A 228,614-nucleotide genomic window follows, 5' to 3' on the forward strand; every position below is an offset into this window, starting at 1 on the left:
GCCGACGATGTTCTTGCCGATGTCGTGGACGTCGCCCTTCACCGTGGCCATCAGAATCTTGCCGTTGTTCTCGGTGCCGGTCTTCTCGGCCTCGATGTACGGGATCAGGTGGGCCACGGCCTTCTTCATCACGCGCGCGGACTTGACCACCTGCGGCAGGAACATCTTGCCCTCGCCAAACAGGTCGCCGACCACGTTCATGCCGTCCATCAGCGGGCCCTCGATCACCTGGATCGGGCGGTCGTACTGCTGACGCGCCTCTTCGGTATCCTCGACCACGTAGGTGTCGATGCCCTTGACCAGCGAGTGCTCGAGGCGCTTGGTGACTTCCCATTCGCGCCACTCGAGGTTCTCTTCCTTCTTGCCGCCGCCCTGGCCCTTGTACTCCTCGGACAGGTCAAGCAGTCGCTCGGTCGCGTCATCGCGACGGTTCAGGACCACGTCCTCGACCGCTTCCTTCAGCTTCTCGTCGATGTCGTCATAGACCGCCAGCTGGCCGGCGTTGACGATCCCCATGTCCATGCCCGCCTTGATGGCGTGGTACAGGAACACCGCGTGGATCGCCTCGCGCACCGGCTCGTTACCGCGGAAGGAGAACGACACGTTGGACACGCCGCCGGAGACCAGCGCGTGCGGCAGGTCCTGCTTGATGCGACGGGTGGCCTCGATGAAGTCCACGCCGTAGTTGTTGTGCTCCTCGATACCGGTCGCGACCGCGAAGATGTTCGGGTCGAAGATGATGTCCTCGGCCGGGAAGCCGACCTTCTCGGTCAGCAGCCTGTAGGCACGGGTGCAGATCTCGACGCGGCGGTCTTCGTTATCGGCCTGGCCGTCCTCGTCGAAGGCCATGACCACGATCGCGGCGCCGTAGCGACGGCACAGCTGGGCCTGCTTGATGAAGTTCTCCTCGCCCTCCTTCATGGAGATCGAGTTGACCACCGCCTTGCCCTGCACACACTTCAGGCCGGCCTCGATGATCTCGAACTTGGAGGAGTCGATCATCACCGGCACGCGGGCGATGTCCGGCTCACCAGCCAAGAGATTCAGGAAGCGGACCATCGCGTCCTGCGACTCCAGCATCCCCTCGTCCATGTTGATGTCGATGATCTGGGCGCCGCCCTCGACCTGGTTCAGCGCGACTTCCAGCGCGACGTCGTATTCCTCGTTCTGGATCAGGCGCAGGAACTTGCGCGAGCCGGTCACGTTGGTGCGCTCGCCGACGTTCACGAACAGCGAGTCGTCGGTGATGTTGCACGGCTCGAGGCCGGACAGACGGCAGGCCGGGGCGATCTCCGGCACCTTGCGCGGCGGGAACTTCTCCACCGCCTCGCGCATCGCGCGGATGTGCTCCGGCAGCGTGCCGCAGCAGCCGCCGATGATGTTCAGCAGGCCCTGCTCGGCCCAGGGGCCGACGTCCGCAGCCATCTGCTCCGGGGATTCGTCGTAGTCACCGAACTCGTTCGGCAGACCGGCGTTGGGGTGCGCGGAGACGTGGGTGTCGGCAATGCGCGACAGCTCTTCCACGTACTGGCGCATTTCCTTCGCGCCCAGCGCGCAGTTCAGGCCGATGGAGACCGGGTTCGCGTGACGCACCGAGTTCCAGAAGGCCTCGGTGGTCTGACCGGACAGGGTACGGCCGGAGGCGTCGGTGATGGTGCCGGAGATCATGATCGGAAGTTCCTTCCCGAGCTCGTCTTCCAGCGTCTTCACCGCGAAGATCGCGGCCTTGGCGTTCAGGGTGTCGAAGACCGTCTCGATCAGCAGGATATCCACCCCGCCCTCGACCAGGGCCTCGGCGGCCTCCTTGTAGGACTCGACCAGGGTGTCGAAATCGACGTTGCGCGCGCCCGGGTCGTTCACGTCCGGGGAGATCGACGCGGTACGGTTGGTCGGGCCGAGGATGCCAGCCACGTAACGCGGCTTGTCCGGGGTCTTCTCGGTCCAGGCATCGGCGGCCTTGCGCGCGAGCTTCGCGGATTCGCGGTTCAGCTCGGGGACCAGGTCCTCCATGTGGTAGTCCGCCATCGCGATGCGGGTACCGTTGAAGGTGTTGGCCTCGATGATGTCGGCGCCGGCCTCGAGATAGTCGTTGTGGATCTGCTCGATGATGTCCGGACGGGTCAGCGACAGCAGGTCGTTGTTGCCCTTCAGGTCGGATTCCCAGTCCTTGAAGCGCTCGCCGCGATAGTCGGCCTCCTCCAGCTTGTACAGCTGGATGGTCGTGCCCATCCCGCCGTCCAGAATCAGGATGCGCTCTTTCAGCGCTTTCTCGATGTCGTTTCGCGTTGCCGTCATGTGCGGTACACCATTGTGTTGAATGGATTCATTGTCGTGGCCGGGCAGCGCGGTGCAGCCCGGCGGGAACCCGCCTTGCGGGGCGGTGTTCCGGATATTGATGTACGGGCCCGGCATCCTCTTTTGCGCCCGTCGCGAGTCGTGTCACGATAGCCACATGCAGGAGCACCCGATCCGTTGGTTTGTTACGGCCCCGCAGGCCTGTCCCTATCTGGACGACCGCGAGATGCAGAGCCTGCTGGTCGACCCCGCGGTCAGCCTGGGCGGGGCGCGCTATGGGCAACTGCTTGCCGAGGGCTTTCGCCGCAGTGGCCAGTTCGTCTATCGCCACCACTGCCCGACGTGCTCGGCCTGCGTCCCGGTGCGCATCCCGGTTACGGACTTCGCACCCAGCCGCAGCCAGCGCCGCTGCCTGAAACGCAATCATGATCTCGCGGTCACGATTACGCGCCCCCCGGACCAGCCCGGGCATACGCCCTGCGCGGACCTGGACGAACACATGCCGCTGTTCTCGCGCTATCTCGCCCATCGCCATACCGGCGGCGGCATGGAACGCATGGGGCGCGACGATTACGCGGGCATGCTCAGCCACCGCAACGGTCCGGTGGATATCCTCGAATTCCGCCGGGACCACACCCTGGTGGCCGTTGCGCTCACCGACCGCACCCCTCAGGGGCTGTCAGCCATGTACAGTTTTTTCGATCCGGAGACCCCGGATCGCGGCCTGGGGACCCTCGCCGTGCTTACGCAGATCGCGCATGCCCGGCGGCTGCGCCTGCCGCATGTCTACCTCGGATACTGGATCGACCAGGCCCCGAAGATGGCCTACAAGACCCGCTTCCGGCCCATCGAGGGCCGGGTGAGCGGGGTCTGGAAGCGACTGACGAGCCGCCCATAACGGCCGGCCCGTAGCGGCCGCCAGCACTCCCCGGCCGACTTACTCGGCCGGCTTGCGGAAGCGGAAGATGCCCCAGGTCAGATAACCCGACTGGCCGCCGTCCACCCAGTGCTGCAGACCCTGCTTCATGCGGTCGATGTAGTCCTGGGAGATATAGCCACGCAGTTCCTCTTCACGCGACTCCAGTTCCTGCTTCACACGACCATAATGCGTCGCGATCTGGCTGGAGTGTTCCTCGAACCCGACCTCGTAGAGCCCCGCTTCCTTGGCCGCCTCGCGATAGAGCGAGGGGCTGGCCAGCGAGTCGAGGTGGATGCGGGCCAGGATCGGATCGAGCACGCCATCCGGGCAGTTGTCGGTCTGCATCGGATCAGTGAAGATCAGCCAGCCACCCGGCTTCAGCACGCGCGCGGCCTCCTTGATCACGTCCTTTTTCTTGTCGTTCTGGCTGTGCAGGAACGAGTCCTCGGACCAGACGACATCGTAGGAGGCATCCGGCTCGTCGACTTTCTCGAAGGAGCCGTCGACCACGGTGATTTTGTGGTCGAGATGACGCGCCTTGTTGATCTCGCGATCACGCTCGTTCTCCTTCTCGGAGAGATTGAGCGCGGTCACGTCACAGCCGTAGTTCTCGACCAGGTAGCGGGCCACGCCACCATACCCGGCGCCCATGTCGAGCACGCGCCATTCCGGCTGCGGCTCGCCGAGCAGGTCGGACATGTGCGCGACGGTGCGCCGGCTGGCGTCACCGATCGGCTCGCCCTGGTACTCGTACATGCCGATGTGGAGGTCTTCGCCACCCCACACCAGCTTGTAGAAGGTATCGGCGTCTTCGCTGTTGTAGTAGTCGCGCGCCGTCTCGACGACGTCGGAATACTGGTTGCTCATCGGTTCTCGTCCTCGATGTAACGCTTGTCGGCGACGTGAATGAAGAAGTCCGGATCCGTCTCGCGGTAGGTCTCCTGGAAATCGCCGTAGGTCTCGATCTGCTGGAAGCCGACCTCGCGCATCAGGCGACGCACATAGGCCTTGCGCAGCGGGAACATGTTCAGGAAGTACTCGGAGCCATCCGGGAAGCGGTACTGGAAGCGGGCCAGACCCTCATCCACATGCGCCGGCTGCACCTGGACGTCGTCGCCGCAGTAGTAGTACGTGTGCTTGGACGAGTAGCCGTGATCCATGATGGTGTCGTAGTTGCGCTGATCGAGGATCAGCACGCCATCGTGGTTCAGGGCGGAGTAGAACTCGGCCAGGGCCTTGCGGCGGTCGTGTTCGTTGAACAGGTGGGTAAAGGAGTTACCCAGGCAGACCACCGCGTCGTAGCGGCCGTAGATGTCGCGGTTCAGCATGCGCCAGTCGGCCTGCACGGTGCGCAGGATGTGACCCCGCTTGCGACCGTTCTCGAACGCCTTGGCCAGCATCTCCGGGCTGCCGTCGGCCGTGACCACGTCGAAGCCCGCCTCGCGCAGCTGCACGGAATGGAAGCCGGTACCGGCCGCCACATCCAGCACGCGCTTGGCACCACGCTTCTTCAGCTCCTCGATAAAGAAGGTGCCTTCGCTCTTGGCGCGGTTGTCCCAATCGATCAGGTCATCCCACTTGTCGACGAAACCGGTGGTGTACTCGTTGCGATAGTTCTCGGTATCGCGACGCTCGGTCGGCTTCTCGCCGAAATCCTGATCGTTCTTGATGTTCGCGGACATGCTGATTCCTCTTGGCTTTTTGCTGCTGTCGTAAGCGTGAACGGACGGCCCGGGGCCGATCCGTCGGCACAACACCGCGCAAACGCAGAGAACCGCGACCCCCGCATATCCCGGCGGTCTCGCCATTCGCCCGATCCGCCCAGGCCAGGCCTGGTGTTCGGGAAGCAATGCAACGGGCGCGTTGTAATAGCGCCCGGCACCGGCATGGCCGGTTCATCCTGTACATCCGGAGGGTCATTCGTTACCCGGATGCCGAGCCGTGGTCTGGCGGGCCCATCCCGCCTGGCTCGGGGATCGTTTACGGCGCCGCGCGCTGCGTCTGAACGCGGGCGTTGTGTCCGAAATCGTTTTTATACCCTGAAGGTTTTGCGCAAAAATTACAAGCTGAGGCCGGGCGCGCCGCCCCGGGCCCGGGCCGGGCCACCGGCCCCGAACGTTCGATATAATGATCGTTTTGACGCGATTTCGAGGCCCCGCATGACCCCCAGCCGACCCCTTCAGCGCGCCCTTTTGTCGGTCTCCGAGAAGACCGGTGTCGTGGAGCTTGCCCGCGCCCTGCACGAACACGGCGTGGAACTCCTGTCTACCGGCGGGACCGCCCGCCTGCTGGCCGAAAACAACCTCCCGGTTATCGAGGTTTCCGCGCACACGGGCTTCCCCGAGATCATGGATGGACGGGTCAAGACCCTGCATCCGCGCATCCACGGAGGGCTCCTGGGGCGGCGCGACATCGACGCCGACGTGATGGCCGAGCAGGACATCCCGCCGATCGACCTGCTGGTGGTGAACCTCTACCCGTTCGAGGCCACGGTCGCGCGCCCGGGCTGCAGCCTGGAGGAGGCCATCGAGAACATCGACATCGGCGGACCGGCCATGCTGCGCGCCGCGGCCAAGAACTACCGGGACGTGGCCGTGGCCACCAGCCCGGACCAGTACAGCGAGCTGCTGGCCGCGATCGGCGAGGCCGGCGAGGTGCCGCAGTCCCTGCGCTTTCGCCTGGCGGTCGCGGCGTTCGACCACGTCGCGCGCTACGACGCCGCCATCAGCAATTACCTGTCGGCGCTCACCGAGGATGGCGAGGCCGAGCCGTTCCCCGGCCAGCTGAACGCGACCTTCCAGCGTGTCGAGTCCCTGCGCTACGGCGAGAACCCGCACCAGCGCGCGGCGTTCTATCGCGACCCGCAACCGGCACCGGGGAGTCTGGCCAGCTATCGCCAGCACCAGGGCAAGGCCCTGTCCTACAACAACCTGGCGGATGCCGACGCCGCCTGGGAATGCGTGCGCCAGTTCGAGCAGAACGCCTGCGTGATCGTGAAACACGCCAATCCCTGTGGCGTGGCCGCGGCCCCGACCCAGCTGATGGCCTACGAACGCGCCTTCCAGACCGACCCCACCTCGGCCTTCGGCGGCATCATCGCCTTCAACCGGCCGCTGGACGGCGACACCGCGCACGCGATCGTCAGCCGCCAGTTCGTGGAGGTCGTGATCGCCCCGGAGATCACCCCGGGCGCGCTGCGTGCCCTGGCCGCCAAGAAGAACGTGCGCGTACTGGAGATCCCGCCCGCGGGAAGCGCGCCGGGCCTCGACTACAAGCGCATCGGCGGGGGCCTGCTGGTGCAGGATGCCGACCGCGGCTCGCTGGCCGATGTCGAGCTGAAGACGGTCACCGCACGCGCGCCTTCGGAACAGGAACTCAAGGACCTGCGCTTTGCCTGGCAGGTGGCGAAGTACGTGAAATCAAACGCGATCGTCTATGCGCGTGACGAACAGACCATCGGGGTGGGTGCGGGCCAGATGAGCCGCGTGTACTCCGCGCGCATCGCCGGCATCAAGGCGGCCGACGAGGGCCTGCAGGTGGCCGGCTCGGTCATGGCCTCGGATGCCTTCTTCCCGTTCCGGGACGGCATCGATGCGGCCGCCGAGGCCGGCATCACCGCCGTGATCCAGCCCGGCGGCTCGATGCGCGACGACGAGGTGATCACCGCCGCCGACGAACACGGAATCGCCATGCTGTTCACCGGCATGCGCCACTTCCGCCATTGATCCGGGACCCATCATGAACGTACTCGTTATCGGCAACGGCGGACGCGAACACGCCCTGGCCTGGAAGCTCGCCCAGTCCCCGCGTGTCCAGCGCGTGCTGGTCGCCCCCGGCAATGCCGGCACCGCGCGTACCGCGAAGTGCGAAAACGTCGAGATCGGCGTCACCGACATCGACGGCCTGCTGGCCCTGGCCGAGCGCGAGGACATTGCATTCACGGTAGTCGGCCCGGAGGCGCCGCTGGTTGCCGGCGTGGTGGATGCCTTCCGCGCCGCCGGGCGGCGCTGCTTCGGTCCCTCGGCAAAGGCCGCGCAGCTCGAGGGCTCCAAGAGCTTCGCCAAGGACTTCATGCAGCGCCACGGCATCCCCACCGCCGCCTACGGCAGCTTCGAGGATGAATCCGCCGCGCTGGACTTCATCCGTGCCCACGGGGCCCCGATCGTGGTCAAGGCCGACGGCCTGGCCGCCGGCAAGGGCGTAATCCTGGCTCAGACCGAAGACGAAGCCTGCGCCGCGGTGCGCGACATGCTGGCCGGCAATGCCTTTGGCGAGGCCGGGCATCGCGTGGTGATCGAGGAGTTCCTGCGTGGCGAGGAGGCGAGCTTCATCTGCATGGTGGACGGCGAGCATGTGCTGCCGCTGGCCTCTTCGCAGGACCACAAGGCACGCGACGACGGCGACCAGGGCCCGAACACCGGCGGCATGGGTGCCTATTCGCCGGCCCCGGTGGTCACCGACGCGCTGCACGCGCGCATCCTGCGCGAGGTCATCGAACCAACCGTGCGCGGCATGGCCGCCGACGGCGAACGCTATACCGGTTTCCTCTATGCCGGCGTGATGATCGACGCCGAGGGCAACCCGAAGGTGCTGGAATTCAACTGCCGCTTCGGTGACCCGGAGACCCAGCCGATCCTAAGCCGCCTGGAATCGGACCTGGCCGACCTGGTCGAGGCCGCGCTGGACGAACGACTGGACCAGATCGAGGCCCGCTGGGATGCCCGCGTCGCCCTCGGCGTGGTGCTGGCCGCCGGAGGCTACCCGGGCGCCTACCGCAAAGGCGATGTGATCACCGGACTCGAGTCGGTGGAGAACAACCCCGAGGCTTACGTATTTCATGCCGGGACCGCAACGCGCGAAGACGGCGCAGTCGTGACCGCCGGGGGCCGCGTGCTCTGCGTCGTGGGCCTTGGAAGGGACGTGAAATCCGCCCAGAAAAAGGCCTACGAGGCCGTGCACCGGATCCACTTCGAGGATATATACTGCCGGACAGATATTGGCTATCGCGCCGTCGCTCGCGAGGGATGATCCCGGGCGGCGGTCCACACCCCAGGGAAACACTGATTAATGTACACGCTCGCGTTGGTACCCCAGGTTTTCCGAGGCCAGGCGCGTCGTGCAGCGGGTAGTGGTTCTACCCGCAAGCGGCGCAACGCAGGATCGGGGAACCCGGGGTGCCAACCCCGAAGGGGCTCGGCCGCCCGTTGTAATCAAAAACTGGCGCGCGCACGGCGTTGCGGCTCCCTTGTGCAGAATGACTGCACGGCGGTCACCGCGCCTTGTTCGCGCGCAAAAGCGACTCGAGCGCGAGCGTGTACATGGATCAGTGTTTCCCTAGTTCTGGAGACCGCCGAATGGCCGCCCCCGAAGTGACACACCTGCCCCACCTCCCCAACGACGTGGAGGGCCTGCGGCAATCGATTCGCGATGCCGTCGTCCGCGTGGTGGGCGAAGACCCGCGCAAAGCCACCCACCGCGACTGGCTGGAGGCCCTGGCCTTCGCCATCCGCGAGCGCATGGTCGAGCGCCGCCTGCTGACCCGCCGCCAGTTCGCCGAAGAGGACGTCAAGCGCGTCTACTACCTGTCGATGGAGTACCTGATCGGGCGCATGCTCGAGGCGAATCTGCGCAATATGGGCATCCTCGACGAGGCGCGCCAGGCGATGAGCGATCTCGGCGTGGATCTCGACCAGATCGTGGATCTCGAAGACGACGCGGCCCTGGGCAACGGCGGCCTCGGGCGACTCGCGGCCTGCATCCTGGAGTCACTGGCCACCCAGGGCTATCCCGGCTATGGCTATGGCATCCGCTACGAATACGGCATGTTCCGCCAGGAGTTCGAACCCTACCGCCAGGTGGAGCACCCGGACAACTGGCTGCGTTACGGCAACCCCTGGGAGTTCCCGCGTTCGGATCGCAAGTATTCGATCCACTTCTACGGCTACGTGGTCGAGCACCATCATCCAAACGGCGAGACCCGTTATACCTGGGAAGACGGCGAGGAAGTCCTGGCCATGGCCTACGACTATCCGACCGCGGGCTACGGACGGCGCAACGTAAACAACTTGCGCCTGTGGGCCGCCAAGGCAACCCGCGACTTCGACCTGCGCTACTTCAATGAAGGGGATTACATCCGGGCGGTCGCGGACAAGAACGAGTCCGAGACCATCTCCATGGTGCTGTACCCGAACGACGCTACCGCGATCGGCAAGGAACTGCGCCTGAAGCAGGAATACTTCTTTGTTTCTGCCTCGCTACAGGACGCCCTCGAACGCCACCTGGGGCTGGGCTACCCGCTGGATGCCCTTCCGGACAAGGCCGCGATCCAGCTGAACGACACCCACCCCGCGATCGCCGTGGCCGAACTGATGCGGCTGCTGGTCGACCACCACGAAGTGCCCTGGGATCGCGCCTGGGATCTGACCCGGCGGACCTTCGCCTACACCAACCACACCCTGATGCCCGAGGCGCTGGAGACCTGGTCGGTCCCGCTGATGCAGCACGTGCTGCCGCGCCACATGGGCATCATCTACCAGATCAACCACGAGTTCCTGGAGGAGGTGCGGCACCGCTACCCGGGGGACAATGACCGCCTGGCGCGCCTGTCGATCATCGACGAAGAAGGCGAGCGCCGGGTCCGCATGGCGCACCTGGCGGTGGTCGGCTCGCACCACATCAATGGCGTCGCCGCACTGCATACGCGCCTGCTGCAGGAGACCCTGTTCGAGGAGTTCTTTGAGCTCTGGCCGGAACGCTTCGTCAACGTGACCAACGGCGTGACGCCACGACTGTGGATGATCCAGTCCAACCCGGCCCTGACCGAACTCCTGGGCCGGCGTATCGGCAACGACTGGCAATACGACCTGGAGCGCCTGCGCGCACTGGAACCCTACGCCACCGATCCGGAATTGCAGCGTGAATTCATGGCGGTGAAGCGTGCCAACAAGGCCCGGCTCGCGGACCTGGTGCGCGAACGCACCGGCGTGGAGCTGAATCCGGACGTGCTTTTTGACGTTCAGGTGAAGCGCATCCACGAGTACAAGCGCCAGCTGCTGAAGCTCCTGCACGTGGTGGACCTGTACCGCCGCATCCGCGCCGGCGAGGACATCCCGCCGCGCGTGGTGCTGTTCGGCGGCAAGGCCGCACCGGGCTACGCCCGCGCCAAGGCGATCATCCAGGTGATCAACGAGGTAGCCGACATCGTGAACCACGACCCGGCCGTTGGCGATCGCCTGAAGTGTGTGTTCTTCCCGAACTACGAAGTCAGCTCCGCCAGCATCATCATCCCGGCCGCTGACATCTCCGAGCAGATCTCCACCGCCGGCTTCGAGGCCTCCGGCACCGGCAACATGAAACTGGCCCTGAACGGGGCCCTGACCATCGGCACGCTGGATGGCGCCAACATCGAGATCCGCGATGCGGTTGGCGACGAGAACGTCTTCATCTTCGGGATGACCGCCGAGGAAGTGGTCGAGCACCGCGCCCGTGGCGAACGGCCATCCGCCATCCTGGAGCGCACACCCGACCTGGCAGCCGCGGTGGACATGATCGAATCGGGGTTCTTTACCTGCAACGACCCGGATACCCACCGCGAACTGGGGCGTTACCTGCGCGAGGACGATCCGTTCTTCGTGCTGGCCGACTATTCGGCCTACGCGGAGGCTTGTGAACGGGCGGATGCCCTGTACGCGGACCCGTCCGCCTGGGCCGAGGCGGCGATCCACAATGTCGCCCGCATGGGCTTTTTCTCCATCGACCGCACGGTGCGCGACTACGCCAGCCAGATCTGGGACGTCACCCCGGAACCGGTTGCCCCTTCCAAGACCAACGGGGCCGCTTGACCGTTCAGTGTGCCGACGGTTCGGGAGCGATTGCGCTGTAGATCGCGGAGTAGTCGGCGTCCGCCAGCCCGCGATCCTGGGCCTGCTCCAGTAGCTGCGCCAGCAGCGGGAGCCACGGGCCGATCAGTTGCGCGTCCTCGGCAGCGCGCTCGGCGAGGCGCACGTCCTTCAGCAGGTGCTTGACCGGGAAGTTCGCCGTCCCGAAGTCACCGGAGAGCATTTTGTCCAGCTTCTTGTCGAAAGTCGGCGCATACAGCGCCGACTCGCGCAGGATCTCCATGAAGGTATCGACCTCCGCCCCCTCGCGGCGGACCAGCCCCAGGCTCAAGGAGAAGGCGGCGGTCAGACTGGCGATCAGCTGGTTGAACGCGAGCTTCAGGGCCGCACCCTGCCCCACCGGACCGACATGCCGCGGGTTCTCGCCCAGCGCCGCGAGGACCGGACTCGCACGCTCGAAATCCGCCTCCGTATCAGCGCCGGCCATGACCAGCAACCGCCCCTCACGCGCTTCCGGAATCGACCCCAGCACTGGCGCCTCGACATAACAGGCCCCGGAGCGGCGCAGGTGCTCGGCCAGCTGGCGGCTCTCGGCCGGCAGGATCGTCGCCATCTGGATCACACAGCGCCCGCTCAACGCGCCTTCCGGCAACGTCCTCAGCACTGCCTGGATTGCGGCGGCATCGGAGAGCATCAGCACCAGGGTATCGGCCCCGGCGACGGCCGCCGCCGGCACGGTGTGTACCGTTACCCCCTCGCTGGCCAGGTCGCTGGCCCGCTCCTGGGTGCGGTTGTAGGCCTCGACGGAAAAACCGGCGCGCAAAAGACGCAGGCCCATGGGTTGCCCCATGAGCCCGCAGCCCAGCAGCGCCACGCGGGACGCAGCCATAGTGACCTCCTACTTGATCTTGTCGTCCAGATCCTCCGTATACCCCAGCAGGGTATGCGGCGGTGGCGCCTCTTTCTGATATTTGGTCGGCGTCACGGCCTCGGTGGAATGCAGACTCTTCCACAACCCGAACACCATCACGAGCATCACCACCGAGAACGGCAGGCCGACGCTGATCGCCGCCGCCTGCAGGGCGGCAAGACCGCCCGCCAGCAGCAGGATCGACGCCACAATCCCCTCGAGGATTGCCCAGTAGACTCGCTGGGTCACGGTCGGGTTGCGCACATCACCCGAGGCCAGGGTATCAATCACCAGCGATCCGGAGTCCGAGGAGGTGACAAAGAAGGTCACGATGAGCACCGTGGCCGCGGCCATGGCCAGCACCGCCAGCCAGTCCCACAGCGGCATCGCCTCGATGGTCGCGAACAACGCGGTGGACACGCTCTCTTCGACCGCGCCGGAGATATTGGCCACGCCACCCAGCTCGTAGCCCATCGCGGTACCGCCGAACACGGCCAGCCAGACAAAGGCAGCAGCGGTCGGGGCCAGCAGCACGCCGGCCACGAATTCCCGGATCGTGCGCCCGCGCGAGACGCGGGCGATGAACATGCCGACATACGGCGCCCAGGAGATCCACCAGCCCCAGTAGAAGATGGTCCAGACGGTGGCCCAGCCGGTCTCGTCGATGGTATCGGCCCACAGGCTCATCTCGGGCAAGTGCTGCACGTAGACGCCGGTCGACTCCACCAGCACGCGCAGGATGAACAGTGTCGGCCCCATGATCAGCAACAGGGCGAGCAGGATCACCGCCAGCCCGATGTTGAAGTTCGACAGCCGCTTGATGCCCTTGTCGATCCCCAGTGCCACCGAGCCCACCGCGATCAGGGTGATGATCGCGACCAGGATGATCTGCATGGCCGTGGATTCCTCGATCCCGAACACGTAGTTCAGGCCCGAGTTGATCTGCATGACCCCGAGACCCAGCGAGGTGGCCACCCCGAACATGGTCCCGAACAGGGCCAGGATGTCGATCAGGTGCCCCCAGGGGCCATAGATGCGGTCACCGATGAACGGATACAGCGAGGAACGGATCAGCAGCGGCAGGTTGTGCCGGTAGGCATAGTAGGCCAGCGACAGGCCAACGACGATGTAGATCGCCCAGGCATGCAGCCCCCAGTGGAAGAAGGTGTAGCGCATCGCCTCGGTCGCGGCCTCGCTGGTCTCGCCATCGGCATGCGGCGGATCCAGGTAGTGGTACATCGGCTCGGCAATGCTCCAGAACAGCAGTCCGATCCCCATGCCTGCGGAGAAGAGCATCGCGAACCACGCGGCATAGCTGAAACGCGGCGCCTCGAACTGGTCTCCGAGCCGTATGCCCCCGTAGCGCGAAAACATCAGGTACAGAGAGAAGATCAGGAAGACCGTCACCACCAGCATGTAGTACCAGCCGAGGTATTCGGAGATGCCGGTCTGCAGCTTCTCGAAGATCTCCTCCGCCGTGTCCGGGAAAACCGCCCCGAACAGAACGAATGCGGCGATCACGGCACTGGAAATCCAGAACACCGGGCTGCAGATGATGCCGAAGCCGGCGATCCGGGTCTGGTTCAGCCCCGGGCTTGAAGACGGTTCTTCCATGCTTGGCTCCCCTATTCTTGTGTTGCGCTTGAACGCCGCACCGGCGTATTCGGCACACCTCGGGACATTGCATCCCGAGCCTTCCCGTGCGCCTGACGGTCGGGGACGCGCTCAGTCGACAAAACGGTGCCGACGGACGACGCTCCTACCGTAGCCAATGACCTGGCAAACTGCAAAACGCTTCACGAGTCGTCCTCGGCGGGACTGCGCGCAAGCAGTAGACCCCGCGCCTGCCCGCACACGCGTTCGCGCTCGATCGCCCAGCCGTCCTCCTGCACAAAACTCGGATCGGCCTCCGACTCCAGCTCCGCGTAGACGCGTGCGCCGGGGCTCAGCCAGCCCTGGACGGCCAGTGCGGCGAGCGCCGGGGCGACCCGGCCCTGACCAAAGGGAGGGTCGAGAAACACGACATCGAAGGGGTCGCCCTCCGGAAGCTGGCCCAGCAAACGGGCCACATCGTCACGCCGGATGTGCACCTGGGTGGCCCCCAGGCGTTCACGGTTGGCCTCGAGCTGGGCCGCCGCCCGTGCGTCGCGCTCGACCAGCCAGACCTCGCGCGCACCCCGCGAGGCGGCCTCGAAGCCCAGGGCGCCGGTGCCGGCGTACAGGTCCAGTACTCGCGCACCCGGCAGCTGCGGCTGCAGCCAGTTGAACAGGGTCTCGCGCTGGGCATCCGCAGTCGGGCGCAGCCCCCCGACGGACGGCACCGGCAGCCACTGGCGGCGCCAGGCCCCGCCAATGATGCGGATACGCGCGCTGCGCCCTGGCGGACCGCGCCTAGTCTTCCTGGCCACCGACAATGACCGTGACCAGGGCCTCGGGGTTGAGACGGTCGGCCAGTTGGGTGTTCATGGTCTCCAGCTCCACCGCCTGCATGCGCTCGACATAGCGCTCCAGATAGTCATCGGAGAGTCCGTAGAAACCGATCATGCCAAGCAGGCTGACGATGTCGCTGTTGGAAGCGAGCGACAAGGGGAACGAGTTGATCACGTTCTCGCGCGAGGCCTCCATCTCTTCAGGATCCACACCCTCGGCGTGCCAGCGCAGGACCTGCTCGCGCAGGACCGCGACCGCATCGTCCGTCTGGTCCACCCCCGTCTGCATATTGATCACAAACGGGCCTTCGACCGCCATCGGCTGGAAGCGGCTGTGCACGGAATAGGCAAGCCCGCGGGCGCTGCGCACCTCCTGGAACAGGCGCGAGGTAAAGCCACCCCCGCCCAGGGCATGATTGGCCAGCGTCAGAGCGAAGTGCGCCTCGTCGCCCCGGCGCAGGGCCGGAGCCCCCATGAAGATGTGCGCCTGCTCCGACGGGAACGCAATGCGCTCCTCCACCGGCTCCTCGCGCATCGGCACTGGCGGCAACGGGTCAACCGCATCGCCACGGGGCAGCGCCGCCGAAATCCGGGCGGCCAGTTCCTCGGCTTGCTCACGGCTTACCCCGCCGGTGATCGCCAGCGCGCCGTTCCCCGCCGCGTAGTGGCGTTCAAAGAAGTCCCGGGCGTCATCGCGCGTCATCGCCTCCAGCGTATCGACCTCGCCGCCCGGCCAGCTGCCATACGGGTGGTCTTCGTACATCAGCTCGTAGAAGCGACGGGTCCCCACCGAAGAAGGCTCCTGGCGCTCGCGTTGCAGGGACTGCAGGGCCTGGCGGCGGCTACGCTCGAAATCGCCCTCGGGAAAGGCGGGCGCAGACAGCACGTCGGTGAGGGTGCCGACCGCCGTCTCCATCCAGTCCGGTTCGGTCAGGGTGCGCAGGCTGACGATCGCCATGTCGCGCAGGGAGCTGGTGCCGAATCGGGCGCCGACCGACTCGAAGCGCTCGGCGAGCTCGGAGGCATCCATCTCCTCGGTGCCATGACGCAGGCTGCGGGAGGTCATCATCGCCAGCCCGGGCAGGTCGCCGTCGCGCGCCGCCCCGCCATCGAAGGTCAGGCGCAGGTCCACCATCGGCAGGTCCGGCGCCTCGACATACAGGACGCGCAGCCCCTCGTCGGTCTCCCAGCGTTCGATCTCCACCGCCTGCACCGGGATCGCCAGCAGGGCCAGGACCAGTCCCGCGAACAGGGAATGGCGCGAGAGCTTCTTGATTGCGTGCAGCATTAGTGACCCTCCTCCGGATAGCCACCATCGAGATCCGGGGCACCGTACGGCCCGGGCGCCGGGGCCTCCTCGTCATCCACCGGCTGCGGGTCGAGAACCCCGACCGTGCGACGTTCGGGCACCAGGTACTCGCGTACCACGCGCTGGACGTCCTCGGCGGTCACCTCACGCACCCGCTCCAGGAAACGATCATTTTCCCGCCAGCCGACTCCAACGGTTTCGAGCATGCCCAACTGGAAGGCCTGGGCACGCACGGAATCGCGTTCAAAGACCTCCGAGGCGATTACCCGCGCCTGCACACGTTCCAGTTCGCGGCCATCCACGGGTTCCTCGGCCAGGCGATCGATCTCGTCCAGAAGCGCCTGCTCCAGGGACTCGATATCCGTGTCCAAGGTCGGCACGGCGGCGACCATGAACAGATCGTCCAGCCGAGCGAACGGGCTGTAGCGCGCCGAGGTGGCGCTCGCCAGTTCCTGCCCCCGGACCAGCTCGCGCGCGAAGCGCGAGGCCTCGCCCGAGTCCAGGATCCCGGCGGCCACCAGCAGGGCGTAGGCGTCCTCGTGCGAGTCCAGCGTGTTCAGCACCGGGGTCTTCCAGCCCATCATCAGAAACGGGACCTGGGCCGGGGCCTGCACCGTAATCCGGCGCTCCCCGGCCTGCGGGGTCTCCCGACGCGGCTTGGCCTCCGGCACGTTGCCGCTGGGGATGGCACCGAAGTGCTTCTCGGCGGCCGCGATCACCTCGTCGGCATCGACATCGCCGACGACCACGACCACCGCGTTGCTGGGGTGGTAGTAGCGGTCGTACCAGTCCTGGAGGTCCTCCAGGGTGTAGGACTCGATATCGGTCATCCAGCCGATCACGGGCTGGCCGTACGGGTGGTTGAAAAAAGCCGTCGCCATCAGTTGCTCGCGCAGCAGGGAGTTGGGCTGATCCTCCACACGCAGGCGCCGCTCCTCCTGCACCACCCGCAGCTCCGGACGGAACTCGTCCTCCTGCAGCTTCAGGTGTTGCATGCGCTCGGCCTCCATGGCCATCACGGTCTCCCAGTGGTCGGAGCCGATCACCTGGTGATAGCCGGTATAGTCGCGACCGGTAAAGGCGTTCTCGCGCCCGCCCATGCGCGCGACGATCCGCGAGAACTCGCCCGGCTCGTATTTCTCCGAGCCGCGGAACATCATGTGTTCCAGCATGTGCGATATACCGGTGATGCCGCTGTGTTCATCGGCCGAGCCGACGCGATACCAGACCATGTTGGCCACCACCGGTGCGCGCCTGTCCTCCAGGACCAGCACGGTCAGACCGTTGTCGAGCGTGGCTTCCACCACATCCGATTCGATCTCCAGTTCACCGGCCACGACACTGGCACTGATCAGCCAGACGGCCATCCATCCAACGAGACTTCCGAGCACTGCTCTACGCATTGCAATACGATCCCCGTGCTAGCATGAACACTTTCTACTGGACCACCTGAAACATGTTCGGTTTCCGCAAGAAGAAATCCGAAGACTCCGCCACGCCCAGCCCGGAAACCACGCCGGAGGCCCCGCCGGAAACCGCGGCGGCGCCCGAGCCGGAACCCGACGCGCAACCGGCCCGTGGCGGCTGGTTCCAGCGCCTGCGCCAGGGCCTGGCCAAGACCGGCCAGGCCCTCGGCGGCGACCTCAAGAGCCTGTTCCGGCGCAAGATCGACGACGAGCTGTTCGAGGAACTGGAAGAGCGCCTGCTCCTGGCCGATGTCGGCCTGGATGCGACCCAGCGGATCATGGATCGTATCACCCGCGAGGTAAAACGGCGCGAGCTGGACAACGCCGACGCGCTGATGGACGCGCTCGAGACCGCAATGGTGGAGATCCTGGAACCGGTCTCTCGCCCCCTGGATATCCCGCAGGCCGAGCGGCCGTTTTCAATCCTGGTGGTCGGCATCAACGGTGCTGGCAAGACCACCACGATCGGCAAACTGGCGCATCGCTTCAAGGACGAGGGCCGCTCGGTGCTGCTGGCCGCAGGCGACACCTTCCGCGCGGCCGCGGTGGAACAGCTGCAGACGTGGGGGGAACGCAATGGCGTCCCGGTGATCGCCCAGGGGACCGGGGCCGACTCGGCCTCCGTGGTCTACGACGGCCTCCAGGCCGCTCAGGCGCGCAAGACCGATATCCTGATCGCCGATACCGCCGGACGCCTGCACACCCAGACCAACCTGATGGACGAAGTTCGCAAGGTGAAACGCGTGATGGGCCGGCTGGACGAACACGCGCCGGACGAAGTACTGCTGGTGGTCGACGGCGGCACCGGCCAGAACGCGCTAAGCCAGGCACGGCAGTTCCACGAGGCCCTGGGGCTGACCGGGATCGTGGTCACCAAGCTGGACGGGACCGCCAAGGGCGGCGTCCTGTTCGCGCTGGCCGAGCAACTGGGGGTACCCGTGCGCTTTATCGGCGTGGGCGAGAAGGCCGAAGACCTGCAGCGTTTTGATGCCCGCGCGTTCGTACGCGCGTTGCTGGGCCGCGAGGAAAACTAGCCGGCATGATTCAGTTGCAGCGCGTAACCAAGCGCTTTGGCAGCGCGGCCGATGCGCTGTCCAATGTCAGCCTGAGGGTGGATGCGGGCGCCATGGCCTTCGTCACCGGCCCGTCCGGTGCCGGCAAGAGTACGCTGCTGCGTCTGATCGCCGGTCTGGAACGCCCGACCCGCGGCCGTATCCGCGTGAATGGACACGAACTGGACCGACTGTCGGCGCGGGCCATCCCGCGCTTTCGCCGCAGCATCGGCCTGGTCTTTCAGGATCACCGCCTGCTGTTCGACCGCCCCGTGTTCGACAACGTCGCCCTGCCCCTGGAGATCCTCGCCTACCGCCGCCCGGAGATGCGCAAGCGCGTGCGCGCGGCGCTGGACAAGGTCGGCCTGCTGCACAAGGAGACGGTCAACCCGCGCACCCTGTCCGCCGGGGAGCAGCAGCGCGTCGGCATCGCCCGCGCCATCGTGCATCGCCCTGTGCTGCTGCTCGCGGACGAACCAACCGGCAACCTGGACCCGGCCCTGTCGGAGGAGATCCTCGCGCTGTTCGACGACTTCAACCGCGTCGGCATGACCGCCCTGATCGCCAGTCATGACCAGGAGCTGATCGGCCGCATGGGCAAACCGGTGCTGCACCTGGAAGACGGCCGCATCGAGGCCCGCGGCGGGGCGCGCGCATGAGACCCGGGCGCCGCCTGCTCGATGCCCTGCCCGCCTGGCTGGACAGCCACCGCGATGCCGCCCGGCGCAGCCTTGGCCGGCGACTGCAGGCCCCGATACTGAGCCTGATTACCATCGCGGTACTGGGCTTCATCCTCGCGCTCCCCGCCTACCTCTGGGTACTGCTCGACAACGCGCGCGCCCTGTCGGCACACGTCGACCACGATCCGCGTATCGCACTCTATCTCGACCAGGTCGACGAGGAGACCGCCGACCGGCTGCAGGATGCGCTGGATGACGACGAGCGCGTTGCACGCTGGGAGCGCATCGACGCCGACACCGCACTGAGCGCCTACCGCGACAGCCTGCCGGACCCGGAGCTGCTGGACTGGCTGGAGGACAACCCGCTGCCGGACGTAATCGATGTCGTTCCCGCCAGCACTCAGCCGGCTACGGTGGCGGCGTTGCGTGACGACCTGCGAGCGCTGGCGCCCGAGGCCGGGGTGGTCGCCGACGACGAGTGGGTGCGCCAGCTCAACAGCCTGCACGAGCTGGGCCTGCGCATCCTGTCCGTGGTTGCCGCGCTGCTGGGCCTCGGCGCCGTGCTGATCCTGGCGCTCGCCACCGCCTCGGAACTGCGCGAGCGGCAGGAAGAGATCGCGATCTCGCGCATCAGTGGCGCCACCCACCGCTTTCTGCGCCGCCCGTCGCTGTACGGGGGTGTGCTGACCGGGTTCGGTGGGGGTATTTTCAGCGTTATCCTGCTGCTGGTGGGGGTTGCGTTGAGCCGCGAACCGCTGACCGAGGCGGCCGCCGCGTTTGATCTGGAGTTCACCCTGCGCCTGCCGCATGCCGGGGATCTGCTGGGCCTGATACTGGTGGGCCTGATACTGGGCTGGCTGGGCGCGCGCCTGGGCAGCGGCCACGCCCTGCGCGATGCGCCCTGAGCCCGCGCGGAGCCACAAAAACTCCCGGAACTTTCAGCGGGTTTAGCACTCTACGTACACGAGTGCTAATCTCTGACTTTATTATCAGGAGGCATCCATCACGATGAGCAGCAAGGCCCTGGCAACCGTGCATGCAGACCTGCCCGTTCCCGTCGGGAACCTGGACCATTACATGCAGGCGGTTAGCCGGATCGAGGTACTGGATCCGGAGCACGAGCGCGAACTCGCCCGGTCGCTGCACGAACGCAACGACCTGGACGCGGCGCGCCAACTGATCCTGCACAACCTGCGCTTCGTCGTGCATGTGGCCCGCGGCTACCAGGGCTACGGCCTGCCCCTGGGCGACCTGATCCAGGAGGGCAATGTGGGCCTGATGAAGGCCGTGCGGCGCTTCGACCCGAACCAGGGGGTGCGCCTGGTCTCGTTCGCGGTGCACTGGATCCGCGCCGAGATCCACGAGTTCATCCTGCGCAACTGGCGCATCGTGAAGGTGGCAACGACCAAGGCGCAGCGCAAGCTGTTCTTCAACCTGCGCAGCGCCAAGCAGCGTCTGGGCTGGATGTCGAACGACGAGGTCTCCGCCGTCGCCAGGGACCTCGGGGTCTCCGAGAATGACGTCTGGGAGATGGAGCGGCGACTGTCCAGTCAGGATGCGAGCTTTGACCCCGCGCCCGACAGCGACGACGAGCACACCTACCTGGCCCCGGCCCAGCGCCTGAGCATCGAGGACATGAGCGACGACCCGGCGCAGGTGGCCGAGGACGAGGACTGGGATCGCCATTATCAGGAGCGGCTGGCCAGCACCCTGGGCGAGCTGGACGAACGCTCCCGCGACATCCTGGCGCGGCGCTACATGAGCGAGCCCAAGGCCACGCTGCACGAACTGGCGGCGGAATACGGCGTCTCCGCCGAGCGCATCCGGCAGATCGAGAACAACGCGATCAAGCGCATCCGCACCGCCTTCGCCGACTGACGCGACACCCCGGCTGCACCCAACGAAAAGGCCCCGACCGCTTGCGCGATCGGGGCCTTTTTCATGGTTTCCGACGCCGCTCAGGCGGCGCGCGGGAATCCCCGGCTCAGCCGCCGAACAGGATCACCGAGAAGAAGCTGATCCAGGACCAGATGATCAGGGCGGCGGTGAACGTCAACGGGAAGTTCGCAAAGGTAAACCACTCACGCATAGCCAAAGCCCTCAACACACATCGATTTAAGAATGGGTAAAGGGTAAGCGGGAGGAGGTCCCGGCGCAAGTTTCCGGATCAGCGCGGTCGGTCTTCCGGTCTCTGCGTCTCCCCGGAAGTCTGGTCCTTCTCGTCGTCTTCGGTAGTCGGGATCCGCGGGTCATCGTCATCCATCAGGATACGGTGCGCCGGACCCTCGAGGTCATCGTACTGCCCCGACCGTATCGCCCACAGCAGGACCATCCCCACGACCAGGGCAAACAGCATCGCCAGCGGAATCAGCAGGTACAGAATCGACATGGCGCCCAGTCTACTCGTCCTGCGTCGGGCCTCAACCCGGGGGCGAGACGGACGCCTCGGCAGGCGCACGGCTGGCGTGCTCGCGCGGGGCAGCCACGCGGTCGCGCCCCGGACGCAAACGCAGGGCATTCCCCACCACCAGCAGCGAACTCATCGACATCCCCAACGCTGCCAGCCAGGGCGTAAGCAGACCGGCAGCAGCGATCGGCAGGGCCACCACGTTGTAGCCGATGGCCCAGGCGATGTTCTGGCGCACGATCCGCGTCGTGCGCCGCGCCTGATCCAGCGCCTCCGGCAACCGATCCAGGCGGTCGGAAGTCAGCACCAGATCGGCCTGGGTCTGCGCCAGACGGGTGCCGCCACCCATGGCCAGGGAGACGTCGGCCCCGGCGAGCACAGGCGCGTCGTTGATGCCTTCCCCGGCCATCAGCACCGTACGGCCCGCGGCCTGCAGGTCGCGTACATGGCGCAGCTTGTCCTCCGGCGTCAGGCCGCCATGGAACCGGTCGATGCCCAGGTGTTCGGCAAAGCGCTGTCCCGCCTCCGGACGGTCGCCGGTCAGGAGGATCACCTCGAGCCCGCGCGCACGCAGCGTCGCGACCGTCTCGGCCGCCTCGGGCCGTGGTGTGTCGGCGAGCCAGAAGGTCGCAACCGGCTGGCCATCCACCACCAGCCAGACCGGCGATGCAAGCGGGCTGTCCGCCGGGACCTCGACGGCCGGGGGTTCCGTTTGCGACAACATTGCGCGCCCCCCAATCGCCACCTCGCGCCCGTCAATCTGGCCGACCAGGCCACTGCCCGGCTCGTTATGGACGGCCTGGGCGGCCACGCCGGGGGCGGGCACGGCCGCACGGAAGGCCCGCGATAGAGGGTGTTCCGAATGGGCCTCCAGCGCCGCGGCCCACGTGCGCCAGTCCTGCCCTGGTGGCGGCGCCACATGATCCTGCTGTGCCACGAGGCGCGGGCGGCCCTCGGTCAGGGTGCCCGTCTTGTCCAGGCAGACGGTATCGACACGCGCCAGGGCCTCCAGGGTACGGCCGCGCGTTACCAGGAGCCCCAGGCGTGACAGCGTGCCCGTCGTCGCGGTGAGCGCGACGGGTGTTGCCAGCGCCAATGCGCAGGGACAGGTGGCGACCAGCATCGCCACCATCACCCACAGCGCCCGACTGGGGTCGATCCAGGCATACCAGACAAGGCCTGCGAGGGCGGTCAGGAGCAGGACCGCCCCGACAAACCAGCCAGTCCCGGTTTCGGCGATACGGGCGATCCGGGGTTTCTCACTCTGCGCACGATCGAGCAGGCGCTGGATCGCGGCCAGCGTGGTCTCGGCGCCAACGTGGCGCACCTCGACAATCAGCGGCCCATCGACATTGATGGTGCCGCCCACGACCTCGTCGCCAGCGGCAACCGGCGCGGGGTCCGGTTCGCCGGTCAGCAGGGCACGGTTAATCGTGGAGCGTCCCTGGACGACGAAGCCATCGGCCGGGACGGATTCCCCAGGCCGGACGCGCACACGGTCGCCGGGGCTCAGGTCACCAAGAGCCACGGGCTCTTCCTGCCCACCGGCATCCAGACGATGGGCCAGCGCCGGCACCAGTCGATCCAGGCGATCGATGGCCTGGCTCGCATGCTGTCGCGCGATCAACTCGAGGTAGCGACTGGTCAGCAGGAAGAACACAAACATGACCACCGACTCGAAGTAGACATGCTCGCCGGTCCCGAGCAGGACCGCGTACAGGCTGGCCACATAGGTGACGATGATGGCCAGGCTGACCGGGACGTCCATGCCGAGCCGGCGCTGGCGCAAGTCACGCCAGGCGCTCTGGTAGAACGGGATAGCCGAGTAGAACACCACGGGGGTGGTCAGGGCCGCTGCCACCCAGCGCATGAACTGCATCAGGTCGGCGTGCTGGGCATCGTCTTCGCCCAGCCAGATGGCCAGCGCCAGCATCATCACCTGCATCATACCGAGCGCGGCCACCCCGATTCGGCGCAGGGCTAGACCGCGTTCGCGGGCAATCGCCTTTTCGCGGGTGCCCGGGTCGTAGGGGTGGGCGTGGTAACCGATATCGCGGATCGCCTTGAGGATTGCGGACAGGGCGATGCGCTCCGGGTCCCAGACCAGTCGCGCGCGGTGGGTCGAATAGTTGATGCTGAAGGCGATCACGCCCGGCAGTGACTGCACATGGCGCTCGTTCAGCCAGACGCAGGCGGCACAGGTGATCCCCTCGAGGATCAGTGCCGCCTCGAGCCGGGACCCGCCGGTGGTGGCGGCGTCTGACGCCGGGGTCACGAACGAGCGCTGGACGGCCTCGGTATCGAAGAGTTCGAGCTCCCGCAGTTCGTCGGGGACCAGGGGCTCGCCGGCCTGCCCGGGCGGCGCCGGGCGGTGGTGATAGTAGGCGCCCAGGCCGCGCTCGATGATGGCCCCGGCGACAGCCTGGCAGCCGGGGCAGCAGGTGGGCCGCTCGCGTCCCTCGAACTGGACCGGGTAGTTCGCGCCACCCGGAATCGGCAGGCCACAATGAAAACAGCCACCGTCCGCGTCAGCGGGCGTGCCCGTGGACTCCACCTGGGGACGAGATCCGCTCACCGGCGGTCGGCGAGACTAGCTGGACTGGCCGCGAACGCGGGTACGCGCCTGCTGTTCGACCAGCTGGCCGTCATGCTCGACATGGAAGCGCAGGTCCCAGCGCCCCGGTGACGGCAGCGTCAGCTCGACCTGATAGAGCCCTTCACCGATCGGCTGCATATCGAAGGCCTGGTCGCGGCGCTCGTCGGCGACCCACATGAAGGTGCCGCGAATGTCGGCGTCAGAGATCGGCCGTCCTTCGGCATCGAGGACCTCCACCTGGAACGTGGCGGTTTCCCCTTCGACCGGGGTTTCCACCCAGCCCTGGCGCACCTGCCAGCCGAGTTCGCGCTGCTCCTGGAGCCGCGTCATGCGGTGCACCGCGAGGGCCTCGTCGCGCTCCTGGATGCCGCCCACCGTCCCGGGGAAGGCTGACGTCACGCGTTCGGCAGGATTTTCCGGTTCGGGCAGCAGGGTGCCGATAAACCGTTCGGGCATGCCGTTGTGGGCGAGCGTGATCAGCACCGCCTGGACGGAGGCGATGATCGTGAAGAATCCGACAATCACCAGCGGCGCCCAGTGCAGGCTGAACGAGCCCTTTTGCCCATCCTCGGCTTCGGCCTCCTTCTGCGTAAGGATGATTCCCAGCCCGTAGGGCACGATGATGTACAGCGCGAGATGGATCGCGAATACATCCGCGCCCTGCCAGGTGAGGATGGAGGTCGGGATGAACACGAACAGCATGATCGCCACCACTACGGCCGCCGTGTTGTAGGCGCGCAGACGGGTGAACTTGTAGATCAGCGCGAACAGCAACGCGAGCGCGGCGCTGCCCAGTCCAAGTGAGATGACGAGATTGCTCATGATGTCTTCATCGTGTCGTTCCGGCGCAGCAGGGTATCACTCGGATGGCGGCGCGCCAGTTTCGCCAGCCGGATTGTCGTAACTTACAAAAGCGCCAAATAAAGCCTTCCTGGCTTTCAGAGCCGCACGCGGCGCTTCACCGTCTTGATGCCTTTGCACGAGCAAAGGGGTTTGCAGCTTGCTTCGGAATCAACCACCTGCGGTGGTCGATCTCCGGCGGCACGTCCATGTGCCGCGGGGACACACCGATAATGCAGCGTCTCCCGCGCGATTAGCGGTGGCTGAAGCGGGCATCGGCCTCGACCGGGTCGATCCGCCCTTCGCGATCGCTGATCACGAAATAGAAGCGAATCGGCGAATCCGCTCCGGCCTCCACGTCGTGGCGCACGCGGGCTAGCACAGTCAGCCGCTGGCCGGGTTCAAGCCGGATCTGCTCGACCTGGCCCAGGTCGAGCGTCGCACCCTCGAGTCCGTCGATATCGAGCGTAAAATCGAGCTCCTGGTCGGAGACGTTGTTCAGGCGCAGTTCGTAGCTGTTCTGCACTCGACCGTCGGACATCTGCACGAATAGCGGCTGGCGCACCTGGTTGACGTTCACATCGACCGGCGGGCGTTCGAGAATGCTGAACACCAGCGCGCCGATGACCACCAGCACCGCCGCGCCATACCCGAGCGTCTTGCCCTTCAGCCAGCGGGTCTTGCCGCCTTCGAGCTCGCGTTCGGACGAATAGGCGATCAAGCCGCGGGGCCACCCCTGCTTGTCCATGATGGTGTCGCAGGCATCGATGCACAGCGCACAGTGGATGCACGAGACCTGCAGCCCATCCCGGATATCGATCCCTGTCGGGCATACCTGGACGCAGTACCCGCAATCGATGCAGTCACCGACCCCGGCGGCCTGACGCTCCTCGCGGGTCTTCAGACCCGCTTTCACCTTCGCGCGACCGGCCGTTCCCTCGCCGCGGTTCTGGTCGTACGAAACGATCAGGGTATCGCGATCGAACATCACACTCTGGAATCGGGCGTACGGACAGATAAAGGTACAGACCTGCTCGCGCGCCAGCCCGGCAAAGGTATAGGTGGTGGCGGTCAGAAGTCCCGCAGTCACATAGGAGGCAAACCGGGCATCACCGGTAAAGAAGTCACGCACCAGGGTCGGGGCATCGGCCCAGTACAGGACGAAACCGAGGCCCGTGGCGAATGCGACCAGGAGCCAGGACAGGTGGGTGGCCCCCAGCTTCCAGACCTTCTCGAAGTTCCACGGCTGCTTGGACAACCGGATACGGGCCGGCCGCTCGCCCTGGATCTTGCGCTCCAGGTACATGAACACATCGGTCCACAGTGTCTGGAAGCAGAAATACCCACAGAAAACCCGGCCCAGCACGCCGGTGACGAAGAACAGCAGCAATGCCGCGAGGACCAGAAAGCCCGCCAGCCAGAAGATGTCCTGGGCGTAGACGACCAGATCAAACAGGAAAAACTGCCGGTTGGGGATGTCGAACAGAACCGCCTGGCTGGGACCGTAGTCACGGTCCCAGCGCAGCCAGGGGAGGCCAAAGAATACCCCGTAGGCCAGGAGAAGGATCCCGGTCTTGAGATTTCGGAAACGGCCCTTGACCGATCGCGGGTGGATCGGAATCCGAGCCTCGTAGATTGGCTGGCCTTGCGCCATGAATCCTCCCGGGCATGAACCCGGCGTACGCACACCACCATGTGCGAGGGAGTGTCTCCCCAACGGAAGCAGGGGCCCGTACGGCCGTCAAGAAACCCGTGCGGAACCCCTGTAGTGCGAACCGGGGCTCACCCGCAGGTGAACCCCGGGAGTAATGGCTTTACTGACCGCCACCCAGCGAGTGGACGTACGCCGTCAGCATCTTGATTTCGTCGTCCGACAGGCGGTCGGCAAACGCCGGCATCTCGCGCTGGATACCATCGCGGACGAAGTTGGCCACCAGGCGCAGGCGCTCGGAGTCACTGTCCGCACCCTGCACGTCGATCAGACCCCAGATGTTGTTGGTCAGATTCGGCGCGCCCTGCGAGGCCAGGCCCTGGCCATCTTCGCCGTGGCACTGGAAGCAGCCGCCCTCCATGCCGGTGAAGATCCGTTCGCCGGCATCCGCCAGGTCGGAGTCAACATCGTAATCGTTCAGCGACAGGACATAGGCCGCCACTTCGTTCATCTGATCGCCGGTCAGCGTGTCGCGATAGCCCGGCATGTAGCCCAGACGACCTTCGCGGATGGTGTGCTCGATCTGCTCGACCGTGCCGCCCCACTTCCAGTGGTCGTTACGCAGGTTCGGATACTGCCCGATCACACCCGCGCCGCCGACCTGGTGGCAGGCCGCGCACCAGGTCCCGAAGGAGCCCTGGGCGTAGGCGTTGACGAAGCTCATGGAGTCGGCGTCGGCCAGGATCGTCTCGTAGTCCTGGCTGGCGACCTGCTCCAGCATCTCGCGCTGGCGCACCGCGTACTCGCCGGTCTGCATGTCGCGGGCCAGCAGGGCACGGGTATTCCAGTGCGTGGTGCGCTCTTCGCCGTTCACCTCGTAGGTGATGGTGGCAAAGCCTTTGGTGAAGCTGTCGCCGATGGGCCAGGCCGGATAGATCAGCCAGTAGACCAGCGCAAACACGACCGTGGCGTAGAAGCCCCACAGCCACCAGCGCGGGAGCGGGTTGTTGTATTCCTGAAGGTCCCCGTCCCAGACGTGCCCGGTGGTCTCGACCTGGTTCTTATCGCGGTTGTCCTGTGTGCTCATTGCTTTTCGCTCTCGGTTTTGTCGCGCCGGGCCGTGGGCTCCAGGTGCGAATCATCTTCTTCCAGAGGAATGTAGCGATACGTCTCGAACTTCCTGGCCCGGCTCGGCTTGGCGAACAGGTAAATCACGATCCCGATGAACGTGCTCATGAACAGCACCAGCGCAAACATCTTGCTGTTGCCGAGATCCGTGATCCATTCCCAGGCTGCTGCCATTTCTCCCAACCTTGGCCGGGCCGAATTCCCTAACGGAATTCGGCGAAGTGGCCGTCGTCGTATTCGCTGAAGTCCACCATGGTGCCGAGCACCTGCAGGTAGGCCACCATGGCATCCATCTCGGAGATGAACGAGGAGTCGCCGTCAAAGTTCTCGGCCTGCGCCTGCTCGATCAGCATCTCTTCGGCGTTGTTGATGTCGAACATCCGGGCGTGTTGTTCGCCGAACTTCTCGACATTGGCCTCGTACTCTTCCTCGGTGATCGAGTACGGCACGCCGACTCGCTTCAGGGCACGCATACGCGCCGCGATATCGGAGTAGTCCAGCGGCGTGGTCGCCAGCCACGGATAACCGGGCATGATCGACTCGGGCACCAGCGACTGCGGGTCAATCAGATGCTGGACCTGCCATTCATTGGAGTACTTGCCACCAACGCGCGCCAGGTCAGGCCCGGTACGCTTGGAGCCCCACTGGAACGGATGGTCGTACTTGGACTCCGCTGCCAGCGAGTAGTGGCCGTAACGCAGCATCTCGTCACGGAACGGGCGCACCATCTGCGAATGGCAGGTGTAGCAGCCCTCGCGGACAAAGATGTCCCGCCCGCGCTGCTCCAGCGGGGTGTACGGGCGCACGCCGTCTACTTCTTCGATCGTGTCGTCGATGTAGAACAGCGGGACGATCTCGACCAGGCCGCCCACACTGATCACCGCGAGCGTCAGGATGATCAGCAGGCCGGCATTGGTTTCAACGCTTTCGTGCTTCATGGATCTAGTCTCTCCCTATCAGGCCGTGCGGGCTTCGGCCGCGCGGGCTTCTTCACGCTCGCGAGCTTCGGACTTGATGCCCATGCGGACGGTCATGGCGATGTTCCAGGCCATGATCAGCATGCCGGCGAGGAAGAACCCGCCACCAATGGCACGCACCACATACGGACGATGCAGGAACACCACCGACTCGGTGAAGGTGTAGGCGAGGTTCCCGTACTGGTCGAAGGCACGCAGCATCAGGCCCTGACCGATACCGGCCACCCACATCGCGGTGATGTACAGCACGATCCCGATGGTCGCCAGGAAGAAGTGCACGTATACGAGCTTGAGGCTGTACAGGTTGACGCCCCACAGACGCGGGATCAGGTGGTACAGCGAACCGAAGGTGATCATCGCCACCCAGCCCAGCGCACCGGAGTGCACGTGGCCGACGGTCCAGTCGGTGTAGTGCGACAGCGCGTTCACGCTCTTCAGCGACATCATCGGACCTTCGAAGGTCGACATGCCGTAGAACGACAGCGCCGTGATCAGGAACAGCATGATCGGGTCGGTGCGCAGCTTATCCCAGGCCCCCGACAGGGTCATGATGCCGTTGATCATGCCACCCCAGGAGGGCAGCAGCAGCAGGATGGAGAAGGTCGCCGCCAGGGTGGAGACCCAGTCCGGCAGGGCGGTCCAGTGCAGGTGGTGCGCCCCCACCCACATGTACAGGAACACCAGCGCCCAGAAGTGGATGATCGACAGCTTGTACGAGTAGATCGGTCGACCGGCCTGCTTGGGCACAAAGTAGTACATCATCCCGAGGAAGGCCGCGGTCAGGAAGAAGCCCACCGCGTTATGGCCGTACCACCACTGACGCATCGCGTCCTGCACGCCGGAGAACAGCGGGTAGGAATCGGTGTGGAAGATGCCGACCGGCACCTCGAGGTTGTTGAAGATGTGCAGCAAGGCTGTCGCCAGAATGAACGACATGAAGAACCAGTTCGCCACATAGATATGCGGCTGGTTCCGACGCAGCAGGGTCTGCAGGTAGATCCAGAAGTAGGCCACCCACACGACCAGGATGATGATGTCGATCTGCCAGTTGAACTCGGCGTATTCGCGACCCTGGGTGATCCCCATGGTGTAGGTGATCACGCCGAGGATCAGCGCCAGGTTCCACCCGTAGAAGGTGAAGCTCGCCAGCGAATCACCATACAGCCGTGTCTGACAGGTGCGCTGGACGACATAGTAGGACGTCGCAAACAGGGCGTTACCACCGAAACCAAAGATGACCGCCGTGGTATGTACCGGACGGAATCGGCCAAAGGTGATCTGGGCGATATCGAAGTTCAGGAACGGAAATGCGAGCTGCGAGGCAATCCAGACCCCGGCCGCCATGCCAAACACGCCCCAGAGGACGGCGGCAATCGCGAAACGCTTGACGATCGCGTAGTTGTACTGCTCGGTTGAAGCGACTGACGTTGCGGGTACGGAACCCGCCGTAGTGGCTGCTTGCGACATGACTTTTTCCACCTTGCTGCGGGGAACACGGATGTCCCGATGGTTTCGGGGGGCGTGAACTTTACCCCATTCCAGACGCACAAAAAACCAAGACCGCCTGTAACACTCGGAAATAGCCCCAAGTCAGGCGGAACTTTCAGCGCCAGAGAGAATACATCTTTATGGCCTTGCTCTGCGAGGGGCCAATCGCGCCGGATTGATCTGGATCAAGAGACCGGCCGAACCGGGATCACCCGGCCTTGCGGCTTCGAGGGCGGCGGGGCCTCCGGCACCCAGGCATGGCCATACACAATCTCCCAAGTCGCCGGCAGTCGATCCTCGACCGCAAACGCCCGCGCATAGGCCTCGGCCACGGCCTGCAACCGGCGCGGGCCCAGCAGTCCGCGCCCACGCCCGGCCAGCGCATTGCGCACCCCCACCCCGCGCAGATCCCGCAGCAGGGTCTGGAAATCGCCGTAGGTGAGCGTCAGGGTCTCCTGATCCATCACCGGATCGGCGAACCCCGCGCGCACCAGGGCATCACCGATGTCATGCATATCGACAAAGGCATTCACGTGTTGCGCGCCCCCGCCGTCGACCTCGGCAAAGGCCGCGCGCAGCTCACGCAGGGTATCCGGGCCGAAGGTGGAAAAGGTCCACAGCGCCCCCGGGGCCAGCACACGCCGCACCTCGGCAAAGGTCTGATCGAGGCTGGCACACCACTGCAACGCCGCACTGGAGATCGCCAGATCGTAGTGCGCCTCCGGCAGGGGCAGTGCCTCGATGTCCGCACACACGGCCAGCGGCCGTCGCCACCAGCGGCCGCGGCGCTGCACCGCCGCGACCATCCCCGGGGCAAAGTCGACACCGGTCAGTTCGGCCTTGCGGTAGCGCCGCGCCAGGAGATCCAGCGCCTCCCCGGTGCCGCAGCCCAGATCCAGCACGCGGACCGGTTGGAGCTTGACCAGATCGAGTCGCTCGAGCAGCCGCCCCTGGACCTCGCGCTGCAGCACCGCATGGGCCTCGTAGCCCGCGGCCGCCCGCCCGAAGGCCTCGCGTACGCGCGCCTTGTCGAGTGCGTATTCATCTGCCTCCGTCATGGATCGCCGATCACTCCAGTGCCGCTACAAACTCGTTTATGAAGGCCGCCACGGGCGCCGGGTCCTGCCACCACTGCGCATGCCCCCCGGGCCGCACGGCCAGTCGGGCGTCCGGGCGCAGGCCGCGCAGGCCGTCCGCCACGGTGGACGGCACCAGCGCGTCCCCCTCGGCGAGGCAGGCCGCGACCGGCACCGGACTGGATTGCCAGCAGGCGCGCTGGTCACGGCCCATCAGGCAGGCCAGCCCGGCCGCAAGGCCCTGATCGGTCGCCGGGGTACCCTCCAGCTCGCTCGTCAGGTCGGCGGCCAGCGAGGCCGCTTCCGGCGAGCCCCTGGCGCAGAGCATGGCCAGTCGCCGGTGCAGTCGCCGCCGGGGCCCCTCGAGGGCCAACTGAAAGTCCGCAAGCTCCGCGGCCGGCAGCGCATGGCCCCAGTCCGGGGCCGCTGCAAAACGCGGCGTAGAGTTGAGCAGGATCAGCCCCCGGGTATCCGGCATCTGGCGCGCCAGCTCCAGCGCAACCAGCCCGCCGAGCGACCAGCCCAGCCAGATGGGGCGCGACAGCGGGCGCGGCAGCTGAGCCCGGATGGCCTCGCAGGTAGCCACAGGATCGCCCAGGGCCTCTCCACCAGCGAGTTCCCCGTGCCCCGGCAGGGCCGGCGCGTGGATCTCGAACCCGGGCAGCGCGGCACGCAAAGGCGCCCAGACTGCCGGGGAGAACCCCCAGCCGTGCAGCAGCACAAGGGTCGGGCGCGTCATCGCGGGCCAACCCGCCGCCACCCTGAACTCAGCGCCCCGGCTTGCGTATCATGGGCGCCGGTTCGCGCCGAACCCCACCCAACCGAATCTTCAGGTCGAGTTTGCATGGACATCGTACTGGGCATTGTCATCGCGTATCTGCTGGGATCGCTTTCCACGGCCATCGTCGTGAGCAAATTGCTGCGGCTACCGGACCCGCGTCACACGGGCTCGGGCAACCCCGGTGCGACCAACGTACTGCGCTACGGCGGCAAGAAGGCGGCCATCATCACGTTGATCGGGGATGTCGGCAAGGGCTGGCTGCCGGTGTTCGTCGCCGCCCAGCTCGGCATCTTCCCGACCTGGGCGCTTGGCCTGATCGGCCTGGCCGCCTTCCTCGGACACGTGTTTCCCGTGTACTACCGCTTTGGTGGGGGCAAGGGCGTGGCCACGGCCCTGGGCGTGCTACTGGCGCTCAACCCGCTGGTCGGCGGGCTCACGCTGCTGACCTGGCTCGTGGTCGCCGCGATCTGGCGCTACTCCTCCCTGTCGGCCCTGGTCGCGGCGACCCTGGCACCCGTCTATTTCGTGTTCCTGGAGCCGGACTTCTGGGTCGCGCTGATCGTGGCGGGCATGGCCGTGGTGCTGTTCATCCGCCACGACACCAACATCCGCCGCCTGATGCGCGGCGAGGAAGGCAAGATCGGCTACAAGAAGGACGAAGCCGAAGCGGAAGAGCCGCCCCGAGACTAGCGGTCTGCCTCAGGCGGAGAGCTCCGCCAACGGCCAGCGGGCACGCGCCGTGATCGCCGGGGCCTGGTCGTCGGGGGTCCAGCCCGCCTGCAGGCGGCGCAGCCCGGCGAGCGCGATCATCGCCCCGTTGTCCGTACAGAACTCGATCCGCGGAAAATACACCGGCACCCCCTGCTGCGCGGCCATCGCCTGCAGTCCCGCGCGCAGCCGGGTATTCGCGGCCACCCCACCGGCGACCACCAGCGCCGGGGCCTGACTCTGCTCCAGCGCCCTCCGGGTCTTCTCCACCAGGGTCTCGCTGACCGCCTCCTCGAACGCGCGCGCGACATCCTGCGGGCGGTATTCCTGCTTGTTCAGGGCAGTCAGCACGGCCGTCTTCAGGCCGGAAAAGCTCATGTCCAGCCCCGGCCGGTCGAGCATCGGGCGCGGCAGGCGCAGGGCATCGCTCGCCCCCTGCTCGGCCAGGCGCGACAGGGCGGGACCTCCGGGATAGCCCAGCCCCAGCAGCTTGGCGGTCTTGTCGAAGGCCTCGCCAGCGGCGTCGTCGATGCTCTCGCCCAGCAGTTCGTAGTCGCCCAGAGATCGGGCGTGGATCAGCTGCGTGTGCCCGCCCGAGACCAGCAGCACCAGGAACGGGAAATCGAGCCCGGCGTCTTCCAGGAACGGGGCCAGCAGATGGCCTTCGAGGTGATGTACCGGCATCGCCGGCACGCCCCAGCCCCAGGCGAGCGAACGCGCGACCGAGGCCCCCGTCAGTAGGGCCCCAAGCAGGCCCGGCCCGCCGGTATAGGCGATCGCATCCAGCTCGGGGCCCTTCACGCCCGCCTCGTCCAGCACCGCCCGCAGCAGCGGCAGCAGGCGCCGGATGTGATCGCGCGAAGCGAGCTCCGGTACCACGCCGCCGTAGACCGCGTGCAGGTCAGTCTGGCTGTACAGCCGGTGCGCGAGCAGGCCGCGCTGATCATCGATCAGCGCCACGCCCGTCTCGTCGCAGGAGGTCTCGATACCCAGGACTTTCATAAGAGCAGCATGCCTCGGGGCACGGGTGCGGGGAAGGATTCCGGGCGAACCGGACGGGATTGCGAGTCCCTCACAGGCGGCCGCGCCGATCGGGGATCGCGGTGAAATCGAGCGCGGTACAGGCGCGACCCAGGGTCATCACCTGAAAACGCTCGCCCATCTCTCCGGGCAGGGTCAGCATGCGCACGGCCTGGGCGGCCTGCATGGTCTTGCGGGCATCCTCGCCACTGCCGACGCGCGCCTCGAAGCGCTGCGCCAGGCCCGCACCCAGCAGGAACTCGCCCTGCGCGGCATAACCGAGCACATCGAGCCCCGCCGCATCCGCGGCCTCGGCCACCGCAGTGAAATCGACGCTGGCCGTCAGGTCCATCAGCCCGGGCTGCGCCAGGGGGTCCAGCATCATCTGCTGACGGTAATAGCCAACCAGCGTGCCCTGGTGGCGCTCCGCGGCGTAATACGCGGCCCGCGGAAACCCGTAGTCGACCAGCAACGCTACACCCTGCTCCAGACAAGCGGCCACGCTCGCAACCCAGGCCGCCTGAGCCGGACGCCACTCGGAGGTGTATCCGTCGGGCCAGGGGCCATGCACCGCCTGCAGCTCGCGCACGACGTCCGCCAGTGGCTCGGGGGCCGACTGCTCCGCCAGCACCAGCCTGCCGTCGCCATCCACTGTGACACCCATCTGCCAGGGCTGGCCCTCGCGCCAGCGAAAGAGCTCCACCGGCAGTGCGTCGAGCACCTCGTTCGCCAGTACCACACCCCGGATCGGCTCCTCGGGCAGGGCATCGAGCCATTCCACCCGGGCGTACTCCTCCGGCTCCAGGCGTTCCGCCAGGTGCTCCTGCTGCACGGCCCGCAGGTCCGGGCTGACCTCGATGATCTTGTAGCACTGCCAGCCCACGCCCAGCTCGCGCAGCGTCACAAGCACATCGCCGGCCAGCCGGCCGCTGCCCGCGCCAAACTCCAGCAACTGCCCGCCGCCCGCCAGTTCGTCGCGCAGCAGCGGGGCCAGCCAGCTGGCCAGGGTCTCGCCGAAGAGCGAGGACAGCTCCGGCGCGGTCACGAAATCACCGCCCGCGCCCAACTTGCGCGCCCCGTTCACGTAATAGCCGAGCCCCGGCGCATACAGCGCCTGGTGCATGTAATCGACAAACGGGAGGAACCCGCCGTGCGCGGCGATACTCTGTTGCAGGGAGTCGTGCATCTGCCGCGCGATGGCGGCAGCCGGGTCGTCCGGCGTGGGTGTGCTAGGTTTCGGCGGCAGCATGGCGACAAATGGTACCAAGGCGAGGCATGACGTGACGGAACACACACAGGGAGAGCGATCGGAAACCGGCGTGGTGCTGGTCACTGGATCCGCGCGCCGGGTCGGCGCGACCATCGTGCGCTGGCTGCACGGCGAGGGCCTGCGCGTGCTCATTCACTATCGAGGGTCGCGCGACGACGCTGCCGCCCTGGCCGACTCGCTGAATGCCCGGCGCGAGGACAGCGCGCGCATCCTGCAAGCCGACCTGCTGAACCTGAACGACATCCAGCGCCTGGCACGCGAGGCGGAAGAGGCCTGGGGGCGGCTGGATTACCTGGTCAACAATGCCTCGACCTTCTACGCGACCCCGGTCGGCGCGATCGATACGCAGGCATGGGATGACCTGGTCGGGTCCAACCTGAAGGCCCCCACATTTCTGACCCAGGCCTGTGCGCCGGCGCTCGCGCGCACCCGGGGCGCAGTGGTCAACATCGTGGACATTCATGCCCTGCGCCCGCTGAAGGGTTACCCCGTGTATTCCGCGGCGAAGGCGGGACTCTGGGCCCTGACCCAGGCCTATGCCCGCGAACTGGGCCCGGACGTGCGTGTTAACGGCGTCGCACCCGGCGCAATCCTCTCGCCCGAGGATCCGAACAATGCCGGGACGCACGAAGCGATGGTCGAGCGCACCGCCCTCAAACGCGAGGGCCACCCCGACGACATCGCCCGTACGGTACGCTTTCTGCTGCTGGATGCGCCCTACATCACCGGACAGGTGATCCCGGTGGATGGCGGGCGCTCCGCCTCGCAGTAACGATCCGCGCGACGCGCTACACTGAATACATCCTCGAATCAAAAGAAGAGAACGGCCCATGATCGACCCCAAACGCTTTGACGATCTCGCGCGCCGGATCACCGAGAGCCTGCCAGAGTCGGTGCGCCATATGCAGGAGGATGTCCAGCGTCAGGTCCGCTCGTCGCTGCAGCACGGCTTCGAGCGCATGGACCTGGTCACCCGCGAGGACTTCGACGTCCAGGTTGCGCTGCTGGAACGCACCCGCGAACGCCTGGCCGAGTTGGAAGCCCGCGTGGAGGCCCTCGAGGCCGAACGCAAGACCGCGGAGTAACACACTCCCCATAGAACCACCGGGCACGGAGGCCCGGACCCGCAACAGGGAGGGCAAGGATGCCCATTGCCATCAGCCATGCCCGTGCGGTCGCCGGGATCCAGGCACCGCTGGTCACCATCGAGACTCACCTGGCCAACGGCCTGCCGTCATTCCAGATTGTCGGCCTGCCGGAGGCGGCCGTGCGCGAGAGCCGCGACCGCGTCCGCGCGGCCATCCAGACCAGCGGCTTCGACTTTCCCCGCCGCCGCATCACCGTCAACCTGGCCCCGGCCGACCTGCCGAAGGATGGCGGGCGTTTCGACCTCGGCATCGCATTGGGCATCCTCGCCGCCAGCCAGCAGATCCCGGGCAGCGCCCTCGAAGGGCGCGAGTTTCTGGGCGAACTGGGACTGGACGGGACCCTGCGACCGGTCGGCGGGACGCTGGCCGCCGCACTGGCAGCCGCTAATGAGGCGCGCGAGCTGATCGTGAACCCCGAGGACGGGGCCGAGGCGGCACTGGCCAGCGCCGCGCGGGTGCGCACCGCCGACCACCTGATCGCGGTCTGCGCCGGGCTGCAGGGTCAAGGGGAGCTGGACGAGGGCCGACCCGTCGAAGCGGAACCGGATCGCTACCCCGACCTGGCCGATGTGCGCGGTCAGCACCAGGCACGTCGCGCACTGGAGATCGCGGCCGCGGGTGGCCACCACCTGTTAATGGTCGGCCCGCCCGGCAGCGGCAAGTCCATGCTGGCCGCACGCATACCGGGCATCCTGCCACCGATGTCCGAGGCGGAAGCACTGGAGACCGCCGCGATCCACAGTCTGCGCGACACCGGCCACCTGCAGCGCGACTGGCGCGCCCGACCGTTCCGCTCGCCCCACCACACGGCCTCGGGGGTCGCACTGGTCGGTGGTGGCTCCACACCACGCCCGGGCGAGATCTCGCTGGCGCATCACGGCGTGCTGTTTCTGGACGAGCTGACCGAATTCCAGCGCAGTGTGCTCGATGTCCTGCGCGAGCCGCTTGAGACCGGGACGATTCATATCGCCCGAGCCGCCCGGCAGGCCGAGTTTCCCGCCCGGTTCCAGCTGGTAGCGGCGATGAACCCCTGTCCACAGGGCTTCGACTGCGACCTCGGGGCGCGCTGCCAGTGCTCCCCGGAACAGATGGCGCGCCACCGGCGACGCCTGTCCGCGCCGCTACTGGACCGCATCGACCTGGCGATCGAGGTCCCGCGCATCCCGCCGCCCGAACTGGCCTCGCATGGCGAACCCGGCGAAGACTCCAGGACCGTCGCGCAACGCGTCGCCCTGGCGCAGGAACGCCAACGGCAACGCCAGGGCTCCCTCAATCGCGAACTGGCGGGCCAGATGCTGGACCAGCACGCCACCCTGGAGGCAGGCGATCGCGCCCTGCTGGACCGCGCTGCGGAGCGCTTTCGCCTGTCGGCACGCGCCTACCACCGCATCCTGCGCCTCGCGCGGACGATCGCCGACCTCGAACCCAGCGACCCGATCACGACCGGTCACCTGACCGAGGCGCTCAGCTATCGCGCGCTGGATCACTGGCGCACCCAGTAACCAGGCAAAGAAAAGGCCCGCACGGCAGCTGCCGACGCGGGCCTTGAGATCGGATCGAAACCGATCAGTCTTCGAAGGTCGCGACGTACACCGCCAGGTCGGCAATGTCCTGGTCCGACAGGCGGGCCGCATTCGGCGCCATCAGGGCCGTGCGGTCACCCACGGTCTCGCCGGCACGGTAGCGCACGAGCTTGTCGGCGGTGTACTCGGCGGTCTGGCCGGCAATCTTCGGGAACGCGGGGGAACCCTGACCCTGGGCACCATGGCAAGCGATGCAGGTGCTGTACAGGGACTCGCCACGACTCACGTCACCGGTATCCAGGGCAATCCCTTCCAGTGCTTCGTCGTCCTCGACAGCGGCATCGTCATCTTCGGTCACGGCCTCGCCGTTACCGTTTTCGTCACCATTGCCGTTCTCATCGCCGTTGGCGTCTTCGGGCTCCCAGCCGTGATCAATACCGGCTTCGTCCAGCATGTAGACCACCACCAGCTTCACTTCCTCGTCACTCAGGCTGGAATCACCGCCGCGAGCCGGCATCGCACCTATGCCGTTGATGGAGTTGTCGAACACCTCGTCCAGGCTGCGCTCGTCGAGGCGGGCGGCCCAGGCGTCGGAGTCGCCCTTGATCGGGGCATCGGAGGCCCCGGTGTCGTGACAGGCCGCACAGACATTGCTGTAGATGTCACCCGGACTCAGGTCGGCGGTCTCTTCCTCCATATCGACCGGACCGGAGGCCACGCGACCGATCGGCTGGATGCGTTCGACGATCCGATCGCGCTCGGCCTCACTGGGCTCGCCTAGCTGGAGCCCTCCCATGAAGTTCGCCAACTGGATCAACAGGTAGATCACAGTGGCGAGCAGCGCCACGGATGCGATGAACATCAACACCTTGTTACCGGTGTCCATCTTGATCGGTTGATTCGCCACTTGCTCTCCCTCCGAAAGGTGCGGGCCGCGCGCGGCCGTAATGGTTCCTAGCCCAAGTATTCCCACGCGCCAGGCGCGCAAATCGGGCGCCGAGTATAGGGCATCGTCCCTCTCGAGACCACAAACCCAGTAGGGCAGTCAAAAATGCGCTGGACGGACCCGCTCAGCGCCCCGTATCATTACTCGTCTTGCGCCCGTAGCTCAGCTGGATAGAGCGCTGCCCTCCGGAGGCAGAGGTCAGAGGTTCGAATCCTCTCGGGCGCGCCATCATAAAGAAGAAGGGCCCCTAGCGGGCCCTTCTTCTTTATGGGGGTGTGCCCCGAGGGCCCGATGAGAACCTCCGTTCGAGCCGAGGCCCGCGCAGCGGGCCGACGCGCGGTACCGCCGCAGGCGGTGCCGGCCCGAAGGGCCAAGCGACCGCAGGTCGCGCAGCCATCCTCTCGGGCGCGACGTTTAAACGCCCTCGGAGCCAACCCCGCGAACCTCCGTTCGAATCGAGGCCCGCATCGCGGGCCGACATCGCGGCACCGCCAACCGGCGGTGCCGGTCCGAAGGACCGAGCCGCCAAAGGCGGCGAAGCCATCCTCTCGGGCGCGAAGCACGAACACCCAGGAAGCCAGCCCCATGCCTCCGTTCGAGCCGAGGCCCGCGCAGCGGGCCGACGCGCGGTACCGCCGCAGGCGGTGCCAGCCCGAAGGGCCAAGCGACCGCAGGTCGCGCAGCCATCCTCTCGGGCGCGCCGCCCGAACACCCCCGAGCCCAACGCCGCGCCCCCGTCGAATCAAGGCCTGCGCAGCGGCACGGCATCGCAAGTCACCCCCTCGGCGACAGCCTCGGGGCGTTCGCCGGCGCGAAGCCGTGCTTCGCGAAACCCCGGCTCACCCTCTCGGGCGCAACATCAGTTCCGCTTCCAACATGTCCTGGCCCGACCAGCGCGGCGATCCGGCATCCTGACCGGCAAATGCCGCCACTCCCTTGATCCAGATCAAATCGAAGCCCCGGCAGCAGCGCTAGCTTGAAGGTGACCACTGCAACCGGGAGTGCGTGATGTTGACTGAAATCATGTTTCAATCGCCCATCGGGATCCTGACGATCCTGACCCTGGTGGGCATCGTGGCGTTCTTCGTGTATGTCGGCTACTTCATCCTTCATGGCATGCACGAGGACGACAAGGCGAAATAACCCGCCTTGGGGAAACCAGGCACCATAAAAAAACGGGCCAGCATGCTGGCCCGTTTTAGTTGGGTATTCCCTGACGAGACCCTCGGTGGTCACCCGGCAACTGCGCCCGGCAACCGCCGAAGGCCGGCCGACATCAGGAGCCGGAGCCCCCGGGGGTATCCCCCAGCTCCCAGCGGCGCGCGTCAGTCGGGTCCGTGACCGGCGCGACCGAGGTACGGCCGCGAGCGGGCTCGGCCAGGGAGTTGGTGCAGGTCTGGGCACCGTGGTACAGGCGCACGACGTGCTTGGCCTCGGCGAAGAACAGCCACCGCTCCATGCCGATACCGATCAGGCTCGAGACAGCGGCCAGCCAGGCGATGCCGGCCGGGGCGCCCGACAGGATCGACGCGAACACCAGGACCGGGGCCACAAAGCCGAGCAGGAAGACGCCCATCTTCACGTTGTCGATGGTGTCCTTGCGCGGGTCGTAGCCGAACTCGTCGGTCAGGAAGGTGCCGGCGGTGTGGCCGGTATCCAGCAGGCGCACGGTCGCACGGTTGAAGGTGGTGGCGGTATTGATCGTCGGGCCATTCACGCGCGAGATCCAGAAGTAGTAGATCGCCTTCAGCACGGCGGCAGCAACCAGCGCGACCATCGCGACACCCGCATGCATCGCCGTGGCATTGCCGAACACGGTGGCAATGGCGGCAAACAGCGTGGTGCCGGTCGCGATGCCCAGCATGATGTAGTTGGCCGGGGTCAGCGCGGTGTTCCACTGGCGGATGGTCTTCAGACAACCGTAGATCATCCCCGTGGAGAACAGGGTGATCACGGCCAGCACGGCGGCGATCACGCCGGCCAGCGCCGGCAACGGCCCGATGGCCGCGCCCTGCAGCAGGACGCCCAGGCCATAGATCCCGGCGAAGGGATAGAACAGCACCGCGAACACGGCCTCGCGCGACAGCCAGGAGGTCTTGAAGCGCATGAACGAGCGCCAGGCGTTCTTCTTGTTCGCCAGGTGGCCGGTGGAGAGCATCAGCCCCAGGGTGATCATCCCCAGCGAGACCGCGCCGTGTGCCAGCAGCTCGCCGTGGCTCATGGCCGGACCGATGCCCGCGAGGTGGAAGGCCGCCAGCAGGATGAACAGGCCGTAGCCCGCACCGGAGATGACGGTAAACAGGATGACGGAAAATGCCGGATGCATATGAATTCTCCCGATCGGGCCGCGCCTAGCGCGCGACCATCTTGTTGACCCAGTCCTTCACCGAGCTGACCAGACGGTTGGCCCGCACGTCGTCGATGGGGATGGGACGGGTGATACGCGGGGGCAGATAGGTGTTGACTGGCTTGTAGCCCAGCTCCGGCATCTGCTTCACGCCGCCACGCTCGCGCACCAGGCGGCTGACCTCGGAGTTGTCGTCGTCGAAGTCACCGAAGAACCGGGCATGGGCCGGGCAGGTGATCACGCAGGCCGGCTGGCGTTCTTCCGGCGGCAGGGCCTCGTCGTAGATGCGGTCCACGCACAGCGTGCACTTCTTCATCACGCCGTCTTCGCGGTCCAGCTCGCGCGCACCGTAGGGGCAGGCCCAGGCACAGTAGTTACAGCCCATGCACTTGTCCTGGTCGACCAGCACGATGCCGTCTTCCGGACGCTTGTAGGAAGCGCCGGTCGGGCAGACATTCACGCAGTCGGCATACTGGCAGTGCATGCAGGACATCGGGATGTTGACGGTCTTGTTGTTGGGGTAGTCCCCGACCTCGTAGTGGCGCACGCGGTTGAACCAGACGCCGCTCGGGTCCTCGCCGTACGGGCGATAGTCGGTCAGCGCACCGGTGGTGCCGCTGGTGTTCCACTGCTTGCAGGCCACCGCACAGGCGTGACAGCCCACGCAGGTGTCCATGTCGATTACGAGTCCAAGTCGCATACAACTACTCCTCAAATTTCCTCGGGCCGCCGGCCGGGGCCGGCGGCATGGCCCGGATCCGTGATGCCTAGCGGTCTTCGTCCAGCGAGCCGCGGGTCAGCACGTCACGGATGGAACGATTCAGGTGCACCGGCTTGTGCGCGGCGTAGCGCAGCTGATCCGGGGCCTCGGACATGCCGGGGGCCGGCTTGACCGTGTCGAAGTCGGGCCAGGTGCTGGCCTCTTCCGGATCGGCCGGAGTGATCTTGACCTTCAGGTCGTACCACGCGGCCTGGCCGGTTACTGGGTCGGAGTTGGTGATGTTGTCCACCGGATCGCCCTTCTTCGGCAGCAGCTCGCTGATCAGGTGGTTCATCAGGAAGCCCTTGTTGGACTCGTTCGCGTCCGGCTTCAGGCCCCAGGCGCCCTTCTGCTTGCCGATCGCGTTCCAGGTCCAGACGGTGCTCGGCTCGCAGCCCTCGATCAGCTTGACCTGCACACGGACCTTGCCGTTGTGCGATTCCATCCACACCCAGGACAGGTCCTCGATGCCCATGGACTCGGCCTTGCCGCGGTTCATGTACAGGTAGTTCTGGGCGCAGATCTGACGCAGCCAGGCGTTCTGAGAGTCCCAGGAGTGGTACATGAACATCGGGCGCTGGTTGACCGCGTAGAACGGGTACTCGTCCTCGTCGATACGGGTCTGCTCCAGCGGCTTGTGCCAGATCGGCAGCGGATCGAAGAACTGGGTCAGGCGATCCTTGTGCTCCTGCTTGGTCGGCTGCGGACCGTCATACAGGCCCTGGCCGGCCAGCTTGAAGCGCTGCTGGGTCTCGGAATAGAGCTCGATCGTGATCGGATCGGTCTTGCCCACCCAGCCGGCGTGCTTGGCCAGCTCCAGGTACTCCTTGTTCGCGTAGCGGTAGAACTGCTGGTTCGGCGCCAGGTGATGCACGAAGAACCCCTGGTTCTCGATGTACGCCTCCCACTGCTTCGGGTTCGGCTCGCCACGCAGATGGCTCTTGCCGTCCTTGCCGCGGTAGCCGGACAAAAAGCCGATCCCCGGCTCCTTCTCGAAGTTGACGATGAAGTCCTTGTAATCGTCGAACTTGCGGCTGCCGTCGTCGTTGGTGAACGCCGGGAACTTCAGACGACCGGCCAGCTCGACCATGACCTCCTGCCAGGGACGCACGTCGCGGTCGACCTCGAGGATCGGGTGGCGGATGGAGTCCGCCGCCGCGGCCGGCTCGGAGATCGGGCGGTCCAGCATGGAGATCGTGTCGTAACGCTCCAGATAAGTCGTGTCCGGGAGCACCAGATCGGCAAAGTTGACCGTCTCCGAGTGGAACGCGTCCGCGACCACCAGGAACGGGATCTTGTACTCGCCGCTGTCGTCCTTCGCCCGCAGCATGTCCATCACCTCGGCGGTATTCATCGAGGAGTTCCAGGACATGTTCGCCATGAAGAAGATCAGCGTGTCGATCGGGTAGGGATCGCCGTTGACCGCGTTGGTCACCACCATGTGCATCAGGCCATGGTTGGAGATCGGAGCATCCCAAGAGAAGGCCTTGTCGATGCGCAGCGGGTTGCCGTCGTCATCGATGACCAGGTCCTCCGGCGCGGTCGGGAAACCGAGCGGCGGGCTCTTCAGCGGGGTGTTCGGCGCGCATTCCTTGGCCGGCTTGATGCCCGGCGGGACGTGCTTGGGGTACGGCGGCTTGGCCAGGTGACCACCAGGGCAGTCCACCGAGCCCAGCATGATCTGCAGCAGATGGATCGCGCGGCAGGTCTGGAAGCCGTTGGAGTGCGCGGAGATGCCGCGCATCGCGTGCATGGAGACCGGACGGCCGAACACCTTGTCGTGCTTGCGGCCCCAGGAGTCGGTCCACTCGATGTCGAGCTCGATCGTCTCCTTGAACGCGACGTGCGCCATCTCCAGCGCCAGACGCTCGGTCTGGTCGGCCGGCACGCCAGTGATCTTGGCGGTATTTTCCGGGGAATACTCCTCCGACAGATAGCGCTCGGCCAGCAGCGTCATCACGGTCTTGACCGGGCGGCCATCGGGCGCGGTGTACTCGCCGAACAGCGCCGGCTTGATATCGACCTGGGTGCCGTCGACGAACGCTTCCTGCTCCAGTTCCCAGACCAGCGGGTTGCCGGCCTCGTCACGCAGGATCAGGCCATCGCCCTTCTGCCCCGGGGTCTGCACGACCAGCTGGGTGGCGTTGGTGTAGCGCACCAGGAAATCCCAGTCGAACTGATCGTTCTTCAGCAGCACGTGCAGCATCGACAGCGCGAACAGGCCGTCGGTACCGGGCTTGATGCCCACCCACTCGTCGGCGATCGCCTGGTAGCCGGTGCGCACCGGGTTGATGGCGACAAACTTGCCGCCGCGGCGCTTGAGCTTCTCCAGCCCGATCTTGATCGGGTTGGAGGCATGGTCTTCCGCCACGCCCCAGAGCATGTGGTACTTGGTGCGGTCCCAGTCGGGATCGCCGAACTCCCAGAAGGCGAAACCGGTGGTGTACAGGCCGCCGGTGGCCATGTTGACCGAGCAGAAGCCACCGTGGGCCGCCCAGTTATAGGTGCCGAACTGGGTCGCCCACAGGCCGGTCAGGGCCTGCATCTGGTCACGGCCGGTAAAGAACGCCAGCTTGCGCGGGTCGGTCTCGCGGATCTTCTGCAGACGCGTGGACAGCATGTCCAGGGCCTCGTCCCAGGAGATCGGCTCGAACTCGCCGGCGCCGCGCTCGGTACCCGGCTTGCGGCGCATCGGCTGGTGCAGGCGCGCCGGGGACTGTTGCTTCATGATGCCGGCGTTGCCCTTGGCACACAGCACACCCTTGTTGATCGGGTGGTGCCGGTTGCCCTGGATATAACGGACCTTGTTGTTCTGGACCGTAACCTTGATGCCGCAGCGGCAGGCACACATGTAGCAGGTGGTGTACTTGATCTCCTGCTCGCTGTGGTTCTCGAACTCGGGTAAGGCACTCATTCAGGCGACCCCATAGATTATGGTTTGCTTATTCACGCTGGGCATATTGGCCATAAAGAAGCCTTTTGGCTAACGAAAAGTTCTTATCTAGGAATAAGCAGAAATAATCTACGAGAGAATTTATTTATTGCCGCATCGAATCTGGGGCCTTGTTGTGGCAATCACGGAAAAGTGGTCTACGATGTGTACCATGAAACATATCGCCCCCAGCGGCAGGACGGGACACCGTATGCAACACGCCCTCAAGGACGAGAACGCCCTGGTCGACGCCTTCGGCCGCCGCATCGAATATGTCCGTCTCTCAGTTACCGACCGCTGCGATCTGCGCTGCTTCTACTGCATGCCCAAGGGCTTTCGTGACTTCGAGGAGCCGGAGCACTGGCTGAGCTTCGAGGAGATCGAGCGCGTGATGGGGGCCTTCGGGCGACTCGGCACCCGCCGCGTGCGCCTGACCGGCGGCGAGCCGCTGGTGCGCAAGAACCTCCCGGATCTGGCCGCGCGCCTGAACGCCCTGCCCGGCATCGACGACATCTCGCTGTCCACGAATGCCACGCGCATGGCGCGCCATGCCCAGGAGCTGAAGGACGCCGGCGTGGCCCGCATCAACGTCAGCCTCGACTCGCTCAAACCCGAGGTCTTCAAGGAGATCACCGGCGGCAAGCTGGAGAAGGTGCTGGACGGCCTGATGGCCTCCAAGGCCGCCGGGCTCGACCCAATCAAGATCAACATGGTGGTGATGGGCGGGATCAACGAGCCGGAGGTCGAGGACATGGTCGACTTCTGCATCGAACACGGCTTCACTCTGCGCTTCATCGAGACCATGCCGATGGGCGACACTGGCCGCGAGGCAAAAGAGGGTCACTACGTGAACCTGCAGGACGTGCGCGCCCGTCTGGAGCAGCGCTACAACCTCGTCCCCGGCGTGATGCCCGGCGGCGGCCCGGCGCGCTACATGCAGATCCCGGATACCGACGTGCGCATCGGCTTCATCACCCCGATCTCGCAGCACTTCTGCGACACCTGCAATCGCGTGCGCCTGTCGGTGGACGGCACTATCTACACCTGCCTGGGCAACGAACACAGCCTGAACCTGCGCCCCTACCTGCGCGAAGGCTGCAGCGACTCGGAGCTGGAAGACCTGGTAATCCAGGCGATCAACCTGAAACCCGAGCGTCACGAGTTCTCGGAACGCCCGGAGAAGGTCATGCGCTTCATGTCCATGACCGGCGGATGACACCACCGCAAGGCTTGCTAACAAGAAAGGCCCGTCCAGCGAGACGGGCCTTTCTTGTTAGGGGGGCCGCTTTATTAGGGCCAGGGCTTGCCGCCTCTGCAGCTAACCGAGCAACCCGCGCAGAATGAAGAAGAACACGATGGCCAGGATCGCCCCGGCCGGCAGGGTCACGATCCAGGACATGAAGATCATGCGCACCAGGCGCAGGTCGATCGCGGCGATCCCGCGCGCCATGCCGACACCCAGGATCGCCCCCACCAGCGTATGGGTGGTGGAGATTGGCAGCCCGGTACCGGAGGCCAGTACGACGGTCGCAGCCGCCGCCGCGGTGGCCGCGTAACCGCGGCTGGGCGTCAGCTGGGTGATGCCGGTGCCGACCGTGGCGATCACCTTGTGGCCATAGGTAAACAGCCCGAACACGATCCCGAAGCCGCCCAGCAGCAGGACCCACATCGGCACCACGGTCTCCGGGTCCACCTCGCCAGTCTGGATCACGTCCACCACCGCGGCCAGCGGCCCGACCGCGTTCGCGACATCGTTGGAGCCCAGCGCGAAGGCCATCGCACAACCGGTGACGACCATCATCACGCCGAAGACCTTCTCGACATCGCTGAAGTGCGAGCCGTGGGCTTGCAAGGAGGCCTCCTCGAAACGCAGGCGCCGGATCGCGAAGAGTCCGACCACCACCACCGCCACGCTGATCAGTACGGCGAAGCTGTAGGCCTGGGCGGTAGTGAGGTCCAGCCCGACGTGCGTCAGCCCCTTGAACATCGTGACCAGCGCGGTCACGAAGGCCGTCAGAAAGATATACAGCGGCGCCCAGCGCTTGGCGTTCTTCAGCGGGTCGACGGTGTCGAGGATCAGCAACTGGATGCTGCGGAACAGCGCGAAGGCGATCATCCCGCCGATCATCGGGGACAGCACCCAGGAGATCGCGATGGTCCCGACGCGCTCCCAGCGCACCACTTCAAATCCGAGGCCCACCACCGCAAAGCCGATGATCGCGCCGATGATGGAGTGCGTGGTGGAGACCGGCCAGCCGAAATAGGAAGCGGTCAATAGCCAGGTGCCCGCCGCCGCCAGCGCCGCGAGCATGCCGTAGACCAGCAGCGAAGGACTGTCCGCGAGCAGTGCCGAGTCCACCATCCCGCTGCGGATGGTCTGCGTCACCTCGCCGCCCGCCAGCCACGCCCCGGCAAACACGAACACCGCGGCCACAAAGACCGCCTGGCGAATGTTGAGGGCCCGCGAGCCGACCGAGGTACCCATTGCGTTGGCGACATCGTTGGCGCCAATACCCCAGGCCATGAAGAGCCCGAAGATGACTGCAAGGCCGAGCAACAGGGTGCCGTATTCCATGCGGTCCTCGGTACGTGGTGCGAGTGGTTACTTGGCCAGCATCAGCTGCAGGCGGCTGCCCACGCGCTGGGCCAGATCGGCCAGCTCGCCTATGGAATCAATCACGCGATACATGAAGATCACGTTCACCGGGGGCAGCTCCGCCTCCTGGGCAAACAGGATCTCGCGTACCTCGCGCTGGGCCTCGTCGGATTCGTGCTCGATCTGGTCCAGCTCGGTCAGGATGTCGTTGACCACCTCGACCTCGTGTCCGCGAAAGCCCGCCTCGACCAGCTCGTCCAGCTCGTTGACCGCGCGCCCGGCCTGATTGACCGCATCCACACTGCGATCCAGAAAGCGCTGCAATGGACCCTGCATATTGGCCGGGAACTGCATCTGGCGGCCCAGCATCAGCCCCGCGATGTCCTTGGCCATGTTTGCGATGCGGTCCTGGATCAGCAGGGTGTCGAGCACGTCGCGGCGCGACATCGCCAGCATCATGCCCTTGGGCAGGTGCAGCCGCAGGTCCTTCTTCAGGCGGTCGGCTTCGTGCTCGAGCTTGACGATCTTCTTCTGCTGAACGCGCGCGGTGTCCCAGTCGTCCCGGGCCATGGCCTCGATGAACGGCGGGAGCTCGGCGATGCAGGCGCGCACCTTCTCCATGTGCGCCTGCAGGGGGCGCACCGGCGAACGGCCAAACAGTTCGAAGACGAAGTTCTTGGGGCTCATGGCGGCGCGAAGAATGTCACAAAGGCGCAATGTACCGCAAAACAACCCTCGATACCCTGTCGCCTGCAGGCGAATGTGTGCCGCGTGCGCTACAATCGTGGCCCAGAGCTGGGGGTGCCCGTACCACATGTCGGGCTGAGAGAGTCCCCTTGAACCTGAACCGGTTAACACCGGCGGAGGGAAGCTCGGTCAACGGTCTGCTGTACCTGGGGTTCCTGCCCCCGCGATCGCCCTGCCCGCGCTCCCTTCGCCCCACGCGTCAGCAGAGGTCCGATCATGAGCGCCATCCCCGAGTCGTTTGCCCGCAAGACCGCCGAGGTCTCCGCGGAGGTCACCCGCCCGTTCCCGAACTCCGAGAAGCGTTACGTCGAGGGTTCGCGCGCGGACATCCGCGTGCCGTATCGCGAGGTCGCGCAGACGCCGACGATGACCTCCGGCACCCCCGAAGAGAACCCGCCGATCCCGGTCTACGACACCTCCGGCCCCTACACCGACCCCGACGCAAGCATCGACCTGCACCGGGGGCTGGCGGACCTGCGCGGCCCCTGGATCGACGAACGCGCGGACACCGAGTGGCTGGACGGCCCGAGCTCCGAGTACGGCCGCGCCCGCGCCGCCGATCCGGAACTGGCCAGCCTGCGCTTCGGGCACATCCGCCCGCCGCGCCGCGCGCAGGCCGGCGCGAACGTCTCGCAGATGCACTACGCCCGGAAGGGCATCATCACCCCGGAGATGGAGTACGTCGCGATCCGCGAGAACAACCGCCTGCAGGAGCTGCGCGCCGACCCGCGCTACCAGAAGCTGCTGCGCCAGCACGCCGGCGAGTCGTTCGGCGCCTCCATCCCGGATGAAATCACCCCCGAGTTCGTGCGTGACGAGATTGCCCGCGGTCGCGCGATCATCCCCGCCAACATCAACCACCCCGAGCTCGAGCCGATGATCATCGGCCGCAACTTCCGGGTGAAGGTGAACACCAACATCGGCAACTCCGCGGTCACCTCCTCGATCGAGGAGGAGGTAGAAAAGCTTGTCTGGTCCGCGCGCTGGGGCGGCGACACCCTGATGGACCTGTCCACCGGCAAGAACATCCACGAGACCCGCGAGTGGATCCTGCGCAACTCGCCGGTACCGATCGGCACCGTGCCGATCTACCAGGCGCTGGAGAAGGTCGACGGCAAGCCCGAGGACCTGACCTGGGAGCTGTTCCGCGACACCCTGATCGAGCAGGCCGAGCAGGGCGTGGATTACTTCACCATCCACGCCGGCGTGCGGTTGCAGTACGTGCCGCTGACTGCTGACCGCGTGACCGGCATCGTCTCCCGCGGCGGTTCGATCATGGCCAAGTGGTGCCTGGCGCATCACCAGGAGAACTTCCTCTACACCCACTTTGACGAGATCTGCGAGATCATGAAGGCCTTCGACGTCTCGTTCTCGCTGGGGGACGGCCTGCGCCCCGGCTGCCTGGCCGATGCCAACGACGCCGCCCAGTTCGGCGAGCTGGAGACCCTGGGCGAGCTGACGCAGAAGGCCTGGGCGCACGACGTGCAGGTGATGATCGAGGGCCCCGGCCACGTCCCGCTGCAGAAGGTGAAGGAGAACGTCGACAAGGAGCTGGAGGACTGCTTCGAGGCGCCGTTCTACACCCTTGGCCCGCTGGTGACCGACATCGCCCCGGCCTACGACCACATCACCTCCGGTATCGGCGCGGCCAACATCGGCTGGTACGGCACCGCGATGCTCTGCTACGTGACGCCGAAAGAACATCTGGGCCTGCCCAACAAGCAGGACGTGCGCGACGGCATCATCACCTACAAGATCGCCGCCCACGCCGCCGACCTGGCCAAGGGCTTCCCCGGCGCGCAGCTGCAGGACAACGCCCTGTCCAAGGCACGCTTCGAGTTCCGCTGGGAGGACCAGTTCAACCTGGCACTGGACCCGGAGCGCGCGCGCGAATTCCACGACGAGACCCTGCCGAAGGAGGCGCACAAGGTCGCCCACTTCTGCTCCATGTGCGGCCCGAACTTCTGCTCCATGAAGATCACCCAGGACGTGCGCGACTATGCCGCGGCCCAGGGCATCAGCGCTGACGAGGCCCTGCAGAAGGGCATGCAGGAGAAGGCGGTGGAATTCGTCGAGAAGGGCGCGGAGATCTACCGCAAGACCTGAGGCCCCAACAACGAAACCCGGGTGGCAGCCCGGGACACGCTGATTCAATCGCAATAGGCGATCATGGCGGCGTTATCGGCTGACGGGGAGGCGGGTTCTGTGACGAGCCACTAACCGATCGCTCGCCCCGCGCAGAATGGACGTCTACGCTTGTTGTACTGCGCCCGGCACAAGTACCGCCAGGAGGACCACGGCATCGCGACCGCCAGCCGCTATCGCAGCGCCAGCGCCCTCGCCGCGTTGCTGGCCGCCTGTCAGATTGGGGCGGCCACAGCCCGAGACGACGGAGCGGCCGTACAGCAGCGGCCAGACATCTCGGTCTTCGCCTATGGCGCTCGCTGGACCGACACCCGCTTCGTCGAGATCCTCCAGTTCCAGACCGCGATGCAGGACTCGCACCTGGCGGCCGCGGGCATCTCTCGCCGCCTCCACCGCTTCAGTGACCATCTGCATCTCGAAGGCGAGATCAGTGTCGCCCGGCACTGGGGTCAGCAGGATCACTTCGAACTAAACGCGGCCGCCAACCTGCGCTGGACCCGCTTCCCCTGGGACCAACTGGTGGACACCTCGGCCGCTTGGGGCATCGGCCCCTCGCGTGCCTTCGGCGATCCGGTCATCGAGGATCGCCGCCCCAGCCGCACCCAGGCGTTCATGATGGCCGAAGTCACCTTCGCGCCGTCCGCGTCACGAGACAGTTCATGGGAGGCCTTCCTCCGTATCCATCACCGCTCCGGCGTCTTTGGTGTGGTCAGCGATGCCAGCGGTTCCAATTTCATCGGCACCGGTGTCCGCTTTCACTTCGGCCCTCGATAACACGCTAACCGGCCACACCAGCGGCCGTCGGAAAACCACTACTGTGCCCTTGTCCGGGCTCAACGCACCTCGATGCGGTTGCGGCCGTTCTTCTTGGCCGCGTACAGGGCCTGGTCGGCCCGGTCGAAGGTATCGACCCGGCGCTCGCCCGGGCGGTATTCGGTCACACCGAAGCTCGCGGTGCGCCGCCCGACGGCGTCAAAGTCAAAGGCGTTGATCCGGGCCTGCAGGTCGCGGGCCGCCGCCTGCGCCTGCTCGGCGTCGGTCTGTGGCAGCAGCACGAAGAATTCCTCGCCGCCAATACGCCCAATGGCATCCACCTTGCGCAGGTTCTGGCGCAGAAGCTCGGCGAACTGTTTGAGGACCGTGTCACCGGTCCTGTGGCCCCAGGTATCGTTCACGGCCTTGAAGTAGTCGATGTCGATCAGGATCACAGAAAATGGCTGGCCATAGCGCTCGGTGCGCGCACACTCCTCCTCGAACAACTGCTCGATATGCGCACGATTCGACAATGAGGTCAGCTCGTCGACCTGCGCCGAATGCGCCAGCTCCCGTTGCTGCAGGAAGGTAAGTTTCAGGGCCCGTTCCAGCACGAAGGCACTCAGGCAACCAAACGAAAACGCCGCCAGCACCCACAGCAGGTGCAGCTGTAGCAAGCCGGTCTCCAGGGTCTGGAGGAGACTGGCCGCCACGACCAGCACCACGATCCCGGTAGCGGCCAGTGCGGCCTGACGCAGGGCCAGGCCCGAGATCGCAAAGGTCCACATGATGCTCAGATAGATCTCGGGGGCGAACACCAGAAACTGTGGCGAACCGGCATTCAGGTAGAGGTTGGCGGCATTCGCGACCACTGGCGCGATAATCAGCAAGGCCCACATCGGACGCTGGAGCGACGCGCGGAAAGTCATCGCCGCCACGGCCAGCAACATGCCGGGCACCAGCAAGCCATGGGCCAGCAGCCGCTGGCCCGACGCATCGACGGCTACCGTCTGCTCGATGGCGGCATACAACAGATATAGCGCAGCGGTCAGAAACGCGATGTAGCGCACCTGCGGAATGCGCGTGGCACGCAGCCAGGCCGCAAACCCTCGCCGTGTGTCCTCGCCCTCCGCGTATAGCGGATCCATCCGTCCCCGCAGTCGCCTTGCTATATCCAAGATCCTGTTCCTTGCTTGCCAGGGTCGGCCGTTATGACCCCGGCTTGCGGAAGCCGTTCCGGGCGGGAGATGGCCCTGCGGTTACTGCATGTGTTCGCCCATGGCGCCGAGGCCCATCATGCCAGCGCCAATGCCGAACAGCATGCCGACGATCATCAGGGCCAGGTAGATCAGCAGCAGCACGCCGAAGATGGTGAAGTAGATGCGCAGTCGGCTCAGCGCGTACTTGATCTCCAGCGGGTCGGCGCTGTCGAAGGCGCGCTGCGAGGCGCCCGCCGCCTGCATCAGCACCACCCCGGCCCAGATCGGGATCCAGGCAATCAGGATGCCGACAATGGACAGGGCAGTGAGCACGCCCGAGATGACCAGCATGATACCGATCAGCTGCATCCAGAACTTGCCGCGCACCAGTGGTTCGATCAGTTCGCGAAGCTGCGGGTTGCCTGTCGATTCTGCTTCCATGCGAATACTCCTGTCCGTTGGGTTGGGAACGGTTCCGAGCATAGCAGCCTGACCGGGGCACCGTGCATTGTTCGCCATTGGGGCGAAAGGCATACTCGGGCGGTACACCGCAGCTGCGCAATGGAGGCCGCATGAGCGATCAGGGACGAGACAGTGAACGCGAGCGTAGTGGGCCGCAAGGGACCATGCTGTTCCAGGGCGCGACTTTGCCCGAGACGGAAGCCACCGCAGAGCAGTCGCGAACGCCCCCCGGTGGACACCCCGTCCTGGTGGGCGTCGCCGAACCCTTCCGCCAGCAACGCCTGACCCTCAAACCCGGCAAGCAGTCCGTCGGCCGACAGGGCGACAATGACATCGTGCTGCAGGAAGGCAGTGTCTCGTCGCAACACGCCTGGCTGGTCAACGACGGCGGGGCCTGCCGCGTGGTCAACCTTCTCTCGACGAACGGCACCTGGGTGAACGAGCGCAAGGTGCACGAGGCCACGCTGAATGACGGCGACCATGTCCGTTTCGGGCGCGCGGAGTTCATCTTCCGGCGCCGGGATGACGGCTCCGAGGCCGTGCCCGTCGGTGGCGTCCGGCGGTCCTCCTGGCGCTGGATCGGCGTGGCAGTGGCGATTCTGGTGCTCGCCGCGGTCGCGCGCATCCTGCTCGAAAACACCTGAACGAGCCGTCCGGCGTGCAGCGCATCGGTCGCTATGGCGTAGGCGAGGAGATCGGTCGCGGGGCGATGGCCGTAATCTATCGCGGCTTCGACCCGGAGATTCGCCGCGAACTTGCGATCAAGTGCCTGCAGGATGACTACGCACGCCGGCCCGAGTATCGCCGCCGGTTTCTGGTGGAGGCGCGCGCAGCCGGCACACTGACCCACCCGGGGATCGTGACGATCTTCGACGTCGGCGAATCCGGGGACCGCCCGTTTATCGCGATGGAACTGCTGGACGGGATTACGCTCGCCGCCTTCGCCGAGCAGTTCCGCCCGCTGCTATTGCGCAACGTACTCAAGATCGCGATCCAGCTGACCGAGGCGCTCGATTACGCCCACCGCAATGGTGTGGTGCATCGCGATATCAAGCCGGAGAACATCATCGTCACCAGCGCCACGGTGAACATCAAGGTGATGGACTTCGGCATCGCCCAGACCCTGAATGATCCTGCCTGGCGGGCCGATTCGGATGGCTACGTCGCCGGCTCGCCCCACTACATGGCTCCGGAACAGATTCGTGGCCTGTCCACCGACGCCCGCGCGGACCTCTACTCGGTGGGGGTCGTCCTGTATGAACTGCTCACCGGCTCGACACCCTTTCGCGGACACGAGGTCGAAGGGCTGCTGACCCGAGTGGTGCGCGACCCGCCACCGCCCTTGCGCCCGATCGTCCGGGATTGCCCCCCGGAGCTGATCGAGCTGGTCGAACGGCTGCTGGAGAAACAACCGGACCAGCGCTACCAGTCAGCCGGAGAGCTGCTAGTAGAGCTGCAACGGATCGACGAAGAGCGCATGGAACGCGAACGCGCCGGCGCCGGACGGCGGATCATCCCGCTGCGGTGGCGCTGGCCGGCAATCCTCGGAGCGACCGTGGCCATCACGCTGGCAGCCGCCGGCGCCCTGGTGCAGAAAAAACAGAACGAGGTGATCACGGACCTGGCCTTCGACTACGGGTCCACGCTGGCGCAGATCATCTCGGTGGAGAGCGCGGAGGACCTGCTGCTGGAGGACACCATCGCCGTACAGGGGCGGCTGCAGGACATGCAGGACAATCGCGAGATCGCGCTATTGAGCGTGGCGGACCACCAGGGGCGCGTGGTGGCGAGCAGCGATCGCGCATCGCTTGGCAGCCCATTTGAATCGCCCCCGGAGGAGCACCTGCTGACCCGTCGCGGGGGCCAGGCGATCTGGTCTCTGGAGGACCCGGACGGGCGCGAGATGTTCCTGTTCGAGGCACCCGTGCGCTTTCAGGAGATCGAGATCGGGCGGCTGCAGGTGGGCCTCTCGACCCGCTCGCTGCGTGCCGCCAATCAGACCACACTGCTGGCCCTGACGCTGCTCGCGTTGGTGACGTTGCTCGCCGTTTCGCTGGGTGCTTACGTACTCGCACGACGGCTGCAGGCGCCACTGGACACTCTGCGCGGGGCCCTCGATCAGATCGGACAAGGCCGGCTGGACACGCGCATCCGCGCCCGGCGACGCGATGATTTTGAACGGGTATATGCCGCCTACAACGCGATGGCGGACTCGCTGGAGGCGCGCATGAAGCAGCGCCCGGCACCCCAACAGCAAGCCCCGCAAGCGGAATCCGACAGCGAGCGGACGCTGATACTGGAGGAGGATACGGAGGCGGACCGCCCGGAACGGACGCCCCCCGCCTGAGCAAGCCGAGCCCCGGCTACAAGAGCTCGGTGTCGCCGTGCGAATAGGGTGGCGCGCAACTACACAGGATATGCAGCGGCTCGGTCCCGGTATTGCGGATGTTATGCGGGGTGCCGGGGTGGATGCAGACGGTATCCCCGACCGTCACCTCGAAGGTCTCCTCCCCGAGCCGCATCTCTCCGCGTCCGCGGGTGATGTGGTAGAGCTCCTCGGTCTGCGCATGGCGATGCAGGTGCGTGGTCGCACCCGGGGCGACCACTGCCTCGGCGAGGCTCTGGGCCGCATTGCCATGGGAATCCGGGTGCATCAGCTCGCGGATTTCGGAGCCGTCCTTGGTGTCATAGGCCGGGATGTCGTCGTAGCGCGTATACATGATCGGCCTCATGCCGGCTCGGGGACTTCCTCGAGCAACAGGCTGCAGCCACCCATTGCGGCGGGCTTGGGTACCCCCATCAATTCCAGCACCGTCGGGGCCACATCGGCCAGACCGCCGCCGGTACGCAGACGCCAGCGCTGCGAGTCGGTAATCATGCACATCACCGGGTAGATCGTGTGCTGGGTGTGCGGGTCGCCGGTCACCGGGTCGATGTACTCGTCGCAGTTGCCGTGGTCAGCGGTCACGATCACGGAATAACCCGCATCCTTCGCGGCATCCAGCACGCGTCCGACCTCGCGATCCAGCACCTCGACCGCCTGGAGCAGGGCCTCGCGCTTGGCCGTGTGGCCCACCATGTCGCCATTGGCAAAGTTCACCAGGATGAACCCGTAGCGCCCGCCTTCCATGGCTTTGATGGTCTCGTCGGCCACCTCAACCGCGCTCATCTCCGGCTGTTCGTCGTAGGTATCCACTGGCGGCGAGGGCACCATCACGCGCTGTTCTCCGGCGTAGGGCTCTTCCTTCCCGCCATTGAAGAAAAAGGTGACGTGGGCGTACTTCTCGGTCTCCGCGCAGTGGAACTGCGGGATACCGGCAGAGGCGATCGTGCTCCCCAGGGTGGTCGAGGGGCGCTCGGGCGGGAAGGCGATCGGCGACAGGAAGCGCGGGTCGTACTCGGTCAGACAGGTCTCGGCCACCGGGCGGAATTCACCACGGTCAAAGCCGTCGAAGTCGTCCAGACCCAGCGCGGCCGTCAGTTGACGCGGCCGGTCGTTGCGGAAGTTGAACAGCACGCAGACCGCGTCCTGCCCGAGCGGGGCACCGCCGTTGATGATGCGGGGATTGATGAACTCGTCGTCCTCGCCGGCGGCGTAGGCGGCCTCGATGGCCTCGCGCGCCGACCGTGCGGGCTCGCCCTCGGCGTAGGCAATCGCGCGGAAGGCCTTTTCGGTGCGGCTCCAGCGCTTGTCGCGATCCATGGCGTAATAACGACCGCATACCGTGGCAATGGCGCCGCCGGCGCTGGCCAGCTCCTCTTCCAGCGGGTCGAGGTAGTTGAGCGCGGAACGCGGGGCCGTGTCGCGACCGTCGGTGATCATGTGCACCATCGGCCGGGCGCCTTCGCGCTGGCAGATCTCGACCAGCGCGCGCAGGTGGCGGATATGCGAATGAACGCCACCATCGGACACCAGGCCAATCAGGTGCAGCGGCAGGTCATTATTCGCGGCCGCGCGGGCGGCACTGACCAGGGCGTCGTTCTCGTAAAAACTGCCATCGGCGATGGAGTCGTCGATGCGCACCAGATCCTGGTTGATCACGGTCCCCGCACCCAGGGTCAAATGGCCCACCTCGGAGTTGCCCATCTGGCCATCCGGCAGGCCAACGGCGCGGCCACAGGCATCCAGCGTGGTATGCGCATGGGTAGACAGGTACTCGTCAAGGCGCGGCGTGTTGGCCTCGGCGTAGGCGTTGTTCACCTTGGAGGGGTTTACTCCGACCCCGTCCATAACGATCAGCAGGACGGGGCGGCGGGGGGTCGGACGCGGGTCGGCCATCGCGGGTTCATTACCTGGGTCAATGGGTTATCCGGGCATTTTAGCAAGTTCCAATGCGCAGATGGACACCGCGGGGATCCAGTAGACGCTGGCGTGTGAAACAGTCAGCGTCTACCGGGAAACACCGATCAATGTTTCCTAGCGAAAACGCCCCTCGTCATAGTCTTCCTGCGAGGGCCCCTCGTCGGCCCGGGCATCGTCACGGGCAGGTTCCTGAGGCGTGTCATCTTGCGACAGATCGGTGCCTGGAGTTTCGTCCGTCTGCGATTCCGAGGACTTGCGCGCCTCTTTCTGGCGCTGGAGCTCGGCCTGTTCCGCCTCGATGCGGTCGAGTTCGGCATCCATCTCCTCGTCGGTCATCGGGGTGTAGCCCGCGCGCGCGGAGGCCGGGGTCTCCCGAGCCCCGGCGCTGGAGCTGGAGCTGGCCGCTCCAGCCGTGGCCGTGGCGGCTGCGGCCTTGCGGCTAGAGGTGCCAGACGCACCCTTGCCGCCACCACCAGGCCCACCGTCCGGGTCGTCGGGCCCATCGCCGGAGTCATCGCTCAGGTCATCGGGCTCATCGCCCCCTTGCGCGCGACGCTTCTCGGCCTTCTTGCGCTCCATGATGCGCGAGAGGATCAGGCCAATCTCGAACAGCAGCCACATCGGCAAGGCCAGCAGCGTCTGCGAGATGATATCCGGCGGCGTGAGCACCATGCCGATCAGGAACACCCCCACGATCACGTAGGGGCGCTTCTTGGCCAGCTTGTCGGGTGTGGTCGCCCCCAGCGAGACCAGAAGAATCGTCGCCACCGGCACCTCGAATGCGATGCCGAACGCGATGAACAGCATGATCACGAACGAGAGATAGCGCGAGATGTCGGTCATCACCGAGACCCCCTCGGGGGCGGTCGCGGTGAAGAAGGCGAAGATCAGCGGAAAAACCACGAAATACGCGAAGGCCATCCCGAGGTAGAACAGGATGGTGGACGAGGCCACCAGCGGAAGGGCCATGTTCTTTTCGTGGCTGTACAGCCCCGGCGCAACAAACGACCAGACCTGATAGAGCAGGTACGGGATGCTGATCACCACCGCCAACAGCAGGACCAGCTTGAACGGGATCAGGAACGGCGCGGCGACGTCGATCGCGATCATGCTGGTGCCTTCCGGCAGGTGCTGCATCAGCGGATCCGCCAGCCACGTGTATATCGGGTTGGCGAACGGGAACAGCACCAGGAACACCACCAGAATGGCGATGAACATCCTGAGGACACGATCACGCAGCTCGATCAGGTGCGTGAGCAGGGTTTCGGTGGCCTCCGGACTCGGTTCGACCTCCGGCTTGGTCTTGCTCATGAGTGCTTGTCGGGGGCCTGGTCGTCGTGAGTGGAGTCGCTTGACTGGTCCGGGGCGGCATCCTGGCGGTCCACGGACTCGGGGGTATCCGACTTCGCGGTGCGACGCGGGCGCACAGCCGGCTTCTTGCGCTTGGGTCGATCCGCCTCTCCAGCGCGTGCCTTGCGTTCGGCTTCCAGCGCCGGGTCGTCGGTCATCAGGTTGCCGTCTATACCCGAGCGGGTCGGCACCCGACGCACTTCAGCCTGCTCGGGATCGGCCTCGTCCTGGGCGTCGTCCGCATCCGCCGGGCGGCGCTCACGCACGGCCGGCTTCTTCGTCTGTTTATCCGTTGCAGCGCGCTTGTCGTCCAGGGCCTTCAGGTGGTCCTGCGTCAGGCCCTTGCGGGCGGCGGGCTTCCCCTCGATGTCCTCGCGCAGATCCTTTTCGGTTTCCTCGATGTCCTCGCGGAGATCCTTCTCGGTCTCCTCCATGGTGCCCTTGAGCTGACGGATCTCGCGCTCCTGGCTCTGGAGCATCTTGCGCAGCTCGTCGGTCTGTAGTTCCTGCTCGAAATCCGAACGCACGCTGTGCACGAAACGCCGGGTCTTGCCCACCCAGCGGCCGATCTCGCGCGCAAGGCCGGGCAGCCGCTCCGGTCCGACGACCAGGAGCGCGACCAGCACGATGATGATGATCTCCCAGAAACCGATGTCGAACATGCGCTAGCGCCGCCCGAGTCCGGCCGTTCCGCGCGGGGCGCGGATCAGGATTTCTTGTCCGACTGCGAGGTCTCGGTTTCCTGCTCCGAGCTGTTCTTCACCTCGCCGTCGACCACACGCCCCTTGTCGCCGGTCTGGTCCTCGACCTCAGGGGTCTCGCCATCCTGGCCTTCCGCGTTGTCATCCTGCTTGTTCTGGCCGTCCGGGTCCTTGACCGCCTGACGGAAGTTCTTCAGCGCGGAGCCGACGTCACCGCCCATGTTGCGCAGTTTCTTCGTGCCGAACAGCAGCACGACGATGAGCAGGATAATAAGAAGTTGCCAGATGCTGATGCCACCAATACCCATGGACTCTCTCCAAGATCATTCAACTTTGGGATAAGCCTGAACGGCGCCAGGCCCATAATCAATACGCAGCGTTTTATTTATCGTTTTTATCAGAGCGCTGCCCACTGGCCCGGCGCGCGGCCTTTTCCGCGATACCGGACAACCCGAAGCGCCGAGCCAGCTCGTCGAGGACGTCGTCGGGGTGGCGGCCCCGGGCCGCGAGCACAATCAGGCTATGAAACCACAGGTCCGCCATCTCCGACACCAGCGCGTCGCTGTCGTCGTTCTTGCCGGCGATAATGGTCTCCGCCGACTCCTCGCCGAGCTTCTTCAGCATTTCGTCGAGCCCCCGGGCGTGCAGCTTCGCCACGTAGGACTGCTCCGGGTCGGCCTGGCGCCGCTGTTCGATCACCTCGGCCAGCGCGCTCAGGAGTTCGGCACCCGCCCGGGCATCTGACGCACGCCCGGCCATCAGGCGGCCACCCCAGCGTCGTTCGGCCGTACGGGCACACCTGCCGCGGCCATCGCGTCCTTGGCCTCGCCCACCGTGTGCTGACCGAAATGGAAGATGCTGGCCGCCAGCACTGCGTCGGCATGGCCTTCGGTCACGCCCTCGACCAGGTGCTGCAACTCGCCCACGCCGCCGGAGGCAATGACCGGGATACCCACCGCATCGCTGACCGCCCGGGTCAGTTCCAGATCGAACCCGATCCGGGTGCCATCACGATCCATGCTGGTCAGCAGGATCTCGCCGGCCCCGAGGGACTCCATCCGCTGCGCCCACTCGACGACTTCCAGATCGGTCTCGCGGCGCCCACCGTGGGTGAACACCTCCCAGCGAGGGGACTCGCCTTCCGCGCTGACGCGCTTGGCGTCGATCGCCACCACGATGCACTGGCTGCCGACCCAGTCGGCCGCCTCGCGCACCAGCTCCGGGCGGTGCACGGCGGCGGTATTGATCGAGACCTTGTCGGCCCCGGCATTCAGCAGGCGGCGGATATCCTCCACCGCCCGCACGCCGCCACCCACGGTCAGCGGGATAAAGACCTCGCGCGCGACCTCCTCGACCACATGCAGGATGGTGTCGCGATCATCACTGGAGGCCGTGATATCGAGAAAGGTGATCTCGTCCGCGCCCTGCGCGTTGTAGCGCCGCGCGATCTCCACCGGGTCGCCGGCATCGCGGATGCCGACAAAGTTCACGCCCTTGACGACGCGGCCGGCATCGACATCCAGGCAGGGGATGATGCGCTTGGCCAGCATCTCAGCCCCCGGACGCCGCCTTGCGCGCCTCTTCGAGCGTGAACGCGCCCTCGTACAGCGCGCGTCCGACGATGGCCCCCGTGATGCCCTCTTCCTCGTTCTCGGCGAGCTGGCGCAGGTCATCCAGCGAGCTGATCCCGCCAGAGGCGATCACCGGCACGCGCACGTTGCTGGCCAGGCGGGCGGTGGCCTCGACATTGGGGCCCTTCATCATCCCGTCGCGGGCGATATCGGTATAGACGAAGGCCACCACACCATCGGCCTCGAAATGCTGGGCCAGATCAATCACATCGTGGTGCGACAGCTTCGACCAGCCATCCACCGCCAGCTTGCCGTCCTTCGCGTCCAGCCCGACGATGATGCGCCCGGGAAACTCCAGGCACAGGTCATTGACGAAGTGCGGCGCGCTCACCGCGCGGGTGCCAATGATCACGAACTCCACCCCGGCATCCAGATAGGCCTGCACGGTGTCCTCGTCGCGAATCCCGCCGCCGATCTGGATCGGCAGGTCGGGGAAGGCCTCGGCGATCGCATGCACGGCCTCGGCATTACGCGGATGGCCCGCGAAGGCGCCATCCAGGTCGACGATGTGCAGGCGCTCCGCCCCGGCATCCACCCAGCGCTTCGCCATCTCCACCGGGTCTTCGCCGAACACGGTGGAATCCTCCATCTTGCCCTGGCGCAGGCGCACGCATTTGCCTTCCTTCAGATCAATTGCAGGAATGACCAGCATCTTGGACTCCTCACGCAGCCCCGGGACCCTCACCGTCCCAGCGCAGAAAGTTATGCAACAGGCGCAGCCCGCAGGCGGCGCTCTTCTCCGGGTGGCACTGCATGGTGAACAGCGAGCCGCGCGCCAGTGCCGAGGCAAAGGTCTCGCCATAATCGGTGCGCCCGGCGATATCCGTCTCATTCTCCGGCAACACGCGATAGCTGTGTACAAAATAGAACCACGGCGTCTCGGGCAGGCCGTGCCACAGGGGGTGCTCGCCCGTCGGCAGGACCCGGTTCCACCCCATGTGCGGGATCTTCAGGCGCCGGCCGTCCGGGCCATCGCATTCCGGGAAACGTGCGACCCGCCCCGGCAGTATGCCCAGAAGATCGACCCCGCCGCTCTCTTCGCTGTGCTGCATCAGGATCTGCTGCCCCAGGCACAGGCCAAGGAAGGGCCGATCCGCAGTCAGCTCGGGCAACAGGCGATCGAGCCCCCGCGAGGCCAGCGCGCGCATCGCATCACCGGCCGCCCCCTGCCCCGGAAAGACCAGGCGATCGGCCTCACGCAGGGTGTCGGGATCGTCCGTCAGCAGGATGCGCTGATCGGCACCGGACTCGTGTTCGAGCGCGCGAACCACCGAGTGCAGGTTACCCATGCCGTAGTCAATGACGGCAACTGTTTCCATGGCCGGGAAATCCCTTGCGTTCTTCCTTAAAGGCTGCCCTTGGTCGACGGGGTAATCCCCTCCGCGCGCGGGTCGGCCTCGGCCGCCATGCGCAGCGCGCGTCCAAAGGCCTTGAAGATGGTCTCGGCCACGTGGTGCGCGTTGTCTCCGCGAAGGCTGTCGATGTGCAGGGTCATCCAGGCATGGTTGACCAGCCCCTGGAAGAACTCGTGAAAGAGATCCACATCGAACTCGCCGATGTGCGAACGCCGAAAGTCCGCGTGCATCTCCAGCCCCGGGCGCCCTGAAAAATCGATCACTACCCGCGCCAGGGCCTCGTCCAGCGGGACGTAGGCATGGCCGTAGCGGCGGATGCCCTTCTTGTCCCCCAAGGCCTTGGCCAGCGCCTGCCCGAGCGTGATGCCGACATCCTCGACCGTGTGATGCGCGTCGATATGCAGGTCGCCCTGCGCACGCACCGAGAGATCGACCATGCCGTGGCGGGCCACCTGGTCGAGCATGTGATCGAGGAACGGGACACCGGTCTCCAGCTGGCTTGTGCCCTTGCCATCAAGGTTGAGCTCGACGGTGATCTGGGTCTCGAGGGTGTCGCGGCGGATGCTAGCAGTACGTTCAGTCATGATTCCGATTCAAGACGACAAAGGCTCAGTGTAGCAAGGCTGGCCACGGCCCGGTACGCACACCGGATCGGGGCACTCGCCTGCCATGCAATTGGCAAAAAAAAGCCGGGACCCGAGGGCCCCGGCTGGACGTCAGGAAGCGAGGCTTCCTTAGCCGACTTCGACTTCGGTCGAATCGGATTCGCCCTTGTTGTCCGTCCAGGAGACGGACACGGTGTCGCCGGCGGAACCGTCGAACTCGACCTGCAGGAACGGGTTACGAGAGACAGTGAAGTTCCAGTAGGCGGTAATGGCGTCTTCGCCGTTACGCTTGATTTCCACGGTTTCGATGAAGTGCGGACCACCATCATCATCCGGGACCAGCATGTCGTGGCTCATCAGAGCGCGGACGTTAACAACGCCGTTGCTTTCTTGGGCGCGAACTCGAATAGACATATCTTATTCCTCCAATAGGGTTCGATCAGCGATTGGGGCGCGCGGCTTAACCGCCGCAGCCACCGACCGTGACCTTCACTTCGCGGACCGTCTTGTACCAGCTGTCGCCAGACTTCACGGCGGCCACGACGTTCGAGGACTCACCCAGACGGATGCGGCTGGACACTTTCGGCTTGGTGCCGGAGGCCAGGATGTAGTGGGCGGTCGCGGCGAAGTCGTTTTCCTCGGCGAACAGGGCGATCTCGGTGACGTCGTCCAGGCTGGTTTCGATCGAAACCGGGACCACGGCGCCGTTCTCGGCGATTTCCGGGGCGCTCAGATCGATGTCGTCGCTATCCGGGATGTCGGTGGAGCCGAGCGCAGCTTCCATCGCGGCGTCCAGGCCCTCGGCCTCGAACGTGGAGGACGGCCAGGCGGCCAGCAGCTTGCTCGGAGCCAGCAGGCCAGCCCCAACGGCCACGCCGACGGTGCCGGCGGCGAGAGTGCCTTTCAGGAAGACACGACGCTTGGTGCTAATCATGGAGATCTCCTCTCATCTTTTTGGGTCAGTTCCGGGTTATCCGGCGGCGTTTTAGCGGTTGCCCGCGTTTACGCCTGTTGCTTTGGACGGCGACCCCCGGGGATCTATTCCTTGGGGTCGGGCTCCATCGCTGACCAGCTTCAGTGGTCTTCTGCTGGTCTGGCAGGTTCATCCTCCCAAAGTTCGCTGAATCGATGATGAACAGATCACCAAGGGTTCAAAATCGGGTGAATGACAACGGATGGACCTGAAGCCAGCGCCGTATCAATGGCACACTATTGCCCTTCATTGCAACGACACCCCGGAACGAACATGCGTTCATGCAAGGCCCAGTGGCTCCTGATTGCGGTCGTGGTCGTGCTCGGCACGATGCAGATGCTCGCCTCCTGCGGACAGAAGGGTGATCTCTACCTGCCCGATGACGACGAAACCGAGGAGCGCCGCTGAATGGACTACTTCGACTACCACGGCAACACGCTGCATGCCGAAGGCGTGGCGCTGGACCACCTCGCCCAGCTGGTGGGTACGCCCGCCTACGTGTATTCGCGCGCCACCCTTGAGCGCCACTACCGCGCGTTCAGCGAGGCCCTGATCGGCACGCCGCACCAGGTCTGCTTCGCGGTGAAGGCGAACTCCGCGCTGGGGGTGCTGAACGTGCTCGCGCGCCTGGGCGCCGGCTTCGACATCGTCTCCGGCGGCGAACTGGAACGTGTACTGCGCGCCGGCGGCGACCCGGCGAAGGTCGTGTTCTCGGGCGTCGGCAAGACCGCGGCCGAGATGCGCCGGGCACTGAAGGTCGGCATCCATTGCTTCAACGTCGAATCCGCCCCGGAGCTGGAGCGGCTGGAGTCCATTGCGGCCGAGATGGGCGTGACCGCGCCGGTCTCGATCCGCGTGAACCCGGACGTCGACGCCGAGACCCATCCCTATATCGCCACCGGCCTGCGTGAGAACAAGTTCGGCGTTGCCATCGAGGAGGCGCCGGCGCTGTATGCCCGGGTACGCGACAGCCAGCACCTGGAGGCCACCGGCGTCGATTTCCACATCGGCTCGCAGCTGACCCGGATCGACCCGTTCACCGATGCCCTGAAACGCGTGCTGACGCTGGTCGACCAGCTGGCCGCAGACGGCATCGAACTCGAACACATCGATGTCGGCGGCGGACTGGGCGTGCGCTACCGCGACGAGACGCCGCCGGAGCCGGACGCCTGGGCCAGCGCCCTGCGCGAGGTAATGGGCGAGCGCCCGCTGAAGGTTCTGCTCGAACCGGGGCGCGCGATCGCGGCCAACGCCGGCGTGTTCCTGACCCGGGTGGAGTACCTCAAGCACACCGAGGCCCACGACTTCGCGATCGTCGACGGGGCGATGAACGACCTGCTACGCCCGGCCCTGTACGGCGCCTGGCAGGAGATCATCCCGGTCGTGCAGCGCAAGGACTCCGAGCCCCGCACCTACGACATCGTCGGCCCGGTCTGCGAGACCGGCGACTTCCTCGGCCGCGAGCGCGAACTGACGCTGGCCGCAGGCGACGTGCTCGCCGTGCGCTCGGCCGGGGCCTACGGCTATGTGATGGCGGGCAACTACAACTCGCGCCCGCGCCCTCCGGAAATCATGGTCGACGGCGACCATTTCCAGATCATCAACCGACGCGAGCAGGTCGATCACCTGATGATGCGCGAGAGCATGCTGCCCCAAGACCCAGAAGACACGGACCCGGACGATGACGATCCGCCCGGAAGCGTGGACCCATGATCCCGCGCCGCCCCGAACCGGAGCTTATGCTGGAGCCTGCGCAGGCCCGCGCCTATGCCGAGGCCGACTTCGCCGCGCCGCACGAGGGCTTCGTGGACGCCTTCGCCGAGGCCTTCCCCGGCCCGGTCAGCGGACCCGTGCTCGACCTCGGCTGCGGGCCGGGCGATGTCTCGCTGCGCTTCGCCGCACGCTATCCGGCCTGCGAGGTCGACGGGCTCGACGGCGCGCCCGCGATGCTGGCCGCCGGTGACGCGCTGATGGCCGGCCACCCGGCCGCGCCGCGCGTGCATCTGACCGAGGGCTGCCTGCCCGAAGCGCGCGGCCCGCGCGCCCCGTACGCCGCGATCATCAGCAATTCCCTGCTGCATCACCTGCATGAGCCCGCGGTGCTTTGGCAGGCCATCGTGCGCGATGGCGCGCCCGGCGCGGCCGTGTTCGTGATGGACCTGCGGCGCCCGGACTCGGAGCAAACGCTCAAGGCCCTGGTCGCGCAGTACGCGGCCAACGACCCGGACGTGCTGCGCCGCGACTTCGAACACTCCCTGCATGCCGCCTTCACACCCGACGAGGTGCGCGCGCAGCTGGCCGATGCCGGACTCGACGGCTTCACCGTCCGCGCCACCTCGGACCGGCACATGGTCATCTTCGGGCAGCTGCCGGAGGCCACCTGATGCGCCTGGAATTCACCAAGATGCACGGGCTGGGCAACGACTTCGTGGTCATCGACGGCACGCGCCAGACCGTCCGGCTCGACGAGGCGACGCTGCGCCATCTGGCGGATCGCCACTTCGGCATCGGCTGCGACCAGATCCTGCTGGTGGAGCCCCCGGGCGACCCGACGCAGGCCCTGTTCCGCTACCGCATCTTCAACGCCGATGGCTCCGAGGTGGAGCAGTGCGGCAACGGTGCGCGCTGCTTCGCCCGCTTCGTGCGGGAGCAGGGCCTGACCGAGGCCCGCGAGATCCCGGTCGAGACCCTGGGCGGACGCATCGTGCTGCATGTCGAGGACGACGAGCGCGTGCGGGTCAACATGGGGCGGCCGGTGTTCACGCCCGAACAGATCCCGCTGGTCGCCGAACACGAGGCCGACGCCTACACCCTGGACGTGCAGGGCCATGCGCTCACGCTGGGCGCGGTGTCCATGGGCAACCCGCATGCCGTGCTGCTGGTCGACGACGTCGCGAGCGCACCCGTGGCCGAGGTCGGGCCACTGATCGAGCGGCACGAGTGCTTCCCGCGTCGCGTGAATGTCGGCTTTGCCGCGCTGCGCGACCGCGGCCATGTGAACCTGCGGGTCTTCGAGCGCGGGGTCGGCGAGACGCTGGCCTGTGGCAGCGGCGCGGCCGCCGCGATGGCCATTCTGCGCCGCCGCAACCTGGTCGACGACGAGGTTGAAGTCTCGCTGCCGGGCGGTACCCTTGTGCTAAGCTGGAACGCACAGGCCGAGGCCCCGGTTTGGCTAACCGGACCGGCCACCACGGTTTTCAACGGCTGGATCGATCTATGACTGGGCAATCCTCCAACGCCTCTGCTGCAAACACCCCCAAGCCGCAGGCGACGGACGACAAGAACAACAAAACGCTTACTGCGGCCGACGTCGAGGCCTATCTGCGCGATCACCCGGATTTCTTCCAGGACCACCTGCCGCTGCTGGACATCCTGCGCCTGCCACACCCGGCCGGCGGGGCGGTGTCGCTGCTGGAGCGCCAGGTCGCCCTGCTGCGCGAGAAACACCGCGCGATGGAGCAGCACATGGGCGAGCTGGTCGAACGCGCCCGCGACAACGAGCGCATGGGCCAGCACCTGCACGAACTGGCCAAAACCCTGATGCGCGCCGAAAACCTGGATGCCGTACTGGCGCTGACCCAGGACGCCCTGCGCAACGAGCTGGGTGCCGAGCGCGTCAGCATCCGCCTGGCCGACCGCGAGGTGGACGACCTGCACGCCCTGGAGTCCGGCGAGCTGAGCACGTTCGATCCGCTGTTCGCGCGCGGCAAGGCCCAGTGCGGCCGTGTGCCGGGCGAGATGCTGGACGTACTGTTCGATTCGGCCGACGACATCGGTTCCGCGATCCTGATGCCACTGGGTGACGAGTCCGACCGCATCGGGGTGCTGGGCCTGGCCAGCGACTCTCCGGACCGTTTCCAGCCCGACATGGGCATCTATTTCGTCACCCATATCGGCGACCTGCTGGCCGAATCGATCCGCTGCCATGTCGAGCGGACCCACGCCGCCGCCTGAGGCGGCGACTGATTCCAGCCCGCCGCAGGATGCGGATATCGCGGCCTTTCTCGGGCATTTAAGCGATGTTCGCGGCCATTCACCGCATACCGTCAACGCCTACCGGCGCGACCTGAACCGCCTGCGCGGCCTGCACACGGGCCCGTGGGCCGATCTCCGGGCCGCGGACATGCGCCGCATCGCCGGGCAGCTCGCCCGCCAGGGCCGCCACCCGCGCTCCATCCAGCGCTTTCTGTCCGCCGCGCGCGGCTTCTTCGCCTTTCAGGTCGAACACCGCCGCATGCCAGCCAACCCTGCCGCCGGCCTGCGCGGACCGCGCGCGGGGCGCGCCCTGCCACGCAATCTCGACGTCGACCAGACCCAGCAGGCCCTGACCCCGGCCGAGGACCTCGATCCGACCCTGGCCGCCCGCGACCAGGCCATGCTGGAGCTGCTGTACTCCTCCGGGCTGCGCCTGTCCGAGCTGACCGGGCTGGACCTGACGGATCTCGACCTCGATACCGGGCTGGTGCGGGTACTCGGCAAGGGCCGGCGCGAGCGCAGCGTCCCGGTGGGGCGGGTCGCGCGTGATGCGATCCGCAGCTGGCTTGAGCGCCGTGGGGACTGGGCCGCGCCCGGCGAACGTGCCCTGTTCGTGACCCGCCGCGGCGCCCGCATCGGCAACCGCGCAGTCCAGCGCCGCGTGGCCGAGGCCGGCCGGCGCGCCGGGCTGGACGTGCGCCTGCATCCGCACCGGCTGCGCCATGCCTTCGCCAGTCACCTGCTGGAATCGAGTGGCGATTTGCGAGCCATTCAGGAACTTCTTGGTCACGCCAACCTTGAAACCACCCAGATCTATACCCATCTCGACTATCAGCACCTGGCACAGGTGTATGATGCCGCCCACCCGCGTGCCCGGAGAGACCGTTCGCCAGGCAAACGCTGAATCCAGCTTTCTCCGGGCGGGGAACCAACAGCAACGACCGGGACCCAACCGCTTCCGGACCGCAAAAACCTCGGACGTCGGCACAACCTGACCCCCTCGTGCCTGCGAGCAGCCCCTGGCGGTCTCGCAATGCAGCAAGGCGGGCGGCCGGCCCCGACCGCAGCACAAAGGAGAGCGCCCGTGGAACAGTTTCGCGGCACCACCATCGTCTGCGTCCGCAAGGACGGCGCCGTCACCCTCGGAGGCGACGGCCAGGTATCGCTTGGCAACACCGTGATGAAGGGCAACGCGCGCAAGGTGCGCCGCGTCTACCACGACCGCATCCTGGCCGGCTTTGCCGGCGGGACGGCCGATGCCTTCACCCTGTTCGAGCGCTTCGAGGGCATGCTGGAGAAACACTCCGGCAACCTCACCCGCTCCGCGGTCGAGCTGGCCAAGGACTGGCGAACCGACCGCGCCCTGCGCCGGCTGGAGGCCCTGCTGGCCGTGTCCGACCGCGAGAACTCCTTCGTGATCTCCGGCAACGGCGACGTAATCGAACCGGAAAACGCGCTGATCGCGATCGGCTCCGGCGGCCCCTATGCCCAGGCCTCCGCCCAGGCCCTGCTGCAGAACACCGACCTGTCGGCCCGCGACATCGTGGAGAAGTCGCTGAACATCGCCGCCGACATCTGCGTGTACACCAATCACAACCTCACGCTGGAGAGCCTGGACGCGGAATAACGCGCCCGGCCCCGCACGAACGATTCGACCAAGGCCCCTTTTGCCATGACCGACATGACCCCCCGCGAGATCGTCCAGGAACTGGACCGTTACATCATCGGCCAGGACGAGGCCAAGCGCTCCGTCGCCATTGCCCTGCGCAACCGCTGGCGCCGCCGCCAGCTCCCCCCGGAGCTGCAGCCGGAGGTCACCCCCAAGAACATCCTGATGATCGGCCCGACCGGCGTCGGCAAGACCGAGATCGCCCGACGCCTGGCCAAGCTCGCCCGCGCGCCGTTCATCAAGATCGAGGCGACCAAGTTCACCGAGGTCGGTTATGTCGGCCGCGATGTCGAATCGATCATCCGTGACCTCGCCGAGGCCGCGGTCAAGCAGCTGCGCGACGAGGCCATCAAGGAAAACCGCGTCAAGGCCGAAGACGCGGCGGAGGAGCGCATCCTCGATGCCCTGCTACCGCGCCCGCGCAACGCCGGCTTCACCGAATCCGCGCAAGACGACTCCAACAGCGACACCCGCCAGAAACTGCGCAAGCGCCTGCGCGAGGGCGGCCTGGACGAGCGCGAGATCGACATCGAGGTGCAGCAGAACCCGCACGGCGTAGAGATCATGACCCCGCCGGGCATGGAGGAGATGGCCAGCCAGCTGCAGTCGATGTTCCAGAACATTGGCGGCCAGAAGACCCGATCGCGCCGGCTGCAGATCGCCGAGGCACGCAAGCTGCTGATCGAAGAAGAGGCCGCGCGCCTGATCAACGAAGAAGAGCTGAAGCTGCAGGCGATCGACCGCGTCGAACAAAGCGGCATCGTCTTTCTCGACGAGATCGACAAGGTCGCCAAGGGCAGCGACAAGGGCAGCAGCGGCGAGGTCTCGCGCGAGGGCGTGCAGCGCGACCTGCTGCCGCTGATCGAGGGCACCACCGTCTCCACCAAGCTGGGCATGGTACGCACCGACCACATCCTGTTCATCGCCTCCGGCGCCTTCCACCTGTCCAAGCCGTCCGACCTCGTGCCGGAGCTGCAGGGCCGACTCCCGATCCGCGTCGAACTGGGCCCGCTGTCGGTGGACGCCTTCGTGCGCATCCTGACCGAACCCACCGCCTCGCTGACCGAGCAGTACACCGAGTTGATGAAGACCGAAGGCGTGGAATTGCGCTTCGAGGAAGACGGCGTGCGCCGCCTCGCCGAGATCGCCCATGACGTGAACGCGCGCACCGAGAACATCGGCGCCCGCCGCCTGCACACCGTGCTGGAACGCCTGCTGCAGGACGTCGCCTACCGCGCCCCGGACGTCGACGGCGCCGTCGTAGTCGACCGCAGCTTCGTCGACGAACGCCTCGGCGACCTGGTCGAAAACGAAGACCTCTCCCGCTACATCCTCTGAAGCCCGGCCCTGCCACGCGCGACTCCGCCCCCCCCGCCCTCGACCGAGGTCGCGACGCGGAGTAACCCGGCTTCAATCCGCGCCAGGGCCTCGAGCTGAGGCCCTCACACACGGACCAGCTGCATGAGTGACTCGAAACGGTAGACGGCCGAACGCCGGCCGGCAGCCTCACGTACCGGTTGCAGAAGGCCTTCTTCAAGTAGCACGCGGGTGAACCGAGCCGCCGTTTGCCGGGGAATCCCGGCGCTTCGCGTGAAGTGACTGTTGCGAAAGACCGGCCAGGTGAACAGATAGTCCAGGGCGAGGACGGAATACCGCGAGCCGAGCACCTCGGCAAAACGCACCTTCATCGCCTCGTAGTGATCACGGATGGAACGGGCCACGTCCGTGTTGCTTCGGGCCTGTGCGCGCACGGCGTCCAAGAAGAAACAGCACCAGCCCTCCCAGTTGCCATTGGCCGAAATCTCCCTCAGCCGGGCCACGTACTCATCCTTGTGCTCTTCGAAATAACGACTGACATAGAAATGTGGTGCGGATATGGCGCCCCCGTGCCACAGCATTAGTGGGATCAGCATCCGCCCTACTCGGCCGTTCCCATCCTTGAACGGATGGAGGGCTTCGAACTCCGCATGCGCCACAGCGGTACGAAGCAACAAGGGCACGTCTTCGGAGGCCATGAACTCGAACAGTGCCTGGATGCCATCGAGGAGCTGTTCCGGCGTAGCGGGGACAAAGCTTGCTTCCCGGCTGCCGCGTTCGCCGACATAATTCTGCTCCGTCTTGTATTCACCGGGCGATTTGTCAGCCCCCCGCCCAAATGAGAGCAGTTGCTGGTGAATGCTCCGGAGCAGACCTTCAGAGAGAGGATATCCCTCTTCGAGCTGCGCCTGTGCCACGTTGAGGGCTCGTCGATAGAGAGCGGTTTCCACGACGTCCGAGCGGTACAGAGCGGTAGCGCCGGTGTCGTCCTCGCCCTGCTGTGCTTCCAGCTCCAGGATCTCGTCCAACGTGCTGATGGTTCCTTCCATTCGCGAGGAAATCACCGCCTCCTGACTACGCAACGGGGTCAGGAAAATTTCGCTGTTGTGGATGTTCTGCAGGGTCTGGTCGTAGCGCGCCAGCGCATCGGTTGCAGCCAGCAACGGCGACATGAGCCGGCTGAAGTCGACGTTATGTGGCGGGAACCCGCCCGTGTGGTATCGCACGGCGCGAGTGCAGTCGATATTCATCCTGCAAGCCTAATTTGTAGTTAATGTTTAAAGAATTGTTATCACCAAAGGCCCTTGGCGTCAACGAATTGGCCCAAAAAGCACTTGTATCCAAGAAACCCCCTTCAGATTGACAGCAAGGGAGTTTGCAAACGTTCCGTTAACATCAACCCAGGTTGTTTCCCATTCGCCCGGAACTACGGGTAACAAGCAGCGCTGGCCTCAGCGCTCGCTCAGGCTTTCGCGTGCAGCGCGCAGCAGCGGCGCCAGGAAATACTCGATGATCCGGCGGTAGCCGGTCTTGATCTCGACGGTGGCCATCATCCCCGGGGCGATGCGGACATCCTCGCCATGAACGTCCACGGTGTCCTTTTCCAGACGCACACGCACCACGAACACGAGGCCCTGGTGTTCATCCTGTACCGCGTCCTGCGATACGTCCGTGACCACGCCATCGATCGTGCCGTAGCGGGTGTAGGGGAAGGTCTGCAGTTTCACCTCGGCCTCCTGGCCGGCCCGCACGAACCCGATGTCCTTGTTGGGCAGGGTAGCCTCGACTTCCACCGCGCCATCCTCGGGGACCACAACCATGAGCGGACTGGCGGGCTCCACGACACCACCCACCGTATGCACGGCCAGTTGTTCCACGGTTCCATCCACGGGGGCGCGCAAGCGCGTCAGGTCATCCAGACGCCGGGCCTTGATCAGTTCCTGGCGCAGGGATTCGGCATCCGATCGTGCCCGGTGCAGGGTGTCCAGCGCCTCGCGACGACTCTCCGCCTGCAAGGCCGTTCGCTGCTTCCGAACCTCATGCAGTGCCGCTTCGGCTTCGGCAAGACGGGCCCGCTGGGCGGCTAGCTGGTGCGTCGTCTCAATGTAGTTCTGTTCCAGCTCCAGTTGCTCGTGCGCGGCGGCCATGCCCTGGTCCGACAACTGCCGCAGATCCTCGCTGCGGCGCCGGATAATCGGGATGGTGGTTTCCAGGCTGATCACCATCGCGCGCGTGGCTTCCATCTCCTGTTCGCGGCGTGCGGTTTCCGCATTGAGTTGCTGGATGCGCGCCCGGTAGTGATGGACATGCCCGACCAGCACGCGCTCCTCAATCTGCCGGGCGTCTTCCGGGACGGGGTAGTTGGTGTTCAGGAGCGGGATGCCCGCGTCGGTCTCGAGGGCCTCCAGAAAGGCTTCCGACCGGGCGGCCGCCAGACGCGCGGACCGATATTCCACACCCAGGCGTTCCAGATCGGCGCCGGGCAGGGTCGGGTCCAATTCGACAAGAATTTCTCCCGCCTGCACGCGCTGCCCGTCACGAACGTGGATGGCATGCACGCTGGCGGTTTCGGTCGCCTGAATGGTCTGGGTGCGGCCATCAGGCACCACGCGGCCCTCCGCGACCGCAACGATGTCCATCTGCCCGAGCGTGGCCCAGATCACCGTGAGTACGGCCAGCAGCACGATTACACCCATGATCACCCGCGGTAGCGGGTGGATCGGCGTTTCCTGCAGCGACATCGCCGCGGGCAGGAACTCCTGCTCGTAGGGCTGTCGCCGGGGCGGATCCATTTCCCGGCGACGGGCCCACGCACGCGCGAACACCCGCCGGTAGCGGCCGCCAATGTCACCCCAGGCCTGACGCAGCATACCCATGGGTCACCTCACTCGCGCTGCAGACGCAGCAGGCCGGCATAGATCCCGCCCGGCCGCTGGGCCAGTTCGTCGTGCGAGCCCGATTCGACAATCTGCCCATGATCCATCGCGATGATGCGGTCGGCCCTGCGGACGGCGCTCAGGCGGTGGGCAATGATGATGACCGTCCGCCCGCGGGCGATCCGCTCCATGTTCTGCTGGATGACCCGTTCCGATTCGTAGTCCAGTGCGCTGGTGGCCTCGTCGAAGATCAAAATGCGCGGGTCATTCATCAGCGCACGGGCTATCGCGATACGCTGGCGCTGCCCGCCGGAGAGGCTCGAGCCGTGCTCGCCAACCGTTGTGTCGTATCCCTCGGGTGTTTCCAGAATGAAGTCATGTGCGCCTGCCAGCCGGGCGGCGGTCATCACCTGCTCCAGCGGGGCGCCGGGGCTGGCCAGGGCGATGTTCTCGCGAATACTGCGATTGAACAGCATGTTCTCCTGTTGCACGACCCCGATCTGCCGGCGTAGCGAACTGATCTCGGCGACCGCGAGATCGGTGCCATCGACCAGAACACGCCCGCGCTCCGGGACATACATGCGGGCAATCAGCTTCGCCAGCGTGCTCTTGCCGGAACCCGAGCGGCCGACCACTCCAATCACCTGGCCAGGGGGAATCTCCAGACTCACACCACGCAGGACCTCGGGCCCGTCGGGGCGATAGCGGAAATGCACCTGGTCGAACTCGATCCTTCCCTCCAGCCGCGGCAGGCTGCTGCGGTTGGCAAAGGAGGACTCCGTGGGCGCATTGAGGATGTCGCCCAGACGCTGCATGGAAATCCCGACCTGCTGGAAGTCCGTCCACATATTGGCCAGGCGCATGATCGGCTGGGCGACCCGAGCGGCCAGCATGTTGAAGGCAATGAGCTGACCAACGGTCAGATCCCCCTCGATCACCAGACGCGCACCCAGCCACAGCGTGCCCACGGTCACCAGTTTGCCCACCAGCGAGATCAGCTCGCGCGCGATGGTCGACAGACGGGTGGTGCGAAGCCCGGCGGATACATAGCCGGAAAGCTGTTCATCCCACTTCTTGGTGGTCTGCGGCTCCACCGCCATCGACTTGAGCGTGTCGATGCCGTTGATGCTCTCGACCAGAAAGGCCTGGTTCTCCGCCCCGCGGTTGAACTTCTCGTGCAGGCGCGCCCGCAGCGGCGGCGTGATCAGCACGGAGATCAGCACGTACAGCGGCAACGAGGCGAGGACGATCAGTGTCAGCCAGCCGCTGTAAAACAGCATGACCGCGATGAAGACCACGGAGAAGAAGAGATCGAGCAATAACGTGAGCGCGTTGCCCGTCAGGAATTCGCGGATGTTCTCCAGCTCCCGCACGCGCGCCACCGAATCGCCCACACGCCGCGATTCGAAATACCCCATGGGGAGGTTGATCAGGTGCCGGAACAGACTGGCCCCGAGCTCGACGTCGATGCGGCTGGCCGTGTGCGCCAGCACATAGCTACGCAGGCCGGACAGCACCACTTCGAACACCATGACCGCCAGCAACCCGATGGCCAAGACGTCCAGCGTGGTCAGGCTGCGGTGCACCAGCACCTTGTCCATCACCACCTGGAAGAACAGGGGTGTGACCAGCGCGAAGATCTGCAGGAAGAACGAGGCCAGCAGCACCTCGCCCAGCAGCTTTCGGTGCTTGACCAGCGCGGGCACAAACCAGGTGAAGTCGAACTTGCCAAGCTCGGCCGTCAGCGAGGCCCGCGAGGTGAACAGGATCAGATCCCCCGTCCACAGTTCTTCCAGCGCCTCGCGCGTGATGCGTTCGGCGCGCCCACGACCGGGGTGCTGGACCAGAACGTCCTGTTCCCCGGCGCGCGCCAGCACAAAGAAGCGCCCGTCCACGGCCTGCGCGATCGCGGGCAGCGGCGTACGATCGAGGCGCGAAAGCGTGGTCCGCACCCGCTTGGCCTTCAGGCCCAGGTGCCGGGCACCGCGCAGGATGTGGTCGCCATCGAACGGCTGCCCATCCGGCGCGAACTCGTGGCGCAGCTGTGCCGGGTTGGCGGCCACGCCATGATACTGCGCCAGCATCGCGAGCGCGGTCAGTCCCGTGTCGATGGCCCCGTTCTCGCTGTGCGAGTCCGGGGCCGCCTTCCCTGGCGAATCCATGCTGCCTCACTGTTATGCCAACGGCATCCTGCCGCTGGCATGCAAAAAGCGGCGGCCCCGTGTCGCGGGCCGCCGGATGTCCTGTGTAGAAAGTGGGGCCGGCGCGTAAGCGCCACCCCCCCACGAAGGGCTACTCGATCACTGCCATGCGGATGCGACGACAGGCTGTAGCTGCTCCCGGTACGCCTCGGGGATACGGCTCTCGTCGGCCCCCGGCGGATCGAATGCCGCCATGGCCTGCACCAGGTTGTTCACCTCTGATGCCGTCAGGACCTCGCCACTCGAAAGCTCGACCTGATCCAGGGTCTCGCCCTGCGGCCCGAACCAGGAGTCGACCGTGATGCGATCCTCCGTGCCGATCACCTCCACGGACAGGTCGCGCCCATCCTGTCGGAACCAGAGTTGGTCCGTCGCGATATCCTCGCCCAGGAGCAGCGTGTCCTCGCCCGGGTCGCGGGCGCGCTCCACGATGCGGTCGTGGCCATCGCCGCGTTCGAAGAAGTAGGTATCGCTGCCGGCGCCCCCGTACAGGACATTGTTGCCGCGACCGCCGTGGATGAAGTTGTCGCCGCCTTCACCGCGCAGCACGTTATCGCCGTCATTGCCGATCAGGACGTTGTCGAGCTCGTTGCCCCAACCGCGATAATCGCCATCCCCGGTCAGCGTGAGATTCTCGACATGATCGGGCAGGCGGAAGTTGGTCTCCGCCTTTACGGTATCGGTGCCTCCATTCTCCTGGGCGATCACCTTGGTGCCCGGATTGCTCACCACATAGGTGTTGTCTCCGTCACCGCCATACAGGAAGTTGGCGGAGCGCCCGCCCCCGATCAGCACGTTGTTGCCGCTCACGCCATAGAGGTGACTGGGGCGCTCGGTTCCGATGATGATGTTGTCCTCGTCATTACCACGCCCCACCCGGGCGTCTCCGACCAGCGTCAGGTTCTCCACGTTGTCCGGCAGGGTGTAGTCGAACGGGCTGATCACCGTGTCGGTGCCCTGGTTCGGCTTCTCGATGACCACGTCCTCCTCGCTGTTGAGGATGTAGGTATTGTCACCGCGGCCGCCGGCCATCACGTTCGCGCCGGCCACACCGTTGAGCACGTTGTCGCCATTGTTGCCCTGGATGTAGTTGTCCAGCTCATTGCCGCTGCCGTCGATGTCGGCCGAACCGGTGAGGATCAGGTCCTCGACGTTGTCGGGCAGGGCATAGGTGACCGAGGAGCGGATGGTATCGTGGCCCTCGCCGGGCTGCTCGATCACCACGTCGTCCTCGCTGTTGACCACGTAGATGTCGTCGCCCGCGCCCCCGATCATGATGTTGGCACCGGCGCGGCCATCGATGTAGTTGTCGCCCTCCACGCCGTTCAGCACGTTGTCGCCGGTGTTGCCGATGATCACGTTGTCGAGTTCGTTGCCCGTACCATCGAGATCCTCGCCGCCCATCAGCGTCAGGTTGTCCACGTTCTCTGGCAGGGCATAGTCGATGTAGGAGTGGACGGTGTCGTTCCCCTCGCCGTGCTTTTCGATCACCACATCCTCATCGCTGCGTACCACGTAGGTATCGTCGCCCGCGCCACCGATCATGATGTTGGCGCCGCCACGACCGTCGATGTAGTTGTTGCCCTCGACCCCGTTCAGGACGTTGTCGCCGGTGTTGCCGATGAGTTCGTTGTTCAGCTCGTTGCCGGTCCCGTGAAGATCCTCGCTGCCCTGCAGGTGCAGGTTCTCCACGTTATCCGGCAGGACGTAGTCGATATGCGACTCGACCGTGTCGTTGCCTTCGCCGGGCTCTTCGATCACCACGTCATCGGCGCTGTGCACCACGTAGGTGTTGTTGCCGCGGCCCCCGATCATGGTGTTGGCCCCCGCCACCCCGTCGAGCCGGTTGTTGCCGGAGTTGCCGATCAGAACGTTATCCAGCTCGTTGCCGGTGGCACTGATCCCGCTGCGGCCCAACAGCGTCAGGTTGTGCAGGTTGTCGGACAGGGTGAACGACGCATGCGACTGCACCGTGTTGGTCCCATCGCCCGATTCCGCGATCACCTGATCATCCCGGTGCCGCACCACGAACAGGTTGTCGCCCTCGCCACCCACCAGGACGTCGGCATCCCGGCCGCCGTGCAGCCAGTTGTCGCCGGTCCCGCCGGTCAGGATGTTCTCGCCCTCGTTGCCGACCAGGATGGCGTTCTCCTCCCCGCCGGTCAGCTCGTCACCCTCGGTCGAGCCGAGCTGCAACGCGGACAGATCGAAGCTATGACCATCGGCGAAACGAAGGGTGTTGATCCGGTGGCGCTCGGAATCGGCGCTACCAAACCAGTTTTCGATGGTGACACTGTCGCGGCCGTTGCTGTGCGCCAGCACCAGCGAACTGCCCTCCGCACGGATGTCCAGATCGCCGGCGCGGATCTCCGGGCCGAACTCCAGCACGCTATGACCCTCGGCGCCATGCATTTCGATGATGGTGTTATGACCCTGGCCCACATCGAAGCGGTAGGTGTTGTTACCAGAGCCGCCGTAGAGGATGTCGTCGCCCGAGCCCGCCTGCAGCACGTCGTCGCCATCACCGCCCAGCACCCAGTCGCCACCGGAGCCGGCGGTAAGCTCCGCCCCGTCGTTGCTCGCGAACACAATTTCGGACGCGGCCGTGCCTTCGCCGTCGGTGCGCACCCCGTCCCAGCCGAAGTCGGCCAGGGCCTCCAGCACGGCCGGGTCATCACCGGCCTGTGCGAGCCAGTCGCGCAGCAGGCCATGGCTGTCGAAGCCCATGGGTGAGAGCTGTTCGCCGGTGGCACGCTGCAGTTCCAGAAGATCCGCCACGCCACGGGCCGGGTCGGCATCGAACTGCTGGTTCAGGGCCTCCGTGGTGCCCGCGAAGTCGATACGGATGCCGTCTTCATCGAAGACCAGGTCCATCCCTTCCAGATAGGGCGCCAGGTGGGTCTGGCGCATCATCTGTGCATACATGGTGGTCTGCAGGATGTCGAAGGCCGCACGCAGCTCCCCCGAGGCCATGACCCTCGGGTTTGGACTCCCGTGCTGACGGAACTCCCGCCCCAGGAAGGCCTCCAGTGTGGCGACCTTGCGCCCGTCGATATGGGATCCCCGGCCCTCCGGGTCCACGTCACTGACGCCCGCCCACTCGTACAGCAGGCTCTCCATGCGGGCTTCGCGCGCCTTCACGTCGGTTTCGGCCATAAAGGCCTCAACCTCCCCGCGCAACTGTCCGCTCTCGTCCCGCACCAGCGCCTGATGCAGGTCATGCACCTCGCCATAGCCCATCAGGTCGGGCAGGATGGCGATGGCCTCCGGAATGTCCAGGCGCTCGCGCGCCTCGGTGATGGCCGTATCCTGGATGAACCACACGTCCGTCGCCTCGCCTTCGCGGCCGTCGGCCCACTCGAACCGCCCGATCTGACGGTGCTCGTTGCCGTGCTCGTCCACGTAGGTGGAGTTGGTGTAACCGAGGTCGATGGAGCCGATGCCGACTTCGTCGAGGGTCAGCAGCTCGCCCTCGTCGACCACACCGTTACCGTTCGCGTCCTGCCACAGGCGCAGGTCACCCCAGGCCTCGTCGCCCGGGTCGATGCGGCCGTTGCCATTGGTGTCGTGGATCGCCAGCGCCTCGAAGCCATTCATGGCCGTCACGCCTTCCTCAATCTCGCTGGCGTTACCGAACAGCTCGCTGCCGGTCTCGATCTCCTCGTTCCCGGTCAGGTCCATCGCTAGCAGCGCATCCTCCGGCCCCACCCAGCCGGTCGCCTGCGCAAATCCGTCCCCGTTATGGTCGAACTGCACCCCGGCATCCAGACCCACCGTAGAGATGCCGTTGCCATCTAGATCCAGGATGATGGGGGAGGCGTGGGACTCTCCGCGGTTGAATTTATCGATGATCTCTTCGATTGTTCCGTCGTCAAATCCGTCCCTCCAACCTTTCTCCCATATGCCGATCAACCCACCCTCTTCCCCAAGACGCCGGGAAAATTCGCCCTTCTCGTCACCCCCGATATGCTTCTTAAGGTTTTCCTTTGCCCAGTCATACAATTTAGCGTCCCCGGCGATCTGGTTATACAAAATCCCCGTTAGAGAGGCCGCCCCAGCCCCAACCACTGAATACTTACTTAGCGCTCCGAACGCCAACCCAGACGCGCCCGTAACGGCGATACCAGCGGAACTATTAGCGACCCTATTCATGTCACCATCCCGAGCCGCCACGAAAAACTCTAGGACAAGCAATGGATACGTTCTAACCAAGCCGTGGAGTCGATCAAAAACCCTTAGCTGGCCAGACCTTTGATTATCATTTTCAACATTAAGATTATTGTCCGACCAATGAATCAGATCTCGTATCCCGGACATCCAAGTATCAATCGCCCCCCGGACAATCGAAATCGCCTGCTCGGGCGAGCCAACACCATCCGAACCACCATCTTCCGTGTCGTCAGGTGTAGCGGTAATTGGGTCTAGGACGAGCACCTCTTCCGCATTCTCGCCATCCCGAAGGATAATCGGATCATCCGATGAACCGATTACCCCTTCGGCTTCCGGATCCGACGGGTCAAGCAGACGCAGCTGATGTTCCGATTCTGGCTGATGATTCAGATCGCTTTCCATGTCACTCATCACAACCTCCTTGTATTAGTGAATATGCGGAATCAAGGGGCTCGGGCAGCCCTTAAGAGCCTGGGGATCTCCGGAATCAGGGCAAGGTGAACCCCAATGAAAGAACCACAAAACAATGCCAATGGAACCCACGCGGCCAAAATTCCCAAACGAGCCTCAAAAAAAACACCATAATGCCTGTACGACCTGTCATTAGGACCCATAACTGGATCTGGGTCAGAAGAAAAAACAACGAAATAGACCGCGTAGTAGACAATTGGAAGCGCGAAGAGGATAACCCCCTGCCTAAAGGCCCCCTCTTGGAGAAAATTTACCGCCATCCCCAGAATCGATCCACGGCGATTACAGCAAGCCACCAGCGCAGCAGTTGCGACCACCAAAAAGAAAAACACCACGAATACGTACGGCATCTGTTCGCGAAGCCCGTAGGAGCTGGTGGTAAAACCACGCGCAGCGGGAACATGCTCCCATAGCCAACCCGCTGGAGTGGCCAGCCAGAATGGAGGCGCTGCCGGGTCCATGTGATAAAGGATGTAGACGAGGATCCCTTCCGCTAGCAACGCGAGCGAAGCCATAGCGATCAGGGCGTTTCGCCAGCGTCGGGCCTCAGCCTCAGTTGGTCCCGGATATTTTGACAGGGCGTCGATAAGGGATTGTCGAATACTCATGTGCGAACCCCGACGGGAAGAAGGATCAGCCACACCATGGCAACGCCTCGTGGAAACCTCATTGGGAGAGTTCGCCTAGCCGACGGAGGCCAACCCAGCCACGGCTCGAGCCATGTGGAAAGGCAACGCCCCGGCCATGTCGGCGGGCGCTTCGGCATAAACCAAGCACTGCGGGTAGGACGCTGATCCGCTGCGAGGTCATGCCTAGTCCCTGGCCATGAGTAAGATTTTTACGTGCTCCGCCCCTCAGACAGCCCGTTAAGGTTGCCGGCAGATGCCAGCGGAAGATCCTAGTGGCCCTTGTGGTTCTGATGCGCACAGGATAGGCCACCGCCTTTTCGCAAAATTGGCTCATTGGGGAAGCTCCAAGGCTTGACCGTCGGCAAGACGCACGGCGTGCAGGCTGTGGCGCTTGGGGTGGATGGAGCCAAACCAGTTCTGGATGCGGATGCTGTCCTCGCCGTTGCGGTGGGCGAGGACCAGTTCGTGGCCTTCCACCTGGATATCGAGGTCTTCGGCGCGGATGCCCGGAGCCACTTCGATGACGCTACGGCCGCGGTCTCCGTACATCTCGATCAGGGTGTTGTGGCCGCTGCCGACGCCGAACCGGTAGGTATTGTTGCCGGCTCCGCCGTACAGGAGGTCATCACCGGGACCGGGGTGCAGGGTGTCGTCGCCATACCCGCCGAGCAGCCAGTCCCCACCGGGTCCGGCCTTCAGCGTTGCGCCACCCTCATGCGCCACCACAATCTCGCGCGCCGCCGTGCCCTGCCCGTCGATGCGCACCGCGTCCCAGCCCAGCGCCATTAACGCGCTCTGTAGAGTTGGGTCGCTCCCCGCCTCGAGCAGCCAGTCGCGCATCAGGCGGTAGGGGTCGAAGCCCATCGCCCGCAGGCGCTCGCCGCCAGCCCGTTCAAACTCGAACAGGTCGGTCAGCCCCCGGGCCAAGTCGCGCTCGAAGGTTTCCTGCAAGTTGCTTGTTGTGTCCGAGAAGTCGAAACCGAGACCGGATGCGTTCACGCGAAAGGCGATCGCATCGAAATAGGGTGCCAGGTGCGTCTGCCGCATGAGCTGGCTGTACATCTCGGTTTTCAGGATGTCGAAGGCCTTGTGCAGCTCAGCCGCACCGCCGGGACGCGGATTCGGGCTGCCCTGCTGGCGGAAATCCCGCTCCAGAAAGGCCTCCAGAGTGGCCAGCTTGCGGCCATCGATGTTGGGCCCGCGGCCTTCCGGGTCGACGTCGGCGGCGCCGGCCCACTCGAACAGCAAGCCCTTCATGCGTGCACGACGAGCCTGCACGTCGAGCTCGTCTCGAAAGGCGTCGAGGTGTTCGCGCAAACGCCCGTTCTCGTCATGCTCCAGGGCTTTGCGAAGATCCGGCACGCGACCATAGCCCCGGAGATCCGGCTCGGCTCCGGCGGACTCCAGAAGGTCCCGACCAGAATGATCGCTAAAGGACGACGAATCCAGCTGCCGTTGAGAATCCCCGGATGCAGGATCCGGCGAGCCGTCACTCGAGGACCGCCCCATCGAGAATGAGCGGCCCGTGGCTGCGGAGTATCCTCGCTCAAACCCGTCGGCAAACTCGACCGCAAACTGGTTCATGCCGTTGCGAACATCGGGCATGTACGCGTACCCGGCACCCAGTCCGGCCAGTACCAGCAATACGGTAACCAGGGCCGGCTTCATGCGATCGCCTTCCGGGTGACCCGGGCAGTAGCAGCCCAGTTCACGTGCGCAGGGGTCGATTGCGAGGGGCACCGGCCGAAGCTGCAGGACCAAGAAGCTTCAGGTCGGTCGGATATGAAACACCCGAATACAACACGAGGGCCTGCCCATGGAATGCTGGCGAGGCCTCCGTAGCCGGACTCTTGTCGAAGTGTGGACGCGCCAATCCGTGGCGAAGTCATGGATATTCCCTTTCCATGAATATGGTTGCGGAGCCTGAAGAGATGCCGGCCGGGTGTCAAGGCAGCCGCGCGTAACCCGCCGTTCCGTCAGGCCTGCGGTGCGCGGGGAGATGCCACGCTGGCCGGCAGGGCTGGTATCCTCGCAGTCCTTTGACGATGGCCGCCTTGGGCGGTTGCGCAAGATCTTTCCGGGCTCGCCCCGACCGAGGATTCTGGAGGCCGCATGAGCAGTAAGCACCGACCCACCGATATCCAGTTGCATCAGAAGTCGCGCATCCTGGAGCTGACCTACTCCGATGGCTCGCATTTCGAGCTGCCCTGCGAGTTTCTGCGCGTGTACTCGCCCTCCGCCGAGGTGCGCGGGCACGGGCCGGGCCAGGAGGTGCTGCAGGTGGACAAGGAGGATGTGAACATCACCGGCATCGAGCCGGTCGGTAACTATGCAGTGAAGCTGGAGTTCTCCGACGGCCACGACACCGGCATCTACGACTGGGATTACCTGCACAAGCTCGGCACGGAGCAGGAAAGTCTGTGGCAGGATTACCTGGATCGGCTGAAAGAGGCCGGCCACGAGCGCAAGACGCACTGACAATGAAAGAAGAACCCGGCAAGACCCACTTCGGCTACCAGAGCGTCCCCGAGTCCGAAAAGGCCTCACGGGTCGGCGAGGTCTTCCACTCGGTCGCCTCGCGCTACGACGTGATGAACGACCTGATGTCGATGGGCGTCCATCGCATCTGGAAGCGCTACACGCTGGAGCGCACCGGCGTGCGCCCGGGCATGAAGATCCTGGACCTGGCCGGGGGTACCGGGGACCTGGCCGGGGCCTTTGCCCCACGCGTCGGGCCGAAGGGGCAGATCGTGGTCTGCGACATCAACGCCTCGATGCTGGAGGCCGGGCGCGACCGCATGCTGGACGAGGGCCACGTGGGCAACCTCGACTTCGTGCAGGCGGACGCGGAACAGCTCCCCTATCCGGATGACTACTTCGACCGCGTGACCATCGCCTTCGGCCTGCGCAACGTGACCCGCAAGGAACGCGCGCTGGCCGAGATGCGCCGGGTGATCAAGCCCGGCGGGCGCGTGCTGGTGCTGGAGTTCTCGCAGCCGATGGCACCGCTGCGCCCGATCTACGATATCTATTCGTTCAAGATGCTGCCGCTGATGGGCAAGCTGGTCGCCAACGATGCCGACAGCTACCGCTACCTGGCGGAGTCCATCCGCATGCACCCGGATCAGGAGACCCTGGCCGGCATGATGCGCGACGCCGGTCTGGAGCGCGTCGAGTACGACAACCTGACCGGCGGAATCGTCGCCCTGCATCGCGGCACAAAACTCCAGTAGCCCATGGCCGAACCCTTCGCCCTGCCCAGTCCATTCACGGCCCTGATCGAGGCTGCGCTGAACGAGCACCTGGCGAGCGCGCCGGAGAAGGAGCGCGCCCGCCTGGCCGGGCGCGCAATCGCCATCGTGATCGAGCCTCCGGGGCTGGCCTTTTCACTGGTCGGGGCCGCAGATCGCCTGCAGGTCATCGGCGGTGTCGAGGGACCGGTGGATGTTCAACTGGCAGGCTCGCCGCTGTCGCTGGCCGGGGCGCTGGGGCGCGACGACCGCTCCGGGCTGACCATCACCGGTGAGGCCACCGTGCTCTCCGATCTGCAGCATGCGCTGCGCGACTCCGGGGTCGACTGGGAGGGGCTGTTCGAGCGCTTTGCCGGCGTCGGGGCCGCTGGGCCGCTGCGCCACCTGCTCGATCAGGCTCGTGGCAGTCTGCGTCACCTCGGCCGCCGCTCCGCCGAGGACACGGCCGACTATCTGCGTGACGAGCTCGAGTGGCTGCCAGCAGGCGGGGCCTTCGAGGCCTTTGCCGAGGACGTCTCCGACCTGCGCGACGGCGTCGCGCGACTGGATGCACGCCTGCACCGGCTGGAGGCCGGGGCCGCCTCCGATACCGACAACCGGCAGGCCTGATGCGCCGCGCGCTGTACCGGGGGCTGCGGCTGTGGACCATCGCGCGGGTCCTGGTGCGCTATCGCCTCGATGTCATCCTGTTTACGCTGAAGCCGCTGCGCCCGCTTAGCTTCCTGCTCTATCTCGCACCCTGGAATTGGTTTCGCCGCACCGAAGGCACACGCGGCGAGCGCATCCGCCGCGCGCTGGAAGACCTGGGGCCGATCTTCATCAAATTCGGGCAGATGCTCTCCACCCGGCGCGACCTGCTGCCGGACGACATCGCCATCGAACTGTCACGGCTGCAGGACCGGGTCCCGCCGTTCCCGAGCGACCAGGCGCGCGCACTGATCGAGTCCGAACTTGAGCGTCCGATCGAGATTGCCTTTGCCACGTTCGAGGACACCCCGATCGCCTCGGCCTCCATCGCCCAGGTGCACGCAGCCACGCTCCAGGACGGGCGCGAGGTGGTGGTCAAGGTCGTGCGCCCCGGCATCTTCAAGACCATCCGCGCGGATCTCGAGGTGATGCACCTTATCGCGGACCTGGCCGATCGCTACTGGTCCGAGGCCAAGCGCCTGCGCCCGCGCGAGGTGGTGGACGAATACGAAAAGACCGTCACCGACGAATTGGACCTGATCCGCGAGGGCGCCAACGCCGCCGCGATCCACCGCAACTTTGAGGACAGCCACCTGCTGTACATCCCGGAGATCATCTGGGACTACACGCGCCGCAGCGTGCTGGTGATGGAGCGCATCGGCGGCATCCCGGTGGCGGATATCGCGGCACTGCGTGAACGCAACGTGGACCTGAGGCTGCTGGCCGAACGCGGAGTGGAGATCTTCTTCACGCAAGTGTTCCAGCACAACTTCTTCCACGCCGACATGCACCCGGGCAACATCTTTGTGGACGCCACCCACCCGGACAACCCGACTTATCTGGCGGTGGACTTCGGCATCGTCGGCTCGCTGCTCGACTCCGACCAGCGCTACCTGGCAGAGAATTTCCACGCCTTCTTCAACCGCGACTACCGCCGCGTGGCCGAGTTGCACGTGGAATCCGGCTGGGTGCCGAAGGACACCCGCGTGGACGAGTTCGAGGCGGCGATCCGCACCGTCTGCGAGCCGATCTTCCAGCGCCCGCTGGAGGAGATCTCCTTCGGTCAGGTCCTCCTGCGCCTGTTCCAGACGGCCCGGCGCTTCAACATGGAGGTCCAGCCGCAGCTGGTGCTGCTGCAGAAGACCCTGCTGAACATCGAGGGTCTGGGCCGCCAGCTCTATCCGCAGCTGGACCTGTGGACAACCGCCAAGCCGTTCATCGAGGACTGGATGCACGAGCGCATGGGCGTGCGCGCATTCATCCGCAATGCACAGCAGCACCTGCCGCGCCTGCTCGCCCAGCTGCCCGAAATGCCCATGCACCTGGAAAAGGCCCTCACGGTGGAGGAACAGCGCGCCGAGCGCGACGCCGCCCTGCGCCAGCAGATCCGCGATCTTGAAGAGGGGCTGCGCCGCCAGAACCGCAGGCGGCACGAGGCCTGGGGAGGCGCGGGTCTGCTCGCCCTGGCGGGGCTGGCCACCCAGCTCGACGTGTCCACCTGGCTCGGACTGGCCTGGCCGTCCTGGCCGCTCGGCCTGGTCGGCGCCGCCATGCTGCTATTCGGGCTGCGCCCGGGCCCGTACCGCCGCCCCGTCGATCGCACCTGAACACCACAGGCAGCGTCGCCCGTTCATTCATGGGCCGTGTCGCTGCAGACAGCAGGAGGCGGGGTTCGGGGCCGACGCGGGGTCAGACGTCGAGGAGCAGGCGTGCCGGGTCCTCGATTGCGTCCTTGATCGCGACGAGGAAGCGTACGGCGTCGGCGCCGTCGACCAGGCGGTGGTCGTAGGAGAGGGCGATATACATCATCGGCCGGACCACCACCTCGCCGCCCACCGCAACGGGGCGCTCCTTGATCGCGTGCATGCCGAGGATGGCGCTTTGTGGCGGGTTCACGATCGGGGTGGAGAACAGCGAGCCGAATACACCGCCGTTGGTGATCGTGAAGGTGCCGCCGCGCAGCTCGTCGATGTCCAGCTTGCCGTCGCTGGCGCGCTCCGCGAAGTCGCGGATGCGTCGCTCGATGTCGGCGACGCTGGCGTGGCCGGTATCACGCAGCACCGGCACCACCAGCCCGCGCGGCGAGGACACGGCGATGCCGATGTCGCTGAAATGGTGATAGACGATCTCCTCGCCATCCAGCGCGGCATTGATGATCGGGAAGCGCTCCAGCGCACGACTGGCAGCGGCCACGAACAGGCCCATGAAGCCCAGCTTGATCGAGTGGCGCTTCTCGAAGGTCTCCTTGTAGCGCGCGCGCAGGTCCATCGCCGCGGACATGTCGATCTCGTTGAAGGTCGTCAGCATCGCGGTGGACTGCTTGGCCTCCAGCAGCCGCTCGGCGATGCGCGCACGCAGGCGCGTCATCGGGACGCGTTCGATACTGCCGGCGGACGGCGCCCGCTCGCGCTCCGGGGCACGCCCCTGAGGCGACGCCGAAGAAGGCGCCTCGCTGCGGCGCGATCGGTCCGTCTGCACTCGCTCAACGTCCTCGCGCAGGATACGGCCGTCCTCGCCCGTGCCCTCGACCTCCTCGGCCTTGAGCCCGGCCTCCTGCAACAAGCGCCGCACGGACGGGCTGGGGGGCGGGGCGGCGCCACCGGAGCCGCCTTCGGGCACAACGTTCGCGGTGTCCCGGGCCTTGCCCCTGTCCTCGGCACGGGGTGACGAGGTCTTGTCATCGGACGATTCCCGAGCAGCCGGCTGTGAAGGTATCGAGGCCTCCTCCCCTTCCGACTCGGAGTCTTCCTCGGCCGCTTCATCGGCCGCGCCCAGGTAGGCGATCACCGCGTCGGTCTTCACGGTATCGCCCTCGCTGACCTCCAGCGCTGTCAGGGCCCCCGCAGACGGGGCGGAGACCTCGAGCACGACCTTGTCGGTCTCGAGCTCGGCGATCAGTTCATCGCGCTTGACCGTGTCGCCTGCCTTTTTGTGCAGGGCGACCACGGTCGCATCGGCAACGGACTCCGGGAGTTCGGGGACCTTGATCGGGGTGGGGTCGGGTGCCATCTCGCTTCCTTGTGCTGTGCGTCAGTGTTCAGGGCGTGGGGTGCGGGGTGTCGCGCGAGCTGATCGGGCCGAATGCCCGCTCGAGCAGATCCTTCAACTGCGCCTTGTGGACCTCCGGGTAGCCGACCGCCGGCGCGGCGGCCGGGGGTCGTGCGACCGCGTGCAGCGTCTGACCACGCACCGTCAGCAGTGGATTGATGCGCGGCGCCAGGAATCCCAGATAGCCCTGATTCTCCGGCTCGTCCTGCACCCAGACGAACTCCTCCGCGTGTGGGTAGCGCCCCAGCAGTTCGGTCAGGCGCTCCTCGGGGAACGGGTAGCTCTGCTCCAGGCGCAGGATTGCGACATCCCAGTGCTGGCCCTCGGACTGGCTTGTAGCCAGGTCATAGTAGATGCGGCCACTGGTCAGCAGCACCCGCTTGACGGCCTTGGGGTCCTCAATGCGCGCATCGTCGATCACCGTCTGGTACTGCCCGTGCGCCAGCGCCTCGAGATCGGAGACCGCATCCTGGTGCCGCAGCAGGCTCTTCGGCGTCATCACGATGAGCGGCTTGCGATAGGGGCGCACCATCTGCCGACGCAGCAGATGGAAGATCTGCGCGGGCGTGGTCGGCACACAGACCTGCATGTTCTCCTGAGCCGCCAGTTGCAGGAAGCGCTCGGGCCGGGCCGAGGAGTGCTCCGGGCCCTGCCCCTCGTAACCATGCGGCAATAGCAGCGTCAGCCCGCACAAACGGCCCCATTTCTGTTCGCCGGAGGAGATGAACTGGTCGATCACCACCTGCGCGCCGTTCACGAAGTCACCGAACTGCGCCTCCCAGACCACCAGGGCCTCCGGCGCGGCCGTTGCATAGCCGTACTCGAATGCGAGCACGCCTTCCTCGGACAGCAGCGAATCGATGACCAGGAAGCGCGGATGATCCGGGTCCAGCCGACGCAGCGGCACCAGCGCCTTCCCTGTCTCCTGGTCGTGCAACACCGCGTGGCGGTGGAAGAATGTGCCGCGCCCGGAGTCCTGGCCGGACAGGCGAATACGGTAGCCATCCTGGATCAGCGTGCCGTAGGCCAGCGTCTCGGCCGCGCCCCAGTCCAGCAGCTGATCGCCCGCGGCCATCGCCCGGCGGGCGTCGAGGATCTTCTGCACGCGCGGGTGGACCTGAAAGCCCTCCGGCGGTGTCGAGAGCTGGTCGAGCATACGCGACAGGCGCGCGCTCTCCACGCCCGTCTCCACGTCCTGATCCCAGGTCTGGTTCACATAGGGCGCCCAGTTGGTCGTGGTGCCATGCCCGTCGTCGTGCAGCGACAGGGCCACGGGCTCGCCGGCATCCAGGCGGCCGCGATAGGCCTCGACCGCCTCGTCCTGGGCCTTCTCTTCGGTCAGCCCGGCCTCGATCAGTGAGCGCGCGTATAGCTCGCGGGTGGTCGGCAGGTCGCGGATACGGCGGTACATGTGCGGCTGCGTGGCGGCCGGCTCGTCGGCCTCGTTGTGTCCTTGGCGGCGGTAGCAGACCAGGTCGATCACCACGTCCTTGCAGAAGCGCATGCGGTAATCCAGCGCGACCTGGGTGACAAACACCACAGCCTCGGGATCGTCGCCGTTCACGTGCAGGATCGGCGCGTTCACCATTTTGGCGACATCGGTCGCGTAATGCGTCGAACGGGCGTCTTTCAGGGTCGAAGTGGTAAACCCGACCTGGTTGTTCACCACCACGTGCACCGTGCCCTTGGTGGAAAACCCCCGGGTCTGGGACATGTTCAGGGTCTCCATGACCACGCCCTGGCCGGCGAACGCGGCATCGCCATGGATCACCACGGGCATCACCCGGTTGCCCTTCCGATCGGCTATGCGGACCTGGCGGGCGCGCACCGAGCCCTCGACGACGGGCGTCACGATCTCCAGATGCGAGGGGTTGAACGCCAGCGCCAGATGGACCGGACCGCCGGGCGTCTCGACATTCGAGGAGAAGCCCATGTGGTACTTGACGTCCCCGGTGCCACGATCGTCGCGCGGGCGGCCCTCGAACTCGCCGGCCAGATCCGCGGGGGCCTTGCCGAACAGGTTGACCAGCACGTTCAGGCGCCCGCGATGCGCCATGCCCAGCACGACCTCCTGCAGCCCGCGCGCACCGCCGCGCTGGACCAGGGCATTCAATAGCGGAATCAGGCTCTCCGCACCTTCCAGGGAGAAGCGCTTCTGTCCGACATAGCGCCGGTGCAGATAGCGCTCCAGCCCCTCGGCCGCCGTCAGGCGCTCGAGGATGGCCAGCCGCGTCTCGTCGCCAAAGCCGAAGTGGCCATGGGCCGACTCCAGCCGCTCCTGCAGCCAGCGTTTTTCCTCGGTCGCCGCGATGTGCATGTATTCGGCACCGATGCTCGCGCAGTAGGTCTCGCGCAGCACCCGCTCGATCGTGTCCAGCGACACCGGGCCCTCGATGAACAGGGAACCGGGATCGAACAGGATCTCCGGGCCGACCCGGTCCAGCCCGTGATACCCCCGACTCAGCTCCACCGGCGGCTCGGGGGCCTCCCGCTCCAGCGGATCCAGACGCGCCCCGAAGTGGCCCAGATAGCGATAGGAGTTGATGAACTGAAGCACCCGGATCTGCAACTGCTCATGGGCCAGATCCGGGCGATCGGTCGAACGACGCCGTTCCAGCCGCGGCGCACCCTCCAGCGAGCGGAAGTAGTCGGCCCAGGCCGGCGGCACCGACTCCGGGTCCTCGCGGTAGCGTTCCAGCAGGGTCTCGGCGAAAAGCAGGTTGTCCGGGTGCAGCTCCTGTCCGGAGACCGGCGTATCCAGCCGGTGCAGCGAGGGCATGTCATTCATTCGCGATGTTCCGATTGCGCGTGCGCGGTGTTGTTACTTGGGACCGTTCTCGGCTGCGAGGTTCCCCGCGCGGGGCCGATGAGGACTTTGCCCGAGAGTAGCGCGTTTGCGCGGCGGAAGGCACACGCCCCGCGTGCACAACGTGCGATTCCGGCCGGGTTTCCCTACCATTCGCGCATGGATGTCTCCCCCCTGCTCGATTCCCTGAACCCGGCCCAGCGCGAGGCCGTGGCGGCCCCGCCACAACCGCTGCTGGTGCTGGCCGGCGCCGGCTCCGGCAAGACCCGCGTGCTGGTGCACCGTATCGCCTGGCTGATCGGTGTGGAGGGCGTGGCCCCGCACAGCCTGCTGGCGGTTACCTTCACCAACAAGGCGGCGGCCGAGATGCGCGGGCGCATCGAGGCGCTGCTGGGGCACCCGGCGACCGGGCTGTGGGTCGGCACCTTCCACGGGCTGGCCCACCGTCTGCTGCGCCAGCACTGGCAGGACGCGCGGCTGCCGCAGGGCTTCCAGATCCTCGACTCCGACGACCAGCTGCGCATGGTCAAGCGCGTACTGCGCGGCCTAGAGCTGGACGAGGCGCGCTGGCCGCCGAAACAGGCGCAGTGGTACATCAATGCGCGCAAGGACGAGGGCTCGCGCCCGGAACACCTGCCGGATACCGGCGACCCGGTCGCCCGCCAGTGGGTGCGCGTCTACACCACCTACCAGCAGGCCTGCGAGCGTGCCGGGGTGGTGGATTTCGCCGAACTGATGCTGCGCTCGCTGGAGTTGCTGCGCGACAACAAGGCGCTGCTGGAGCACTACCGCACGCGCTTTCGCCATGTGCTGGTCGACGAGTTCCAGGACACCAACGACATCCAGTACGCCTGGCTGCGCCTGCTGGCCGGCGACAGCCCCGTGTTCGCGGTCGGCGACGACGACCAGTCCATCTACGGCTGGCGCGGCGCGAAGATCGAGAACATCCAGCACTTCCAGCAGGACTACCCGGGCACCCAGGTCGTGCGCCTGGAGCAGAACTACCGCTCCAGCGCCAACATCCTGAACGCCGCCAACGCACTGATCCGCCACAACTCCGGGCGTCTCGGCAAGGAGCTGTGGACCGAGGACACCGAAGGCGCCCCGGTGCGCCTGTACACCGCGCTGAACGAGCAGGAAGAGGCGCGCTTCATCGCCGAGACCATCGCCCGCCATGTGGACCAGGGCGGGCTGCATCGCGAGTGCGCGGTGCTGTATCGCTCCAACGCCCAGTCACGTGTACTGGAGGAGACCTTCATCGGTCGGCGTATGCCCTACCGGGTCTACGGCGGCCTGCGCTTCTTCGAGCGCCAGGAGATCCGCGACGCCCTGGCCTACCTGCGCCTGGCCGGCAACGGCGATGACGACGCCGCCTTCCTGCGCGTGGTCAATCAGCCGCCGCGCGGGATCGGCGAAAAGACCCTGGAGGGCCTGCGCGGGGCGGCCCAGGCGGCGGACACCAGCCTGCTGAAGGCGGCTGTCCATGCGGTCGACGCCGACGCGCTACCCGGCCGCGCGCGCAACGCGGTCGCCGGCTTCATCCAGCTGATCCACAGCCTGCAGCAGGAGCTGCCGCGCCAGCCGCTGGCCGATCAGGTGGAACAGGCGATCGAGCGCGCGCAGCTGCGCGAGCACTACAAGAAGGAGAAGGGCGAGCGCGGCGAGGCCCGCCTGGAGAACCTGGACGAACTGGTAGGCGCGGCGCGCGCCTTCGACATGGAGCCCACCGCCGAGAGCGAGGAAGGCGAAGGCAATCGCCTGACCGAGTTCCTCGCCCACGCCGCGCTGGAGGCCGGCGAGGGCGCAGCCGACCCGCACGAGGACGCGGTGCAGATGATGACCCTGCACTCCGCCAAGGGCCTCGAGTTCCCGCTGGTCTTCCTGACCGGCCTGGAAGAGGGCCTGTTCCCCAACTCGCGCTCGCTGGAGGAGCCGGGGCGACTGGAGGAGGAGCGCCGCCTGGCCTACGTCGGCATGACCCGCGCGGAGCAGGAGCTGTACCTGATCCACGCCGAGACCCGGCGCCTGTACGGGCGCGAGTCCTACAACGTTGCCTCGCGCTTTATCAACGAGATCCCGGAAGAGGCCCTGGAGGTGCTGCGCCCGCAGGCCTCGCCGTTTGGTGCGGGGCGCTTTGCCGCCAGCCGCCAGCGCACCGCGGGCTTTGGGTCGCTGGATACCTCAGATGCCGCGGCCCGCGACAATGGTCTGTCGATCGGGGCCCGCGTGCACCATGCGAAATTCGGCGAGGGCCTGATCACCCAGTTCGAGGGCTCGGGCAACTCGGCACGGGTGCAGGTGAACTTCGCCCACGCGGGTTCCAAATGGCTGGTACTCGGATTCGCCAAGCTCGAGGTCCTGGGCCAGCACTAAAAAGCCCCGCCGAGGCGGGGCTTGAGACTGCCTTCAGCGGCGCCGGTTACTCGATCTTGATGTAGGCGAATCCCTTCTCGTTCTGCAGCTCGGCGATACGTACCACGCCCGAGGGCACCATCTCGACGTTGTCGTACACCAGGTCTTCGTCGAGATTGATCTGACTACGGGTGATCTCGCACAGCTCCAGTTTCACTCCGTGAGAACTGACCAGGCTGGACAGGCGACCACGCAGCTCATCGCGCTGCTCCTGGAGCTCCTCATCAGCCTCGAAGGGCGAGCCGTCGAGGTCGTCATCGGTCAGGAAACGGATGCCGTGCGCGACGAACACGATGCGCACATCCACGTCCATGAACTCGTCCTGGTAGTGCGTCATCATATTGTTGATGCTGGTCAGCATCGCGGAGAAACGCCGGGGATCGGCGAAATCGGCGTGATATACCACCTTGGCCTCGGGCTCCATGGCCTCGGCACGGGGCGTGAACGCCAACGCGGCGAACAGCAGACCCGTCAGCATCAGGGCCATCGCAAAACCGGGCAGGCGTGCCATTCGAACGGCGCGGGGGAGCGGAAACATCGTGGTTCTCCTTGTGGGGTTGTCGTGTCTTATACAGTAGACGCCACGACCCCGCGACGCCATCCAGAACCCCAGCGGCACAAGGTTGACGCGAACCGGGGCCAGCGGTATGCTCTGCCGCCTTTTCCAGAACCTAGCGCATCAACGCGAGGGAAGTACTTTGGCGAATATTGCTTCTGCCCGTAAACGGGCCCGTCAGGCGGTCAAAAATCGCGCTCACAACGTGGCGCTTCGCTCCCGTTTCCGTACGGCCATGAAGGCCGTACTGAAGCCGCTGCAGCAGGGCGATGCCCAGGCAGCCAGCGAGGCCTACAAGAAGGCCGTGCCGGTCATCGACGCGACCGTGAGCAAGGGGCTGATCCACCGGAACAAGGCGGCGCGCCACAAGAGCCGCCTGAACGCCCGCATCCGCGACCTGGCCCAGGGCTAAATGCCCCGGCCGTTCGGGGCCCAGCCCCGAACGGGATTGCCTGCCAAGCCGCGCCCGGACATGATCCGGGCGCGGCTTTTTGCGTGGCTCGCTTCAGGAAAACATGGCAGCCGCGGCAGCTGGGCGCGAACCGCGAACTTGGTTACTCGGAGAGCACGCGGGCGCCGCCCTCGCCACGCGGGTCGGAGGCTGCCTCCAGCCGCCCTTCCCCGCGCTCCCACAGGATCGCCTGCATGTCGCCGAAGGGGCGCACCTGAGGCACCAGGCGGTGGCCGCGCGACACCAGTTGCCCGCGCGTTTCCATATCGAATGCACTGGTCTCGTGTTCCACGCGATCCGGCAGGTACTGGTGGTGATAGCGCGGCTGCTCCACGATCGCCTCCGCATCCAGGCCCTCCACCACACCCAGAATGCCGTGCAGCACCATGGTGATGATACGGCTGCCGCCCGGGGTGCCCAGGATCGCCACGCGATCATCGGTCTCGACAAAGGTCGGGCTCATGCTCGACAAGGGCCGCCGATACGGGGCAATCGCATTCGCCTCAAAACCGATCAGCCCGTAGGCATTGGGCTCGCCCGGCTTGGCCGAGAAGTCGTCCATCTCGTTGTTCAGCAGGACCCCGGTGCCGGGCACCACATAGCCGGAGCCGAACGGGTAGTTCAACGTCAGCGTGGCGGCCACGCGGTTACCGTCGGCGTCGATCACGGAGAAATGGGTCGTCTCCGGGCTCTCGGTGGCCTGCGCCGGGTCCGGGACATCCGCCTGCGGGTCCACCGATAGCGGCAGGTAGCGGCTGGGCGTGGCCTCGTCCGGGTGGATGGTCGCGCGCAACCCTGCCGCGTAGTCGCGCGACAACAACCGCTCCAGCGGCATGTCGACATGGTCCGGATCGCCCAGGTACTCGGCACGATCACGGTAGGCGCGGCGCATCGCCTCGATGGTCAGATGCGCGCGCAGGTCCGGGGCCAGCTCTTCGAGGTCGTAGAACGAGAGGATGTTCAGGATTTGCCCCAGGGCGACGCCGCCCGAGGACGGCGGCGAGGCCGTGGTAATCCGTGCACCCCGATATTCGATGTGGATCGGGTCGCGCTCGACGGCCTCGTAGCCCTCAAGGTCTTCCAGCGTCCAGATGCCGCCGGCCTCGCGCACCCCTTCGACCAGGCGCCCGGCCAGGGCGCCGGTATAGAAACCGTCGCGACCCTCTTCGGCCAAGAGACGCAGGGTGTCGGCCAGATCCGGCTGCACCAGGCGCATGCCCGCGTCGGGCACGCCGCCGTTGTCGAGGAAAATCTGCGCCGCATCGGCGCCATCCCGCAGCGCCTGGTGGCGGAAGCTGGCCATCTGGTTGTAACGGCTGCCCACCTCGACCCCGTCCTCGGCCAGGCGGATGGCCGGCTCCAGCGCATCGCCAAGCGGGAGGCTGCCGTAGTGGCGGGACAGGTGGTCGATCCCGGCGGGCATGCCGGGGATCCCGGCGGCGAGGACCCCGTCGAGCGAAAGACCCTCGACCACCTCGCCATCGTCGTCCAGGTACATGTCGCGATGCGCCTCGCCCGGAGCGGTCTCGCGGGCGTCCAGCATCACGCTGCGATCATTCGCCGCGTCGTAGAGCAGAAAGAACCCACCGCCGCCGAGGCCGGAACCATAGGGCTCGGCCACACCCAGGGCCGCTGTTACAGCGACGGCGGCATCGAACGCGTTGCCCCCGGCGGCGAGGATACGCTCGCCCGCCGCAGTGGCCTCCGGGTGGGCGGAGGCCACTGCCCCCTGGCCGGGCCCCTCGGCCTGAACGGGTGCCGCCAGCAGGGTGGCAGCCAGGGCGGCGGGGAGCAGGCGCGCGAGCATCGTTACGCGCCCATCAGCTTCTCGTACTTCGCCTGTAGCTGCTCGCGTGTTTCCTTGCGGTCAGGGTCCAGCGGGATGCAATCGACCGGGCAGACATCCTGGCACTGCGGTTCGTCGTAATGCCCGACGCACTCGGTGCAGCGCTCCGGGTCGATCTCGTAGATCTCGTCACCGGGATAGATGGCCTCGTTCGGGCACTCGGGCTCGCAGACATCGCAGTTGATGCATTCGTCGGTGATCATCAGAGCCATGGGGTTGTCCTCGTATCCAGTCGCAGGGCCCGGCTAGCGGGTCTCGCCGTTTTGTTCGGCCAGCATGCGCGCCACGCCGGGGCTTACGAATTTTGAGACGTCACCGCCCAAACGGGCGATTTCCCGTACCAGACTGGAGGAGACAAAGCTGTATTCCTCCGCCGGCGTCAGGAACAGCGTTTCGACCTCGGGGGCCAGCTGACGGTTCATGGCCGCCAGCTGAAATTCGTGCTCGAAATCGGATACCGCGCGCAGGCCGCGCAGGATCACGTTGGCCCCCTGGGCATGAACGAACTTGGCCAGCAGCACGTTGAAGCCCTGAACCTCGACCCCGTCGATCCCCTTCACTGCCTCTTCGGCCAGCGCGACGCGCCTCTCCAGGGGAAAGGCTGGCCCCTTGTTCGGGTTGGCGGCCACCGCGATCACCACACGATCGAACAGACGCGCGGCTCGGCGCACGATATCCGTGTGCCCGTGGGTGATTGGGTCGAAGGTGCCGGGGTAGATCGCAGTGACTTGGGACATGCCAACAGCCAGCAGGGAACAAGGCCCGTATTAGACCGCAAGGGGTGGGGGCAAACCAAACACCCCCACCCGGGCATGTTCGGAAATCGCCGGGCCAGGCTTTACACTGCCCCGTCTCGTCCACCGCCGCCAAGGGCTACCGATGACCGATGACTACCGTCCGCCGCTCGCCGATTACTGGGACCAGCTCGAGGCCCGCTACGGGGGCGGGTTCAACTTCCACCAGATCTCGCGCGAGGAACTGGCGCAACTGGTCGAGCACCTGCGCCACGCCGTGAAGGAAGACCCGCAAGTCACGGACGTCGAGAAACAGAACCTCGGGCTGGTCCTCAAGCACGCCGAACAAACCCTGGAGAAGCGCAAGGCCTGACGGGCCGCCCGCTACTCCTGCGGCGCGCGTGCTTCCAGCGCCGCGGGGCAGGGCGGAAGGGCGCGACACTGATCGCCGTCGTCAGGCGCCCCGGCCGCCGCCCCCAGGGTAGGCGCATAGCTCCCGGGACCGGCCAGTTCACCCGCGCAACTGGCAGCCTCGCGGGCCTGCTCGCCGCACTGGCGGGCAATCAGCACATGGGCCAGGTTGTTCCAGCCCTCGTGCCGTTGCGGGTCCCGTTCGATCAACTGGCGCAGCGTGTCCTCCGCCGTTAGCAGGTCGCCCTGGGCGAAGGCCACATTCGCCCGCCCGACATAGCCGATCGGGTGTTCCGGCCAGCGCTCCATCGCGGTCTGATATCCCGTGGCGGCCGGGCCCAGACGCCCCACCTGCTCCAGTTCGTTCACGGCCCGCAGCCAGCGCAGCGGCTCGGCCGTGGCCGGCAGCTGATCCGGCTCGGTCACCAGGAAGGCCCAGCGATCGCCGCGCGCCCAGGTGCGCTCGAAGCGGGCGAACGAATTCACGTGGCGCTCGATAGGCCCGCTGCGCAGATACACCTCGCGCTCCTCCAGGTCGTAACCCATCACCACGGCAAAGTGCCATTCGGGGAACATCGCGACCCCGAGGTTCTGGAACACCACCACCGGGTTACCCTCGGCCACCTCGCGCAGGATGGACTCCAGCTGCGGCTCGACGCGGTAGGCGACTAGGTCACGGGCACGCGCGGCGGCACGCATCTCGGCCTGCAGACTGCCCTCGCGAGCCGGGATGTAGACCTCGTCGATCAGTTCTTCCAGCGAGGTGTCGATCCCGCGCGAGCCCAGTACGGTGGCCAGCGCCGCCGGACCACACTGGTAATCCTCCTGCGGGAAGAACGGGGTGTCTTCCAGCTCCACGCGGGTCGGGATGTCTTCCGGGGCCTGACTGGAGAGCTGCGCGCTCTGTGGCGCCGTGGCGCAGCCACTAAGCCAGAGCACGGCCAACAGGCCGCAAACGAGCGCGGCGAGCCCGGAGGCTCGCCGCCAGTACGCAGGCGTCATGAGAGACCTAGCGTTCGCGGGCGGGGCCAACAAACGAGAAGATGTCGGTCACGCCGACCGCGTCCAGGATCACGAGCACGACGAACACGATGGCAACCACGCCGACCACGCCGGCGGCACCGGCCGGATCGGTTTCCATGCGGGCCTCGAGGTGGGCCAGCTCTTCAGGGGTCAGGCGGGCGACGCGCTCCTGGGCCCGGTCGGGGTCCACGCCCATCTCGACCAGCTTCTCGCGAACGGCCTGATCATCCAGCTGCTTGAGCAGCTGAGCGCGGGTGTCATCCGCGCTGGCCTGCTGGATCATGGAGCCGGTGTCCAGCATTCCCGCACCGGCAAAGGCCGGGGTCGCGGGCAGCAGGGCCAGCGCCATTGCGATCAGGAAAGCGGCCGGGGCGGACAACCAACGACGATGCGGTGCGTGGGACATGGTCGAACTCCTTTTTCGATTGAACAGGGCCGGCAATCCGCCGGGGTGACACCACTTAAGTGTACCCGCCGGCACCTGCTCGCCAAGCCCCGGGCCGCTCATTTTTTCGCGCCCGGTCACGCTATCAAGCCCCGGTCAGGGAAACGCGGACCACGAAACGCGAGCTGGCTCAACTCTCTTCGGGCGGATCGACCTTTTCGATCTCGTACTCGAGCACTTCGACCGAACGCGCCCAGGCCCCGCCGCAGACGCTGTCGTCACGCGTGCGCTCACGCATGTCGCCCGGCGCAATCGTGCCGAAGCGACGCACCGTGGTGCGTACGTCATCGTCGAGCTCGCCGGGGCAGGTGTAGGCCGTCTTGGTCACGGTTACATCGACGTAGTCATCGCTCTCGTTCACGACGCGCCACTCACCGCGGACGTTGTCGCAGCCATGATCGCGCAGCCGGTATTCGACCTTGATATCGTCGGGCGAACCGTCGGCCGCCAGCCAGTAAGCACCTTGGGCCGACACCGTGCCCGGGGCGGCGAAAGCCCCCATCAAGGCGACGGCCGCAAAGCCCGCCAGCGTCCGGTTCAGGGTTTGGCTCTTCATGATCTCCTCCACAGTCTCTGGACTTCGGCTGGCCCTCTTGCGTGGCCTTTATCACAGATTAGACGCCCGGCTTGCACTGGCTACTCCGTTTCCGGGTAGCACACGGGGTTTTTCCGCCCACAGGCGCCTTGTACATTGCTCATCATGCCGCCTTCGCCTGAAACGCAGATGAATGAAGTCGTCCTGGAGTCGACCCTGACCTGCCCCGAATGCGGGCACGAGAAAGGGGAAACCATGCCTACCGATGCCTGCCAGTGGTTCTACGAGTGCACCGGCTGCGGTGCCCTGCTGAGGCCGTTGCCGGGCGATTGCTGCGTCTTCTGTTCCTACGGAACCGTGCCCTGCCCACCCATCCAGCAAGAAGGCCCCGGCAGCTGCTGCGGGCCGAACAAAGCACCCGAGCAGCAGGCAGGCGACACTAGTCCGTGTTGACCTCGTACGGCGGGCAGCGCTTGGGCAAGAGCTCGCCGCGGATGCGCGGGTAGCAGGGCAGGCCGCGCTCGAACGGCGGAGCGTCCTCGCCCTGGATCAGCGGGCGCAGGTAGTCGCGTGCGTCCTGAGTAATGCCGTAGCCATCCGGGGTGATGTAGTTGCGCGGCATGCCCTGCTCGATATCGGCGACGGTCTCCAGCGGGGTAAAGCCGATGCTCCAGCGATAGGGCTTGCTGGAGTCACGCCGGATGATCGGCATGAAGGCATCCTCGCCGGCGACCACCCCCTCCACCGCCGCGCGGCCACAGGCATAGGCCTGCTCCACGTCCACCTTCGACGCGATATGGCGCGCGGCACGCTGGATGTAGTCCACCACCGCCCAGTGCAGCTTGTGCCCGGTCTTTTCGCGGATCAGCTCGGCAAGGCGCGGGGCGGCACCGCCGAGCTGGGTGTAGGCATAGACATCGTGGCTCTGCGCGACCGAGAACAAGCCACCGTCGGGATTCTTCAGCCCCTCGGAAACGACCACCACGCAATACCCGTGACGTTCGATGGTGCGGTTCAGATGATCCAGGAAGTCGTCCTGATCGAACGGGACCTCGGCGAACAGGATCAGCATCGGCGGCTGGCCGTCGAACTCCTGCGCCAGCGCCGCCGCGGCCGCCAGCCAGCCAGCATGGCGCCCCATCACCTCCATCACGAACACCTTGGTGGAACTGGTGTGCATGGACTCGACGTCCAGGCTGGCCTCGCGCACCACGGTGGCGATGAACTTGGCGGCGGAACCAAAGCCCGGGCTGGAGTCGGTCACGGCAAGGTCGTTGTCGATCGTCTTGGGCACGCCAATCGCCTTGATCGGAAAGCCCATGCGCTCGCCCATCTTCGCGATCTTCAAGGCGGTATCCATGGAGCCGCCACCGCCGTTGTAGAAGAAGGTGCCGATGTCATGGGCGCGGAAGACTTCGACCAGGCGCTCGTATTGTTGCGGGTCCTTGTCGGGGTCACCCAGATCGAAGCGGCAGGAACCGAACGCACCGCCCGGCGTATGGCGCAGGGCGGCCAGGGTCAGCGGGTCCTCGTGGTCGAGGTCGATGATCTCTTCGCGCAGGACGCCCAGGATGCCGTCCCGCGCCGCATAGATCTTGCCGAAATGGGCCGGGTGGGCGCGGACCGCCTCGATTACCCCCCAGGCGCTGGCGTTAATGACAGCGGTGACCCCGCCCGACTGGGCGTACAGCGCGTTCTGGGGCATGCGAATCCTCCATGTTTTTGTTGGACCCCGAAGGCCGAGCAAGCACAGTGCCAGGCCGGTCACGCCACGATCAGTGCTGCGGATCGGCCCCTCCGGGTGCTTTTGCTACACTATGCCGCCTTTGACACCCGGCGCGCCGGGGCCGTTCGCCCCGCGACGGGGCTGCTGTGCCCCATTTCGCGCCGTGTCGCCCGATTCACAACAGCATCAGGATTGCATCATGCATATCGGCACCACTCTGACCAACTGCATCATCGAAACCCAGCGCGGCATCCAGGGCGCAACCGGCGAATTCACCGGTCTGCTGAACGACATCTCCGTGGCGTGCAAGAAGATCTCCGACCTCGTCGACAAGGGTGATCTGGTCGGCGTGCTCGGCTCCGCCGGCTCCGAGAACGTGCAGGGCGAGACGCAGAAGAAGCTCGACATCATCACCAACGAGGTGTTCATCGAGAGCCTGAGCCACAACGGCCACGCCGCCGGCCTGGCCTCCGAGGAGATGGACGAGATCTGCGAGATGCCGGCCAACGAGCCGCGCGGCCACTACCTGGTCCTGTTCGATCCGCTGGACGGCTCCTCGAACATCGACGTGAACGTCTCCGTCGGCACGATCTTCTCCATCCTGAAGGCCCCGGAAGGCGTCACCGATCCCAAGACCGAGGACTTCCTGCAGCCGGGCACCAAGCAGGTCGCCGCCGGCTACTGCCTGTACGGCCCGTCCACCATGATGGTGATGACCACCGGCCAGGGCGTGAAGATGTTCACCCTGGACAAGGACTTCGGCGAGTTCCTGCTGACCAAGGACAGCGTGCAGATCCCGGAAGACACCCAGGAGTTCGCGATCAACATGTCCAACAGCCGCTTCTGGGAGGCCCCGGTCAAGCGCTACATCGACGAATGCCTGGCCGGCAAGGAAGGCGAGCGCGGCAAGGACTTCAACATGCGTTGGGTAGCCTCCATGGTCGCCGAGGTGCACCGCATCCTGTGCCGCGGCGGGGTGTTCATGTACCCGATGGATACGAAGATGCAGGCCAAGGGCACGACCGGCAAGCTGCGCCTGATGTACGAGGCCAACCCGATGAGCTTCATCGTCGAACAGGCCGGCGGTGCCGCCACCACCGGGCGCGAGCGCATCATGGACATCAGCCCCGAGGGCATCCACCAGCGCGTGCCGGTGGTCCTGGGCGCGAAGAACGAAGTGGAGCGCATCACCGGCTACCACAACGAGGGCTGATCTCCACGCCCTTTGTAGTCCGAGGCCCGGCCCCGCAAGGCGCCGGGCCTTTTTGATGAAGGCAATCGACCATGACCGACTATCGTAGCCGGCAAGACGTCCAGCCCGGGCCGCCGCCTGCACCGAGCCGGGGCGAGGCCTTTCGCTACTGGCTGAAACTCGGTTTCATTTCGTTCGGTGGCGCCGCCGGGCAGATCGGGATGATGCACGAGGATCTGGTCGAGCGGCGGCGCTGGGTCTCGGAGAAGCGTTTTCTGCATGCGCTGAACTACGCCATGGTCCTGCCGGGTCCCGAGGCGCAGCAGCTGGCAACCTATCTGGGCTGGCTGCTGCATGGCACCTTGGGCGGCTTGATGGCCGGACTGCTGTTCATCCTGCCTTCGCTGTTCCTGATCGCCGGGCTGTCATGGGTCTACCTGGCCTTTGGCGATGTACCTGCGGTGGAAGCGGTGTTCTACGGTATCAAGCCGGCGGTGGTCGCGATCATCGCCTATGCCGGCTGGCGCATCGGTGGACGGGTGCTCAATAACGGCCTGCTGTGGCTAATGGCGATCGCCGCCTTCCTGGCCATCTTCGCGCTCAACATCCCGTTTCCCTACATCATCATTACGGCAGGAATCCTCGGCTGGCTGGGCAGCCGCGTCTGGCCGGAACGCTTCCAGAATGGCGGATCTCACGGGGCCGGCAATGTTGAATCGCGTGGCCCGGCAGTGGTGAATGACGACACGCCGCCCGCCCCCTGGATGCAGTTTCGCTGGTCGCGGGTGATTCGCTTTCTGGTGGTGGGTCTGGGGCTGTGGGCCGCCGTGTTCGGGGTCCTGCTCACGGTGTTCGGCTGGGACGCCACGTTGACCCGCATGGGGCAATTCTTTACCCAAACGGCGCTCGTGACCTTCGGTGGGGCCTACGCGGTCCTGCCCTATGTCTACCAGGGCGGGGTGGAGACCTATGGGTGGCTGAGTCCCACGCAGATGATCGACGGGATCGCACTGGGGGAGGCCACGCCCGGGCCGCTAATCATGGTGGTCACGTTCGTGGGCTTCATTGGCGGCTGGACCCAGGCCTTCCTGGGTCCGGATCAGGTCTTTCTGGCGGCCGTGCTGGGTGCGTTGGTCGCGACCTTCTTCACCTTCCTGCCATCATTCCTGTTCATCCTGGTCGGCGCACCGCTAGTCGAACGCACGCGCGGGGATCTGCACTTCACGGGACCGCTGACCGGCATCACCGCCGCAGTGGTCGGGGTGATCGTGAACCTCGCGGTGTTCTTCACCTGGCACGTGCTGTGGCCGGGCGGCTTTGACGGCGCCTTCGAATGGTTCTCCGCCCTGCTGGGCATCGCCGCCTTCATCGCCCTGGCCCGCTTCCGGGTCGGGATCATCCCGCTGATCCTCGCCTGTGCGGGGCTGGGGGCGGGCTTCCAGCTCGCGTTCTGATCGCGGGCAGACGCCTCAGACGACGCGGCCTTCGGGTTGCGCGTCCGGATCCCGGTGCAGGGTGGTCAGGTTGGCCACGGTGGTGTCGGCGATGTTGGTAAGCGCCTCGTGGGTCAGGAATGCCTGGTGGCCGGTGACCAGCACATCGTCGCGCTGCATCAGCCGCGCCAGACGCCGGTCCGGCAGACCGGCCAGCGACCAGTCGTGGAAGAACAGCCCCGCCTCGGCCTCGTAGACGTCCAGCGCAAATCCGCCCAGCTGACCCGAGTCCAGCGCGACCTCGGCGGCATTGGTATCCACCAGCGCCCCGCGCGCGGTATTGATCAGAAAGGCCCCGCGCGGCATCCGCGCCAGGGTGTCGGCATTGATCATGTGCCGGTTCTCCGGCGTCATCGGACAGCTCAGGCTCAGCACCCAGGACTCGGCCAGCAGCGTATCCAGGTCCCGATACTCCACCCCCGCCGCCTGCAGTTCCGCATTCGGGTAGGGGTCGTGCGCGAGGACGCGGCAGCCAAAGCCGAGCATGATCCGCGCGAAGGCCTGGCCGATGCGTCCAGTGCCGACCACCCCCACGGTGCGCCCGACGAGATCGAAGCCTGTCAGGTGGTCAAGGCGAAAATCGCCGCGCCGAGTCCGGTCCCAGGCCCGGTGCACCTGACGGTTCAGGGTCATCAGCAGGGCGACCGCATGCTCCGCGATCGCGTTCGGCGAGTAGGCCGGCACCCGCCCCACGCGCACCCCGCGCTCGCGGGCCCGCGCGACATCCAGGTTGTCGTAGCCGGAGCAGCGCAGCGCCACCACATGGACACCCTGGTCCGCCAGCCCGTCGATCACCCGCCGGTGCAGGTCGTCGTTGGTGAACACGCAGACCGCATCCGCGCCCCGCGCCAGGTGCACCGTCTCCGCAGTCAGGCGCTCGGCGTACACCACCGGCACCATTCCGGCGGACACCAGAGCGGGTACCAGGGACTCGCGATCATGCTGCTGGATACTAAAGACGGCGACCTTCATCGGTTCTCCCGGGTGTTGTCTGGATTCCGTCCCAGCATAACCGGGAAGGGGCCCCTTCGGGATGGATCACGATCCAGGGTTGGCGCACTATAATTTCAGCCACGGTCGCCCATCGAACGAAGGTCGATGCAGGTTGCGGCGAGCGTTCGAGGATGACCCATGCACGTGATCGCACCACAAGTCGTGGATACGCTGATCCGCCTGCTGGCCGGCGACGGCTACGAGGTGGTGGGTCCGACGCGGCGCGACGGGGCGATCGTCTACGATCGCGTGCAAGGCCTGGATGACCTGCCGGCGGGCTGGGGGGACGAGCACGCCCCCGGCCACTACCGCCTGCGCGAGCGTGACGACGCGGCCCTGTTCGGCTACGTGGTCGGGCCGCATTCCTGGAAGAAGTACCTGTTCCCGCCCGAGGAGACCCTGTTCCGGCTGACCCGCCAGGCGGACGGCAGCTTCGTGACCGAGCCGGGCGAGCCGGCACCGCCCCGGCGCGCGTTCATCGGCATGCGTGCCTGCGAGCTGGCGGCGATCGGCGTGCAGGACCGGGTGTTCCTCGGCCAGGCGGTGCAGGACCGCGGCTATGCGGCGCGGCGCCGGGACGTGTTCATGGTCGCGGCCCACTGCGCGGAACCCGGCGGCACTTGCTTCTGCGCCTCGATGGACACCGGGCCGCGCGCGCGGGAGGGCTTCGACCTGGCCCTGACCGAGGTGATCGACGGCGCCACGCACTTCCTGGTCGTCGAGGCCGGGAGCGAGGCGGGACGCGCGATGTTCGAGCGGCTGGAACCGCGCCCCGCCAGCGCTGCCGAACAGGCGGCGGCCGAACGCGTCTGGGCCGAGGCCCCAGACAAGATGGGCCGGCAGATGCCGGGCGACGCGCGCGAGGTGCTGAACCGAGCCTTCGAGCACCCGCGCTGGGAGGAGACGGCCGAGCGCTGCCTGTCCTGCTCCAACTGTACGCTGGTCTGCCCCACCTGCTTCTGCTCGCAGGTCGAGGAGGTGCCCGATCTGGAGGGCCAGCGCACCGAGCGCGTGCGGCGCTGGGACTCCTGCTTCAACCAGGAACACTCGCATCTGGTCGGCGGGCCGCATCGCGACTCGGTAGCCGCGCGCTACCGTCAGTGGATCACCCACAAGCTCGCGACCTGGCACGATCAGTTCGGCACCTCCGGCTGCGTCGGCTGCGGGCGCTGCATCACCTGGTGCCCGGTGGGGATCGACATCGCCGAGGAGGTCACCGCGGTGCGCCGCGACCCGGAGGGCCGGGCATGAACGAGCTCCTGGCGATCCTCGAAGACCAGCCGTTCTTCGCCGACATGGAGCCGGAGCACCGGCGCCTGCTGGCGGCCTGCGCCGCGAAGCTCAACTACCCGGCGGACACGCGGCTGATGCGCGACCACGAACCGACAGAGACCTTCTGGCTGATCCGCGAGGGCCAGGTCGCGCTGGAGAGCCCGCTGCGCGAAGGCTGCGTGACCTTCCAGACCCTGGGGCCCGGCGACATCCTCGGCTGGTCATGGCTGCTGCCGCCGTATCGCGCCAGTTACGACGCCCGCGCCCTGAACGAGCTGCATACCCTGCGCTTCGATGCCGGCGTGCTGCGCGAACACATGGAGGCCGATCCGGCCTTCGGCTACATGCTGATGAAACACTTCTCCGCGCTGATCGTGCAGCGGCTGCAGGCCGCGCGATTGCAGGCGCTGGACATCTACAGCCACGGAGGGCCCGGGCATGGCACCTGAGACCCTGCAGCCCCGCACCGACAGCGCCCTGCCGGAACAGGCGATGGCGCCGCAGCCCTGGCGCATCCGTTCGGTGCGGCCGGATGTCGCCAGCAACGAGGTGTTCAGCTGGACGCTGTACCCCGAACCGGGGGTGGAGCCGGGGCCGCTGCCGACCCCCGGGCAGTTCAACATGCTCTACCTGTTCGGCGTGGGCGAGGTGCCGATCTCGGTGTCCGCGATCACCGCGGACGGCGGCATCGTGCACACCACCCGCGCGGTGGGCAGCGTCACCCGCACGATGCAGGATCTGGGGCCTGGCGCGGTGGTCGGCCTGCGCGGCCCGTTCGGTACCGCGTGGCCGGTGGAGCAGGCCCGAGGCCGCGACCTGGTGCTGGTTGCCGGCGGCATCGGTCTGGCCCCGCTGCGCCCGGTGATCCATGCGGCGCTGGAACGGCGCGACGACTTCGGCCATATGGTGATCTGCTACGGCGCCCGCTCGCCCGGGGACATGATCTTTCGTGACGAGCTGGAGGCCTGGGGCGCGCGCGACGATCTCGACCTGCGCATTACCGTAGACCGCGGCACCGCCGCATGGCGCGGCGATGTTGGCGTGGTCACCCAGCTCGTTGATCGCGGCGGCTTCGACCGCCGCAACACGCTGGCGATGACCTGCGGCCCGGAGGTGATGATGCGCTTCGCCGCCGCCGCGCTGGAGCGCCGCGGGCTGAAGCCGGAAGACATCTTTGTCTCCATGGAGCGCAACATGCGCTGTGCGGTGGGCTTTTGCGGGCACTGCCAGATCGGGTCGCAGTTCGTCTGCCGCGACGGACCCGTGTTTCCCTACCCGGTGATGGAGCCGGCCTTCCGGATACGCGAGCTATGAGACGGGAACAACCCACCCTGGCGGTGTTCAAGTTCGCCTCCTGCGATGGCTGCCAACTCTCGCTGCTCGACTGCGAGGACGAGCTGCTGGCGGTGACCGACCGGATTCAGCTCGCACACTTTCCCGAGGCCACGCGCACTCGCATCGACGGGCCCTGGGACCTGACGCTGGTGGAGGGCTCGATCACCACGCCGGAGGCGGCCAAGGAGATCCGCGAGATCCGCCGGGCCTCGAAGTTCCTGGTGACCATCGGCGCCTGCGCCACCACCGGCGGCATCCAGGCCCTGCGCAATTTCGCGGACGTCGAGGAATTTACCCGCCAGGTCTACGCCCACCCGGAATACATCGAGACCCTGGCCACCTCGGATGCGATCAGCCAGCACGTGCCGGTGGACTTCGAACTGCGCGGCTGCCCGATCGACAAGTACCAGCTGCTGGAGGTCATCAGCGCGTTCCTCTACGGCCGCCGCCCGCAGGTCTCCAGCGCCAGCGTCTGCGAGGAGTGCAAGCGGGCGGGGCAGGTCTGCGTGATGGTCGCCCACGGCACGCCGTGCCTCGGCCCGGTCACCCACGCCGGTTGCGGCGCGCTGTGCCCCGGCTGTCACCGCGGCTGCTACGGCTGCTTTGGCCCCAAGGAGACCCCGAACGCGCCCGGCCTGTCCGGGCAGCTGGAGGCCCTCGGCATGGAGCGCGCCACCCGCGTGCGCTTCTACCGCACCTTCAATGCCGGCGCCGACGCCTTCCGCGAGGAGAGCGAGCGCGAAGAATCAGGAAACGGACCATGAGCGAGACCCGCACCATCGAAGTCGACTACCTCGCCCGCGTGGAGGGCGAGGGCGCGATGTACGTGCGCACCGAGGGCGACCGCGTGGAGGAGGTGAAGCTGTCGATCTTCGAGGCCCCGCGCTTCTTCGAGGGCTTCCTGCGCGGGCGCGACTTCCGCGAGGCCCCGGACATCACCGCGCGCATCTGCGGCATCTGCCCGATCGCCTACCAGCTGGGCGCCTCGCTGGCGATGGAGGACGTCTGCGGCGTGACCGTGGACGGCGTGCTGCAGGACCTGCGCCGGCTGGCCTACTGCGGCGAATGGATCGAGAGCCACGCCCTGCATGTGTTCATGCTCCACCTGCCGGACTTCCTTGGCTATCCCGACGCGGTCACCGCCGCGAAGGACCACCCCGACATGGTGCGCAACGGCCTGCGCATCAAGAAGATCGGCAACTCCATCCTGCGCCTTTTGGGCGGGCGCGAGATCCACCCGGTCAACCTGCGGGTGGGCGGCTTTTACCGCACCCCGACCCCGGACGAGGTACGCGGCCTGCGCGACGAACTCGCCTGGGGCCTGGAGGCTGCCGGCGAGGTCGCCGAATTCCTCGCCACCCTCGACTACCCGAACCTGGAGCGCGACTACGAGTTCGTTTCGCTGGTACACCCGGACGAATACCCGATCACCCACGGCCGGCTCGGCTCGAGCAGTGGTCTGGACGCCGTCATCCGCGACTACGACGACGTCTTCACCGAGGAGCACGTGGCCCACTCCAACGCCCTGCACAGCCACCGCTCCGACAGTGGCGAACCGGTGTTCATGGGCCCGCTGGCGCGCTTCGCGCTGAACCGCGAACGTCTTACCCCGCGCGCCGCCGAACTGGCCGGGCGCGCCGGGCTGGGCGCGGCCTGCCGCAACCCGTTTCGCAGCATCCAGGTGCGCATGCTCGAGATCGTGCTCGCCTTCGAGGAGGCCCTGCGTCTGGTCGACGGCTACCGGGCCGCACCGGCCCAACCCGCGCTGCCGGTCACCCCGCGCGCCGGCACCGGCTTCGGCGCCACCGAGGCCCCGCGCGGCATCTGCTACCACCGCTACCGCATCGACGACGCAGGCATCATCACCGACGCCAAGATCGTCCCGCCCACCTCGGTCAACCAGCCCACCATCGAGGCCGACCTGCGCGAACTGGTGCAGACCCACCTCCACCTGCCGGACGACGAACTGCGCCACCACTGCGAGGTCGCCATCCGCAACTACGACCCCTGCATCTCCTGCGCCACCCACTTCCTCGACCTCACCGTCGAGCGCCAGTGAGCGGGGGCATGGATCGCGCGCACAAGGGGCCGCTGGTCATCGGCATCGGCAACCCCTGGCGCGGCGACGACGGCATCGGCCACGCGGTGGTGGACGCGCTGGTCGACACCCCGGGCCTCGCCACCGCGAAAAGCCACGGCGAACCCGCCGAACTGATGGAGCTGTGGCAGGGCCATGATCCGGTGATCCTCGTGGACGCCATCGTCACCGGCGCCGCCCCCGGCACACTCCACCGCCTGGACGCCCGCGAGCCGCTGCCGCGCGGCGCCCGCTACTCCTCCCACGGCATCGGCCTCGCCGAGGCCGTCGAACTGGCCCGCTCCCTGGGCGAGCTGCCGGACACCCTCATCGTCCACGGCATCGAACCGACGTGCCTCAAGGACGCCGCCGATCTCTCGCACGAGGTCCGCGAGTCCATTGCCTCAGCCGTCTCCCGAATCACCGACGACCTCGCGGCGGCCATGCACGGGCAACCTCCGTGCACCAACAGAGCAGGGTCACAGCACTCGAACTGATTGAACGTGCTGGCGAAAGACGCGATATGGAGACCGCTCAGGACCTTGGAGGGCCGGCTATGGTGGCCAAATGGCGGGTCAAGGTGACCTGCCGGCGACAGTCTGGAGCCCGGGGCGCTGTCAGCGTCCCTCGAACGCGGCGAGGATTTCGGCCTCCAGCAGGGATTCATCGCCGCTGTGGCGAGGGGAGAAGTGGAACGGGATGACCCGCCGCGCACCGGCCTCGCGGGCCAGCTGACCCGCCTGACGCGCGGTCAGATGGGCCGTGGTGGCGGCACGCTGTCCCGCGGCGTGGAGGAACGGGGCCTCGATGTAGAACAGGTCCGCGTCCCGGGCCAGTTCCACAATGACGCGGCGGTTGGCCTCGTGGAAGGCGACATCGGTCACGTAGGCGATCTTCTGCCCGCGAGTCTCTTGCAGTACCTCCCGGCGCAGGCGCCCGAGCGGGAGTTCGCGCCGATGCTCGCCGTGGCGGTCGTGCCAAGCGACCTCCACCAGGGTGTCGTCCGCCGCCTGCTCCCGCACCAGGCGCTTCAGGTGCGCGAGCCACGGACCGGTCGGCAGGCCGAGGGCCTCGAGTCGGTTGCGCCAGACGTTGATGTGGGTCTTCTCCTCCAGCACAAAACCGAGACAGGGGATGCCGTGATCCAGGTGCACCGCACGGATGCGGAAGCCGGGTTCGTCGAGCAGTACGCCATCGTCGGGTGCCGGCGGAGTGGCGTCCTCGCGGCGAAAGCTGTCGCCGGAACGAAACCGTGCGCGGGCATGGCGACCATCGGCGCCGAACTCGGTTACCTCGAACACCAGTTCGGTCGCGTAGTGGTGCAGCAGATTCCAGGTGTAACCCTGCAGGTGGTGGCCGGCACGCTCGATCAGACCCGGCGGTCCGTACAGCCGCAGGTGCGCATCGCGGCCCAGTAGCAGCCGTAACAGGGTGTCGAAGCCGATGAAATGGTCCATATGGGCATGCGAGACGAACACGTCCGACAGGCGCAGGACCCGGCGCGGAGGCAGGCGACTCATCTCGCCAAGGTCGAACAACAGCGCGCGGCGCTGGAACAGGCAGTCGATATAGAGCGCCGGGTCGCCGCAGGGTCCGTTGACCAGATGGGGGTGGAACAGTGGCGTCACCAGCGAACCCCCTCGCGAATGGCCCCGACATGGCCTTCGGGGCCTTTTGCTCCAGTGTCGCAGGAACCGCTAACCGGACGAACCGGGGTTGGAGTTCGGCAACCGGCTGAACGGGGACGAGAATGCACAGCCACGACGACGTTCAGGCGCTTGGAGGCGCGGTTTCGGCGTTGCAATGGGGCTCCACGATGCCCTGCGAACGAGAGGCCGGACCCGGGCTCACGGGCCTGGCAGGCGGTAGCCCAAGAGGATCCGCCAGCACAACGGAACCGCAGCATCGGGCGCGCCCGTTTTCGTCAACAACGGGCGGCCGGGCGCCTGCTGGCAATGGCTTGTGTGGTTGGCACCCCAGGTTTCCCTAATGGTGTGCGGAAACCGCAGCCGCAAACTCGCCGCAAAGCTCGTGGGTGGCCGAGTGGGAAATGTCTCCGAGGGACAGCATGCCCACCATCCGCTTGTCCTTGTTCATAACCGGCAGACGGCGGATCTGGCGCTCTTCCATAAGGTGTACGGCGTGTTCGAGGTCATCGTCCTCGAAGCAGTAGATGATCCCCGCTGTCATGACATCACGCGCCGTTAGGGACGCCATCTCTTTGCCCTCGGCGATGCCACGGCAGACGATGTCACGATCGGTCAGCATGCCGATCAGGCGATCGTTCTCGCCAATCGGGACTGCGCCAATATCCTTCTCGCGCAGGAGCTTTGCGATTTCGATGATGGACGTATCCGGAGCGCACCACTCCACTCCGCGGTGCATGGCTGATTTGATGTCCATGGCCCTGACCTCGCTGTATGAGTAATTACTCTTGTATAGCCAAGGCTTAGGGCACTGGCCAGGCGAATAATTTCATCATTCGGGCGAAGCGGAGGAATGGGCTCCGAACGACGAGGTCGATTGAGAAGCCCACAGCCATTCGACCGAGGACGGACCCGGGGGAGACACTGAATTAATCGCGCGTGCCCGCTCGGACGGCTCGGCGCACCCCTCACGACCGCACCAGGACTCCGCGGCGTGAAGCCCCGGGCGGTACTGGCATTCCCTGGCTCAGATGTGACCCAGCGCCTCCATGGCGCGCGCCACCTTGACGAAACCGGCGATGTTGGCACCCACCGTGTAGTTGCCGGGTGCGCCGTACTCCTCGGCCGTCTCGTGGCAGGTCCGGTGGATGTTGGACATGATCTCCTGCAGGCGGGCCTCGGTGTGTTCGAAGGTCCACGAATCCCGGCTGGCGTTTTGCTGCATCTCCAGGGCGCTGGTGGCCACACCGCCGGCGTTGGCCGCCTTGCCGGGCCCGAAGGCGATTCCGGCCTCGCGGAAGGTCTGGATGCCCTCCGGCGTGACCGGCATGTTGGCGCCCTCGGCCACCGCAATGCAGCCGTTCTCGACCAGCGTCTTGGCATTCTTGCCGGTCAGTTCGTTCTGCGTGGCACAGGGCAGGGCCACTTCGCAGGGGATATCCCAGATACAGCCGTTCTCGGTGTACTTCGCGCTCTTCTTGCGCTCGGCATAAGCACTGATCGGGCCACGCTCGCGTTCCTTGATCTGGCGGACCAGCTCCAGGTCCAGACCGTTCTCATCGAGCAGCACCCCACGCGAGTCGGAACAGGCAACCACCCGGGCGCCCAGTTGCTGGGCCTTCTGGGTCGCATAGATGGCCACGTTGCCGGCCCCGGAGATCACCATGCGTTTGCCGTCCAGCGAGTCATTGCGGGCCTTGAGCATGTCCTCGGTGAAGAATACGGCCCCGTAGCCGGTGGCCTCGGTGCGAGCACGGCTGCCGCCCCAGTCCAGACCCTTGCCGGTGAATACGCCGGACTCGAAGCGGTTGGTCAGGCGCTTGTACTGCCCGAACATGTAGCCAACCTCGCGCTGGCCCACACCGATGTCGCCCGCGGGGACGTCTGTGTATTCGCCCAGGTGGCGGTACATCTCGGTCATCAGGCTCTGACAAAAGCGCATGATCTCCGCGTCGGAGCGGCCCTTGGGATCGAAGTCGCTGCCACCCTTGCCGCCACCGATCGGCAGTCCGGACAGGGCATTCTTGAACACCTGCGAGAAGCCCAGAAACTTGATGATCCCCAGGTATACCGACGGGTGAAAACGAATGCCTCCCTTGTACGGCCCCAGGGCACTGTTGAACTGCACGCGGAACGCACGATTGATGTGCAGCTCGCCGCGGTCGTCCTGCCAGGGGACACGAAAGATGATCTGGCGCTCGGGCTCGCAGATCCGCTGAATGATCTTCAGCTCGGCGAATTCCGGGTACTTCACCAGGACCGGGCCCAGCGTATCCAGCACGCCGTGTACCGACTGGTGGAACTCCGTCTCGCCCGGGTTGCGGTGCAGGACTTCCTGATAAATGGGTTCAAGCTTCTCGTCGAGACTTCCGTTCATTGGGTCGTATCCTGATGGTCAGATTCACGCGAATTTAGGCGCGGAGCAGCAGGAAAACAATCCCGACCGCCCCATGCCGGGGCTGCGCGGCTGTCGCGCCACCCGCTTGACCGACTCTCGGGCCGATGGGCGTCTGCGGGAAGCCTGGAGGCGCCCGTGGGGCGCGGAAGCGGACTCACTCCGAGACGCGGTCCCGTTCGGGCGCGGGCGGGGTCGCGCGGGAGGAGACGCTGAGGGCGGTGACCGTGACGAGGATGAGGGCCATCCCGATGATCTGAACGATTGCCAGGCTTTCGTGCAGGATCACGACCCCGAACAGCGTGGCGGTGACCGGCTCGATCATCGCCACGATAGAGGCCACGGCGGGCGCGGTCGTCCGGAGCCCGTTGATGTAGAACGCGAACGACAGGCCCGCTCCAAACACGCCCAGCGCGGCGAACAGCGGCCAGTCCGTGGTAGTCAGGACTGCGGCCATCTGCGTGTTGTCGCCCGGCAGCATCAGCAGGATCACCAGCACGCCGAAGGCAATCGTAAGGATCGCCTGCGGGCTGCCATGCTGGCCCGCGTACTTGAAGCCAAAAATGAAGATCGCGTAGGACAGGCCCGCCAGCAGGCCGGCACCGGCACCGATGAGCGTCACGCCGCCGGCTCCGGTGTCGTAGATCTGGGTGAGCAGGACGATGCCGACCATGACCATCGCGATGGCCACCAGCTTGAGCGTGGTGGGGGTTTCCAGCTTCAGAGCGAAAGAGATGATGTAGACAAACACCGGGGCGCAGTACATCAGCGTGGCGGCAACCGCCACACTGCCATGCGCGATGCTGAGAAAGTAGAACGCGAAGTTACCGGCCACGCCCAGACCGGCCACGGCCGACCAGAACCACATCTTGCCGCTCCCCAGCCCGCTGCCGCCCGGGCGCCAGGCGAGCCAGATCAGTACGAACAGCAGGCCGATGGCGCCGCGGTAGAACGAGACCACGAAGGCATCCCAGCCCTCGGCCATGAGGATGCCGCCAATCCCGCCGGACAGCCCCCAGAAGAAGGCCGCCAGCACCACCAGTCCCACACCCAGGCCCATCAATAGCTCCCTTTGTTTCGTTGTATGCAACGGGCCGTCATCGGGGACGGAACAAGGCCGAGGTTCTCGGGCCACCTGCCCGTCCGCTGGCTGGGAAGGCGCCGGCATCCCGCTTGGAGCCCCTGCAGGATACGTGCCCTGAAGGGCGCGTCCAGAACCACGGTACCCTGCCAGGCCTTTGGCTGCTCTGCTGGCGGGGCATGAGGCGGCTACGACACGGCTTCCTCGATCCGCTGGCTCACGCGGTCGGCGACCTTGCCTCTCACCACGACCGCGTCGGCTCCCGCCTGGCGCGCGGCCTTCAGCATCGCGCCTTCGACGTGGGGGCCAAAGGCCAGGATGGAGGCATCGGGACAGCGTTCGCGCCAGTTGGCCACGGTGTCCACGTCGCGGGTCGCCAGGTCGACCACCACCAGATCGGGGCGCTCGGCCCCATCGCCACTGGTGACCGTGGCCCCGGCCGAGCGCCAGCGGGATTCGAGGCGCACGCGGGTCATCAGGTCCGGGGTATCGAGGTGGATGTGCATGGGCGTCTCCGGCGGAAGGGGTCTGTCACCTGGATGCACAGCCTCGCGCACGACGGGCAGGCGCACCAGAGGCGCCATGCAGGGCAGCGAATACAAGGGCCCGGAGAATATCGGTGCCCGTGCGGTTGAGCGCACCCCCGGGTTGGAGGAAGCTTGGGGAAGACACCGACAGCGCTGGCGCACCGAACCCAAGGAGTCGAGATGCACGAGTTTTCGTTGATGGCCGACCTGATGCGCAAGATCGAGCATGTGGCGGCGGACAATAACGCCGAGCGGGTGACCCGGGTGCGGGTGTGGCTGGGCGCGCTGTCGCACATCACGCCGGAGCACTTCCGCGAGCACTTCGAGGATGGCACCCGCGGCACGCTGGCCGAGGGCGCCGAGCTGGAGGTGGAGACCTCGGATGACGAGACCCACCCCGAGGCACAACAGATCCTGCTGCGGAGCCTGGACGTGGCGTGAACACGGCCACGACACGCACCCCGGCGCGGGAGCGCTGGCGCCTGGTTGTCACCGGCCGGGTGCAGGGCGTGGGATTCCGGCCATTCGTCGCGGCGCTGGCAAAACGCCTGGCGCTGACCGGAACGGTCGGCAACACGCCCGCGGGCGTGGTGATCGAGGCCGAGGGGGACGCGGCCAGCCTGGATGCGTTTCGTACGGCACTGGTGCAGGAGGCGCCGGTGGCCGCGCGGATCGATGGCATCTCTGTCAGCCCCGGAACCCCCACCGGCGCGGCCGGCTTCCGGGTCACCGCGGGGCCGAACCGGGGCGGTGCCCCCGCCCTGGCCCCGGACCGTGCCCCCTGCCCCGACTGCCTGGCCGAGATCCGCGATCCGACGGCGCGGCGCTACCGCTATCCGTTCACCGCCTGCACGGCCTGCGGCCCGCGCTGGAGCATTGCCACGGGACTGCCCTGGGATCGTGCCAGCACCACCCTTCACGACTTCCCGCTGTGCCCGGCCTGTCGGGCGGAGTTCGAGAACCCCGTAGACCGGCGCTTCCATGCCGAGGCGATGGCCTGCCCAGACTGCGGGCCAAGGCTGGTACTGCGCGCGCCGGACGGTACCAAATGCGCCACCGGTGATGCGGCGCTGGACGCCGCCATGGCAGCCCTGCGCGCGGGGCAGATCCTGGCCCTGAAGGGCGCGGGCGGGTTCCAGTTGCTGGCGGACGCCACCTGCGAGGAGGCCATCGCCCGCCTCCGCGCGCTCAAGCAACGCCCGGAAAAGCCGCTGGCGGTGCTGCTGCCGGACGGCGACTGGCTGGGGCGTCTGGCCCATGTATGCGCTGCGGAACGGGCACTGCTGGACAGCCCGGAGTCCCCGATCGTGCTGGTGGATCGCAAGATTGGCGCGCCGCTGGCCGGCAACATCGCCCCGGGGCTGAACCGCCTCGGACTGATGCGATCCGCTACACCCCTGCATCAGCTGCTGCTGGACGCGCTGGGCACCCCGCTAGTCTGCACCTCCGGCAACCGCAGCGGCGAACCGCTTTGTATCGACGGCGAGGAGGCGGTGGCCCGGCTGGGCGGGATCGCGGATGCCATCCTCGACCACAACCGGCCGATTGCGCGGCCGCTGGACGACAGCGTGTTCCAGATCGCGGCCGGGCAGCCGCAGTGCCTGCGCCTGGGACGGGGAGCCCTGCCCCTTCGTATCCCGATGGGGCAGCCCGGCCCGGTCACGCTGGCGCTGGGCGGCCATCTGAAGGCGGCACCGGCGCTGGCCCTGAACAGCGAGGTCGTACTCGGCGCCCATGTCGGCGACCTCGACAGCGATCAGGCCCTGCGCCGCCTCGACACCGAGGCCCGCGCGCTGGCCGGGCTCTGCGGCGCGCAGATCGAACGCATCGCCTGCGACCGGCACCCGGACTATGCCTCCACGGCACTGGCCGAGCGCTCGGGCGCGCCGGTCTTCCCCGTGCAGCACCACCACGCCCATGCCGTGGCCTGTCTGGCCGAGCACGGGGTACAGGACCCGGCCCTGGCGCTGGTCTGGGACGGCGCGGGGCTGGGTGCCGACGGGACGCTCTGGGGGGGCGAGTGCCTGACCGTGGGCGCCGATGGCGACTGGCAGCGTCTGGGTCACCTGCGCCCGTTCCGCCTGCCGGGGAGCGAGGCCGCGATCCGCGAGCCGCGACGCGCGCTGCTCGGGCTGCTGCATGCGCACTTCGCGGGCGATACGGCGGCCCTGGCGGCCAGCCCGGTCCGGGCGCTGTTTAGCGATGCCGAGTGGGCACCCCTGCTCCGCGCCCTGGATCGCGGGGTCAATGCGCCCTGGACCAGCAGCGTCGGGCGGCTGTTCGATGCGGTGGCGGCCCTGACCGGGCTGCGCACCGGTGCCGGCTTCGAGGGGCAGGCCGCGATGCTCGTGCAGCAGGCGGCGGAGGCCTCACCGAGAGCAGCGGATGCCCCGGATCTGGTGCTGGATAACGCCATGCCCTGGCAGGCGGACTGGACCCCGCTGATCGCCGCCCTGCTGGCCGCGCAGGCGGCCGGTGCCACCCCCGGGGCGATCGCCGCACGGCTGCATAGCGCACTGGCGCGGTTCGCGGTCGCGGCTGCCCAGGCGGGCGGGCGCGAGACCGTGGCATTGACCGGCGGATGCTTCCAGAATCGGCATCTGCTGCAATGCTGCGTGGCGGCCCTGTGCGACGCCGGCTTTCGCCCGCTGTGGCCACGGGCCGTGCCGCCCAACGATGGCGGACTGGCGCTGGGCCAGGCGGTGGTCGCGCGCCACGCCGCACACCCGGCCCGACCGGAAGGAGGAGACTGACCCATGTGCCTTGCGATCCCCGGCCTTATCGACGCGGTGGAGGGCGACGACCCGCTGTTCCGCCAGGCGCAGGTCCGATTCGGCGGGGTTGCGCGCACGGTATCGCTCGCCTGCACCCCGGAGGCCGGGCCCGGCGACTACGTGCTGGTGCATGCCGGCATCGCGATCGCCACCATCGACGAGGCCGCGGCCGAACGCACCCTGGCGGCGCTGCGCGCGATCCCCGAACACGAGCCGCCCACCCCGGAGGGCCCGTGAGGCACCTGGACGAATACCGCGACCCGGCGCTGATCCTGCAGCAGGCGGAGGCGATCCGCGCGGCCTGCACCCGGCGCTGGACGCTGATGGAGGTCTGCGGCGGCCAGACCCACGCGATCCTGCGCCACGGGCTGGACGACCTGCTGGCGGATACGGTCGAGCTGCTCCACGGGCCCGGCTGCCCGGTCTGCGTGACCCCGACCGAGACCCTGGACCAGGCCGTACTGCTGACCCGCCGCCGGGAGGTGATGCTGTGCACCTTCGGCGATATGCTGCGCGTGCCCGGTGCGCTGGGCGACCTGAACGCCGCGCGCGCGGCCGGCGGGGACGTGCGCGTGATCTACTCGCCGCTGGATGCGGTCGCGCTGGCGCGCGAACACCCGCAGCGCGAGGTGGTGCTGCTGGCGGTGGGCTTCGAGACCACCGCCCCGGCCGCCGCGATCACGGTACTGCAGGCCGAGGCCCTGGGGCTGTCCAACCTGTCGCTGCTGGTCTCGCACTCGCTGGTGCCGCCGGCGATGGAGGCCCTGCTGACGGACCCGGCCCACCGCATCCAGGGCTTTCTGGCCGCCGGGCATGTCTGCACCGTGGAGGGGGCGGCGGCCTATCAGGCGATCGCCGAGCATTTCCGGGTGCCCATCGTGGTGACGGGCTTCGAGCCGGTGGACCTGCTGGCCGGCATCCGGGCCTGTGTGGAGCAGCTGGAACGCGACGAGGCCCGCGTCGAGAACCGCTACGACCGGGCCGCCCGCGACGACGGCAACGCGGCCGCACGCGATGCGGTCAGCCGTGTGTTCGAGCCGGTGGAACGCGAGTGGCGCGGCATGGGCCGCCTGCCCGCCAGCGGGCTGGGCCTGCGTCCGGCCTACGCCGGCTTCGATGCCGTCGCGCGTTTCGGGATCGCCTCCCCCGCGACCGGCGCGGACGGGCCCTGCATCGCCGGCGAGGTGCTGCGCGGGCTGCGCCGCCCGACCGACTGCCCGGCCTTCGGCCGCGAGTGCACCCCGAACACCCCGCTGGGCGCGCCGATGGTGTCCTCCGAAGGGGCCTGTGCCGCCTACCTGCACTACCGGGGCGGGGCATGACCACGGAGGTGGTCCGCCTCGCGCATGGGGGCGGGGGTCGGCTGCAGGCGAAGCTGCTGGACGAGGTGATCCTGCCGGCGCTGGGCAGCCCGGCCCGCGGCGCCCCCGATGCGGCCGTGCTCGACGCACCGGACGGACGCCTGGCGCTGACCACCGACAGCTTCGTGGTGCGGCCGCTGTTCTTCCCCGGCGGCGACATCGGCCGCCTCGCGGTACACGGCACGGTCAACGACCTGGCGATGGCCGGGGCGCGGCCGCTGTGGCTGACGCTGGGGCTGATCCTCGAGGAGGGGCTCCCGCTGGAGGATCTGCGGCGCATCCTCGCCTCCGTAAGCGCGGCTGCCGAAGAATGTGGTGTGCAGGTGGTGGCCGGCGATACCAAGGTAGTCGAGGCCGGACGCGGCGACGGGGCCTATCTCAACACCAGCGGCGTGGGCGTCGTGCCGGAGGGGGTGCGGATCGCACCGGATGCGATACGGCCGGGAGACGTGCTGCTGGCCAGCGGCGATCTGGGCCGGCATGGCGTCGCCATCCTGGCCGCGCGCGAGGATCTGGGGCTGGACCCGCCGATCCCCAGCGACAGCGCCCCGGTCGCCGGGGCAGTGGCCGCGCTGCTGGCAGCCGACGTGCCCGTGCATGCCCTGCGCGACCCCACCCGCGGCGGCACAGTGGCTGCGCTGCAGGAACTGGCGGACGCCTCCGGCTGCCGCCTGGTGCTGGACGACGCAGCCATCCCGGTGCGCGAGGACGTGCGCGGGGCCTGCGAGATCCTCGGGCTGGACCCGCTGCACAGCGCCTCGGAGGGCCGCTTCCTGGCCGCCGTGCCGGAACCCACGGCCGAACACGCCCTGAGCGTACTGCGATCACGACCGGAGACGGCCGGTGCCGTCGCCATCGGCCAGGCCGAGGCGGGCGAGCCCGCGGTCATCCGACGCCTCGCGACCGGCGTGGAACGCCGGGTGATCCTGCCAGCCGGCGAGCAGTTGCCCCGCATCTGCTGAGGGACCACTGAAACCGCCCGATGGAGTCTGACAGAGACACGGGATGACGGGCATGACGGCGGCGCCCGCCGGACGTTATGGTGAAACTCACGGTTCAGTCAGGAGAAACCCACGATGTCGATGCGCCCGTTGATTCCCGCATTCCTCGCGCTCGCCAACAGCCCCGCCCTCGCCCACCCGGGGCACGGCCATGGCGACGGCTTCTCTCTGCTGCACTACCTGAGCGCCCCGGAACATGTGGCAGGACTGGTATTGCTCGCTATGGTCGGCGGGGGCATTGTCGGCTGGTGGCTGCGCCGCCGAAGCCGTGACAACCGCCAGGACTGATCCAGGCGCCCCGCGCGTTCATGCGCCGGCTTCGAGCGGCCACCAGTAGCGCTGCTCGAAGTCCCGGTCCCGGTCCCGTACCGGCACCGACTGGAAGCCGACCCGGGCGAAAAAGCCGGCCGCCGACGTCTGCGCCTTGACCAGCACACCGTCTACATCCGCAGCGCGGGCGGCCTCCTGGCAGGCCACTACCAGTTGCCGTCCGACACCCGTACCACGGGCGGTGCGGGCCACGTACAGGCCGTGCAGCAACAGACCCGCCGTCACGCCCTCGGGCAGGTCGCGGGCACCTACCGATTCCCAGGTCGCCACACCGACCACCTGTCCGGCCTCCTCCCGCACGACGGCGTCCAGGAACATCAGATCGGCCTCGGTGTAGCGATAGGCCGGCAGTGCCAGCCGGCGTACCCGCTCCGGCAAGGGCCAGTCCTCGATCGCCTCGGCGACCAGCTGATTGATCGCCCCCAGGTCCTCACGGCAGGCGGGGCGCAGGCCCGAACTCTGGACAACGCTGGCGGCCATCGGACACCCCTTATTCGGCACGGTTCCTGCTGGGACCACGAGAGGGGTCAGGAGTGCCCCATGCCGAGGGCTTCACGACAGCGACATGTGCGATCAGAGATAATCACGCCGCACCGAAAAGAGACGACAGCGCACCATGACGGAACTGAAAAAAGCCATCGAGCACCAGCGCGAATATCTGGAAGCCCGGCTACAGGAGCCGCTGGCCGAAATCGCAGCCCGTATAAGCAAGGCCTGGCCGCGACGCGAGGCACTGGATTCGATCCTGGAAGAGGCGATCCGGCAGATCCCGGAAGCCACGTTTGTCTATGCCCTGAACACCGAGGGCATCCAGCTATCCGACAACATCTCGCGCAGCGGCGTGCTGCCGGAGCACTTCGGTCGCGACCGCTCGCAGCGCCCCTACATGAAGGAGGCGGTGCCAGCCGAGGGCTTCCTGCTGTCGGAGGCCTACATCAGCCTGCTCGGACGCCGCCCTTCGCTCACCTCGCTACAGCTGGTGCGCGACGAGAACGGCACGGCTCTCGGGTTCCTCGGCGCGGATTTCGACCTGCGCAACCTGCCGGATCTGTCGGAGGATCTCTACGAGGAACCGAACGAGTGGCGCCAGATCAAGGGCGACCCGTCCATCCGCGGCACCCTGTTCCTGCAGAGCCGCACCGAGAGCCTGATGGACCAGCACATCGACACCGCGCTGGCCATCCTGGAAGAGCTGTTCACCGAGCGCGGCGTATTCCAGGGCGTGTTCCACTTCTCCAGCTCGCGGGCGACGCTCTGGACTACGGAGGACCCCTACCGCTACCGCATCCTGACCCATGAATCCCTGGCCGACCCCGATGTCTGCCTCGCCTTTCCCCACGAGCCTTACCCGGAGGAAGCGCTGATCCCGAAAGAGTCCGTGGGCCGCGTGCTCGAAGGGCTCAAGGCCCTGCGCTTTGCCGACGAGACCATCTACCTGCGCTCGGCCTCGGTGAACCTGTTCAACGGCATGGTCAGCCTGACTTTCTCCTGCGACGGCTCCCACTACATGACCTGGGACGACTTCCTCGGCCGCTCCATCGACTTCTGGATCGGCGCCACCGGGTAGGAAACGCCCTCTCGCGCTGACAGCGACCCGTCGCCTGGGCCATGATGGTCTCGGAGCCAGGTGCGGGGACAGGGGATGGAGACCGCGGTAGCCAAGGAAATCGGCGGGCGGCGCGAGCAGCAGGACGCAGCCGGTGTATGGACCTGCCCGAATACCCGGTGCGCGTTGCTGGTCGTCGCGGACGGCATGGGCGGGCACGCGGACGGCGCTCAGGCAGCCCGGATGGCCATCGCCACCGCCGAGCGCCTGTGGCACGACTGCGACGGTCGCCCGGAGGACCCGGCGGCACTCCTGGAGCGCCTCTTTCGCGAGGCCCAGGCCGCCCTGCACAACCCCGGCGCGGCACCCGGCGAACAATCCGGGACCACGCTGGTGGCGCTGTATGTCGGGCCGGAGCGGGCCTGGTGGGCCCACTGCGGCGACAGCCGTCTGTATCACTTCGAGGGGGAGCGCCTGATCGCCCGCACGCGGGACCACACGCGGGTGCAGGCGCTGGCGGATGCCGGCGAGATCCGCGAAGAAGACATGGCAACCCACCCGGAACAGAACCAGCTCCTGCAGGCCCTGGGCGTGGTCGATCCGATCCGGGTGAAACATGGCGAGGCCTCGCTAACGCCCGATAGCCGCTTCCTGCTGTGCTCCGATGGGTACTGGGAACAGCTGGACCCCGAGGAAAGTGCTCAATGGATGAGTCAGCCGGATCTTCAGGCCGCCTGTACGCAGACGGCCGCCCGCGCGGCACAGCGCGGCGGCGTGCATGGCGACAATGTGGCCATCGCCGCCTGGCGTGCACAGGCCATGACCACCCCGGCTCGGCGCCACCTGCGTGCCGCCATCCGGCCGCTACTGCCGGGGGCCCTGCTCCTGCTCGCCGTCCTTGCAATCCTCTTCTGGCCTCTGGACTGAACATGACGCGTCTTGCTGTCGGGGCAGCATTGCCCCTCGTCGCCCTGCTGACCGGCTGTGCAATGCTGGGAGTCGAAGGAGATGAACCGGCCACCGAGGCGCCCGAGGTGTCCGAAGAGGCCTCTGCAGAAGGCCCCGTGGCGGCGGAAGACCTGACCATCGCGGAGATCATCGAGGCCCTGCAGGAAGGGGACATCGAACGGGCGGACCCGGCGCTGGACCGATTCCTGGAGGGCGAGTCCGGTCACCGGGTCGCGCGCAGCCTGCGCGCGCAGCTGGATGCGGACCCGCGCGAGGAACTGGGCTCGGCCTACTTTACGCATACGGTAGAGCCGGGCGAGACACTGGGCCAGCTGGCCCGGCAGTACCTGGGCGATGCCAATCGCTTCCTGATCCTCGCGCGTTACAACGACATCGAGCGCCCATCGCGGCTACTGGCCGGCCAGCGCCTGCGCATACCGGAGACCGCCGCGCGCGAGGCCCCCGCCGCCAATGCGGAGAGGCTCGACGAGCAATTGGCGGCCCTTGGGGGACGGGACGACGAAGAGGCCTACCTGCGCGCGATCGAGGCCGACCTGGAGGCGGGGCGTTACGGAGAGGCGCGCGACGGTGTCCGGCAGGCGCGCGCACAGGCCGGCAATGGCCTTCGGGGGCAACGACTCGACGAGCTGGAACGCGCGGTGGACGGCCGCTACTGGGAGCAGCGCGGGCACGCGGCACGGGATGCGGGTGACCCCGAGGCCGCGCTGGCCGCCTACGACCGGGCGTTGGAGGCCGACTCCGGGCGCGCCAAGGCCCGGGAGGCGCGCGAGGAACTGCGCGAACAGCGCAAGGACGAGCTGCATTCGGCCGCCATCCAGCGTTATCGCAACCAGGACCTGGACGAGGCGATTGCCCTGTGGGACAAGGCGCTGGAGCTGGACCCCGAGTTCGAGGCCGCTCGCGGATACCGCCTGCGGGCCCTGGAACTGCAGCGCCGCCTGGAACGGCTGGGACGCTCGGAAGAAGGCGCCTCCTGAGCCGGTCAGACCCCGTATTCGGCGCGGTAGGCGCGCAGGGCCTCGAGGTGTTCGGGGGCGCGGCCGGTCTGCTCCAGCATCTGCACCAAGTCTCCCAGCCGAGCCACGCGCACGACCTCCAGGCCCAGCTCGTTCTCGACCTCCTGGATTGCCGAACGCTCGCCGCGGCCGCGCTCTTCGCGATCCAGGGCAATGGCTACCGCCACCGGCGTGGCGCCCGCCGCGCGGATCAGCTCCACCGATTCACGGATGGCAGTGCCGGCGGTGATCACGTCGTCCACGATCAGAACGCGCCCGGCCAGCGGCGCCCCCACGATGTTGCCGCCCTCGCCATGGTCCTTGGCCTCCTTGCGGTTGAAGGCCCAGGGGCGATCCATCTCGTGGTCGCGGTACAGCGCCTCGGTGACGGCCGCGGCCAGCGGGATGCCCTTGTACGCCGGGCCAAACACCAGGTCGAAGGCGACACCGGAATCGACGATCGCCTGTGCATAGAACTCGCCCAGGCGTACGAGATCGGAGCCCCGATTGAACAGGCCGGCATTGAAGAAATACGGGCTTACCCGCCCCGACTTCAGTGTGAACTCGCCAAAGCGCAGGACATCGCGTTCCAGGGCATAGTCGAGAAAGGCATGGGCGGTCATCGTGGGGCTCCGGTCGGAAAACGCCGTATTCTGACACAGGCGGGGCTGGATTCATCATGCCAGCCCTTTCCTGCACGCGCGCGCGCCGGTATCGTTCCCGGCCATGCGCATACTCTCGATGAACGCCAACGGCATCCGTGCCGCCGCCCGAAAGGGCTTCTTCGACTGGCTCCCGACGACCGAGGCCGACGTGGTCTGCATCCAGGAGACCAAGGCCCAGATTCACCAGATTCAGGGCGAGCCTTTCCATCCCCCCGGCTACCACTGCGCCTATGTGGATGCGGTCAAGCCCGGCTACAGTGGCGTGGCCCTGTACAGCCGGCGTCAGCCGGACGAGGTGATCACGCGCATTGGCTTCGAGGAGGCGGACAACGAGGGCCGCTACGTGGAGATGCGCTTCGGGGACCTGTCCGTGGTGTCGCTCTACCTGCCCTCGGGTTCCTCGGGGGACCACCGGCAGGATTCGAAGTGGCGGTTTCTGGACTTCTTCCGGCCCTGGCTGGCGGAGCGCATGCAGGACGGGCGCGAGTGGGTGATCTGCGGCGACTGGAACATCGCCCACAAGGAGATCGACCTGCGCAACTGGAAATCCAATCAGAAGAACTCGGGCTTCCTGCCCGAGGAGCGGGCCTGGCTGGATCACCTGTTCGACGAGATCGGGATGGTGGATGTATTCCGGCGGTTGGACGACCGACCCGAGCAGTACACCTGGTGGTCCAATCGCGGCCAGGCCTGGGCGAAGAACGTGGGCTGGCGCATCGACTACCAGATTGCCACCCCCGGCATCGCGGAGACCGCGCGGGCCCCGTACATCCATACGGACGACCGCTACTCCGATCACGCCCCGTTCTGGATCGACTATGACTACACCCCCTGATCGTCGTTCGCGGGCCTCTTCGTGAGCACGGCTGCCGAGTCGCAGAACCGGCCAAACCGCGACTGGCGCGAGGCGCTGGCCGTCTACCGCCACCCGCGGGTGGTGGGCATGCTGTTCCTCGGTTTTGCCGCCGGACTCCCGCTACTGCTGACCGGCGGCACCTTCACCGCCTGGCTGCGCGACCTCGGGGTCGAACTGGCCTCCATCGGTTTCCTCTCCTGGGTGGGCATGGCCTACAGCATCAAGGTGCTGTGGGCTCCCATCGTGGACCGGATGCGGCTACCGCTGCTGACCCGGATCTTCGGGCGACGGCGGGCCTGGATGCTGGCGGCGCAGGCGACCATCATGCTGGGGCTGTTCGGAATCGCCTTTACCGACCCCACCGAACAGCTCTGGCTGGTCGCGGTCTGGGCGGTACTGACCGCCTTTGGTGCCGCGACCCAGGACATCGCGATCGACGCCTACCGCATCGAGGCGGTCAGCCAGGAGCGCCAGGGCGCGATGGCCGCAGCCTATGTCTTTGGCTATCGCGTGGCATTGCTGACGGCCGGGGCGGGGGCGCTGCATATTGCGGCCGCCGGCAGCTGGAGCCTGTCCTATATGGCGATGGCGGCGCTGATGCTGGTCGGGGTCGTATGCACCCTGATCGTGCGCGAACCCGAGGTGGCCACCCGCGACGCGCAGACCGCCCGGCTCGAAGAACGCGTGGTGCATTACATCAACAACACCGCCGACACCGGCCTCTGGCGGGACTTCAAGGCCTGGTTCATCGGCGCAGTGGTATGCCCGTTCGTGGAGTTCTGGCAGCGCTTCGGACGAATCGCCCTGCTGGTGATCGCGTTCATCGCGATCTTCCGCATCAGCGACATCTTCATGGGGGTGATGGCCAACCCGTTCTATCTCGACCTGGGCTTCACCAAGGACGAGATCGCCAACATCGCCGCGGCCTTCGGGCTGGCGATGACGCTGACGGGGGCCGCCCTGGGCGGACTGCTGGTCGTGCGTTTCGGGATCATGCGCATGCTGATCGCCACCGCCATCCTGGCGCCGGCTACCAACCTGACCTTCTCCTGGCTGGCGACCCTGGGCCCGGAAACCTACGGTCTGGTGTTCGCAATCATGGCCGACAATCTCTCCGGCGGGATGGCGATCTCGGTGTTCATCGCCTATCTCTCCAGCCTGACCAACTCGGCCTACACCGCGACCCAGTACGCCCTGTTCAGCTCGATCATGACCCTCCCGGGTCAGTTCCTGGCCGGATTTACCGGCGTATTCGCCGAGCACCTGGGCTGGTTCTGGTTCTTTGCCAGCTCCGCGCTCATTGGCATCCCCACCATCCTGCTGGCCCTCGCCCTGATGCGCTGGGCCAATCCGGACCGCATGGCCCAGCCGGGCCGACCGTCGGAGTTGCAGGCGCCGCCGGAGGGAGCGGAACGCGCCCCCTCGTAAGAGGCGGGCCCGGGTTCCGAACGTCGGCCCGTCCGTCCGGGGCCTACCAAAACAAAAACGTCCGCCGGCGATAAACATCGCGAGCGGACGGCAGGGCAGCGCCCCCGGTCTCGAAGGGGCGGCTATCGACTACTCCCGGCTTCAGGGGCGCTTCGGCGTCTGGTATTCCGCCTCTTTCTGGAAAGACTCCCAGATCGTCTCGTAACCGACGAAGCCCTTTTCGTTGGGCGGCATCTGGCGGGTCACCAGGTAACGGGACTTGCCGTCCGGGACCTGCGGGTGTTTCTTCTCGGTATCCTGGCTCATGGTTCATTCACCTCGCTTCGATGAAAAAGAGGGGATGGGACATTAACGTCTCGCTCCCCAGACATACTGAAAGGCCGGGCAAACCGGCCCCATCACTCGATGGGCACCGCTCGTCCGCTGTCGATTTCCGGGCCCGACTCCACCTTGCCACCATGCTCGATTTCGTCCGCAGTGGCATCACGCACCAACAACACATTCAGTTTGAAAATCACCTGCCGACCACACAGCGGGTTATTGCCATCAATGGTGATCGTCTTGTCGTCGAGCCGCGTAACCAGAAAATTCTTGGTCTGGCCACGATCGTTTTCCATCAGGATCGCCGTACCGAGCTCGCGGTACTCCTCCGGCACGTTTTCGATCGCTTCCGTGATCACCAGGGACTCGTCGCGCGGGCCGTACAGCGCATTGCAATCGATGGGGACCTCGATGGTTTCGCCCTGCGCCTTGCCCTCAAGCTCGCCCATCACCTTGGGCGACAGGACCTCATTGACGCCGTGCACGTATCCCAGGGGGAACTCCACCTCGGTCAGGACCTGGCCGGATTTCTCGTCGATGACCTGGTAATTCAGCTCGACGTACTTGTTGTCCTTGATTACATCTGTCATTCAAAGTCCCGCTGTCTTAGAAAATGGACGCACCGAAGATTCGCACTTCGCCTTCCTCGTAGCCGAGGACCATGCGGCCGAGCCACTCCCCTTCTTTCTTCGTGCTGCGCACCCGATACAGGACCGTGACATGTTCGCCGCGGCGAATGATGCCGAGGTAATCCCAGTCATCTTTCAGGTTGCGGGTCAGCTCGCTCTGGGCGAACTGCTTGCCCACCTCGACCTCGTTAAGGCCGAACAGCAGGTGGTAGGAGAACCGGCGGACGAACTTGCCGTACTGGCCCTTGTTCGAGTACTTGATCAGATCGCTCCACATGGGATGGGCGATCTCCAGGATCTCCTCGTCGGAGTGATCGATGATGTTCATCGAGGTCTCCGGCATTGGCTGTGCTTCAGCTGCACTGGTCATGTTGAAACCCCCGGGGGTGACGGTTGAAAGAGAAGACCAACGCGCGAACGCGTTGGCCATCGCTGCTTGCCAGCCGTGGTGACGGGGCCGCACCCGACCCCGTCACGTTAGCACCCTAGGCTTCCGCCTTCTCGGGTTCGGCCGGGGCCTCGTCCTTGTCGACCAGGTGATAGCACGGCGCCTTCTCCATGGTGTACTCGCCCGTCTTCGGGTCACGACGAGAGACGGTCAGGTGATGCCAGTTCTTGTCGTCGAGCTTCATGTAGTCGCCTCGGTAGTAGTAACCCGGCCAGCGGGTTTCCTTGCGGAACAGCGTGTGTTGGAAGACGCTCTCGGCCGTGCGCACGCGGTGCTTCAGCTCCCAGGCACGCAGCAGCTCGTGGATGTCCTCCGCCGCCAGCTTGTCCAGATCCTCTTCGAGGATGTGCATCTTCTTCAGGCCGATATTGAGCAGCTTCTCGTTGGTCATGTAGCTGACCGTCACGCCGCCGCAGTATTCGTCCATCAGCTTCTGCAGGCGGTCAAGACCCTGGCGCGGGTTGATGAAGTTCGGATTGACCGAACCGGCCACAACCTCGTTGCTATAGATCTTGTAGTGCTCGAGCGGCTTGTAGATCTCCTCTTTGCGCTTGTTGATCTGCGAATCGGAGACGCGGATGCCGTCGGCCTTGCCATCGTCGATGTACTTGCAGGCAGCCTTCGCGGCCAGCCGGCCCTCGGTGAAGGAACCGGAGGAGAACGCATGTGGCGTCCCGCCCACGGCGTCGCCGGCACCAAACAGGCCTTCGACGCTGGTCATGCGGTTGTAGCCCCAGAAGTACTCGGGCGGGGAAACATCTTCCGGACCGGAGCACCAGGCTCCACAGCCCGTGGCATGCGAGCCCATCACGTAGGGCTCCGAGGTGGTCAGCTCGGGGTTCTCGTTCTTGGGGTCCACGTCGGTGGCGGCCCAGAGCACGGCCTGGCCGACGGTCATACCCAGGAAGTTCTCCCAGCCCACCTCTTCAAGATGCGGATCCTGGAAGGCCTCCATGGTGACCATGTGGATCGGGCCACGGCCGGCATTCACCTCGTTGAGGAACGCGTGGTTGCGCAGGCACGTCGGGATCGGGCGATGGGTCCGGTGGGAGACCTCCGGATCCAGGTACTCCTTGCCGACCATCTCCTGCAGCTGCGGCCACCACTTGGACTCGTACTCTTCGCCGTTGCAGTTCTGCGTGCGGGTCTTCAGATGCAGGAAGTAGGCACCGACCGGGCCGTAACCATCCTTGAAGCGGGCCAGCACGATGCGGTTTTCCATCTGGGTCATCTTGGCACCGGCATTGATCAGCAGACCGTAGGCCGAGCCGGAAGACCAGGGCGCGTACCAGACACGGCCCGCCCCTTCACCGACCGAGCGCGGCTTGAAGATCATCGATGCGCCGCCGGCAGCAACGATTACCGTCTTCGACTTGAAGACGTGATAGTTGCCGGTGCGCACATTGAAGCCCACGGCGCCGGCCACCCGGTTCTCCTTGGACTCGTCCATCAGCAGATGGGTGACGCAGATGCGGTTGTAGATCGTATCGGCCGACTTCTTGGCGGCCTCGGCCACGATCGGCTTGTAGGACTCGCCGTGGATCATGATCTGCCAGCGGCCTTCCCGCTGGTAGGCGCCCGTCTTCGGGTCGCGCATCAGCGGGAGACCCCATTCCTCGAACTGGTGCACGGTGGAATCCACGTGGCGCGCCATGTCGAACAGCAGATCCTCGCGCACCATGCCCATCAGGTCGATACGCGCGTAGCGAACATGGTCCTCGGGGTTGTTCTCGCCCCAGCGGGTGCCCATGTAGCAGTTGATCGCGTACAGGCCCTGGGCCACGGCGCCGGAGCGGTCGATGTTGGCCTTCTCCGCAATCACGACCTTCTTGTCCTGGCCCCAGAACCGGGCTTCCCAGGCGGCGCCCGTGCCGCCCAGGCCGGCGCCACAAACCAAGATGTCGATGTTGTCTTCGACGATTGTCTTGTAGGCCATCAGTAGTACACCCCTTCTTTCAGTTTGAGACCGGCGGCCTCAAGCGTGTGCAGATCCCCCTCATCCATACGGATGTACTTGGGCTCGTTGAACAGCAGCTGGCTGTCCCTCATCGACTTGTCCGGCGCAGGAACGTCGGCCAGCTGCGGGATGTGCTTGCCCCAGGGTTTGGTGGTAATGGGCGACAGGAACTCCTTTTCGCGACCATCGCGGAACTTGATCTTCCAGGCGATAGTTCCCCGCTCTTCGTCGCGGTCGACGCGTACGCTGTGCCCAAGCGGCGCGAAGTCCGCATAGCCGCGCACGTCAATGGCGTGGTGCGGGCAGGCTTTCACGCAGGAGAAGCACTCCCAGCACATATTGGGCTCGATGTTGTAGGCACGACGGGTGGTTTCGTCGATATGCATGATGTCTGACGGGCAGATATCCACGCAGTATCCACAGCCATCGCAACGGGTCATGTATACGAAAGTTGGCATGGTAGTCCTCGATCGATGCTGATGTTCGGGTAAATGGCTTTAGTAGTGGTTGGGCGCTTCACGCTGGATACCCTTCCCCATCTCCATCGGCGCGTCGCGCAGCAACTCCATGGAATGGCGCTGCTGCTGCTCGGGGTCATCACGCGTAAGGGTCGGAAGGTTCTCGGCGGAGCCGTCGGCCCGGGTAAGGCGCTTCTGGTAGGCCGCGGCGGGCTTGAAGAACATGTGCGCGAATTTCGACCAGTAGACGGTTGCGAACAGGGTCGTGGTAGCCGCGAGGAAGAGCACGAAGAAGAGCCAGCCGAGGGCACCTGCGCCCTGGGTCAGCGACCACAGAATGGCGAACGTCGACATCGCCAGCAGCGACACGATGAACAGGTCCGCGCGGACCAGCTGGTACCAGCGACGGCCTTCGGAATTGACATCGACACGAATGAAAAACCAGAACCAGTAGCCGCCAAAGGCGAGCGACAAGGCGCCCAGGTGCCACAGGAGCGGCCACACGCCGGCGGCCGGCTCGGCCGCGTAGCCAAAGATCAGCACGGCGGAGGAGACGACGAAAACGATAAAGCCCCACATGGTGAAGAGGTGGGAGGCACGACGCGTCGGATTCTTGAATTCGCCGGAGGTGATGACCTCTTTCCCGATGGTCTGCATCGCCAGCGAGAATTTCTCGCCACCGCTCACGCTTCGGCTCGCATTCTTCTCGGCTTTCTTGGCGTTCTCGAAAAAGTACTTGGCACTCCTCTTGTGCATCATGTCGAGGATCGTGCCGCCGGCCACGAGAATGACCATGAGCACGACATACCACTGCATTGCGGCTGGTGGAATAAACGCAGCCAGTTCGGCAAAGGGATTACTAGTGATCACGGCGTCAGGCCTCCTCAGAGTGTCCAATTGGCCCACCGAGTCTGTGCCAACTCCATCTTGTGCTTCAAATCAAACTTGCTTGCCGAGACATAAGTTCAATGTATGGGGTCATATGCTTATTTAGGGAAACGCTAATCTATGGAGCTGCTTTCACGGGCTTTGCGCGCCACAAGCCGGTCGCGCGACTGGAAAGTAATGTGGCGACCAGCACAAGAACCTTTAATCAACCACGAAACCCGCATTGGGACCGAACGGCAGCCGATTGATGAACCGCGCCGCTCCAGACGCGGCCGACAAGGGGTCAAGTAACCCGGCGCTTTATGGACTATCTTGTGCTACGTTCAGGGTCGACTTGCAGCACGGCCGGCGACCAGACCGGCTGGCCACGTACGGCCCGAGCACGACACTCGGCGGGATAATCCGCCCAATCCATGCAGTCCACATCCAGCGTCGGCAGGAGATAAAGCCCCATGATCAAACCGCACGGTGCAGACACCCTGAAGCCCCTGTTTGTCTACGACCCCGAACAACACCATGCCTTGTTGAAAGAGGCCGAAAGCCTCCCCTCCGTGGTGATCAGCTCTGCGGCCGCCGGCAACGCCGTGATGATGGGAGGGGGCTATTTCACACCCCTGACCGGCTTCATGAATGTCGCAGACGCAATGGGCTGCGCGGAGAACATGCGGACCACCAGCGGCCTGTTTTTCCCGGTCCCGGTGGTAAACCTGTTGGAGAATGCCGACGCCATCCGCGGGGCCAAGCGAATTGCCCTGCGCGATCCCAACATGGAGGGGAACCCGGTACTCGCCATCCAGGAAGTCGAGGCCATCGAGGAGTTCACCCCCGAACAGATGGAGACCATGACGCAGAAGGTCTACGGCACGACCGACATGGAACACCCCGGGGTGGCCGCCTTCAACAGCGAGGGCCGCGTCTGCGTGTCGGGCCCTATCCAGGTGCTCCACTTCTCCTATTTCCAGGATGACTTCCCCGACACCTTCCGCACTGCGGTCGAGATCCGCAACGAGATCGCGGAACGCGGCTGGAACAAGGTGGTGGCCTTCCAGACCCGCAACCCGATGCACCGCGCTCACGAGGAGCTATGCCGCATGGCACTGGACCAGCTGGGCGCCGATGGCCTGGTGATCCACATGCTGCTGGGCAAGCTGAAGCCCGGCGATATCCCGGCCCCGGTGCGCGACGCCGCCATTCGCAAGATGGCCGAGATCTACTTCCCCCCGAACACCGTGATGATCACCGGGTACGGCTTCGACATGCTTTATGCCGGGCCGCGGGAGGCCGTGCTCCATGCGCTGTTCCGGCAGAACATGGGGGCGACCCACTTCATCATCGGGCGCGATCACGCCGGGGTTGGGGACTACTACGGACCGTTCGACGCCCAGACCATCTTCGACACGGAGGTCCCGAGCGACGCACTGGAGATCGAGATCTTCCGAGCGGACCACACCGCCTTCTCGAAGAAGCTCGGCCGCGTGGTCATGATGTGTGATGCGCCCGACCACACGAAGGAGGACTTCGTGCTCCTGTCCGGCACCAAGGTGCGCGAGATGCTGGGCCGCGGCGAGGCACCCCCGCCCGAGTTTTCCCGCCCGGAGGTGGCCGAGATCCTGATGGACTACTACCAGAGCATCAATCAGTAACCGGGCTCGACTGCGTCAAAGCCCGGAAACAGAAAAGGTGGCGGGAGATCCCGCCACCTTTTTGCGTTCTCAGTAGGTCTTCGACAATGCCGCCTGGATCTCGGCGAAGGTCCGCGCGACATCAAAGGTCTGCACCGACACGCCCAGTTGGCGGCCAATCTGCGTGGCCGAGAACATGCCCCGGATGCGGGTCTCGCCGGTCGCCGGATCCGTCTGGCCCACGAGCGCATGCTGACGCCCCCAGTCCTTCAGGGTTGCGATGATGTCGCCAACGTCCGCCTGCATCACCCGTTGCATGTCCAGAAGATCCACATCATCCAGGGGCGCCATCAGGTCACGGACCCGGAGGTCCTCATGCCGCAGACCACGCTCATTCACCATCTGGATCGGGCGCTCCCCCTGCGTATCGCGAGCCGTAATCAACCCGCGCACCTGCCGCGCGTCGTCGACCACGATCAGCAACCGCACACCCCTGGCAATCATCTGCTCCGTCGCCTGACCGAGGGTCGCGTCGGGACCAATTGTGGCCACCGGCACTCGGCGGAAGTCGGTCAGCACACACAACGCGGAGGAGGCCAGCGTAACCCGCGGTTCCTCGTCGGTTACCTGCTGAAGCCCGGTTCCGGGAGCTGCCTTGCTCGATGGCAGGGGCTTGTGCGGGAATTCTGCGGTCATCGCATTTCTCCATCCAGGGTGGGAACCTAGACGATGCCCTGAGATGGGCGCGCTGACAAGCGGGTCCCGTCTGACGAAACCGCGGGGCGGCGCAGCGCCGGGGAGGCGCCAGGGAACCCCGATGGGTCACTCGATTCCGGCTGCTGCCTCTTCCGGCGTTGGCCGGATCTCGAACGACATGCGGTCGAGATCCCCCAGCGCCCAGGTCGCCTCGGGCGCGCCGAGACCCGCGACCGTGCCGGGATTCACGACCCAAGTGGAGCCATCCTGCACATGCGGCTGCTGACGGATCTCGGTCTCGTGGCTGTGGCCGCAGCAGACCAGGTCGTAGTCACCCGTGCATGCCATCGCATGGGCGTAATGGGGGTAGTGCGTGACGAAGATGCGGCGCCCCCCCAGGGTGATCGTGGCATCCAGCCCGTAGTAGTGCAGCAGGCCGTTGGACTGATGGGCGATGCGCGAGATCGCGACCGGGTCCCCCAGGTTGTTGCCATGCACCGCGTGTATCGGCACACCCAGCTTCAGCGAGGCCCGCAGCGTATTGCCGCCGATCACGTCGCCACAGTGGATGACCGCCTCGGCGCCCTCGACAATACCGGCCTCGATCGCGCGGGCCAGCATCGGGCCGCGGTCATGGCTGTCGGAAACAATGCATACCTTCATGGGTTCGCAGGCCTCTGTTGCCAAATTCCAGTGCCGGGACGATAACACTGCCGCGCCCCGCCCTGCCCCCGGGCCCAATTCGAGGCATCCGAACGAGCACGCAGAATCCATCTTTGACTCCCTTGTGGTGGGCACCCCGGAACTGCATAGTGGGGGTAACCCCGACCGAAGTAAGGGGTATTGCAGTATATCGCGATTGTCTAACTTACAAGGCGTTGACGATTTATGGCACAGACCCCGTCGCACGAAATCAAGAACACCACCTGTTACATGTGCGCCTGCCGCTGCGGCATCCGGGTGCACCTGCGCGACGGGGAGGTACGGTACATCGACGGCAACCCCGAGCACCCGATCAACGAGGGCGTGATCTGCGCCAAGGGCGCCTCCGGGATCATGAAACAGCACTCCCCGGCGCGGCTGACCCAGCCCCTGCGGCGCAAGCCCGGCGCCGAGCGGGGCGACGGCGAGTTCGAGCCGATCTCCTGGGAGGAGACCTTCGAGATCCTCGCCGAGCGCCTCGGGCACATCCGCGAGACCGACCCGAAGCGCTTCGCGCTGTTCACCGGGCGTGACCAGATGCAGGCCCTGACCGGGCTGTTCGCCAAGCAGTTCGGCACCCCCAACTACGCCGCGCACGGCGGTTTCTGCTCGGTGAACATGGCCGCCGGCATGATCTACACGATCGGCGGCTCGTTCTGGGAGTTCGGTGGTCCCGACCTGGAACGCTCGAAGCTGTTCGTGATGATCGGCACCGCGGAGGACCACCACTCCAACCCGCTGAAGGTGGCGATCTCCAAGTTCAAGCGCCAGGGCGGGCGCTTTATCTCCATCAATCCGGTGCGCACCGGCTACTCCGCGATCGCCGACGAATGGGTCCCGATCCGTCCGGGGACCGATGGCGCCCTGCTGCTGGCCCTGATCCACGAGATCATCAACAAGGGCCTGTACGACCGCGACTTCCTGGTCCGCTACAGCAATGCCGGCCAGCTGGTGAACATGGACGAGGACCAGGACGAGTTCGGCATGTTCCTGCGCACCGAGGATCCGCCGGAAGAAGGCTGCTACGACGCGCAGAACCAGCTCTGGTGGGATCGCAAGACCGGGCGCCCGGTCGCCACCCACACCCCGGGCGCCGACCCTTACCTGCTCGGAGAATTCACACTCGACGACGGGACACGGGCGAAGCCCTCGTTCCAGCTGCTGCAGGACCGGGTCGCGGAGTACACCCCGGAATGGGCCGAGCGCGTCACCGGCATAGCGGCCAAGGATATCCGCCGCCTGGCCCACGAGATGGGCGTGACCGCGCGCGATCAGCGCATCGAGCTGCCGATCGCCTGGACCGATTCCTGGGGTGTGGAGCACGAGTCGGTGACCGGCAACCCGGTCTCCTTCCATGCGATGCGCGGGCTGGCCGCACACTCGAACGGCTTCCACACCATCCGTTCGCTGTCGATCCTGATGTCGCTGCTGGGCACGATCGATCGCCCCGGTGGCTTCCGCCACAAGGCCCCGTTCCCGCGTCCGATCCCGCCTTGCGCCCGCACGCCGAAGGGGCCGGAGGGCGTTCAGCCCGGCAAGCCGCTGGACGGCATGGTGCTCGGCTGGCCGGCCAGCCCGGACGACCTGTTCGTGGACGACAAGGGCGAGCCGGTGCGACTCGACAAGGCCTTCTCCTGGGAGTACCCGCTGGCCGTGCACGGCATGATGCACAACGCGATCACCAATGCCTGGCGCGGCGACCCCTACCCGATCGACACCCTGCTGATCTTCATGGCCAACATGGCGTGGAACTCGACCATGAACACGGAAGAGGTCCGCAAGATGTTGAACGACAAGGACGACAACGGGGAATACAAGATCCCGTTCCTGGTCGTGGCGGATGCCTTCCAGTCCGAGATGACCGCGTTTGCCGACCTGGTGCTGCCGGATACCACCTATCTGGAACGCCACGACGTAATGTCGATGCTGGATCGCCCGATCTCCGAGTTCACCGGCCCGGTGGACTCGGTGCGCATCCCGGTGGTGCCGCCCAAGGGCGAGTGCAAGCCCTTCCAGGATGTACTGATCGAGCTCGGGTCGCGCCTGAAGCTACCGGCCTTCGTGAACGAGAAGGGCGATCGCAAGTTCCGCGACTACCCGGACTTCGTGGTCAACTACGAGACCGAGCCGGGCTCCGGCATCGGTTTCCTGGCCGGCTGGCGCGGCAAGGGCGGCGAAAAGTCCCTGCGTGGCGAACCCAACCCCAACCAGTGGGAGATGTACGCGAAGAACAACTGCGTCTTCCAGTACGAACTGCCGCGCAGCTACCAGTACATGCGTAACTGGAACAAGGGCTATCTGGAGTGGTCGCAGCGCAACCGCATCACGCGCTATGGCGAGCCCGTGCTGATCCACCTCTACTCCGAGGTGCTGATGAAGTTCCGCGCCGCCGCCCAGGGCAAGGGGCCCACGCGCAAGGCGCCGGCGCACCTGGCCAAGCGCGTCGAGACCTTCTTCGACCCGCTGCCCTTCTACTATGACCCGCTGGAACACCAGTCCACGGACAAGCACACCTACCCGCTGGCGGCCGTCACCCAGCGGCCGATGGCGATGTACCACTCCTGGGACTCCCAGAACGCCTGGCTGCGCCAGATCCACGCCCACAACCTGCTGTACGTGAACGCGCGCACCGCGCGGGCCGCCGGCATCGAAGACGAGGACTGGATCTGGGCGGAAAGCCCCTGGGGCCGGGTGCGCTGCATGGCCAAGTACTCGGAGGCTGTCGAGCCCGGCACCGTCTGGACCTGGAATGCGATCGGCAAGGCCGCGGGGGCCTGGAACCTGACCCCGGGCGCCAACGAGTCACGCAAGGGCTTTCTGCTGAACCACCTGATCTCCGAGGAGCTGCCGGGGCAGAGCGGCCCGATCTCGAACTCCGATCCGGTGACTGGTCAGGCGGCCTGGTATGACGTCCGCGTACGAATCTACAAGGCCGAAGAAGGGGAGCCGCAGGAGACCTCTCCCCAGTTCAAGCCGCTCAAACCGTACCCCGGCCAGTCCACACGGGCACGTGTTTTGAACTTCTTTGCGGGCCTGGGGAAACGCTGAACAATGTACACACTCGCGTTGGCACCCCAGGTTTTCCGAGACAAGGCGCGGTGCGCAGCCGGTAGTGGTTCTACCGGCAAGAGCCGCAACGCTGGATCGGGGAACCTGGGGCGCCAACCCCACAAACCATTGAAAAGCAGGGGCTCGGCCGCTTTTGCATGCGCACGGCGTTGCGGCTCCCTTGTGCAGAGTGACTGCACGGCAGTCGCCGCGCCTTGTTCGCACGCAAAAGCGACTCGAGCGCGAGTGCGCACATTGTGCAGCGTTCCCCCAGGAGGCAAGAAATGACCCAACTCGCCCTCGTCATCGATCTCAACGTCTGCGTGGGTTGCCACGCCTGCGTGACCAGTTGCAAGGAATGGAACACCTCCGGCGATGCCGGCCCACTGGTCGACCAGAACCCCTACGACGCGGACCCCACCGGCACCTTCTTCAACCGGGTGCAGAGTTTCGAGGTGGGTGAATACCCGAACACCGAGACGGTGCACTTTCCCAAGTCCTGCCTGCACTGCGAAGAGCCGCCCTGCGTGCCGGTCTGCCCGACCGGGGCGTCCTACAAGCGCGAGTCGGACGGCATCGTGCTGGTCGACTACGACAAGTGCATCGGCTGCAAGTACTGCTCCTGGGCCTGCCCCTATGGCGTGCGCGAGGTGGATGCCGAACGCAAGGTGATGACCAAGTGCACCCTGTGCGTGGACCGCATCTACAACGAGGAGCTGCCGGAATGGGATCGCAAGCCGGCCTGCGTGCGGGCCTGCCCGACCAATGCGCGGCTCTACGGCGATATCCATGACCCCGAGTCGGTCGTCTCGAAGGCCATCCGCGAGGCCGGTGGTTACCAGCTGATGCCGGAATGGGGGTCCAAGCCGGCCAACCACTACCTGCCGCGGCGCAAGACCCAGCTCACCATCCGCGAAGACGAGGTCGAACGCGCGGACAACCCGCTGAAGATCGACAGTCAGTTGCCGAAGCCCGGGCAGGACGAACCCTCGCTCGACGACGTCACCAGCTGGTAAACAGGGACGAAGACACTATGCATCCAGCCTTCTCGGTCATTTTCCTCACCACCCTGATCGGCGCCGGCCAGGGCCTGTTTCTCGGCCTGTTCGGTGCCGAGGCACTGAGCCTGCTGGGCGTGCTGCCGCCCCCGGGTTCGGACTTCCTGGCCCTGGGCTCCGCGCTCGCGCTGGCCTTCCTGGTGCTTGGGCTGATCGCCTCATTCTTTCACCTGGGGCGGCCGGAACGCGCCTGGCGCACCGCCACCAAGTGGCGCACCTCTTGGCTCTCGCGCGAGGTGATCGTGCTCCCGGCGTTCATGGGCGTCGTGTTCCTGTACGGCGCGGCCCATGCGTTCGGGTTCAACCCGGCCCTGGGTACGCTGGCCGGGGATGTCCCCGTCCTGCTGACCGTCGTGCTTGGCGCCATCGGGGCGCTGCTGGCCATCGTGCTGTATGTAACGACCGCGATGATCTACGCCTGCATCAAGTTCCTGCAGGAATGGCACTCCCCGCTGACCGTGGTCAACTACACCGTGCTGGGGGCCGCCAACGGCTTCACCCTGGCGGCCGCCTATGCGGCCTGGGCCGGTGTCCCGCTGGTCGCCTTCCTGGCGACGGTCGCGATCGTCCTGACGCTTCTGGGACTGGGTACCCGCAGCGCATCGCTGGTGCGCAACTCCCGTATCAAGTCGAAGTCCACGCTGCAAACCGCGATCGGGGTGAAGCACCCGAAGATCCAGCAGAAGTCCCAGGGCTTCATGGGCGGGTCATTCAATACGCGGGAATTCTTCCACCACATGTCGGCCGCGTTCCTGCGCGGGATGAAGTGGATCTTCCTGCTGGGTGCGTTCGTGGTCCCGGCGATCCTGCTGCTGGTCGTGCTGGTCGCCCGCATCGACCCGGTCAACCTGCTGATCGCCGCGTTCGTGATCCAGTATCTGGGCATGGTCGCCGAGCGCTGGTTCTTCTTCGCCCAGGCCAACCACCCGCAGAACATCTACTACCAGTCGGTGGCCTGAGGACACAGCCGGGGGCGGCCTGACCGCTCCCGGCCCATCCAGGTTCGAGGCCCAGCCCCAAATCGCTCCGATCAGACCGCCGACCAGGCCTCGGTCGTGATCCCCTCACCCAGATCGAGCTCTACCAGGCGGCGGCGCACCTCCAGCAACTTCTCGACCAGGGCCGGTTCGACGTGCTCGTAGGCCTCCGCGTCCGGCACCCGGTTGACCACCACCCCCAGCAGCTCAGTGATCGCGTTGCCGATCGAATTCTGACTGATCGTGACGATCAAGCGGCCCTCGTCGTTGCGGTAAATCAGCTGCTTGAAGGCCGGCTGCCAACGGATCGCATGGGCGTACTTGGCGTCGGTGAAGCAGCGATCGCGCACCTTCTTGGCGGTCTTGAGGAAATCGTTGTTGAACAGCAGGACCTCCTCCACCGCATCGGGGAAGTGCACGCCCTCGGGCATCGGGGCATTGCGGGTGGAGACCTGCGAGAAGAAGGTGCGGTAGAAGTCCAGAAAGCCCTGCAGGACCGCGTCGTATTCGCGCCAGAAGCGGATGTCCTTCAACGCCTCGACCCCACCCTGGATCTCCCAGCTCGGGAGGCCGTGCGGGTAGCCGGTCAGCGCGAGTCGGGCCTGGTGATCGGGCGCCGGCCGCAGGATCTGCAGGTCCAGGGCGCGGGTAAAGAAGGCCCGGTAGACATCGCGCATATAGGCCTGGAACAGGCTGTGCTGGCCGCCATCGGTCAGGTTGGGGTTACCGGGATCGGCCAGCGGCGCTTCAGCCAGCGTCGCCATCGGAAAGACGATGAAATGGTTGTGCAGCATGCGGATACTGGGCACCCCGGGCGCGGTCAGCGGCCAGGTCGCGTCCAGGCTGGCCTCGCCCGCCAGCACCAGGGCCTCGGCCGGGTCCGGGTACTGCTCCAGCATGTACTCGATGATCACTCCGTTCATCCGGTTCCAGACATGCCGCACCGGCTCCGGCACCTGGGTGCGCCGCACCGGGCGCCCCATCGGGTCGAGGATGGTCTGCGAGGTGTTGTAGATGATAGAGCAGTCGAACTCGTTGCTGTGCCCCAGCGCCTTGCGGTAGAGCAGGAGGTTTTCCGGATTGACCAGCAGCCCGTTGTTGTTCACCAGGTCGGCGAGGTTCTCGGTGCTGTTGAAGAACTCGTTCGGTTTCATGCCCTCCGGGATATCCAGGGGGATGGGCCGAAACGGCGTGGTGATCTCGCGGGGGCCGGCTTGCATAACGGTCGGTGACTCCTTGCAGGGGGCGGGTGTCACATAAGGATGGGCAGGGTTGTACCGACAACCACAACCCCTGTACTGTAACTTGCGCGGATCGGGAGTGTCTGCAGCGACCATAGCACAACCACCCACTCCTCATAGGAGCGAGAGCATGCGACTGATTCTGTTGGGGGCGCCTGGCGCCGGCAAGGGCACCCAGGCCCAGTACATCTGCGAGAAGTACAACATCCCGCAGATCTCCACCGGCGATATGCTGCGTGCAGCCGTCAAGGCAGGCACCCCACTGGGTCTGAAGGCCAAAGAGGTCATGGATGCTGGCGGCCTGGTCTCCGACGACATCATCCTGGGCCTGGTGAAGGAACGCGTGGAGCAGCCCGATTGCTGCGACACCGGCTTCCTGTTCGATGGCTTCCCGCGCACCATCCCGCAGGCCGAGGCCCTGAAGGAGCAGAACGTGCCGCTCGACTTTGTCGTGGAGGTGGATGTCCCCGACGAAGAGGTGATCCGCCGCATGAGCGGACGGCGGGTACATCCGGGCTCCGGCCGCACCTATCACGTCGAATTCAATCCGCCGAAGGTCGAAGGCAAGGACGACGTCACCGGCGAGGACCTGATCCAGCGCGAAGACGACAACGAAGAAACGGTGCGCAAGCGCCTCGAGGCCTACCACAGCCAGACGCGCCCGCTGGTGGACTTCTACTCGAAGTGGGCGGACAGCGGCGAGCCCGACGCGCCGCAATACGTCCACATCAAGGGAACCGGATCGGTGGAAGACATCCGCGACCAGATCTTCAAGGCCCTGGGCTAAAAAACGACCCGCCTGGTATTCCGAGCGGGTCGTCTTGATTGGGGCCACGGCCCCGCGCCTGCCGCCCCTGGGCCCGGACACGGGACCAGGGGCTTTCTTGCTATTAGCGACCGAGCACCTTGGTCACCTTGTTCTGACGCAGGCGGTAGGCATCCGGCATGCCCGAGCCCAGCAGCGGACGCAGATACATCCGGAAGGCGTCGGTGACGTCGGTGCCCGAGGCATCGATGAACTCGTCCGGCATGACCTTGGTCTTGCCAGCGACGGCCTCCAGCGGCACGTACTCGTAGTCCACCGAATAAAAGCCGGTACGCTTGATCGCGACCGAGCCGTCGCGGCCCTGCCACATCGCAAACTGCACGGCCTTCTCGCCCACTTCCCGGGCCTCGCGCTGGTCGACGTCCGAGACACAGCCAATAAAGGCACGCTGCAGATAGCCGAAGGTGTCGCCGCGTACGCGCTTGACCCCCAGCTTGTCCCGGATCTCGCCACAGAGCATGTCGGCCAGGGCGCCGGTGCCCGAGAGCTGAACATTACCGTGGGCATCCTTCTCCACGTCCTTGGCGAGCTTGGTCGCGATCGGCTCACCGTCCGCGTCATGGATCCCCTCGCTGACCGCGATCACGCAGCGCCCGTAACGGTCCATGGTCGCCTTGACGTCCGACAGGAAGCGGTCGACTTCGAATACGCGTTCGGGCACGTAGATCAGGTGGGGCCCGTCGTCCGGGAATTTCTTCCCGAGGGCGGAGGCCGCGGTCAGGAACCCGGCATGGCGGCCCATGACCACCGCCAGATAGATTCCCGGCAGGGCATAGTTGTCGAGGTTGGCGCCGACGAAGGCCTGGGCCACGAAACGCGCTGCGGACGGGAAGCCCGGCGTATGGTCGTTCTCCACCAGGTCATTGTCGATCGTCTTCGGGATATGCACGCAACGCATCGGATAGTTGGCCTTGCGCGCCTCCTCGCTGACGATACGCACCGTGTCGGAGGAGTCGTTGCCGCCGATATAGAAGAAGTAGGTGATCTCGTGGGCCTTCAGGACCTTGAAGATCTCCTTGCAGTAGTCGAGATCCGGCTTGTCACGCGTAGAGCCCAGCGCCGAGGAGGGCGTCCGCGCGACCATCTCCAGATTGTGGGTGGTCTCCTGGGTCAGGTCCAGGAACTCCTCGTCGATGATCCCGCGGACCCCGTGGAAGGCCCCGTATACCAGCTCGACGTCGGTAAATTTCCGGGCTTCCAGGACTGCGCCCACCATGGATTGATTGATTACCGCCGTCGGGCCTCCACCCTGGGCGATCAGAACCTTGGCCATCTTCGTCCTCCTTCTGCGACTTTAGTGCGTTCCAACCGTGAATCGGCCGCGCAACGACCGGGCATCTCAGTGACATAAGGCCCGAAGATAGCAAATTCCGCACTCTCCGCACGGAAACGTTTAATTGTATTATCAAAGACTTATTGACCCGAGAGGACCTGAAGGCACAACGGCACCACCAACCCGATGGGTCGGTGGTGCCGGCTCGCAGGCCAGGGGAGGAAGTCGAGGGAGAACTCAGTCGCGCAGATGCTGGTTCACAAAGCGGGTGACCCGGATCATCGCGTCACGAGAGGCGAGATCGTCGGCGAAGGTGCGGTTGCTGCCATTGCGAAAATCGAAGCCGCGGCCAACGCCTGGATATTCGATCCAGGTCACATCACCGCCGCGGCTTTCCAGACCGTCCGCGGCCATCTTCGCGGTCCGGTGGCGCTGATACTGCTCTTCGTCGCCGATCAGGATCATCATCGGGATCTCGAGCTGATTGACCTCGTTGGCGTAGCGATACACCTGGTGCGGCTCGCCGAGGTTCGGGTCCTGCAGGTGCGGGTAGTAGCCGGCCCAGCAGGCAACATCCTCGACCTGCCGCTCAAAGGTCACGGCCACCTTAAGCGTCTTGTAGCCCCCGCGCGTGATGGAGACCAGGCAGGCCCGGTCACCGACGATGTCGTCACGCTCGAGCAGGACATCCAATCCCTTGTTCAGGTCGCCCTCCAGCTCGTAGTCATGATCCAGCGGATGGCTTTCCATGAAACGGCCGGTGTACATGTCCGGCGCCATCACCACGAAGCCGCGCGCGGCCAGGCGCTTCACATGCAGGATCGCCAGATCGTCCAGCCCGCGCCGGCCATGGGCCCAGAGGATCGCGGGATAGGCCTCGCCATCGGCGGGGCGCGCCACCAGCGCCGGGATGTCCACGCCGTCGCGCTCATACTCGAATCGCTCGATCTCGACCTCGTGATTCTCGAGATCGGAATACAGCACGCCGTCTTCCCACCAGTCGTCATCCCACCACCAGTTGTCAGAACCGGTGGGTTCATCCGCGGCGAGCGGCGAGACGAGGAGGCTGGTGGCGGCCAGCAGGCAGAACGATCGAAAAGCAGAAACCATGAATCCCGAACCCCTTCTTATTGGAGCCGCGCAGAAGACCCAACTGGGGATCCCGCAGCCGTGAGCCACGCCTTCGAGCTTAGAGCAAAGCACGGCGTCCTGCCCAGCACATCGGACCCTAGACCCCGCCCGGAAAACCGAGTTGGCGCCAGGCCTCGTAGACGACCACGGCCACCGCGTTGGAGAGGTTCAGGCTGCGGCTATCGGGCTGCATGGGCAGACGCAATCGCTGTTCGGGAGGCAGTGCGTCGAGTACCGCTTGGGGCAGTCCGCGGGTCTCCGGCCCAAACAACAGGGCATCACCGGACTGGAACCCGGCCTGGTCGTAACGGGCCTGCCCGCGCGTGGTCAGGGCGAACTCGCGCTGCGGCCGGATCGATTCCCGCCACCGTTCGAGGCTGTCATACTCTTGCACCCGGGCCAGCTCGTGATAGTCGAGCCCGGCGCGGCGCGCCCGGGCGCTATCCAGCTCGAAGCCGAGCGGATGGATCAGGTGCAACGCCGCCCCGGTGTTGGCCGCCAGACGAATAATATTGCCCGTGTTCGGCGGGATTTCCGGTTCATAAAGGACGATGTGAAGCATGAGTGATTCGCGCACCGATCCGCGGCTGGCCGTTGATTTCTGCGGGCTGCATTTGAACACGCCGCTGGTGCTGCTGTCCGGCTGTGTCGGCTTTGGCGAGGAATACACCCGGGTTGCCGGGTTCTCCAATCGCGACGCGGGTGCGATCTGCCTGAAGGGCACGACCGGCCAGGCGCGACTGGGCAACCCGCCGCACCGCGTCTACGAGACCCCGGACGGCATGCTGAACGCGATCGGGCTGCAGAATCCGGGCGTGGACCGGGTGGTGGACGAGATCCTGCCCGCGCTGGATTTCGAGGAGACGCGCTTTTTCGCCAACGTCTCGGGCTCCACGATCGAGGAGTACATCGAGGTCACCCGGCGTTTCGACGACTCGCCGATCGATGCCATCGAGATCAATATCTCCTGCCCCAACGTGAAAGAAGGCGGCGTGGCGTTCGGCAACGACCCGGAGATGTCGGCGCGCGTGGTCGAGGCCTGCCGCTCCGTGACCTCCAAGCCGTTGATCACCAAGCTGTCGCCCAACCAGACCGACATCGCCGAGAATGGCCGCCGCTGCATCGATGCCGGGACCGACGGGTTTGCCGTGATCAACACCCTGATGGGGATGGCCGTCGACGTGGAAAACCGCCGCGCGGTGATCGGCAACAACCAGGGCGGACTCTCCGGCCCGGCGATCAAGCCGATCGCGCTGTTGAAAGTACAGCAGGTCTATCAGGTGGCCGCACCGCATAATGTCCCGATCATCGGCCAGGGCGGCGTGATGAATGCGCGCGACGCGCTGGAATTCCTGATCGCGGGCGCCAGCACCGTGGGCGTGGGTACCGGGCTGTTCTACGATCCGCTGTGCCTGCCGAAGATCCTGGACGGCATCCGCGACTACATGGATCGCCACGGCATCCAGCAGGTCAGCGAGCTGACCGGGAGCCTGCAGCTCAACAGCGCGATCTCCGCCTGCGCCGCCCCGGCCCCGGAAGACCCCACGACCTGATCTGCCCTACTCGTCGTCGATGCCCAGCTCCTGAATCTTGCGAGTCAGGGTGTTGCGGCCCCAGCCCAGCAGGGCAGCGGCCTGCTGGCGATGCCCACCGGTCACATTCAGCGCCTCGCGAATCACCGTACGCTCCAGTTGTGGCAGAACCCGGCCGAGCAGGTCGCGCTCGCCCTGTTGCCAGTGCTGCCGAGCGACCTGGGCCAGCTCGCTGGTCCAGTCACGCGGCGTGGCCATCTGCGCGTCCGACAGGCCTCCGTGGGTCTCCATGGGCGGCGCATCCTGATGCAGCTCGGCCGGAAGGTCGTCCAGGTGCACCTCACGTCCCGAGGCCATGACCGTCAGCCAGCGACAGGTGTTCTCCAGCTGGCGAACATTACCCGGCCAGGGCAGACGCTGCAGCTCGCGCACCACCTCCGGCCGCATGGTCTTCGCCTCGACCCCCAGTTCGCACGCCACCTCGGCCATGAAGTGCTGCACCAGCAGCGGGATGTCCTCCGGGCGCTCGCGCAACGACGGCACATGGATACGGATCACGTTCAGGCGATGGAACAGATCCTCGCGGAACAGCCCGGCGCGCACGCGCTCCTCGAGGTCCTGGTGGGTGGCGGCGATGATGCGCACATCCACCCGGATCGGGGTATGCCCACCGACGCGATAGAAGGTTCCGTCCGCCAGCACCCGCAGCAAACGCGTCTGCAGGTCGAACGGCATGTCGCCGATCTCGTCGAGGAACAGTGTGCCGCCATCGGCCTGCTCAAAGCGGCCCTTGCGGCTCTGGCTGGCGCCGGTAAAGGCGCCACGCTCATGACCGAACAGCTCGCTCTCCAGCAGGTCTTTCGGGATCGCGGCGGTGTTCAACGCGATCAATGGCTGATCGGCCCGCGGGCTGTGCTGGTGCAAGGCCCTCGCGACCAGCTCCTTGCCAGTGCCGGACTCGCCGTTGATCAGTACGGTGATATTGCTGCGCGACAGACGCCCGATCGCGCGGAACATCTCCTGCATCGCCGGCGCCTCGCCGATGATGGGGGTGTCCTCGATCCTGGCGCCACCCTCGGCATTTTGCTGCGCAGTCGCCCGCGCCTCCAGCGCACGCTGAACAAGGGCCACGGCCTCGTCGACATCGAACGGCTTGGGCAGATACTCGAAAGCCCCGGTCTGGTAAGCGCCGACCGCGCTCTCGAGATCCGAAAACGCCGTCATGATGATGACCGGTGGCGGATCCGGGCGGGTCTGCATACGGGCGAGAAAATCGAGGCCGTTCAGCCCCGGCATGCGGATGTCGGCCACCACCGTATCCGGGGCCTCGTCAGTCTCCAGCGCAGCCCAGGCCGCGTCGGCCGTCTCGAACCCGCGCACATTGATACCGGCGCGCTGCAGGGCGCGATCCAGCACCCAGCGGATCGAGTCGTCGTCGTCAATGATCCAGACGATGGGGTCCATCAGTTGCCGGCCTCCTTGGCATTTTGGGGTTCGATCGGCAGCAGGATGTCGAACGAGGTGCTGCCCGGTCGCGAACGGCATTCAATGAGTCCGTTGTGCAACTGGATCAGGCTCTGGGCGATGGGCAGGCCCAGGCCGGTGCCCGCGGCGCGGCCGGTCACCATCGGGAAGAAGATGCGCTCGCGGATCTCCTCCGGGATGCCCGGGCCGTTGTCGCGCACGCTCAGGCGTGCCACCAGGCGGTGGCGGTGACCGGAAATGGTGTACTGGCGCAGTACGCGCGAGACCAGGGTGATCTCGCCGCCCTCGCTCAACGCCTGCACCGCGTTCTGCACCAGATTCAGGATGGCCTGCACCAGCATGTCGCGGTCGGCCTGCACATCCGGGATGCTCGGGTCGTAGTCGCCGCGGATCTTCAGACCCAGCGGCAGTTGCACACTGACCAGGCCGCGCACGTGCTCCAGCACCTCGTGGAGGTTTACGGCCTCGAGGCGGGGCAGGTTGTTCGGGCCCAGCATGCGATCCACCAGGCTGCGCAGCCGGTCCGCCTCGCGAATGATGATGCCGGTGTATTCCTTCAGCCCGTCGTCATCCAGCTCGCTGGCCAATAGCTGCGCCGCCCCGCGCAGGCCGCCCAGCGGGTTCTTGATCTCGTGGGCCAGCCCCCGGGTCACCGCACGCGTGATCGCCTGCTGCTTTTGCAGCTGTTCCTCGCGACTGATCCGTTCATGGCGATCAATGGCGTTAAGTTCAAACAAGAGTTGTGGCTCGCGGCCATCGTCACCGCGCAGAGGCGTGATGGTGATGTCCGCCAGGAAGGGCTCGGCGCGCAGTGGCTCCATCTGTCGGGCGCGCAGGGTAATCGGCTGATCGAGTGACAACACCGACCGCAGCCGATTGGACAGGCTGCGGTCGAGCCTGAGGCACTGCCCCAGTCCGTGGCCGACGATACGCTCGCGGCTAAGCCCCAGCAGGACCTCGGCCGCACTGTTCAGGCTGACCAGGCGCAGCTCGCCATCCGTCACCAGCACGGCAGTTGACAGGTCGTCCCACCAGGGCCATGGCGCTGGGGCGGGCTTGGCAACAGGATTGTTCATCAACGGGCCTCAAGCAGGAATCGCGCCAAACAGGGGCACAGCACAGGGTGGATCATCCGCGGGCAGGAGAGCGCCCAGGCAAGGCGGCCGTGGCGGCAATCACCAAGCGCCGCCCCATTATAGTGCAAATACGGCACCATATTGGGGCAGAATGCGCACGGAGTTGGTGCGGCCGACTAGTTCTGCGGAATCTGCTGGACCTGGGGCTGAGGTGCGCGCGGGGCCTGGGGGGCCCGAGGGGCCTGCGGGGCGCCGCCCTGGGGGAATTGCTGCGGGCGCTGTTGTTGCTGCTGTTCGCGCGGGATCGCGATGCGCAGCACGTTGAACTGGATGGTGTCGCTGCTGGCGAGCTCCTGCCCGGCGTCGTCTTCTACTCGCGCCTGCAGGCTGTATTCGCCGCGGTTGAGCCCCTCGAAGGTGATACTGGAGCCGGTGCTGTCGCCAGCCTCCTCGCCGTTCAGCAGCCAGACGACGCGATGGCCGGCCTCGGTATCCAGGGCGGGCTCCAGCGCCACCTCGGCGGTGACATTGCCGTCATTGGCACGCACGCCGGCCCCGTCCTCCGGCTGCGTAATCGCGACGCGTTCGTAGCCACTGGCATCGGCCTCCTCTTGCTGAGGCCGCACCGGACGTTCAAGGATCTCTCGGGCACCCTCGAGCGGCACCCCGCGCATGGGCTCACGTACATCGACCGACTCGCTGGCGCTGCCCTCGGGAGGACGGTCGCCAAAGTGCACATTGCCCTGGTCGTCAGTCCAGCGATAGACCTCGGCCTGGGTGAGCGCCGGCAGGCACATCGCGACTAGAAACAGCACCCAGACCTTGTTCATCGTCGATCTCCTTGGGCCGAAACCCCCGAGCCACCTACGCGGCACGTACCCACATGCCCTGCACACGGGCGGCGTGCCCCTGCAGCGCAACGAGCCGCTGGCGTTCGGCCTCGCCCGTCGCGCCGGATTCGCGACGACCGATCCAGTCGTCCAGTGCGGCCAGGCGCAGCAATGTCGGTGCGGCCCCGCGCTCGATCGCGGCCAACGGGCGTCTGGCATGGTAGCCCGCAAGCAACGCGCGGTAGGCATCGGCTCGAATCTCGCCGGCCTCGTCCACCGCAATCGCCAATGCGATGCGCGCGAGCTGCCAGAAAGCGGGCACCGGCGCCGGCGGCATCACCAGATCCGCGAGCCCGGCCCCTTCCGAATAGACCCGCACCGAGTGCCAGTAGCTCCCGGCCAGCGGCAGATCCTCGAAACGATAGAGGCTCTGGTGGTGGAGTTCGGCATCCAGCGTCTCCCGCTCGCCGGCCAACAGCGTCTGGCCCAGGGCATCGGCGCGTTCGCGCAAAAGCTGCTGCAGCACCCCGCGGCGATAGCCCGTGGCCTCCGGCATCGCACTCGCCGGGTGCAGGGCCTGCCAGCTCGCGGCCCGCTCCCCCAGGGCGTTGAGGCTTCCGGGGCCCTCGGCCGACAGGGGTTCGCGCAATGCCTGACCTTGATCCAGGAAAAGAATCCGCGTCCCGTCGGCATCAGCGGTGGCCAGCGGGCTGATGCCTGCACCCTTCAGGGCCGCCTCGATACCGGAGGCGGCATCCGCCGACAGACGCAGGCACTGCACGGGCTGCCCCGCCAGCAAGGCCTCGCCCTCGCGAAACTCGATGCTCACCCCGCAGGCCTCGGCACAGGCCTGGCAGTCGTGTTCGTTCATTACCATTGGAAAATCACCCAGGACGGCGGTACGAAATCGGGTTCCAGCTCACGCTGACGGCGATCGAGCAGGCCGTCGCCGGTGCTGTCGATCAGGTAGTAGGAGGGACCGGCCGCGGGGATCACCTCCACCATCACCAGTTGCCCGCCCATGCGGTACTCGCGCCGGGTCTCCCCGTCGCGTTCGATGATCACAATGTCAGCCTCTTCCAGGCCCCGCTGCTCGCGCGCGCGTTCGTCGAGCACGGGCGGCGCGGGGTCGGCCTCGGCCTCGTCCGGCATCTCGGGCGGCGGCGGGGCATCGTCCCACTCGCGCTCCTGCTGGGCAATGGCCAGAGCCGGCGCGAGAAGCAGACCGACCAGGAGGGCGGCGGGATAATGGGTGCACTTAGCGGCCATGCTCACAGCTCCATCATGCGTTTCTTTTCTTCCGCGGAAGGCTCGAAGCTGCGCGCCTCGTAATGCTCGAAGATCACGTCCACCACGTCTTCCGGGGCATCCACCAACGAGTATAGCTTCAGGTCCTCGGCATCGATTGTGCCTTCGGACACAAGAGTGTCGTCGAACCAGTGCAGCAGCCCCTTCCAGAATTCGGAGCCGACCAGCACGATCGGGATGCGCCGGGTCTTGCCGGTCTGCACCAGCGTCAGAATCTCCGCCAGTTCGTCCAGCGTGCCAAAACCGCCCGGCAGGACCACATAGGCGGAGGCGTATTTCACGAACATCACCTTGCGCGAGAAGAAGTGGCGAAACCCCAGGCTGATGTCCTGATACGGGTTGGCGCTTTGCTCGTGGGGGAGCTGGATATTCAGGCCGATGCTGGGGGAGCGCCCGGCGAAGGCGCCCTTGTTGGCGGCCTCCATGATGCCCGGGCCGCCGCCACTCACCACCGCGAAGCCGGCATCCGACAGCTGGCGGGCGACTTCTTCGCCCAGTTGGTAATGCGGATGTCCGGGTGGAAAGCGCGCGGAGCCAAAGATGCTCACAGATGGCTTGATGTGCGCCAGGCGCTCGAAGCCCTCCACGAACTCCGCCATGATCTGGAAGATCTTCCAGCTTTCGCGGGTCAGAGCGGAGTCGTCAATCGGGCGCAGGCCGGGGTGTTCGGCGCGTTCGCGGTCGTTCATGCGGAGGGTTCCTCGTGTCGAAGGCCAAGCGTAACGGGCGCCCCGGGTCGGTACAAATGGTCGCGGCACAAAACGGGGCTGTAGAATGGCGCGCACCTTCCGCACGGATACCGCATTGATGTCACAAGCCCCCCTCGTTCTGGTCGACGGTTCGTCGTATCTGTTTCGGGCCTTCCATGCCCTGCCGCCGCTGACCGCGCCGGATGGCGCCCCGACCGGGGCGATGATTGGTGTGGCGAACATGCTGCGCAAGCTGCGCGCGGACTACGGCCCGGAACACATGGCGGTGGTGTTCGACGCGAAGGGCAAGACCTTCCGCGACGACATCTACCCGGAATACAAGGCCACCCGCCCGCCGATGCCGGACGAGCTGGCCGCCCAGATCGAGCCGCTGCACGAACTCGTGCGGGCGATGGGCCTGCCACTTTTGTGCGTCGAGGGCGTGGAGGCCGACGACGTGATCGCGACCCTGGCCGATCAGGCCGCCGCAGCCGGGCATGACGTGGTGATCTCCACCGGCGACAAGGACCTCGCCCAGCTGGTGAATGACCGCATCACCCTGGTCAACACCATGAGCGGGGTCACGCTGGACCGCGAGGGCGTACAGGAAAAATTCGGCGTGGCCCCGGAGCAGATCGTCGACTACCTCGCGCTGATGGGCGACAGCGTCGACAACATCCCGGGCGTAGACAAGGTCGGCCCCAAGACCGCGGCCAAGTGGATCGCGAAGTACGGCGATCTCGACACCATCCTCGAGCAGGCCGACGACATCGGCGGCAAGATCGGCGAGAACCTGCGCGCCGCGGCCGAGCGCCTGCCCACCTCGCGCGAACTGATCACGGTCAAGCGCGATGTCGAGCTGGATGCCGGCCCCAACGACCTGAACATCCGCGAGCCGGATCACGAGCGCCTGCTGGAGATGGTGCGCCGCTACGGCTTCACCCGCTGGCGCGCGGAGCTGGAGGGTAGCGAGGACGAGGCCGCTGACGGCAATCCGGGCCCGTCGCAGGCGAAGGGCGACTACCGGACGCTGCGCGAGGAGGCCGAACTGGCCGAGCTGCTGGAGCGTCTGGACAAGGCCGACCGAGTCGCCTTCGACACCGAGACCACGAGCCTCGACGCGATGCGCGCCGAGATCGTCGGCATGTCCTTCGCCTTCGAGCCGGGCACCGCGTGGTATCTGCCGCTGGCCCACACCGGGCCGGACGCCGACCCGCAGCTGCCGCGCGCGGAGACGCTCGAGCGCCTGAAACCGTGGCTGGAGTCGGAGCGCCACGGCAAGCTGGGCCATCACCTGAAGTACGACCGCAACGTGCTGGGCAATCACGGCATCACCCTGCGCGGGATCGTCGACGACACCCTGCTCGAGTCGTTCTGCCTGGATGCCGGGGCCAACCGCCACGACCTCGACTCCCTGGCCGAGCGCCACCTGGACTACAAGACCACGCACTACGAGGACGTGGCCGGCAAGGGGGTGAAGCAGATCCCGTTCGCCGAGGTGGATATCGGCATCGCCACCGATTACGCCGGCGAGGACGCTGATATCTGCCTGCAGCTGGATGCGGTGTTCCAGCCACGTCTGCAGGCGGCCGAAGGCCCCGCGTTTGTCTACCGCGAGATCGAGATGCCGCTGGTCCCGGTGCTGGCGGATATCGAACGCGTCGGCGTAAAGGTGGACCCGGATCGGCTCGGCGAGCAGAGCCAGGAGCTGCTGGCCGAGATGGAGCGCATCGAGCGCGAGGCCTTCGAGGAGGCCGGCGGCGAGTTCAACCTCGGCTCGCCCAAACAGATCCAGGAGATCCTGTTCGAACGCCTGGGCCTGCCGGTACTGCGGCGCACACCCAAGGGCCAGCCCTCCACCGCCGAGGACGTGCTGGAGCAGATGGCGGACGACTACGCCCTGCCGCGCCTGATCCTCGAGCACCGCGGCCTGTCCAAGCTGCGCAGCACCTACACCGAGACCCTGCCCCGGCGCATCCACCCGGAGACCGGTCGGGTGCACACTTCCTATCACCAGGCGGGGGCGGCCACCGGGCGGCTGTCATCCTCGGAGCCGAACCTGCAGAACATCCCGGTGCGCACCGAGGCCGGCCGGCGCATCCGCCGCGCGTTCATCGCGGAAGAGGGCCACCAGCTACTGGCGGCAGACTACTCGCAGATCGAGCTGCGCATCATGGCTCACCTGTCGCAGGATGCCGGCCTGCTGAAGGCCTTTGCCGAGGGTCAGGACATCCACCGCGCAACCGCCGCCGAGGTCTTCGGGCTGGACCCGGAGCAGGTCTCCGGCGATCAGCGCCGCGCGGCCAAGGCGATCAACTTCGGCCTGATCTACGGCATGTCCGCCTGGGGCCTGGCGCGCAACCTCGGCATCGAGCAGGGCGAGGCGCGCGAGTACATCGACCGCTACTTCAGCCGCTATCCCGGCGTGCACGACTACATGGAACGGGCGCGCGCCTCCGGGCGCGAGAACGGCTACGTCGAGACCCTGTTCGGCCGCCGCCTGTACCTGCCGGAGATCAACAGCCGCAACGGGGCGCGGCGCCAGCAGTCCGAGCGTGTCGCGATCAACGCCCCGATGCAGGGCACGGCCGCCGACATCATCAAGCGCGCGATGGTACGGGTCGCGCACGACCTCGAGGACACCGGGATTGACGCGCGCATGATCATGCAGGTGCACGACGAACTGGTGTTCGAGGTGGCCGACGCGGCGGTGGAGGACCTGACCACGCTGGTGCGCAAGGCCATGAGCGGGGCCGCCGACCTGGACGTGGAACTGGTCGTAGACGTCGGCGTCGGCGCCAACTGGGACGACGCCCACTAGCCCCCATGCTGGCCCATCGCTTCAACCGAATCGCCGCCTGGCTGGTCGCGCTGCTGCTACTCGCGAGCGCCTGGATGCTGGCCGAACGCTACCTGGACAGTGGCGCCGCCGAGGTGCCGATCGTCCAGCCACAGGCCTGCGACCTGAATGCCGGCCCCTGCAGCACCGCCCTGGCACAGGGCGGCGAGGTGCGCCTGGAGATCACGCCGCGCCCGGTACCGATGCTGCGGGAGCTGACGCTGGACCTGCAGCTGGATGCCGCGGCGAAGACCGCGCTGAACAACCCTGAGGCCCTGGACCTGGACCTGGCCGGAGTCGAAATGTATATGGGCTACCAGCGCCCGCGCCTGGAACACACGGGTGATGGCCGCTACCGCGGCACGACCACGCTGCCGATCTGTACCACCGAATCCATGACCTGGGCAGCCACCGCGATGCCGGCAGGCAAATCCGAGGCCGCCTTCGTACAATTCCGCTTTGTCACTGCCCGCGATCACTGATGAACCCCTTATGAACCGTATCCCCGTCAGCAGTCTCTTCTGGGCCTTCGCGGTGGTCGCCGCAGGTGCTCTGCTGGTGTATGTCACTCTGGAGCCGGGCGAGCCGCCGCCGCGCGATCTTGCAGGTCATGCGCAACTGCCCATCGCCGACGAGGTACAGGGCGGACCGATCGAGCTGCCGATCGCCACGCACGCGGAGCGCTTCGACCTGGGCGATTACACGGACCAGTACGTCTGGCTGTATTTCGGCTATACGAGCTGCCCGGATGCCTGCCCGACCAGCCTGGGGTGGATTGGCGGGGCGCTGAACCGCTTGCCGGAAGAGTTGCAGGGCCAGGTGAACGGTGTGTTTATCAGCGTCGATCCGGAACGAGATACCGAGGACCGCCTGGCCGATTACGTGGCCCATTTTCATGCCGACATTCACGCGGCCACCGGATCCGAAGAAGACTTGAAGCCCGCCGCTAAGCGCTATGGTGTCTTCTACGAACGCCGCGCAACGGATTCGGCGATGGGCGACATCATCGACCACAGTTCATCGACCTATCTGATCGGGCCCGAAGGCGACTTGCTGGAGATTCACCCTCACGGGACCAGCGCGGCCGATCTGGTCGAGACCCTGAGGGCACACGCCCAGTCCCAGGGAACCGATGACTGACGGGGCAACAGCCACAGGAGCGCTGCATTCAGGAGTGTGAAGCCAATCACGTTCATTTTCGGGAACGGATGGAACTCAAGGCAACTGACGCTTTCTTACGTTACAAGCGCTCTAGCCCAGCGCGAGCCCGCTTCTCTCCCTGAGCGGGCAGGCCTCGCTCCCCCCTGTCGAGGCCGAATCTTGCCCCGGCCCTCCCCAAGGCCGGGGCATTTTTTTGTCTGGGGTTCATGGTTCGCGCCACGGTCAGTCTTCGACCGGCTGGAGCCACTCGGTCAACAGGCCGCGCAGGTCATCGACCCCCTGATTTTTCAATGAAGAAAAGGTCTGCAGGGTCGCCTCGATCCCCAAGCCTTCCAGCTCGCGCTGGGTCGCGTGCAATTGCTTGTCGGCCGCCTGCCGCGAGAGCTTGTCGGCCTTGGTCAGCAGGCAGTGCAACTGGCAACGCTCCAGCGGCACCCACTCCAGCAGCTGACGGTCGAGCTCGGTCAGGGGACGACGGATGTCCATGATCAGCACCAGCCCTGCCAGGCACTCGCGCGACTGCAGGTAATCCCCCAGCAGCCGATCCCAATGCTGGCGCTGGCCGGCGGACACCTTCGCGTAACCATAGCCGGGCAGATCCACCAGCCGCCATGCCTCGTCCGGCGGCAGGGCGAACAGGTTGATTTCCTGGGTGCGCCCGGGCGTGCGGCCCACCCGGGCCAGGGCCTTGCGCCCGCACAGGGCATTCAGGGCGCTGGATTTGCCGGCATTCGAGCGCCCGGCGAAGGCAATCTCGATGCCGTCATCCTCCGGGAGCTGCTCGACCTGGGCCACGCCCTTGATAAAGGCGGTCTCGCGAAAACGGGGTTCCATGGGGCGGGGGACGTCCTTGGCCGAGTGCGGAGCTCGGAATATTTTTGAGCGCAATTTAGCATTGTGCTATAAACTGCGCCGCTCAAGGAAACACTGGTCAATGTACACCCTCGCGTTGGTACCCCAGGTTTTCCGAGACAAGGCGCGCCGCTTGCGGGTAGTGGTTCTACCCGCAAGCGGCGCAACGCAGGATCGGGAAACTGGGGTACCAACCCCATAACCCATTACAATGCAGGGGCTCGGCCGCTTTTGCGCGCGAACGGCGTTGCGGCTCCCTTGTGCAGAGTGACTGCACGGCAGTCGCCGCGGCTTGTTCGCATGCAAAAGCGACTCGAGCGCAAGGGTGTACATTGACCAGTGTTTCCTTCATGTTGATCGCCCTGCCAAGGGGCACAAGGAACGCGGGTCCGACCCGGCACGCATTTACATGCAGGAGAATCTTCGATCATGAACCACAAGCTTTCCGCTCTCTTTGCTGCCCTGTCCGTCTCCCTGCTGCTCCCGCTGTCGGCGGCTCAGGCGGGCGATCCTCAGCGCGGCCAGGAAATCTCCCAGTCCTGCGCGGCCTGCCACCAGGCGGACGGCAACTCGACCAACCCGGAGTGGCCGAAGCTCGCGGGCCAGCACCCGAAATACACCGTCAAGCAGCTGCGTGACTTCAAGGAAGGCGAGACCCGCTATGATTCGCTGATGGCGGGCGAAGTCGCGGATCTGGACGAGCAGGATATGCGCGACCTGGCGGCCTACTTCGCCGAGCAGTCCATCACCACCGAAACCGCCGACGAAGACGTCGTCGAACGCGGCGAGCGCATCTACCGTGGCGGCATCCCCTCCCAGAACGTCGCCGCCTGCATCGCATGCCACGGCCCGAATGGCCAGGGCAACCCGGAGGCGATGTTCCCGAAGGTTGCGGGGCAGCACGCCACCTACAGCGCGGACCAGCTTTACAAATTCCGTGACGGAGAGCGTTCCAACGACGCGGGTCGGATGATGCGCAATGTGGTTCAGCGCATGTCCGACGAAGACATCGAGGCCGTGTCACAGTACATGGCCGGGCTGTCGTCCGACTGATCGTGCCGGAGCGCCGTGCAGTCCGGGCGGCGAACCTCCCAGGGAAGGGGCGGCCATAGGCCGCCCCTTTTTTGCTGTCCGGGGCAGACAAATTTTTCCGCCACCGGGAATGGAGCGGGGGCTCGGCACGTCAGACAGGTCGGATCAGAGAAACTGGCCAGCTCCAGTAACAGGGTTTGCACGAAACTTCCGTGCAGTTTGTCTAGGAAATTGAACCCCGACAGGGGTGCTTCGCATAGTCGCGAAGGTCAACGCAGGTTTCAGCATGTCGAATAACGAACAGGTGGCCGGGTCTGCTCCCGCGACCGGTGCCCGCAGCAAGTCCGCCCGCGCCCCGCGGCGCAGCCGCATCCTGGTCGAGTTCATGGGTTCCATGAGCCTGGCGATCACCCTGCTGGTGGCACTGGCCATCGCCTCCGTAATCGGTACAGTGCTCGTCCAGAACCAGCCCTATACCGACTACCTGATCGACTACGGTCCCTTCTGGCACGAGATCTTTGCCGGCATGGGGCTTTATCAGGTCTATTCCGCCACGTGGTTCCTGCTGATCGTCACCTTCCTGGTGGTCTCCACCTCGTTCTGCGTCTACCGTCAGAGCCCGGGCATCCTGAAGGACCTGCGGCGCTACAACCTGCAGGTGAAGGAAAAGTCCCTGCGCTCGTTCCACTCGAGCGCGACCGGGGAGCTGGACCAGTCGCAGCAAGAATTCATTGATCATGCCCGGCGTGTGCTGAAGGCCCAGGGCTTCAAGGCACGCGAGAAGGAATCCGAGGGCCAGACGGTGATCGCGGCCATGAAGGGCCGCTGGAACCGCCTCGGCTATCTGCTGACCCACGTCGGGATCGTGGTGATCTGCGTGGGCGCGCTGGCAGACGGCTCGACGCTGCTCAAGGCCAAAGAGTGGCTGGGCATCATCGAGATCGAGACCCGGGGCGTCCCGGTGTCCGAAGTACCGCGCTCGGCCTGGGTGCCGGTCTCCAATCCCTCGTTCCGCGGCATGGTCGAAATCCCGGAGGGCTCCTCCGCGGACGTGGTGTTCCTGCCGATGCGCGAGGGCTATTTCGTCCAGCAACTGCCGTTTCGTATCGAGCTGGAAGAGTTCCGAATCGAGCGCTTCTCGACCGGCGCGGAAAGCTCCTACGAGTCGGATCTCGTGATCCATGACCCCAACCGCGACGAGCCGCTGCGGCATACCATCTCGGTCAACCACCCGCTGATCTACAACGGGTACGCGATCTACCAGGCCAGCTTCGCCGATGGCGGCACCCGCCTCGATATCGAGGCGATCCCGCTCGGCGGCGAAGCCCTGCGCTCGCTGGAAGTCCCCGGGCGCGTATTCCAGGAGCAGGAAATCCCGACCCCGCAGGGTGACACGCGCATCATCGAGTTCATCGACTTCAAGGACCAGAATGTCGTACCGCTGCTGAATGAAGAAGGCCAGCGCGAGAACCGTCAGCTGGGCCCGAGCTTCGATTTCCGCCTGATGGATCGCACCGGGCACGGGCTTTACTACCGCAACTACATGCGGCCTGCACTGCAGGAAGGGGCGATGTACTTCCTCAGTGGCGTACGCGAGAGCCCGAGTGACGAGTTCGTGTACCTGTTCCTGCCGGCGGATGCCGATGACTCGCTGGACCGTTTCCGCACCTACCTGGCAATGCTGCACAACGCCGAGGTGCGCAACACCATCGCGCGCGAAGTCGCGGCCGACGATCCCTCCGGCACCGCGATCGCCCAGACGACCTCGGAGCTGATGCGCCTGTTCGCCGAGGGCGGATACGGCGCGGTGCACGCGGAGATTGACCGCCGCGTGCCGGAAGAACAGCGCGAGCAGGTCGGCCAGCTCCTGATGCGGGTGCTGCACGCCGGACTACAGGGCCTGTACATGGAGGTCCTGGAAGACGAGGGTGTGGTCTCGATCCAGGAAGAGGAGCAGCGCTGGCTGGAAGACGCTGTCTCCGCAATCAACGCGATCAGCCTCTACGAGTCACCGTTCTATTTCCACCTGAGCGACTTCGAGCACCGCGAGGCCTCCGGTCTCCAGATTGCGCGCGCCCCGGGGCAAAGCACGGTGTACACCGGCAGCGTGATGCTGATCATCGGGATTTTCCTGATGTTTTACGTGTCGTATCAGCGTCTGTGGATCATCGCCCGACGCCGTGAAGACGGCAGCGGGACGCAGGTGACCATGGCCGGAACCAGTAACCGGCACAAGGTAGAATTCGAGAACCGTTTCGCGCATCTTAAGCGTTGGATCATCGATCAGAAGCCGGCCAACGGCTCGGGCGATGGCCAGAAGTGAATCAACTAATAAGAACGACTAACCGGTAGCAGTCGGAGGAGCGATCCATGTCAGTACCCCATGAGGCCCTGGATTTTGAACGGCCCAGTATCTTCCGGCGCATCCGGCCGCTCGACTGGGCATACTTTGCGCTGGTGCTCGCCGTTGCGGTGATCGCTCACTGGCAGTATGGCCACCTGATGGATCGCTACGACACCGGCGGCCTGATCCTCGCCGCCGGCATGAGTGCCTGGTTGGGCTGGTTCTGGCGCCCCTGGCAGCTCTTTTCGATCATCGTCGCCGCGCTCTCGCTGTTCGGGGTCTGGTTGTACGGTGACGATCTGGCCCGGGGCAGCACCAACTTCTGGCTGAACTACATTGGCTCCGGCCAGGCCGGTGTGATGTGGATGAGCGTGATGCTCTACATGGCCACCGCGACCTACATCCTCGGCCTGTTCAGCAAATCCGACTTCCCGTCGCGCCTCGGGGCCGCTTTCGCCTGGATCGGCTCGGGCGCCGGCATGATGGCGCTGATGGTGCGCTGGCGCGAGATCTACCTGACCGACCCCAGCTGGGGCTACATCCCGGTGTCCAACCTCTACGAGGTATTCATCCTGCTGGCGGTAATGACCACGCTCATGTACCTGTACTACGAGCAGCGCACCGGTCAGCGCACCATGGGCGCCTTCGTGATGCTGGTGATCGCCGCCTCGGTGACTTTCCTGCTGTGGTACATGTGGGACCGCCAGGCGCACGAGATCGAACCGCTGGTGCCGGCCCTCAACTCCTGGTGGATGAAGATCCACGTACCGACCAACTTCGTCGGCTACGGCGGCTTTGCCATCGCGGCCATGCTGGGTGTGGCCTACCTGATCAAGCACCGTTTCGAGCGCACCCGGCCGGATGCCGCGATCACCCATCGGCTGCCCAGCAAGGATGCGCTGGACAGTGTGATGTACAAGGCCATCGCGATCGGTTTCGCCTTCTTCACCATCGCCACCGTACTGGGCGCGATGTGGGCGGCCGAGGCCTGGGGCGGCTACTGGACCTGGGATCCGAAGGAGACCTGGAGCCTGATTCTGTGGCTGACCTACGCGTCCTGGCTGCATATGCGCTTCACCAAGGGCTGGCGCGGCCCGGTCATGGCCTGGTGGGCCATCATCGGTCTGTTCGTGACCACCTTCACCTTCCTGGGCGTGAATATGTTCCTGTCCGGGCTGCATTCCTACGGAGAGCTGTAAATGAGGCGTCGTGATTTCCTGGGTGCCATGGGCGGTGCCGGATTGCTGCTGGCAACCGGCACCAGCCTGGCCCGCGAATACCGGGATGGTCAGAACTTCCGCACCATCCAGCCGCCGGTCGAAACCGGCCTGGAGGATGGCAAGATCCAGGTGGTCGAGGTCTTCTGGTATGGCTGCCCGCACTGCTACTCGTTCGAGCCCTATGTGCAGGAGTGGCAGAAGGGGCTGGATGACGATGTCGAGTTCGTCTATCTGCCCGCGCCGATGAACGATGTCTGGGCCCTGCATGCGCGCGTCTTCTACACCGCACAGAAGCTGGAAGTGCTGAACGAGGTCCATCAACCGTTCTACGACGCCATCCATGACCAGGGTCGCGAGCTGCGCTCGGAAAGCGCCATCCTGCGCTTTATCAACCAGCGCGGCCTCGACGCCGACGAGTTCCGCGAGGTGATGCGCTCCGAGGAGATCCGCCGCAAGGTCACCGAGGCCGGCCAGGACGTTCAGGAGTACGGCGTCGAGGGTGTGCCCACCCTGGTCATCGACGGCGAGGCCGTGGTCTCGGCCAGCATGACGCGCAGCCACGAGGAGATGCTCGACGTCGCCGATTTCCTGATCGAACGGGCCCGGGGCTGACCCCGCCCATGTCCAGGGTCCAGCGTCGGGTGGCGTAACGCGTGAGCACAACCGTCACTACGGCCCAGCGACTGGTCGAATGCCTGGAACAGGAACAGGTCGAGCGCGTGTTCGGCCTGCCGGGCGAAGAGAACATGGCCGTTCTCGACGCCCTGGCCGATTCCCCCATCGAGTTCATCACTACGCGCCACGAGCAGGGCGCGGCCTTCATGGCCGACGTCCATGGTCGCCTGTCCGGCCGTGCCGGGGTCTGCCTGGCGACCCTTGGCCCGGGGGCGACCAACCTGATCACCGGTGTCGCCGATGCCAACATGGATCACGCCCCGCTGGTCGCGATCGCGGGCCAGGCCAGCACTCACCGGCTGCACAAGGAGTCGCACCAGGTCCTTGACCTGAAGGGCCTGTTCCAGCCGATCACCAAGTACAGCTCCAGCGTGGTCGAGCCCGAGATACTGCCGGAGGTTGTCCGCAAAGCCTTCAAGTGGGCCGAGGGCGGCAAGCCCGGCGCCAGCTTCATTGAACTTCCGGAAAACGTGGCCGCCCTGCCATGCCCCAACCCGCCACTCCCGGTCCATGCCGGACCCGAGGCGGTGCCGGCCGAGGCCTCCCTGGAGGCCGCGGCGAAGTTGCTCAACGAGGCCCAGCATCCGCTGATCCTGGCGGGCAACGGCGTCATCCGCTCGGGAGCCAGCGGAGCCCTTTCGCAGCTGGCCTCCGCGCTGAATATCCCGGTCGCGAACACCTTCATGGCCAAGGGCGTGTTGCCGTTCCGCCACCCGCTGGCCCTGGGCTCGGTGGGCCTGCAAAGCCAGGATTTCGTCAATTTCGGCTTTCACAAGGCCGACGTCATCGTCTGTATCGGCTACGACCTGGTGGAATATCCACCCAGGCTCTGGCACCCGACCGGCGACCGCACACTGATCCACATCGACTCCGCCCCGGCCGAGGTCGATGGCCACTACAATGTCTCATCCGAGGTGATCGGCGACCTAAATACCTGCCTCGCCCGCCTCACGGATCTCGTGGACCCGCGCGAGGAGACCATCCTGCGCCCGCTGCGCCAGAACCTGATCGACGACATGAACGAGCATCGCGAGGACACCCAGTTCCCGCTGAAGCCGCAGAAGTTGATCTGGGACCTTCGCACCGCGGCCGAGCTCGACGCCGTGGTGATTACCGATGTCGGGGCGCACAAGCTCTGGATGGCGCGCATGTTCCGCTGCGAGCTCCCCAACACCTGCCTGATCTCGAACGGGTTCGCCAGCATGGGCATCGCCCTGCCGGGAGCGATCGCGGCGGCGGCGCTCTACCCCGAACGCCAGGTGATCGCGGTCACCGGAGACGCCGGCTTCCTGATGAATGTGCAGGAACTGGAAACGGCGGTGCGCCTGAACCAGAGCTTTGTCGTGCTGATCTGGAACGATAATGCGTACGGCCTGATCGAGTGGAAGCAGGTGCGCGAGTACGGGCGCAAGGCCTTCGTCGATTTCGGCAACCCGGATTTTGTCCAGCTGGCGCACTCGTTCGGCGCCAGCGGTGTGCGCATCGGCCCGGGCGACAGCCTGGAGGCCGCCCTGCGCGAGGCCCTCGCCACCCCCGGTGTCACCATCATCGACTGCCCGGTCGACTACAGCGAAAACCTGAAGCTGACGGAACGTTTGGGCGAGTTGGTCTGTCCATTCTAGGTAGTATCCGGGCGGACCTTCCGCCGTTCTCTGGGGAACAAAGCAGTATGACGGCCACGGCCAGCGGCAAGCATGCCGAACCCGTTCGCGCACAACCGGCCTCGCCGGAGGTACGCGGACTGACCTATCAGCACGACCAGGGCGCGCAGCGCCTGCGCCTGTTGAGTTTCAATGCCCAGGTGGGCATCCCCTCGTCGCGCCTGCACCACTATCTGACCAACTCCTGGAAGCACGTCCTTCCCTATAAGGGGCGGATCGGCAACCTGGATCGCGTGGCGCGTTTCATCTCCGACTTCGACATCGTCGGCGTCCAGGAGCTGGACGGTGGCAGCCTGCGCTCGAACTTCGTGGACCTGGCCTCCTATCTGTCGGAAAAGGCCCGCTTCCCGCATACCTACAATCGCATCAACCGCAATCTCGGCCAGTTCGCCAAACACTCGCTGGCCTTGTTTTCGCGGCTTGAGCCGGAACGGGTCGAGATGCACCGCCTGCCCGGGCCGCTGCCGGGGCGCGGGGCCATCGAGGCCCGTTACGCAATGGAAAATGGCGAGGAGCTGGTGCTGTTTCTGCTGCACCTGGCACTCGGCCGGCGCGCACGCCAGGCCCAGCTGGACTACGTCGCCGAACGGATCCAGTCGGAACGCCACGCCGTGGTGATGGGGGATCTCAACTGCCAGCAGGACAGCCTGGAGATCCGGCGTTTGGTCGCCCGTACCGGGCTGCTGGAGCCGATCAGCTGCCCGGCCACCTACCCCTCCTGGGATCCGCGCCTCGTGTTCGACCACATCCTGCTGACTCCGGACCTGCATGTCAGCGACATGCGCGTGTACAACGTGGCCCTGTCCGACCACCTCCCGGTCGGTATCGAGATCGAGCTGCCAGCCGCCCAGTCGCTACACGGAACCCGCCACACCGCCTGAGTCCCATCGCTGGCGTCCGCGTCGCGGACGCGGTTAAATGATCCCGGCACGTCCAGACCCCACAGCCCTTTCGGGAGCCCCATGTCCGCCAGCGAGATGCGCAGGACCATCATCGACCTCGAGCGCCGCCTGGAGCGCGAGCAGGTCCAGCAGGATGCACTGAGGCGGGTGGCCCTGAGGGCACTGGCGGTGGTCAGCGCCCGCGTGCCGACACTGGATGGCGCGGTTCAGGACCTGTCCCGCGCGGTGGAGTCCAGCCCGCCCGACTCTGCCTGGATGGATCGGCTGGGTGCACAGCTGGCCGACGCGGTCCGCAGCTCCGATCACCACGAGGACCTGGCCAGCGCTGTGCTCGAGGTCGTGCGCCGCGGACTGAACGGGTTCGATTTCCTGGACCCCGGCCTGGATGACCTGCATCGCGCGACCGAACGGCGCGACCGCTCGGAGATCGAACGAACGCTTTCTCAGCTCTTCCGGGTGCTGCACGACAAGTGCGAGCGCGCCATGTACGAGCGCGACGAGCTGTCGGACGTCGTGGGCGAGATCTGGCATCGCCTGGAAGACGTCGACTCGGCCCTGTCGGAAGACGAGAAACGCAGCGAACGTACACGCGCCTCGGTTGCCACCCTGCACGATGGCATCTCGGACAATGTCCGGGCCATGAAGGGCCGCATGGACGACCTGGAGGACATCGCCACCCTGCGCCAGGAGATCAGCCGGGGTCTGGATCGCGTGGTCGAACATGTGGCGGCCTTTCGCAATCAGCAGGAGAACGATCTGCTCGAGGCCCTGGAGCGCAACCGCCTCCTGCGAGCGAAGGGCCGTACGCTGGAGTCGCAGGTCAGTGCCCTGCGCAAGCGGCTGGATCAGGCGCGGGCGGAGGCCTACCGCGACAGCCTGACCGGGCTGCCCAATCGCACGGCTTTCGAGCGCTACCTCGATGGCCTGCGGGAGGACCTGGGGGCGGAGCAACCGGCCTGCCTGCTGGTCTGGGACATCGACCGCTTCAAGGCGATCAACGACGAATACGGCCACAGTGCCGGCGACAAGGTGCTGAAGGCCGTCGCAGAGATCCTGGCCGAGGGCGTGCGCAGCGAGGACTTCGTTGCGCGCTACGGGGGCGAGGAATTCGTGATGATCCTCACCTCCGACCCGGACACCTGCCAGCGCCGTGCCGATTCGATCCGCGAGGCCGTGGATCGCCTGATCGTACGGGCCGGCAAGACGCGGCTGCGCGTGACCATTTCGGCGGGCATGTGCCCGATCGCGGCCGGACAGTCCACCGCGGCCATCTTCGACGCCGCGGATCACGCCCTGCTACAGGCGAAGAAGCTCGGGCGCGATCGCGTGGAGCGGGCCGACCGCGAGCCACACCCTTCCTGATCCCCCGGGAGAATTTCCCTGATAGGAGGCCGTTGTGATTGCCGAGCCATCCCCCCAGCTGATCTTTGGCGAGGTCCTGTTCGATGTCTTTCCCGATGGACAGCGCGTCCTGGGCGGAGCGCCGTTCAATGTCGCCTGGAACCTGCATCAGCTCGGGGAGCCGGTCTGTTTCGTCGGCGGCATAGGCAACGACCCGGCGGGCGCCGCGGTGCAGGCCCGCATGGATGCGATCGGCATGGACGCCCGCGGGCTGTATCGGCACCCCGAAGCCCCGACCGGCGAAGTCCGGGTCGAACTCGCCCGCGGCGAGCCCAGCTACACCATCGTGCCGGACCAGGCCTACGACGACGTACCCGCAGCCTGGGCCGATGCGCTGCCCGCCTCCACGCCACTGCTCTACCACGGCACACTGGCCCTGCGCCGGGGGAATCACGACCTGCTGGCACGCCTGCGCGAACGCGCCGGGCACCGCTTCGTGGACGTGAACCTGCGCGACCCCTGGTATACGCGAGATACGACGCTGGACCTGATACGGGACGCCGACGTGGTGAAGCTGAACCAGGACGAGCTGGCTACCCTGGTCCCCGGGGCTGAGGATGACGAGGCGGAGGCCGCCCTGCTCGAGCAGGCGGGCATCCGTCAGGCCCTGGTCGTCACCGCCGGGGCCGACGGGGCGAGCATCCGCACCATCAACGGCGAGCGCTTTGCCGCCCCGGCCCCGTCGGTGCCCGAGCTGCGCGATGCGGTCGGGGCCGGCGATGCCTTTGCCAGTGTCGTCCTGCTGGGCATGCGGCAGGGCTGGGACTGGCCCGCCACGCTCGAACGCGCGCTGGCCTTCGCGGCGGCGGTCTGCACCCTGCAGGGCGCCACCAGCGACGACCCCGGCTTTTACCAGGGCGCCCGCAACAGCTGGGATTGAGCACCGGACGACCCGGTCCCCTCTTGCGAGGGAGTTCCTGGCCGTCCGTAACCCGGGTTTACGGCCGCCAGCCGAACTCGTCGGCCTTCTGGCGGGCCAGTGCCGGGATGTCGGTGGCGACGAACTTCTCGTGCAGGACCTGCACCCCGATCATGTGGTTGATCACCGCGTCCAGCTGTACCTGGGTGGCCGCCGGGGTGTTCTCGTCCTCGTGGATCTCGAACACACGACGCACGCCTTCCGGGTCCAGCAGACCCGCCTCGGCCACCTTCTCGGGCGACAGGTAGCGATCGGCCAGGGCCTTCATCGCTGCCCACTTGACCGGGTCGGTGTGCGCGGGTGGGGCCATGAATGCGAACTTCTCGCGCTCGTAGAGCACCTTCGGGAGCAGGCCCTTCATCGATTCGCGCAGCACGTACTTCTCGGTGCGGCCCTTGATGCGCAGGGTCGGCGGCAGGTGGGCGCAGAACTCGGCCAGGTGGTGGTCGAGAAACGGCGGGCGCGCCTCCATGGAGTTGGCCATGTCCATGCGGTCGCCACCCCAGGTCAGGATCTGGCCCTCCAGCATGGTCTTGATCCAGACGTACTGGGCCTTGTCCAGCGGATGCCGGCCATCCAGCATGTCGTCGTCCAGGGCGTTGGCGATCGCCTTGCCGGGCTGGTAGTCCTGCATGCGTTCGCGGCGCTCCGGCGCCAGCAGGCCGGGCACGTGCTCGGCTGCCGCCAGCCAGGGCTGCAGACAGGACGGCGTAAAGCCCATCATCTTCGTGAACTCGGGGTCGTCGACCTCGTCCTCGGCCAGCATCGCGCCGGAGAACAGCTCGTTGGACTCGTTCAGCATCTGCTGCCAGGCGGCGCGGTCAGCCTCCGGCAGGGTGTCCAGGCCGTGCAGGAACATGTCGCGGCGGAAGGCCGGGTAGCCACCGAACAGCTCGTCCGAGCCCTCGCCGGTCACCACCACCTTGTAGCCCGCCTCGTTCACGTGCCGGCTCATCAACAGCTTGGCCACCCCCAGCGTGTTGTAGATGGTGCGCTCGGCGTGCCACAGGGCCTCTTCGAAGTTGTCGTAGAGGTGGTCCGCATTCAGCTTCAGGATGTCCTGGTCGGCGCCGACGCTCTCGGCCATCTCGCGGGCAATCGCCGTTTCGTCGTAGTCGTCGTTGTCGAAGCCGATGGTGAAGGCCTTGACCGGCGACTGCTGGCTGGCCGAGGCCAGGCCCAGCGTGATGCAGGAGTCGATCCCGCCGGAGAGGTAGCAGGCGACCGGCACGTCGGCCTCCAGGCGCAGCTGGACGGCCTCCATCAACTGTTCCCGCACGCCCTCGATCCAGTAGTTCTCGTCGGCATCCTCCTCCGGCGGGCGCTCGGAGGCCAGCGGGAAGTCCATGTCCCAGTACTTCTCCTGGCGCACCTTCAGCTTGCCGTGGGCCCGTTCGACGATGACCATGTGGCCGGGCTTCACTTGGTGGATGCCCTCGAACGCAGTGGTGCCCGGGACCATGGTCTGCATCAGCTGGTGGTACAGGCCGTCATCGGCAAACTGGCGCGGGACGTCGGGATTGGCGAACAGCACCTTCAGCTCGGAGCCGAACACGAAGCTGCCATTGGCCTCGGTGAAATACAGCGGCTTGATGCCGAAGCGGTCGCGGATCAGCACCAGGCGATCATGCTCGCGGTCATACAGCGAGATCGCGAACTCGCCGCGGAAGTGCTTGATCGCATCCTCCAGCCCCTCGCGCCGGTACAGGTGCATGACCATCTCGGAGTCGCTCTTGGTGCGGAACTGCACGCCGCGCGAGGTCAGGTCGGTACGGATGCGCTTGTAGTCGTACAGCTCGCCGTTGACCGCGGTCATGATCGATCCGTCGGTCATACAGAACGGCTGGCGGCCGCGGTTTTCGTCCAGGTCGATGATCGACAGGCGGGCATGGGAGAAGCCCACGCCGCGGTCGTCCAGCGTCTTGTAGCCGAAGCCGTCGGGGCCGCGGTGATACTGGATCGCGGCCATGTTGACCAGGGTCTGCGGGTCCACCTTGCGGTTGGGGTCGGCGTGAAAGATTCCGGCGATGCCACACATGGCATGTCTCCTTGGTTCGATTCCGTGGGTGCGAGCGGGGCGCGGTTTACGGCGCGCCACGCCGCTCGCGGTTCAAGTTCGACTTTGGCTCAGTCTTCCGGGGTATCCATGACCGCGCTGATCCGGCGGACCACCGTGGTCAGCAGCGCCATGCGCACGAACACGGCCCCGCGGGCCTGGGCGAAGTACCAGTTGTGCGGGGTGTCGTCGAGGTCCGTGGACAGCTCGTCACCGCGTGCCAGCGGGTGCAGGATGACCGCGCCCTTCTTGAGCGGGGAGTTGCGATCCAGCTTCAGGCCCTCGCCCATGGACTCGAACGTATCCCCCACCCAGGCAATGGCGTTGATGTAGACGACGTCCAGCTCCGGCAGCAGCGGGTCCAGTTCGTGCACCACGCGCAGCTTCAGGCCGGCCTCTTCCAACTCCTCGCGCTGACCCGGGTCAAAGTTCTCGTCCTCGCGCGAGATGATCACGACCTCTTCGATTGCCTCCGGGAACAGGCTTAGCAGGCGCAGCAGCGAACGCACCGTGCGCATGCGCGAGGGCACCCCGATGATACCGACCTTGATGCGGTCCTCCGGCGCCACCGGGCCGGTGAACAGCTCCGGTCGCCACTTGGCCAGGGTGTAGACGTCCGCCAGCGCCTGGGTCGGATGCTCGTCGATCCCGTTGCCCGCGTTGACCAGCGGGATGCGCAGGTTCTCCAGCATGTTGTGCGCCGCCTCGCCATCCGAGGAGCGCAGCACCAGCACGTCGCCGTAGTTGTTGAACATCTCGGCGATGTCCGCCAGCGACTCGCCCTTGGCGATGCCGGTGCTCTTGGGGTCGGTGATCGACATCACCGCCCCGCCAAGCCGGTGCCAGGCGCTCTCGAAGGACAGCCGCGTGCGCGTGGACGGCTCGTAGAACGCACTGATCAGAATCTTGCCGGCCAGCGGCAGGTGCATCAGCGCCGGAGTGGTCTCGTACTGCGCCGCCAGACGGAACAGCTGCAGCAGTTCATCGCGCGAGAACTGCTGACTGGAGACCACATGCGCGGCCGCCAGCTTCAGGAGCGGGTCCGGGTCTTCCTCCACGGCCTCAAGGAGCGCCTTCGGGCGGTCGGTGCCGGCGGCGCCGTCTTTCGGGTGGAGCACGTGCAGGGGATCTTCGGTGTAGTTCACCAGAGGCATCCTTTTTTCCAGTCGCGAATGAACAGGGCCAGCAGCAGGATCGGGGTCAGGGTGGCGACCAGCGTGGCAACCACAACGATCACGGACAAGGCAGTCGACGAGATCATCATGCGGTCCGGACCTCCTCGGCCGCGGCGTCGCGGGACAGGCGACCCCAGTCGAACGGCCGCGGCGCCAGCCAGGTACTCAGCACCATCACGGCCAGGGAGACGGCCGCGCCCACCAGTGCCGCGACATAGAAGCCGATCAGGAAATAGCTGGCCAGCCCAATGCCCGACCCCAGTATCATCGACCAGGCCGCGCCCTGAGGGTTCGCCCGCCGCCAGTACAGCCCGGCGACGATCGGCCAGATCGCCGAGGCCACGAAGGCCCCCGTAAAGTACAGCAGTTCGGCCAGCGAGCCGATGATCGGCAGCGAGCCGCGATAGCTCGCGGCCAGCCAGGTCAGCAGACCCAGCAGCACAACGATCACCTTGGTCGCGCGGAACTGGCTCTGCTCGCTGGCCTGCGGGCGGATATGGCCGCGGTAGATATCGCGGGTGACCAGGTCCGAGGTGGCCGCCAGCAGCGAGTCGAGGCTCGAGGCCAAGGCGGCGAAGACGACGATGAAGACCACGATCGCGCCGGTCAGGCCGAGGACCTCGGCCGCGACCAGCGGCCCGACCATGTCCGCGGCGGGCACGTTGATGCCCAGCGCCGGCGTGGCCAGGGCGAGGAAGCCGGCGACGATCGGGATCGGCAGCCACAGCAGCCCGCCCAGCAGGTAGGCACGAAAGCCGACGTTGCGGCCAAAGGCAAAGGCGCGCGACCACCAGACGTTGGAGTGGAAGATCTCGCCGACCCCGAACAGCAGGTTGTTGAACAGGAACATTATTGCGGCCGGGAACAGCAGACTCAGCAGTTCCGGGCGCTCTTCCATCAGGTTGAAATGGATCGCCTCGAACCCAACCTTGTCGATGGTCAGCCAGGCGATGAACGCCGCACCCGCGATGATGATGATGGTCTGGATGAAGTCCGTACCGATAACCGCGCGCAGACCGCCCAGCAGGGTGTAGATCACGCAGACCGTGAGGATCACGGTCATGCCCACGCGATAGTCGATCCCGGCCAGGGCATTGATCAGCACCCCGCCGGCCATCGCCATCGACACAAGCCAGCCGAAGGCGTAGATCAGCGAGACCACCAGGAATACCCGCCAGGTAAAGGTGCCGAAGCGCAGCCGGATGAAGTCCCCGGAGGTGAAGCCGCGCGGCATCAGCTCGCGGATGCGACGAGCCAGCGGCGCGAACAGGATCAGGCCCAGCGCCCCCAGGGAATACCCGAGCATGCCCCAGACGCCCAGCTGCAACGCCAGCTGCGGGGCGGTCATCGTGGTGTTGGCCGTCACCCAGGTGGCCATCGCAGTCGCGGTGGCCAGCGCCAGCCCGACGTTGCGCCCGGCCAGCATGTGGTCCTCGGCGGTCTTGTTGTGACGACCCAGCCACCAGCCGAGCGCCACCCAGAGGATGCTGAACGCGATCAGCAGCCCCCAGGCGATGGAACTCGGGAGGATCGGGTCGTCGAGGCCGGTCACGAGGCCTCCTTCACCTTCTTGATCTCGCGGATCGCCTCGTCGGTGGTCATCACGCGGGCGTAGCGATCCTTGATGGTGGTGATCGTCGCCTTCTGCATCTCCGGGGTCACCGTGGCGGTGGCGTCGTCCATCAGCGTGACATAGAAACCCAGGTCACAGGCATCGCGCACGGCCGTGGATACGCACTCGTTCGAGTACACACCCACGATGAACAGTGCCGAGATGTTCAGGTTGCGCAGGATGTAGTGCAGGTTGGTCGAATTGAAGACGCCGCTAGCGGTCTTGTCCAGCACGATCTCGTCGCCCACCGGTGCGACCTGCTCGACGAACTCCGCATCCTTGGAGCCGGGCGCGGCATGCAGGTTCAGGCGCTTGTGGCCCGGGCTGCGGTCGCGCCCGTCGTGGGTCAGCGAACGGATACGCGTGTGGATGACCTCCAGCCCCTGCTCGCGGAATGCATCCTGCAGCCGGCGCACGTTCGGCAGCACCGTCTGCTCCAGGCGGTTGAAGTAGTACTCCTGCGCCTCGGGCGGCACGCCGGACTGCACCGAGTCGGCGAACACCCCATGACCGCGCGCGGCATCCAGGTACTGCAGGTCAATGCACAGCAGGGCGACGTGGTGCTCGCGCAGTTCCTGACGCAGCACCGGGGTCGTGATCAGGCTCTCCTGGTACTGCTCGCGCAGCGGGTCCAGGGAGTCGTAGTCAGTGAGCTGGGAGACGTTGTCGTTATTGGCCATGCCGGGCGGTCCTTGGGTCGCGGTGATCGGGGATGCTCACGAACGGGCGGCCAGGGCCAGGGCGCTTTGCAGCGTCAGGTTGGCGCCGGTCTCGATGTCCTCCCAGTTTGTCCATTCCGCCGCGGAATGGCTACGCCCCTGCAGGCTCGGTACGAAGATCATGCCAGTACGCGTGATTGCACTCATGCTCTGGGTGTCGTGCGCAGCGCCGCTGGGCATGGTCAGGTACTCCAGCCCCATGCGTTCGGCGGTCGCCTCGATGGTCTGCACGATGCCCGTGTCGCAGCGCACCGGATCGATCTCCGAGAGCACGTCGAACTCGAACATCAGGTCACGCCGGCGCGCGAGGCTGGACAGCGTGCGGCGGGCCGCGTGGGCCAGCGCGGTCAATACCTTCTCGTCGGTATCGCGCACCTCGAAGGAGAAGGTCGCCATGCCCGGCACGGTGTTCGCCGCGCCCGGCGAGAGCTCTACGCGGCCGATAGTCGCGCGCGAGTTCGGGCTGCCGTGCTCCTCCAGCAGACGATTGATCTCGCCGCCGAATTCGGCCAGCCCCTGGAACGCGTCGATGCGCATGTCCATCGGCGTGGTGCCCGCATGGTTCGGCTGGCCCTTCAGGCGCACCTCCCACTTGAACAGGCCGGTGATGGCCTCGACCACGCCCACGCTCAGGCCGCGGCGATCCAGCACCGGGCCCTGCTCGATATGGGTCTCGATGAAGGCATGCAGGGTGTGCGGGTCGCGTCGCGCGCTCAGGGCGTCGTCGGCATTCAGGCCCCAGTTGGCCATCGCCTCGACCAGGGTGATGCCCTCGAGGTCACGGGCATGGCTGATGCTCTCCGGGGTCAGCTTTCCGGCCATCGCCTGGGAGCCGAACATGCCGCCGAAGCGGCCCTCCTCGTCAGTGAAGTCGATGACCTCCAGCGGGTACTGCAAGTCGACCTCATGTTCCTTGGCCGTGCGCAGCACCTCCAGCCCGATCAGCACCCCCAGGGCACCATCCAGCGGGCCACCACCGGGGACGGTATCGAGATGCGAGCCCATGGCGACCACCGGGCGCTTGCCGTCGTAGTCCAGGCGACCGTGCAGGTTGGCAGCGCCATCCTGCCAGACGTCGAGGCCCGCGGCCTCCAGGCGGCCGCGAAACCACTCGCGCCCCGCGCGGTCGCCCTCGCTGAACGCCCGGCGGTGCAAACCACGGTCGGCATCGCGTCCAATCTGCCCCAGCTCGGTAATGTCCTGCTGCAGGCGCTGCATGTTGATCTTGAGTTCGTGCATCGTGTTCTCCGATAGGGCCGCCGGCCCCGGTCGCGGTACACGCGGATCGACGGGGCGGGGCAGGTGAATTCAGTCGCGCGGGCGACCGCGCAGGATGGCCACGATCAGGACCAGAAAGACGACGCCTCCCAGCGCGAAGAAGCCGAACGCGCGGGCCAGGCTGTGGTGCGCCACATCGATCCGGGCCTCGTCGGCCCAGTCGTCCGCGCCATCGGCCCGCAGGCGAAAGCGATATTCGCCGTCCGGGAGGCCGCTGACTACGCTGCTGGTGTCGCCACCGCGATAGATCACGCGGGCGTCGTCGAAGTCCGGACCGCTCGCCTGTTCGAGTTCGACGGGCCCCTCGGCGTTCCATTCGAGGGTTAGACCGCCATCACGCGAGTCCGTGGGCGGGTCGTCGAATCGGGGCTCGGCCAGTACAACCAGCGGCAGCAGCAGAAGCAGCAGGCTGGCGGGCAGGAGGGAGCGCATGGCGCGTTACCTGGCGGCCACGCCGCTCAGGTTTTCACCTCGAACGGCTGCAGACCGGCACGAGGCTCGGTGGTGTTCATCGCCTCGACCAGGAGGGTAAGCCCTTCGTCCAGATCCGCCAGCCGCTCGGGCGGGAGAGCGTGCAACGCGCGGTTCAACTCGCCCTGGGGGGCTGCCGGGGCGTCGGACAGGAGCGCCTCCCCCTTGGGCGTGACATACAGCCGCACGATGCGCTGGTCCTTCTCCGGGCGGCGGCGCTCGACGAGCCCGCTGTATTCCAGCTTGTCCAGCAGGTTCGAGGTGGTCGAGGCATGCACCGACAGCCGGCGCGAAAGGTCGCTGACATTCAGCCCGGGCGTGCGCTGCAGCTCCCACAGGGCCCACAACTGCGAGGCACTGATCCCGCAGGCACGCTCCACTGCCCGCGAATGCCCCTGCAGGGCGCGGATGATCACGCGCAGCTGACGGATCACGGAACGCGACAGATCCGGTTCCCCTTCCGTCGCGGGGCGATGAGGTTCGTTCTGGGCAGAAACAGCTGACATCACAGTCGGACTCAGTATGGCAAATGCCATATAGTTTTGTACAAAAATAATGGAGTTGCAACTTGTCCTTTGCTGGCGAAAGCGGCGAGCGCGTTCTATTAATGGGGTTTCCGGCTAGCCGAGGTCACCAGGATCCGGTCTCTGGGCAACAAAACGGGCCTCTCGTTAGCCATACGCGACAGAAACGGTTGTGGCGGTTCCTCGGGAGCTCGCCATCGGTCCCCCGGGGGTACAGGGGCCTGTTTCTCTTTCGGATTCCAGGATCGAACTGCCAAAAGGAACGAATAATGAAAAACAACATTTCGTGGAGTCTCACTCCACTGGCCGGGGCCGTTGCCACGGCGCTTCTTCTGGCGCCAGCGGTCAGCCCCGCAGAACAGGAGGGTGCAGGGGGCGTCGAGTTCGATTTCTACGGGTCACTGAGACTGCAGTACGAAACGGCGGACCCGGATGGCGAGGACAGCTATGACGGCTTCCGGGATGCCTATTCACGCATCGGCTTCAACGCCAACTATGAGATCAATGAAAGCCTGAACGCGTTTGCGCAGCTGGAAATCCCGCTCGACCTGGCCAACGGCCGAGTACAGGACCCCTTCAGTGGCGAAGACGAGGACGTCCGCATCGGCAAGGTCGGGCTCGACGGCGCATTCGGTACCGTGGCGTATGGCCGCGATTGGCTGCCGTATTACAACGCGATCGCCTTCCCGGTGGACATGTTCTACTCCTACCAGAGCGGCTTCGCGACCTATACGACCTTCCGTGAGAGCAACAGCCTCATGTACTACTCTCCGGACTTCAACGGCTTCTCGTTCGCGGCCTCCTACAGCGCGAACGGCGGCTACGACGATGCATCGGGCTCTCCAGATGATCGCTACCAGGTGACCGGTTCGTACGCCTTCGGCGACACGACTCTTTCCGTCGGGGTCGATGATGCCAATGGCGAGCAGAACACTCGGATCTGGGGGGTGTCCGCGATGCACAGCATGGGCCCATGGTCGATGGGTGCCAAGGTCGAATACATTGAAAGCGACCAGGACGCCGGGGCCTTCGGGGACGACGGCGACGTCGCCGCGAACATCTACGCCGCCTACGCCGTGGGGCAACATATATTCCACGGAACCTACGCCAACGTCGACAACTACGGCGGAGACGTCTTCCACCTGGGCTACGCGTTCAACTGGATGGACGGGCTGTCCCTGTTTGCCGAGTACTACTACGAAGAAGAAGCAACCGGTGCGGTACCGGCATCAAGGGCCCGAGACACCGGCCGGGCCGGGGCTGACTTTCCCGAGGATGGAAGCAACAACGTGTTCATGGTCGGCATGCACTACAGCTTCTAGAAGCCAATCCGCCGCGCACGTTTGTTGCTCACCCGCTAGCGGGTGAGCAATGGAAGTCAGCCATGAAGGTCCCGAATTTTTCGTTTCGGATTCCGACGGCCGGATGCCAGAACGAAACGACTCGTACCTCGGGAGACGCGGTCTCAATCGAAGACTACCGCCCTGGCGGTCAGACAGTTCCAGGCGATGGACCGGAGAACGTCTGGACCAGCGTCCCCCAATCACACCAAGGAGGTGAGCGTGAGCGACAACGCACAAGACCCGAAACGGGAGATCGAGGAGCTCGAGGCCCGTTACGAGACCGATCACGAGATCGGGGAACAGAACATCAACCCGCTGGGACTGGATCTGCACAACCCGGTATTCGCCGTCAGCGCCCTGCTGATCCTCGCGTTCGTGATCCTGTCCCTGATGTTCCCGGAACAGGCCGACGAGGGCCTGGGCGCCACGCGTGCCTGGATCGGCGAGACCTTTGACTGGCTGTTCTTGTCGGCCGGCAACCTGTTCGTGCTGTTCTGTCTGGCCCTGATCCTGCTGCCGGTCGGGAGCATCCGGATTGGCGGCCAGGATGCGAAGCCGGACTTCAGCGTGCTGTCCTGGTTCTCGATGCTGTTCGCCGCCGGCATGGGCATCGGCCTGATGTTCTGGGCCGTGGCCGAACCGGTAGGCTACTTCACCGAGTGGTTCGGGACGCCCTTGGGCATCGAGGGCGGCACCGAGGAAGCGAAGCACGCGGCCCTGGGTGCGACGATGTATCACTGGGGCCTGCACCCATGGGCGATCTATGCCGTGGTAGGCCTGGCGCTGGCGTTCTTTGCCTTTAACAAGGGCCTGCCGCTGACCATTCGCTCCGCGTTCTACCCGATCTTCGGCGAGCGGATCTGGGGCCCGCTCGGGCATGTGATCGACACCCTGGCGGTACTGGCCACCCTGTTCGGCCTGGCCACCTCCCTGGGTCTTGGGGCGCAGCAGGCGGCATCGGGGCTGGAGTCGGTGTTCGGCATCGAAGCCGGCCTGAACACCCAGGTCGCGATCATCATCGGCGTCACGGTAATTGCCCTGTTGTCGATCATGCGCGGCATCCATGGCGGGGTGCGCGTGCTCAGCAACATCAACCTGACGCTGGCGGTGGTACTGCTACTGTTCGTGGCCCTGTTCGGCGGCTTTATCGCCTTCCTCTCCAATACCGGCATCACGCTGAGCGCCTACGCCCAGTACATGTGGCCGCTCAGCAACCCTGTGGGTCGTGACGACCAGACCTTCTATCACGAGTGGACGATCTTCTTCTGGGCCTGGTGGATCTCCTGGTCGCCGTTTGTCGGCATGTTCATCGCACGGGTCTCGCGCGGGCGCACGGTACGCCAGTTCGTGACCGCGGTGCTGCTGGTGCCAACGGCCGTGACCGTGATCTGGATGAGTGCCTTTGGCGGGACCGGCCTGGATCAGGCCCGCGACGGGGTCGGTGCACTGGCCGACGGCATCAGTGACTCCTCGCTGGCGCTGTTCCAGATGCTCGAGCACCTGCCGCTGACCACGATCACCTCACTGCTGGCAATCACCCTGGTCCTGGTTTTCTTCATCACCTCGTCAGACTCCGGCTCGCTGGTGATCGACTCGATCACCTCCGGCGGCAAGACCGACGCCCCGCAGTCCCAGCGCCTGTTCTGGGCCACGGTCGAGGGCGTGATCGCCGGTGTGCTGCTGGCGGTGGGTGGCGCGGCCGCGCTGCAGGCCCTGCAGGCCGGTGCCGTCAGCGCCGGCCTGCCCTTCGTGATCGTGCTGCTGTTCATGTGCGTCAGCCTGATGATGGGGCTGTTCCACGAACTCAAGCTGATCCGACTGAAGGAGGCGACGGGGTAACTCAGCAAGGCTCCGCCCTTTAGGCCGGCACAGGGCCAGATGCTCCCGGCCTGGCTGCTAGAGAAACAAAAACCCCCGCCGGGGCGTAGTCCGGCGGGGGTTTTTTGTTCAGCCGTGTCCCGGACCCCGGGACACGGCTGGGGCCACGACCTAGAAGTCGTAGCGCATGCCGATCGAGAAGGCGGTGGCGTTTTCGCCCAGCGCTCCGCCCGGGCCGGAGGTCCGTGCTGCACCCCAGGGCGTCAGGGCGGAGTGGTCGTCGTTGTCGACCAGCGCAATGTTGCCGTAGAAGCGCAGGTCGCTGTCGATACGATATTCCAGGCCAACGGCGTACATCGTGGCGTCGGCATCGTCCAGGTCGGAGTCCAGCTGGAAGACGTGGCCGTTCAAGTACATGCTCGGGGTCATCCGAAACTGACCGCCCAGTCCGTACACATCCGCCTCGTCACCGTTGACCGTCTCGGAATTCTGGTAGAGGCCGCCGATGCGGAAGGCCTCCGTGATGCGGTAGCCGACAGCAAGGCGCCAGGCGTCCGGGTTCACGTCACCGTCTTCCTGCTTTTCGTAGGCCAGCGCGCCGGTCCAGTCGCCCATGCTCAGGTTCAGCGAGGTCGAATAGGCCTTGTTGTCAGCGCCGTCCACCGTCGTGGCGCCATCGGTCTCGTTCGAGTACTGGATATTCCAGGTCAGGCCGCCGAAGCTCGGGGTCTGATAGTGGATGCTGTTGTTGAAACGCTCGTCGAAGCGCCCGGTCTGGGCGGCGGAACGTGTCAGGTTGCGCAGATCACCGACCTGGTCGCCAAAGAAGTTGGCCGGCCCGCGGGCCCGCTTGAACGGGGTATCGAACTTGCCGATGCGCAGCATCCCCCAACGGTCGCCCTTGATCCCGGCGAAGGTGTCACGGGTGGCGAAGTGGGTACCATCCGTGTCGAAGTCGATCTGCTGCTCGATCTGGAAAATGCCGGTGAGCTGGTCGCGGAACTCGCGTTCGCCACGAAAGCCCAGGCGGCTCGAATTGCTGGATATGTTGAACTCGTTGTAGTCGGCACCGTCGTCGAGGACGTCGGCGGACAGATGGGCACGCCCGTACAGCGTCCAGTCGGCGGTGGCCACAGCCGGGACGACGAGGCCCGCCGCGATCAGGCTGGTCAGCAGTTGCTTGCGATTCATAGGTTTTCTCCCCTAGGCGAATGCGTTCGATGCGTCGAAAAGCGGTCGCGACGCACAGGCATCCCGACCGGCCGCAAGCATGGGGAGGCCGGATGAAAGGCCGGTTAAGAAGCGGTGAAGATCCGGTTAAGGCGCAACACCGTTGCCCGGGGGGAGACAACGGAAGTGGAACCGAGCCCATCGTGGCCGGTCAGGTGGAAATGAGGCCTACGGGCTCAAGTGCTCACGATCAGGCAGGGGAGTTTCATGATGAAGCAGTCCGCAATCGCGGCGGCGGCCGCATTTTCGCTATTGGGGCCCGCGCTCGCACAGGCCGCTCCGCTTGGGGTCGCCCACGGGCTCGATCACCAGGACCGCGTGCTCGTGCATGCCGACGGGATGACCGCCGATGATGCGTTCATGACGCTGGGGGCACTAACGGTCAAGGGCCGCCTGATGCGCGACAGTGAGTTGGGGCATGACGACTACCGTCCGGAACTCGCCGATGGCCCGATGCGGGAGATCGGCGAGACCTGGCTCGGCCTGCTGGATACGGTGCACGGCAAGCTGGTAGATGAAGGGCGCATCCGCGCCCAGTCCGGCAGTGACGACGAGGCTGCTCCGGCGGCCTATGCCGATGCCGCGTATCTCTACCATATGCATCACAGCGGGGGTCGCTTCGAACACCTGGGCCTGTACGACGAGATCACCCACAACCCGGCACCGCTGATGTCGGCGCTGGCGGACCACCTGGTCAACGAACGCTACGCCGACGGCGAGGTGGCAGCGGCGAATGACTCGGGCACCGATGCCCTCGCCTTCGGCCTCGACGCCCTGCACGGCCCCGCATACGCCTGGGTGCGCCAGCACAAGCCGGGTGGCGAGGACGACATGGGGCAGCTGGAGCATGAGACCCTCGCGGGCTGGCTGGGCCACTCGCGCGACGACATGGTCGAGATCGCCCGGGCCATGGCGGACACCGCCGACGCGGCCTGGGATGATGATGCCGGGATGTTTGTCCGCGACCAGGGCGCGGAGTGGTCGGTGGATCAGGTCGGGGCGCTGCTGCGTGGCCTCAAGGGGGTCTACGAGACGCTCTACCTGTTCGGGGATCCGGACGATCAGGGGCGCGCCGAGACGCTGGCGGACCGCACTGCGTCCATCACCCGCGCCATCGTGTCCGAAGACGGGCCGATCCGCGACTGGGGCCTGCCCGAACGCATCGCGTTCGAGGACGGCGAGGCCCGTGCGGCCTCCGACCACGTCGACGTCGCCGCGCAATGGCGGTTCGTCCACCAGGTCACCGGCGGCTTTTCCCTGCTGCGCGAACGCGAGGGGACCGCAAAGCTGCTGAGCGAGCGGGCGCCGGAGCTGGAAGGCGAACTGGGTGCGGCGATCGATCGCCTGCTCGAGGGCGCGCTCGAATACCAGCTCGGGTCTGCCATCGTCCCCACACGCCTGGCCTACGAGGATGGATCGGTGACCGACCCGACCGTGACCACCCGATCCGTCGCGGCCTTCATGATGGCCGTGGCCAATGGCTACCGTACGGGCGAGGCCTTCGACCGCCCAGGGTCCTGGGGCGACGACGAGGCGCTGGCGGAACGCAGCCGGGCGCTGTACGACGCCTTCCTCGATCATGGCGAGCTCCTGACCGAGCAGCTGACCCTCCGGGACTAACGCGCGATGCCCAGGCGACCGGCAGACGGGCAGACCCGGAGCCTCAGGGGACCGGTCGCTCTGCTGCCGCTGTCCCTGCCGGTGCTGGGCCTGGCCGCTCCGACGGCCATCGCCGAGGACGACGTACCCGTGCTCGACCCGGTCGAGATCACGGTGACCGCGCCCAGGCTGGCTACACCGCTGGCGGACCTGCCGGCGGCGGTATCGCGGGTGGACGAGCGCCAGGCCACCGAGGGGCGGCAGGGCCTGCAGCTGGACGAGTCGCTGAATCGCGTTCCGGGGCTGTTCGCCCAGAACCGCTACAACTTCGCGCAGGACGCGCGCATCTCCATCCGCGGCTTCGGCTCGCGCGCACCGTTCGGGGTGCGCGGGCTGCGCATCCTGCAGGATGGCATCCCCGAGACCACCCCGGACGGCCAGTCACAGGTGGACGCCATCGACCTGCTGAACCTGCGCGACATCGAGGTCCTGCGCGGGCCCAGCGCCGCGCTGTACGGCAATGCCTCCGGTGGCGTGATCTCGGCGCGCACCCGCGACGGGCGCGACGCGCGTGGCTTTGGCGGCGGAGTCATGCTGGGCAGCTACGGCTATCGCCGCGCCGAGGCCATCGCCGAGCAGGATCACGGGACCCATCGCTACTCCCTGACGGCACACGACTTCGCCATCGACGGCTACCGCGACCAGTCCACCGCCGAGAAGCGCTACCTGCGCCTGCACACCGCCTCGGAGCTGGAGGCGGGGACGCTGAACTTCCACCTGCGTTACCTCGATGCCCCGCGCACCGACGACCCCGGCGGGCTCACGCGCGAGGAGATGCGCCAGAACCGGCGCGCGGCCGCCCCGCTGGCCACGGCCCTCGACAGCACCCAGGAGGCCGAGCAGCTGACGACGGGGCTGCAGTGGGAGCAGTCGCTCGGCCCCGGTGAATTGCGCCTCGGCGGGTTCTGGACCCAGCGCGACTACGCGCAGCAACTGCCATTTCCCGGCGACTCGCGGGTAGCCTACGAGCGCGACTTCTACGGGCTCAACGCCCAGTACGAACAGGACATCGGCCCGACCCGGGTGCTGACCGGGATCGACCTGGAGGAACAGCGCGACGACCGCACCCGCCGCTGTACCGATATCCAGGGACAGGCGAACTGTCCGGGCGGCACCCCCTCGATCGACGACCTTGCGCTGGACCAACGCGAGCGCGCCCGCTCACGCGGGGTGTTCGTGCAGACCGACACCGCGCTGGGGTCGGACTGGAACGTGGTGCTCGGCGCACGCCACGACCGCATCCGCATGTCCATCGATGACCACTTCGCCGATCGGGTGGGTGAACCGGACCGTTCGGATGCGCGGACCTTCCGCGAGACCAGCGCGATGGCGGGGCTGATCTGGCACTTCCAGCCGGACTACCGGGCCTACGTGAACGTGGCCACCAACTTCGAGACGCCGACCTTCACCGAGTTCGCGAACCCCGAGGGCGGAGGTGGATTCAACGACGGTCTCGACCCCCAGCGGGCACGCAGCATCGAGGTCGGCATCCGCCGCGAGGCCGGTCGCCTGGCCTGGGATGCCTCGGTCTACGCGACCCGCGTGCGCGACGAGATCGCCCCGTTCGAGGAGCCCAACGTGGACGGTCGCGCCTTCTACACCAACGCCGGCCGAACCGCGCGTAACGGCTTCGAGCTGGCGGTCGACTGGTCCGCAACGGAGCAGTGGACGCTGTCCAGCGCACTCAGCCTGAACGACTTCCGCTATCGGGACTTCGTGGACCAACAGGGCGAACGACGCGACGGCAACCGCCTGCCCGGGCTGCCGCGCGAGCAGTTGTTCGTGGAGGCCGACTGGCGCCAGGGCCCGTACTTTGTCACTGTCGATGCGCTGTACACGGGCGGGCGCTACGTGAACGACGCCAACGACGAACGGGTGGGCGGACAGACCACGCTGAACCTGCGCGCGGGCCGCCACTGGCAGGATGGCAACGCCCATGTCGAGGCCTTCGTGGCCGCGAACAACCTGCTGGACGCAGACAACGTCGACAACATCCGCATCAACGACGGCAACCGCCGCTATTACGAGCCGGCCCCCGGCCTGACCCTGATGGCCGGCATGCGCATGACCTTCGGGCGGTAAGCGCGCCCCACCACGCCGGACCCTGCCCCCGTCATTGCGAGGGGGCAAAGCCGACGAAGCAATCTCGCTCCGGAAGCACCGCGTTGCCAGAGTTCGGAGGTTGCCACGTCGGCTTCGCCTCCTCGCAATGACGGTGCGACGAAGCGCCGTCGCCGCTACGTCGCGGGATGCACCGAGCGCGACGAACCGCATCAAGGAAGGGTGTCCGACTAATCACGCCGCCCAGGCCCGTCCGGCGGTTCTTTCGGCTCGATCTCGTCGAGCCGCCCCTGTTCGATCTTGCGCAGGGTCTCGGGGTCGGTGGGGTCGTCGTCCTCCCAGTCGTGCCGCCGATACACCGGGAACGGATCTCGACGATAGAGGAACCAGCCACAGACCGCACCCACGACCGCGCCGAACAGGTGCGCTTCGAACGAGACCTTGGGGCCGCTGGGGAAGACACCCCAGAGCATGCTGCCGTAGAGGAACAGGATGATGATGGCCACCGCGATGGACAGCGCATCGCGCCGGCGGATCCCGATCACCACGGCAAAGAACATCAGCCCGTGGGTCAGGCCCGAGGCGCCAATGTGCAGCCCCTCGCGGGCGAACAGCCAGACACCCAGCCCCCCCATCAGCCAGATCAGCGGGACTGCAACGCGCGTGGCACGCGGAAAGCCGTAGAGCGTGAGCATGCCGAGCACCCACAAGGTCGGCACATTGGCGAGCAGGTGACCCCAGGAGCCGTGGATCAACGGCGAGGTGATGATGCCCAGCGCCCCGACCGCGTCGCGCGGCAGAATACCCAGCCGCGACCAGTCCCCGCCCAGCAGGTCGTGCAGGGCGTGGATCACGATCAGGACGGCGGCCCCCAGCATCGGCCAGAGCAGCGCACGCCGAATCCGCTCCTGCTCGGCCCGGGGGTCGGCCGGAGGCGCCGGCCGGCGAAGATTCATCATCCGCCTAGCCTGCCATGCCTGGACAAGAGGTCCAATCTCTCCCATCCCCCGGCGCCGCCACGGGCACCGTCATTGCGAGGCCCCGCAGGGGCCGCGGCAACCTCCTGAAGCTGGCGCAGTGTCGGGGTCCGAGGGTTTCGGAGGGAGGTTGCTTCGTCGCTGCACTCCTCGCAATGACGGTGGCGGCATTAGTGCCCGCCCGGCCCCAGGTCGGCGCCCTTGTCGTGTTGCGCGAGCTTGTCGTGGAGTTCGCCGCTCTCGCCACGCGGCGTCCTGACTTCGACCTCCATGCCGTTGCGGCGGAACTTGCCGACGACCTTGTCGATGGCAGCCACCGCCGAGCTGTCCCATAGCGAGGCGCGCGTCAGGTCGATCTCGATGTGGTGGATGCCCTCGCGGTAGTCGAAGCTGTCGATGAACTTGTCCACGGCGACGAAGAACAGCTGGCCGCGCACGGTGTAGATGCGAGTCCGGCCGTCCTCCGACAGCGTACTGGTGACTTCGACGGCCTTGACCATCTTGCGCGCGAAGAAGATCGCCGAGAGCAGCACGCCGGCGAACACGCCCAGCGACAGGTCGTGGGTGATCACGGTGGTGCCGACGGTCACGATCAGCACGGTGGCGTCGGTGCGCGGCAGCTTGTGCAGGGTGGTCAGCGAGCCCCAGTCGAAGGTGGCGATGGAGACCATGATCATCACCGCCACCAGCGCGGCCATCGGGATGATCGAGACCAGGTCGCCGAGGAACACGATGAAGATCAGCAGGAAGATGCCCGCCGACAGCGTGGACAGGCGCCCCAGCCCCCCGGACTTGATGTTGATCACCGACTGGCCAATCATCGCGCAGCCCGCCATGCCGCCGAAACAGCCGGTGACGATGTTGGCGATGCCCTGGCCCTGGGCCTCGCGGTTCTTGCCGGAGGGCGTGTCGGTCAGGTCGTCGAGGATGGAGGCGGTCAGCAGCGACTCCAGCAGGCCGACGATCGCCAGCGCGAAGGCGGTCGGGAAGATGATCTGCAGGGTCTCCCAGTTCAGCGGGATGTCCGGGAACAGGAACACCGGCAGGCCGTCCGGCAGCTCGCCCATGTCGCCGACCTCCAGCGTCGGCAGGCCCATGAAGTAGACCAGGACGCTGAGCACCACGATCGCGACCAGCGGTGGCGGCAGCAGCTTCGGGTAGCCCGGGATCATCGGCAGGCCGTAGAGGATGAGCAGCCCGGCGGTGACCAGCGCCCACATGGTGGTGTCGCCGTCCACCAGATAGGGCACCTGCGACAGGAAGATCAGGATCGCCAGCGCATTCACGAAGCCGACCAGCACCGTGCGCGGGATGAACATCATGTAGCGCGCGAGCTTTGCCCAGGCGAACAGGATCTGGATGATCCCGGTCAGGATGGTCGCGGCCAGCAGGTACTGCAGCCCGTGTTCCGCCACCAATGTCACCATCAGCAGCGCCATGGCCCCGGTCGCGGCCGAGATCATGCCGGGGCGTCCGCCGGCGAAGGCGATCACCACCGCCATGGTGAACGAGGCGTACAGGCCCACGCTCGGGTCGACCCCGGCGATGATCGAGAACGCGATCGCCTCGGGGATCAGGGCCAGCGCGACCACGATCCCGGCGATCAGGTCCGCGCGCACATTGAACAACCAGATCTTGCGCTGGCGTTGCAGGAAGTCGGTCAGGGTCTGCTGCACGCGGGAATCCCCAATACGGATGCGCGCCGCTGTATCGACCGGGGCCGGGACTGGCGGGCGGACAGGTGCGAGGGGAGGCTCACCGGTGTTCCACCTCTCGCAGGCGCGGTTGCAAGCGGTCTGGTGCCAGTACAGACTGAAACCGCCGAAAGGGGGCGAAGTCTAGCACCTCGCACCAAGACGCTGAACCGCGCGCCCCCTGTGGGGTCTCGCCGAGGCCCTTCCCACGACCAGCCCGAGGATCCCCATGCTGCAGCGCGTCATCATCGCCGTCGACTTCTCGCCTGCCTCCGCCGCGGCCCTGGCCGTCGCGCGGCAGCACTGCCCGGGGGCGAAGAAGCGCCTGCTCTACGTGATGAAGCCCTCTGATGTGGCCGGGCCCAGCGCGGCCGGCGCCTTCAGTGGCGCCGGCACCTCACCGCTGAACGCGAAGGACATGCGCCACTCGGCGGAAGACAAGGTCCGCGCACAGCTCGAGGACTGGGCCGAGGCGGACGACGAGGTCGCCGTGGCCATTGGCAGTGCGCCGGAGGAGATCTCCCGCCATGCCGAGGAATGGGGTGCGGACATGATCGTGATGGGCACGCGCGGTCGCAGCCAGATCGCCAGCATGCTCTCCGGGTCCGCGACCGAGTGGCTGGTGCGCAACGCACGCCTCCCGGTCCTGGTGGTGCACGACGTCCCGCTGTCCGACGCCATGAAGCAAAAGCTGCCCCCGGAGAGCGCGGTCAACTGACCACGCAGCGGGGCCTCAGGAGGAGCAGCTCAACTGGATGCCGGCGGCCCAGGCGGGCGGCAGGTCCGCGTAGGCCTCGAACTCGGACTGCTCGTCGTACGGCTGCGCGAGGATCGCCTGCAGCCGCAGTAGCTCGGACGTATCGCCCGCCTCGGCCTGCTCGATCGCGGCCTGCGCCAGGTGGTTGCGCAGGATGTACTTCGGATTGACCGCGTTCATCGCCGCCCGACGCGCCTCGAACGGGCGGGCCTCCGTCTCCAGGCGCGCCTGATAGCGCGACCACCATCCGCGCCAGGTCTCCGCGTCCTCCAGCTCGGCCTCGAGCTGTTCGCGGATCTCGGGCTGCTCCAGGTCCGGTAGCTGGCGGAAGAAGCGCGTGTAATCGACGCCCTCCGCGGCCATGCGTGCCAGCAGGTCGTGGATCAGCTCCAGATCCCCTTCGCGTTCCTCCACCAGCCCCAGCTTCGCGCGCATGCGCGTTAGCCAGGCCTGCTCGAACCGGGGCATGAAGTCCACCAGAAGTGCCTTGGCCCGCTCGATCGCGGCTTCGCGGGTGGCGTCCTGGAAATGGATTACCAGGGTCTCGGCCAGACGGATCAGGTTCCACTGCGCGATCGCCGGCTGCTGGTCGAAGGCGTAGCGGCCGCCCTGGTCGGTGTGGTTGCAGATGTAGCCCGGGTCGTAGGCATCCAGGAACGCGAACGGGCCATAGTCGATGGTCAGCCCCAGCAGGCTCATGTTGTCGGTATTCATCACCCCGTGGCAAAACCCGACGGCCTGCCAGTCGGCGATCATCTCGGCGGTGTTCGCGATCACCTGTTCGAGCATCGCGGCCACCGGGTCGTCGGCGTCCGCCAGCTCGGGATAGTCGTGCGCCAGCGCATAGTCGATCAGTTCGCGCAGGCGTTCGCTGTAGCCGCTGTAGTGGAAATACTCGAAGTGCCCGAAGCGCAGGAAGCTGGGTGCCGCGCGCAGCACGATCGCCCCCGGTTCCACGCGCTCGCGCAGGACCTGCAGGCTGGAGCCGAACAGGGCCACCGCGCGGGTGGTCGGCACGCCCAGTGCGGCCATCGCCTCGGAGATCAGGTACTCGCGGATCGAGGAACGCAGTACCGCGCGGCCGTCGGCGCCGCGCGAATAGCGCGTGCGGCCAGCCCCTTTCACCTGCAGTTCCCAGTGCTCACCGGAGGTGGTTCGAACCTCGCCCAGCAGCTTTGCGCGTCCGTCCCCCAACTGCGGGACAAAGACGCCGAACTGGTGCCCGGCATAGACACTGGCCAGCGGGTCGGGGCCCTCCATCGGGTGTCCTTCGGTGCAGGCCCCCAGCCAGGGCTGGCGGGCCAGGTCGGTCGCGGCCAGCCCCAGGCGCCGGCACATCTCGGCGCTGGTCGCCAGGCACGTGGCATCCGGGAACGGGGCCGGCGCCGGACGGTCATAAAAGGCCTCCGGCAGACTCGCAAAGCGGTTCACCCATTGCAGTTCGGGTGTGCTGGGCGCTGGGGCTTCGGCGCGGGACATCGATACCTCGGCAGATCGCGGCTTCAGGCGTTATGATGCGCGACGTTTCGATTTTGCACCTTTGGGCCCACACAGCCCGGGTGTTCCGTCACGCGGGCACGGCTTTCATATGGTGTGCCCCTTTCCCGGGAGGAGACTCGTGACCGAAGAACAGGACAACAAGAATCAAGGTGGCCTGAAGAACAGCGAGCGCCTGGCCTGGCTGGGCTTCATGCTGTTTTTCGTCATCATCCTCGCCATCTACATCGCCCGTGCCACCGGGCTGGAGCAGGATGTGACCGAGGCCCAGCGCGAGCTGTACCAGACGCAGGTGCAGCTACAGGAATACACCCGGCACGAGATTCCGCGCCCGGTCGAACTGGGCCTGACGAACGCGCACATCCAGGACCTGCAACGCCGCGGCATGGCACGCGCCGAGGAGCGCCTGCGTGCAGATCTGATGGAACATCCGGAGCTGATCCCGCACGAGGCGGAGGGTGACGAGGGCTTTGCGTTCCGGCCCGACGGCATCCACGTGCTGAACCACCGCTGGGTACTGGCGAACTTCGAGGGCGACGATGCCCATGGCCAGGTCCTGCTCGGCTACGAGGTGGTGCACGGTAACGTGATGTGGGAAGTGATCGACTCGACGCTGGCCTACTGACGATCCTGGTAAATCAGGTGGTGCGCCTTCGCACCACCTCGATCGTGTCTCAGCCCATCGTGCCCGCAAGGTGCTCGCGGGCGACCGCGACCTGGCGCCGGACCTGCTCCGGGGCGGTGCCGCCGGTCAGGTTGCGAGCAGCGGCCGACCCCTCCGGCGTCAGCACCGTGTAAACATCGTCGCCCACCGCGTCGCTGATGGCCTGCAGGTCGGCCAGCGGCAGTTCCGCCAGATCGACCCCACGATCCTGCGCCACCCGTACCGCACGACCCACGACCTCGTGGGCATCACGGAAGGCCACACCCCGCCCGACCAGGTAGTCGGCAAGATCCGTTGCCGTGGCAAAGCCCTTGCGCGTGGCGGCCAGGGTGTTCTCCGCACGCACCTCCAGGTTGGGCACCATGTCGGCAAACGCGCGCAGCGAGCCGAGCAAGGTATCCACGGTGTCGAACAGCGGTTCCTTGTCCTCCTGATTGTCCTTGTTGTAGGCGAGCGGCTGGCCCTTCATCAGGGTCAGCAAGGACATCAGGTGGCCATAGACCCGGCCGGTCTTGCCACGCACCAGCTCGGGCACGTCCGGGTTCTTCTTCTGCGGCATGATCGACGAGCCGGTGCAGTAGCGATCCGGCAGGTCGATGAACGCGAACTGCGCACTGGTCCAGAGGATCAGCTCCTCGGCCTGGCGCGACAGGTGCATCATCAGCGTCGCCGCGGCGGCGGTGAACTCAATCGCGAAGTCGCGATCCGAGACCGCGTCCAGCGAGTTGCGCGTCACCCCGTCAAAGCCCAGCAGCTCGGCGGTGTACTCGCGATCCAGCGGATACGGTGTCCCGGCCAGCGCGGCCGCGCCCAGCGGGAGGACATTGACCCGCGCGCGGCAGTCGACCAGGCGCTGGGCATCGCGCTCCAGCATCTCGTACCAGGCCAGCATGTGGTGCCCGAAGGTGACCGGCTGCGCGGTCTGCAGATGGGTAAAGCCGGGCATCACCGTCTCGGCCTCGCGCTCGGCCAGATCCACCAGCCCGCGCTGGTAGGCCCGGACAAGGCTCAGGATGTCGTCGATGGCGGCGCGCAGCCACAGGCGGATGTCGGTCGCCACCTGGTCGTTGCGCGAACGGCCGGTGTGCAGCTTCTTGCCGACATCACCGATCCGCTCGATCAGCCGCGCCTCGATGTTCATGTGCACATCTTCGCGGCCGATCTGCCAGTCGAACTTGCCGGCGGCGATCTCGTCGCGGATGGCGTCCAGCCCCTGCAGGATCTGTTCGGCCTCGGCGTCGGTCAGCACGCCGACCTTGGCCAGCATGCGCGCATGCGCCTGCGATCCCTGGATATCCTCCCGGTACAGGCGCTGGTCGAACTCGACCGAGGCGGTAAAGCGTTCGACAAAGGCATCGGTGGGTTCGGAGAAACGGCCGCCCCAGAGCTTGGCCTCGCCCTCGGGGGCCGGGGCCTGTGGCTTGTCGCGTGCGGAATCCTGCGTCATGGTGCACCCTGAACCGGGTTGGAAAGACACGGAAGTATAAGGGAGACGCGGCACAGTGTCCCCCGACCAAATACAAGGATGGACGGCACCCGGAGGGGAGACGGGTCGTGAAGGCACCTGCGCCGGACGACGAGACCACCGAACTGGCGAAACAATCGCCGCTGCCGGATTTCTGCAGCGCCGAGACGCTGTTGCGCGTGCTGATGGTCGCGGTACTGCTGGCCCTGGCCGTAACTCTGCTGCGCGGAGGCGGGCAGGACTGGGTGCCGGGGCTCGCCCTGCATGCGCTGTTCATCTTCTGGGTCGCGCTGACCAGCCTGCTGATCCTGTGCGCCGGCAAGCGGCTGCTGGTGCGCCTGCCCTTGTGGGGCCAGATCGTCCTGCCCCCGCTGGTGCCGATCGCCAACACGGCGGCGGTCTTTCTGGGGGCCGAGGGCCTGCAGCTGGCCGATCCGGCCTGGCGCTGGCCGGCGATCGCGGTCGCCACGATCCTGAGCCTGGTGGCGATGCATTACCTCTACCTGCAGGCGGCCTGGCAGCGCGAGACCCAGGCCGTCTCCCGCGCCCGCGAGCAGGCGATGCGCGCGCGGCTGCGGCCGCACTTTCTCTACAACAGCATGAACACCATTGCCGGGCTGTGCCGCAGCGAACCCGCGCGCGCGGAACAGATCACGCTGGATCTGGCCGATCTCTTTCGCGCCACCTTCGCGACCGCGGATCGCCAGTCCCTGCGCGCGGAGCTGGAGCTGGTGCGGGCCTTCCTGAATATCGAGCAGACGCGGTTTGGCGAACGCCTGGAGGTGGAATGGGACTGCCCGGACCAGGCCGGTCTGGACGTCAGCGTGCCCACCCTGATCCTGCAGCCGCTGGCGGAAAACGCGATCCAGCACGGGATCGGGCCGGCCCGGGGTCCCGGCTTCGTGCGCGTTCGCTGTCGGCTCGACTCCGGGACAGTGATGCTGTCATTGACCAACAGCGTCGACCCGGAGGCACACAGCGAGGGGACCGGCACCGCCAGCGAGGCCGTGCGCCTGCGCCTGCACCATGCGTTTGGCGATCGGTGTCGCTTCGAAACCGTGACCCGGGAGCGCGAGTTCGAAGTCCGTATTCGCCTGCCACTGGAACGGGGGAATCAACATGTCGAGTGAAGCCTTGCGCGTCCTGATCGTGGACGACGAACCGATTGCGCGTCAGCGCCTGGCCGGGATGGTCAACGACGCCGGACATCAGGTGATTGGCCAGGCGGCCGAGGCGATCAGCGCACGCGACGCCATCACCCGCGAGGCACCCGATCTGGTGCTGCTGGATGTCGAGATGCCCGGTGAGTCGGGCATGGAGCTGGCCGCCGAGATCGGCGCCCGGCGACCCGACCTGATGGTGATCCTGGTCACCGCACACGAGCAGTTCAGCCTGGACGCCTTCGAGGCCGGCGTGCGCGACTACGTGCTCAAGCCCGTGCGCGGCGAGCGCCTGACCCAGGCCCTGGAGCGCGCGGCCCGGCACAAGGCCGGCTCTTCGGCACCCGCTCCACGGACGGTTCGCCTGACCATCGGGCGGCGCGAGGAACGCGTGGCCCTGGACCGTATCGCCTACTTCACGGCCGAAGACGGCTATGTGATTGCGCGCGGTGAACAGCTCGAGGGGTTTGTAGATACACGACTGCACGAACTGGAATCCCGGTTCGGCGATGCCCTCCTGTGCGTGCGCCGGGGCTGCCTGGTGGTGCGCACGGCGATCCGGGGGCTGGAGACACGCGGCCCGGCCGATCACCGCCTGCTGTTTCATGGTCAGCTCGATCCGGTGGCCGTCAGCCGCCGTCAGCTGCCACAGGTGAGGGCCTTCCTGCGCGGCAATCTGGCATAGCAAGAAGCGACAGCCCCTGGATCCGGGAGGGTTCGGGCCACTGCGCCGAAACCGTTATACTACGGCGCTTTATTCTCCAGCCGCCGGACCCCGCATGAAACCCCTGCGTATCGCCACTCGAAAAAGCCCGCTCGCCATGTGGCAGGCGGAACATGTCGCCGCGCGCCTGCGGGGCCTGCACCCGGATCTTCCGGTGGAACTGGTCGGCATGACGACCCAGGGCGATCGCGTGCTCGACTCCCCGCTGGCCCGTATCGGCGGCAAGGGGCTGTTCGTGAAGGAGCTGGAGGTCGCAATGCTGGAGGATCGTGCGGACATCGCGGTCCATTCGGTCAAGGACGTGCCCATGGAGCTGCCGGCGGACCTGGTGCTACCGGTGATCCTCGACCGGGAAGATCCGCTGGATGCGTTCGTCTCCAACACCTATGCCCATGTCGACGAGCTGCCCCAGGGCGCGCGCGTGGGTTCGTCCAGCCTGCGCCGGCAGTGCCAGCTGCGGGCACGGCGGCCGGACCTGAAGATCACCGATCTGCGCGGCAACGTGAACACCCGGCTGGGCAAGCTGGATGCCGGCGAGTACGACGCGATCCTGCTGGCGGCGGCCGGGCTGAAGCGCCTTGGGTTCGACGAGCGCATCCGCGCCCGGCTGGAACCGGCTGTCAGCCTGCCGGCAGTGGGCCAGGGGGCAATCGCCATCGAGTGCCGCGAGAACGACCCGGAGATCGCGGCGCTGATCGCACCCCTGAACGACCGCGACACCTCCGACCGCGTGCGTGCAGAACGCGCGTTCAATCGCCGCCTGGAGGGCGGCTGCCAGGTCCCTCTGGCCGGCCACGCAACCCTGGACGGCGACCGGCTCCGCCTGGACGGTCTGGTCGGCGCCGTCGATGGCAGCCAGCTCCTGCGACGGCAGGTGGAAGGGCCGCGCGGCGACGCGGAGGCCCTCGGGGTACAGCTGGCCGAACAACTGCTGGAACTGGGGGCTGGCGAGCTGCTGGCCGCCGCCCACGCCGAGAACGCAGCCTCCACGAAAGGATCCTGAAAATGGCCGAGCTGGATATCATGAAGCCCACCGCGGACGGCCCCCTGAACGGCTGCGGGATCCTGGTCACGCGGCCGGCGGCGCAGGCAGAGGAGTTCTGCACCTTGCTGGCTGGCGATGGCGCCGAGGTGATCCGCTTTCCGGTGCTGGAGATCCTGGCGCCCAGCGACCCGACCGACCTGCGCGCGGTACTGAATCAGCTGGATAATTTCGATATTGCGGTCTTTATCAGCCCGAACGCGGTGCAGCGGGTGCTGAACCTGGCGCTGGCCGACCGCACCTGGCCCGAAGGGACGCGAATCGCAGCCATCGGCAACCGCACCGCGAAGGAGCTGAAGGGCTTCGGGCTGAACGTGGATATCGCCCCGCCGCGGCGCTTCGACAGCGAGGCGTTGCTGGAACAGCCGGCGATGCAGGACGTGGCCGGCCAGCGCGTGGTGATCTTTCGCGGCGACGGCGGGCGCGAATACCTCGGCGATACGCTGAAGTCGCGCGGCGCGGAGGTCACCTTTGCCGAGGCCTATCGGCGCGGGCGCCCGGAGGGCGATACCGGCGCGCTGATGTATGCGTTCTCGCGCGACCAGATCGACATCATCACGATCACCAGTGGCGAGGGGCTGCGCAATCTCTACGAGATGGTCGGCAAGCTCGGGCGCATGTGGCTGCGCAAGACACCGCTGGTGGTGGGTTCCGAACGGATCGGCGAGATCGCCCACGAGCTGGGGTTCAAGGCCGCCGTAGAGGTCGCAGAGGACCCGACTGACGCCGCGATGCAGCAGGCGGTGCACCGCCTGGCCGCGCAACTCGCGACCAGCTGATCAGCGGGGTCGCGCGCCCCTATTCGTGGGGCGCGGCCGGCTCGAAGCTGTCGTAGTAGAGCTGTTCGGTCGGCAGGCCCGCGGCGAGGAAGGCATTGGTCGCCGCCTCGATCATCGCCGGCGGACCGGCCATGTAGACATCGAAGCCGGACAGGTCGGGGTATTCGGCCAGTACCGCATCGTGTGGCCAGCCCGCGACAGCCGGGAACCCGCCCGCCGTGTCCGCCGGCACATCGGAGAGCACCGGCGTAAAGCGAAAATGCTCACCGTGTTCGGCGCTCATGCGGCCGAGCCAATCGGGGGCGTAAATCCCTTCTGCACTGCGCGCGCCCCAGAACAGGTGGTGCGGGCGGTCGAAGCCCTCGACCGCCAGATGGTCCAGCATCCCCTTGAGCGGGCCGAAGCCCGTGCCACCACCAACGAACAGGCGCGGCCGCTCCGATTCCTCGTCGACAAAGAACGTGCCGAGCGGCCCCTCGATCCGTAACAGCGCCTTGGGCTGCATCTCCTCGAACACCATCTTCGAGAAGCGCCCACCCTCCAGGTTGCGCACATGCAGGACCAGCGGTTCGTCGTCATGCGGGGCATTGGCCAGCGAGTAGCTACGGCGCCCGCCGCCCTTGAGCAGGACATCCAGGTACTGTCCGGCGAGGAACTGCATGCGCTCGGTTGCGGGGAGCTGAAGACGCAGCTCCATGACATCGTCGGCCAGGCGGTTCAGCTGCGCGACACGACAGGGCAGCGTCTTCACGACGATATCCTTGGCCGCGCCGATCTCGCGCACCTCGATCTCCAGGTCATCCACCGGGACCGCCTGGCAGAACAGGGCCCAGCCATCGGCCAGTTCGGCCTCGGTAATGCCCGGCGGCTTTTTCGGCCCGTGGTCCACTTCGCCCGCGAGGACGCGCCCCTTGCAGGATCCGCAGGCGCCGTTACGGCAGCCATAGGGAAACGCAAACCCCTGGCGCAACGCGGCCTCGAGTACGGTCTCGTCGTCTTCGACCTCGAGTTGCTGCCCGCTGGGCTGGATGATCACGTCAAAGGCCATGCGCTGCTCCCGCTGCTGGTCCAACAAGGGGGCCTATTGTCTCCACGGTCCGGGCGAACGCAAGCAACCCCGGAAGCCGCATGTAGCGGTCCCGGGGTGCATTCCATGGACGGGATGGGGCAGACTCGGGGGCGCCAATCACAGGCAGGGAGAAAGGAATGCAAGGAGAAAAATGGACAGCCGCACTGGCCGCCGTCGGGGTGATGGTTCTGGGCGGATGTGCAGCCAACGAAACCCGTGACACGACGACCGATGCAGGGGCCGAAGCCGCTGCCGAGGTCACCGATCCGGAGGTGATCGTCGCGGTCCCGGAGCGGTTCGCCTACAGCGACGATGCAACGGTGTCCGAAGCCATTCGCCGCGAATGCGAGCTGGAGGAGCGCTTCCCCGGCTTCGTGCAGGAGTTCGGGGCTCGCCATGATGTCCGCGTGGAATCCGGCGCGGACGTGAGCCCCGGGGATGCTGGAAAGGTACTGGTGGTGGAGATCACCCAGGCCCGCAATGACGGCAGCGCCTGGTCCGGACACCGGTCCCTGGCGGAGGCCGAGGGCACGCTGTACGAGAACGGCGAGGCGGTGGCTGACTTCACCTCACGCCGGGTGTCTGGCGGCGGGGCATTCGGCGGGTTCAAGGGCAGCTGCGCGGTGATGGGTCGCACGGTACGGGCCATGGGCGCCGACATCGCGGCCTGGGTGCGGCTACCCGAGGACGGCGCACACCTGGGCAACTAGGGGCCGGGCGGGGCTGTGGCGACGGCTACAGCCCCAGCTCGTCCCAGAGGGCATCCACCCGCTCACGTACGGCCGGATCCATGGTGATCGGTCGGCCCCACTCGCGATCGGTCTCGCCCGGCCACTTGGAGGTCGCGTCCATACCCATCTTGGAGCCCAGCCCCGAGACGGGTGAGGCGAAATCCAGGTAGTCGATCGGCGTGTTCTCCACCAGCGTCGTGTCACGCGCAGGGTCCATGCGCGTGGTAATCGCCCAGATTACATCGTTCCACTCGCGCGTGTTCACGTCATCATCGACGACGATCACGAATTTTGTATACATGAACTGGCGCAGGAACGACCACACCCCCATCATCACGCGCTTCGCGTGGCCCGGGTACTGCTTGCGCATGGAAACCACCGCCATACGGTAGGAGCAACCCTCAGGCGGCAGGTAGAAGTCCACAATCTCCGGAAACTGCTTCTGCAGGATCGGGATGAAGACCTCGTTCAGGGCAACCCCCAGGACCGCCGGTTCATCGGGCGGACGCCCGGTATAGGTGGAGTGATAGATCGGCTGTTCACGGTGGGTGATACGGTCGATGGTGAACACCGGGAACTCGTCCACCTCGTTGTAGTACCCCGTGTGATCGCCGAACGGGCCCTCGGGCGCGGTTTCGCCGGGGTGGATATGGCCCTCCAGCACGAACTCGGCGGATGCCGGGACCTCGAGATCGGAGCCGATGCAGCGGGTGACCTCCGTGCGGCTGCCGCGCAGCAGCCCGGCAAAGGCGTATTCCGACAGCGTATCCGGCACGGGTGTGACCGCGCCGAGGATGGTCGCAGGATCGGCCCCCAGGGCCACCGCAATGGGGAACGGCTCACCTGGATGGGCCTGGCACCATTCCCGGTAGTCCAGCGCGCCCCCGCGATGCGACAGCCAGCGCATGATCACACGGTTGCGGCCGATCACCTGCTGACGGTAGATGCCGAGGTTCTGCCGCGACTTCTCCGGCCCGCGGGTCACGACCAGGCCCCAGGTGATCAGCGGCCCGGCATCCCCCGGCCAGCAGGTCTGCACCGGCAGGGTGGACAGGTCCACGTCGTCGCCTTCGATCACATGGCGCTGGCAGGCGGCCCCGCGCGTCTTCTTGGGCGCCATGTCGAGCACCTTGCGAAACACAGGCAGCTGTTCCCAGGCCGCCTTCAGGCCCTTGGGCGGGTCCGGCTGCTTGAGAAAGGCCAGCAGCCGGCCGACCTCGCGCAGGGCCTCGACCGAGTCCTCGCCCATGCCCATGGCCACCCGTTCCGGCGTGCCGAACAGGTTAGCCAGGACCGGGATATCGGAACCCTTGGGGTTCTCGAACAGCAACGCGGGTCCGCCGGCGCGCAGGACACGATCGGCGATCTCGGTCATCTCGAGGTTCGGGTCGATCTCGGTGGTGATGCGCTTGAGCTCGCCGCGGGCCTCTAGCCCGTCGATGAAGTCACGCAGGTCCCTGTATTTCAAAGGTGTCTCCCAGGGCGCGGCCGTCGGCCGGGCCTAGTCGCTGAATTCGGCCCAGACGGGGGCGTGGTCGGAGGGCCGTTCCCAGCCGCGGGGCTCGCGGTCGATCCCGGCAGCGGTCAGGCGTTTTTGCAGTGCGGGGCTGGCGAGGACCAGGTCAATCCGAAGGCCGCGGTTGCGCCGGAAGGAAGCGGCGCGGTAATCGAACCAGGAGAATTCCTCTTCCGGCTGCTCGAACGCTCGGAAGGTGTCCGCGAGACCAAGGTCCGTGAGGGCCGCCAGGGCCTCCCGTTCCGGGGTCGAGCACAGGATACGCTCGTGCCAGGCCTCGGGGTCGTGCACGTCGCGGTCTTCCGGGGCGATGTTGAAATCGCCCAGCACCACGAGGTTCGGGTAGGTCTCGATCTCGGCGGCCAGCCAGGCGCGCATGCGTGCCAGCCAGTCGAGCTTGTAGGCGTACTTTTCGGTCCCGACATTTTCGCCGTTCACCACATAGAGGTTCACGATACGGATATCGCCGATCGTGGCCGCCAGGATGCGGCGCTGGGCGTCCTCCAGCCCCGGCGGATCAGTGACGACGTCCGTTGCCTGTGTACGCGAGAGGATGGCCACGCCGTTGTAGGTCTTCTGGCCGGAGTAGACCACCTCGTAACCGGCATCCTGGATCGCACTGACCGGGAAGTTCTCGTCGGTTAGCTTGGTTTCCTGCAAGGCGAGGATGTCCGTGCGCGAGCTACCCAGCCAGTCGAGGACCTGGGGCAGGCGGACCTTCAGGGAGTTGACGTTCCAGCTGGCGATCTTCACGCGGCGTTCTCCAGTCCGCTGTGCCGCAGCAGGGCGTCGATCTCGGGGTCACGACCGCGGAAGGCCCGGAAGGAGTCGGCGGCTGGACGAGAGGCTCCGACCTCCAGGATCTCGCGCAGATAGGCTGCACCGACCTCGGGCGAGAACAGACCCTCTTCCTCGAATCGTGCAAAGGCATCGGCGGACAGGACCTCCGCCCACTTGTAGCTGTAGTAACCCGCCGCATAGCCTCCGGCAAAGATATGGGCAAAGCCATGGGGGAAGCGGTTGAACGCCGGCGGACGGACCACCGCGACCTCGTCACGCACCGTCTCCAGGAGGTCGAGGATGGCCTGGGCGCTGTCGGGTGCCGGCCCCGCGTGCAGGCGCATATCGAACAGGGAGAACTCGACCTGTCGCAGGAGCTGCAGCGCGGCATGGAAGTGGCGGGTATCGACGAGGCGCTGATAGAGGTCATCCTGCATGGGCTCGCCGGTCTCGTAATGAAGGGCGAACAGATCCAGGGCCTCGCGCTCCCAGCACCAGTTCTCCATGAACTGGCTTGGCAGTTCGACGGCGTCCCACTCGACGCCATTGATCCCGGCGATCTCGGGCTCGTTCACGCGTGTGAGCATGTGGTGGAGGCCATGGCCGAACTCGTGGAACAGGGTGATCACCTCGTCGTGGGTAAACAGCGCAGGCTTGCCATCCACGGGCGGGGTGGAGTTGCAGGTCATGAAGGCGACCGGGACCTGCTGGGCCTCTGCCGAGACAAAACGCTGGCGGCAGACATCCATCCAGGCACCGCCTCGCTTGTTCTTGCGGGCGTAGAGATCAAAGTAGAAACCCGCACGTTCGACGCCGTTCGCGTCAACGACGCGATAGTAGCGAACGTCGTCATGCCAGCTTTCGACGGTCGGGTCGGCCTCGAAATGCACGCCGAACAGGCGCTCGACCAGGCGAAACAGGCCTTCCACCGCCTGGCTGGCGGGGAAATAGGGCTTCAGCATTTCCTGGCTCAGTCCAAGACGCCGCTCACGCATCTTCTCGGCGGCATAGGCCATATCCCAGGCTTCCAGGGAGTCGAGCCCGAGCTCATCGCGGGCGAAGGCACGCAGCCCGTCCAGATCCTGTTCGGCCCGGGGACGTGCCCGCTGGGCGAGGTCCTGCAGAAAGGTATCGACCTGACCGGCGTTCTCGGCCATCTTGGTCGCCAGTGAGCGCTCCGCGTAGTGCGCAAACCCCGTGATGCGCGCCTTCTCCTCCCGCAGCTGGAGGATTTCGACCATGACCTCGCTGTTGTCGAAGCGACCTTCATCGGGGCCCTGGTCAGATGCGCGGGTCGCGAAGGCCTCGTAGACGCGGCGGCGAAGCTGGCGGTTGTCAGCATGGCTCATCACCGCGAAATAGCTTGGGAAATCCAGTGTGACGACGTAACCGGTCTGCTCGTGGGCGCGGGCGTTCTGGGCCAACATGGCCTGTTCTGCTGCGGGTATGCCGACAAGTTCGTCCTGATTGTCGGTCTGCCAGGTCCAGGACTGGGTCGCATCGAGGACGTTCTCCTCGAATCGCGCCGTGAGTGCGGACAGACGGGCATCGATTTCCCGCAAGCGGGCGCGCGCATCCTCGGGGAGATCGACACCACTGAGGTGGAAATCACGCAGGGCGTCATCAATTACCTTGCGTCGCTCGGGCGCGAGCTGGGGGTATTCCGGGCCATCGGCCAGGCGGCGAAAGGCGGCATACAGCCCCTGATGCTGCGACACCCAGCTCCCAAACTCGGACAACTTGGGCAGGCAGGCATTGTATGCCTGGCGCAGCTCCGGACTGTTCATCACCGCATTAAGATGTCCGACCGGTGCCCATACCTGAGAGAGACGGGCATCCAGGTGCTGCAAAGGCGCCACAAGTCCGTCCCAGGTCGGGGCGTCGCCAGCCTGGGCGACGAGCTGTTCGATCCCGTCGCGATTCTCCTGAAGGACGGTGTCGATAGCGGGGAGAACGTGTGCCGGGACGATGGATCGAAACGCGGGCAGGCGATCCGTTTGCAGCAGAGGGTTGGTCACGTGGACTCCAGATTCGAGTAGGACGGGAATTATGCCATTCGGACCACAGGCCCGGGAGGGTGTTCCGCCGTTGCGAGACTCCATCGAACCGGTCGCTGGAGGGTGCTGGAAAGGCTAGGCAGGATTGTCCGGATCGGAGGATGGAGGTTGCAAGGGTGTGTAACGGCCCATTCCGGCGAGCCAGGCGAGCGGTGCGTAGAAGGGCGAGCGGCAGGTGTGCCGATACGTCTGCAGGGCGGCGTTATAGCGAATCAGGGTGTCGCGAATGGCCTGATCCAGAGCGACGACCCGTCGCGTCGACTCGTCCAAACGTTCTCTATTAATATCAATAGGTTGTTGGTATATCGAGTCCCACAGGGCGCGGATTTCGCGCTCCGCTTCGGCGACGGTGGTCAGGTCGCCCCGGCGACGAGCCGTCTCCTGACGCTGCAAGGATCGGTGCAGATCCTGGACGGCCGGTGGTCCGCTGTCAGCTTGGATGCAGACCTTCTGCAAGTGGCCGTTGCGCTGCACAAGAAGGCGCTCCAGTTGATCCCAGGTGCCGACCACTTGGCGTTCCTGGACGGCCAGATGGGAGTACAAGCGCGCAATGCCCAGAGTCAGACCCACGAGCCCGGCGATCGTGACGATGACGAAGATCGCCATCCGGGATCAGACGTCAACGTTCTCCGCGCTCAGAGCTCGGCTTTCGATGAAGTCCCGGCGCGGTTCGACCTGATCCCCCATCAGGGTGGTGAAGATTTCGTCCGCGCGGATCGCATCCTCTACCCGGACCTGGAGCAGGCGACGGGTTTCGGGATTCATCGTCGTTTCCCAGAGCTGATCCGGATTCATCTCGCCCAGGCCCTTGTAACGCTGGGTGGCCAGGCCCCGGCGGCCCTCCTGGAGCAGCCATTCCATGGCCTCGGAAAAGCCCTGGATGCGGTGAACGCGTTCGCCTCGCTTGATGTAGGCACCAGACTCAAGCAGGGCATTGAGGCGGGCAGAGAGGTCCAGGATCGTCTGGAAATCGCGCGAGGCGAGCGTATCGTCGGTGATGTACTGCGACAACGCGGCGCCGTGCTCGAGACGATCCAGGCTCAGCTGGGCGTGACCGTCGACATTGTTAACCGGACCCAGGCTGTAGCGGGTAGCACCGGCGCGATCACTGGAGATAGACTCCAGGATGCGCGAGAACCAGGCTTGAACTTCTGGGTTGGTGACGCTGCGCGGCTCGGGAATCGCGTCGGCCTCGAGCATGGCCCAGAGGATGCGCGAGTCGTACAGACGTCCGAGCCGCTCGACCGCGCGGGCGGCCTTCTGGTAGCCCTTCACCAGTTCTTCGAAGGCCTCGCCCGTGACGGGCGGGGCGTCCGGACCCGGATGCAGCGCGGCGCCGTCCAGGGCAAGCGAGACCACGATTTCGCCCATCTCGGCTTCGTCGCGGACGTATTGCTCGCGCTTGCCGCGCTTGATCTTGTATAGCGGCGGCTGCGCGATATAGACGTGGCCACGCTCGATCAGCTCGGGCATCTGACGGAAGAAGAAAGTCAGCAGCAGGGTGCGGATGTGCGATCCGTCCACGTCCGCGTCGGTCATGATGATGATGCGGTGGTAGCGCAGCTTGTCCGGATCGTATTCGTCCTTCCCGATCCCGCAACCCAGCGCCGTAATCAGGGTCCCGACCTCGGCGGATCCGAGCATGCGATCAAAGCGTGCTCGCTCGACATTGAGGATCTTCCCCTTCAACGGCAGGATCGCCTGGAAATGCCGATCCCGTCCCTGTTTGGCAGAACCGCCCGCTGAGTCGCCCTCCACCAGGTAGAGTTCCGAATGCGCCGGATCCTTTTCCTGGCAATCGGCCAGCTTGCCGGGCAAGCCGGCGATGTCCAGCGCACCCTTGCGGCGCGTCACCTCGCGCGCCTTGCGAGCCGCCTCGCGCGCACGCGCCGCCTCGAGAACCTTGTCGGTGATCGCCTTGGCCTCGGGAGGGTTCTCCAGCAGGAAGTTGGTCAGTGCATCGGACAAGACGCTCTCGACGATCGGCTTGACCTCTGAGGAGACCAGCTTGTCCTTGGTCTGGGATGAAAACTTCGGGTCCGGGACCTTGACCGAGAGTACAGCGGTCAAGCCCTCACGCATATCATCCCCGGCGGTGGCGACCTTGGCCTTCTTGATCAGCCCCTCTTTCTCCAGGTACTGATTGACCGTACGCGTGAGCGCCGCGCGGAAACCGGCCATATGGGTGCCGCCATCGCGCTGCGGAATGTTATTGGTGTAGCAGAAGATGTTCTCCTGATAGGAGTCGTTCCACTGCAGCGCGACCTCGACGACGTAGTCATCCTCGCGTGTCTGGTTCGCGTAGATCACGGTGGGATGCAACGCCGTCTTCTTCTGATTCAGGTGCTCGACAAACGCACGAATACCGCCCTCGAACAGGAAGGTCTCTTCGCGGTTGTCGCGTTGGTCGCGCAGGGTAATCCGGACACCGGAATTCAGGAATGAGAGCTCGCGAAGGCGTTTGGCGAGGATCTCGTAGTGGAATTCGATGTCGGTGAAGATTTCGTCACTGGGGCGGAACCAGATCCTGGTGCCAGTCCGATCGGTGGGGCCTGCGACCGCCAATGGGGCATCAGGTACACCGAGATGATAGATCTGCTCGTGACGCTGGCCGGCACGATGGATCTCCAATCGGAGCTCTTCCGACAGGGCATTCACGACCGATACCCCGACGCCGTGCAGGCCCCCGGACACCTTGTAGGAGTTGTTATCGAACTTACCGCCGGCGTGGAGGACCGTCAGGATCACTTCTGCGGCGGACGTGCCCTCTTCCTCATGGATATCCACCGGGATACCGCGCCCGTTATCCGAGACCGACACCGCGTTGTCTTCGTGGATCGTGACCTCGATGGTGTCGCAATGGCCGGCAAGGGCCTCGTCAATCGAGTTATCGACGACCTCGAACACCATGTGGTGGAGACCGGTCCCGTCATCGGTATCCCCGATGTACATGCCAGGGCGCTTGCGCACGGCATCCAGGCCCTTGAGCACACGGATCTGGGAAGAATCGTAGGTTTCGGGGTCGAGCGGTTCAGATTCGGACATGGATTACGGCATCCGGCGGGTAACAGACACTGCAGTATAACGCAAAGGCGGGGGCCGGGGCGCGGCTCAGTCCGGGGTCACCACACCATGTTCCACGTGAAACAATCGCGTGGATCGCCCACCCTCCAGCCCGGGGATACGCGACTCGACTGCGGTGACCAGTACCTGCCACCCAAAGTTCTGGAGGCCGCACATCAACCCTTCCACCGCATCCACATCCAGTTCCGAAACCACATCATCCAGTAGCACGACCGGTGCCCTACCGGCCTCACGTTCGAGCATCCTGGCTTGCCCGCCGGTCAACGCCGTGATCAGCCTTTTTTGTTCACCCCGCGACGCCTCCGCCGCCACCCGACCATCAAAGCGGAGGTCGATGTCTGCGCGTTGCGGCCCGACCTGTCCGAAGCCCCTCTCTTCGTCCGAGGCCCGGCTGCGTGCAATTGCGTCCGAGAGCGGACGATCCCGTTCCCAGCCAACACGAAGGTGCACCTGGAAGCCTTCCAGGCGCTGCGAAAACCCGAAGGCCCGCGCCGCCTCCGCAGTGCTGCTCTCCCAGCGATCGATATAGGCCTGTCGCGCCTGCGTGATGATCTCACCGGCGGCGACTAGCGGGCGTTCAAATTCTCGCGCCGCACGACGATCGCCCTTGCGCAAAGCGGCGTTGCGTTGCTCGTGCGCCCGCCTCCATTGCTGCCAGTGCCACCGATACCCCTGCACGGAATGAAAGCAACCCCAATCGAGCAAACGGCGCCGTTCCTCCGGCGATCCCGTGAGCAGCTCAAAGGATCCCGCATGCAGCACCCGGACCGGCAGCCACTCCGCAACGCTGGCATGCCCTTCCATCCATCGCCCGTCGACCCGCGACCGCCGTGTGCCTTCCCAGCTCACGCCCAGGCGATGCTCACCTCCACGCAGGTCACGCACCCGCCCCCCGATCCACAGGCCCTTCTCGCCTGACCGAACGACCCGACGAAGCTGCGGCGTCCGGAACGATCGTCCCGCGGCAAGCACATGACAGGCCTCCAGCACCGACGTCTTGCCTGCGCCATTTGGACCCACGAGCCGGTTGATACCTTTGCCCGGCTCGAACGTCTGCTCCGAGAGATTTCGCACCCCCCTCCACCACAGGGCTTCCAGCACGGCGTCTGTTCGCCCGGTCGCGACTACAGGCGCATCGGCATCACGACGTAACGCGCGCCACCCGGAGGATCGGCCTGCACCAGGATCGAGGAGTTCCCGTCCCGCAGCCCGATCCGGACCTGATCGGTTTCAATGGCATTGAGGACATCGACCAGGTATCCGAGGTTGAATCCGATCTCCATCGGCGGGCCCTGATACTCGGCTTCGACTGACTCCTGGGCCTCTTCACGATCCGCGTTGTGGGTCATGACCTGACAGCCCTGATCGCCAAGCGTCATCCGCACCCCGCAGTACTTGTCCGACGCGACGATGGATACGCGTGCCAGTGCCTGCTTGAGACGCTCGCGTTCCACCGTCAGGGTCGCCGGAAGGTCCGCTGGAATCACGCGCTCGTAATCCGGGAACCGCCCTTCGATCACCTTGCTGCGCAGCACCGCATTCCCAAGATCGAACAGCACCTGATCCTCACTGAACCCGACGCGAACTGGTACATCGTCGTCCGACAGGTTGCGGCGCAGCTCCGCGATCGTCTTGCGCGGCACGATCTTCTCGATCCGTCCATCGATCGCCTGGTCAAGCTCGGCCTCGGCCAGTGCCAGTCGATGCCCGTCGGTTGCCACCGCGCGCAGGCTGTGACCACTGGCTACCAACAGCAATCCCTGAAGGTAATAGCGAACGTCCTGCTGCGCCATCGAGAACATCGTGGCCTCAAGCAACCGACGCAGCCGGTTCTGCGGGATGTCCAGGGTCCACTCCGAGCTCTTGCTCTCCCAGTCGGGGAAATCCGCACCCGGCAACGTGGCCAGACTGAAACGCGAGCCAGCGAACCCCACGGACATCCGTTCTCCATCGATCGTCGCCCGGATCTCGCTCTCTTCCGGTGCCGCCTTTACCACATCCAGCAGCTTGCGTACCGATACTGTCACGTCGCACTCGCCGGGGATGGTTCCCGTCGCCTCACCTTGCCAGGCCAGTTCCAGGTCGGTGGTATCCATGCGAATGCCGCCCCGTTCATCCGGTCGCAAGCGCACGTTGCCGAGGATCGGCATCGTCAAACGTTTCTCGGCCGCCCCGACAATCCGTTGCAGGGCGTCAGTCATCGCTTCGCGCTGGAAAGAGAGTTCCATGGCGGTGTCCTGTAATTGGGTTTAAGTAATTTAAAACTGATGATAATAAGGTCCGCTTCTCCCTGTGCGGAAAACCTTTAACTTCTTGATTTTTCGACGTTTATTATTCAAAAAACGGCTTTCAAACCTCTGTATCGCCTGTGTCTATCCTGTGGATGAAATCAGGCACCAAAAATTTACGCTGACTGCGCACGACTTCCCCCCATCTTATCCACAGCTTGTTCGGTCAACCTGCAGGGATGTGCGTCAGCGTCAGCTGCTCAGGGTCCGCAGCAGATTTGCATAGTCTTCATCCAGGCTCGCATCCGCCTCGCGCAACTCGACGATCTTGCGACAGGCATGAATGACCGTCGTATGGTCCCGTCCGCCGAAGGCCTGGCCGATCTCCGGCAGGCTGTGCTGCGTGAGTTCCTTCGCGAGTGCCATCGCCATCTGGCGCGGTCGAGCCACCGAGCGGCTGCGGCGAGTGGAGAGCAGATCCGCCACCTTGATGCGGTAGTAATCGGCCACGGTCTTCTGGATGTTCTCCAAGGTGATCAGCTTGTTCTGGACGGCGAGCAGGTCGCGCAGCGCCTCTTTGGCGAAGTCCAGGGTGATCGGTTTGCCGGTGAAATGCGCGTTCGCGATGACCCGGCGAAGCGACCCCTCCAGCTCCCGGATGTTGGACCGGATGCGCTTGCCCATGAAAAAGGCGACCTCGGTTGGCAACTCGATCCCGGCCTGTTCCGCCTTGCGCTGCAGGATGGCCACGCGCGTCTCCAGCTCCGGGGGTTCGATGGCGATGGTCAGGCCCCAGCCAAAACGTGATTTCAGCCGTTCCTCAAGCCCCTCCACCTCCTTCGGATAACGGTCCGAGGTCAGGATGATCTGCTGCTGACCTTCAAGCAACGCGTTGAATGTATGAAAAAATTCTTCCTGGGAACGTTCCTTGTTCGCAAAGAACTGGATGTCGTCGATCAGGAGGGCATCGGCCGTGCGATAGTGCTGCTTGAAGTCGTCGATCGCGTTGTGCTGCAGCGCCTTGATCATGTCGGCGACGAAGCGCTCGGAGTGCAGGTAGATGATCCGGCCTTCCGGCAGCCGGCTCAGGATGCTGTTGCCGATCGCGTGCATCAGATGGGTCTTGCCCAGGCCCACGCCGCCATAGATGAACAGCGGGTTGTACGCGACCCCCGGGTTTTCGGCCACCTGCAGACTGGCCGCCCGCGCCAGTTGATTCGATTTGCCCTCGACGAAGGTGTCGAAGGTGAAGGCCGGGTTCAGGTTGCTGACCGGCCCCTTGGGGACCGCTGCTCGCCGCGCTGGCGCGCTCGCGGGTGCCCGTGAAGGTGCGGAGCCTTCGGGCTCCGCGGCGGTCCACTCCGTGCCCCCGATCCCCAGGCGAACGCGTTGCCTATCGGTCTCTTCGGTGCCGGGGCGCAGTTCGCTGACGGCCTCTTCGATGGAACTCAGGAGATGGTCGCGGACATGTTCGAAGACAAACTGGTTGGGTGCCAGCAGGCGCAAGGCCCCGGCTTCCTCCTCGGCGTGCAGGGGTCGCAGCCAGGTATTCAGCTGCTGCTCACTCACACGACCCTGCAGGCGATCCAGACAGGCTGTCCACAGGGTATTGGCAGTCACACGCGGGTCTCCGGGATCACGAGGGTTCGGGGGCCCCTGAGTCTACGCCGATGGTGACCCCGTGCGCTAGCCAAGTCTCGCTCGCTGATTGACTTCGCGCACGGTTGACGGTAGTTTTCTCCGCCCTTTATCCCATTGTCCGAGATTCGTCATGAAGCGCACCTTTCAACCGAGTCGGCTTGTCCGCGCCCGTACCCACGGCTTCCGTGCCCGCATGGCCACCCGTGGCGGTCGCAAGGTCCTGAACGCCCGTCGCGCCAAAGGCCGCAAGCGTCTCTGCCCGACCAACTGATCGCGCTGTCCGGCTGGCCATCATGACCGCCGGGGCGCAGGGCTTCCCGCGCCAGGCGCGTTTGCTGGTCGGTGCTGATTACCGGCACGTCTTCGCCGACGCGCGTCCGATCCGTGGCCGCTATTTGACGCTGCTGTATCGTGCCCGCGAGGGCGGCGGCGAGCCCCGGTTGGGGCTCGCGATCGCCAAGCGCCATGTGCGCAACGCCACGGATCGCAACCGGGTCAAGCGCATCGTGCGCGAGGCCTTCCGCCAACGCCGCGCGGCGCTGCCACCGGTGGACCTGATTGTCCTGGCCCGCGCCGGTGCGGGCACCTGTGACCGACGGGCCCTGCGCTCGGAGATGGAAACGCTGCTGGATCGCCTGCAATGACCCTTGTACGCAAGATTGCCCTGTTGCCGGTTCGGGCCTATCAGTACGGCATCTCCCCGTTCATGGCGCCGCATTGCCGGCATTACCCGACGTGCTCGGCCTACACCGTCGAGGCGGTGGAAAAACACGGCGTCACACGCGGCTTCTGGCTCGGACTGCGGCGCATTCTGCGTTGCCACCCGTGGTCCCCCGGGGGCTATGACCCCGTGCCGGAACCCCATCTGTCCGCCCACTCGCATCGATCCCGGAAATAGTCGCGCTCATGGATAACTTGCGTCCCCTTTTGTGGCTCAGCCTGGCCTTTGTCCTGTTCCTGATGTGGCAGGCCTGGAACCAGGACTACGGCACCCCTGCCCAGCCGGAAACGGCCGAGCAAGAGGCGGAGGATCCCGATGCCCGCCCGGAGGATGTCCCCGACGCGCCCCAGTTCGAGGACGAGGACGATCCACGTGCCGCCGCGGATGTGTCCGAGATCAGCCCGATCCAGGAGCCGGATCGTCGCCAGTTCACCGTCCGCACCGACAAGCACGAGCTGCTGATCGACACCCGTGGCGGCACCATCCTGCGCGCAGACCTGCTGCAGTATCCGCGCGATCTGCAGGATGACCCGCTGGTTCCGGTTCGCCTGTTTGACCACCGCGTGCGCGGCTACGTGGCTCAGAGTGGCCTGACGCACGACCGCGTCAACGACCGCGCGATGGAGGGGCGGGCCCCCTCGCACCACGCCAATTTCGAGGTTGACGGCGACCACTTCGAGATGGCCGAGGGCGACGATACCCTTCAGGTCCCGATGCGCTGGGTCTCGGACGATGGCGAGATCGAGGTCATCAAGACCTACACCTTTACCCGCGGGACTCATCTGATCGAGGTGGGTTACGAGGTCCGCAACCAGGGCGATTCCACCTGGAGTGGGCGCCAGTATCGACAGTTGCGCCACGGGCCGACCCCGGACCGCGAGTCCTGGTGGTTGTATACGTTCACGGGGGCCGCGTATTTCGACGGCAGTTACCAGCGGGAGCGTTTCGAGTCGCTCGCCGACGACCCCATCCAGCAACGCCTGCATGGCGGCTGGGTCGCGATGATCCAGCACTATTTCGTCTCTGCCTGGGTCCCGGGCGATGACGAGGTGAACGCGCTGTATGCCCGCTCCGTGCCTGGCGAGGTTGGCGAGGAATACCTGATCGGCCTGCACTCGGCCGAGCCCCTGACCGTGCGCCCGGGCGAGAGCGGGCAGCTTCAGACCCGACTGTGGGTTGGGCCGAAGCTCCAGGACGAGCTTTCCCAGATCGCCCAGGGCCTGGAACTGACCGTCGACTACGGGATGTTCACCTTCCTGGCCAAGCCGCTGTTCTGGCTGCTGGATCTGATCCACAGCGTCGTCGGCAACTGGGGCTGGTCGATCGTGCTGCTCACCATCCTGATCAAGCTCGCGTTCTTCAAGCTGTCCGCCACCAGCTATCGCTCGATGGCGCGCATGCGCAAGGTTGCGCCCAAGCTGCAGGCCCTGAAGGAACGCTACAAGGACGACAAGCAGCGCATGAACCAGGCGCTGATGGAGTTGTACAAGAAGGAGAAGATCAACCCGCTGGGTGGCTGTCTCCCGATCCTGGTGCAGATCCCGGTGTTCATCGCCCTGTACTGGGTGTTGCTGGAGAGCGTGGAACTGCGTCAGGCCCCGTGGTGGCTGTGGATCCAGGATCTGTCCTCGCGTGATCCGTACTTCATCCTGCCGATCCTGATGGGCGTGTCCATGTTCGTGCAGTACAAGCTGAACCCGCCGCCGATGGACCCGGTGCAGCAGAAGATCTTCATGGCGCTGCCATTCGTGTTCACGATCTTCTTCGCCTTCTTCCCGGCGGGCCTGGTGCTGTACTGGTTCACCAACAACCTGTTCTCCATCGCCCAGCAGTGGTACATCACGCGCAAGATCGAGGGCGGCGAGGACCCGGACAAGCAGAAGAGCTGACCGGGCCGTGACCGTGGCGGATACCATCGTCGCGGTCGCCACCCCGCCGGGGGTCGGCGGCATTGGCGTGGTCCGTCTGTCGGGCCCCCAGTCGCTGGTGATCGCCCGGCGCCTGACCGGGCGCGACCGCCTGCGACCACGCCAAGCTCATTACGGCCGCCTCACTGATCCGGCCAGCGGCGAGACCATCGACGATGGCCTGATCCTCTATTTCCCCGCGCCCCATTCGTATACCGGTGAAGACGTGGTCGAACTGCAAGGCCACGGCAGCCCGGTGCTCCTGGAGGCACTCGTCGCGGCGGCGGTCGGCCTCGGTGCGCGCCGCGCGCGGCCGGGCGAATTCACCGAACAGGCCTTTCTGAACGGCCGCCTCGACCTCGCGCAGGCCGAGGCCGTCGCCGACCTGATCCATGCCCAGACGACCCAGGCCGCGCGCCTGGCCCGCTCCAGCCTCGACGGGGCACTGGCCGCCGAGCTGGAGCCGGTCTCCCGGGCCATCCGCGACATGCGTGTGATCATCGAGGCCGAGATCGACTTCGGCGAGACTGACCTCGAATCCGAGGCCGCCCCGGACATCGCCCGGCGGACGGAGGTCCTGCACACGACCATCCTCGCGCTCCTCGAGCGCCTGCGCCCGGCCCGCTATTTCGCCCAGGGCCTGCGTCTGGCCCTGGTCGGTGCCCCCAATGTCGGCAAGTCCAGCCTGATGAATCGACTGGCCGAGAGCGAGGTGGCGATCGTCACCGACCGCCCCGGGACCACCCGGGACGTACTGCGCTCGCCGATCGCCATCCACGGGATCCCGGTGGAACTGATCGACACCGCCGGGCTGCACGCCAGCGACGACCCTGTGGAAAAGATCGGGATGCAGCGCGCCCGCGAGGCTGCGACCGGGGCCGACCTGATCCTGGACCTTCGGGATCTGACCCGGCCGGAGGCCGTCCCCGAGCTGGAGGCCCCGCCCGAGATCCCGCGGCTCACGGTCTGGAACAAGCAGGATTGCGTCGCGGATTCCCGATCTACAGAGGGGATCGTCATCTCGGCGCGCACCGGTGCGGGCATTGATGAACTCAAGCAGGCCATCGTCGAGCGGCTGGGTGCCAGCGAGGGCGGGCAGCAGCGCTTCAGCGTGCGTGCGCGCCACCTCGATGGCCTGCGCCTGGCGGCGCTGCATCTGGGCCGCATTGAGGCCAGCGCCGCGCCCGACCTGATCGCCGAGGAGCTGCGCCTGGCCGAAGCGGCGCTGGACGCCCTGCTGGGTCGCCAGGACCACGAGGCCCTGCTCGGCGAGATCTTCGCCGGTTTCTGCATCGGCAAGTGATGGCGTAGGGAAACATGGATCCCCATGCGGCCGCTTCGACGCCACCGCCACTCCTGCTAAACTGCTGATTTTACTTTTTCGGGCCGCCCAGCGGCCGGGTTTCAAGAGGTCATGGCAGAAGAATTTGATGTCATCGTGATTGGCGGCGGACACGCCGGCACCGAGGCCGCTCTGGCCGCGGCACGCGCGGGTGCGCGCACGCTGCTGCTGACCCATAACATCGAGACCATTGGCCAGATGAGCTGCAATCCGGCGATCGGCGGCATTGGCAAGGGCCACCTGGTCAAGGAGATCGATGCCCTGGGGGGCGTGATGGCGCGCGCGGCGGATGCCGCCGGCATCCATTTCCGCATCCTCAATAGGCGCAAGGGTCCGGCGGTGCGCGCGACCCGCGCCCAGTCCGACCGGCAGCTCTACCGCCAGGCCATCCGCCAGTTCGTGGAGGCCGAACCGAATCTGCAGATCTTCCAGCAGCCGGTGGCCGACATCACCATGGAGGGCGATCGCGTGACCGGTGTGGTCACCGAGGCGGGCCTTGCGTTTACGGCTCGCGCCGTCGTGCTGACGGTGGGGACCTTCCTCAACGGCCAGATGCATACCGGGCTGACCCAGCAGCCGGGCGGGCGGGCGGGCGATCCGCCGAGCGTGCGCCTGGCCGCGCGCCTGCGCGATATGGCCTTTGCGGTCGGGCGCCTGAAGACCGGCACCCCGCCGCGCATCGACGGGCGCAGTGTCGACTTCTCGCGCCTCGAGGTGCAGCCGGGCGATGACCCGCGCCCGGTGTTCTCGTTCACCGGCTCGCCCGGCGACCACCCGGAACAGCGCCCCTGTCATATCGCGCGTACGAGCGAGCGGACCCATGACCTGATCCGCGCCAACCTCGATCAGGCGCCGATGTACTCCGGCCAGATCGACAGCACCGGACCGCGGTACTGCCCCTCGATCGAGGACAAGGTCGTGCGCTTTGCCGACAAGACCAGCCACCAGGTCTTCGTCGAGCCGGAGGGGCTGACCACCCACGAGCTCTACCCAAACGGCATCTCCACCTCCCTGCCCTATGCGATCCAGGTGCCGCTGGTGCAGAGCATCGAGGGCTTCGAGCACGCGCGCATTACCCGTCCGGGCTACGCGATCGAGTACGACTACTTCGACCCGCGCGGCCTGCGCCCATCGCTGGCCACGCGGGAGGTGGCCAATCTGTTCTTCGCCGGGCAGATCAACGGCACCACCGGATACGAAGAGGCCGCCGCCCAGGGCCTGGTCGCCGGACTGAATGCCGCCCGCCTGACCCGGGACGCCGAACCCTGGATCCCGCAGCGTTCCGAGGCCTATATCGGTGTGCTGATCGACGACCTGGTCACCCGCGGCACGCAGGAGCCCTACCGCATGTTCACGTCGCGCGCCGAGTACCGGCTGCTGTTGCGCGAGGACAACGCGGATCTGCGCCTGACCCCGGTCGGGCGCGAACATGGCCTGGTCGACGATGCCCGCTGGGCACGGTTCGAGCGCCGCGCCGCCGCGATCGAGTCGGAAATGAGCAGGCTTGCACAGACGCGACCGGACCGGGATCAGCGCAGCCGCCCGGCCCTGGTCGAGCTCCTCGGCAAGGCCCCGGAGCCGGATGCCACACTGCTCGACCTGCTGCGCCGACCGGAGGCCGACTATGACGCCCTGATGCAGGCACTCCCGGAACTGGATGCGGGCTGCACGCCGGACGTGCGCGAGCAGGCCGAGATTCAGGCCAGATACGCCGGGTACATCGAACGCCAGCAGGCCGAGGTCGCGCGCCAGGCGAAGGCCGATCAGACGGCGCTGCCGGACAACCTCGACTACGCGCGGGTGCATGGTCTGTCCAACGAGATCCGCCAGAAACTCGCCGAATTCCGTCCGCACACGCTGGGTCAGGCCCAGCGCATCCCGGGCGTGACCCCGGCCGCGCTTTCGGCTCTGGCTGTTCACCTGAAGCAGCGCGCCAGTGGCGAGTAACGACTGGCGGGCGGCCCTGGGCGCCGTCGCCGACGAGTGGGCGCTGGACGCAGCCGCCATCGAGGCCCTGGCGATCTATCTCGAGCAGCTCGGGCGCTGGAACCGGGTGCACAACCTGACCGCCGTGCGCGACCCCGCGCAGTGGATCCCCCGGCACATCCTCGACAGCCTGACCCTGCGCCCGTATCTTCACGGGGACCGCATCCTGGATGTCGGGACGGGCGCCGGCCTGCCGGGCTTCATACTGGCTGCCTGCGAGCGCGAGCGCGATTTCTGCCTGCTGGACAGCGCGGCCAAGCGCATCCGCTTCCTGCGCAACGTGATCGGGCTGGCCGGGCTGACCCGGGTCGAGGCCGTGCATATGCGGATCGAGGATTTCGGACCCGCCGCGCCCTACACCACGGTCCTGGCGCGGGCATTCAAGGCACCGGCGGACATGGTCGCGCGCGTCGCACCGCAGGTGGCCACGGGCGGGCGGGTGCTGGCCATGCTCGGGCAGCGCTCGGTGGCGGACGCGCCGCTGCCCGCCCCGTGGTCGTACCGGGCTGTGGACCCGGTTACCATTCCCGGCGAGGCCGCCCAGCGGCACATCGCCATTATCGAGAGAGCCGAGACGTGACCGATACGCTGGCCATCACCAATCAGAAGGGCGGGGTGGGCAAGACCACGACCTGCGTGAATCTCGCCGCCTCGCTCGCCCGGCTGGGCAAGCGCGTGCTGGTCGTGGACCTGGACCCACAGGGGAATGCAACCACCGGTTCCGGCGTGGACAAGCACGCCGACGACCCGACCTCCTGCGAGGTGCTGCTGGGCCAGGCCACGGTTCCGGAGGCCGCTCACCGTGTGGAGGGCGGTTTCGATCTGGTGCCGGCGAACGGGGACCTGACCGTGGCCGAGGTGCGCCTGATGGATCAGGAGCGACGCGAATATCGGCTGCGCGACGCCCTGGGCCCGGTGGCCGCCGACTACGACCACATCCTGATCGACTGCCCGCCGTCGCTGAACCTGTTGACGGTCAACGGGCTGGTGGCCGCCGACGGGGTCGTGATCCCGATGCAGTGCGAGTACTACGCGCTCGAGGGCCTGACCGCGCTGATGCGCACGATCGAGAGCATCCAGAAGGGGCCCAACCCGCAGCTGCGCATCGCCGGGTTGCTGCGCACAATGTTTGACCCGCGCAACCGGCTGTCCGGTGACGTCTCCGACCAGCTCACCGGGCACTTCGGCGAACGCGTGTTCCGGACTGTGATCCCGCGCAACATCCGCCTGGCCGAGGCCCCCAGCTTTGGTCAGCCGGCCTTGTTGTATGATGCCTCCTCGCGCGGGGCGGTGGCCTACCTCGCGCTGGCCGGCGAGATGCTGCGCCGCTGATCCCGCATACACGAGCAGGACTGAAACGATGGCAAAACGTGGACTGGGCCGCGGGCTCGATGCCCTCCTGTCGGGGGCACAAAGCGGCGGCAACGAGAGTGACTCCCTGGCGCAGCTGCCGATCGAACAGATCTGCCGCGGTCAGTATCAGCCGCGCGTGCACATGTCCGAGCCCGCGCTCGCGGAGCTGGCCGAGTCGATTCGTGCCCAGGGCATTGTTCAGCCGGTTGTCGTGCGCCGGGTCGAGGGCGGCTTCGAACTGATTGCTGGCGAACGCCGCTGGCGAGCCGCCCAAATTGCGGGGCTGGAGAGCGTGCCGGCGGTGGTGCGCGACATCCCCGATCAGGCCGCGGCCGCGATGTCGCTGATCGAGAACATCCAGCGCGAGGACCTGAACCCGCTGGAAGAGGCGCAGGCCATCCGGCGCCTGATCGACGAATTCGAGATGACCCATCAGGCGGCGGCGGATGCGGTCGGCCGTTCGCGCACCTCCGTCACCAACCTGCTGCGTCTGCTGGAGTTGCACGACGTGGTCAAGGAACATGTGAACGAGGGCCGGCTGGAGATGGGCCATGCCCGCTCTCTGCTGGCCCTGCCGCTGGACGACCAGCCGGGGGTTGCCGCGACGGTCGTCAAGCGTGACATGACCGTCCGCGCCACCGAGCAACTGGTCAAGAAGGTCCTCTCGGCGCAGCCGGAGCCGCGCAAGGAGGCCGGCCCCTCGCCAGAGGTCCGGCAACTCGAAAGCCGCCTGTCTGATCGCCTCGGGGCCCCCGTCCAGGTCCGCTACAACCGCCAGGGCAAGGGCCGACTGGTCATCGAATACAACAGCCTCGACGAGCTCGACGGCATCCTCGAACACATCCAGTAAAAAGCCCGTCTGCCTCGCCCAAAGCCTCTCCCCACGCCCCTTTGGCCACCCCATAACGGTTTGACCTAATAGAAGGGTGCTCTTATAATGCGCGCACTTTTTGGGAGAGGGGTGGGTGTGCCCATCCGCTGAATGACACCGCGACGCTTCAGACACGCCTTACAATCGATCGGTCTGCAGCTCGCCCTAACGCTGATACTGTCGGGCCTACTACTGGCCCTGTTCCCCCCGATCGTGGCGATCTCGGCCATGGTCGGCGGCTTGACCGCGACCCTCGGCAATGCCGTGGCCGCGGTCGTTGTGTTTCGAGCCTACCGCTCTGATCAGGTGGGCTCGCTCACGGCGCGAATGATGGGCGCCGAGCTGGGACGACTCGTAATCATCGCGGTGGCATTCGGGGTGGCGTTCGCTTACCTGGACGAGCCGAACTTGCTGGCTTTGTTCGGCATCTTCCTCCTGGTGCATCTGGCCCCGCTCTGGTGGCTGCACCGGGTTTCTGATCAAGCAATGACGAGATAACTGCATGGCTTCAGAAAGCGAACTGCCCACGATGGAAGAGCACATTGCTCACCATCTCACGAACCTCACCTTTGGGCTCCACCCCGAGAACGGGTTGAGCTTCGCCACGACCAGCACCCAGGCCGCCGAAATGGGCTTCTGGGCGATCCATGTCGACTCCATGCTGTGGTCGATTGGTCTTGGCCTCCTGTTTATCCTCACGTTTCGCGCTGCCGCCAAGAAGGTCACCGCTGGCGTCCCGGGTGGCTGGCAGAACTTTGTCGAAATGACGATGGACTTTGTTAACGACAACGTCCGTGGCTCGTTCAAGCACAAGAACGACATGGTCGCACCACTCGCGCTGACCATCTTTGTCTGGATCTTCCTGCTCAACCTGATGGACCTGGTGCCGGTGGATCTGCTGCCGCACATCGCCTATCTGCTGGGTATCCCCTACTTCAAGATCGTGCCGACCACGGACATCAACGTGACCGCGGGTCTGGCGCTGGGCGTGTTCGTCCTGATCATCTACTACTCGCTGAAGATCAAGGGCCCGGTGGGCTTTATCAAGGAACTGACGGGCATCCCGTTCCAGACCAACATCGTGTTCCTGAAGCCGATCTTCTGGGTGATCAACTTCGCGCTGGAGTTCATCAACCTGCTGGCCAAGCCCGCATCGCTCGCCCTGCGACTGTTCGGCAACCTGTACGCGGCGGAGATGATCTTCATCCTGATCGGCGTTATGTACTCCGCGGGCCTGATCCTGGGTCTGGCCGGTGGTGTGCTGCATGTCGGCTGGGCGATCTTCCACATTCTCGTGGTGCCGCTGCAGGCCTTCATCTTCATGGTGCTGACCGTCGTCTATCTGGACATGGCGTACAGCGAAGACCACTGATTCGATTCACCTTCAAACTGACCGTTTCAACACTCGACTGGAGATACAAAAATGGAAATGGCTAACGCTCTGATCGTCCTGGCTGGCTCTCTGCTTCTGGGTCTGGCCGCTGTCGGCGCCGCCATCGGCGTGGGTACCCTGGGTGGTCGCTTCCTGGAAGGCGCCGCGCGTCAGCCGGAACTGATCCCGATGCTGCGTACTCAGTTCTTTATCGTGATGGGTCTGACCGACGCCGTGCCGATGATCGGCGTGGGTATCGGCCTGTACGTTCTGTTCGCCCTGGGTTAACAAGGCTGAGCGAGTCCCGAGGTCCCCTCCACTCGTCAACCTGAGGTAGCAGGATGAATATCAATCTGACCATCATCGGCCAGCTCCTGGCGTTTGCCGTATTCGTGTGGTTCACGATGCGCTACGTTTGGCCGCCCATGTCCGCCGCCCTGGAAGAGCGCCGCAAGAAGATTGCGGACGGCCTGGCCGCCGCCGAGCGTGGCGAAAAGGAACAGGAGCTCGCCCAGGAGCGCGCGACCGCGGTGATCAAGGAGGCCAAGCAGCAGGCCAACGAGATCATGGCCTCTGCGCAGAAGCGTGCGACAGAGCTGGTCGAGGAAAGCAAGACCACCGCGCGCGAGGAAGGCGAGCGTATCAAGGAACAGGCGCACTCCGAGATTGAGCAGGAGATCAACCGTGCGAAGGAAGAACTGCGCAAGCAGGTCTCCCAGCTGGCGGTTGCCGGTGCCGAGCAGATCCTGGCCAAGGAGATCGATGCCAAGGCCCACGGCGATCTGCTGAAGAAGCTCGCGGCCAAGCTCTAAGGAGACGTTATGTCAGACCTGATTTCGGTCGCCCGACCCTACGCCCGCGCCGCTTTCGAGCGGGCCCAGGAGAAAAACGATCTCGCTGGCTGGGCCGAGCAGCTCGAGTTGCTGGCGGCCATCGCCGCCGACTCGCAGATGCACAGTCTCCTCTCCAACCCGCGGCTCCCGCGTGCCGATCGCGCGCAGCTCGTGCTGGACGTGGCCGGCGACAAGGTCGGCCCCGAGGCCGGCAACCTGGTTCGGCTGCTGGCCGAAAATGGTCGCCTACCCGCGCTGCCCGCCGTCTACGACGCGTTCTCCGCGATGAAGGCCGAGGCCGAAAAGCGCGTCCACGCCGACGTAATCGCCTTCCGCAAGCTCACGCAGGCGCAGGAGAAAGAGATCCACGATGCCCTGGCCAAAGGCCTGGGCTGCGAAGTCGATCTCGAGTGTTCAGTCGACAGCTCCCTGCTCGGCGGGGCCATCATCCGCGCCGGCGACCTGGTAATCGACGGCTCCGTGCGAGGCCAGCTGAACCGCCTGGCTGCCAATTTGAGTCGCTAAGAGGATATTTAACATGCAACTGAATCCCTCCGAGATCAGTGATCTGATCAAACAGCGCATCGAGAAATTCGATGCCTCCTCCGAGGCCGCCAACGAGGGCTCCGTGGTCAGCCTGACCGACGGTATCGCTCGCGTGCACGGCCTTGGCGATGTCATGCAGGGCGAAATGATCGAGTTCCCCGGCGACACCTTCGGCATGGCGCTCAACCTCGAGCGTGACTCTGTCGGCGTCGTGATCCTGGGTGACTACAAGCACATTAAAGAAGGCGATACCGCCAAGTGCACCGGTCGCATCCTTGAGGTGCCGGTGGGCGAGGGCCTGCTGGGCCGCGTGGTCGACTCCCTCGGCCGCCCGATCGACGGCAAGGGTCCGGTGGAAACCGGAGTCTCCAGCCCGATCGAGAAGATTGCCCCCGGTGTTATCGACCGGCAGTCGGTTGACCAGCCGCTGCAGTCCGGCATCAAGGCGATCGACGCGATGGTCCCCGTGGGCCGTGGCCAGCGCGAGCTGATCATCGGTGACCGCCAGACCGGTAAGACCGCGGTGGCGATCGACGCGATCATCAACCAGAAGGACTCCGGCGTTAAGTGTATCTACGTCGCCGTGGGTCAGAAGGCCTCGTCGGTTGCCTCTGTGGTGGCCAAGCTGGAAGAGGCCGGTGCGATGGATAACACCATCATTGTGGCCGCCAACGCCTCCGAGTCGGCCGCGATGCAGTTCATCGCCCCGTACGCCGGCTGCGCGATGGGCGAGTACTTCCGCGATCGTGGTGAAGACGCCCTGATCGTCTACGACGATCTGACCAAGCAGGCCTGGGCCTACCGTCAGGTGTCGCTGCTACTGCGTCGTCCGCCGGGCCGCGAAGCCTATCCGGGTGACGTCTTCTATCTGCACTCGCGCCTGCTGGAGCGCGCCTCCCGCGTGAACGCCGACTACGTCGAGCAGATGACCAACGGCGAAGTGAAGGGCCAGACCGGCTCGCTGACCGCGCTGCCGATCATCGAGACCCAGGCGGGCGACGTGTCCGCGTTCGTGCCGACCAACGTGATCTCGATCACCGACGGCCAGATCTTCCTCGAGACCGACCTGTTCAACTCGGGCATCCGCCCGGCGATCAACGCTGGTCTGTCGGTCTCCCGAGTCGGTGGGGCCGCGCAGACCAAGATCATCAAGAAGCTTGGTGGTGGTGTGCGTCTGGCGCTGGCGCAGTACCGTGAACTGGCGGCGTTCTCGCAGTTCGCCTCCGATCTCGACGAGCTGACCCGCAAGCAGCTTGACCGCGGCAAGCGCGTCACCGAACTGATGAAGCAGGGCCAGTACCAGCCGATGTCCATCGGCGAGATGGCGTTCTCGCTGTACGCCGCCAACGAGGGCTACCTCGATGACGTCGAGGCGGACAAGGTCGTGAGCTTCGAAAAGGAACTGATGGCCTACGCGCGTTCCTCGCAGAAGGAGCTCCTGGACGAAATCAACAGCTCTGGCGACTACAACGACTCCATCCAGGAAAAGCTGAAGAAGGCCCTGGAAGAGTTCAAGGCCAAGCACAGCTGGTAACGGGAGCACGCAATGGCGGGCACTAAGGAGATCCGGACGCAGATCAAGAGTATCCAGAATACTCAGAAGATCACCAAGGCCATGGAGATGGTCGCAGCGTCCAAGATGCGCAAGGCCCAGGACCGCATGGAAGAGTCCCGGCCTTACGCCCGGAAGATCCACGACGTGATCGGTCACGTCGCGATGGCCAACGCGGAGTACAAGCATCCGTTCATGGTCGAGCGCGAAGTGAAGCGTGTGGCGCTGATCATCGTCTCGACCGATCGTGGCCTATGCGGCGGGTTGAACACCAACCTGTTCAAGAAGGCCGTCGGCGAGATGCGGCGTTACCGCGAAGAGGGCGTTGAGGTGGACCTGTGCGTCGTCGGCAACAAGGCGCTGCAGTTCTTCAAGCGCCTGGGTGGCAACATCGTGGCCGAGGCGCGCGATCTGGGTGATCGCCCGCACATCACGGACCTGATTGGCTCCATCAAGGTGGTGCTGGACAACTTCCGCGATGGCAAGGTCGACCGCGTCGTGCTGCTGGAGAACAAGTTCGTCAACACGATGACCCAGCAGCCGGAGGCGACCCAGCTTCTGCCGACCGCGCCGAGCAAGGACGAGTCTCTGAAGCATCACTGGGACTACATCTACGAGCCCGATACGGTTCCGGTGATGGATACCCTGCTCGAGCGCTATGTCGAGTCGCTGATCTACCAGGCGGTGGTCGAGAACGTGGCCTGCGAAATGGCCGCGCGCATGGTCGCGATGAAGTCGGCCTCCGACAACGCCGGCACGATGATCAAGGACCTGCAGCTCGTCTACAACAAGGCGCGCCAGGCCGCGATCACCCAGGAGATCTCCGAGATCGTCAGCGGCGCGGCTGCGGTCTAGCGCCCGCCGGCACGAATCGATCGGCTCGGCACGAATTACGACTTACGAGGATGAACAAATGAGTTCCGGAAAAATTGTCGAAATCATCGGCGCCGTCGTGGACGTGGAGTTCCCCCACGGCGAAGTGCCCAAGGTCTACGACGCCCTGACCCTGGAAAACGGCCTGACCCTGGAAGTCCAGCAGCAGCTGGGTGACGGCGTCGTGCGCACGATCGCCATGGGGACCACAGAGGGTGTGAAGCGTCAGACCCCGGTCACCGCGACCGGCAAGCCGATCTCCGTGCCGGTCGGCAAGGGGACCCTGGGCCGCGTGATGGACGTGCTCGGCCGCCCGGTGGACAACGCCGGCGACGTGGAGGCCCAGGAAACCTGGTCGATCCACCGTGCCGCCCCGACCTTCGACGAGCAGGCGGGCTCCACCGAGCTGCTGGAAACCGGAATCAAGGTGATCGATCTCCTGTGCCCGTTCGCGAAGGGCGGCAAGGTCGGCCTGTTCGGCGGTGCCGGCGTGGGCAAGACCGTGAACATGATGGAGCTGATCCGCAACATCGCGATCGAGCATTCCGGTTACTCCGTGTTCGCCGGTGTGGGCGAGCGTACCCGTGAAGGGAACGACTTCTACCACGAGATGAAGGACTCCAACGTCCTCGACAAGGTGGCCCTGGTCTACGGCCAGATGAACGAGCCGCCGGGTAACCGCCTGCGTGTCGCGCTGACCGGCCTGACGATGGCCGAGTTCTTCCGTGACGAAGGCCGCGACGTGCTGATGTTCATCGACAACATCTACCGTTACACCCTGGCCGGGACCGAGGTCTCCGCGCTGCTGGGACGTATGCCGTCCGCGGTGGGCTACCAGCCGACCCTGGCGGAAGAGATGGGTGTGCTGCAGGAGCGCATCACCTCGACCAAGAAGGGCTCGATCACCTCCATCCAGGCGGTCTACGTGCCGGCGGATGACTTGACCGACCCGTCGCCGGCCACGACCTTTGCGCACCTGGATGCGACCGTCGTGCTCTCGCGCCAGATCGCCGAGCTGGGCATCTACCCGGCCGTGGATCCGCTGGACTCGACCTCGCGCCAGCTGGACCCGCAGATCATCGGGCAGGAACACTACGACACCGCCCGTGCGGTGCAGAACACTCTGCAGCGTTACAAGGAGCTGAAGGACATCATCGCGATCCTCGGCATGGACGAGCTGTCGGAAGACGACAAGCTGGTCGTGGCCCGTGCGCGAAAGATCCAGCGCTACCTGTCGCAGCCGTTCTTCGTGGCCGAGGTGTTCACCGGGGCGCCGGGCAAGTACGTGTCCCTGAAGGACACCATCCGCGCGTTCAAGGCCATCGTGGCTGGCGAGTATGACCATCTGCCCGAACAGGCCTTCTACATGGTCGGCACCATCGAGGAAGCCGTCGAGAAGGCCGAGAAGCTCGGCTAAGGAGTGAGCAACATGCCCATGACGATGCACGTGGATGTGGTCAGTGCCGAGGAGTCCATCTACTCCGGGACCGCGCTGATGATCGCGGCCCCGGCCGAGGGTGGCGAGGTCGGTGTCTATGCGGGCCACACCCAGATGCTGGCGCGCCTGAACCCGGGCGAGCTGCGCATCCTGGAAAAGGAAGGCGCCGAGCCGCAGCCGGTGTTCGTCTCGGGCGGTATCCTCGAGGTGCAGCCGTATCATGTGACGGTCCTGGCGGATACGGCGGTGCGGGCCAAGGATCTCGACGAGGCCGAGGCGCTGGAGGCGAAGAAACGTGCGGAGGAGGCCCTGGAGAACTCCAAGGCCGATTTCGACTACGCCAAGGCGCAGGCGGAACTCGTGGAGGCCGCCGCCCGCCTGCAGATGATCCAGAAGTTGCGCCGGAAATAATCCGGCAAACTGCGACGAATGACCGACCCCAAGGGCCAACCGATTCGGTTGGCCCTTTATGATTGCACCCATGCCTGAGACGACACCCCTTCATATCGCGGTCCTCGCGGCCGGCAAGGGGACGCGCATGCGGTCGCGCCTCCCCAAGGTCCTGCAATCTCTAGCCGGACGCCCCCTGCTGGACCATGTCCTCCAACGCGTGGCGCCGCTGGAAGCCGACGCGCTCCACGTCGTGGTCAGCCACGAACAGGAACGTGTGCGAGCCGCATTTGCCGAGCACGTCCCCGCACTTGACTGGATCGACCAGGGCGAGCCGCGGGGGACCGGGCATGCGGTTTATCAGGCCCTGCAGCACATCCCCGACCATGCGCGTGTCCTGGTGACCTATGGGGACGTCCCGCGGATCCCGGTCGCGGACCTGGAGGCCTGTGCTCGCGGCACTGGCGTAACCGTCCTGGCCGCTCAGGTTCCCGACCCCACCGGATACGGTCGCCTGATCCTCGATGCCGCGGGCCAGCTGGAGCGGATCGTCGAGCACAAGGAGGCCACCAGCGGGGAACGTGCGGTCGACCTGATCAATACCGGCGTGCTCGCCGCACCGGCCGGGGACTTGCGTGGTTGGCTAGCTTCCTGCGAGCCCGATCCGGCAGGGCCGCGCGAGTGGTATCTGACCGACATTGTGGCCGTGGCACGAGGTCAAGGACGGGTGATCGATGTCGTTCGCAGTTCCGATCCCGTCGCCGTGCTCGGTGTGAACGACCGCGAGCAGCTGGCCGTCCAGGAGCGCCTGCACCAGGCGGAGCAGTGCTCCCGGATGATGCGGGATGGTCTCGCAGTGGCGGACCCCGCGCGCCTGGATGTGCGCGGCGTCCTGAAATTCGGACACGACTGTTCGATCGACGTGAACGTCGTGATCGAGGGCACGGTGACGCTGGCGGACGATGTCTATATTGGCCCCGGCTGCGTGTTGCGCGATTGCGAGATTGGATCCGGCACGCAGGTCGCGGCACACAGTGTCCTGGAAGGTGTAAGGATCGGCGAGGGGGCCAATGTTGGGCCGTTCGCCCGTCTGCGCCCGGGGACCGAGCTCGGCCCCGGTGCCCGCGTCGGCAACTTTGTCGAGATCAAGAACGCCACGCTGGGTCCGGGCGCGAAGGCGAACCACCTGACCTACGTCGGGGATGCCAGCGTCGGGGCCGGCGCCAATCTGGGCGCAGGGACGATTACCTGCAACTATGATGGTGCCAACAAGCATCGCACCGAGATCGGCGAGCGAGCGTTCATCGGCTCCAACACGGCCCTGGTGGCGCCCATCCGCATCGGCGATGACGCGACGGTGGGGGCGGGCTCGACCTTGTCCGACGATGTCGACCCGCGTGCGCTGGCGCTGACCCGTGCACGCCCGCGCGTTATCCAGGACTGGCCGCGCCCCAAGAAGAAGTCCGACTAGACACAAAAGTCCGACTCGACATAAGGAGTTTGCATGTGCGGTCTGCTGGCAGGTATTGGTGAGCGCAACCTGGTCCCGATCTTCGTCGAGGGTCTGCATCGACTGGAATACCGCGGGTACGACTCCGCCGGTGTAGCGGTCATCGAGAACCGCGCGTTACGCGACGTCCGTGCGGTCGGCAAGGTCGCCACCCTGGAGGAACAGATCGACACGATCGGCCTGCAAGGGCCGGTGGGGATTGCCCATACGCGCTGGGCGACCCACGGGCCGCCCACCGAGGTGAATGCCCACCCCCACCGTTCCCGTGACGGCCGGGTCGCGATTGTCCATAACGGCATTATCGAAAACCATGCCCGGCTGCGAGACGAGCTGGCCGCTGCCGGCTGGCACTGCGTGTCGGCAACCGACAGCGAGGTCATTGCCCACCGGATCGAGCAGGCCCTGGTCGACGGGGCCTCGCCCCTCGAGTCCATGCGCCGCGCCTGTGCCGACCTTGAAGGGGCCTATGCCATCGCGGCGGTCTTTGCCGACTATCCCGACGAGCTGATCGTCGCGCGTTTCGGAAGCCCCCTGATCCTCGGGCTCGGAATCGGCGAGTTCTTTGCCGCCTCGGACGTCCAGGCCCTGCTGCCGGTGACCCAGCGATTCGTCGACCTCGAGGACGGGGATATCGCCCGCCTGACGCGCAAGGGCGTGGAGGTCCAGGACCTGCACGGCCAGGCGGTCGAGCGCAGTGTCCGCGAGACCCGCTGCCAGGCAAGCGTTGCCGATCGTGGCGAGTATCGCCACTTCATGCTGAAGGAGATCTACGAGCAACCGCACGCACTGGCGGAGACCCTGTCCGGCCGTCTGGGCGAGGACGCCGTCCTGGAAAACATCCTCGGGCCCGGTACCAGCGAGCGCCTGGCCGAGGTCAGCGCCGTGCAAATCGTGGCCTGCGGCACCAGCTATCACGCCGGAATGGTGGCCGCCCACTGGATCGAGGAGCACCTGGGCCTGCCCGCCCGCGTCGATGTGGCAAGCGAATACCGGTATCGCCGTCACGTGCTGGCCCCGGCCACGCTGCTGGTGGTGATCTCCCAGTCGGGGGAGACCGCCGATACCCTCGCGGTGCTGCGCCAGTCCCAGGACGAGCCGTTCCTGGCCCGTCTGGCCATTTGCAATGTCCCCGAGAGCACCATGGCGCGGGCTGCCGATCTGGTCCTGATGACCCATGCCGGACCCGAGATCGGCGTCGCCTCGACCAAGGCGTTCACGACCCAGCTGGCCGCCCTCGCCACCCTCGTACTCCTGCTGGGCCAGACCGCTACGGCCGCCCGTATGACCGCCGAGGAACGCGTCGCTGCGGTGACGGCCCTGCGCAGCCTCCCCGATCAGGTGGCGCGCATCCTGGCCCTGGACAACCCGATTGCGCGCGTCGCCGAGGATCTGATGGAGCGGCACCACGCCCTGTTCCTCGGGCGCGGGGCGCACTTCCCGATCGCCCTGGAGGGCGCGCTCAAGCTGAAGGAGATCTCCTACATCCATGCCGAGGCGTATCCCTCGGGCGAGCTGAAGCACGGACCGCTCGCGCTCGTGGACACCGAGATGCCGGTAGTCGCCGTGGCCCCCGACGACGCGCAGCTGGAAAAACTCTCCAGCAACCTCCAGGAGGTGCGCGCCCGGGGCGGGCAGCTGATCGTGATTGGCGAGTCCAGTGCGGCGCGTACCCTGGCCCCGGAGGACATCTGGATCGGCCTGCCGCAGAGCGAGCCGCTGAGCCCCTGGCTGGCGCCGATCCTGCTGACCGTGCCGTTGCAGTTGCTGGCCTACCATACGGCGGTGCTCAAGGGCACGGACGTTGATCAGCCGCGCAATCTGGCGAAATCGGTGACCGTGGAATAGCCCCTTGCACGCGGTACTCCCGGAGTTTCTATCAGGAAACGCTTGTATTCGCCGGGCGGGTCGGCTAGATTCGGCCGCGCTCGAATAACCGTACGATCAGGAGTATCCCATGGATCAGCAAGAGCTCAACAACCGCTGCGTCACCCTGTTTCAGTCCCCGCGTATCCAGACCAAGCTCTGGAACCCGCGCATGTTCTGGAACGTCGGCCGCAAGCTGAACGTGACCCCCGAAGAGCTGACCGAGCCCAAGGTCGACCTCTGCGAGCTCGAGGTGATGCTGTCCGCGGCTGCCTACGAGCCGTCCCAGTGCGCCGACAACCTGAATGGTCGCGATGCCGGCCGCGCCGACTTCATCCGTCGTGCCGTGCAGTCCGGCCAGCGTCCGTTCCTGCGTCGCGCCGCCTGATCCGGTCTCCAGACTGGTGATGTCGAGGACCCGGCCTTTGCGCCGGGTCTTTTGTTTGGGCCCTCGGTCAGGCCTCCTCAGCCGCGCGTCTCCAGCCAGAAGGTCACTGGGCCGTCGTTCACCAGGCTGACCTGCATGTCTGCGCCAAAGCACCCGCTAGCGACTTGCGGATGCGATGCCTGCGCCTGCTTCGCCAGATAGTCGAACAGCGCCTGGCCGTGCTCCGGGCTCGCGGCGCTGGTAAAGCTTGGGCGCATCCCCTTGCGCGTATCCGCGGCCAGCGTGAACTGCGGCACTAGCAAGAGCCCCCCGCCGGTATCCTGAAGGCTCAAGTTCATGCGGCCTTCGGCATCCGCGAATACGCGGTAGCCGAGCAGCCGCTCCAGCAGCCGCCTGGCCGCCGCTTCGCTGTCATCGGGCTGCACCGCGACCAGCGCCAGCAGCCCTGGCCCGATCGTACCGGCGCGCTCGCCGCCGATGTTCACCGCGGCCTCGGTCACCCGCTGGATCAGCGCGATCACGTCGAGGCAGCCCCGGTCCCGCCCGAGACCTGCCCCTCGAGATCATCGGCCAGGGTGTCGGTCGCCGCGATCAGCTTGCGCACGATGCCTGGCTCGGCCGCCGAGTGCCCGGCGTCCGCGATGATCGCCATGCGCGCCTGCGGCCAGACCCGATGCAGTTCCACCGCCTGCTCCACCGGACACACCACGTCGTAGCGTCCGTGCACGATCCAGCCCGGTATGTCGCGCAGGCGTGGTGCGTCCCGCAGCAGCTGGTCCGGTTCCAGGAAGGTGTCGTGCATGAAGTAGTGGCACTCCAGCCGCGCCAGGCTTACGGCCACCTCCGGATCGTCGAAATGCGCGATCACGTCATCGTTCGGGATCAGGCAGGAGGTGTGTCCTTCCCAGCCTGACCAGGCGCGAGCCGCGGTGTGCCGGATCTCCGGATCCGGGTCGGTCAGCCGACGGTAGTAGGCCCCGACCAGGTCGTCGCGCTCCTCCGCTGGAATCGGCCGTAGGTAGTGCGCCCAGGCCTCGGGAAACAGGCGGTCGGCCCCCGACTGGTAGAACCACTGGATGTCCCGCGGCCGGCACAGGAATACCCCGCGCAGGATCAGTCCCAGCACGCGATCGGGATGGGTCTGTGCGTAGGCCAGCCCCAGCGTCGAGCCCCAGGAACCACCGAACACCGCCCAGCGCTCGATGCCCAGGTGCTCGCGCAGGCGCTCGATATCGGCCACTGCATGCCAGGTGGTGTTGGCCTCCAGACTCGCGTGAGGCGTCGAGCGCCCGCAGCCGCGCTGGTCGAACAGCACGATGCGGTAGCGCTGCGGGTCGTAGAAGCGCCGATGCCACGGCTCGCAGCCCGAGCCCGGCCCGCCATGCAGAAACACGACCGGGATCCCGTCGGGTGTGCCGCATTCTTCAAAGTAGAGCTCGTGGCCGTCACCGACCGCGAGCCTTCCTGTGCTGTGCGGTTCGATCTCCGGGTAAAGGGTGTCCATTGATCAGTGTTTCCTAGATTGCGGGCCCCGAGTGTCGCCAAAACGTTCGCGCAGGGAAAGTCCGCAGTCCGTCTATTCGTCGATGATCTGCCCCCGATAGACCCGGCGCCGTTGCGGCTCCACGTGGCGTTCCGACGAGTCCGGCCCAGCTTCCGGCGGTGCCAGGTGCCCCGAACGCTGCAATTCGCTGCGCAGCGAAAGCGCGGCGGCCTGGGCGGCGCTCGACTGCGAGCGTGAGGCGTAGTCCAGGATGGCCTCCATGAAGTCGGGGTTGGTGACCGACAGCCGCGCCACCGCCGGGAACTCTGCGCGCAGGTTCCGGCGCAGCTCGGCGGCCAGGCTCAAGCTCTTGCGATCGTGCATACCGGTCCCCCACCGTTGAAGCGCCTGTCCAACCCGTATGCAAGCGCGGTGCCATGCGTGTGGCCCGCGTCCGGCGCTGGGCGCCGGGGCTTCTTGCCTCCACCGGGTGCATAACGGCGCATGGCTGCACCGACAATGGGCGCCATCCGGCAACCGCTGCGGGTATGGCGGCGCTTGCGAAGCGGGCCTCGCCGCCCTATGTTGCGGGCCATGGAAACGCCCGCCGTCCCCACCTCCATCCGCCGCCTGGCCGGCCGCGCCATCGCGGACTTCGACATGATCCGCGAGGGCGACCGGATCCTGGTCGGGCTGTCCGGTGGCAAGGATTCGCTGACGTTGCTGTGGCTGCTGCATGGCCTGGCGCGGCGGGCGCCCGTGCGCTTCGAGGTCGGCGCGGTCACGATCAATCCGGAGATCGAGGGCTTCGAGCCACAGCGGCTGATGGACTATCTCGGTGGTTACGGCATCCCGTATCACTTCGTCTCCGAGCCAATCGCGGAGCTGGCCGGCGAGCACATGGACAACGACTCGTTCTGCTCCTTCTGCTCGCGAATGAAACGCGGCCTGATGTATCGCACCGCGCGCGAACACGGCTACAACGTGCTGGCGCTGGGCCAGCACCTGGATGACCTGGCCGAGAGCTTCATGATGAGTGCCTTCCACGGTGGCCAGCTGCGTACGATGAAGGCCCACTACGCGATCGACGCAGGCGACCTGCGGGTGATCCGCCCGCTGGTCTATGTGCGCGAACGCCAGACCCGCGATTTCGCCGAGGCCGCCGGGCTGCCGGTGATCCTGGACAACTGCCCGGCCTGCTTCGCGATGCCCACCCAGCGCGAACACATGAAGCAGCTGCTCGCGCAGGAGGAGGCCCAGCACCCGCGGTTGTTCCGCAACCTGCGCACAACCCTGAAGCCGCTGATGACCGAGGGCGGCATCCCGCCTCGGACCCCGGCCGATCCACCCGAATCCCGCGATCATGGCCGAACGCCGGCATCTGCGTGACCGGTTGATCGCCGGCGGTCTGCGCCTGCTCGCCCGCCTCCCTCTGCGCGTAAATCATGCGCTGGGCGGGTTGCTCGGCGCGCTGGCCTGGTACTGGCCGACGCGCTCCGCCCGCATCACCCGCCGCAACCTCGAACTCTGTTTCCCGGACAAGGACACCGCCTGGCGCCGCCGGGTCGGGCGTGGATCGCTGATGGCGATGGGCCGGGCACTGACCGAGTCCCCCTGGCTCTGGCAGGCTACGCCGCAAACCCTCGAGCGACTGGCGGTCGAGCCGCCCCGCTACGCCCGCCTGCGCGAACGCGAGGGCGGGCGGGCGCTGTTCCTGTGTGCCCCGCATCTGGGTTCCTGGGAGTTCGCCGGGCTGCAGGCCGCCTGCCACGGGCCGATGGCCACCCTGTACAGCCCGTTCAAGACCCCCGAGATCGACCGCTGGGTGCGCGACGCCCGCGCCTCCACCGGCGCGACCCTGGCCCCGGCCGACCGCTCCGGGCTGCGCGTGCTGCAGCAGTCACGTGATCGCGGCGAGATCATCGGCATCCTGCCGGATCAGAGCCCGAAGGGCGCCTCGGGTACGCATGCGCCGTTCTTCGGCCACCCGGCGCTGACCATGACCCTGCTGCCGCGCCTGCTGCGTGGGCGCGAGGACCATGTCGTGTTCTTGTTCGCCGAGCGCCTGCCGAAGGGGCGCGGGTTTCGCTATCACGAGATCGAGGCCGGGCCGGAGGTTGCCGACCGCGACTTCGCCCGCGCCGCTGCCGCGATCAACGCCCATGTGGAGGCCCTGGTCCGGCGCTGCCCCGAGCAGTACAACTGGGCCTACAAGCGTTTCCACCCGGCCCCCGAGGGCCAGCCCAACCCCTATCGCTGACACCCGGTCGAGCCAGGTTCCGAGCACAAAAAAAGCCGCCGGACCCGAAGGTCGCGGCGGCCGGTGCATCTGGCCCCGAGGGGCCAGATGCGGATGCCTTACAGGCTGTAGTACATGTCGAATTCGACCGGATGGGTGGTCATGCGCATGCGCGTGACTTCTTCCATCTTCAGGTCGATGTAGGCATCGATCATGTCGTCGGTGAACACGCCACCCTGGGTCAGGTATTCGCGGTCCTGGTTCAGGGCTTCCAGCGCCTGGTCCAGCGAATGGCAGACCTGCGGGATGCCCTTTTCCTCTTCCGGCGGCAGGTCGTAGAGGTTCTTGTCCATCGCGTCGCCCGGGTGGATCTTGTTCTGGATGCCGTCCAGGCCGGCCATCAGCATCGCGGCAAACGCCAGGTACGGGTTGGCGGTGGAGTCC

The 228,614-nt window shown here is 66.1% G+C and carries 212 protein-coding genes, 1 tRNA gene, 1 pseudogene and 1 riboswitch (2 of these 215 only partly in view); of the genes and pseudogenes, 105 read left to right on the plus strand and 109 right to left on the minus strand.

Annotated elements, in window-relative coordinates:
- A protein-coding gene (metH, locus tag G015_RS0101210; protein ID WP_012981597.1) for a methionine synthase crosses the window boundary here: on the minus strand, positions 1-2,295 show its 5' portion. Its footprint begins 1,497 nt before the window's first position; 2,295 of the gene's 3,792 nt are visible here — the first part of the coding sequence; the start codon lies at positions 2,293-2,295; its stop codon lies off the left edge, out of view.
- Between the two features lie 157 nt (positions 2,296-2,452).
- Between metH and G015_RS0101215 the strand changes: the two genes are divergently transcribed.
- Positions 2,453-3,193: an arginyltransferase gene (locus G015_RS0101215; protein WP_012981596.1), complete on the plus strand. Its 741-nt coding sequence runs from the start codon at positions 2,453-2,455 to the stop codon at positions 3,191-3,193.
- A 39-nt stretch (positions 3,194-3,232) separates the two neighbouring features.
- Here G015_RS0101215 and G015_RS0101220 read toward each other — a convergent pair whose 3' ends face one another.
- Both G015_RS0101220 and G015_RS0101225 read right to left on the minus strand, forming a co-directional pair.
- Positions 3,233-4,081 carry a methyltransferase domain-containing protein gene (locus G015_RS0101220; protein WP_012981595.1) on the minus strand — a complete coding sequence of 283 codons (849 nt, stop codon included), beginning with the start codon at positions 4,079-4,081 and terminating at the stop codon, positions 3,233-3,235.
- On the minus strand, positions 4,078-4,896 hold the full coding sequence (locus tag G015_RS0101225; RefSeq protein ID WP_012981594.1) for a class I SAM-dependent methyltransferase: 819 nt from the start codon (positions 4,894-4,896) through the stop codon (positions 4,078-4,080). The genes G015_RS0101220 and G015_RS0101225 overlap by 4 nt, the downstream gene beginning before the upstream one ends.
- A gap of 477 nt (positions 4,897-5,373) precedes the next feature.
- Between G015_RS0101225 and purH the strand changes: the two genes are divergently transcribed.
- The 3 genes from purH (at position 5,374) to G015_RS0101240 (ending at position 11,055) form a co-directional block, all read left to right on the plus strand.
- Positions 5,374-6,939 (plus strand): bifunctional phosphoribosylaminoimidazolecarboxamide formyltransferase/IMP cyclohydrolase, encoded by a 1,566-nt coding sequence (purH, locus tag G015_RS0101230; protein WP_012981593.1) that lies wholly within the window; start codon positions 5,374-5,376, stop codon positions 6,937-6,939.
- Between the two features lie 13 nt (positions 6,940-6,952).
- Positions 6,953-8,242 carry a phosphoribosylamine--glycine ligase gene (gene purD / locus G015_RS0101235; RefSeq protein WP_012981592.1) on the plus strand — a complete coding sequence of 430 codons (1,290 nt, stop codon included), beginning with the start codon at positions 6,953-6,955 and terminating at the stop codon, positions 8,240-8,242.
- Between the two features lie 326 nt (positions 8,243-8,568).
- The gene (locus G015_RS0101240) at positions 8,569-11,055 is read left to right on the plus strand and encodes a glycogen/starch/alpha-glucan phosphorylase (RefSeq protein WP_012981591.1); all 2,487 of its coding nucleotides are present in this window, start codon (positions 8,569-8,571) and stop codon (positions 11,053-11,055) included.
- Positions 11,056-11,059: 4 nt separating this feature from the next.
- On the opposite strand, the gene G015_RS0101245 is transcribed toward G015_RS0101240, so the two are convergent.
- The 5 genes from G015_RS0101245 to G015_RS0101265 all read right to left on the minus strand — a co-directional run bounded on the left by G015_RS0101245 (position 11,060) and on the right by G015_RS0101265 (position 17,067).
- Positions 11,060-11,941, minus strand: a complete 882-nt coding sequence (locus tag G015_RS0101245; protein ID WP_012981590.1) for an NAD(P)-dependent oxidoreductase — start codon at positions 11,939-11,941, stop codon at positions 11,060-11,062.
- A gap of 9 nt (positions 11,942-11,950) precedes the next feature.
- Entirely contained in the window at positions 11,951-13,576 is a 1,626-nt protein-coding gene (locus tag G015_RS0101250) for a BCCT family transporter (protein ID WP_012981589.1), read from the minus strand.
- A 182-nt stretch (positions 13,577-13,758) separates the two neighbouring features.
- Positions 13,759-14,325 carry a 16S rRNA (guanine(966)-N(2))-methyltransferase RsmD gene (gene rsmD, locus G015_RS0101255; protein WP_168021581.1) on the minus strand — a complete coding sequence of 189 codons (567 nt, stop codon included), beginning with the start codon at positions 14,323-14,325 and terminating at the stop codon, positions 13,759-13,761.
- A 28-nt stretch (positions 14,326-14,353) separates the two neighbouring features.
- Positions 14,354-15,679 (minus strand): pitrilysin family protein, encoded by a 1,326-nt coding sequence (locus G015_RS0101260; protein WP_012981587.1) that lies wholly within the window; start codon positions 15,677-15,679, stop codon positions 14,354-14,356.
- Positions 15,679-17,067 (minus strand): pitrilysin family protein, encoded by a 1,389-nt coding sequence (locus G015_RS0101265; protein WP_012981586.1) that lies wholly within the window; start codon positions 17,065-17,067, stop codon positions 15,679-15,681. Before G015_RS0101265 ends, G015_RS0101260 begins: the two co-directional genes overlap by 1 nt.
- An 89-nt stretch (positions 17,068-17,156) precedes the next feature.
- Between G015_RS0101265 and ftsY the strand changes: the two genes are divergently transcribed.
- The 4 genes from ftsY to rpoH all read left to right on the plus strand — a co-directional run bounded on the left by ftsY (position 17,157) and on the right by rpoH (position 20,776).
- On the plus strand, positions 17,157-18,200 hold the full coding sequence (ftsY, locus tag G015_RS0101270; RefSeq protein WP_012981585.1) for a signal recognition particle-docking protein FtsY: 1,044 nt from the start codon (positions 17,157-17,159) through the stop codon (positions 18,198-18,200).
- 5 nt (positions 18,201-18,205) lie between these two features.
- Positions 18,206-18,877 (plus strand): cell division ATP-binding protein FtsE, encoded by a 672-nt coding sequence (gene ftsE / locus G015_RS0101275; RefSeq protein ID WP_012981584.1) that lies wholly within the window; start codon positions 18,206-18,208, stop codon positions 18,875-18,877.
- On the plus strand, positions 18,874-19,803 hold the full coding sequence (locus G015_RS0101280; protein WP_012981583.1) for an ABC transporter permease: 930 nt from the start codon (positions 18,874-18,876) through the stop codon (positions 19,801-19,803). The genes ftsE and G015_RS0101280 overlap by 4 nt, the downstream gene beginning before the upstream one ends.
- Before the next feature lie 103 nt (positions 19,804-19,906).
- Positions 19,907-20,776 (plus strand): RNA polymerase sigma factor RpoH, encoded by an 870-nt coding sequence (gene rpoH / locus G015_RS0101285; RefSeq protein ID WP_012981582.1) that lies wholly within the window; start codon positions 19,907-19,909, stop codon positions 20,774-20,776.
- A gap of 289 nt (positions 20,777-21,065) precedes the next feature.
- Here rpoH and ccoS read toward each other — a convergent pair whose 3' ends face one another.
- The 10 genes from ccoS to G015_RS0101340 all read right to left on the minus strand — a co-directional run bounded on the left by ccoS (position 21,066) and on the right by G015_RS0101340 (position 31,800).
- The gene (gene ccoS, locus G015_RS0101295) at positions 21,066-21,287 is read right to left on the minus strand and encodes a cbb3-type cytochrome oxidase assembly protein CcoS (protein ID WP_012981580.1); all 222 of its coding nucleotides are present in this window, start codon (positions 21,285-21,287) and stop codon (positions 21,066-21,068) included.
- A gap of 31 nt (positions 21,288-21,318) precedes the next feature.
- Positions 21,319-23,880 (minus strand): heavy metal translocating P-type ATPase, encoded by a 2,562-nt coding sequence (locus tag G015_RS0101300; protein ID WP_038049977.1) that lies wholly within the window; start codon positions 23,878-23,880, stop codon positions 21,319-21,321.
- Between the two features lie 15 nt (positions 23,881-23,895).
- Entirely contained in the window at positions 23,896-24,723 is an 828-nt protein-coding gene (locus tag G015_RS0101305) for a FixH family protein (protein ID WP_012981578.1), read from the minus strand.
- Between the two features lie 271 nt (positions 24,724-24,994).
- Positions 24,995-26,395, minus strand: a complete 1,401-nt coding sequence (ccoG, locus tag G015_RS0101310; protein WP_012981577.1) for a cytochrome c oxidase accessory protein CcoG — start codon at positions 26,393-26,395, stop codon at positions 24,995-24,997.
- 160 nt (positions 26,396-26,555) lie between these two features.
- Entirely contained in the window at positions 26,556-27,479 is a 924-nt protein-coding gene (gene ccoP, locus G015_RS0101315; RefSeq protein ID WP_012981576.1) for a cytochrome-c oxidase, cbb3-type subunit III, read from the minus strand.
- On the minus strand, positions 27,476-27,694 hold the full coding sequence (locus G015_RS0101320; RefSeq protein WP_012981575.1) for a cbb3-type cytochrome c oxidase subunit 3: 219 nt from the start codon (positions 27,692-27,694) through the stop codon (positions 27,476-27,478). The genes ccoP and G015_RS0101320 overlap by 4 nt, the downstream gene beginning before the upstream one ends.
- 29 nt (positions 27,695-27,723) lie before the next feature.
- The gene (ccoO, locus tag G015_RS0101325; RefSeq protein ID WP_012981574.1) at positions 27,724-28,458 is read right to left on the minus strand and encodes a cytochrome-c oxidase, cbb3-type subunit II; all 735 of its coding nucleotides are present in this window, start codon (positions 28,456-28,458) and stop codon (positions 27,724-27,726) included.
- 18 nt (positions 28,459-28,476) lie between these two features.
- Positions 28,477-29,964: a cytochrome-c oxidase, cbb3-type subunit I gene (gene ccoN, locus G015_RS0101330; protein ID WP_012981573.1), complete on the minus strand. Its 1,488-nt coding sequence runs from the start codon at positions 29,962-29,964 to the stop codon at positions 28,477-28,479.
- A gap of 206 nt (positions 29,965-30,170) precedes the next feature.
- On the minus strand, positions 30,171-31,043 hold the full coding sequence (gene bioC, locus G015_RS0101335) for a malonyl-ACP O-methyltransferase BioC (protein ID WP_012981572.1): 873 nt from the start codon (positions 31,041-31,043) through the stop codon (positions 30,171-30,173).
- 10 nt (positions 31,044-31,053) lie between these two features.
- Positions 31,054-31,800, minus strand: a complete 747-nt coding sequence (locus G015_RS0101340) for an alpha/beta fold hydrolase (RefSeq protein ID WP_012981571.1) — start codon at positions 31,798-31,800, stop codon at positions 31,054-31,056.
- A 105-nt stretch (positions 31,801-31,905) separates the two neighbouring features.
- Between G015_RS0101340 and plsY the strand changes: the two genes are divergently transcribed.
- Positions 31,906-32,532, plus strand: a complete 627-nt coding sequence (gene plsY, locus G015_RS0101345; RefSeq protein ID WP_012981570.1) for a glycerol-3-phosphate 1-O-acyltransferase PlsY — start codon at positions 31,906-31,908, stop codon at positions 32,530-32,532.
- Positions 32,533-32,541: 9 nt separating this feature from the next.
- Here the strand turns inward: plsY and tsaD are convergent, their stop codons facing one another.
- Together tsaD and G015_RS0101355 are read right to left on the minus strand one after the other, a co-directional pair.
- The gene (gene tsaD, locus G015_RS0101350; RefSeq protein WP_012981569.1) at positions 32,542-33,552 is read right to left on the minus strand and encodes a tRNA (adenosine(37)-N6)-threonylcarbamoyltransferase complex transferase subunit TsaD; all 1,011 of its coding nucleotides are present in this window, start codon (positions 33,550-33,552) and stop codon (positions 32,542-32,544) included.
- A gap of 70 nt (positions 33,553-33,622) precedes the next feature.
- Positions 33,623-34,756: a class I SAM-dependent methyltransferase gene (locus tag G015_RS0101355; protein ID WP_020146047.1), complete on the minus strand. Its 1,134-nt coding sequence runs from the start codon at positions 34,754-34,756 to the stop codon at positions 33,623-33,625.
- A gap of 133 nt (positions 34,757-34,889) precedes the next feature.
- Here G015_RS0101355 and G015_RS0101360 point away from each other — a divergent pair, with 133 nt between their 5' ends.
- From G015_RS0101360 to G015_RS0101370, 3 genes are read left to right on the plus strand one after another with little or no spacing between them, the layout of a single operon-like run.
- Positions 34,890-35,612 carry a pteridine reductase gene (locus G015_RS0101360; RefSeq protein ID WP_018138211.1) on the plus strand — a complete coding sequence of 241 codons (723 nt, stop codon included), beginning with the start codon at positions 34,890-34,892 and terminating at the stop codon, positions 35,610-35,612.
- A 58-nt stretch (positions 35,613-35,670) separates the two neighbouring features.
- Positions 35,671-35,925, plus strand: a complete 255-nt coding sequence (locus G015_RS0101365) for an accessory factor UbiK family protein (protein WP_012981566.1) — start codon at positions 35,671-35,673, stop codon at positions 35,923-35,925.
- A gap of 59 nt (positions 35,926-35,984) precedes the next feature.
- Positions 35,985-37,490 (plus strand): YifB family Mg chelatase-like AAA ATPase, encoded by a 1,506-nt coding sequence (locus tag G015_RS0101370; RefSeq protein WP_012981565.1) that lies wholly within the window; start codon positions 35,985-35,987, stop codon positions 37,488-37,490.
- 64 nt (positions 37,491-37,554) lie between these two features.
- Here G015_RS0101370 and G015_RS0101375 read toward each other — a convergent pair whose 3' ends face one another.
- Positions 37,555-38,418 carry a c-type cytochrome gene (locus G015_RS0101375; RefSeq protein ID WP_012981564.1) on the minus strand — a complete coding sequence of 288 codons (864 nt, stop codon included), beginning with the start codon at positions 38,416-38,418 and terminating at the stop codon, positions 37,555-37,557.
- 190 nt (positions 38,419-38,608) lie between these two features.
- Here G015_RS0101375 and G015_RS0101380 point away from each other — a divergent pair.
- Both G015_RS0101380 and G015_RS14420 read left to right on the plus strand, forming a co-directional pair.
- Positions 38,609-38,685: transfer RNA gene (locus G015_RS0101380), tRNA-Arg, on the plus strand.
- 780 nt (positions 38,686-39,465) lie between these two features.
- On the plus strand, positions 39,466-39,600 hold the full coding sequence (locus tag G015_RS14420) for a hypothetical protein (RefSeq protein ID WP_012981562.1): 135 nt from the start codon (positions 39,466-39,468) through the stop codon (positions 39,598-39,600).
- Between the two features lie 133 nt (positions 39,601-39,733).
- Here G015_RS14420 and G015_RS0101390 read toward each other — a convergent pair whose 3' ends face one another.
- The 3 genes from G015_RS0101390 to G015_RS0101400 all read right to left on the minus strand — a co-directional run bounded on the left by G015_RS0101390 (position 39,734) and on the right by G015_RS0101400 (position 44,478).
- Positions 39,734-40,783: a DmsC/YnfH family molybdoenzyme membrane anchor subunit gene (locus G015_RS0101390; RefSeq protein WP_012981561.1), complete on the minus strand. Its 1,050-nt coding sequence runs from the start codon at positions 40,781-40,783 to the stop codon at positions 39,734-39,736.
- Between the two features lie 25 nt (positions 40,784-40,808).
- On the minus strand, positions 40,809-41,504 hold the full coding sequence (locus G015_RS0101395) for a 4Fe-4S dicluster domain-containing protein (protein ID WP_012981560.1): 696 nt from the start codon (positions 41,502-41,504) through the stop codon (positions 40,809-40,811).
- 67 nt (positions 41,505-41,571) lie between these two features.
- On the minus strand, positions 41,572-44,478 hold the full coding sequence (locus G015_RS0101400) for a molybdopterin oxidoreductase family protein (protein ID WP_012981559.1): 2,907 nt from the start codon (positions 44,476-44,478) through the stop codon (positions 41,572-41,574).
- A gap of 229 nt (positions 44,479-44,707) precedes the next feature.
- On the opposite strand from G015_RS0101400, the gene moaA reads away from it, so the two are divergent.
- A complete protein-coding gene (moaA, locus tag G015_RS0101405; protein WP_012981558.1) occupies positions 44,708-45,712 on the plus strand; it encodes a GTP 3',8-cyclase MoaA in 1,005 nt (334 codons plus the stop codon).
- Positions 45,713-45,814: 102 nt separating this feature from the next.
- Here the strand turns inward: moaA and G015_RS0101410 are convergent, their stop codons facing one another.
- Positions 45,815-47,071, minus strand: coding sequence for an inorganic phosphate transporter (locus G015_RS0101410; RefSeq protein ID WP_012981557.1), 1,257 nt, complete (start codon positions 47,069-47,071; stop codon positions 45,815-45,817).
- A 27-nt stretch (positions 47,072-47,098) separates the two neighbouring features.
- Entirely contained in the window at positions 47,099-47,779 is a 681-nt protein-coding gene (locus G015_RS0101415; RefSeq protein ID WP_012981556.1) for a TIGR00153 family protein, read from the minus strand.
- 100 nt (positions 47,780-47,879) lie between these two features.
- Positions 47,880-47,978, plus strand: a riboswitch (TPP riboswitch).
- A 77-nt stretch (positions 47,979-48,055) separates the two neighbouring features.
- Between G015_RS0101415 and thiC the strand changes: the two genes are divergently transcribed.
- On the plus strand, positions 48,056-49,945 hold the full coding sequence (gene thiC / locus G015_RS0101420) for a phosphomethylpyrimidine synthase ThiC (RefSeq protein WP_012981555.1): 1,890 nt from the start codon (positions 48,056-48,058) through the stop codon (positions 49,943-49,945).
- Positions 49,946-50,098: 153 nt separating this feature from the next.
- Complete coding sequence (locus G015_RS0101425) at positions 50,099-50,758, plus strand: hypothetical protein (protein ID WP_028490869.1); 660 nt, start codon at positions 50,099-50,101, stop codon at positions 50,756-50,758.
- Positions 50,759-50,817: 59 nt separating this feature from the next.
- Here the strand turns inward: G015_RS0101425 and G015_RS0101430 are convergent, their stop codons facing one another.
- Together G015_RS0101430 and G015_RS0101435 are read right to left on the minus strand one after the other, a co-directional pair.
- Positions 50,818-51,885 carry a diguanylate cyclase gene (locus tag G015_RS0101430; protein WP_012981553.1) on the minus strand — a complete coding sequence of 356 codons (1,068 nt, stop codon included), beginning with the start codon at positions 51,883-51,885 and terminating at the stop codon, positions 50,818-50,820.
- 111 nt (positions 51,886-51,996) lie between these two features.
- Positions 51,997-52,377: a DUF5362 family protein gene (locus G015_RS0101435; protein WP_012981552.1), complete on the minus strand. Its 381-nt coding sequence runs from the start codon at positions 52,375-52,377 to the stop codon at positions 51,997-51,999.
- 131 nt (positions 52,378-52,508) lie between these two features.
- On the opposite strand from G015_RS0101435, the gene G015_RS0101440 reads away from it, so the two are divergent.
- Both G015_RS0101440 and G015_RS0101445 read left to right on the plus strand, forming a co-directional pair.
- Positions 52,509-53,042 (plus strand): FHA domain-containing protein, encoded by a 534-nt coding sequence (locus G015_RS0101440; RefSeq protein WP_012981551.1) that lies wholly within the window; start codon positions 52,509-52,511, stop codon positions 53,040-53,042.
- 14 nt (positions 53,043-53,056) lie between these two features.
- Positions 53,057-54,745, plus strand: a complete 1,689-nt coding sequence (locus G015_RS0101445; protein WP_012981550.1) for a serine/threonine-protein kinase — start codon at positions 53,057-53,059, stop codon at positions 54,743-54,745.
- A gap of 16 nt (positions 54,746-54,761) precedes the next feature.
- Here G015_RS0101445 and G015_RS0101450 read toward each other — a convergent pair whose 3' ends face one another.
- From G015_RS0101450 to soxY, 12 genes are all read right to left on the minus strand, one after another.
- Positions 54,762-55,118: a cupin domain-containing protein gene (locus G015_RS0101450; RefSeq protein ID WP_012981549.1), complete on the minus strand. Its 357-nt coding sequence runs from the start codon at positions 55,116-55,118 to the stop codon at positions 54,762-54,764.
- Between the two features lie 8 nt (positions 55,119-55,126).
- Entirely contained in the window at positions 55,127-56,677 is a 1,551-nt protein-coding gene (gene gpmI / locus G015_RS0101455) for a 2,3-bisphosphoglycerate-independent phosphoglycerate mutase (protein WP_012981548.1), read from the minus strand.
- Between the two features lie 138 nt (positions 56,678-56,815).
- Positions 56,816-58,012 (minus strand): twin-arginine translocase subunit TatC, encoded by a 1,197-nt coding sequence (tatC, locus tag G015_RS0101460; RefSeq protein ID WP_012981547.1) that lies wholly within the window; start codon positions 58,010-58,012, stop codon positions 56,816-56,818.
- The gene (gene tatB, locus G015_RS0101465; protein ID WP_012981546.1) at positions 58,009-58,713 is read right to left on the minus strand and encodes a Sec-independent protein translocase protein TatB; all 705 of its coding nucleotides are present in this window, start codon (positions 58,711-58,713) and stop codon (positions 58,009-58,011) included. Before tatB ends, tatC begins: the two co-directional genes overlap by 4 nt.
- A 44-nt stretch (positions 58,714-58,757) precedes the next feature.
- The gene (tatA, locus tag G015_RS0101470; protein WP_012981545.1) at positions 58,758-59,060 is read right to left on the minus strand and encodes a twin-arginine translocase TatA/TatE family subunit; all 303 of its coding nucleotides are present in this window, start codon (positions 59,058-59,060) and stop codon (positions 58,758-58,760) included.
- A gap of 73 nt (positions 59,061-59,133) precedes the next feature.
- Positions 59,134-59,511, minus strand: coding sequence for a phosphoribosyl-ATP diphosphatase (locus G015_RS0101475; RefSeq protein ID WP_012981544.1), 378 nt, complete (start codon positions 59,509-59,511; stop codon positions 59,134-59,136).
- On the minus strand, positions 59,511-60,302 hold the full coding sequence (gene hisF, locus G015_RS0101480) for an imidazole glycerol phosphate synthase subunit HisF (protein WP_012981543.1): 792 nt from the start codon (positions 60,300-60,302) through the stop codon (positions 59,511-59,513). Before hisF ends, G015_RS0101475 begins: the two co-directional genes overlap by 1 nt.
- A gap of 1 nt (position 60,303) precedes the next feature.
- Positions 60,304-61,035: a 1-(5-phosphoribosyl)-5-[(5-phosphoribosylamino)methylideneamino]imidazole-4-carboxamide isomerase gene (gene hisA / locus G015_RS0101485; RefSeq protein WP_012981542.1), complete on the minus strand. Its 732-nt coding sequence runs from the start codon at positions 61,033-61,035 to the stop codon at positions 60,304-60,306.
- Positions 61,036-61,045: 10 nt separating this feature from the next.
- Positions 61,046-61,702: an imidazole glycerol phosphate synthase subunit HisH gene (hisH, locus tag G015_RS0101490; protein ID WP_012981541.1), complete on the minus strand. Its 657-nt coding sequence runs from the start codon at positions 61,700-61,702 to the stop codon at positions 61,046-61,048.
- 26 nt (positions 61,703-61,728) lie between these two features.
- Complete coding sequence (gene hisB, locus G015_RS0101495; RefSeq protein WP_012981540.1) at positions 61,729-62,322, minus strand: imidazoleglycerol-phosphate dehydratase HisB; 594 nt, start codon at positions 62,320-62,322, stop codon at positions 61,729-61,731.
- Between the two features lie 150 nt (positions 62,323-62,472).
- Positions 62,473-62,757, minus strand: coding sequence for a thiosulfate oxidation carrier complex protein SoxZ (gene soxZ / locus G015_RS13590; RefSeq protein ID WP_012981539.1), 285 nt, complete (start codon positions 62,755-62,757; stop codon positions 62,473-62,475).
- A 46-nt stretch (positions 62,758-62,803) separates the two neighbouring features.
- On the minus strand, positions 62,804-63,277 hold the full coding sequence (gene soxY, locus G015_RS0101505; protein WP_012981538.1) for a thiosulfate oxidation carrier protein SoxY: 474 nt from the start codon (positions 63,275-63,277) through the stop codon (positions 62,804-62,806).
- A gap of 312 nt (positions 63,278-63,589) precedes the next feature.
- Between soxY and G015_RS13835 the strand changes: the two genes are divergently transcribed.
- The 8 genes from G015_RS13835 to hslU all read left to right on the plus strand — a co-directional run bounded on the left by G015_RS13835 (position 63,590) and on the right by hslU (position 70,298).
- Positions 63,590-63,724 carry a lipoprotein gene (locus tag G015_RS13835; protein ID WP_012981537.1) on the plus strand — a complete coding sequence of 45 codons (135 nt, stop codon included), beginning with the start codon at positions 63,590-63,592 and terminating at the stop codon, positions 63,722-63,724.
- Positions 63,725-65,029 carry a diaminopimelate decarboxylase gene (lysA, locus tag G015_RS0101515; protein WP_020146048.1) on the plus strand — a complete coding sequence of 435 codons (1,305 nt, stop codon included), beginning with the start codon at positions 63,725-63,727 and terminating at the stop codon, positions 65,027-65,029.
- Positions 65,026-65,700: a trans-aconitate 2-methyltransferase gene (locus G015_RS0101520; protein ID WP_018994488.1), complete on the plus strand. Its 675-nt coding sequence runs from the start codon at positions 65,026-65,028 to the stop codon at positions 65,698-65,700. Before lysA ends, G015_RS0101520 begins: the two co-directional genes overlap by 4 nt.
- Positions 65,700-66,536, plus strand: coding sequence for a diaminopimelate epimerase (gene dapF, locus G015_RS0101525; protein WP_019592268.1), 837 nt, complete (start codon positions 65,700-65,702; stop codon positions 66,534-66,536). Before G015_RS0101520 ends, dapF begins: the two co-directional genes overlap by 1 nt.
- Entirely contained in the window at positions 66,533-67,270 is a 738-nt protein-coding gene (locus G015_RS0101530) for a DUF484 family protein (protein ID WP_018139856.1), read from the plus strand. The genes dapF and G015_RS0101530 overlap by 4 nt, the downstream gene beginning before the upstream one ends.
- Entirely contained in the window at positions 67,242-68,195 is a 954-nt protein-coding gene (gene xerC / locus G015_RS0101535; protein ID WP_020146049.1) for a tyrosine recombinase XerC, read from the plus strand. Before G015_RS0101530 ends, xerC begins: the two co-directional genes overlap by 29 nt.
- A gap of 180 nt (positions 68,196-68,375) precedes the next feature.
- Positions 68,376-68,918: an ATP-dependent protease subunit HslV gene (hslV, locus tag G015_RS0101540; protein WP_018139854.1), complete on the plus strand. Its 543-nt coding sequence runs from the start codon at positions 68,376-68,378 to the stop codon at positions 68,916-68,918.
- Positions 68,919-68,963: 45 nt separating this feature from the next.
- Entirely contained in the window at positions 68,964-70,298 is a 1,335-nt protein-coding gene (hslU, locus tag G015_RS0101545) for an ATP-dependent protease ATPase subunit HslU (protein ID WP_018993399.1), read from the plus strand.
- Between the two features lie 104 nt (positions 70,299-70,402).
- Here hslU and G015_RS0101550 read toward each other — a convergent pair whose 3' ends face one another.
- The 6 genes from G015_RS0101550 to G015_RS0101570 form a co-directional block, all read right to left on the minus strand.
- Positions 70,403-71,527, minus strand: a complete 1,125-nt coding sequence (locus tag G015_RS0101550; protein ID WP_020146050.1) for a Fic family protein — start codon at positions 71,525-71,527, stop codon at positions 70,403-70,405.
- Between the two features lie 201 nt (positions 71,528-71,728).
- Positions 71,729-73,153, minus strand: coding sequence for an HlyD family type I secretion periplasmic adaptor subunit (locus G015_RS0101555; RefSeq protein WP_020146051.1), 1,425 nt, complete (start codon positions 73,151-73,153; stop codon positions 71,729-71,731).
- A gap of 8 nt (positions 73,154-73,161) precedes the next feature.
- Positions 73,162-75,315, minus strand: coding sequence for a type I secretion system permease/ATPase (locus tag G015_RS0101560; protein ID WP_020146052.1), 2,154 nt, complete (start codon positions 75,313-75,315; stop codon positions 73,162-73,164).
- A 138-nt stretch (positions 75,316-75,453) separates the two neighbouring features.
- A complete protein-coding gene (locus tag G015_RS0101565; protein ID WP_369773930.1) occupies positions 75,454-79,257 on the minus strand; it encodes a calcium-binding protein in 3,804 nt (1,267 codons plus the stop codon).
- A gap of 710 nt (positions 79,258-79,967) precedes the next feature.
- Positions 79,968-80,603, minus strand: a complete 636-nt coding sequence (locus tag G015_RS13840; protein ID WP_083925113.1) for a hypothetical protein — start codon at positions 80,601-80,603, stop codon at positions 79,968-79,970.
- Between the two features lie 351 nt (positions 80,604-80,954).
- A complete protein-coding gene (locus tag G015_RS0101570; RefSeq protein ID WP_020146054.1) occupies positions 80,955-82,292 on the minus strand; it encodes a calcium-binding protein in 1,338 nt (445 codons plus the stop codon).
- A gap of 444 nt (positions 82,293-82,736) precedes the next feature.
- On the opposite strand from G015_RS0101570, the gene G015_RS0101575 reads away from it, so the two are divergent.
- From G015_RS0101575 to ubiB, 4 genes are read left to right on the plus strand one after another with little or no spacing between them, the layout of a single operon-like run.
- On the plus strand, positions 82,737-83,102 hold the full coding sequence (locus G015_RS0101575; RefSeq protein WP_018139842.1) for a gamma-butyrobetaine hydroxylase-like domain-containing protein: 366 nt from the start codon (positions 82,737-82,739) through the stop codon (positions 83,100-83,102).
- A gap of 2 nt (positions 83,103-83,104) precedes the next feature.
- Positions 83,105-83,857 (plus strand): bifunctional demethylmenaquinone methyltransferase/2-methoxy-6-polyprenyl-1,4-benzoquinol methylase UbiE, encoded by a 753-nt coding sequence (gene ubiE, locus G015_RS0101580; RefSeq protein ID WP_020146055.1) that lies wholly within the window; start codon positions 83,105-83,107, stop codon positions 83,855-83,857.
- A gap of 3 nt (positions 83,858-83,860) precedes the next feature.
- Positions 83,861-84,484 carry an SCP2 domain-containing protein gene (locus tag G015_RS0101585; protein WP_020146056.1) on the plus strand — a complete coding sequence of 208 codons (624 nt, stop codon included), beginning with the start codon at positions 83,861-83,863 and terminating at the stop codon, positions 84,482-84,484.
- Positions 84,484-86,169, plus strand: a complete 1,686-nt coding sequence (ubiB, locus tag G015_RS0101590; protein ID WP_018139839.1) for a ubiquinone biosynthesis regulatory protein kinase UbiB — start codon at positions 84,484-84,486, stop codon at positions 86,167-86,169. Before G015_RS0101585 ends, ubiB begins: the two co-directional genes overlap by 1 nt.
- An 82-nt stretch (positions 86,170-86,251) precedes the next feature.
- On the opposite strand, the gene odhB is transcribed toward ubiB, so the two are convergent.
- Together odhB and G015_RS0101600 are read right to left on the minus strand one after the other, a co-directional pair.
- Positions 86,252-87,571 (minus strand): 2-oxoglutarate dehydrogenase complex dihydrolipoyllysine-residue succinyltransferase, encoded by a 1,320-nt coding sequence (gene odhB / locus G015_RS0101595; protein ID WP_020146057.1) that lies wholly within the window; start codon positions 87,569-87,571, stop codon positions 86,252-86,254.
- Positions 87,572-87,599: 28 nt separating this feature from the next.
- Entirely contained in the window at positions 87,600-90,398 is a 2,799-nt protein-coding gene (locus G015_RS0101600; protein ID WP_020146058.1) for a 2-oxoglutarate dehydrogenase E1 component, read from the minus strand.
- A gap of 177 nt (positions 90,399-90,575) precedes the next feature.
- Between G015_RS0101600 and uvrD the strand changes: the two genes are divergently transcribed.
- The gene (gene uvrD, locus G015_RS0101605) at positions 90,576-92,789 is read left to right on the plus strand and encodes a DNA helicase II (RefSeq protein ID WP_018175124.1); all 2,214 of its coding nucleotides are present in this window, start codon (positions 90,576-90,578) and stop codon (positions 92,787-92,789) included.
- A 46-nt stretch (positions 92,790-92,835) separates the two neighbouring features.
- Here the strand turns inward: uvrD and G015_RS0101610 are convergent, their stop codons facing one another.
- Positions 92,836-93,366, minus strand: coding sequence for a DsrE family protein (locus G015_RS0101610; RefSeq protein ID WP_038049811.1), 531 nt, complete (start codon positions 93,364-93,366; stop codon positions 92,836-92,838).
- A 160-nt stretch (positions 93,367-93,526) separates the two neighbouring features.
- Between G015_RS0101610 and rpsT the strand changes: the two genes are divergently transcribed.
- Complete coding sequence (gene rpsT / locus G015_RS0101615) at positions 93,527-93,796, plus strand: 30S ribosomal protein S20 (protein ID WP_018863226.1); 270 nt, start codon at positions 93,527-93,529, stop codon at positions 93,794-93,796.
- 142 nt (positions 93,797-93,938) lie between these two features.
- Here the strand turns inward: rpsT and ggt are convergent, their stop codons facing one another.
- Genes ggt through coaD form a run of 3 tightly spaced genes read right to left on the minus strand, consistent with a single transcriptional unit; the run spans position 93,939 to position 96,418 of the window.
- Positions 93,939-95,642, minus strand: coding sequence for a gamma-glutamyltransferase (gene ggt / locus G015_RS0101620; RefSeq protein WP_018139833.1), 1,704 nt, complete (start codon positions 95,640-95,642; stop codon positions 93,939-93,941).
- A 2-nt stretch (positions 95,643-95,644) separates the two neighbouring features.
- Positions 95,645-95,893, minus strand: coding sequence for a YfhL family 4Fe-4S dicluster ferredoxin (locus G015_RS0101625; RefSeq protein WP_012981508.1), 249 nt, complete (start codon positions 95,891-95,893; stop codon positions 95,645-95,647).
- Positions 95,894-95,926: 33 nt separating this feature from the next.
- Positions 95,927-96,418 carry a pantetheine-phosphate adenylyltransferase gene (coaD, locus tag G015_RS0101630; protein ID WP_020146059.1) on the minus strand — a complete coding sequence of 164 codons (492 nt, stop codon included), beginning with the start codon at positions 96,416-96,418 and terminating at the stop codon, positions 95,927-95,929.
- Between the two features lie 142 nt (positions 96,419-96,560).
- On the opposite strand from coaD, the gene G015_RS0101635 reads away from it, so the two are divergent.
- Entirely contained in the window at positions 96,561-96,788 is a 228-nt protein-coding gene (locus G015_RS0101635) for a hypothetical protein (protein ID WP_018139831.1), read from the plus strand.
- Positions 96,789-96,799: 11 nt separating this feature from the next.
- Here the strand turns inward: G015_RS0101635 and G015_RS0101640 are convergent, their stop codons facing one another.
- The 3 genes from G015_RS0101640 to G015_RS0101650 form a co-directional block, all read right to left on the minus strand.
- Positions 96,800-97,828, minus strand: a complete 1,029-nt coding sequence (locus G015_RS0101640) for a PA2778 family cysteine peptidase (RefSeq protein ID WP_038049981.1) — start codon at positions 97,826-97,828, stop codon at positions 96,800-96,802.
- 7 nt (positions 97,829-97,835) lie between these two features.
- Entirely contained in the window at positions 97,836-98,255 is a 420-nt protein-coding gene (locus G015_RS0101645; RefSeq protein ID WP_018139829.1) for a PA2779 family protein, read from the minus strand.
- Positions 98,256-98,424: 169 nt separating this feature from the next.
- Positions 98,425-98,862 carry a hypothetical protein gene (locus tag G015_RS0101650; protein WP_018139828.1) on the minus strand — a complete coding sequence of 146 codons (438 nt, stop codon included), beginning with the start codon at positions 98,860-98,862 and terminating at the stop codon, positions 98,425-98,427.
- Positions 98,863-99,018: 156 nt separating this feature from the next.
- On the opposite strand from G015_RS0101650, the gene G015_RS13845 reads away from it, so the two are divergent.
- On the plus strand, positions 99,019-99,282 hold the full coding sequence (locus G015_RS13845; protein ID WP_083925114.1) for a GDCCVxC domain-containing (seleno)protein: 264 nt from the start codon (positions 99,019-99,021) through the stop codon (positions 99,280-99,282).
- On the opposite strand, the gene G015_RS0101655 is transcribed toward G015_RS13845, so the two are convergent.
- Positions 99,269-100,534 carry a 6-phosphofructokinase gene (locus G015_RS0101655; RefSeq protein WP_018139827.1) on the minus strand — a complete coding sequence of 422 codons (1,266 nt, stop codon included), beginning with the start codon at positions 100,532-100,534 and terminating at the stop codon, positions 99,269-99,271. The two genes, G015_RS13845 and G015_RS0101655, sit on opposite strands and share 14 nt — an antisense overlap.
- Positions 100,535-100,754: 220 nt before the next feature.
- Here G015_RS0101655 and G015_RS0101660 point away from each other — a divergent pair, with 220 nt between their 5' ends.
- Positions 100,755-101,768, plus strand: coding sequence for a class 1 fructose-bisphosphatase (locus G015_RS0101660; RefSeq protein WP_018139826.1), 1,014 nt, complete (start codon positions 100,755-100,757; stop codon positions 101,766-101,768).
- 71 nt (positions 101,769-101,839) lie between these two features.
- Positions 101,840-103,201 carry a chromate efflux transporter gene (gene chrA / locus G015_RS0101665; protein WP_018994480.1) on the plus strand — a complete coding sequence of 454 codons (1,362 nt, stop codon included), beginning with the start codon at positions 101,840-101,842 and terminating at the stop codon, positions 103,199-103,201.
- 15 nt (positions 103,202-103,216) lie between these two features.
- Here the strand turns inward: chrA and G015_RS0101670 are convergent, their stop codons facing one another.
- Positions 103,217-104,212, minus strand: coding sequence for a 2-hydroxyacid dehydrogenase (locus G015_RS0101670; protein ID WP_018139822.1), 996 nt, complete (start codon positions 104,210-104,212; stop codon positions 103,217-103,219).
- Positions 104,213-104,371: 159 nt separating this feature from the next.
- Here G015_RS0101670 and G015_RS0101675 point away from each other — a divergent pair, with 159 nt between their 5' ends.
- The 6 genes from G015_RS0101675 to G015_RS0101700 are packed head-to-tail and all read left to right on the plus strand — an operon-like array spanning position 104,372 to position 109,414.
- Positions 104,372-105,484, plus strand: a complete 1,113-nt coding sequence (locus G015_RS0101675) for a sulfite reductase subunit A (protein ID WP_020146061.1) — start codon at positions 104,372-104,374, stop codon at positions 105,482-105,484.
- Complete coding sequence (locus G015_RS0101680; RefSeq protein ID WP_020146062.1) at positions 105,481-105,954, plus strand: cyclic nucleotide-binding domain-containing protein; 474 nt, start codon at positions 105,481-105,483, stop codon at positions 105,952-105,954. The genes G015_RS0101675 and G015_RS0101680 overlap by 4 nt, the downstream gene beginning before the upstream one ends.
- Positions 105,944-106,819: an FAD/NAD(P)-binding protein gene (locus G015_RS0101685; protein ID WP_020146063.1), complete on the plus strand. Its 876-nt coding sequence runs from the start codon at positions 105,944-105,946 to the stop codon at positions 106,817-106,819. Before G015_RS0101680 ends, G015_RS0101685 begins: the two co-directional genes overlap by 11 nt.
- Complete coding sequence (locus G015_RS0101690; RefSeq protein ID WP_018139818.1) at positions 106,816-107,604, plus strand: oxidoreductase; 789 nt, start codon at positions 106,816-106,818, stop codon at positions 107,602-107,604. Before G015_RS0101685 ends, G015_RS0101690 begins: the two co-directional genes overlap by 4 nt.
- Positions 107,601-108,899, plus strand: a complete 1,299-nt coding sequence (locus tag G015_RS0101695; RefSeq protein WP_020146064.1) for a Ni/Fe hydrogenase subunit alpha — start codon at positions 107,601-107,603, stop codon at positions 108,897-108,899. The genes G015_RS0101690 and G015_RS0101695 overlap by 4 nt, the downstream gene beginning before the upstream one ends.
- Positions 108,900-108,907: 8 nt before the next feature.
- Positions 108,908-109,414: a hydrogenase maturation protease gene (locus G015_RS0101700; RefSeq protein WP_020146065.1), complete on the plus strand. Its 507-nt coding sequence runs from the start codon at positions 108,908-108,910 to the stop codon at positions 109,412-109,414.
- Between the two features lie 120 nt (positions 109,415-109,534).
- On the opposite strand, the gene G015_RS0101705 is transcribed toward G015_RS0101700, so the two are convergent.
- From G015_RS0101705 to G015_RS0101725, 5 genes are all read right to left on the minus strand, one after another.
- Positions 109,535-110,545 (minus strand): MBL fold metallo-hydrolase, encoded by a 1,011-nt coding sequence (locus G015_RS0101705; protein WP_020146066.1) that lies wholly within the window; start codon positions 110,543-110,545, stop codon positions 109,535-109,537.
- A gap of 358 nt (positions 110,546-110,903) precedes the next feature.
- Positions 110,904-111,320: a CBS domain-containing protein gene (locus G015_RS0101710; protein WP_018175115.1), complete on the minus strand. Its 417-nt coding sequence runs from the start codon at positions 111,318-111,320 to the stop codon at positions 110,904-110,906.
- 270 nt (positions 111,321-111,590) lie between these two features.
- The gene (gene gdhA / locus G015_RS0101715; protein WP_018175114.1) at positions 111,591-112,940 is read right to left on the minus strand and encodes an NADP-specific glutamate dehydrogenase; all 1,350 of its coding nucleotides are present in this window, start codon (positions 112,938-112,940) and stop codon (positions 111,591-111,593) included.
- 175 nt (positions 112,941-113,115) lie between these two features.
- On the minus strand, positions 113,116-114,018 hold the full coding sequence (locus G015_RS0101720; RefSeq protein WP_018649162.1) for a DMT family transporter: 903 nt from the start codon (positions 114,016-114,018) through the stop codon (positions 113,116-113,118).
- A gap of 209 nt (positions 114,019-114,227) precedes the next feature.
- Entirely contained in the window at positions 114,228-114,545 is a 318-nt protein-coding gene (locus G015_RS0101725) for a hypothetical protein (RefSeq protein WP_020146067.1), read from the minus strand.
- Between the two features lie 201 nt (positions 114,546-114,746).
- Between G015_RS0101725 and G015_RS0101730 the strand changes: the two genes are divergently transcribed.
- The 6 genes from G015_RS0101730 to G015_RS0101755 all read left to right on the plus strand — a co-directional run bounded on the left by G015_RS0101730 (position 114,747) and on the right by G015_RS0101755 (position 119,990).
- A complete protein-coding gene (locus tag G015_RS0101730; protein ID WP_018139810.1) occupies positions 114,747-115,007 on the plus strand; it encodes a hydrogenase maturation nickel metallochaperone HypA in 261 nt (86 codons plus the stop codon).
- Positions 115,004-117,319, plus strand: coding sequence for a carbamoyltransferase HypF (gene hypF / locus G015_RS0101735; RefSeq protein ID WP_020146068.1), 2,316 nt, complete (start codon positions 115,004-115,006; stop codon positions 117,317-117,319). The genes G015_RS0101730 and hypF overlap by 4 nt, the downstream gene beginning before the upstream one ends.
- A 3-nt stretch (positions 117,320-117,322) precedes the next feature.
- A complete protein-coding gene (locus G015_RS0101740; protein ID WP_018139808.1) occupies positions 117,323-117,577 on the plus strand; it encodes a HypC/HybG/HupF family hydrogenase formation chaperone in 255 nt (84 codons plus the stop codon).
- Positions 117,574-118,662 (plus strand): hydrogenase formation protein HypD, encoded by a 1,089-nt coding sequence (hypD, locus tag G015_RS0101745; RefSeq protein WP_018139807.1) that lies wholly within the window; start codon positions 117,574-117,576, stop codon positions 118,660-118,662. Before G015_RS0101740 ends, hypD begins: the two co-directional genes overlap by 4 nt.
- The gene (hypE, locus tag G015_RS0101750; RefSeq protein WP_020146069.1) at positions 118,659-119,663 is read left to right on the plus strand and encodes a hydrogenase expression/formation protein HypE; all 1,005 of its coding nucleotides are present in this window, start codon (positions 118,659-118,661) and stop codon (positions 119,661-119,663) included. The genes hypD and hypE overlap by 4 nt, the downstream gene beginning before the upstream one ends.
- 114 nt (positions 119,664-119,777) lie before the next feature.
- Positions 119,778-119,990, plus strand: coding sequence for a hypothetical protein (locus G015_RS0101755; protein ID WP_018139805.1), 213 nt, complete (start codon positions 119,778-119,780; stop codon positions 119,988-119,990).
- An 18-nt stretch (positions 119,991-120,008) separates the two neighbouring features.
- Here the strand turns inward: G015_RS0101755 and G015_RS0101760 are convergent, their stop codons facing one another.
- Positions 120,009-120,512, minus strand: a complete 504-nt coding sequence (locus tag G015_RS0101760) for a GNAT family N-acetyltransferase (protein ID WP_018175104.1) — start codon at positions 120,510-120,512, stop codon at positions 120,009-120,011.
- Between the two features lie 136 nt (positions 120,513-120,648).
- Between G015_RS0101760 and G015_RS0101765 the strand changes: the two genes are divergently transcribed.
- The 3 genes from G015_RS0101765 to G015_RS0101775 all read left to right on the plus strand — a co-directional run bounded on the left by G015_RS0101765 (position 120,649) and on the right by G015_RS0101775 (position 123,524).
- On the plus strand, positions 120,649-121,599 hold the full coding sequence (locus G015_RS0101765) for a PDC sensor domain-containing protein (RefSeq protein ID WP_018139803.1): 951 nt from the start codon (positions 120,649-120,651) through the stop codon (positions 121,597-121,599).
- A 75-nt stretch (positions 121,600-121,674) separates the two neighbouring features.
- Positions 121,675-122,505 (plus strand): PP2C family serine/threonine-protein phosphatase, encoded by an 831-nt coding sequence (locus tag G015_RS0101770; protein WP_020146070.1) that lies wholly within the window; start codon positions 121,675-121,677, stop codon positions 122,503-122,505.
- 2 nt (positions 122,506-122,507) lie between these two features.
- Complete coding sequence (locus G015_RS0101775) at positions 122,508-123,524, plus strand: LysM domain-containing protein (protein WP_038038491.1); 1,017 nt, start codon at positions 122,508-122,510, stop codon at positions 123,522-123,524.
- A 5-nt stretch (positions 123,525-123,529) separates the two neighbouring features.
- Here G015_RS0101775 and pyrE read toward each other — a convergent pair whose 3' ends face one another.
- On the minus strand, positions 123,530-124,165 hold the full coding sequence (pyrE, locus tag G015_RS0101780) for an orotate phosphoribosyltransferase (RefSeq protein WP_018649156.1): 636 nt from the start codon (positions 124,163-124,165) through the stop codon (positions 123,530-123,532).
- A 103-nt stretch (positions 124,166-124,268) separates the two neighbouring features.
- Between pyrE and G015_RS0101785 the strand changes: the two genes are divergently transcribed.
- Together G015_RS0101785 and G015_RS0101790 are read left to right on the plus strand one after the other, a co-directional pair.
- Positions 124,269-125,042, plus strand: coding sequence for an exodeoxyribonuclease III (locus G015_RS0101785; protein ID WP_018862862.1), 774 nt, complete (start codon positions 124,269-124,271; stop codon positions 125,040-125,042).
- A 21-nt stretch (positions 125,043-125,063) separates the two neighbouring features.
- A complete protein-coding gene (locus G015_RS0101790; protein ID WP_018649155.1) occupies positions 125,064-126,491 on the plus strand; it encodes an AmpG family muropeptide MFS transporter in 1,428 nt (475 codons plus the stop codon).
- Positions 126,492-126,632: 141 nt separating this feature from the next.
- Here G015_RS0101790 and G015_RS14270 read toward each other — a convergent pair whose 3' ends face one another.
- The 6 genes from G015_RS14270 to G015_RS0101820 all read right to left on the minus strand — a co-directional run bounded on the left by G015_RS14270 (position 126,633) and on the right by G015_RS0101820 (position 131,120).
- Positions 126,633-126,797: a hypothetical protein gene (locus G015_RS14270; protein WP_018139797.1), complete on the minus strand. Its 165-nt coding sequence runs from the start codon at positions 126,795-126,797 to the stop codon at positions 126,633-126,635.
- 92 nt (positions 126,798-126,889) lie between these two features.
- Positions 126,890-127,402 (minus strand): peptidylprolyl isomerase, encoded by a 513-nt coding sequence (locus G015_RS0101800; protein ID WP_018139796.1) that lies wholly within the window; start codon positions 127,400-127,402, stop codon positions 126,890-126,892.
- A 16-nt stretch (positions 127,403-127,418) separates the two neighbouring features.
- Positions 127,419-127,769, minus strand: a complete 351-nt coding sequence (locus G015_RS0101805; RefSeq protein WP_018139795.1) for a hypothetical protein — start codon at positions 127,767-127,769, stop codon at positions 127,419-127,421.
- Positions 127,770-127,926: 157 nt separating this feature from the next.
- Positions 127,927-129,825, minus strand: a complete 1,899-nt coding sequence (aprA, locus tag G015_RS0101810) for an adenylyl-sulfate reductase subunit alpha (RefSeq protein WP_018139794.1) — start codon at positions 129,823-129,825, stop codon at positions 127,927-127,929.
- Positions 129,825-130,304, minus strand: a complete 480-nt coding sequence (aprB, locus tag G015_RS0101815) for an adenylyl-sulfate reductase subunit beta (RefSeq protein WP_038038494.1) — start codon at positions 130,302-130,304, stop codon at positions 129,825-129,827. The genes aprA and aprB overlap by 1 nt, the downstream gene beginning before the upstream one ends.
- 39 nt (positions 130,305-130,343) lie before the next feature.
- Positions 130,344-131,120: a hypothetical protein gene (locus tag G015_RS0101820; RefSeq protein ID WP_018139792.1), complete on the minus strand. Its 777-nt coding sequence runs from the start codon at positions 131,118-131,120 to the stop codon at positions 130,344-130,346.
- A gap of 524 nt (positions 131,121-131,644) precedes the next feature.
- Between G015_RS0101820 and sat the strand changes: the two genes are divergently transcribed.
- Positions 131,645-132,835, plus strand: coding sequence for a sulfate adenylyltransferase (gene sat / locus G015_RS0101825; RefSeq protein ID WP_018139791.1), 1,191 nt, complete (start codon positions 131,645-131,647; stop codon positions 132,833-132,835).
- 69 nt (positions 132,836-132,904) lie between these two features.
- Here sat and G015_RS0101830 read toward each other — a convergent pair whose 3' ends face one another.
- Both G015_RS0101830 and G015_RS0101835 read right to left on the minus strand, forming a co-directional pair.
- Entirely contained in the window at positions 132,905-133,510 is a 606-nt protein-coding gene (locus G015_RS0101830) for a CBS domain-containing protein (RefSeq protein ID WP_012981477.1), read from the minus strand.
- A gap of 126 nt (positions 133,511-133,636) precedes the next feature.
- A complete protein-coding gene (locus tag G015_RS0101835; RefSeq protein ID WP_012981476.1) occupies positions 133,637-134,173 on the minus strand; it encodes a metallophosphoesterase family protein in 537 nt (178 codons plus the stop codon).
- A gap of 225 nt (positions 134,174-134,398) precedes the next feature.
- On the opposite strand from G015_RS0101835, the gene G015_RS0101840 reads away from it, so the two are divergent.
- From G015_RS0101840 to G015_RS0101850, 3 genes are all read left to right on the plus strand, one after another.
- Positions 134,399-137,260 carry a molybdopterin oxidoreductase family protein gene (locus G015_RS0101840; RefSeq protein ID WP_012981475.1) on the plus strand — a complete coding sequence of 954 codons (2,862 nt, stop codon included), beginning with the start codon at positions 134,399-134,401 and terminating at the stop codon, positions 137,258-137,260.
- Between the two features lie 284 nt (positions 137,261-137,544).
- Positions 137,545-138,276: a 4Fe-4S dicluster domain-containing protein gene (locus G015_RS0101845; protein WP_012981474.1), complete on the plus strand. Its 732-nt coding sequence runs from the start codon at positions 137,545-137,547 to the stop codon at positions 138,274-138,276.
- Positions 138,277-138,293: 17 nt separating this feature from the next.
- On the plus strand, positions 138,294-139,277 hold the full coding sequence (locus G015_RS0101850) for a DmsC/YnfH family molybdoenzyme membrane anchor subunit (RefSeq protein ID WP_012981473.1): 984 nt from the start codon (positions 138,294-138,296) through the stop codon (positions 139,275-139,277).
- A 71-nt stretch (positions 139,278-139,348) separates the two neighbouring features.
- On the opposite strand, the gene G015_RS0101855 is transcribed toward G015_RS0101850, so the two are convergent.
- Positions 139,349-140,515 (minus strand): hypothetical protein, encoded by a 1,167-nt coding sequence (locus G015_RS0101855; protein ID WP_012981472.1) that lies wholly within the window; start codon positions 140,513-140,515, stop codon positions 139,349-139,351.
- 151 nt (positions 140,516-140,666) lie between these two features.
- Here G015_RS0101855 and adk point away from each other — a divergent pair, with 151 nt between their 5' ends.
- Positions 140,667-141,323: an adenylate kinase gene (gene adk, locus G015_RS0101860; protein WP_012981471.1), complete on the plus strand. Its 657-nt coding sequence runs from the start codon at positions 140,667-140,669 to the stop codon at positions 141,321-141,323.
- 103 nt (positions 141,324-141,426) lie between these two features.
- Here adk and G015_RS0101865 read toward each other — a convergent pair whose 3' ends face one another.
- The 3 genes from G015_RS0101865 to G015_RS0101875 form a co-directional block, all read right to left on the minus strand.
- The gene (locus G015_RS0101865; protein WP_012981470.1) at positions 141,427-142,635 is read right to left on the minus strand and encodes a 6-phosphofructokinase; all 1,209 of its coding nucleotides are present in this window, start codon (positions 142,633-142,635) and stop codon (positions 141,427-141,429) included.
- A gap of 237 nt (positions 142,636-142,872) precedes the next feature.
- Positions 142,873-143,745 (minus strand): dienelactone hydrolase family protein, encoded by an 873-nt coding sequence (locus G015_RS0101870; RefSeq protein WP_012981469.1) that lies wholly within the window; start codon positions 143,743-143,745, stop codon positions 142,873-142,875.
- Between the two features lie 118 nt (positions 143,746-143,863).
- A complete protein-coding gene (locus G015_RS0101875) occupies positions 143,864-144,328 on the minus strand; it encodes a tRNA (cytidine(34)-2'-O)-methyltransferase (RefSeq protein ID WP_012981468.1) in 465 nt (154 codons plus the stop codon).
- On the opposite strand from G015_RS0101875, the gene G015_RS0101880 reads away from it, so the two are divergent.
- Positions 144,327-145,319, plus strand: a complete 993-nt coding sequence (locus G015_RS0101880) for a dihydroorotate dehydrogenase (protein ID WP_012981467.1) — start codon at positions 144,327-144,329, stop codon at positions 145,317-145,319. The genes G015_RS0101875 and G015_RS0101880 overlap by 2 nt on opposite strands.
- 6 nt (positions 145,320-145,325) lie before the next feature.
- Here the strand turns inward: G015_RS0101880 and ntrC are convergent, their stop codons facing one another.
- The 6 genes from ntrC to G015_RS0101910 form a co-directional block, all read right to left on the minus strand.
- Complete coding sequence (ntrC, locus tag G015_RS0101885) at positions 145,326-146,762, minus strand: nitrogen regulation protein NR(I) (RefSeq protein ID WP_012981466.1); 1,437 nt, start codon at positions 146,760-146,762, stop codon at positions 145,326-145,328.
- On the minus strand, positions 146,762-147,859 hold the full coding sequence (glnL, locus tag G015_RS0101890) for a nitrogen regulation protein NR(II) (RefSeq protein ID WP_012981465.1): 1,098 nt from the start codon (positions 147,857-147,859) through the stop codon (positions 146,762-146,764). Before glnL ends, ntrC begins: the two co-directional genes overlap by 1 nt.
- A 176-nt stretch (positions 147,860-148,035) precedes the next feature.
- Positions 148,036-148,689, minus strand: coding sequence for a DUF4124 domain-containing protein (locus tag G015_RS0101895; protein WP_012981464.1), 654 nt, complete (start codon positions 148,687-148,689; stop codon positions 148,036-148,038).
- A 34-nt stretch (positions 148,690-148,723) separates the two neighbouring features.
- On the minus strand, positions 148,724-149,560 hold the full coding sequence (locus G015_RS0101900; RefSeq protein WP_012981463.1) for a hypothetical protein: 837 nt from the start codon (positions 149,558-149,560) through the stop codon (positions 148,724-148,726).
- Complete coding sequence (locus tag G015_RS0101905) at positions 149,560-149,958, minus strand: DUF2782 domain-containing protein (protein ID WP_012981462.1); 399 nt, start codon at positions 149,956-149,958, stop codon at positions 149,560-149,562. Before G015_RS0101905 ends, G015_RS0101900 begins: the two co-directional genes overlap by 1 nt.
- 2 nt (positions 149,959-149,960) lie before the next feature.
- A complete protein-coding gene (locus G015_RS0101910) occupies positions 149,961-150,686 on the minus strand; it encodes a TIGR00730 family Rossman fold protein (RefSeq protein ID WP_012981461.1) in 726 nt (241 codons plus the stop codon).
- 118 nt (positions 150,687-150,804) lie between these two features.
- Between G015_RS0101910 and polA the strand changes: the two genes are divergently transcribed.
- Genes polA through G015_RS0101925 form a run of 3 tightly spaced genes read left to right on the plus strand, consistent with a single transcriptional unit; the run spans position 150,805 to position 154,665 of the window.
- The gene (gene polA / locus G015_RS0101915; RefSeq protein ID WP_028490871.1) at positions 150,805-153,507 is read left to right on the plus strand and encodes a DNA polymerase I; all 2,703 of its coding nucleotides are present in this window, start codon (positions 150,805-150,807) and stop codon (positions 153,505-153,507) included.
- Positions 153,508-153,512: 5 nt separating this feature from the next.
- Positions 153,513-154,007 (plus strand): hypothetical protein, encoded by a 495-nt coding sequence (locus tag G015_RS0101920; RefSeq protein ID WP_012981459.1) that lies wholly within the window; start codon positions 153,513-153,515, stop codon positions 154,005-154,007.
- Positions 154,008-154,017: 10 nt separating this feature from the next.
- Positions 154,018-154,665, plus strand: coding sequence for an SCO family protein (locus tag G015_RS0101925; protein ID WP_012981458.1), 648 nt, complete (start codon positions 154,018-154,020; stop codon positions 154,663-154,665).
- 243 nt (positions 154,666-154,908) lie between these two features.
- On the opposite strand, the gene yihA is transcribed toward G015_RS0101925, so the two are convergent.
- The gene (yihA, locus tag G015_RS0101930) at positions 154,909-155,520 is read right to left on the minus strand and encodes a ribosome biogenesis GTP-binding protein YihA/YsxC (RefSeq protein WP_012981457.1); all 612 of its coding nucleotides are present in this window, start codon (positions 155,518-155,520) and stop codon (positions 154,909-154,911) included.
- A 447-nt stretch (positions 155,521-155,967) separates the two neighbouring features.
- Between yihA and G015_RS0101935 the strand changes: the two genes are divergently transcribed.
- From G015_RS0101935 to G015_RS0101970, 8 genes and pseudogenes are all read left to right on the plus strand, one after another.
- Entirely contained in the window at positions 155,968-156,591 is a 624-nt protein-coding gene (locus G015_RS0101935) for a cytochrome c (RefSeq protein ID WP_012981456.1), read from the plus strand.
- 265 nt (positions 156,592-156,856) lie between these two features.
- A pseudogene (locus G015_RS0101940) lies at positions 156,857-158,915 on the plus strand (cytochrome c biogenesis protein ResB).
- A 25-nt stretch (positions 158,916-158,940) separates the two neighbouring features.
- Positions 158,941-160,113: a c-type cytochrome biogenesis protein CcsB gene (gene ccsB / locus G015_RS0101945; protein WP_012981454.1), complete on the plus strand. Its 1,173-nt coding sequence runs from the start codon at positions 158,941-158,943 to the stop codon at positions 160,111-160,113.
- Complete coding sequence (locus tag G015_RS0101950) at positions 160,114-160,746, plus strand: thiol:disulfide interchange protein DsbA/DsbL (protein ID WP_012981453.1); 633 nt, start codon at positions 160,114-160,116, stop codon at positions 160,744-160,746.
- 41 nt (positions 160,747-160,787) lie between these two features.
- Complete coding sequence (locus G015_RS0101955; RefSeq protein ID WP_012981452.1) at positions 160,788-162,431, plus strand: acetolactate synthase large subunit; 1,644 nt, start codon at positions 160,788-160,790, stop codon at positions 162,429-162,431.
- 47 nt (positions 162,432-162,478) lie between these two features.
- On the plus strand, positions 162,479-163,351 hold the full coding sequence (locus tag G015_RS0101960; protein WP_012981451.1) for an endonuclease/exonuclease/phosphatase family protein: 873 nt from the start codon (positions 162,479-162,481) through the stop codon (positions 163,349-163,351).
- 81 nt (positions 163,352-163,432) lie between these two features.
- Positions 163,433-164,734: a GGDEF domain-containing protein gene (locus G015_RS0101965; protein ID WP_012981450.1), complete on the plus strand. Its 1,302-nt coding sequence runs from the start codon at positions 163,433-163,435 to the stop codon at positions 164,732-164,734.
- A gap of 34 nt (positions 164,735-164,768) precedes the next feature.
- A complete protein-coding gene (locus tag G015_RS0101970) occupies positions 164,769-165,653 on the plus strand; it encodes a carbohydrate kinase (protein WP_012981449.1) in 885 nt (294 codons plus the stop codon).
- Positions 165,654-165,711: 58 nt separating this feature from the next.
- Here G015_RS0101970 and asnB read toward each other — a convergent pair whose 3' ends face one another.
- The 8 genes from asnB to G015_RS0102010 all read right to left on the minus strand — a co-directional run bounded on the left by asnB (position 165,712) and on the right by G015_RS0102010 (position 173,509).
- A complete protein-coding gene (gene asnB, locus G015_RS0101975) occupies positions 165,712-167,730 on the minus strand; it encodes an asparagine synthase (glutamine-hydrolyzing) (RefSeq protein ID WP_012981448.1) in 2,019 nt (672 codons plus the stop codon).
- Between the two features lie 89 nt (positions 167,731-167,819).
- On the minus strand, positions 167,820-168,902 hold the full coding sequence (locus tag G015_RS0101980; protein WP_012981447.1) for an aspartate carbamoyltransferase: 1,083 nt from the start codon (positions 168,900-168,902) through the stop codon (positions 167,820-167,822).
- Entirely contained in the window at positions 168,890-169,012 is a 123-nt protein-coding gene (locus G015_RS14425) for a hypothetical protein (protein ID WP_012981446.1), read from the minus strand. The genes G015_RS0101980 and G015_RS14425 overlap by 13 nt, the downstream gene beginning before the upstream one ends.
- Positions 169,009-170,475 carry a sodium:solute symporter family protein gene (locus G015_RS0101990; protein ID WP_012981445.1) on the minus strand — a complete coding sequence of 489 codons (1,467 nt, stop codon included), beginning with the start codon at positions 170,473-170,475 and terminating at the stop codon, positions 169,009-169,011. The genes G015_RS14425 and G015_RS0101990 overlap by 4 nt, the downstream gene beginning before the upstream one ends.
- Positions 170,472-171,215, minus strand: a complete 744-nt coding sequence (locus G015_RS0101995) for a cysteine hydrolase family protein (RefSeq protein ID WP_012981444.1) — start codon at positions 171,213-171,215, stop codon at positions 170,472-170,474. The genes G015_RS0101990 and G015_RS0101995 overlap by 4 nt, the downstream gene beginning before the upstream one ends.
- A gap of 36 nt (positions 171,216-171,251) precedes the next feature.
- Positions 171,252-172,493: a Zn-dependent hydrolase gene (locus G015_RS0102000; protein WP_012981443.1), complete on the minus strand. Its 1,242-nt coding sequence runs from the start codon at positions 172,491-172,493 to the stop codon at positions 171,252-171,254.
- Positions 172,494-172,562: 69 nt separating this feature from the next.
- On the minus strand, positions 172,563-172,964 hold the full coding sequence (locus G015_RS0102005; protein WP_012981442.1) for a hypothetical protein: 402 nt from the start codon (positions 172,962-172,964) through the stop codon (positions 172,563-172,565).
- Positions 172,965-172,990: 26 nt separating this feature from the next.
- Positions 172,991-173,509 (minus strand): MarR family winged helix-turn-helix transcriptional regulator, encoded by a 519-nt coding sequence (locus G015_RS0102010; protein WP_012981441.1) that lies wholly within the window; start codon positions 173,507-173,509, stop codon positions 172,991-172,993.
- Between the two features lie 287 nt (positions 173,510-173,796).
- Between G015_RS0102010 and G015_RS0102015 the strand changes: the two genes are divergently transcribed.
- Together G015_RS0102015 and G015_RS0102020 are read left to right on the plus strand one after the other, a co-directional pair.
- Positions 173,797-174,849, plus strand: a complete 1,053-nt coding sequence (locus tag G015_RS0102015) for a porin (RefSeq protein ID WP_012981440.1) — start codon at positions 173,797-173,799, stop codon at positions 174,847-174,849.
- Between the two features lie 240 nt (positions 174,850-175,089).
- The gene (locus tag G015_RS0102020) at positions 175,090-176,709 is read left to right on the plus strand and encodes a BCCT family transporter (RefSeq protein ID WP_012981439.1); all 1,620 of its coding nucleotides are present in this window, start codon (positions 175,090-175,092) and stop codon (positions 176,707-176,709) included.
- A gap of 150 nt (positions 176,710-176,859) precedes the next feature.
- Here the strand turns inward: G015_RS0102020 and G015_RS0102025 are convergent, their stop codons facing one another.
- Positions 176,860-177,879: a porin gene (locus tag G015_RS0102025; RefSeq protein WP_018993374.1), complete on the minus strand. Its 1,020-nt coding sequence runs from the start codon at positions 177,877-177,879 to the stop codon at positions 176,860-176,862.
- A gap of 246 nt (positions 177,880-178,125) precedes the next feature.
- Between G015_RS0102025 and G015_RS0102030 the strand changes: the two genes are divergently transcribed.
- Positions 178,126-179,538, plus strand: a complete 1,413-nt coding sequence (locus G015_RS0102030; protein WP_020146071.1) for a hypothetical protein — start codon at positions 178,126-178,128, stop codon at positions 179,536-179,538.
- Between the two features lie 6 nt (positions 179,539-179,544).
- Positions 179,545-181,659, plus strand: a complete 2,115-nt coding sequence (locus G015_RS0102035; protein WP_369773922.1) for a TonB-dependent receptor family protein — start codon at positions 179,545-179,547, stop codon at positions 181,657-181,659.
- Between the two features lie 209 nt (positions 181,660-181,868).
- On the opposite strand, the gene G015_RS0102040 is transcribed toward G015_RS0102035, so the two are convergent.
- Together G015_RS0102040 and G015_RS0102045 are read right to left on the minus strand one after the other, a co-directional pair.
- Complete coding sequence (locus G015_RS0102040; RefSeq protein WP_020146073.1) at positions 181,869-182,597, minus strand: rhomboid family intramembrane serine protease; 729 nt, start codon at positions 182,595-182,597, stop codon at positions 181,869-181,871.
- Between the two features lie 188 nt (positions 182,598-182,785).
- On the minus strand, positions 182,786-184,291 hold the full coding sequence (locus tag G015_RS0102045) for a SulP family inorganic anion transporter (protein ID WP_020146074.1): 1,506 nt from the start codon (positions 184,289-184,291) through the stop codon (positions 182,786-182,788).
- 247 nt (positions 184,292-184,538) lie between these two features.
- Here G015_RS0102045 and G015_RS0102050 point away from each other — a divergent pair, with 247 nt between their 5' ends.
- Positions 184,539-185,027: a universal stress protein gene (locus G015_RS0102050; protein WP_020146075.1), complete on the plus strand. Its 489-nt coding sequence runs from the start codon at positions 184,539-184,541 to the stop codon at positions 185,025-185,027.
- Between the two features lie 15 nt (positions 185,028-185,042).
- On the opposite strand, the gene G015_RS0102055 is transcribed toward G015_RS0102050, so the two are convergent.
- The gene (locus G015_RS0102055) at positions 185,043-186,545 is read right to left on the minus strand and encodes a YdiU family protein (protein WP_020146076.1); all 1,503 of its coding nucleotides are present in this window, start codon (positions 186,543-186,545) and stop codon (positions 185,043-185,045) included.
- Positions 186,546-186,684: 139 nt separating this feature from the next.
- Between G015_RS0102055 and G015_RS0102060 the strand changes: the two genes are divergently transcribed.
- A complete protein-coding gene (locus G015_RS0102060; RefSeq protein ID WP_018139761.1) occupies positions 186,685-187,188 on the plus strand; it encodes a hypothetical protein in 504 nt (167 codons plus the stop codon).
- 49 nt (positions 187,189-187,237) lie between these two features.
- On the opposite strand, the gene argH is transcribed toward G015_RS0102060, so the two are convergent.
- Complete coding sequence (gene argH / locus G015_RS0102065) at positions 187,238-188,674, minus strand: argininosuccinate lyase (protein WP_018139760.1); 1,437 nt, start codon at positions 188,672-188,674, stop codon at positions 187,238-187,240.
- Positions 188,675-188,781: 107 nt separating this feature from the next.
- Here argH and G015_RS0102070 point away from each other — a divergent pair, with 107 nt between their 5' ends.
- From G015_RS0102070 to G015_RS0102085, 4 genes are all read left to right on the plus strand, one after another.
- The gene (locus G015_RS0102070) at positions 188,782-189,822 is read left to right on the plus strand and encodes a sensor histidine kinase (RefSeq protein ID WP_012981430.1); all 1,041 of its coding nucleotides are present in this window, start codon (positions 188,782-188,784) and stop codon (positions 189,820-189,822) included.
- Positions 189,812-190,537 carry a LytTR family DNA-binding domain-containing protein gene (locus G015_RS0102075; protein ID WP_012981429.1) on the plus strand — a complete coding sequence of 242 codons (726 nt, stop codon included), beginning with the start codon at positions 189,812-189,814 and terminating at the stop codon, positions 190,535-190,537. Before G015_RS0102070 ends, G015_RS0102075 begins: the two co-directional genes overlap by 11 nt.
- A 94-nt stretch (positions 190,538-190,631) precedes the next feature.
- Positions 190,632-191,579 carry a hydroxymethylbilane synthase gene (gene hemC, locus G015_RS0102080; protein WP_012981428.1) on the plus strand — a complete coding sequence of 316 codons (948 nt, stop codon included), beginning with the start codon at positions 190,632-190,634 and terminating at the stop codon, positions 191,577-191,579.
- Between the two features lie 2 nt (positions 191,580-191,581).
- Positions 191,582-192,397 (plus strand): uroporphyrinogen-III synthase, encoded by an 816-nt coding sequence (locus tag G015_RS0102085; protein WP_012981427.1) that lies wholly within the window; start codon positions 191,582-191,584, stop codon positions 192,395-192,397.
- Between the two features lie 19 nt (positions 192,398-192,416).
- Here G015_RS0102085 and G015_RS0102090 read toward each other — a convergent pair whose 3' ends face one another.
- Positions 192,417-193,445: a CDP-6-deoxy-delta-3,4-glucoseen reductase gene (locus G015_RS0102090; protein WP_012981426.1), complete on the minus strand. Its 1,029-nt coding sequence runs from the start codon at positions 193,443-193,445 to the stop codon at positions 192,417-192,419.
- A gap of 158 nt (positions 193,446-193,603) precedes the next feature.
- Between G015_RS0102090 and G015_RS0102095 the strand changes: the two genes are divergently transcribed.
- Entirely contained in the window at positions 193,604-194,176 is a 573-nt protein-coding gene (locus G015_RS0102095) for a hypothetical protein (protein ID WP_018139755.1), read from the plus strand.
- 25 nt (positions 194,177-194,201) lie between these two features.
- On the opposite strand, the gene ubiD is transcribed toward G015_RS0102095, so the two are convergent.
- The 8 genes from ubiD to dnaA form a co-directional block, all read right to left on the minus strand.
- Positions 194,202-195,665: a 4-hydroxy-3-polyprenylbenzoate decarboxylase gene (ubiD, locus tag G015_RS0102100; RefSeq protein WP_018139754.1), complete on the minus strand. Its 1,464-nt coding sequence runs from the start codon at positions 195,663-195,665 to the stop codon at positions 194,202-194,204.
- A 33-nt stretch (positions 195,666-195,698) separates the two neighbouring features.
- Positions 195,699-196,466, minus strand: coding sequence for an exodeoxyribonuclease III (gene xth, locus G015_RS0102105; RefSeq protein WP_018139753.1), 768 nt, complete (start codon positions 196,464-196,466; stop codon positions 195,699-195,701).
- Positions 196,463-198,511 carry a M3 family metallopeptidase gene (locus tag G015_RS0102110; protein ID WP_028490873.1) on the minus strand — a complete coding sequence of 683 codons (2,049 nt, stop codon included), beginning with the start codon at positions 198,509-198,511 and terminating at the stop codon, positions 196,463-196,465. Before G015_RS0102110 ends, xth begins: the two co-directional genes overlap by 4 nt.
- A 114-nt stretch (positions 198,512-198,625) precedes the next feature.
- The gene (locus G015_RS0102115; RefSeq protein WP_020146079.1) at positions 198,626-199,156 is read right to left on the minus strand and encodes a hypothetical protein; all 531 of its coding nucleotides are present in this window, start codon (positions 199,154-199,156) and stop codon (positions 198,626-198,628) included.
- 6 nt (positions 199,157-199,162) lie between these two features.
- The gene (gyrB, locus tag G015_RS0102120; protein WP_018139749.1) at positions 199,163-201,595 is read right to left on the minus strand and encodes a DNA topoisomerase (ATP-hydrolyzing) subunit B; all 2,433 of its coding nucleotides are present in this window, start codon (positions 201,593-201,595) and stop codon (positions 199,163-199,165) included.
- Between the two features lie 66 nt (positions 201,596-201,661).
- On the minus strand, positions 201,662-202,735 hold the full coding sequence (locus G015_RS0102125; protein WP_081601234.1) for a DNA replication/repair protein RecF: 1,074 nt from the start codon (positions 202,733-202,735) through the stop codon (positions 201,662-201,664).
- A gap of 23 nt (positions 202,736-202,758) precedes the next feature.
- Positions 202,759-203,862, minus strand: a complete 1,104-nt coding sequence (dnaN, locus tag G015_RS0102130; RefSeq protein WP_020146080.1) for a DNA polymerase III subunit beta — start codon at positions 203,860-203,862, stop codon at positions 202,759-202,761.
- A 252-nt stretch (positions 203,863-204,114) separates the two neighbouring features.
- Entirely contained in the window at positions 204,115-205,482 is a 1,368-nt protein-coding gene (gene dnaA, locus G015_RS0102135) for a chromosomal replication initiator protein DnaA (protein ID WP_012981417.1), read from the minus strand.
- Positions 205,483-205,633: 151 nt separating this feature from the next.
- Between dnaA and rpmH the strand changes: the two genes are divergently transcribed.
- The 21 genes from rpmH (at position 205,634) to G015_RS0102240 (ending at position 224,448) form a co-directional block, all read left to right on the plus strand.
- On the plus strand, positions 205,634-205,774 hold the full coding sequence (gene rpmH / locus G015_RS0102140) for a 50S ribosomal protein L34 (protein ID WP_012983964.1): 141 nt from the start codon (positions 205,634-205,636) through the stop codon (positions 205,772-205,774).
- A gap of 22 nt (positions 205,775-205,796) precedes the next feature.
- Positions 205,797-206,147 carry a ribonuclease P protein component gene (rnpA, locus tag G015_RS0102145; RefSeq protein ID WP_012983963.1) on the plus strand — a complete coding sequence of 117 codons (351 nt, stop codon included), beginning with the start codon at positions 205,797-205,799 and terminating at the stop codon, positions 206,145-206,147.
- A complete protein-coding gene (gene yidD, locus G015_RS0102150) occupies positions 206,144-206,401 on the plus strand; it encodes a membrane protein insertion efficiency factor YidD (RefSeq protein WP_012983962.1) in 258 nt (85 codons plus the stop codon). Before rnpA ends, yidD begins: the two co-directional genes overlap by 4 nt.
- Positions 206,402-206,409: 8 nt before the next feature.
- Positions 206,410-208,113, plus strand: coding sequence for a membrane protein insertase YidC (yidC, locus tag G015_RS0102155; RefSeq protein WP_012983961.1), 1,704 nt, complete (start codon positions 206,410-206,412; stop codon positions 208,111-208,113).
- A 7-nt stretch (positions 208,114-208,120) separates the two neighbouring features.
- Positions 208,121-209,434 carry a tRNA uridine-5-carboxymethylaminomethyl(34) synthesis GTPase MnmE gene (mnmE, locus tag G015_RS0102160; protein ID WP_012983960.1) on the plus strand — a complete coding sequence of 438 codons (1,314 nt, stop codon included), beginning with the start codon at positions 208,121-208,123 and terminating at the stop codon, positions 209,432-209,434.
- A 111-nt stretch (positions 209,435-209,545) separates the two neighbouring features.
- Positions 209,546-211,420: a tRNA uridine-5-carboxymethylaminomethyl(34) synthesis enzyme MnmG gene (gene mnmG / locus G015_RS0102165; RefSeq protein WP_012983959.1), complete on the plus strand. Its 1,875-nt coding sequence runs from the start codon at positions 209,546-209,548 to the stop codon at positions 211,418-211,420.
- A complete protein-coding gene (gene rsmG, locus G015_RS0102170; protein WP_018139741.1) occupies positions 211,410-212,039 on the plus strand; it encodes a 16S rRNA (guanine(527)-N(7))-methyltransferase RsmG in 630 nt (209 codons plus the stop codon). Before mnmG ends, rsmG begins: the two co-directional genes overlap by 11 nt.
- Entirely contained in the window at positions 212,036-212,791 is a 756-nt protein-coding gene (locus G015_RS0102175; protein WP_018139740.1) for a ParA family protein, read from the plus strand. The genes rsmG and G015_RS0102175 overlap by 4 nt, the downstream gene beginning before the upstream one ends.
- A gap of 28 nt (positions 212,792-212,819) precedes the next feature.
- Positions 212,820-213,662, plus strand: coding sequence for a ParB/RepB/Spo0J family partition protein (locus G015_RS0102180; protein WP_020146082.1), 843 nt, complete (start codon positions 212,820-212,822; stop codon positions 213,660-213,662).
- Between the two features lie 132 nt (positions 213,663-213,794).
- Positions 213,795-214,181 carry an ATP synthase subunit I gene (locus tag G015_RS0102185; RefSeq protein WP_012983955.1) on the plus strand — a complete coding sequence of 129 codons (387 nt, stop codon included), beginning with the start codon at positions 213,795-213,797 and terminating at the stop codon, positions 214,179-214,181.
- 31 nt (positions 214,182-214,212) lie between these two features.
- Entirely contained in the window at positions 214,213-215,055 is an 843-nt protein-coding gene (atpB, locus tag G015_RS0102190; RefSeq protein ID WP_018139738.1) for a F0F1 ATP synthase subunit A, read from the plus strand.
- A 51-nt stretch (positions 215,056-215,106) separates the two neighbouring features.
- Positions 215,107-215,343 (plus strand): F0F1 ATP synthase subunit C, encoded by a 237-nt coding sequence (gene atpE, locus G015_RS0102195; protein WP_012983953.1) that lies wholly within the window; start codon positions 215,107-215,109, stop codon positions 215,341-215,343.
- Between the two features lie 53 nt (positions 215,344-215,396).
- Positions 215,397-215,867: a F0F1 ATP synthase subunit B gene (locus tag G015_RS0102200; protein WP_012983952.1), complete on the plus strand. Its 471-nt coding sequence runs from the start codon at positions 215,397-215,399 to the stop codon at positions 215,865-215,867.
- A gap of 9 nt (positions 215,868-215,876) precedes the next feature.
- Positions 215,877-216,413, plus strand: coding sequence for a F0F1 ATP synthase subunit delta (locus G015_RS0102205; protein WP_012983951.1), 537 nt, complete (start codon positions 215,877-215,879; stop codon positions 216,411-216,413).
- Positions 216,414-216,426: 13 nt separating this feature from the next.
- A complete protein-coding gene (gene atpA, locus G015_RS0102210; RefSeq protein WP_018139737.1) occupies positions 216,427-217,968 on the plus strand; it encodes a F0F1 ATP synthase subunit alpha in 1,542 nt (513 codons plus the stop codon).
- 12 nt (positions 217,969-217,980) lie between these two features.
- Positions 217,981-218,841 carry a F0F1 ATP synthase subunit gamma gene (atpG, locus tag G015_RS0102215; RefSeq protein WP_012983949.1) on the plus strand — a complete coding sequence of 287 codons (861 nt, stop codon included), beginning with the start codon at positions 217,981-217,983 and terminating at the stop codon, positions 218,839-218,841.
- Between the two features lie 58 nt (positions 218,842-218,899).
- A complete protein-coding gene (gene atpD / locus G015_RS0102220) occupies positions 218,900-220,276 on the plus strand; it encodes a F0F1 ATP synthase subunit beta (protein ID WP_012983948.1) in 1,377 nt (458 codons plus the stop codon).
- A gap of 12 nt (positions 220,277-220,288) precedes the next feature.
- On the plus strand, positions 220,289-220,708 hold the full coding sequence (locus tag G015_RS0102225; RefSeq protein WP_012983947.1) for a F0F1 ATP synthase subunit epsilon: 420 nt from the start codon (positions 220,289-220,291) through the stop codon (positions 220,706-220,708).
- A gap of 70 nt (positions 220,709-220,778) precedes the next feature.
- Entirely contained in the window at positions 220,779-222,158 is a 1,380-nt protein-coding gene (glmU, locus tag G015_RS0102230) for a bifunctional UDP-N-acetylglucosamine diphosphorylase/glucosamine-1-phosphate N-acetyltransferase GlmU (RefSeq protein WP_081616947.1), read from the plus strand.
- 33 nt (positions 222,159-222,191) lie between these two features.
- Complete coding sequence (gene glmS, locus G015_RS0102235) at positions 222,192-224,042, plus strand: glutamine--fructose-6-phosphate transaminase (isomerizing) (protein ID WP_018993355.1); 1,851 nt, start codon at positions 222,192-222,194, stop codon at positions 224,040-224,042.
- 109 nt (positions 224,043-224,151) lie between these two features.
- Complete coding sequence (locus G015_RS0102240) at positions 224,152-224,448, plus strand: hypothetical protein (RefSeq protein WP_018139732.1); 297 nt, start codon at positions 224,152-224,154, stop codon at positions 224,446-224,448.
- A 77-nt stretch (positions 224,449-224,525) separates the two neighbouring features.
- Here G015_RS0102240 and dtd read toward each other — a convergent pair whose 3' ends face one another.
- The 3 genes from dtd to G015_RS0102255 form a co-directional block, all read right to left on the minus strand.
- Positions 224,526-224,969 carry a D-aminoacyl-tRNA deacylase gene (dtd, locus tag G015_RS0102245; RefSeq protein ID WP_018993354.1) on the minus strand — a complete coding sequence of 148 codons (444 nt, stop codon included), beginning with the start codon at positions 224,967-224,969 and terminating at the stop codon, positions 224,526-224,528.
- Positions 224,966-225,952 carry a prolyl aminopeptidase gene (gene pip / locus G015_RS0102250; protein WP_018139730.1) on the minus strand — a complete coding sequence of 329 codons (987 nt, stop codon included), beginning with the start codon at positions 225,950-225,952 and terminating at the stop codon, positions 224,966-224,968. The genes dtd and pip overlap by 4 nt, the downstream gene beginning before the upstream one ends.
- Before the next feature lie 72 nt (positions 225,953-226,024).
- Positions 226,025-226,315 (minus strand): hypothetical protein, encoded by a 291-nt coding sequence (locus G015_RS0102255; protein WP_018139729.1) that lies wholly within the window; start codon positions 226,313-226,315, stop codon positions 226,025-226,027.
- Positions 226,316-226,525: 210 nt separating this feature from the next.
- On the opposite strand from G015_RS0102255, the gene G015_RS0102260 reads away from it, so the two are divergent.
- Both G015_RS0102260 and G015_RS0102265 read left to right on the plus strand, forming a co-directional pair.
- On the plus strand, positions 226,526-227,320 hold the full coding sequence (locus tag G015_RS0102260) for a tRNA 2-thiocytidine(32) synthetase TtcA (protein WP_020146083.1): 795 nt from the start codon (positions 226,526-226,528) through the stop codon (positions 227,318-227,320).
- Positions 227,295-228,191 (plus strand): lysophospholipid acyltransferase family protein, encoded by an 897-nt coding sequence (locus G015_RS0102265; RefSeq protein WP_018139727.1) that lies wholly within the window; start codon positions 227,295-227,297, stop codon positions 228,189-228,191. The genes G015_RS0102260 and G015_RS0102265 overlap by 26 nt, the downstream gene beginning before the upstream one ends.
- A gap of 98 nt (positions 228,192-228,289) precedes the next feature.
- On the opposite strand, the gene glnA is transcribed toward G015_RS0102265, so the two are convergent.
- On the minus strand, positions 228,290-228,614 hold the 3' portion of the coding sequence (glnA, locus tag G015_RS0102270) for a glutamate--ammonia ligase (RefSeq protein WP_018139726.1). Its footprint extends 1,085 nt past the window's final position; only the last 325 of its 1,410 coding nucleotides appear in the window; the start codon falls outside the window, past its right edge; it ends in the stop codon at positions 228,290-228,292.

This window comes from Thioalkalivibrio sp. ALJ15 (genome assembly GCF_000383695.1).
Classification (GTDB): Bacteria; Pseudomonadota; Gammaproteobacteria; order Ectothiorhodospirales; family Ectothiorhodospiraceae; genus Thioalkalivibrio.

Excerpts from the sequence above, each read along its gene's own strand:
- G015_RS0101215 (WP_012981596.1), top strand. The coding sequence starts at position 2,453 with ATGCAGGAGCACCCGATCCGTTGGTTTGTTACGGCCCCGCAGGCCTGT.
- G015_RS0101220 (WP_012981595.1), bottom strand. The coding sequence starts at position 4,081 with ATGAGCAACCAGTATTCCGACGTCGTCGAGACGGCGCGCGACTACTAC.
- G015_RS0101225 (WP_012981594.1), bottom strand. The coding sequence starts at position 4,896 with ATGTCCGCGAACATCAAGAACGATCAGGATTTCGGCGAGAAGCCGACC.
- purH (WP_012981593.1), top strand. The coding sequence starts at position 5,374 with ATGACCCCCAGCCGACCCCTTCAGCGCGCCCTTTTGTCGGTCTCCGAG.
- purD (WP_012981592.1), top strand. The coding sequence starts at position 6,953 with ATGAACGTACTCGTTATCGGCAACGGCGGACGCGAACACGCCCTGGCC.
- G015_RS0101240 (WP_012981591.1), top strand. The coding sequence starts at position 8,569 with ATGGCCGCCCCCGAAGTGACACACCTGCCCCACCTCCCCAACGACGTG.
- G015_RS0101245 (WP_012981590.1), bottom strand. The coding sequence starts at position 11,941 with ATGGCTGCGTCCCGCGTGGCGCTGCTGGGCTGCGGGCTCATGGGGCAA.
- G015_RS0101250 (WP_012981589.1), bottom strand. The coding sequence starts at position 13,576 with ATGGAAGAACCGTCTTCAAGCCCGGGGCTGAACCAGACCCGGATCGCC.
- G015_RS0101260 (WP_012981587.1), bottom strand. The coding sequence starts at position 15,679 with ATGCTGCACGCAATCAAGAAGCTCTCGCGCCATTCCCTGTTCGCGGGA.
- G015_RS0101265 (WP_012981586.1), bottom strand. The coding sequence starts at position 17,067 with ATGGCCGTCTGGCTGATCAGTGCCAGTGTCGTGGCCGGTGAACTGGAG.
- ftsY (WP_012981585.1), top strand. The coding sequence starts at position 17,157 with ATGTTCGGTTTCCGCAAGAAGAAATCCGAAGACTCCGCCACGCCCAGC.
- ftsE (WP_012981584.1), top strand. The coding sequence starts at position 18,206 with ATGATTCAGTTGCAGCGCGTAACCAAGCGCTTTGGCAGCGCGGCCGAT.
- G015_RS0101280 (WP_012981583.1), top strand. The coding sequence starts at position 18,874 with ATGAGACCCGGGCGCCGCCTGCTCGATGCCCTGCCCGCCTGGCTGGAC.
- rpoH (WP_012981582.1), top strand. The coding sequence starts at position 19,907 with ATGAGCAGCAAGGCCCTGGCAACCGTGCATGCAGACCTGCCCGTTCCC.
- ccoS (WP_012981580.1), bottom strand. The coding sequence starts at position 21,287 with ATGTCGATTCTGTACCTGCTGATTCCGCTGGCGATGCTGTTTGCCCTG.
- G015_RS0101305 (WP_012981578.1), bottom strand. The coding sequence starts at position 24,723 with ATGAGCAATCTCGTCATCTCACTTGGACTGGGCAGCGCCGCGCTCGCG.
- ccoG (WP_012981577.1), bottom strand. The coding sequence starts at position 26,395 with ATGGCGCAAGGCCAGCCAATCTACGAGGCTCGGATTCCGATCCACCCG.
- ccoP (WP_012981576.1), bottom strand. The coding sequence starts at position 27,479 with ATGAGCACACAGGACAACCGCGATAAGAACCAGGTCGAGACCACCGGG.
- G015_RS0101320 (WP_012981575.1), bottom strand. The coding sequence starts at position 27,694 with ATGGCAGCAGCCTGGGAATGGATCACGGATCTCGGCAACAGCAAGATG.
- ccoO (WP_012981574.1), bottom strand. The coding sequence starts at position 28,458 with ATGAAGCACGAAAGCGTTGAAACCAATGCCGGCCTGCTGATCATCCTG.
- ccoN (WP_012981573.1), bottom strand. The coding sequence starts at position 29,964 with ATGTCGCAAGCAGCCACTACGGCGGGTTCCGTACCCGCAACGTCAGTC.
- bioC (WP_012981572.1), bottom strand. The coding sequence starts at position 31,043 with ATGACGGAGGCAGATGAATACGCACTCGACAAGGCGCGCGTACGCGAG.
- G015_RS0101340 (WP_012981571.1), bottom strand. The coding sequence starts at position 31,800 with ATGACGCGCCCGACCCTTGTGCTGCTGCACGGCTGGGGGTTCTCCCCG.
- plsY (WP_012981570.1), top strand. The coding sequence starts at position 31,906 with ATGGACATCGTACTGGGCATTGTCATCGCGTATCTGCTGGGATCGCTT.
- tsaD (WP_012981569.1), bottom strand. The coding sequence starts at position 33,552 with ATGAAAGTCCTGGGTATCGAGACCTCCTGCGACGAGACGGGCGTGGCG.
- G015_RS0101355 (WP_020146047.1), bottom strand. The coding sequence starts at position 34,756 with ATGCACGACTCCCTGCAACAGAGTATCGCCGCGCACGGCGGGTTCCTC.
- G015_RS0101365 (WP_012981566.1), top strand. The coding sequence starts at position 35,671 with ATGATCGACCCCAAACGCTTTGACGATCTCGCGCGCCGGATCACCGAG.
- G015_RS0101370 (WP_012981565.1), top strand. The coding sequence starts at position 35,985 with ATGCCCATTGCCATCAGCCATGCCCGTGCGGTCGCCGGGATCCAGGCA.
- G015_RS14420 (WP_012981562.1), top strand. The coding sequence starts at position 39,466 with ATGTTGACTGAAATCATGTTTCAATCGCCCATCGGGATCCTGACGATC.
- G015_RS0101390 (WP_012981561.1), bottom strand. The coding sequence starts at position 40,783 with ATGCATCCGGCATTTTCCGTCATCCTGTTTACCGTCATCTCCGGTGCG.
- G015_RS0101395 (WP_012981560.1), bottom strand. The coding sequence starts at position 41,504 with ATGCGACTTGGACTCGTAATCGACATGGACACCTGCGTGGGCTGTCAC.
- G015_RS0101400 (WP_012981559.1), bottom strand. The coding sequence starts at position 44,478 with ATGAGTGCCTTACCCGAGTTCGAGAACCACAGCGAGCAGGAGATCAAG.
- moaA (WP_012981558.1), top strand. The coding sequence starts at position 44,708 with ATGCAACACGCCCTCAAGGACGAGAACGCCCTGGTCGACGCCTTCGGC.
- G015_RS0101410 (WP_012981557.1), bottom strand. The coding sequence starts at position 47,071 with ATGGAATACGGCACCCTGTTGCTCGGCCTTGCAGTCATCTTCGGGCTC.
- G015_RS0101415 (WP_012981556.1), bottom strand. The coding sequence starts at position 47,779 with ATGAGCCCCAAGAACTTCGTCTTCGAACTGTTTGGCCGTTCGCCGGTG.
- thiC (WP_012981555.1), top strand. The coding sequence starts at position 48,056 with ATGAGCGCCATCCCCGAGTCGTTTGCCCGCAAGACCGCCGAGGTCTCC.
- G015_RS0101430 (WP_012981553.1), bottom strand. The coding sequence starts at position 51,885 with ATGGATCCGCTATACGCGGAGGGCGAGGACACACGGCGAGGGTTTGCG.
- G015_RS0101435 (WP_012981552.1), bottom strand. The coding sequence starts at position 52,377 with ATGGAAGCAGAATCGACAGGCAACCCGCAGCTTCGCGAACTGATCGAA.
- G015_RS0101440 (WP_012981551.1), top strand. The coding sequence starts at position 52,509 with ATGAGCGATCAGGGACGAGACAGTGAACGCGAGCGTAGTGGGCCGCAA.
- G015_RS0101450 (WP_012981549.1), bottom strand. The coding sequence starts at position 55,118 with ATGTATACGCGCTACGACGACATCCCGGCCTATGACACCAAGGACGGC.
- gpmI (WP_012981548.1), bottom strand. The coding sequence starts at position 56,677 with ATGGCCGACCCGCGTCCGACCCCCCGCCGCCCCGTCCTGCTGATCGTT.
- tatC (WP_012981547.1), bottom strand. The coding sequence starts at position 58,012 with ATGAGCAAGACCAAGCCGGAGGTCGAACCGAGTCCGGAGGCCACCGAA.
- tatB (WP_012981546.1), bottom strand. The coding sequence starts at position 58,713 with ATGTTCGACATCGGTTTCTGGGAGATCATCATCATCGTGCTGGTCGCG.
- tatA (WP_012981545.1), bottom strand. The coding sequence starts at position 59,060 with ATGGGTATTGGTGGCATCAGCATCTGGCAACTTCTTATTATCCTGCTC.
- G015_RS0101475 (WP_012981544.1), bottom strand. The coding sequence starts at position 59,511 with ATGGCCGGGCGTGCGTCAGATGCCCGGGCGGGTGCCGAACTCCTGAGC.
- hisF (WP_012981543.1), bottom strand. The coding sequence starts at position 60,302 with ATGCTGGCCAAGCGCATCATCCCCTGCCTGGATGTCGATGCCGGCCGC.
- hisA (WP_012981542.1), bottom strand. The coding sequence starts at position 61,035 with ATGCTGGTCATTCCTGCAATTGATCTGAAGGAAGGCAAATGCGTGCGC.
- hisH (WP_012981541.1), bottom strand. The coding sequence starts at position 61,702 with ATGGAAACAGTTGCCGTCATTGACTACGGCATGGGTAACCTGCACTCG.
- hisB (WP_012981540.1), bottom strand. The coding sequence starts at position 62,322 with ATGACTGAACGTACTGCTAGCATCCGCCGCGACACCCTCGAGACCCAG.
- soxZ (WP_012981539.1), bottom strand. The coding sequence starts at position 62,757 with ATGTCTATTCGAGTTCGCGCCCAAGAAAGCAACGGCGTTGTTAACGTC.
- soxY (WP_012981538.1), bottom strand. The coding sequence starts at position 63,277 with ATGATTAGCACCAAGCGTCGTGTCTTCCTGAAAGGCACTCTCGCCGCC.
- G015_RS13835 (WP_012981537.1), top strand. The coding sequence starts at position 63,590 with ATGCGTTCATGCAAGGCCCAGTGGCTCCTGATTGCGGTCGTGGTCGTG.
- lysA (WP_020146048.1), top strand. The coding sequence starts at position 63,725 with ATGGACTACTTCGACTACCACGGCAACACGCTGCATGCCGAAGGCGTG.
- G015_RS0101520 (WP_018994488.1), top strand. The coding sequence starts at position 65,026 with ATGATCCCGCGCCGCCCCGAACCGGAGCTTATGCTGGAGCCTGCGCAG.
- dapF (WP_019592268.1), top strand. The coding sequence starts at position 65,700 with ATGCGCCTGGAATTCACCAAGATGCACGGGCTGGGCAACGACTTCGTG.
- G015_RS0101530 (WP_018139856.1), top strand. The coding sequence starts at position 66,533 with ATGACTGGGCAATCCTCCAACGCCTCTGCTGCAAACACCCCCAAGCCG.
- xerC (WP_020146049.1), top strand. The coding sequence starts at position 67,242 with ATGTCGAGCGGACCCACGCCGCCGCCTGAGGCGGCGACTGATTCCAGC.
- hslU (WP_018993399.1), top strand. The coding sequence starts at position 68,964 with ATGACCGACATGACCCCCCGCGAGATCGTCCAGGAACTGGACCGTTAC.
- G015_RS0101550 (WP_020146050.1), bottom strand. The coding sequence starts at position 71,527 with ATGAATATCGACTGCACTCGCGCCGTGCGATACCACACGGGCGGGTTC.
- G015_RS0101555 (WP_020146051.1), bottom strand. The coding sequence starts at position 73,153 with ATGGGTATGCTGCGTCAGGCCTGGGGTGACATTGGCGGCCGCTACCGG.
- G015_RS0101560 (WP_020146052.1), bottom strand. The coding sequence starts at position 75,315 with ATGGATTCGCCAGGGAAGGCGGCCCCGGACTCGCACAGCGAGAACGGG.
- G015_RS13840 (WP_083925113.1), bottom strand. The coding sequence starts at position 80,603 with ATGAGTATTCGACAATCCCTTATCGACGCCCTGTCAAAATATCCGGGA.
- G015_RS0101570 (WP_020146054.1), bottom strand. The coding sequence starts at position 82,292 with ATGAAGCCGGCCCTGGTTACCGTATTGCTGGTACTGGCCGGACTGGGT.
- G015_RS0101575 (WP_018139842.1), top strand. The coding sequence starts at position 82,737 with ATGAGCAGTAAGCACCGACCCACCGATATCCAGTTGCATCAGAAGTCG.
- ubiE (WP_020146055.1), top strand. The coding sequence starts at position 83,105 with ATGAAAGAAGAACCCGGCAAGACCCACTTCGGCTACCAGAGCGTCCCC.
- G015_RS0101585 (WP_020146056.1), top strand. The coding sequence starts at position 83,861 with ATGGCCGAACCCTTCGCCCTGCCCAGTCCATTCACGGCCCTGATCGAG.
- ubiB (WP_018139839.1), top strand. The coding sequence starts at position 84,484 with ATGCGCCGCGCGCTGTACCGGGGGCTGCGGCTGTGGACCATCGCGCGG.
- odhB (WP_020146057.1), bottom strand. The coding sequence starts at position 87,571 with ATGGCACCCGACCCCACCCCGATCAAGGTCCCCGAACTCCCGGAGTCC.
- G015_RS0101600 (WP_020146058.1), bottom strand. The coding sequence starts at position 90,398 with ATGAATGACATGCCCTCGCTGCACCGGCTGGATACGCCGGTCTCCGGA.
- uvrD (WP_018175124.1), top strand. The coding sequence starts at position 90,576 with ATGGATGTCTCCCCCCTGCTCGATTCCCTGAACCCGGCCCAGCGCGAG.
- G015_RS0101610 (WP_038049811.1), bottom strand. The coding sequence starts at position 93,366 with ATGTTTCCGCTCCCCCGCGCCGTTCGAATGGCACGCCTGCCCGGTTTT.
- ggt (WP_018139833.1), bottom strand. The coding sequence starts at position 95,642 with ATGCTCGCGCGCCTGCTCCCCGCCGCCCTGGCTGCCACCCTGCTGGCG.
- G015_RS0101625 (WP_012981508.1), bottom strand. The coding sequence starts at position 95,893 with ATGGCTCTGATGATCACCGACGAATGCATCAACTGCGATGTCTGCGAG.
- coaD (WP_020146059.1), bottom strand. The coding sequence starts at position 96,418 with ATGTCCCAAGTCACTGCGATCTACCCCGGCACCTTCGACCCAATCACC.
- G015_RS0101635 (WP_018139831.1), top strand. The coding sequence starts at position 96,561 with ATGACCGATGACTACCGTCCGCCGCTCGCCGATTACTGGGACCAGCTC.
- G015_RS0101640 (WP_038049981.1), bottom strand. The coding sequence starts at position 97,828 with ATGACGCCTGCGTACTGGCGGCGAGCCTCCGGGCTCGCCGCGCTCGTT.
- G015_RS0101645 (WP_018139829.1), bottom strand. The coding sequence starts at position 98,255 with ATGTCCCACGCACCGCATCGTCGTTGGTTGTCCGCCCCGGCCGCTTTC.
- G015_RS13845 (WP_083925114.1), top strand. The coding sequence starts at position 99,019 with ATGAATGAAGTCGTCCTGGAGTCGACCCTGACCTGCCCCGAATGCGGG.
- G015_RS0101655 (WP_018139827.1), bottom strand. The coding sequence starts at position 100,534 with ATGCCCCAGAACGCGCTGTACGCCCAGTCGGGCGGGGTCACCGCTGTC.
- G015_RS0101660 (WP_018139826.1), top strand. The coding sequence starts at position 100,755 with ATGCATATCGGCACCACTCTGACCAACTGCATCATCGAAACCCAGCGC.
- chrA (WP_018994480.1), top strand. The coding sequence starts at position 101,840 with ATGACCGACTATCGTAGCCGGCAAGACGTCCAGCCCGGGCCGCCGCCT.
- G015_RS0101670 (WP_018139822.1), bottom strand. The coding sequence starts at position 104,212 with ATGAAGGTCGCCGTCTTTAGTATCCAGCAGCATGATCGCGAGTCCCTG.
- G015_RS0101675 (WP_020146061.1), top strand. The coding sequence starts at position 104,372 with ATGCACGTGATCGCACCACAAGTCGTGGATACGCTGATCCGCCTGCTG.
- G015_RS0101680 (WP_020146062.1), top strand. The coding sequence starts at position 105,481 with ATGAACGAGCTCCTGGCGATCCTCGAAGACCAGCCGTTCTTCGCCGAC.
- G015_RS0101685 (WP_020146063.1), top strand. The coding sequence starts at position 105,944 with ATGGCACCTGAGACCCTGCAGCCCCGCACCGACAGCGCCCTGCCGGAA.
- G015_RS0101690 (WP_018139818.1), top strand. The coding sequence starts at position 106,816 with ATGAGACGGGAACAACCCACCCTGGCGGTGTTCAAGTTCGCCTCCTGC.
- G015_RS0101695 (WP_020146064.1), top strand. The coding sequence starts at position 107,601 with ATGAGCGAGACCCGCACCATCGAAGTCGACTACCTCGCCCGCGTGGAG.
- G015_RS0101700 (WP_020146065.1), top strand. The coding sequence starts at position 108,908 with ATGGATCGCGCGCACAAGGGGCCGCTGGTCATCGGCATCGGCAACCCC.
- G015_RS0101710 (WP_018175115.1), bottom strand. The coding sequence starts at position 111,320 with ATGGACATCAAATCAGCCATGCACCGCGGAGTGGAGTGGTGCGCTCCG.
- gdhA (WP_018175114.1), bottom strand. The coding sequence starts at position 112,940 with ATGAACGGAAGTCTCGACGAGAAGCTTGAACCCATTTATCAGGAAGTC.
- G015_RS0101720 (WP_018649162.1), bottom strand. The coding sequence starts at position 114,018 with ATGGGCCTGGGTGTGGGACTGGTGGTGCTGGCGGCCTTCTTCTGGGGG.
- G015_RS0101725 (WP_020146067.1), bottom strand. The coding sequence starts at position 114,545 with ATGCACATCCACCTCGATACCCCGGACCTGATGACCCGCGTGCGCCTC.
- G015_RS0101730 (WP_018139810.1), top strand. The coding sequence starts at position 114,747 with ATGCACGAGTTTTCGTTGATGGCCGACCTGATGCGCAAGATCGAGCAT.
- G015_RS0101740 (WP_018139808.1), top strand. The coding sequence starts at position 117,323 with ATGTGCCTTGCGATCCCCGGCCTTATCGACGCGGTGGAGGGCGACGAC.
- hypE (WP_020146069.1), top strand. The coding sequence starts at position 118,659 with ATGACCACGGAGGTGGTCCGCCTCGCGCATGGGGGCGGGGGTCGGCTG.
- G015_RS0101755 (WP_018139805.1), top strand. The coding sequence starts at position 119,778 with ATGTCGATGCGCCCGTTGATTCCCGCATTCCTCGCGCTCGCCAACAGC.
- G015_RS0101760 (WP_018175104.1), bottom strand. The coding sequence starts at position 120,512 with ATGGCCGCCAGCGTTGTCCAGAGTTCGGGCCTGCGCCCCGCCTGCCGT.
- G015_RS0101765 (WP_018139803.1), top strand. The coding sequence starts at position 120,649 with ATGACGGAACTGAAAAAAGCCATCGAGCACCAGCGCGAATATCTGGAA.
- G015_RS0101770 (WP_020146070.1), top strand. The coding sequence starts at position 121,675 with ATGGAGACCGCGGTAGCCAAGGAAATCGGCGGGCGGCGCGAGCAGCAG.
- G015_RS0101775 (WP_038038491.1), top strand. The coding sequence starts at position 122,508 with ATGACGCGTCTTGCTGTCGGGGCAGCATTGCCCCTCGTCGCCCTGCTG.
- pyrE (WP_018649156.1), bottom strand. The coding sequence starts at position 124,165 with ATGACCGCCCATGCCTTTCTCGACTATGCCCTGGAACGCGATGTCCTG.
- G015_RS0101785 (WP_018862862.1), top strand. The coding sequence starts at position 124,269 with ATGCGCATACTCTCGATGAACGCCAACGGCATCCGTGCCGCCGCCCGA.
- G015_RS14270 (WP_018139797.1), bottom strand. The coding sequence starts at position 126,797 with ATGAGCCAGGATACCGAGAAGAAACACCCGCAGGTCCCGGACGGCAAG.
- G015_RS0101800 (WP_018139796.1), bottom strand. The coding sequence starts at position 127,402 with ATGACAGATGTAATCAAGGACAACAAGTACGTCGAGCTGAATTACCAG.
- G015_RS0101805 (WP_018139795.1), bottom strand. The coding sequence starts at position 127,769 with ATGAACATCATCGATCACTCCGACGAGGAGATCCTGGAGATCGCCCAT.
- aprA (WP_018139794.1), bottom strand. The coding sequence starts at position 129,825 with ATGGCCTACAAGACAATCGTCGAAGACAACATCGACATCTTGGTTTGT.
- aprB (WP_038038494.1), bottom strand. The coding sequence starts at position 130,304 with ATGCCAACTTTCGTATACATGACCCGTTGCGATGGCTGTGGATACTGC.
- G015_RS0101820 (WP_018139792.1), bottom strand. The coding sequence starts at position 131,120 with ATGCAGTGGTATGTCGTGCTCATGGTCATTCTCGTGGCCGGCGGCACG.
- sat (WP_018139791.1), top strand. The coding sequence starts at position 131,645 with ATGATCAAACCGCACGGTGCAGACACCCTGAAGCCCCTGTTTGTCTAC.
- G015_RS0101830 (WP_012981477.1), bottom strand. The coding sequence starts at position 133,510 with ATGACCGCAGAATTCCCGCACAAGCCCCTGCCATCGAGCAAGGCAGCT.
- G015_RS0101835 (WP_012981476.1), bottom strand. The coding sequence starts at position 134,173 with ATGAAGGTATGCATTGTTTCCGACAGCCATGACCGCGGCCCGATGCTG.
- G015_RS0101840 (WP_012981475.1), top strand. The coding sequence starts at position 134,399 with ATGGCACAGACCCCGTCGCACGAAATCAAGAACACCACCTGTTACATG.
- G015_RS0101845 (WP_012981474.1), top strand. The coding sequence starts at position 137,545 with ATGACCCAACTCGCCCTCGTCATCGATCTCAACGTCTGCGTGGGTTGC.
- G015_RS0101850 (WP_012981473.1), top strand. The coding sequence starts at position 138,294 with ATGCATCCAGCCTTCTCGGTCATTTTCCTCACCACCCTGATCGGCGCC.
- G015_RS0101855 (WP_012981472.1), bottom strand. The coding sequence starts at position 140,515 with ATGCAAGCCGGCCCCCGCGAGATCACCACGCCGTTTCGGCCCATCCCC.
- adk (WP_012981471.1), top strand. The coding sequence starts at position 140,667 with ATGCGACTGATTCTGTTGGGGGCGCCTGGCGCCGGCAAGGGCACCCAG.
- G015_RS0101865 (WP_012981470.1), bottom strand. The coding sequence starts at position 142,635 with ATGGCCAAGGTTCTGATCGCCCAGGGTGGAGGCCCGACGGCGGTAATC.
- G015_RS0101870 (WP_012981469.1), bottom strand. The coding sequence starts at position 143,745 with ATGGTTTCTGCTTTTCGATCGTTCTGCCTGCTGGCCGCCACCAGCCTC.
- G015_RS0101880 (WP_012981467.1), top strand. The coding sequence starts at position 144,327 with ATGAGTGATTCGCGCACCGATCCGCGGCTGGCCGTTGATTTCTGCGGG.
- G015_RS0101875 (WP_012981468.1), bottom strand. The coding sequence starts at position 144,328 with ATGCTTCACATCGTCCTTTATGAACCGGAAATCCCGCCGAACACGGGC.
- ntrC (WP_012981466.1), bottom strand. The coding sequence starts at position 146,762 with ATGGACCCCATCGTCTGGATCATTGACGACGACGACTCGATCCGCTGG.
- glnL (WP_012981465.1), bottom strand. The coding sequence starts at position 147,859 with ATGAACAATCCTGTTGCCAAGCCCGCCCCAGCGCCATGGCCCTGGTGG.
- G015_RS0101895 (WP_012981464.1), bottom strand. The coding sequence starts at position 148,689 with ATGAACAAGGTCTGGGTGCTGTTTCTAGTCGCGATGTGCCTGCCGGCG.
- G015_RS0101900 (WP_012981463.1), bottom strand. The coding sequence starts at position 149,560 with ATGAACGAACACGACTGCCAGGCCTGTGCCGAGGCCTGCGGGGTGAGC.
- G015_RS0101905 (WP_012981462.1), bottom strand. The coding sequence starts at position 149,958 with ATGGCCGCTAAGTGCACCCATTATCCCGCCGCCCTCCTGGTCGGTCTG.
- G015_RS0101910 (WP_012981461.1), bottom strand. The coding sequence starts at position 150,686 with ATGAACGACCGCGAACGCGCCGAACACCCCGGCCTGCGCCCGATTGAC.
- polA (WP_028490871.1), top strand. The coding sequence starts at position 150,805 with ATGTCACAAGCCCCCCTCGTTCTGGTCGACGGTTCGTCGTATCTGTTT.
- G015_RS0101920 (WP_012981459.1), top strand. The coding sequence starts at position 153,513 with ATGCTGGCCCATCGCTTCAACCGAATCGCCGCCTGGCTGGTCGCGCTG.
- G015_RS0101925 (WP_012981458.1), top strand. The coding sequence starts at position 154,018 with ATGAACCGTATCCCCGTCAGCAGTCTCTTCTGGGCCTTCGCGGTGGTC.
- yihA (WP_012981457.1), bottom strand. The coding sequence starts at position 155,520 with ATGGAACCCCGTTTTCGCGAGACCGCCTTTATCAAGGGCGTGGCCCAG.
- G015_RS0101935 (WP_012981456.1), top strand. The coding sequence starts at position 155,968 with ATGAACCACAAGCTTTCCGCTCTCTTTGCTGCCCTGTCCGTCTCCCTG.
- ccsB (WP_012981454.1), top strand. The coding sequence starts at position 158,941 with ATGTCAGTACCCCATGAGGCCCTGGATTTTGAACGGCCCAGTATCTTC.
- G015_RS0101950 (WP_012981453.1), top strand. The coding sequence starts at position 160,114 with ATGAGGCGTCGTGATTTCCTGGGTGCCATGGGCGGTGCCGGATTGCTG.
- G015_RS0101960 (WP_012981451.1), top strand. The coding sequence starts at position 162,479 with ATGACGGCCACGGCCAGCGGCAAGCATGCCGAACCCGTTCGCGCACAA.
- G015_RS0101965 (WP_012981450.1), top strand. The coding sequence starts at position 163,433 with ATGTCCGCCAGCGAGATGCGCAGGACCATCATCGACCTCGAGCGCCGC.
- asnB (WP_012981448.1), bottom strand. The coding sequence starts at position 167,730 with ATGTGTGGCATCGCCGGAATCTTTCACGCCGACCCCAACCGCAAGGTG.
- G015_RS0101980 (WP_012981447.1), bottom strand. The coding sequence starts at position 168,902 with ATGCCTCTGGTGAACTACACCGAAGATCCCCTGCACGTGCTCCACCCG.
- G015_RS14425 (WP_012981446.1), bottom strand. The coding sequence starts at position 169,012 with ATGATGATCTCGTCGACTGCCTTGTCCGTGATCGTTGTGGTTGCCACG.
- G015_RS0101995 (WP_012981444.1), bottom strand. The coding sequence starts at position 171,215 with ATGGCCAATAACGACAACGTCTCCCAGCTCACTGACTACGACTCCCTG.
- G015_RS0102000 (WP_012981443.1), bottom strand. The coding sequence starts at position 172,493 with ATGCACGAACTCAAGATCAACATGCAGCGCCTGCAGCAGGACATTACC.
- G015_RS0102005 (WP_012981442.1), bottom strand. The coding sequence starts at position 172,964 with ATGCGCTCCCTCCTGCCCGCCAGCCTGCTGCTTCTGCTGCTGCCGCTG.
- G015_RS0102010 (WP_012981441.1), bottom strand. The coding sequence starts at position 173,509 with ATGTCAGCTGTTTCTGCCCAGAACGAACCTCATCGCCCCGCGACGGAA.
- G015_RS0102015 (WP_012981440.1), top strand. The coding sequence starts at position 173,797 with ATGAAAAACAACATTTCGTGGAGTCTCACTCCACTGGCCGGGGCCGTT.
- G015_RS0102025 (WP_018993374.1), bottom strand. The coding sequence starts at position 177,879 with ATGAATCGCAAGCAACTGCTGACCAGCCTGATCGCGGCGGGCCTCGTC.
- G015_RS0102030 (WP_020146071.1), top strand. The coding sequence starts at position 178,126 with ATGATGAAGCAGTCCGCAATCGCGGCGGCGGCCGCATTTTCGCTATTG.
- G015_RS0102035 (WP_369773922.1), top strand. The coding sequence starts at position 179,545 with ATGCCCAGGCGACCGGCAGACGGGCAGACCCGGAGCCTCAGGGGACCG.
- G015_RS0102040 (WP_020146073.1), bottom strand. The coding sequence starts at position 182,597 with ATGATGAATCTTCGCCGGCCGGCGCCTCCGGCCGACCCCCGGGCCGAG.
- G015_RS0102050 (WP_020146075.1), top strand. The coding sequence starts at position 184,539 with ATGCTGCAGCGCGTCATCATCGCCGTCGACTTCTCGCCTGCCTCCGCC.
- G015_RS0102055 (WP_020146076.1), bottom strand. The coding sequence starts at position 186,545 with ATGTCCCGCGCCGAAGCCCCAGCGCCCAGCACACCCGAACTGCAATGG.
- argH (WP_018139760.1), bottom strand. The coding sequence starts at position 188,674 with ATGACGCAGGATTCCGCACGCGACAAGCCACAGGCCCCGGCCCCCGAG.
- G015_RS0102075 (WP_012981429.1), top strand. The coding sequence starts at position 189,812 with ATGTCGAGTGAAGCCTTGCGCGTCCTGATCGTGGACGACGAACCGATT.
- hemC (WP_012981428.1), top strand. The coding sequence starts at position 190,632 with ATGAAACCCCTGCGTATCGCCACTCGAAAAAGCCCGCTCGCCATGTGG.
- G015_RS0102085 (WP_012981427.1), top strand. The coding sequence starts at position 191,582 with ATGGCCGAGCTGGATATCATGAAGCCCACCGCGGACGGCCCCCTGAAC.
- G015_RS0102090 (WP_012981426.1), bottom strand. The coding sequence starts at position 193,445 with ATGGCCTTTGACGTGATCATCCAGCCCAGCGGGCAGCAACTCGAGGTC.
- G015_RS0102095 (WP_018139755.1), top strand. The coding sequence starts at position 193,604 with ATGCAAGGAGAAAAATGGACAGCCGCACTGGCCGCCGTCGGGGTGATG.
- G015_RS0102115 (WP_020146079.1), bottom strand. The coding sequence starts at position 199,156 with ATGGCGATCTTCGTCATCGTCACGATCGCCGGGCTCGTGGGTCTGACT.
- gyrB (WP_018139749.1), bottom strand. The coding sequence starts at position 201,595 with ATGTCCGAATCTGAACCGCTCGACCCCGAAACCTACGATTCTTCCCAG.
- dnaN (WP_020146080.1), bottom strand. The coding sequence starts at position 203,862 with ATGGAACTCTCTTTCCAGCGCGAAGCGATGACTGACGCCCTGCAACGG.
- rpmH (WP_012983964.1), top strand. The coding sequence starts at position 205,634 with ATGAAGCGCACCTTTCAACCGAGTCGGCTTGTCCGCGCCCGTACCCAC.
- rnpA (WP_012983963.1), top strand. The coding sequence starts at position 205,797 with ATGACCGCCGGGGCGCAGGGCTTCCCGCGCCAGGCGCGTTTGCTGGTC.
- yidD (WP_012983962.1), top strand. The coding sequence starts at position 206,144 with ATGACCCTTGTACGCAAGATTGCCCTGTTGCCGGTTCGGGCCTATCAG.
- yidC (WP_012983961.1), top strand. The coding sequence starts at position 206,410 with ATGGATAACTTGCGTCCCCTTTTGTGGCTCAGCCTGGCCTTTGTCCTG.
- mnmG (WP_012983959.1), top strand. The coding sequence starts at position 209,546 with ATGGCAGAAGAATTTGATGTCATCGTGATTGGCGGCGGACACGCCGGC.
- G015_RS0102180 (WP_020146082.1), top strand. The coding sequence starts at position 212,820 with ATGGCAAAACGTGGACTGGGCCGCGGGCTCGATGCCCTCCTGTCGGGG.
- G015_RS0102185 (WP_012983955.1), top strand. The coding sequence starts at position 213,795 with ATGACACCGCGACGCTTCAGACACGCCTTACAATCGATCGGTCTGCAG.
- atpB (WP_018139738.1), top strand. The coding sequence starts at position 214,213 with ATGGAAGAGCACATTGCTCACCATCTCACGAACCTCACCTTTGGGCTC.
- atpE (WP_012983953.1), top strand. The coding sequence starts at position 215,107 with ATGGAAATGGCTAACGCTCTGATCGTCCTGGCTGGCTCTCTGCTTCTG.
- G015_RS0102200 (WP_012983952.1), top strand. The coding sequence starts at position 215,397 with ATGAATATCAATCTGACCATCATCGGCCAGCTCCTGGCGTTTGCCGTA.
- G015_RS0102205 (WP_012983951.1), top strand. The coding sequence starts at position 215,877 with ATGTCAGACCTGATTTCGGTCGCCCGACCCTACGCCCGCGCCGCTTTC.
- atpA (WP_018139737.1), top strand. The coding sequence starts at position 216,427 with ATGCAACTGAATCCCTCCGAGATCAGTGATCTGATCAAACAGCGCATC.
- atpG (WP_012983949.1), top strand. The coding sequence starts at position 217,981 with ATGGCGGGCACTAAGGAGATCCGGACGCAGATCAAGAGTATCCAGAAT.
- atpD (WP_012983948.1), top strand. The coding sequence starts at position 218,900 with ATGAGTTCCGGAAAAATTGTCGAAATCATCGGCGCCGTCGTGGACGTG.
- G015_RS0102225 (WP_012983947.1), top strand. The coding sequence starts at position 220,289 with ATGCCCATGACGATGCACGTGGATGTGGTCAGTGCCGAGGAGTCCATC.
- glmU (WP_081616947.1), top strand. The coding sequence starts at position 220,779 with ATGCCTGAGACGACACCCCTTCATATCGCGGTCCTCGCGGCCGGCAAG.
- glmS (WP_018993355.1), top strand. The coding sequence starts at position 222,192 with ATGTGCGGTCTGCTGGCAGGTATTGGTGAGCGCAACCTGGTCCCGATC.
- G015_RS0102240 (WP_018139732.1), top strand. The coding sequence starts at position 224,152 with ATGGATCAGCAAGAGCTCAACAACCGCTGCGTCACCCTGTTTCAGTCC.
- pip (WP_018139730.1), bottom strand. The coding sequence starts at position 225,952 with ATGGACACCCTTTACCCGGAGATCGAACCGCACAGCACAGGAAGGCTC.
- G015_RS0102255 (WP_018139729.1), bottom strand. The coding sequence starts at position 226,315 with ATGCACGATCGCAAGAGCTTGAGCCTGGCCGCCGAGCTGCGCCGGAAC.
- G015_RS0102260 (WP_020146083.1), top strand. The coding sequence starts at position 226,526 with ATGGAAACGCCCGCCGTCCCCACCTCCATCCGCCGCCTGGCCGGCCGC.
- G015_RS0102265 (WP_018139727.1), top strand. The coding sequence starts at position 227,295 with ATGGCCGAACGCCGGCATCTGCGTGACCGGTTGATCGCCGGCGGTCTG.